The following is a 230,686-nucleotide window of genomic DNA, read 5'->3' on the forward strand; positions in this document are numbered from 1 at the left end:
AAAAGCTGTTTAATCTCATTATTTATAAATGAGATCAAACATGCTTATTCCTAATACAATAGCGTAAAAAGTAAACTGGTATGGTCAAAAAATAGGGTGAAGAAAAAAAAAGTAAAAGTTTTACCATTTTTTTTTGTGATACTATATTATCCATTTCTTGATTAAATAATGCTTACAAGCATCAAAATTCTAAATCATTTATTTGAAATTACTTTCAATAAATTACTATTAGAAGAAAATAAAATTAAGTTACCTATTCTCCAATTAGACAATTTACATTCTGTGTATATATTATCCTCTTTGCTTTTCAGATTGTTTAAAATCATCTCTCTTTTTTACCTCCAATTAAAAAAACTAGTAGGCACTGGTATGTAAAACTTAAGAACATTTATACTTTTGGATCTCGCATTTATCTATTTATCCAAACAATTTGCACAAGCTCAAAACATTTTTTTAGGTTACAAAATAGAATAAAAGACAAAAAAACTAACGAAAAACTCAATTATTAACCTTGAAAACCAAACGAAGAAGCATGAATTATTAACTCAACAAGCATAAGAACCGAGCCGAATGTCTCGCAAAAAACAGCACTAACATTCTAAGAAGAAAAAAGAGCATTTCTGAGGTCAACAATTTACCTGTGCTACTTACAGCATTATTCTGTAAAGCATAAAAAACTACACAACACACAACACAACAAATACAAAAAACAAACGCAATGAAGCTATCTTCTGGAAAAAAACGCAAACCTTTTTTACTTACTCTTACTGCATTATTTTTTATTAGCAATATTGCATTTTCTCAAGACGATCAGCGATGGCAAATTAATAACGATGGCACAATTTCTTGGCAAATAAACAATGCTATTCCGCATGATGACCATATCGAAATGAGCGGAAAAAAAATCTCATGCGTTTTAAGATACGGCGTAGCGGCAGATGGTTCTTTTCATGCTACTCGAAGTTTGATCTGGCCAATGCTCAGAACTGTTCCTAACAATACACATGCAAGTTTTACACGTCAATTTGCTCAAGATGCTTTTGATCTTGTAACTGTAAATTACAAACCAATTACAGGAGAGAAAACAGTCTCGATAACTCTTAACGGAACATTATTAATTAAAAGTAAAACCAATGCTCTTGAACTTACTAGACAATTTTTTCCTTCTACAGCATTGGCAGGTTACAATGAAATTTACACTATTAAAAACACTTCTGAAAAAAACTCTATCGTAGAAATTCCAAAATCAAATACGGTTTATACTTCAGATCCTACAAAAGGAACAGAAGGCAGTTACAAAATTCAGGTGCAATTATTTAATGACGGAACTTTTAACCTAAAGCCCAACGAAAGTGTTACTTTTTCTGTTTTTTATTCTGGCGTTAAAACAAGCGAATCTGTTCCTGCTGTAAATGCCGAAGAAGAAAAAAACAAACGCATTGACTTAATCCGTGAAATTTGGAGCAAATTAATTTTGGAAACACCAGATCAAGTTTTAAATACTGAATTTGCTTTCGCGAAAATCAGAGCGGCTGAAAGTATTTTTGAAACCAAAAACGGTCCAATGCACGGTCCTGGAGGAGAATCGTATTATGCTGCAATCTGGGCAAACGATCAGGCCGAGTATGTTGGTCCGTTCTTTCCTTATTTGGGGTATGAGTATGGAAATCAAGCTTCATTGAATGCTTATCTCCAATTTGCAAAATTCATGAACAAAGACTACAAACCGATTCCGAGTTCTATTGTTGCAGAAGGAACGGATATTTGGGCGGGCGCAGGAGATCGTGGTGATGGCGCAATGATTGCTTATGGAGCAGCTCGTTACGCACTTTCAAGAGGAAATGTAGATGAAGCAAAACAATTATGGCCATTAATAGAATGGTGTTTGGAATATTGTCACAGAAAAATAAATGCTGAGGGCGTTGTCGCTTCAGATTCTGATGAATTAGAAGGACGTCTACCCGCTGGAAAAGCCAACCTTAATACTTCTTCTCTGTATTGTGATGCATTAAACTCAGCAATTTATTTAGGTAAGGTTTTAGGAAAAAATGAAAGTCTGCTTAAAACGTATAAAACCGAAGCTGAGAAATTAAAGACTGCAATTGAGAACTATTTTGGCGCTAAAGTCGAAGGTTTTGAAACCTACAAATATTATAAAGAAAATGATGTTTTAAGAGCTTGGATTTGCACACCGCTTACTATGGGAATTTATGATCGAAAAGATGGAACTATAGATGCTTTATTTTCTCCTAGATTATGGACTAAAGATGGTTTGGCAAGTATAGCGGGAGATAAAATATTTTGGGATCGATCTACTTTATATGCTTTAAGAGGAGTTCTTGCTGCTGGCGAAACAGATAAAGCACTTGATTTTTTACATTATTATTCTAACCGACGTTTATTGGGCGATCACGTTCCATACCCTGTAGAAGCGTATCCAGAAGGCGATCAGCGTCATCTTTCGGCCGAAAGCGGTTTATATTGCCGAATATTTACAGAAGGATTATTTGGTATTCGTCCGACAGGCTTACACAGTTTCGATTTTACGCCACGTCTTCCTAAAAATTGGTCTATTATGAAACTGAAGAGCATTCATGCTTTTGAACGCGATTTTGATATTACAGTTGAAAGAGCTGGCAAAAACCTAAGGTTAAAAATAACTGATGGGAAAAAGCTAGCAATCAATAAAATTATTAAAGATGGCACGACGATAAATATTAAGTTATAATTTTTTTTGAATTATTGTTTTTTAATACAAGCCTCCAAAATACATTTTTGGAGGTTTGTTTTTTTTTAAATAGTCTTTTACTCAGATATAGCACATTTCATTCGTAAAGTATAGCTGAAAAGACGTACGGCAGTGTGTGTCTTTAGAATATTGGGACAATAATAGCAAATCTCTATTTCAAAGCCTTAAATAATATTTCCACAGGATGTTGTGCCTTTCGTCCTGTTCCATCTGCAATTTGATGTCTGCAACTTGTTCCTGGAGCAGCAATTAAAGTAACACTTTCTTCTGCCCTAATTGCGGGAAACAAAACCAATTCACCAATTTTCATCGAAATATCATAATGCTCTTTTTCATAACCAAACGAACCTGCCATTCCGCAGCAGCCGCTTGGGATATTTAAAACAGTATAGTTCTTTGGCAATGAAAGTATCTTTTTAAGTGGCACTAAAGACGATAAACTTTTCTGAAAACAATGTCCATGCATACGCACTCTTTCTGTCTTTTCTGTAAAACTAGTAGGCAAAATACGTTTAGCTTCCAATTCTTTAGCTAAAAACTCTTCAATTAAAAAAGTTTTCGTTGCAAATTGTTTTGCTTTTTCTTTGAGATCGCCACGACACAAATCAGGATATTCATCACGAAATGAAAGTATTGCAGAAGGTTCAATTCCAATTAAAATTCCATCAGTTGGAATTGCTGCTTCAAAGTCTTTTGTGTTTTGTTCTGCAATTTCTCGTGCTTCTTTTAGCATTCCTTTTGATAAATAAGTTCTTCCGCTTATTCCAATTTTAGGAATCTCAACCTTATAACCTAATCTGTTTAAAAGTTTTACAGCGGTTTGTCCTATTTCGACATCAAAATAATTCAGAAATTCATCATTATACAAATACACAATTCCATTATTAAAATCACCAATTTGGCTATAGCTTTTCATCCATTTGCCAAAAGTAATTTTATGCATTAAAGGCAATTGTCTTTCTAGGGTAAAACCAGTTCCTCTTTTAATCCAATTTCCTAGAATTCCTTTCGCAGATAAATTATATAGCCACGGAGCTGAAGCGAATAATTGATTTATTTTTGGCGTATTTCCAATTAGTTTAGATCTAAATTTTACTCCGTTTTTATCCTGATACTGCTGTAAAGTTTCGGCTTTCAATTTTGCCATATCCACATTTGAAGGACATTCTGATTTGCATCCTTTACAGCTTAAACATAAATCCAAAACGTCAAGCAAATTTTCATCATCAAACCGATTTGCTTTCGTTGAGTTTGTAATAGTCTCTCTAAGCATATTGGCGCGCGCTCGAGTCGTATGTTTTTCGTCTCGAGTTGCCATATAACTTGGACACATTGTTCCGCCACTTTTTTCTGTTTTTCTGCAATCTCCAGATCCGTTGCACATTTCGGTGGCACGAAGAATTCCGTTATGATCTGAAAAATCAAAATACGTATCAGGCATTGGCGTATCTTGGCCTGCTTTATATCGCAGACTTGTGTCCATTGGTGGCGTATTCACAATTTTTCCAGGATTGAAAACACCCCAAGGATCCCAAACATTTTTTATCTGAATAAACAGCTGATAAATTTCATCTCCAAGCATCAACGGAATAAACTCTCCACGAAGTCTTCCATCACCATGTTCACCACTTAAAGAACCTTTATATTTTTTAACCAAATGCGCTATATCTGTTGCAATAGTTCTAAAAAGAGCCGTTCCTTCTTTGGTTTTTAAATCTATAATCGGACGCAAATGCAATTCGCCAGTAGCAGCATGCGCATAATGCACACAGTTTAAATTTCTTTCTTTTAAAATCGCATTAAAATCTGCTATAAAATCAGGCAAATCATTTACGTCTACGGCTGTATCTTCAATCACCGCAACTGCTTTTGCATCTCCTGGAATATTCGATAATAAGCCTAATCCAGCTTTTCTTAATGCCCAAACTTTATTGGTGTCTTCACCATAAACAATTGGGAAATGATAACCTAGATTTTTAGATCGCATTAAAGCTTCCATCTCTTCTGCAATCTTCTCGATTTCTTCTTGCGAATCTCTCAAAAATTCGACAGCCAAAATAGCCTGAGGATCGCCCTTCACAAAAAAGCGATTCTTGCTTTGTTCTATATTTTCTTTGGTGCATTCTAAAATATAGTGGTCAATTAATTCTACACTATCAGGATTAAACTTCAATGCTTCAATATTCGCTTTTAAAGATTCATGAATGCTTTCGAAATGAACGCAAATCAATGCTGAAAAAGGTTTTAAAGCATCAACCAGATTTAATTTTATCGCTGTCGAAAAAAACAAAGTTCCTTCAGATCCTGCAATCAATTTACAGAAATTAAACTTTTCTGAGGAATCTATAAAAGGCGAACTATCGGCCAATAAATCTAAAGCGTAACCTGTATTTCTTCTTGGAATTGTTTTTTTAGGAAAATTGGCTTCAAATAAATTTCTATTATTTTCAGATGAAAGTATTTCTTTCGCTTGAACGTAAATTGCTTGTTCTAATGTACTAACAACATTAATTCCGTTGCATTTATCTTCAAATTCAGCATTTGTTAAAGCGCCAAAAACGACTTCATTTCCATCTGCCAGAAAACCTTTTATTTCAAGAACATGCTCACGTGTTGATCCATATACAACAGAACGTGCTCCACAAGCATTATTTCCAACCATTCCGCCAATCATGCAGCGATTACTGGTAGAAGTTTCTGGTCCGAAAAAAAGTCCGTAAGATTTCAAATAAAGATTCAGTTCATCGCGAATTACACCTGGTTCAACCCAAGCCGATTTCTCGCTTTGATTTACCGAAATAATCTTAGTAAATTCTTGTGAAATATCTACAACAATGCCATTTCCAACTACTTGCCCTGCAAGCGAAGTTCCGGCTGCACGCGGAATAATACTGCTTTTGTTTTCTTTAGCAAAAAGAATAATTTTTTGAATGTCTTCTTTCGTTTTCGGAACTGCCACAGCCAAAGGCATTTCTTTGTAAGCGCTTGCATCAGTGGCATAAAGTAGACGCATCGTATGATCGTAAAATAATTTGCCCTCTAATTCCTTTTCTAAACCTTCGAGTTTAGAAGAAATCTTTGGAAGGATATTATTATTCATTTTTATCTCTTGTTAACTATTGTTTTAACACACAGAAACATAGATTCTTATTCCTAAAAACGGCAACAAAAATAGACTCATTTCTTCACATAGTCCCGATAGCTATCGGGATGCTTTCATGTTAAGCGAAACACATCTTCTTGTAAAATAAAAATCTATGTTTCTGTGTATTAAAAAAAAACTATAATTCGCTTAATGCGACATCTAATAATTCAACCAATTCATCAGCATTTTGTTTGTTGAATGGCATTGGCGGTTTTATCTTTAAAACATTATGCAAAGGTCCGTCTGTACTCAACAAATAGCCTTTTGCTTTTAGTTTTTCAACAACAATATCAATTTCAGGAATAGCCGGTTCCATCGTAATTCTGTCTTTTACCATTTCTGCACCAATAAACAAACCATGCCCTCGAACATCACTTATAATTGGGTATTTGGCCATTAGGCCTTTTAATCCATCCATCAAGTAATTTCCAGTTTCTAGAGCATGCTTTTGCATTTCTTCTTCTTGAATTACATCTAAAACTGCCAATCCTGTTGTCATTGAAACAGGATTTCCTCCGAAGGTATTGAAATATTCTAATCCGTTGTTAAAGGCTTCTGCAATTTCCTCAGTAACAATCACAGCTGCAAGCGGATGTCCGTTTCCTATTGGTTTTCCTAAAACAACAATATCAGGAACGACATTTTGCAATTCGAATCCCCAGAAATGATCTCCAATTCTTCCAAATCCAACTTGAACTTCATCTGCAATACAAACACCTCCTGCGGCACGAACATATTGATAAACTGTTTTAAGATAATTTTCTGGCAACGGAATTTGTCCTCCAACTCCCAACAAAGTTTCGCAAATAAATACTGCTGGCGCTTTGTCTTCGTTTTTTAAATCTTCAATAATTCTTTGCACATCGGCAGCATATTTTTCTCCGGCTTCAGTATCTCCATATTTATACGGTCCACGATACAAATCTGGATTAATTGCTTTATGAATCCAAGGCATTTGCCCTGAACCGCCTTTGCTGTCAAATTTATACGGACTCATTTCCATTGCAACTGTCGAAGTTCCATGGTAGGCATGATCTAAAACAATAATATCCTTTTGTTTGGTAAAATGACGGCTCATGCGAATAGCCAAATCATTGGCTTCACTTCCTGAATTAACAAAATAACAAACGCTAAGTTTTTCTGGTAAAGTTGCAGTTAGTTTTTCTGCATATTCTGTAATCGCATCATTCAAATATCTCGTATTGGTATTTAAAGTTGCAATTTGCTTTTGCGTTTTTCTAACAACAACGGGATGACAATGACCAACATGTGAAGGATTATTTACGCAATCAACAAAAGTTCTTCCTTTATCATCATATAAATATTGCAAAGCTCCTTTTACAATTTTTAGTTTGTCTTTGTAACCAATACTCAGGTTTCTGCCTATTTTCTTTTTTCTGATTTCAAGCAATTCTGAGTAATCATCATTTGTAATTAACCCTTCAAAACCACAAGCTTTTCTAAACGCATCTTGCGCCTTGATCGGGTTAATTTTTATTAGTTTATATAATAAATCCCAAGCTGGTTTTTCAGTAATAAAATGATGTTCGTTGTTACTGTCTAATGAAGCATTATAAGCCGATTGCGTTACGCTAATACAAAGTCTTCCTGCGATTAAATAATACAATAAATCTAATTCCTGCTCAGTAAGTGCATATGAATGATGATATCCTTCAACAATTTTTACCGCTACAGCCAATGGATCTTCTTCGTCTAACATTGCATAAGTACAGGCAATTGCCAAATTATTGACTAAAGCTGTATAAACCATATCGCCAAAATCAATAAGTCCGCTAACACGATTTCCTTGCACTAAAACATTATAATCATTAGCATCGTTGTGAATATAAGCATGTCTCAATCGATGAATTTGCGGTGCTACTTCTGTATCAAACTGCAATAAAAAATAACCTGCAATACGCCTTCTTTCGTGATTTAGAATGTGTTTCAAATTATCGCTTGCTTCGCTAGCTTTACTAATATCCCAAGTATAATTTCGATGCATTGCAGGATGCGAAAAATCAGCCAAAGCACGATCCATGTTACCCAAAAATGAACCTAAATTATAATGCAATTCAGTTGTTTTGTTTTTTTCATCTACCCAGAAAACGCCTTCTAAAAAGTTTAAAATTCGGATATAATAGGTTTGAGAATCTGTTACTATTTTTGTAAGCTCCTCTCCTTTTTTGTTGATGCAAAAATGCTGAAAACAATCTGAAATAGTGCTTTTTGTAAGATGTCTTATAATAGCCGCTTGCGCTTCTAAAAAAGGAAACGGATGACTTTCATTGGATACTTTTAGAATGTATTTTTCATTTTTCTCATTTGATAAAAGGAAATTCAATTCATCATACCCGTTTAATGCTTTTACAGTTACGCTAAAACCGTAATGTTCTTTTACTAAATCTTGAATAATTGCTTCTGAAAAATTCATTGGTATTCTTTTAAAGTTGTTTTTTATTTTTTTTAGCCACGAATTACACGAATTGGCACTATTTTTTTTGCTGTCCTGCAAGGTCTTTTTCAGTCCTTGTAGGTATTAAAGATATCTATAAAACAGGATTTTTTCATTTTCATAACTATTCCTACAAGGTTTTGAAAACCTTGCAGGAATACGGTATGATTATTTCCAGATAACAGCCTGAGCTGGTTCTAATGGATTTTGTCCAACTAAAATTTTACTTCCTGCGGGAATAGGCATATTAATTGTTTCATTGGTATAATTTACCCCAACAAAAAAGCCGTCTCTCCATTCTACATAAACACCTTTTGGAAAGTTTTCGATGGCTACTTTTGCATTCTCATAAACTTTTCGAACAACTTCTCTTTCCAAATTTCCATCTTTACTTTCTGCTCCAATATAAGTAACGGTTCCTTTTCCTAGTTTTCTTGTAATTGCAGCTGCTTTTCCTTTGTAAAACTGATCGGCATAAGTGGCTAAAACTTCTGTACCTTGTTTCGGATTTAAAACGTCTGCCCAAGCATTCCATTTGTAGGTATTGCTTCCAGCATTTACTGTTCCGTTTACATCTTCAACTAACATATCAAAAAATTCGACGTCAGCTCCGATTAAAGGTACAATTGGTGCATTCCAATTCGCTTCAAAAAAATGTCCGTTTTTATCCTTCTGACCTGTTCGGCAAGAAAGAATTAAATTTCCTCCATTTTCAACATATTTTGTCCATTTGTCAACCAACTTTTGATCAACTAATTGATACGCTGGCGCCACAATAAATGGATAAGCCGAAAAATCGCTTTCTTCTGTTATAAAATCCATTGGCGCACCTGTCGATTTTATTGCCGAGGTATACGTATTTCTATGTCTCCATGTATTCCAGAATTCAGTTTGTTTTTGGTTTTCCAAATCCCAAAGATTTTCATGGCTCCATAAAAATCCTGTTTTCCTTTTTGCAATTTCCTGCGGAATCGTCGCTTTTGAATTGTATTCTTTACGAAGCAATTTCATGTCTTCGATTGACTGTACAAACTCTTTTCCTCCTGTTGATAAAGTTACTCCATCAGTTCCAACAATTCCGTCATGATACATTTCGCTGCTTCCTAGAGGATGTCTGTATCTATACGTACAAGTAAATGAACAACCTCCGCCAAAAGCCTGAGAAATCCACATGTGAACGGTTCCAGGAAGCAATTGCGGATTAATACTTGCCCAGTTTACTTGTCCTGGCTGCATTTCCATAACTCCAGTAACGCCATTTATAGATCGATAATAATCATTGGCTTCCATGATTTTGTTTGGAGATCCCATTCTGAAATTCTGTCCTCCTAATGTATTTCTTCCGCTAACTGGATACATTGTATAAGTGGCAAAATCCATTTTATCTGTTCTTCTTGGATCTGCACCATACACTACATTGGTATAATTTGTTGTTACCCATTGTTTTGGATCGATATATTTTCGAAGTGTTTCGGCTTGCAGATTTAAATATTCTGCTTGCGAATCTGCCGTATATCTTTTGAAATCCAAAACAGCGTGCGGACTTAGTTTGTCTTCAGAATAAATCTCCGCATTTGGAATTGCAATCTGCTCAAAATTATTATATCTGATACTCCAGAAACTAGCTACCCATTCGGTATTCAATTTTTCGATTGTTCCGTATTTTGCTTTAAGCCATTTCTGAAATCCTTTTTGTGCCGAAGGACTAAAATCGTCTGGTGCGCCAGGTTCATTATCTACTTGCCAGCCTATGATATTTTTATTCTTGCCGTATCTTTTTCCTAATTCAGAAACAATTTTTTCTACAAATTCTCTGTATTTTTCATTAGATACAGATTGATTCGCTCTATTTCCATGTTCTCTTCTGCGTCCACTTGCATCGACTAGATAAATCTCAGGATATTTTTCTCCCATCCAAGCTGGAGGTGTTGGCGTAGGTGTGCAAAGAATTACTTTTAGACCTGCTTTTTCTGCAATTGCCAAAGCATCATCTAACCATTTGAAATCGTATTTTCCTTCTTCAGGCTCCATAAAAGTCCACGCAAATTCGGCAAAATGCGTAAACTCAAATCCTAGTTTTTTAATATTTTTTAAATCGCGTTCCCATTGTTCTCTCGGCCATTGTTCCGGATAATAATAAACCCCTATTTGCATTAAATCTGCCTTTGAGAAAAAACGCTGCGGATCTTTATTTTCTGAAACTGTATTTTTTTTATTTTGGGCAAAAAGAGGAATTGAATGACAGCTCGCAACAAGCAATCCTGCCATTATTAATTTTGTGAAAGATATATTGTAGTTAAACATATTTTATAGTTTTGGTATTAATGAAATGTTGGATGTTTATTTATCCTCCAAAAGCAGCATTAAATAATGCGACGCAGACCAGCTAAAATTAAAAGCTTCTAATCCTTTTCCTGTAACGGGCTGATAATTTTCTCTAATAGAAGTTCCTTTATCCACAACTCCTTCTGCATTATGAATCAGTTTATGCGCTAACTCATTTGCTTCTTTTGTATAGCCATATTTTTCTAGTCCGTTAATTCCAAAGTAACTTTGATCCAACCAAACAGGTCCTCTCCAATAGCCATTGTCTGGCTTAAATTTAGGATGATTTGCTGCTAATGTTGGTAAAGGGACAAAAGTGTTCAAACTTGCCGAATCCAGCATATTAATTTTTGCCACTTTCACTTGCTCTTCAGAAGCGACTTCTGCCCAAATTGGACAATATCCTTCGCATCCCATTGCTTTTATCAATGTTTTTCCGTCAATGGTTGTATCATAAAACCAGCCTGTTGCAGCATCCCAAAACTGATTTTGAATTTTCATTTTTAGTGCAGCACTTTCTTCATTCCATTTTTTTGCTTCGACACTCAGTTTTAAAGCTGCTGCCATTTTACTTAAAAAGTTTTTCTCTGCAAATAAAAATGAATTCAGATCAACACTTTCCTGATCTAATGAATATGCTTTTTCTCCATTTTTCAGAATTTTACTATCATCAAAACGAACTGCATTATCCATTCCGCTTTCCCATTTTGCCGCAATCACAGTTCCATCTGTAGAACCAAATTCGCATAAACCATCCTGATCATGATCTCGTTCTTTGTACCACCAATTATGGTATAATTTTAACTTCGGATAAAACTCTTTTATAAAATTAATATCCTTTGTTTTTTCATAAATTTTCCAAATTGCCCAAGCCGCAAGAGGTGCTTTTGTGTTTCGGTAATTATTTTCTTCTAGATCATTGTTTCTGTAAATGCAATCTGGAATAAAACCATTTGGCTCTTGATAATCAAATAAAGCACGCATTTGATTTTTGGCTAACTCCGAATCATAATTTGAAACTGCAACAGCGTGTTTCCAGCTGTCCCAGGCCCAAAAACCATGAAACCATTCGTAATTGTAACTCGGAAAAAGACCGCCATGCTTTAATCCTTCTGCTGCAATTCTAGTGTTGGTTTGTAATGTTAATGCTAATTTTGCTATCAAATCAGAATAAATCTGATCTTTATAAATGGTTTTCTTTTTGGCAATTAATTGCGATAATTGCTTTTCTTTTTCTTTTTGCGTGTTGTTAAGCAGTGTATTAAAAACCGTTTTTTGTATTGTCTCATTTTCGGTTTTCCACGAATATTGTGGAAAAATAAAACTTTGAGAAACAATTATTTCTTTTGTTTCATTTGGTTTTAAAACCAATCTTTCTGTCTGCGCTTGGTATCCTTGTTTCGAAATTTCAATTTCTGATTTTGTTTTCAAGAATTGAATGTAACCTACAGCAATACTTTTAGCAGAAGTGATTTTTAAAACATTCTTTTCATTTGATAGTTGTAAATCATCTAAAAACAAAGTTGCATTATAAGAAGGAAAAATAGTTAGTGGTTTAGCTGTTTTATTGGTAATCGCTGTTTTCTGTAAAGCCGAATGCCCTGATAAAAACACTAATTGCTGTTTTACTTCTAGTTTTTCATTTTTAAATTGCTGTTCTAAATGGCTGTTGTAGCTATTTTGTGCGACCAATGAATTTTTCCAGTTGATGATTTCTTGTTTGTTTTCGTCTTTTAGCTGTAATGAAACAAAAGAAGAACTTAACCAAACGCCATTCTGTTCAGTCATTAAGAAAGGTCCTGAAAATCCTGCTTGAATTTCTGATGGTTCTAAAAACCCAAATCCGAACCAAGCGCCTTTATCTGAAAATGCCAATGATTTTCTATCTGTAGCATTTTTTGGATCTCCTTTAAAATTGATACTGTTTTTGCCTGACTCTAAATTCGGAAAGTTCTTTTGAGACCAACCTGTCTGTATTATAAAAAAGGAAGCAAGAATAAAAAGTATGTTCTTTTTGTTCATGTTTTTACGTTTATTTTTGTTATTATTTTAGATAAAGTCCTGCTCTTTTTATTGGCAAGATCGATAATCTTTAGACAAAAAGAATAGCCCAAGAAATATAGGCTATTCTTTTTTGAAATTTAAATCATTTCGAGAATTAATTCGTTTGTAATTCTGTCAATGGAATTGGATAGAAATTATTTTTTGCAGCATCAAAACCTGTTCTTCCAACAGCATCAAGCGCTTCTTTTGTTTTTCCCCAACGACGCAAATCATAAAAGCGATAATTTTCAAGAGGGAATTCTAAAATTCTTTCGTGCTCTATTTGTGCTTTTACTTCTGCTGTGGTTGTTCCTGTCATTGCTGGCATGTCTGCTCTTTCGCGAACTTTATTAATATACGGAATAGCTTCTCCTGGACGTCCTAATTCATTTAAAGCTTCGGCCTGCATTAGCAATACATTCGAATATCGCATTAAAGGAATATTGATCGCTGTAAATTCTTGATCCATTTTTTCCTGTGTACTCGGAATATATTTACGATATACTGGTTTGTCTGTATCTCCAAATTTATCATCATATGTTGTTCCTAATACCAATGGATTGCTAGGGTTATTAAAATAGGGATCTTTAAAGAAAATGGTACTGTAAAAACGTGAATCGTAGTTTCCTGTAGTCGCAATTTTTCCTTCTTTTTTGAATTCATTTACCAACATTGGACTCGGAAGAATTTCATCCCATCCGCCAAGTTCAGAAGCTGCCATCCAATAATGAAGTGCATTACGATAGAATGCTCCGTTTGCTGTAGTTTCTGAAAATTGAAGTTCAAAGATCGATTCTTTTGTGTTTTTGGTTGTTCCGTCAAACATAGAGACATAATCTTTAACTAACTCGTAACCTTGTACTTTGCTAAATGCTGTAAGTGCATCATTCAAGAAAGTTTGTTTTTGAGCTGTTTCTTCATAGGCTCTTGTTAAATATGCAAATCCTAAATAACTGTTTGCTGCACCGCTTGTTGCGCGTCCTGTTTTATCTGCTGATTGTTTTGCTGGTAAAACATCGGCTACAGCTTTAAACTCGTTTATAATAAAATCCCAAGCTTCTGCACGTGTTGACAAAGGAATGTTCAAATCGCTTTCTTTAGTAACATATTTGTTTCTAATATAGATTTGATTCCAGTTAAGAATAAGTTTCATATGATAGTAGGCACGTAAAAAACGAGCTTCGGCTTCAATTTGTTTGCGGTCTGTATCAGTTATTTTATCTGAAGGAACCTGTGGTAACTTATCAATAACCTGATTGGCATTACTGATTCCTCTATAATTAATTTTCCAATAACTAGTAAACTGACTGTTTCCGTTGGTGTACGTAAAAGTCGAAAGTTCTACCCAGTTTTGGTAGTTCAATGCATCGCTTCCTAATTCGTTTATGTCTTCACGATAAGCCTCAACTGGCCATTTTACTTCGGCGAAAGCCCACTCATCAACCGCACATTCTAACTGAGAATAAGTGGCTGCTAAAGCTGATTCGGCGTCAGCTTTATTTCTCCAGAAATTATCTGATGTAAGCTGATCAGGCGATTGCTGATCCAGATAATCATCACAACTTGCAAAAGTGAATAAACCTATAGTGGATAATATTAAAAATATCTTTTTCATGATAGTGTCTTATTAAATAGAATTAAAATATATACTGAATACCAGAAACAAATGATCTTGTAAATGGATAAACAAAACGGTCTACACCAGTATCAATTACTGAAGCTCGTGAGAATTCAGGATCGATACCTGAGTAATTGGTGATAGTAAACAAGTTCTCGGCGCTTATATAAATTCTAAGTTTATCAATTTTTGCTTTGCCTAACATTTTGCTTGGAATAGTATACCCAAGTTGCAATTGGCGCATTCTGATGAAGTCTCCGCTTTCAAGAAAACGATCTGATTCACGACTGTTTCCGTTAGGATCTTGCAATACGGCACGTGGTATATTACTGTGATTTTCTGGTGTCCATGAATTAAGTGTAGAAGCCAGCATATTTGTTCCTGAATTCATAGACTCATAGAAATATCTGTTTCCGTTGTATAATTTATTGCCCCAACCGCTTCCTATCAAAGCAGAAAAATCAAATCCTTTGTAACTTGCACCTAAGCTAAGGTTTACTTCTAGTTTTGGCAATCCTGTTCCTGCATAAGCTTTATCTTTTTCATCGATAACACCATCTCCGTTCAAATCTTTGAAACGAATGTCTCCAGGTTTAGCGTTTGGCTGTAATAAAACTCCATTTTTGTTATGAGCTGCAACTTCGTCAGCAGATTGGAAAATACCATCTGTTTTGTATAAATAGAATCCGCTAATTGGACTTCCTACGCGAGCCTGAGTTGGAAAGTGTTCGTCTCCGTATTTTAATCCTTCTCCGTAAATAGTTTGTCCGTCGTTTGCCAATTCTTCTACCCTATTTTTAAGCGTAGTAAGGTTTAATCCTGCATTATATTTAAATTCATTAACTTGATCACGGTAATTTACTTCAAATTCAAATCCGCTGTTGCTAATTTTACCTACGTTAAGAACTGGATCATCGATTCCTGCAGATGGAGCAAGTTTTTTCGTAATCAATAAGTTGTCTGTAACATTATGGTAATAGTTCATCGAACCGCTAATTTTTCCTTTCAAAAGCGTATAATCGATACCGATGTTTTTAGAATCTGTGGTTTCCCATTGCAAATTTCTATTTTCTAATGCTGTTGCAATACTTCCTGGCCAAGGATTGCTTCCTATACCTTGAACGTAACCGTTTCCTAAAGTATTACCTGTTTTAATTAGTGTATTTGCTGAATAATAACCTAAAGCCGCTTCGTTACCCAATTGTCCCCAGCTTGCTCTTAATTTTAAAGTAGAAAGAATCATGTCTTTTGGAAAGAAATCTTCTTGCTCGATTTTCCATCCTAAAGCAATAGATGGGAAAGTTCCCCAACGGCTGTCTTCTCCAAATTTAGAAGAACCATCTTTTCTAACTGTTACTTGAAGTAAATAACGATCATTGTAAGAGTAATTTAACCTGCTAAAGAAAGATACTCTGTTGTATTGAAATTTTGAACCGTCGGCAGAATACGTTCCTCCTTTTCCGGCACCAATTGTTTCAAAACTAGGATCAAGAAATCCTGACGGACGATCGATAGAAACTAGTTGTCCGTTTTCTACTGTATAATCTGTTGTCTTACCTTCAACACTAACCTGATTCCAGTTTGATGCCTGACTATTAAAAGTATTACCAAGCATTAAACCAAAAACATGTTTCCCGAAGGTTTTATCAATCGTGATAATATTGTCTAATATTTGTTCATTCCAAGTAGTTCTTAATTCTGTTTGCATCGGATAAAGATGCACTTCCTTAGGATTTGCAATATAAGGTGGGAAATGAGCCGTTTGCTGGTTGTTTTTCACACGATAAGAATAAGCCAGTTTGTATTTTAACCAAGGCGCGATGTTTGCTGTTGCTGCAATATTTGCCGTTATATCCTGTCCTATATCATTGCTTTTTCTAAAATGCTCTTCAGCAACTGGATTTGTACCTGCTGGCAAACCATTTTTATTTGACAATCCATAGCCATATTCCTCTGATGAGTCATAAACTGGAACCAAAGGAGACATTGTATATACTTCTTTTAACTGGAAATTAGGCAATGCATTTTGCGTTCCCATATAAGCCATTTTTCCATCAATGTCAAAAATCGATTTTTTGAAACTCACTCTCGCACTACCTGTTTGCTGACCAAATTCGTTATCTATTACAATACCTTTTTGCTTTACGTAATTACCATAAAGTGCAAATTTGAAATCGCCTTGTCTTCCTTGAATTCCTAAACCATAATTTTGTGTAAGTCCAGAACGGAAAACTTCGTCCTGCCAATCTGTATTTGTATCAGACGGTGCAGTAATATAGGCTGGAAGCGGTTTTGGAGAAGTTGCATATTTATTGTATTCGTCATACATTCTTTTATTAACCGTTTTGTAGCCATCAGCATCTAATAAATCTAATGTTTTAGATGGGTTTGTGATACTTAAAAAAGAACTAAAATCTACTTTTACTCCTTCTTTCTGTCCATTTTTTGTGGTTACGATAATTACACCATTGGCAGCGACAGATCCGTAAATTGCAGCCGCAGCACCATCTTTAAGAACCTCCATCGATTCTATATTTGTTGGGTTAATAGTATTGATAGATCCCTGAAATCCGTCAATAATATAAAGCGGTTCTGTTGCTCCAAATGTATTTACTCCACGAATTTTCACGCTCACAGAGGCACCTGCAACACCACCGCTTTTTTGCACATTCACCCCTGCAACTAAGCCTTGAAGTGCTTCTGCTGGACTTGTTGTCGCACGCGTTTCTAGGCTTTCTTTTTTAACGGTAGAAATGGCTCCTGTAACATTACTTTTCTTTTGCGAACCATAACCAATAATGACAACTTCATTCAGTTTATTGGTTTCTTCCTGCATAACCACATTAAGTTCTTTGCGATTATTTACCTCTTCGCTTATTCCTGTAAATCCTACATAAGAAAAAACGATAACTGGATTTTCTAAAGTCGATGAATACACCAACGTATAATTTCCATCAATATCCGTTGCTGCATTAAATTTAGAATCTTTGATAGAAATACTTACGCCAGGCAACGTATTATTTTTATCGTCTGTAACTTTTCCTGAAATAGTCTTTTGCGCTTGCGCAAAATTGATGTTTGGTAACCACAAACATAGCAGTAAAGGAATAAAATAAAGTCTCCTAATTAGTTTTCTGTTCATTTCGGTAATGGTTTTAGTTAGTAAATTTTTAGTTGTTTTTTTTTACATTTTTAGTTTTTTTTGCATGCAGATACACCTCGCCTGATAATGTTCAAAAAACATTATCAAACAAAATGTGGTATTCTCTTTGGGGTGATTTTTTTGTTAAGCTTTAATCTCTTGGGCTACAAATCGAATTTTATTCCTTGCGCTAATGGCAAGCTCGTAGTATAATTGATTGTATTGGTTTGCCTTCTCATGTAAATTTTCCATGCATCAGATCCAGATTCACGTCCTCCACCGGTTTCCTTTTCTCCACCAAAAGCTCCACCAATTTCGGCACCAGATGTCCCGATGTTCACGTTTGCAATTCCACAATCAGAACCAGTAACAGATAAAAACAATTCTGCTTCTCTTAAATTATTTGTCATAATTGCAGAAGACAATCCTTGCACTACACCATTCTGGATTTCTATAGCATTTTCAACTGTTCCTGAATATTTTAATAGGTATAAAACAGGAGCGAACGTTTCATGCTGTACAATTTCAAAAGTATTCTCTGCCTCTGCAATTGCAGGTTTTACATAACAGCCACTTTCATATCCTTCACCAGAAAGCACTCCGCCTTCAACAAGAATTTTACCTCCTTGTGTAACGACTTGTTTCAAAGCTTTCTCATACATTTCTACTGCTTGCGTATCAATCAGAGGACCCACATGATTTTTTTCATCTAAAGGATTTCCGATTCGCAATTGTTTGTATGCCGAGATAAGAGCATCTTTTACCTTATCGTAAATACTTTCGTGAATAATTAAACGACGTGTAGAAGTACATCTTTGTCCAGCTGTTCCAACTGCACCAAAAACGGCACCTATAATTGTCATTTTTAAATCGGCATCGGGCGTTACAATGATTGCGTTGTTTCCACCTAATTCAAGCAATGATTTTCCTAAACGTCCTGCGACTACCTGCGCAACAGTTTTACCCATTCGTGTAGATCCTGTAGCAGAAATTAACGGAATACGTTTGTCATTGGTTAACAGTTCTCCTATGCTATAATTTCCGTTAACCAAACAAGAAATACCTTCTGGAAGATTGTTTTCTTTAATAACTTCAGCCATTATATTTTGACATGCAATTGCACAAAGCGGTGTTTTTTCAGATGGTTTCCAAACGCAAACATCACCGCAAACCCATGCCAAAGCTGCATTCCATGCCCAAACAGCCACTGGAAAATTAAATGCAGAAATAATTCCGACAACTCCTAAAGAATGATATTGTTCGTACATTCTATGTCCAGGTCTCTCTGAATGCATTGTCAATCCATGCAATTGACGCGAAAGTCCAACAGCAAAATCGCAGATGTCGATCATTTCCTGAACTTCTCCGTAACCTTCCTGCAATGATTTGCCCATCTCGTACGAAACCAATTTGCCCAACGCTTCTTTGTTTTTACGCAATTTTTCGCCAAACTGACGAACAATCTCACCTCGCTGTGGCGCTGGCATTAATCTGAATTCCTTAAAAGCAACATTCGCCACTTCCATTACTTTTTCGTAATCAGCGGGAGATGATGTTTTAATTTTTCCTATTAATTGACCATCAACAGGAGAATAGCTTTCTAAAATTTCTCCATCTGAAAAATTATTAAGCCCTGTTGAAGTTCCTTCGTTAACGTCTTTTATTTTTAATTCCTTTAAAGCTTCTTGTATTGTAGCTTTTAATTCTTCGATTTTCATTATGAACTTTTTGTTATGTTTATCTCAAAGTCTTTTTTCTTCTAAAAAACGATTATTTAAATCGATTTTTGAAGTTTTACATCAGTACTTTCAAAAATCTTATCTGCTGATGATGCTACAAAACCTTGATATAATTCTCCATTTGCCATAGGATAACGAAGGGCAAATTCATAATAACATGATGGCACTTTTAGTGTACCTTCTTTAAAATCTATATCGTATAAATCTGCTAATGTGCTAGATTGTTCTAATAATTGTTCTGGAGTTCCTTTAATTTTTCCGCCAGAAGCGTTAAGTTTCCAACCATTATCTTCTAAAAAGTTATTTAATTCTTCTAATGTTTGAAATCCTTTTAATGCATTTGTGTTTATAGTGAAATGATTTGCTCTAAAACCATAAACATACATCCATGCCGCATATTCAGATTCTTCTAACAGCGATTTGTAAACCACTTGTGAATTTCCATTCCAAACTGCTCCACTTAAAATCAGATTCGGATCGTTAAATGCATTTTGATCACAGCTGTCTAACAGTTGCTGCACTGTTTCCTGCAATTCTGCAGAACATTTTTCTAATTCCAATTCCGAAATAAAAATTCTAGGAGCGTCTTTATCCAAAGCATTTTCATAATGTTTAGCATACAGCTTTTTGGTTTCAAAATAATATTCGCCTTTTGCCTCATATCCTACATTTAGAAAAGCTTTTTCTAATACTTCGATGTTGATACGTTTATCGTTAAAAGTTCGAATTGCAATATGGTCATTTTTTATTTCTTCACCTTTCTCTTCTAACAACTCATGTATTTTCAGTGCCGATGGAGTTATATCGATATATTGCTCCCATAGCTTTGTAAGTAGTTGATTGTTCTTCATTTGTTGGTTTGTTAAATAGTGTTATAATGACACAAACATATCAATAATACTGTTATTATAACAGTCAATGAAGTCGATTATTTACAATTAGACATTTTTAACATTTTTTTATGTATTTTTGACACTTTAAAAACCAGTTTGACAATTAGAATTGTCAAAATTATAGAAAACACAAATTGACATAACTTATGGCAAAGCTCAATAAGAACGAAAATACTGATTATTTAGATCGAGAAATTATTCAAAAGCTCAGCGAGAACAGTAGAATTGCTTTTTCAGATTTAGCAAAAGAATTAAACATTTCTAATTCATTAGTCCATTTAAGAGTTAAAAAATTGCAAGAAAGTGGAGTAATAACAGGTTTTTCTGTGAAATTAGATCCTAAAATGATGGGGTTTGAAACCACAACTTATACCGGAATAGTGACCAAAGAAGCACATTTTTCGTATTCGATTGCGAACAAACTCAAAGAAATTCCTGAAGTGGTAGAATGCCATTGGGTTTCTGGAAATTATGCTTTGTTCATTAAGATTGTAGCGGCAAATAATGAGGAGCTCCGCAAAATCTTATATGAACAAATTCATCAAATTGAAGGCGTAGGAAGCACTGATTCTTTTTTCTCTTTTGGTTCTGCATTTGAAAAAAACCTGCCAATCTAACCGATAAAATTTTATATAAATAAAAAGAGCAGTAAAAATACTGCTCTTTTAAAGTATTGAGTTCTTTGCTAATAAAATAATCTAGTTTCTTTAACTTCTATCAAAGAGACTAACCTTTAACTGTTGCCATTAAATCATTAATTCTTGAAGTAGAAATTTCGGGATTTGCACCAGGCGCCTCAGCAACAAGCGCTCCTACTGCACAGGCAAAATCAATTGAACTTTGAGGATCTCTACTATTTAATAGTGAAGTGATTAAGGCCGCTAAGAAAGAATCTCCTGCACCAACAGTATCTGCAACTTCAATTGGGTAACCTCCATTTTCATAGATTTTCCCTTTCCATAGCAGTAAAGCTCCATGTTTTCCTTTGGTAACACACATCGCTGTGGCTTTCGTTTTTTCTTCAATAAAAGCCATGTTTTCTTCCAAAGTTTTAAAAGGAGAATTCATCTTTTTTGCGATCTCAAGTAATTCTTCATCATTAAATTTAATAAAGTCGGCTGATTGCATAAGCTCTTCTAAGATTTGATAAGTATAATGCGGTTTTCTTAAATTCACATCAAATACTTTATAAACATCACTTTGAAGCAATTCTTCCAGAGCATTTCTCGAAACGGTGTCACGGCAAACCAAACTTCCGTAAATCAGCACATCTGCTTCTGCAACGGTAGTTTTTGCTAAATCATTCAAAACAATTTTATCCCAAGCTGCCGGATAATTTATTTCATACGTTGCCGATCCACGTTCATTTAATGTAACGTTGACCAAACCCGTTGGAAAATCTTGTGACACTACAATCGTATCTGTTTCAAGCCCAAGCTCTTTTATTTGACTTTTTATTGCCTTTCCATCTTCGTCATTTCCTACACAGCTTATCATGGCTACTTCGCAACCTAACGTTTTCATGCGTAAGGCCACATTCAATGGAGCTCCGCCAATCTTTTTTTCATTGGCAAAGACATCCCAAAGAACCTCTCCGTATGCCATCGCCTTAAGGTTTTTTCCCTTATTCATTCTAGAATTATTTTAATATTAGTTTTTATTCGGGCTGCGTTACCAGAAGGTTTGAAATTGTACTTGTTTGCCCTTCTGCAATTAAGCCCCATTTATTTTTGTCTCTTCCATAAATGCGATTGGTGAGCGCCGCTTTTCCGTTGATATAAAAGACTACAACACTTCCTTCAGCAATTACTTCAACATCATATTTTGTATTTATCTGAAAAGCAAAAGGCAAGCTTGTTACTTCCTGTGAAGCCGAATTATATCCACTTATTTTTCCATTAGCAATATCCAAAACCACTTTATAATAACTTCCTGTATCATTCGTATGAAAAACAAATCCGGCTGTTCCGTTAGCTTTCGCTAAAGTGATTTCGGCTTTTATTTTAACTTTCTTTCCAATGCTTTTAAAAGTAACCATTGCTTTTTCTGTTTCTCCAGATAAAGAATAAGTTCCATTATTAGCTGTTGCATTTGCTGAAATGGCATCTACTTCTGCAGTAGCATTCTTTTTCGAAAATAAATCCTTAACCGATTTCGGTGATTGCGTTCCTAAAGTTCCATCTGAATTTTGAATCAATTCATGAATAACCATATTTCCAGCCCAATCCTTGTTTCCTAAATCATTTTCAGGTGTTTTTCTGGCATTCCATCCAAAAACATATCTTTTATTTCCGTCAGAAGCTGTTTTTCCTGCATAAAAATATTCTCCGTCAATTCTGTCATTTTCCGGTTTTATCCATGGCCCATTGATTGATGATGAAATTCTGTAATGCGTTCCTTTGTTTCCGCTCCAATTCTCAGAAAAAATTAAATACCAATTGCTTCCCATTTTGAAAATATCCGCACATTCCATCATCAGATAATTATCTTCAGGAGTTGTGGTATAAATTGGAGCTTCAACATCCCATTTTCCCGATGCAGGATCTGCGATTGTAAAATGTAACAAAACAGCTTTTCTTCCTGGTTCTGTCTGTGTGCTTACTAACATTGAATATTTTTTCAATTCATCATTATAAAACACGTGCGGATCTCTGAAATCATAGTTGTAATATCCTGCAGGAGCTGTAATTTTAAAAGACGGAACTTTTGTCCATTTTTTCAAGTCACTACTTGTTGCGCATAAAACACTTTCTCTGGCATTAGACTGAACAAAAGCCGGATTTTCGTTGTGCCCTGTATAATAAAAATAATAGAGATTACCCACTTTGACAACTGATCCTGTGCCAATAGCAAAATCAGGTTCAAGCGTTGTACCATACGGAATGGTTTGACCTTCATAAGTAAAATGTGCCAAATCTGTGCTTTGGTATTCATGAATATCATGAAATCCTTTTCCGGCAGGTTTATTCTGTGCGTCATGCAAAAAATAAATATGAAATTTTCCGTTATCGAAAAAAGGCATAATATCCCCGGTATAACCTGCACTGTAATAAGGATCGGTTGTACCCATCCATTGCGCTGGCGGAACAGGGAAAACACTTGTAATTTCAGAATTCCCTCCTGAAATAGAACCTCCAATATAATTTTCATCCTGACTACATGAAGCAAGTGAAAAGAAAATAAAGGCAATTGTGATTATATTTCTATATTTCATTTTAATTAAATTCAAAGTGGATTATTTTGCTGCTAAATAATTGATACTGTTTTGTGTCAGCAGTTTGATGTTTGTGATAAACTCATTTGCCTGACTTGGCACTCCGCTACTATTCGTTTCATTGTACCAATCGTAAGCTCCCATAGAAATAACAATTACATTTTTATTTGTGCTTGTATTTGGAAATTCTGCAATTGTAACCCTTCCGTTAAGTTCATTATCCCAAGCTTCACTTGCGAGATTTGTTCCTCCGGTTTGGTTTCTCCAACCTTCTCCATTATTGTATCCGCCCCATTCTGGTAAAAACCACCATGCTGTATGATTTAATCTGAAAGTTCCACTTTGCAGCAAATTAGCTTTTCCAGCTTCAAAAGTGGTTAAACCTTGAAATATTGGATGACCTTCATGACCAACGAATGACATTCCCCATGAATTTCCGTCTACAAATCCGTTTGGAGGGAAATCACCAAAAACATTGTTTGGTCCCTTTCCTGACGGAACAATTCCTAAAGCATCGACATATTGTGAAGCAAATGAAGTCAACAATAGATTTCCGCCATTTGTTCTAAAATTTTTCAATGCGTTGGTAACTGTAGGATTGTAAGCTACAGAAGGTAAATTTGCAGCCGAATCAAAATGCCACCAAATCACATCGATATCACTTAAATCGGCACCGTTTTGTATACTTTCGAAAGAAATATATTTAGCTCCCGGGAAGTTATCAAACAACCAGTTTGAAGCCGTAACTTCATCCATATTTGTAATTCCTGATCTTGTAGCCGCAGTTCCTAAAAACGCCACAGTTAATCCTGTTACCGGAACTCCAACATTTGCGGTATAATTAACGCTTTTTCCGTTTGATGTTATTACAAAAGTAACTGCATTTGTAAAATCAACTGTTGCTCCTGAAGCTGGTGAAATGGTAACACCAGCAGTTGTTTCAATTACTGGTTTTAGTGCTGTCAAATCGGTATTTTCAGGAAGCGTCATATTAATGGTTTTGCTAATGTCGTTTACCGTTGCGGCAACGCCATTAATTGTAAAACTCTTAATTGGACTTAAAACGGTTGCTGTTACAGTATAATCTTTATATAAATTACCATTAACCACTCTGAATTTTACCTGATTTGTAAAATTCATCGCCGAATTTAATTCTGGATTTGATGTTGCACCTTCTACAAAAACAACTTCCGGTTTTATGGCTGTTATATCAGACCCGTAAGGCATTACAACAGTAATTTTTCCTGTTGTCTGATCAATGCTTCCTGAAACTCCATTCAATTTGAATGAAAGTACATTTGAAGGCGAACTCACATCAAATCCGCCAGTTTCAAAACTATTTTCGCAGGCAGTAATCATAAAAATCATTGCGAATACTATAGACACTTTGGTCCAATATTTATTTAAAGCTTTTTTCATATTGCTGATTTTTTAAAGATTAATAACCTGGATTTTGTTTGTACAATCCCTGACTGAAATTAATTTGCTTCAACGGAATTGGGCAATACTCCTCTTTGTGCGCATCAAAAAAAGCATCTTGATAATAGGTACGTTTTGTTTTTTCTTTTGCATAAAAATCATTCATAACCTGATCTGTGATTCCCCAGCGAACAAGATCGAAGAATCGGCTTCCTTCCATTGCCAATTCTAAACGACGTTCCCAACGCAAAGCTTTACGGGCAAAATCCTGTGTCCAGTTGCAATTGCTTCCGTCCACATAAGTATTGATTTTGAAGTTACTCACATATGGCAGTCTTCCTGTACTTTGCGCTGCTCTTTCTCTGATTTCATTAATCAACGGCAAAGCTTCAGATTGTCTTCCTAATTCAATCAAAGCTTCGGCACGCATCAAAATCACATCGGCATAACGAATCTGAATTCTGTTTTTAGAATTTCCGTAAAATGGATCAATATTTACAACACAACTGCAATTTGGGGCAACGTTTTCTTTTAAAGAAGCATAATAACCATACGTTCCTGGAGAACGTACCCAAGCTTCAACATATAAAAATTCTGGATCATACTTGTAAGGCAGACCCGGCATTGCAACCGTATGATATAATCTTGGATCAACCGTATTTGCATCTATATTTTTGTAATCAAAATCTTCGTTGTTGTACGTATCAAATTCAGGCAGACCATTTGCTCCTGTTTTAAAAGCATTCACTAAATTTTGGCTTGGTTTATGAAAATCACAACAGCCTAAACCTTGTGGCGTAGAAAGAACATCCGAGAAATTTAATCTTCCGTATAAAGTTCCGTCATTATCAGAAAACTGAATTGAGAAAATAGATTCAGGTCCGTTTTCGTAAGTTCCCGGTAAGAAGTTGTTGGCAAAATCAGGTTCTAAAGAAGCTTTTCCAATTACTTTATCCGTAGCTGCAATTACTTCCTGCAAATGCTGCTGACTGATTCCTGTAACTTTAAATGTTTCATCCTGCGTATAAGCCTGATACAATCTAGTTTTTGCCAAATAAGCATACGCTGCTTTTTTATTGGCACGTCCAACTTCTGGTTGTGTGTCAGGCAAATTATCAGCCGCAGCTTGAAAATCTTCTGCAATTTTTTCCCAAAGTTCTTCGTTTGAAAGTGCTTTGTTTGAAATCGTTTTATAATCTTCTACTGGAACATCTTCGGTAATATAAGGCACATTTCTGAACATGATTTTCAGCATAAAATAAAAATGTCCTCTTAAAAAACGCATTTCAGCCATACGTGTTTTCTTCAATGGATAATCGGCTTCTGAGATTTGTTCCAAAGCTTTCAATGCTTTATTGGCTCTTGAAACACCAACATAACTGATGTACCAGAAACTATCCAATTCTCCAAAATCTGGACGAATATTATTTGAAACTTCAAAAAAGTGGAAATCCTGAATATCATTTGTACCGCTTCCACCTTTGTAGGCATCATCAGAACGAACATTTCCAAATGGCCACAAACTGTACGGAGAATCGTAATGATCATTTCCTAATTGAGCATAAGCAGCATTCATAAATCCTTCAACATTCTCAGGCGTTACAATATCTTTTTCTGACAAAACGCCACGCGGATCATTTTCTAAAAAATCGGAACAGGAAGCGAAGAAACCTATCGCTAAAAATCCTGCCATATATATTATTTTTTTCATTTTTTAATCTTTTATTATAAAGTAAAATTAAGACCTGCCGTAAAAGTTGTTGGCTGTGGATATCCAAAACCTGCATTTTCAGGATCAACTCCTGTGAAGCTTTTTGCATCAAGAATCAATAAATTTTGACCGCTGATGTACAGTCTGAAGCTTTCCATACTTAGCTTTTTCAATAGTTCTTTTGGCAAACTATATCCAAGTTGCAAAACTCTTAGTTTAAGGTAACTGCCATTTTCTACATAATAAGTCGAAAATCTAGATTCTGCATTTCTGTCAACCGTCGTCAAAGCCGGAATAGTTGAATTTGGATTATCCAAAGACCAGGCATTCAACAAACGTGTTCCTTTATTTGATCCAACATCATCAACACTCCAGAAATCAGTTTGGTATTTTGTGTTGTTAATCACATCGACGTCAGTTGCACCTTCCCAAAAAGTGGTAAAATCAAAGTTTTTATAAGACAAGTTTAAATTAATTCCGTACAGCAATCCTGGATTTGGGTTTCCAATCCATGTACGATCTTTGTCTGTAATTACGCCATCGCCATTTAAATCTTTGTAACGAATTCTTCCAAGGCCTTTTCCTTCTTGAATAGCCGAATTATCAACCTGATCCTGACTTGTAAACAAGCCATCAGTAACGTAACCATACATTGAATTTATTGGACGTCCCAAGATATTATCGTTTAGACCATCGCCTCCATAATTGTTTTTAACTTCATCTGGCAATTTGGTCATTTTGTTTCTGTTAGCCGAAATATTGCCAGAAATATCATATTTCAATCCAAATGAAGTTTCGTCATGATATCCTAAAGAAAATTCCCAACCTCTGTTTTCCATAGAAGCTCCATTTACCCAACGATTTCCTCCTTCTCCTATAACTCCTAAGTACGGTGGCAATACCAAAATATCATCTGTTTTCTTGATATAATAATCTACAGAACCGCTTAATTTTTGTTTGAATAAACCAAAGTCCAAACCAATATTGGTCTGTGTCGTAGTTTCCCATTTCAAATCATCATTTCCTGATTGTGTTGCGATAAAACCAGACGGAAGCAATCCGTTTCCATTTCCTGCAATATCGTAAGCGGTTCCGTAAGATGTTGCCCAAGTTGGGCTTCCGCCGGCGTAACTTGCCAGATAAAGCGAATAAACTGCTGTATTGCTAATTTCTTGATTACCAGTTTGTCCCCAGCCTGCTCTTAATTTTAAGTCAGAAAAAACAGGAGCATTGTTTTTAATGAAGTTTTCATTGCTAATTCTCCATCCCGCTGAAACTGCCGGAAATGTTCCGAATTGATTGTTTTTTCCAAAACGAGAAGAACCATCACGACGAATAGTACCCGAAACCAAATAACGATTATCAAACTCGTAATCTGCTTTTCCAAAATAAGAAAGCAAAGAATATACAGTCGAAGTTCCGCTTGTAAAAGATTCTCCCGTTCCTGCATCTGGATACATATAATCTGGCGTTTCGATCAAAAAGTCATTTTTACGTAATGTATTTGTATCATAAGTATCTTTATACATCTCCGTTCCCGCCATCAAATTCAGATTGCTTTTTCCAAAATTCAGGCTGTAAATTGCTGTATTCGTCCAAGTCCATTTATCACTAATTGACTGATCGATAGTTACAGAAGTCTGATCGTTTTGCAAATAACCCGATTTGTAGCTTCTTTGCAGCGTACGTTTTTTATAAAAACCATAATCCATTCCGAAACTGGTTTTGATGTGCAGGTTTTTAATGATTTCCAAATCCGCATAAACGTTACCAAAAAGACGCAAATAATCGTATTTGTTATCTTTATTATATTCTAAAAGACGAACAGGATTTTGTCTGTCGTTCATTCCTCCAACAGGACCTCCCCAACCTATTCCATCTACAGTGTGAACCGGAATAATTGGCAAAGCTCTAAGTGCAGGATCTAAAACGCCAGGATCTGTCACTTCGTTTGTGCGGTTTAAACTGAAATTTTCTCCGATAACTAATTTGCCGTCAAAATATTTATACGAACTGTTCATTCTAGCCGAAATTCTTTCGAAATCTGTTGTTTTTACAACACCTTCATTTCCATAATAACCTAACGAGAAAACATAATTTCCTTTATCAGAAGCATTCGAAACTGACAAATCATAAGAATTGGCAACTCCGGTTTGAGAGATCGCATCGTACCAATCTGTATTTGAAGCTTTAAGAGTTTGCTGTGCATCTAAATATTCTGGAACCAAAACTTTATTCAATTGCGGTTTATTGTTATTTACCGACCAGTCAAACTGATAGCGCAAATTGTTATTATTCGGATTCAATCCGTCGTTAATATTTGCCTGCCAAAGTGCTTGTCCAAATTGGTTTGCATTTAGAACATCTAACTTTCTTGAATAATCAGAAAAGGAAGCATAGGTACTGAAATTGATTCTCATTTTGCCTTCTTTTCCTTTTTTGGTTGTAATGATAATTACACCGTTCGACGCTCGGGAACCGTAAATACTTGCTGAAGAAGCATCTTTCAGAACCTGAATGGTTTCAATATCATTCGGATTTAGTTCATGCATTCCAGATTTTGTCGGCATTCCGTCAATAACATAAAGCGGATCTGTGTTGTTTAAAGTTCCAACACCACGAATCACTACTTTGGTATTTCCGCCGCTTGGCGAACCATCCGACGATACCTTTACTCCAGCAATTCTTCCTTGTAAAGCTTTTATAGGGTTTGGTTCTGGCTGTTTCATGACTTCCTTCATGTTTACAACAGCAACCGCTCCTGTAATATCCGTTTTCTTTTGTTTTGAATATCCCGTTACAACAACTTCATTCAATTGATTGTTGTCAACTTTTAGCGTTACATTGATTGTTTTTTGCCCTTTAACTGAAATCGATTGCGGGGCATATCCTATAAAAGAAACTACAAGTACAGCATCTGGAGCAACATTCGGCAAGGAAAAATTCCCGTCAAAGTCAGTTACTGAACTGGTATTGGTTCCTGAAATAATTACTGTCGCTCCAGGAAGCGGCATTCCGTCATCAGACGAAAAGACCGTTCCTTTTATTCCGTTTTCCTGAGCCGTCATCATCAGCATCGGAAAGAAGAAAAATAGAAAATAAATAATCTTACTTTTCATAAATTAATGGTTTTGGTTATATTTAATTGGTTAATTACGTAGTTAGTATTTCGAATGCCAATTTTAAGTGGCCGATCTATTTCAGAATAAAGCATAAAAGGTCAGAAAGGAATAATCTTTCGAATGTTTTCAAGCTTTAGCAGTCATTTCTTCACTAAAGAAAAAGTGCTTTTGCTATTCTTTTTTAATGACTTTTAGAAAAATTTAGTTCTTGAATTTTAAAATTGTTTATCTCTATTTTTTCTTTCGAAGAAATAGATAAAGCTGAGAATGGTTTATTTAGAAAAAAGATTTCCGTCATCACTTTTTCGCCATTGTTATAAAAAATTTCAATTGAAGTTTTATCCAAAATAATTTTAAAAGCGGCACTTTTTTGGCTTCCTTCCAAAAACGCCTTACTTATGGTTGAAGCAAACTTATCAGAGAAATCAACTTTACCGGCTTTAGAACGATCTATGAATAGAAAATTCTCTTTGTTATTGAGTCCAAAACTTAAAGATTCGCCATCTAAATTAGAAAGTGTAAAAGTGTAATCGCACTGTTTTAATTTTTTTAAATCTAAGCTAATAATGCTTTTAGTCAAATCATTAAAACCATCTTTAACCAATGTTAAATTTCCATTTCCGTTTAAACTCTTTGCACTAATAGTTTCAGCAACATAATTATTTAGTTCTCGTACTGGCATACTAACCAAATTATAATTGCCCTCTTTTTTAACCAGTTTCAATTCGCGCGGAATTGTGGTGCTACTTCTCCAAGTTGTTGTTGGAACTTGCTGTGCATATTCCCAATTTGACATCCATCCGATAAATAAACGTCTTCCGTCTGAAGTTGGAACATTATTCCACGTTACTCCGGCATAATTATCTTTTCCATAATCTGCCCAAACTGCTTTTTCGTTATTTACTCTTTCGGCAAAACTTTGATCCATCGTAAATGTTTTTCCGTCAAAATCTCCAACAAAATATTGAACTCCAGAACCTCCGTTTGGCCCGCCTGGATTAAGATTTACGATTAAAACCCATTTGGTTTCTTTTGTCCCTTCTACTTTTATTTCGAAGAAATCGGGACATTCCCAAACACCGCCATGAGCACCAATATTTTTTCCAAATTCAGATGCAAATTCCCAGTTTTTTAGATTCGCTGATTTGTAAAAATGAATTCGATCTTGTGCTGCCAAAGCCATAATCCATTGCTTGTGGGTTTCATCCCAAGATACTTTTGGATCTCTAAAATCTCTAATTCCAGGATTTTTCACGACAGGATTTCCTTCCTCAAATTTCTGCCATGTAAAACCATTATCATTAGAAAAAGCAATATCCTGCTGTTCCACATCAATTTTGCCTTCTTTCTCCTTTGTCATATCATGCAAAGTATAAATGGCAACAATTGGTGCTGTATTTCCAGTTCCTAATCCAGATGTATTGTGCGTGTCGACAACAGCACTTCCTGAAAATATATATTTGTCTTTATCTGGGTAAAGCGCAATTGGCTGTTCTTCCCATTTAATTAAATCTTTAGAAATGGCATGTCCCCAATGCATTGGTCCCCATGTGTTTCCATCAGGATAATGCTGGTAGAATAAATGATAATATCCATTGGAGAAGAACATTCCGTTAGGATCATTCATCCAGCCTTTTTTTGGCGTAAAATGAAAATTTGGTCGATACATTTGTTCTTCCGCTGTGTTCGATACAGTTACGGCAGCAGTTTGTGCAGTTGCAGAAGACGGTTTTAATCCTACTATCGACAGTAAGGCAGCACTATAAAGAGCTAACGGCAGATGTTTCTTTGATTTCATTTTTGTGGTTATTTTTTTTAGTTAGTGTTTCGCTTAAAGCTTCTAAAGAGATTCCTTTTGTTTCCGGCATCAGAAAAATTACAAATAACAATTGTAAAACCATCATTAAAGTAAAAATAAGGAATACAACTTCTGGTCCGATTTCTGAAAATAACATTGGAATTAAAGACGGAATAATCGCAGCCAAAACCCAATGTACTGAACTTCCAAATGCTTGTCCAGATGCTCGAATATGATTTGGAAATATTTCTGAAATAAAAACCCAAATTACCGCGCCCTGACCAATTGCATGTGAAGCAATAAAAAGGAAAAGAAAAATAGGAACTGATAAGCCTCCCCAATTATAATAGAAAGAAGCCGATACTAGTCCGAGTGAAATAATATATCCAACAGAACCAATGTACATTAACAACTTTCTTCCTAATTTGTCAATTAATGCCACACCAATTAAGGTGAAAATAAGATTTGTAACTCCAATTCCGATACTACTTAACAACGCTGTATTTTGTCCTAAGCCGGCTTCTTCAAAAATTCTTGGCGCGTAATATAGAAATGCATTAATTCCAGAAAACTGATTGAAAAAGGCAATTAAAAAAGCGAGAATCAAAGGGAAACGGTATTTCTTCATGAAAATATTTTCGTGTTTGGTAACACCGTTTTCACGGGAATCATCTATTAAGTCGGCAATATTTGCAAACGGATCAATGGTATATAAAACTTTACGAGCTTCTTCGTCACGGTTTTTAGACAAAAGCCATCTTGGACTTTCTGGAATTGTCAAAATAAAAAGAATATAGATAAGAGAAGGAATTGCCTGAACACCAATCATCCATCTCCATGCATTTTCTCCAATATCTTTCAGAAAATAATTGGAGATGAAAGCAATTAAAATACCTAATACAATATTAAACTGATATAAAGCAACCAATCTTCCTCGTTTGTCTGCCGGAGCAATTTCTGACACATAAGCCGGAGCAGCAATAGTAGAAGCACCAACTCCTAAACCGCCAATAAATCTAAAAGCAGCAAATACAAATGGATTATTTGCAAAGGCAGCACCAATTGCTGAAGCGAAATATAAAATACCAATCCAGAACAGCGTTTTTTTACGTCCTATTTTATTAGTTGGGATTCCTCCAAAAATAGCACCAACTACAGTTCCCCATAATGCCATTGCCATAACAACTGAACCATGAAAGGCATCTGACGAGTGCCACAGAAGCTGTAATTGTTTATCAGCTCCAGAAATAACTACGGTATCAAAACCGAAAAGAAAACCTGCCAGTGCAGCAGTAACAGACCAAATCAATATCTTATTCATTGTACATGTATTAAAAACTTGTTGCTAAGATATCTGCAAAAAAATCAACTTATTTTTAATGATGTTACAATTTATTTCTATAAATATTGATGGTTTAGTATTTTAAACTCAAAACCTTTATTTACAAGACTTTACGTAAATTAAAAATCTTTTACGAAAACCTTGTAGTTTCGATTTTGTTACATCACCTTCAAAATTGATACTTTAAAAGAAACAATTTTAAAGACAAATTAGCTGGACGTTTTATATTCTTTAGGAGAAATTCCAAATTTATTCTTAAAAGCTGTAGAAAAATAGTTTGGAGAAGAGAAACCTAATGAGTACGCAATTTCAGAAATATTCATTTCATTTGACTTTAAAAGCTCTGCAGCTTTCTCTAATTTGACATTATTAATATGATCGCTAATATTAATTCCGATAATTGCTTTTACTTTTCTATACAACTGTACTCTAGAAACGCCTAATTTGTCTGCCAATTCTTCAACAGAAAATTTAGGATTCTCAACATTTGCCATAATAATGCTATTCATTTTGGTAATGAAAGTCTGTTCCTGGTTTCCAAATTTAGATTCAGGTTCTATACGATATATATTATTGGTATAATAATAACGTAATTTTTCTCGGTTGAAAAGCAGACTCAAAATAGACTGCTTCAAAATTGAAAGACTAAATGGTTTAGTCAAATAGAGATCGACACCGCTTTGTAATCCTTTTAAAACAGCTTCTTTATTGCTTTGCGCCGTTAAAATAATAATAGGAATATGTGAGGAACGAAGATCTTTTTTTAATTCTTTGCTAATTTCGTAACCATCTTTATCCACTAGATTAATATCACAAATAATGATATCGGGAATAATTTCTAAAGCTTTTTCTATAGCATCACTCCCATCAGAAATATTTACAATATATTCATTAGATAATTTAGCTTTTAAGAAAGTTACCAAATCGGCATTATCTTCTATAATTAAAAGTGAATGTTTCTCAGAATCTGCAATTGTATTTAAATCTTTTAATTCTGATTCTAGTTCCAAATTATCAGTAATCAGACTTGGAATACTACTTAAATTTTCTACTTTTTGAATAATTTCTGAAGGCTGCAAATGCTCATTTCCTTTCAATAGCGTTATTATAAATTCGCTGCCTTGTTTTGATTTCAATTCAATATTTCCTTTATGCAAAAGCACAAATTCTTTCGATAAATGCAAACCAATTCCCGAACTGTTTTTATTATTATTTGATGCTCTAAAAAAAGGATTAAAAACATTTGACAATTCATTTTCGGGAATTCCAATTCCAGAATCTTTAAAATGAATTTTGACTGAATTATCAGGCGATTCAATAATTGAAATCGTAATTTTTCCGTTATCTGGCGTAAATTTAAAAGCGTTTGACAATAGATTGAAATACACTTTATCCATCAAATTTCGATCAATAAAAAGATCAAGACTTTTGTTTTTGCAAATCAATTGAAAATCAATATTTCTGCGCGCAGCTTCACCTTTGAAATTAAGCATGACTTCATTAGTAAAATCATAAATCTTAGTATTGGAAGCTCTTAAAGTAAATTTTTGCTCTTCGATTTTTCTGAAATCTAACAATTGATTAATTAATCGCAATAAACGGTTAGAATTTTTATGGATTAATTTAACTTCGTCGATCAATGCAGTTCCTTTAATTTTATCATTTTCTATTAAAGATTCCACATAACTCATTATTAAAGTGATAGGAGTTTTAAACTCGTGTGAAAGTCCTGTAAAAAAACTCAATTTTGCAGCATTACTTTTAGCCGCAAGTTTTGCCATTTCCTGAATTTCACTATTCTGATGAATAACCGTTTGGTTAATTTTCTCTAGCTGTTTCTTTTTTTTAGAAATCGAAATCGTAGAATAAATGCTATAAATGGTTAAGCTTAAAATAATTACAAGAAAGAAACTCAGCAAACGAACCAAATTGTTTTGTGAAGCATATTCTTTTTCCTGTACTTTAATGGCCTCTTGCTGCGATTCTATTACAACTTGCTGCTGGTCGACTTTATCCATTTGGTTTTCGATAATTTCTGCATTATTTTTATCGATAACAATAGTGTTTAATATGTTGTTTTTGGAAATAGATTCTTTGTTGTAAATTTTCAATGCTAATTTTAGAGCCTCATTTCCTCCAGTAGGATATAAAATTGTTCCATCTAGAACACCATTTTTTACCAATTCAATTCCGCCATTTACACTGTTTAATGCATCAACACCAATAAACTTAATTTTATTTTCTAATCCTAAAGTTTTGGCAGTTTCCCAGGCGCTCAAAGCCATTCGGTCATTATGCGCAAAAATATATTCAACGTCGGGATTTTGCTGAAGAGCAATCTTTAATGGCTCTTTCACAGACTCTTTTTCCCAATCTCCTTGAATGGTTTTAACAATGCTAAAACGTTTATTTTCATTGATAATCTGATTAAAACCAAGCGATCTTTCATAGGCTGGCGACGATCCATTTGCTCCTGTAATTTCGATAATTTTACCAGTACCTTTACTGTGCGAAATAATATAACGAGCGCCAATTCGACCAATTTCTATATTATCGGCACCTAAATAAGCTGTATAATTTTCTCCCTCAATTTTTCGGTCGACAACCAAAACGGGAATTCCAGCTTTGATTGATTTTTCTACAACAGCTGTTAATGGTTTAGATTGAATAGGAGAAACAATTATAACATCAACTTTATTAGAAATAAATTTTTCTATGTCTTCTATCTGTTTATTGACATTGTTATTGGCGTCTTTAATTGTCAAATCGACTTCTGGTCTCAGCGACGCTTCAATTTTAATAGAACTATTCATTTGTTTTCGCCAATCATCGGTTGTCATGGCCTGCGAAAAACCAACTTTAATCTTATTTCCTTGTTTTTCTTTACAAGAAATTAAACTTAATGATACTGCAAAAGCCAGTACAATATATTTTATAAATTGATACATGTGGTAATGAGGTTTTGTAAATAGTGTAAGTTTTGAAAATAGCCTTCTGAACCAACAGCTTGCCAATATAGTTAGGAAGGAAATATATTAGGCGGCAAACAAGAAGGATATTATAAAAAAGTAAAATTAAACTTTTATTTCATCTTGACAAATTACACTAATTATTTATAATCAAAAACCCGTAAACAACTAAACATCAAAACATTTAACAATAAAACTCGCATGTTAAAAATTATGTTTATCAAAACAAAACAATTATTTAACGCATCAAAGTTGCATTAAATAAAGAAATACTTTTAATTTACTTCTTCTAATTAAAGCACAATGAACAGACGCAAATTTTTAAAAGGCTCATCAGTTTTGGCAGGACTATTTACTCTTAGTCCTTCCGTTATCTTATCAAATGATTTAGGAGCGATAAATAAAAAAGGAAAAAAAGCAAAAAACATTATTTTTCTTATAAGTGACGGAATGAGCACCGGAACGTTACAAATGGCCAATCTTTACTCTCAAAATATTTTTGGGAAAAATGGAAATTGGATGAACCTTTATAAAGAGAATAAAGTTTCGAGAGCTTTAATGGATACCGCATCTGCAAGTTCTGCAGTAACTGATTCTGCTGCAGCAAGTTCATCTTTTGGAGGTGGGCATCGCGTTAAAAACGGTGTGCTGAATATTGGTCCGAATGGAGAGAAGTATCTTCCAATCTGGCAGAAATTTAAGAATGCTGGAAAAAAAGCAGGCTGCGTTACTACAGTTACCATAACTCACGCAACTCCTGCTGGTTTTTGTGTGAATTCTGATAGCAGAAATGCTGAAAATGAAATTGCAGAAATGTATGCCAATCTTGGACTGGATGTAATGATGGGTGGCGGCGATGAGTTTTTTAATCCTTCTAAAAGAGCTGATAAAAAAGATGTTTATAAAATTTATGAACAAAAAGGATATCAGGTATTAAAACAAAAATCAGATTTAGAGAATATTAAAAAAGGTGAAAAAACATTAGGCGTTTTTAATTCTGGTGCACTTCCGTACACGATTGACAGAAATAATATCGAGGCTCTACAACAAACGCCTACTCTTGCCGAAATGAGTGCGGCAGCTATTGACCAAATGAAAGATCATAAAAATGGTTTTGTATTGATGATTGAAGGCGGAAAAGTAGATTGGGCTGCACATGCAAATGATATTGCAGCTTTAATTCATGATCAACTTGCTTTTGATGAAGCGGTTAAAACTGCAATTGATTTTGCTGAAAAAGATAAAGAAACGCTTGTAATTATAACAACCGATCACGGAAATGCAAATCCAGGTCTTATATATGGTGCTGATGCAACCAAAAATTTCAATAGTATTGCAGATTATAAATACACCAACGAATATATTTTAAACGCTATTCATGCCGATTTTAATTTGCAGCAAGTTAAAGATTGGATAAAAGAAACTAATAAAATCAGTCTTACAGATGATGAGGCTAAACATTTATTGAATTTCTATTCTGGATTAGAAAAGCAGGAAGATGGGTTATATAATTACAAAAAACTGCCTTTTAAAGCTTACTCTGAAATTCAGAAAAAGCATAATAATGTAGGATGGATTAGTATGGACCATTCAGGAGATTATGTCGAATTGGCAATGTTTGGTCCAGGTAGTGAATTATTAAAACCATTTGTACAAAACATAGATCTTCATTATTTGATGCTACAAGCATCCATTGAAAAAGAAGATTAAACTTTTTTTTTGAAAACAATCTAATCTTCAAACAATAAACAGACCTTCAATTAAATTGAAGGTCTGTTCTATTTTAAGACAAAGGTTTCACGAATTAAAATCCTGCTTTTCATTGATTAGCTTTTGCTTTTTAAACTGATAAATTGAACCTGCAACAAATAGCACTAATAAAACAAGAAGCGTATTGCTTATTATTGGGTCTTTTATATCCTTAGCCAATGGATGACTTAATGGAATTCTTGTAAAAGTTTCATTAACTGTAGGAACTAGAGACAGAAAAAAACTAAAAGACAACCAAAAGTTTTCAAAATAGCGAGCTATTCTACTATTTTTTCTCTTAGAATTCAGAAAATAAGCTGCTAAAACAAGAATAATTATAAAAATAGAAAAGACATGCCCAGGATTAAATCCACCATGTTTTGATATGCCTAATGATGTCAGTGAGGTAACAATTGTCCCGTAAAAATATATTTTACCAGATGATTTGTTTAAATTGATTTTACCATATTTGATAAAATTTGCTATTGCTGCAATGATCGCTGCAACACCTATAATTGTATGAAAAATTCCTAAGCTTGATAATCCCATTTTTTATTGATTTAGATTGTTTGAAAATACACAGCAAACTTCGGATAAAACAAAGAAAATGGTTTTGTCGATTTGTTCAATTATTTGTCAATTTAGTCCACAAAAAAGCATCCAAAAGAATGTATCTTAAGGATGCTTAAAAGAATATGTAAAACCATTTTTTAATTATTCATTGTCCTTTTTCTGGCGGAAATTTGTTGGACTTATATTGTATTTGCTTGTAAAGCTTTTGGTAAAATTGGCCAGATCATTAAAACCGCAATCAAACGCTATTTCTGTAATACGCTGATCTGAAACTTGCAGTAACTGAGCTGCTTTCTCGAGCTTTTTAACCTTAATGTAATTGGCCGGCGTATCGTTGTATATTTTTGCAAATTCACGTTTGAATGATGAAACGCTCAAATTGTTCAATTGTGCTAATTCCTCAATAGTTAGCTGCGAAAACAAATTTGCTTCTATAATTTGTTTGAAAGTATAAGTTGTAGGAGAAAAAAGTTGCGACAATATCACTTGTATTGATTCTGAATTTTGTGTTTGTGATAACAGCAGAATAATCTCTTTTAATTTTAGAATCAGAATATCTTCATTGATAAGAGAAGGATTTTCAAAATAAAATAGTAATCCTTCTATGTATTTCTGGATTAGAAAATCGTTGTTTATTTTTTCACTAGATTTATTCGAGATTACGTTTAGAGGCCTCTGTAAAAGCTGCGGAAGATCTCTGTCGTAAATCTTTTTTAATATCTCTGGATAAAAAGTGACAATTACAATTTCACAATTATTTTTTGACTTTGAATTATGAATCTGCTTTCCAGAATTTATACAGTTCAGTAATAATGAATAATTGGCGGTAATGTTTATTTGTTGGTCATCAATTTGATATTCAATATCTCCGCCTTTTACATATAAAAAACAGGCCTGTTCTGTAACAGGAAAATCAAAATGAAACGGTGGTGCTAATTCAATTTTCTGAATCAATGTCTTGCCGTACAAATCGTGTTTTTTATAGTCGTTTACCATAATTTTTATTTATTTGACCGCTATTTTGATTTAAGCGTATCTTTTACTCTACCCCCTTCACGACGAGGTAATCTTGTACTATCTCTTTCTCTTGATCGTCTTGTTTCTGGCTGTAAATTGTTTAATTCGCTTTCTTCTGCAAAAGTTGTATCTTCTTTAAATTTACCTGTAGAAATTTCAAAATCATCTGCAGTTCCCGTAATTTTCATCGGAATATTAATAAGTCCCATTGGCGGAAGACCTAAACGGAATCCAACATTAATTTTACCATCCATTGTAACTTGTCCTTCGAGTTTTCCTCTAAAACCTGCCATTTTCATGGTTGTAGGTGTAATCGTCATTACATTATTTTTTATTGCCGAATGAATGGCAATTTTATTAAATGACGCTTTTTCTAAATCTGCCGCATCAGCTTTTTTAGCTACATGATTTAAAAGTTTAAAATTTTTGAATTTAATGTCTTCCAGAGTCAAAGTTCCTTCACCTTCAATAGATTTAAAATCAATATCCATGTTCTGATCTATACTTCCTCCAAGCTGATAATCGACTGATACTAATCCGTAGGCATCTTTAGCCATACTGACCAATTCGGCAAAGATTGGAATTTCTGCATAAGCACGCTGAATATCAAAATTACTGGCTTTAAAATTTGCATTGTATTTTGCTAAACGTCTATGTTGCGCTTTATAATCTCCTGTCATTGCGATTTTGGTTCCAGCCATATTAAAAGCGGCTTCTGTTACCTGAACTTTTCGATCATTAACCACAAGTGTTCCAACAAAATCTTTAATTTTATACGTATCAAATTGCAGATTATTAACTTTTGCGGAGATTTTCAAATCGGCAGTGCTTGGAATTCTAATTACGTAGTTTTTGTTTTTATCAGTACTGGTTTTACTATTTGCATTTACAGCTGTAGAATCTGTTTTCTGCATTGTTTCTTCTTCCGCTTTCTGGTCTGTATATTTAGCAATCATATCAAAAAACTCGTTCGCATTAATCTGATCGCTGGATAAATTAATATCTGCTTTTAGCTTTTCGTTAGCTTGACGTAAATATTTTCTATTAAAAAGATATCGCAATACGTTGTGGATATAACCATTTAATACCACATCAGATTTACCATACGTAAGATTGAATTCTTCAAAACGCATTTTATCCTTAAAGAACTTAAATGTTCCTTTAGATATCTCAAAAGGTTCTGGAAACAGGGTGCTTTTAATTACCAAATTTTTAGCTTCTAGCTTGCCTCCATTTTTAATATTGTCGTAATTTTTGGCATCTATATCTTTTTTAGAACCTTTGGCAATAAGATTGGTCTGGATAATTCCTGAAATGTTCATGTCTTTTACAGGGAATATCTGCGTTAATTTACCAACATCTAATGTTCCTTGAGTTTTGATGTTATAAACTAAATCATAAAGATTAGTTACTTCGCCCTGAACTTTAAAAGGTGATCCTGCTAATACAAATTCGGCAGGCTGTAATTTGACATTTAAATCTTCTCCAGTTCCTTTTTCACTTGTTACAGCTGCGCTTATGTTTATATTTTCGACAGGTATTTTTGGGAATTTAAGTGATTTTAAATATCCATTTTTAATATTTATCACTGTTTTTGATGATGGATATTTTTTCTGCTTACGGTTTAAAACTCCGTGCATACTCACTTTTAAATTTAAATCTCCTTTAACTTCTAAACTGTCTAAAGGATAGAATTTATGTATTTGTGCTAAATCAATTTTAGATTCTAATTCTGTATCTACTGTAAAAGGATATAATTTATGAAGTTCAAAACGTCCTCGGACAAAATTATCGAGAGCTTCTGCATTCAAATTGGTTATTTTACCCGAAACATTACGCAAAATACTGTCTTTGGCAGTTAAACTAAGATTTAGATTTATGTTTTTGATTGCATCTGGTTTCTTTATATTTTTAATATATCCGTTTTTTAAGCTTGCATTAAATTCAAACTTTGGAATACTTTTAATTATAGTATCTATCTTGTTTAAACGCGGGCTAAAACCTAAATCTCTTAAAAACACGCCATCGGCTTTTAAATCCAAAGCAATATCGCCGCGAATATCTTTATCATTCAGATTTAGGGCATCTTTTAATTTTGCCAAATCTAAATCGGCTTTTATAAGGGTTTTAATTTTCAGCTTTTTGAAACCTTCCGAATGAAAATTAACTGTCGTTTTCTTTTTATCCAAATTAAAGGATAGGTTATCTAAATCGAATTTTAATTTATTAATGTCTAAATCCTTAACCTCAGCTTTTGCTGCTATATTGATATCTTTTAATGGCTCTTTAATTTTTTTATATGCTATGGCGCCATTATTAATTTGCAAATCAGCTGAAACGATTGGTTTTTCTGATTGATCCTGCATGTATTTTCCTTTGGCAAATATTCTAAAATCTATATTACCTGTAATTGTCATTTGTTCGCGCCACTTATCATAAACTGGAGGCACGAGCGATAGCATTTCTTCTAATGTAGAATTTTTAGACTGCATGCGCAGATCAAAATCATATCCTCCTTTTATAAATGCAAAATAGCCATTAAATGAAAATGGAAAATTTTTAATGCGAATAACATTTCGCTCAAACTTAAATTTAAGTGCTTTAGCATCAATGTAAGTCGTAATTTCAGCATTAACTGGTTTGCTGCGCACATAATCAACGCCATTTAAGCTAAAATCGAATGATTTTATTTTTACGTTAGAATCAAGATCAAATAATTCTGCACTTAAATCTCCTGTTCCTTTATAACTAAGATCCTGAACCTTAAATCTTAATAATGCACTTTTATCATTGTAGGATATGTTGGTTTGTTTTATTACAACCCGTTTGATATTAAATTCTGTCTGGGTAGTATCTGTAGAATTAGAGGGTTTTACAATATTAAAATTGGCATTTCCTTTAGAATCTATTTCAAGGTTAAGATCGGCCTCGTCGAGATACACGGCATCCAAAACGATCTTTCCTTTTAATAAGCTGTAAAAATTCAATCCAGCTGACACTCTTCCTGCTTTTACAATTCTTGCGGTATCAAAGTGTTTCTTTTTGCTGTCTATACTGACATTTTTAGCATAAATGGTTAATGCCGGAAAATGTTTAAAAACTGACAATCCAATCTGGTCAAAACGTACTGTTGCATCCAGTTTTTCATTGGCTAAATTTTCTAATTTATTTGTTATTTCATCTTTGAAGACATACGGAACAATTGTTAGTACAATTATGAAAAGTAGAAATAGGGTTGTAATGGTAATTGCAGTTTTCTTTAAGAACTTCCTTGTCATTTTTTTCTAAAGATATCGTTTTAAGGTTTTAAAAATATAGATTTAAAGGCCAAGAAAAAATCTTGATTACGATATTAACTCAAAAATAACAATTATAAATTTTATTGGTATTTGAAATCGCTATTTAATAGAAAATTTAAACTAGATGCAGACCAACTAAAACCTCAACAAAAAATAAACACAAAAAAAAGAGCTAAGATAATTTCATGAACATCTTAACTCTTTTTGTTATTTCTTGTTTTGTTTTCTTTGGCACTTTATAATTTCCTTATGCAACAATTGATTTCTTCTTATTAAAAAGAAGCAAATACAAATAATTGGCAAAACATAAAGTCTAAAGCATCATTCTTTTTAAAGAATAAAATTATTTAAAATTCCATCCTAATGTCAAACCAAATGCCACTGGTTTTATTTCAGCATTTTTCTCAGTACTGTATAAACCGTTCGCTTTTCTGTCGGTGCTTGATTTTGGATTAAACCCTACATAAGACTGATTATTTTTTTGGTCAAGTATCGTTCCGTATCCGTTCTCGAAAAACATTGCCACATATAAAGCATTCTTTTTATTGATGTCGAATGTAAATCCTAACTCGAAAGAACTCATAAAAATTCCTTTGGTGTCATATTCCCCTTCTGCTGAATAGCTGCTTTGCTGTCCTATTCCGTATTCAGGCAGATTATCAATCGTCAAATTTACATCAGGATAATAAGCCGTACCATTTACATTATCTGCGGTCGCTTTTATTTTATAGCTAACAGGCAAAAAATACTTTACTCCTGCTCTAAAATTAAAATCAATTCCTGTATTGATGTTCGTTTTAAATTGCACAAAAAGCGGGATTTGAATAGATTGCAATGTTTGTTTTTCTTTATAATTGCTTGTAGTGACCGTATAAATAAATGCAGAACCTGAAGCATCTACTTCATAATTAGTTAGTGTGCTTGAAGGGGAAACCAAAGATATGTTTTGCTTGTATTGCGAAAATTCCAATCCTGATCCAATTCCGATGTTTTTTGTAAAGGAATAGATGTATCCTGCTTTTATAGCTCCTCCCATTTTTGTTTCGGCTACTATTCCTTGTACGTTACTTTCTAGATTGGCCACTCCTGTTTGCAAGCCTACATAAAATTGGGCATTGGCAACTGTAGAGAATAGAATTAATATTATTCCTAGTATATGTTTACTATTAAATTTCATGTCTGTTATTTTTTTTCAGAACAATCCATCCCCATTTATAAATAATGGGGATTTCATATTCTTCGGTTATTTAGTTTTTCACTAAAAGGTTTTTTGTAAACGTCTTGCCATTTGATAAAGTCATTCTCACGATATAAACAGCTTCAACATTTGGAGCCTGCAAAGTAGTCTCGTTATCATTAGTTGTTCTCTGGTCTATCAGCGATCCATTTACAGCAAACACCTCAATGCGAGCGTTTAGCATTTTAGCGGGGTCTATATTGGTAATCAATTGATAGCTCTCATTTTTTCTGACAGGGTTAGGATAAATTCTAACCGTTTCAACTGTTTTGGTTGAAGACAGCGTTAATGGGCAAGAAGTAATTAATGTTCCGTCTAATTTTGTTGCAACGGCATAATATGTTCCGTTTAAACCTCCTGTTTCTTTATAATATTGCAAAGTTTGGTCTGCAACTAAAATTCCGTCTTTGTACCAGGCATAAGATTTAAATTCTTTTGAACTATTGTCAAAGAAAATAACATTTTCAAACTGTTGTCTGATTAAATTCGGCTGGCTATTTATAACTGGCAATGACACCGTTTCAGCTGCATTGTAATTATTATTGCCCGCTTGAGATGCTGTAATAGTCGCCGAACCGGAATTGTTATAAACTAGTTCGTCATTTGAAATCGTTACCACATCTGTATTCGAAGAAGTATACATTACAGGCAAACCGCTATTTGAACTGGCAGTTAAAACACTTTCACTTACTCCATCACAATTTGAAACTAAAGTTTGGTTCCAAATAATTACCTGATCTGCTTTGGTAATTTCAAAATCGTTTCCAGTATATGTAATGACGTAATTGCCACCTGCTGTCAGCGTTCCTTGTGAAATTGCATAAGTTCCGACATTCTCTCCTGTTAGTCTTTCTAAAGTACCAGAGAAAGCATCATTTCCGACTAAACTTGGTGAAACCGCATAAGTGAAAACTGGATCTGCTGTTCCGTACACTTTTGTTTGAGAAGCGTCTGCCGTTACAGTGATTGGTTTTGCTGCAATAGCAAAAGCGTCTGAGGCAACTAAAGTTAGAACATAGTTTGATCCTGCTGATAGACTTCCAATAGTATAATCGTAAGTTCCAGCATTCTCTCCATTTGTTCTGCTTAAGCTTCCGCTAAAAGCATTTCCAGATACCAAAGCTTCGCTTGCAGTATAAGTAAAAATCGGATCGGCTTCTCCATAATATTTGCTTTGGGAAGCATTAACGCTTACTGAGATTTCTTTTGGTGTAATTTCAAACCCTTTTCCAACATACGTAATGGCATAATTGCCACCTGCTGTAAGCGTTCCTTGTCCTATTGCATAAGTTCCGACATTCTCTCCCGATATTCTTTCTAAAGTGCCAGAGAAAGCATCATTTCCGACTAAACTTGGTGAAACCGCATAAGTGAAAACTGGATCTGCTGTTCCGTATACTTTTGTTTGAGAAGCATCAACAGTTACCGTGATAGGTTTTGCTGTGATCGTATAATCTTTGCTTACGTAATCAATGCTGTAATTAGATCCTGCACTCAACGTTCCTTGGTTAATAGCATAATTTCCAATATTTTCTCCCATAGCTCTAGATAGCTCTCCTGTGAATGAATCTCCGCTTTCTAAACTTGGTGCGAATGAATAGGTTAATGCTGAATCTGTCTCTCCATATACTTTTGTTTTCGAATCGGCAGTGACTTCAATTGTTTTAGCCGTAATTTCAAAGTCTTTTCCAACATACGTAACGGCATAATTTCCGCCTGCTGTCAATGTTCCCTGTCCTATTACATAATTTCCGACATTTTCTCCCGATATTCTTTCTAAAGTACCAGAGAAAGCATCATTTCCAACTAAACTTGGTGAGACAGCATAAGTGAAAACTGGATCTGCTGTTCCGTATACTTTTGTTTGAGAAGCATCTGCCGTTACAGTGATTGGTTTTGCTGCAATAGTAAAGGCGTCTGAGGTAACTAAAGTTAGAACATAGTTTGATCCTGCTGATAGACTTCCAATAGTATAATCATAAGTTCCAGCATTCTCTCCATTTGCTCTGCTTAAGCTTCCGCTAAAACTATTTCCTGATACCAAAGCTTCGCTTGCAGTATAAGTGAAAATCGGATCGGCTTCTCCATAATATTTGCTTTGAGAAGCATTAACGCTTACTGAGATTTCTTTTGGCGTAATTTCAAAATCTTTACTTTCAAAAGTAATGGTGTAGTTTGAGCCTGCACTCAAATCTCCCTGCTCAATTGCATAAGAGCCAACATTCTCTCCAATTATTCTAGATAAAGCTCCTGTAAAAGCATCGGTTCCTACCAAACTTGGCGAAACAGTCGATGTCAGAATTGGCTCTGCTGAACCATAGATTTTCTTTTGAGATGCATCAACAGTTACCGTGATAGGTTTTGCTGTGATTGTATAATCTTTGCTTACGTAATCAATGCTGTAATTAGATCCTGCACTCAAAGTTCCTTGGTTAATAGCATAATCTCCAATATTTTCTCCCGCAACTCTAGATAGCTCTCCTGTGAATGAATCTCCGCTTTCTAAACTTGGTGCGAACGAATAGGTTAATGCTGAATCTGTCTCTCCATATACTTTTGTTTGCGAATTGGCAGTGACTTCAATTGTTTTTGCTGTAATTTCAAAGTCTTTTCCAACATACGTAACGGCATAATTTCCGCCTGCTGTCAGTGTTCCTTGTCCTATTGCATAATTCCCGACATTCTCTCCCGATATTCTTTCTAAAGTACCAGAGAAAGCATCATTTCCAACTAAACTTGGTGAAACCGCATAAGTGAAAACTGGATCTGCTGTTCCGTATACTTTTCTTTGAGAAGCATCTGCCGTTACAGTAATTGGTTTTGCTGTAATTTCAAAATCATCAGCAACGTAGGTAAGATTGTAATTGGTTCCTGCACTCAACGTTCCTTGTGCAATTGCATAAGTTCCTATGTTCTCTCCTACTGCTCTTTCTAAAGTTCCTGTAAATGAATCACCACTTACTAAATCAGGAGTAATAGTGTAGCTCAAAGATGGTTCAACATCTCCATATACTTTTGCCTGAGAAGCATCAGCCGTTACAGTGATTTCTTTTGGTGTAATCTCACCTATTTGTCCCGACTTCGTTTCAGCACTTAACACATAATTTGAAGCATTGGCTCCGCTAATTGTTAAGCTGCTAATTGTTACAGTTTTATTGTCTCCAATGTTCTTTGTATCATATGTTCCTGATAACGCATTGTTTAACGTTACTGTTTCATTTTCTAAAATTCCGATAAGCTCAAAATTATTACTTGATAAAACTGCTTGAGTTGTTCCATCAAAAACTTTGGATACATTTCCTTTTAATGAAACCTCTACTTCTTTAGGTGCAACTTTTGCTATATTAGCCACTAAAGAAGTTGGGCTTAAAACGTAGTTTTTAGAAGCTGTTCCAGATAATTTTAAATTGTTAACAGTAACTTGCTTATTTTCTCCTACATTTTTATCATCTAAATCACCAGCTGCAGGATTATCCAATTGTACATCATCGCCATCAACAACACCTTCTAAAGCAAAGTTATCAGCATTTAATGCTATGACAGCAGTCGCATTATAAACTTTTGATACTTTACCCTGTGCTATAGCATTTATAGTTTTTGGTTCTATAATTAAATCGGCTTCAACTACTTTATCATTATAATTTGGTTTGCTTAATACTGCATAAACCCTATAAGTACCAACCTCTATTTTGTCGTTATTAGTATAACTGACAGAAACTTGATTAGGAAGACCGCCTTGAATCGTTAATGATTTTTCGCTTCCATCATAAGTAAAGGTATTGGATGCTAGAACGAAATTATCTGTTAGATTGCCTTTTACAATTGTTAATTTGGCAATAAGCTGTTTGTCATTGTAATTTATTCCTCCATTGATATTAACTGTAACATTATAAGAGCCCACATTTATATTATCATTATTTATATAAGTTACTGTAGCTCCATCAGGAAGCATTCCATCAAGTGATAAGCTTTTAGGAGTGCCATCATAAACTTCTTCTTTTTCTAATAAAAATATTCCACTCGGAAGATCTGCTTTATTAATTGTCATAGAAGTAGTTAACTCAAACGTGTTGTAATTTGAACCTGAAATCGTTGCTTTTACGTTGTTATAGGCTCCCGCATTCTTTTGTGTATTTGAGTAAACCACACTTACTCCTTCAGGTAAAGTTCCTGATATTTCAGGGTGCTTATCAAAACCATCATAAGTAAATGTATTTGATGGAAATAAAATACCTGAAAGATCTTTTTTATCAATTTTAAGTGTATTAGATAATGTAATATCATTATAATATTCACCTCCGTTAATAATTGCTTTAACAATATAGTCTCCTGCATTTATTTGTCCATTACCTTCATAAGATACACTAACTCCTGCTGGTAAAGCTGTAACATTCAGATATTTTGCAGCACCATCATAAGTGTATGTTTCCGGCTGTAAAGTGGCAGAAAAGTCTCCTTTTCCAACTGTAAGCTTAAAGGTTTTAGTTGCTGGAGCATAAATCTCATCTCCACTTTGAACAACTGTTATTATAGCTTGTCCAACTCCTACAATATGAATTTTGTTATCTTTTGTAATGTAAGCTATATTTTTGTTATCACTACTATAAGTAAGTGGTAACAGCCCGCTTGATGCAGTTCCTATTACAAAATCAGCATCTGTATATTTTTTAGTAATATCATCGACATCAATAGTTTGTAATATTTTGGACTCATAACATCCCATGTCAATTGTCGTACTTTGAAAACGACTGTTATTCGCAATATCTTTATTACCCGCAATTGATACATTATACAGTGCATTATCTCCTTTGTTAATTGCTGGAGATGTGGTTTTTAAAGCAAAGTTAAATGCATTGGCATCAACAAAATCAGCAGGTTGCTCATAGAAATTATTGGCTAATGCCATTGGAGCGTATAAAGATTGAGCTTTAGACAGCAAAGAGTTCTTAACCGTAACTGTTCCTGTTACTCTATATATATCATTATTGCCTGGATTATCTCTAAAAACAGTATTAAACACTTCTAAATTTGAAGTACCATTAGTAAAAATATGAGCTGAATTACTAATATTATCTCCAAAAGTAGTATTCACAATTTTTACAGTGGCATCATTTAGTGCTACTGAAGTTCCTTGTGCTCCAGTGTTAGAAACTAAATTACCGTAAAACAGTGTATTATATATTGAAACATTAGAATTATCTGTAATATACATACCGCCGCCTCGATGGCCTGAAGAGTTTTCTGAAAAAATACAGTTTTTTACAGTAAGGTTGGAACTGTGTACACGTATTCCTCCTCCATACTCTCTGGTAATAGCTTTTCCGTTTATTATTACAGTTCCTTCTGTTCCAAGTGTTGCGCTTGCTGCTTTACCTTTTACAATACTGAAACCATCTATTTCATTATTACCTGCTGAATTAGAAACTGTAATAATATGGTTAATTGTAGATTGTCCATCTAGAATCGTTTTATTCTCCTTAATATTTCTGTCGGTTAAACTCTCATTAGCAATATTTCCATCAAAACCTCCATATAGTTTTACACCATCTGGTAATAAAAAGCTGTTATCTTTTCCTTCATTAATAAAGTTAGAGTTATCTCTTGAGCTGTATTTTGGTGTATACGTACCTTGAGCTACATAGATTTTATTTACAGTATTTGATGCATTACTATTAAGAATAGTAGCATAGCGTAAAGCTAATGACAAATCACTTAGTGCTAATTGCCATGTAGAACCATCCCCACCAACTGCACCTTGTTTTACATATAGCGTATTATTTGTTAATGCAGCATTAGGTAGTATTTTTAAAGTTCCTGCATTATAAATAAAATTATAATTATTGGAAGATAAACCACCTGGCAATATCCCATCTGTATAAATGCCAACTTCGGTTTTACCTATAGCATTACCTGAATATACTAATGATCCAGTTAGCTTAGAACGATCATCACCGTTAACAAAACCTGTATAACTTACATCATAATCTGCATTTGACATTGCTAAATTATTGGCAAGTTTGGTCTTATCATTTGCTTTTACAGTTAAGTTTGCTTTTGCTATAGTTAAAACAAAGGTTTTTTCTGTTGGAGCATAAGTTTCATTACCTGCTACAGCAACAGTAATTGTAGTTGTACCAGCATTTTGTGTATGAATTTTACCATCTACAATAGCAGCAACAGTAGTGTTACTACTTTTGGTATAAGTTAACGCTAAGCCAGTATTTACTGTTACAGCTTCATTAACAAAATCTGAATCTCCATAATTTTTGGTCAAATCAGATGTTGTAATAGTTTGAGGTAGCTTAGATTCAAAGCATCCCATATCTATTGTATTATTCTGAACACGTTTATCATCTGCAATATCTTTGTCATGATAAATAGCAGTGTTATAAAACGAATTGTCTCCTTTATCGACAACTACAGAGCTTGTTTTTAAAGCAAAGTTATTAGCGTTAACATCAATAAAACCAGGGTCTACATTATAGATGTTATTTGCTAACACAAAGCCTTTACTACTATAAAAAGTTTCTGCATTAGGCAGAAAAGAGTTCTTAACGGTAATTGTTCCTCTCGATTTATTTATATCATTATGAGTAGGATCAGCGAAATATCTAAATATTGAGTTATATACTTCCAAATTAGCATTTACATGATCAGTAACAATTTGAAATGAATTCTGCGAATCTCCAAAAGTAGAATTATAAATTTTCACATTAGCTTCTGATATCACCATAGAGGTACCTGATGCCCCATAATGATCTGCGCTATTATTATAAAAAAGCGTATTAAAAACAGATACATTTGACACATCCGTTATATACATAGCACCAGCTTGGTTACCAGAGGAATTTCCAGTAATAGTACAGTTTTTTATATTAAGGTTAGAACTGTGTACACGAATACCTGAACCAAATGCTTGGGTAATTGGCTTACCCTTTATGGTCATTGTCGCACCAGCCCCCATCCATGATCCAAAGCCTCCTGCACCATTCATAATGGTAAATCCATCTATTTCGTTGTCTCCTGTAGAGTTAGAAACAATAACAATGTGATGTACTTTTTGTCCTGTTACTGGATTATAACTATCTAAAATAGTTTTATTCTTTTGAATTTGTCTGTTGGATATGCTTTCATTAGCAATAGATCCATCAAAACCTCCATAAATTTTTACACCATCAACTAATAAAAAACTATTGTCTGTATCTTCATCCGCAAAGTTAGAACTGTCTTTTGGACTGTATTGTGGAGCATAAGTCCCTTTAGCCACATATATTTTATTAGCCTTAGTAACATCTGGTCTAGTACTAGTATTAAGTGAGTATGCTAATTTTAATCCCTCAGCAACTTCTCCTAGTGCATCATCCCAAGAGGTTCCTTTTCCTGCACTTCCTTTTTTAACGTATATTGTACCATCTGTTAATTGAACATCAGACTCAATTGTTAGCTTACCATTATTGTAAGTAATATTATAATTTAAAGATGTTAATCCAGAAGGAGTTATAACGTAGTTACCTATAGTGGTTGCAGTTACAGCTGTACCGCCATAAGCTATTGCACCCCCAAAAGCTGTACTTGGAGTATCTCCTAGGACAAACCCAGTATAACTCACAGAAAAGTCTTTAAAGACAGAACCATTTTCAAAAAATAATTTATTATCTGCTGTTACAGTTAATGCTGCTTTATTTACAGTTAATAAGAAATCTGTTTGAGGTGCAGCATCATATTCGCTGTCATTTCCTGATTGTTTTAGGGTTATAGTTGCTGTTCCGGCACCTACGGGCTTAATTTTTCCGTTTTCTATTATAGCAATAGAAGTATTACTAGACGTATATTCTAATGGTAATCCGCTTGTTGCAGTACCATGTGTAAATGGCTCATCTCCGTATTTTTTTGTAAGAGCAGCCACTGTTATGGTTTGGGTTTTATTTCTCTCAAAAGCCCCTATATCTACATTAGTATCAATAATACGCGATTTGCCTTTTAAATCTTTAGCTGGAAAAGCAATACTAGCAGGATTGTTTTTACCAGCATTTAGAGCAGGACTGGTAGTTAATAACGAATAATTTGCATCAAAAACTGTAGTTGTGCTTGTAACACCACCTATACCTTGTATTAAACTGTTTTCATAACTAGGAGTACTGGCATTATTAACAATGTCTGAATTATTTTTTACACTAACTGTATTTACAATTCTTGCAGAAGAACCACTTGCATTATACAATGCTGCTCCTTGCGCACCTGTGTTATCTGCTATAGTAAGATTAAGAAGTGTAGGCAACGACGCATTGTTATAAATAGATGCCCCATTTGGTGCTGTATTGCTAACAATTAAGCAGTTAACCCATGTTGTATTGGCGTTTTCATTATATATAGCACCACCGTTTGTAGTAGCATTATTGGCTCTGATGATACAGTTTTCAAATCTTGCTGTGACTTTTTTATTGTATATACCACCTCCATTAGTTGCACTACCGCTTGTTATTGTAAAACCGTTTAAAAGAGCACTGCTAGTTAAACTATTATCATCATTTTTAATAACCGATGCATTATTTCCTTTTAAAATACTTCCATCGTTTAAATTACCTGTGATACGTTGATGTGTTAGGTTTGTAATAGCATTATCAGGATCAAATCCGCCATATATTTCTATATTTTTAGGCATTATATATGACTTTCCTGAAGTCACTTGATAAGTTCCTTTTGCTACAAATATTTTTTTAACTTTTTTAGGATCAGTATCATCTGTATGTACGGAGTTAATATTAGAAGCTCTTGTTAAAGCAAGTTCTAAATTACTTAAAGGACTATTCCATGAAGAACCGTCGCCACTTCCGTTTTGTTTTACATATAAGATGTTGTCTGTTAGAATTAAATTTGATTTTATTTCTAAAGTTCCTTCTTCATACAAAACAGTGTATTTAGTAGAAGTAATACCCTGAGGAATAATTTTATAAATACCTGGTTCAGTTGCAGTAGCAGCGTCACCTGAAAAAGCAAGAGTTCCAGAGATACTATTTGATTGACTATCACCAGATTCAAAACCAGAATAAGTTACAGTATAATTACTATTTCCATAAACACTTCCATCAAATACTTTTACCTTATTGACAGCTTTAATTGTAAGAGGTATTTTAGTTACATTAACAACTATTTTAGTCCTGATACTTTCGCAATTGTTGGCGTTAGTTTGACTTACCCAATAAGTAGCAGAATTTTCAGATGACATATTTAAAGAAGGCGTTGCTGTTAATGCTGTACCATCTTTTTCTTGTGTATACCATTTTAAATTGCTTCCATTTACTACGATTTTAGCTCCTGCTTGACCAATAATAAAATTTTGTGGAGATTGTGCAGTTGGTGCCTGAGTAGAACTTATCGACACACTAACACTTGTTCTATCACTTTCGCAACCATTAACCGTTTGACTTGCATAATACGTATTACCAGAAACTAAAGCTGTATTACTGGCTAACGAACTTCCTCCTGAAGCCTGACTGTACCATTTTACATTTGTGCCAGTTGCTTTTAAATCATTAACAATCGCTTCATTACAAAAAGATTGTGCTGCAACAGCAGTTGGTGCTGTTTTACCAGAAGCACCTAATTCATTTTCATAAGCACCAATATCAATCGTATTTACTTTTCTGTTCTTACCTAAAAAATCAGTGTTTGGATACTCACTTGAATATAAAGAATTGTTTCCTTTATTTATTATGGAACTACAACCTGTTAGATTAAAATTATAATTAGCAGCATCAGCAAAATATGGGTTGGTTTCTCGAATATTATTGTTTTTATTTACAAAATTATTCTGACTATCATACCTAAAAGAATTACTTTGAACATCAGCCGAAGTACTTGAAACAGTAAGTTCTTCAAGAATATTATTATACAGCTTAACCTTTTTACTGAAGGTATAAATACCATAACCCGGACTTTCATTCCAAACAGTATTATTTACAAAATCGACTGTAGAATTAGGTTGAAAAATAGTCGTAAAACTTTCATTTCCTGTAAAAACATTATTATACAGTTTATTTACACCTTCAAAGACAGCAATTATACAACCAGAATACCCTGCGCTGTCTGCGACACCAACATTATTCTTTACAGTATTATTGAAAAACTGGTTTTTTGTATAACTTTCAATATCTAAAACAGCTCCAAAATAAGATTTGTTTCCTACGAATGAATTATCACGAATGTCAGTTGTACTATAATTAGCTAAAAATATTCCTCCTCCTCTTTTTACAGAGTTGTTACTTTCAAAATTATTATTGTTTATTGTTAGCTTGGTAGTAATATTATTGCTAACTACATTGGCATAGATTGCTCCTCCAAATTCAGAAGCACTATTGGTCTTGAAAATATTATTATTAATGACAGAATTAACTGTGATTGTTTCGAAATTAATGGCTCCTCCAAATTTAGTAGCCGTATTTCCTGTAAATATATTATCAGAGATTTTAATGTTATTATCATTTGCAGATACTATAGCACCTCCAAATCCAGAAACAGAATAACTACTTGTATCCGTAACACTATTTCCGGTAAAAGTATTTCCGGTTAAGGTCGTTGTATTTTTATTTTCAATGAAACATGCAGCACCTCCTAACAAAGAAGCATTTCCAGAAAATGTATTTCCAGAAAATGTAATACCATTTGTTTCAACTGCAAAGGTTCCTCCTCCTATACTTTTTAAAGCTTTATTATTGCTAAAATTATTTGATGTTATTTCTGCATTAATAACTCTGCGAAGCAAAATAGCTCCTCCACCTCCAGCAATTGTAGTAGAAGCCTCCATCAAAGCATTGTTACCGGTAAATGCACTATTCGTAATTTTAAGATTACGTATATTTTCGTCAGCATAAATAGCACCTGCAACATCTGCACTATTGTTATCAAAAGTACAATTATTGACAATCCTTGATGATGAATTATCCTGACTCACTTTTTCAATATAAATAGCCCCGCCATAACCGGTACCAGTCTTAATTTTATTCGCCAGGTTATTACTAAATGTTACATTACTTAGATTTAAAAGTTTTCCATCTAAATCAGAAATAACTCCTCCCAGAGGCGCACTGTTAGCATTAAAATTTCCTCCTGTAATAGTCAAATAACTGTCGCTGTTGCTAATTGCACCTCCATTATCTGTGGCCGTATTATTAGAAAAGATACAGTTAGTAAAATTGGCGCGAGCACCTTCCTGTAAACATATTGCCCCACCAATTATACCTTGATTATTTTTAAAGGTTACGTTTTCTAATGTTAAAACCCCTTTTATGTTGTATATAGCCCCACCATTACTTTTAGGATAGGATGTATTAAGTATTTCCGTTGTTACCATGTCACCTCCCGGAATTGAAGCTATACTTGGCAAGCCACTAAATCCTGCAAGTTGCAAACCTAATGAAGCATAACTATAATAAGGGCTTTCCGTCATCGAAACAAACCAATCCGGATATTTATCTTTGATATTATCGTTAATAGAATTCTTCTTAGTTTCTGTAGATATTTTATAATACTCTAATGAATCAGCCTTACCATCACTAATGGTTAGTCCGTTTAAGTAGTAATTCTCATTTTCTTCAAGAGCATAAATAAGTATCACATGGTGTGCAAAATTTCCACCACCCAAATTTCCGCTAAGAATAGTTTCATTTGCTGTAATATTTCTCTGTGAAAGACTGTTTTCATTACCAATAAAACCACCATATAATTGTACACCTTTTTTTAGTCCAAAAGTGTTATTCCTGTCCTGTGCACTGCCGTTAGGCGCCAAAGCTACTTTAGGAGTATATGTTCCTCTGGCAATCCATATTTGAGTACCACTGTCAGATGAACTAATCATTTTCTGTAAGTTCTCAGAAGCATTACTCCAAGAACTTCCGTCTTTACTTCCTGAACCATTTACAGTAACATATTTTATTGTTTGAGATTGCAATAAAACAGTAAATAAAAAGAAACAAGTTACAAACGAGTATCTTAACAAATTGGGTTGTTTTTTTAAAAGCTTAAAAGTTTTAATCTTCTGTAAATAGAGATGCCATACAAAGACTAGAAACTTCAAAATTAATAAGTAGTTTTTTTCCATAAAAAAGTAAGTAGTAAAATTGATTGATATAATTCTGGGTTAGTTTAACTGTATATTTTGGAGACATTTAATAAAAAAGTCATTTCTTTCATAAGATTGACATTTTTTGTCCGTTAATTAATAGGGGGGAAAATTCAAAAAATAACGTTACCGTTGCAATTTTAGATGTTGAGATTTTTGCAAATGCACCAATCTTTTCAAGACATGAAATATTTGGGTTTCTAAAAATGATAGATGAACAAGAGAACATCATAAATAACTGTAAGTAGATTTTTTTCAAGCAGCGTAATTATTTTAAGTGTTTACAGAAATGAGATCAAAAATAAAGTCTCAATTAAGCTTCAAAATTAAAAACATCTTCCCTACTAAGCCTATTTATTGGGGTGGACAAAAAAAAGACATTTTAAAATGATGTTATATTTTGCCCCACAAACTTCATTTTCAGAAAAATAAGTACGTGTGTAGTAATTTTTTGTTTTTGTAGCTCACTCAACTAGCTCCATTACATGTAAAGAAATAACTTACCTTAAAAAAAGACAGATTGAAAAAAAATATAAAAAAAACAAGCCGAAGCTTGTTTCCATTTTTTGTTCTAAATACTGTTTTTATGTGGTGCTAACTTTTTATGTTTTATATTCTACCATTTCAAACAAAAGATCATATTTATCGCCTAATTTTTTCTTCAGTCGTTGTTTGCTTTTTTTGACTGCATCAATTGTTACACCAAGTAAATTTGACATCTCATAATTGTTAAGATTTAATTTTTGAAGCATTATTATTTTAAGATTTGACTCTTTTACTTCAGGAAAATTCTCTATTATCGCATAATAAAAATCACTGTACTGATTTATAAATTCTCTTTTGAAAGCACTCCAATTTTCATCAGTCATAATGTGAGAACTTAACATTTGCTGCAATTTGTTTTTTTCTTGTTCTGAATGCTTTGAAGTAAAACTTTTAATTTCCTCGAGTTCTTCTTCTAAAAATGATATTTGTTTGTCTTTATTTTGAAGATTTTCAGCATAGCTATCTATATTAGAACTTACATCTTTAAGTTTTTCTTCATACATTAAAAGATCATTTTCATATTCTTCCTCTTTTAATCTTTTATTTTCCAGTCGTTTAGTAAAAAAACCATAAGCAATTGCACTCGAAAGTATCGTTGAAATTAAGATTAAGAGACCAATGTTTCTTATTCTTTCGCTTTTTTCTAATTCCAATAAGATTTTTTGGGTTTCATCTTCATACTTTTTTTTCTGAATAAGCCAATTAGTTCTTTTCAATACAGTATTGCCATTGGTTTGAAGCAAATATTCTTCAACCTGTTTGAGCTGTCGTCTTAATATCAGTTCTTTTTGAGAATCTTCACCGTTTAAAAGCAGTAGTTTTAATTCGATTACTTCTTTTAAAGAACTTCTGTAATAAGATTTAGTTCCTGCAATTTTACCAGCTCTTTCTAGAATTTTTTCAGCCTCTATTTTATTGTTTAATTTCAGCAGAATTTTTGCCAATAGTATCGAAGCATACATCTCATTTTTTTCAATTTTGAACTTTTGAGAATAAGCTATATCCTGCCTTAAAAGATTCACAGCTGTATCTACGTCTCCTTTTTTGTTGTAAATAAGCGCTTTATCACCTAAAACTTTTGCATATCTTACACTATCATTAGTTTTTAATGCAACAGCTTCAGATTTATCAAAATAATGCATTGCATTTACGAGATCTTTCTTTCTGAAATAACAGTTACCAATTGCATTTAAAACATCTGCAGATTCTGAAGAAGTCCCTTTCATGTAAAGCATTGATTTTTTTAAAAAATCTACAGCAGAATCATCCTCTATAGTAAACATTATCCATCCAAAAAATTTAAAAGTTTCTCCTGGCAAAATCATCTCCGAAATATCAATCTGATTGCTTTCTTCCATTGCTTTAAGAACAATCGGAGTAAGTCTATCAATCTGACAGTAAAAATATAGGTACTTTGAATAATTTAGCTGTGTCCAAATAATAAGACTTAAGTCTTTACTTTTTTGAGCCTCTTGAATAGATTTTAAATAATGATACTCGCTTTGGGGATTTGTTTTGTCAAAGAAGACTGAATAGCCGTTTGCTAATAAAGCATCATAAAGAATATGGTATTTTTTATTGGATGATTCCTTCAAAAAAGACAGTCTTTTTTTTAGTTCTAAAGTGTCTTTCTTTTGATTATTTTCTTTGATTATAATAGACTCAATATGAGTTGTTAAATCTTTGGATGAAGAGAATAGCTTTTGAGATTGTAATTTGGTAAAAAAAACAAAAGCATATAACACAAAAAAGAATCTAATTTTTTTTGTACAGAACATCATTTTGGAAAAGGGGGCTAATTGAGTTCGCTAAAATAAAAAAATATAAATCTTATTCTTAAAAAAAATTAACATATAAATTTAATTTAACAATTGTCCCGTATAATCAAAAAAAAAATCTGTATTTTATTCTTTCCGATTTAGAAACATTCCTACTAAATCTTCTATAGAATCCCTGCTTGGAGAAGCAAAATCCTTTATTCCTTCAATAGCTTCTTTTCCTAAAACTGAAGCTCTTGCCCTCATTTTTGTTTCATAAACCGCAACAGCAGATTTTAGATCGCTGAATTCTCCATTAGTTAAGCATTCGCTCAAATCTAAAGCATCTAGCATAGCAGTGTTAACTCCTTCTCCAGAAGGTGGCATCAGATGTGCAGCATCACCAAGAAGCGTTACATTTTCTTTTGCTTCCCAGTGCTGGTCCGTTGGAAAATAATTTAGCGGTCGAACTAGAAATTTCTTGCACGATTTAAATAAAGTGAAAAACTTTGGGTTCCAGTCGGCGTAAAATCCAACCAAATAAGCATAAACTTCATCAGCATTATTAAAATCGATACCACTTGTTTCAATCCAATCTTCAGCATACAGAGAAGCCGCGTAAAATGTCAAACCGCCATTTCCCATTGGCTGTACCGCAATAGTTTTTCCTATATCCATTGCGCTAAGATTTGCGTTATTGACTAGCTCATACATATCAGGGCAGTCAATTTTCGGATTTTCAATTTCCCCTTGAATAATTGTTGCACCAGAATACAATGCTTTAATATCTGTCACGTAGGAACGAACTTTTGAGCGATAGCCATCGGCGCCGATTACAATATCTGCATTAGCCGTCATACCATTTTTGAATTTCAATTCCCACGCGTCATTAACCTGTTCCATACTCAGAAATTGGCTATCCCATACTACAGTGTTAGGCAAAAGGCCTTCAATTATCATATTTCTTAATACTCCTCTATCAATTTCAGGCCTAAAATGCTCATCGTCAAAATTATCTTGATTGCCCTCATTAATTTCATCAAGAAGTATATTTAAATCTTTGTCAACCAAACGATACCTATCGGCATCTTTCATATAATTAGCTTTAAAAGCTTCCAATAAGTTCGCTGCTTGCATTACTTTTAAACCAGAATCAAAATGCAGATCCACAATTGCACCTTGAACGCGAGAATCCTGATTAAAATCTCTTTCATAAACTTTAACCTCTGCTCCTTTCAATTGCAACAGACGAGCCAATGTTAATCCACCTGGTCCAGCGCCTAGAATAGCTATTTTTTTATTTTCTAACAGACTGCTTGCTTTTCTTTCCATCTTATCATACTTTTTATTGGTGCAAAGAAATCGCGTTTCGTAGGAACGGGCAATGTCAGAAAGAAGCAAATATAGGACTAATCGCGGTTTTGATTTCGAAATGCCAATGGAGTCATTTTGGTTATTTTAGAAAACAAACGGGTAAAATAAGAATAATCATCATAGCCTAATTCTGTTGCAATTTCTTTAATAGACTGATCAGAATGATGAAGCAAGCGCTTTGCTTCTAGCACAATACGCTGTTGTATATGATGTGAAACCGAGTAGCCTGTTTTAGCTTTAACACATTCATTTAAATAAGGCGTTGAGATATTTAATTTCTCAGCATAGGAACTTGGACTTTTTTCGATTGTAAAATTCAATTCTAAGGCGGTCATAAATGCTTTAGTGATAATTTCAAACCTTGAATAGTTCTCATTTCTTTTTGATTCGGCTAAATATTGTGATACGACTAATGCGACCAATGCATTGCCAAATTCGTTTACAATTGAACCATATAGTTTTTCCCCTTTTCTGTCAGACATTTTAACACAGAGTAAAGCCGTTTCAGTTACTATCGATAGAACATCTACTTCGACAGGAAGTACATTTACAGGAACAAGATCTTCTAAAATCTTTAAATAATCAGGACGAAGATTTTCTACTGTCATTATCCAACTCGTAATTATAGCTTCTTCAAATAAGATTAAACGATGCACTTGGTTTGGATGGATAAAAATAACCGAAGGTGCTTTGATTTCCATCTTCTGAAAATCAATTTCCATATGAGTACTCCCTTTTTCTTGCACAATAAAGGTAAATCCAGAATCTCGATGAGATCTTTCCGTTTCTTTAGAATCCGGTGCGCCATTCAAGAACCTTCTTCCAATTATGATGCCCTCATTAAAATCAGGTGGTAATGTATTTACTGGGATCGGCTTTATCTTCATATGCATTTGTCTCTATTGCAGTAAAACAAAGTTAACTATTATTGCGTTACACAAAAAAGCAAAGGATAACCAAAGCAAGGCCAGACAATTTTTAGGTTGCTTTTCTTAATATATTTTTCACTATGTGTAAAACTGCATAAAACTATTGCAACAGAATCGAGGCATATTGTTGTCGGTAAAATAAAACCTCATCAAAATCTCGACTTAAGAAACATCAAGGGCATTAATCTGGATAAATATAAAATCCGTTTCTTCGCATCTCCCGTTTTATTCTTCTTTTTTCTTTGCGACTTACAAAAGGCTTAAAAGCTTCTAAATTTACTTCATAATAATCTTTAGCAGTAATGGTGACTTCTTTTGATTCTAAACCTATAAAGCCCACAATTAATACATCATTTTCATTTAAGCTAATTTCAAATTTTCCATCCAAGTCTGCATATGTTCCCTTTCTCTGGTTTTTCACAGTGATAGTAGCTCCAGGCAACGGACCATTTTTATCCATTACAATTCCGCTAACTGTTTTAGCAATTTTAATATCTGATTTTAAATCTTTTTGAATTGAACAAGATGCAAAAATGCATATAAGGCAATACAACAGGCAAAATCTAAGTTTCATTAGAAATATATTTTTTGATTAAAGAAAGACAGAATTTTCACAAAAAAGAATATTTTTTTGTTTCCCTTACTATAATAGATTGTTACTTGGCCTAAAAGGTTGGAACAGAAATGAAAATAATATGATAAAAGTTTTTAAACGCTAGCAAGAAAGCTAAAATTCAATGAAAACTAATAAATTATCCTAACTACCTATCCTTCAGCGCTAAAATCATGATTTAAAAAATTTAAAAGAAAGAAAGATGTCACTCATTGTTAAACTTAGCTTCAACAAATGTTAAATATAAGTAAAGCCCTGTAAAGTCTCATGATTTTACGTATTTTTGTTAGAGGTTCTTCAGAAAAAAGATTTAAATTTTCTTGTAGTTGTTAGTCAGACATTTTCTTCCCAGCGACCACAAAAGCTAAAAACTTTATAATCTGTTTAAAAAGAGCCAAAAAAAATACCACTACAAATAGCCCCAAGACTATGAAAAAAATTACTTTAATGATGTGCCTGCTGATTGCCGTAGGCGTGAACGCGCAGCAGGAAAAAGGAATTATCGGATATGCGAACTGGCTGGACAACTGGACAGAATTCAAACCGCAAAAGACGGAGTCTAAAGATGCCAACCAGATACTGGCTGGAAATATCACTCAGAACACTAAGCTGATGAAAAAAAATGTATACATCCTTCAAGGAAATGTATATGTTACTAATAACGCAATTCTAACAATTGATCCTGGTACTGTAATTATTGGAGATGCAGCAAGCAAAGGAACTCTTATCATAACAAAAGGAGCAAAAATCATAGCAGAAGGACAGGAAACTGATCCTATTATTTTCACTTCAAACGCAAGCATGAAAAAAGCGGGCGACTGGGGTGGCGTAGTAATCCTTGGTGATGCCCCTATCAATAAATTTGGTGGAGCTGGCTCATACACTATGGATCTTGATCCTTCACTTACCGCATACGGAGGAGACAATGCAGCTGGCAACTCTGGAATATTCAAATTTGTTCGAATTGAATTTGCGGGCCGAAAAGTAAAAGGAGCAGATAGCTTTAATGGATTAACTGTTGCTGGAGCTGGAAACAAAACTGTTTTAGAAAACATTATGGTGAGCTTCTCAGGAGGCGATTCATTTGCTTTTTATGGTGGAGATGTAAATGCTTCACAACTGGTTTCATATAAATCTATAAACGACGATTTTAAAATCACACAAGGTGCTCAATGCCGTTTGTTTAATTCTCTAGCGGTTAGATCTTCTTATCTTTCAAGTAACAGAGACGGTTCAAGATGTCTTGAGGTAAAAGCATACGAAAAGAAGAGCGAAACTGATTTTACTAGAAAGTCAACTTTCGTTTCTGCTTCAAACCTTACACTTTTAAATGACAGTGATAATATCAAAGCTGATATTCAGGCTGGTCTTATAAAAGAAGCTGTTTATGTAGCTGATAATGCTTCTCTTGAGCTTAAAAGAAGTGTGATTTCAGGTTTTAATCCAGCTGTATTATTAGATAGCCAAATGGCAGTAAATGCAGATAACTTAAAGAAGATCAAATTTGAAGAAATGTTTTTCAACCAATGTACGGGTAACATCTTTACAGAAAATAAAACAGACAATTCTGATCTAGAAAACTGGTATGGCAACAACCTATTCCAAAATGTATATTCGCAAACCGACAATAAAGAAACTTTTGTTGACATAAGCAATGCAAAGAGACCAGACTTCAGATTGCAGTTAGGAAAAATTACAGCATCTAGCGGTAGATAAATTCAAATATCTTCCATTAAACAATAAAAAAAGGAAATATCCCTGCGGATGTTTCCTTTTTTGTTTCCCTCTAAATAAGTAGATTGCTCAGCAAAATTCCTTTCTTCTTAGTAAAACCACGAAAACTTCTAATATGCTATTATCAAACAAACGCATTATGAGAGCGGAAGTAAAAAGAAGATCATACACAACAAAATCAAGACATATGCTGCAAATAAAATACAGAGTTCTTTATTGTGGCGGCGCCTAATCTCTGAGAGCTTTAGTTTTAAAGCCGCTTTCTCTCCTGCTATAATCTCATGATATCTATCTGTCATAAAACCTTAAAAAATTAAAACCTAAATATTTGTATATTCTGTATCTGTAAATTCTCTTTCAAAAGCCAAATGTAAAATTTTACATCGGGTTAATTTCACGTATTTACACCTATTTTCTTACAAATATACAATTGTTTTAAAACCATAATAGTGTTACTAACATATGTAAAAACTGCCCTTAAAGGCTCATTAATAAAAGACAGTTAGATGTTGATTAACATGAGTACTTGTTAATATTCGAGGTGCTTTAAACAGTGTATATTTATATTTTTAGATACCTGCCTTATTACTACAATACTAGAAATTTATCGTATTTTTATAAACTGTATGTTTTTTTAACAGTACATACAAAATAGCTGCCATAGAAAAGGCAATAAAAAGAACTTAAATTAATCTTATAAAAATGCAGAACATAGAAAACAAAGTTGCCTACATAACCGGCGCGACAAAAGGCATTGGTTTTGGCATTGCAGAAGCTTTAGTTCAGAACGGGCTAAAAGTAGCGATCTCAGGAAGAGATATAAAGACGCTTGAAAAGGCGCAGCAAGCATTAGGAAGCCAGAATGTCCTTATTCTAGAATCTGATGTCAGAAATTATAATGACCAGCTCAAAGCTGTTGAACAGATTACATCTGAATTTGGAAAACTCGATATTGTTATTGCTAATGCTGGAATAGGTAAATTTGCTCCCGTAGACGAAATGTCCTTAGAGGACTGGAACGCAATGATTGATACTAATCTGACAGGAGCTTTCTATACCTTAAAAGCAACTAGCGGACAACTAAAAACAAACAAAGGCTATTACATATCAATAGCATCACTTGCAGGCACCAATTTCTTTGCAAAAGGTGCTGCCTACAATGCTTCAAAATTCGGACTGGTGGGTTTTACCCAAGCTGCGATGTTAGATCTGCGTGATTATGATGTAAAGTGTACCACCATTATGCCAGGATCGGTTACTTCAAATTTTAACGGCCATACGCCAAATGAAGATGACAATTGGAAAATCCAACCCTCAGATATCGGACAGATGGTAGTAGATCTCCTAAAAATGAACCCTAATGTTCTACCGAGCAAAATAGAGATTCGTCCGACGAAAACCAAATAGATAAAATTCTCTTTCAATTAAAAAACAGCTCAAAAGGCTGTTTTTTTTAAAACAATATTGAATAAATGCAGATACCAACTGTAATGATTTCAGAACCAAAACCTTTGATAAACCAATCAAACTTAAAAAGTCTTTAAAAAGAAAAAAATATGGCAACATAAAAATGATACCTTTTTCTACAGAAGATTATCTGCCAAAATAAAAAAAAACTCCTTAAATATTTAAGGAGTTATTCGGCAGCCGGCGGGTGCCTGAAATGGTATGCGGTAACTAACTAAATCATTGTACAGAACCTTCAGACGAACCCGCCGGTCCCCTGTTACTTTTTCTGAATGATAATAAAGTATCATTACCAGTATAGAAACAAATTTATTGCAATATCAATATAAAAGCTTACAGAATCTGCTAATAATATTACATCATTCTAAGCTTAGCATTGCAAACAGCCAAAAATTAAGTTTAATAAAAAATAAACTGAAAAAATCTTGTTCCCAATAATCTGGGTTTCAAAACAGTGAACTAAAAAACAGCACAGCCCCATAGCTAATAAAGCATAAACCCAATCGCATACCTTGCCTTATGCATAGTTTTTATCTAATTTTGCGGCATGAATTACGAAGAGATAAAACGCCATTTTGAGAATAATCCACCGCCTGAAATTGTGGAATGGACAGGATGGGCAAAGATTACCGATACTCGGTTATTCCTAAAAAGCTGTTACATTGGTATTCGAAACTTTAACGGTCCTATCGATCGTTGTCCAGCATGGTGGCACCTAAGGGATTTTTATATTCTTATGAAAAAAAATGTTCAGCAGACTCCTACTGAAGAAATCCAAGCAGAAGAGGCTTCTTTGAAAACTCCTATTGAAGAATCTGCCCATTTAGCTTCCGCTGAAAAAGAAGTTGCAGTATAAATTAATTTGAGTCAGATAGTCTTGCATAAAAAAAATAGCTTCAAAGAATCACTAAGCGCAGCTAAGTTTTCATTTGTTTTTTACTTTTTGCTATCCAAAACGAATTCTGTTCTATTTCTTGAGGCTTTGCTCCAGTCTATTGCTATAATTTCTTGAAGCAAATCCTTAAGTTCGTTAAATGAGCCTGGCTTAATAGCATAGCCATCAGCTCCTAGTTTATAGGAAAGTTCAATATGTAATGTACTGCTGCTGGTAGAAAACATAATAATTTTTACCCCACTCAAACATCCTACTCTACATTTTATCTCCTTTAGACATTCAAAACCATTTTTGCAGGGCATATTTATATCTAGGAATAGGATTTTAGGCTTGTCATTTTCTGCCTCATGAAGACTGTCTAAAAGTCGCTGGCCGTCTTCAAATACCTTTACGCCAATCTCAGGATGGATTTCCTTAAGGACTTCCAAAAATAAAATTCTGTCATCCTCATCATCCTCTGCTAAATAAATAAGTTTATGTAAAGGTTCGTGCAACATATCAGTATAATCCATAAGGTGTTGAATATCCTTGAAATACATATAGTAAATATAAATGTAAGAATTTTTTTTCACTTTAAAGTAAAAAGAACAAAACAACAAAAAAGTACATGTAAGTTTTCTTAATGCCTAAATAATTTTAAAACCCAAAATCCTATTCAAAACCTACTCCTTCAAGGAATATCTCCAAGCATAACCGCTCTTTCAAGAAAAGCTGAAAACGCTAATTTTAAAAAAAATCCAGATCAGATGAGTTACATTTATTTCAAAGATTCCTCATATTCCATCAAATTGGACTGTCTGCACTTAAAGTTAATTAAAACATAATTAAAAACTATTTCCTAAGTTGCTATCATTTAATAGAGTACATTTGTCCTAATTAAATATTTAATATGCAAGAAGGTACAGTAAAATTTTTCAATGAGGAAAAAGGATTCGGATTTATAACTCCTAATGATGGAGGAAGCGAAATTTTTGTCCATGCCTCAGGTCTATCGGAAAACATCCGTGAAAACGATTCAGTTCGATATGACATCCAAGAAGGCCGAAAAGGTCCGAACGCAGTAAACGTAATCGTAGCATAATATATACTATAGTACTAGTTTGTAAAGCACCTGTCCAAAAAACAGGTGCTTTTTTATTTAATAAGAGCAGTTTAGCAGGAAAATTACGGCTACTAAAAAAAAGAATCAGGCAAGCCCTTAGACAAAAAAGCAGGCTGCATTCAAAAAAGCTTTTTGCTGCCGCGAAAAAAAATGCATGGCGTTACAAAGAAAGAAAGAAAGAAAGAAAGAAAGAATATCTTTAAGCATATAATGGATGCCAGTATTTTAAAACCAAGTCCATTAACTTAAAAAGAATATCCGAAGGGGTTTTAAGGTTAGAAAAAAACTGTGGGATGGTCATTCATTTTTTTGCATGGCACAGAATAGCATTTGTCAGTCAGCATAAGCTGATATGACTCTAAGGTTGCTCAAAAACATCCCTGAATTGATATAAAATCCGCTCAAGCAAACGCAAATCTTCCGTTATAATTTCTGCTCTTCCTTTCATTTCTTGCCGAAACAAAATTTCTTTCTTGTAAGAGCTGCGCAATCCATCAGGTAAAGCCACATCCAATAGCAAATTGCCATCCTTATCTGGAATCAGAGAAATATTCTTAACCTTGCCGTGCAATACGCCAAACTCTCTGTCTGGATAATTTGCCAGTCTGACATTTACTTTCTGTCCCACTTTTATTTTTCCTGAATTCAAAACAGGCGCTTTTACTTTTCCTATATAACCATTTTTTAAAGCAGGAATTACTGAAAACACATTATCCCCAGCATTTATCGTTTGGCTTTCTGTCCATACCTGCAGGAATGTAACAACTCCTCCTACAGATGCTTTTACCGTATAATTCAGCTCCCAGTCTTTTATTGCTTTTTTTAGCCGATAAAAAGACTGCATTGTACCACGCCGCAGGTTGGCATTCTCTTTTGCATTGCTTATAGAGGAGCTTTGGCTATATTTTCTGTTATCTATCAAAGACGATTCGAGATTAGAAATAGATGTCAAAATGCCTTTATAGTCTTTTCGGGCCTGAAGATATCCTAAATTCTTGGTCTCCATCTCTTGAACTGAAATGATTCCTTTATTGAAAAGGGTTTCAAAACGGGCAATTTCATTTTTTTTGAGTTGCAGTTCCCCCTCGCTTAAAGCTTTTTGCTGCTGCAGAATTTTCAGCCGCTCCTGTATCTGATTTTTTTCAGATAACTGCGCTCTGCTTTCAACTTCAAAAGGATGCAGATTTTCATTTAATTTCTGTGCCTGATAGTCTTCTTGAAAAGCGGCATACGCATTTTCAATTTCTCCAAATTGTGCATTTTCAAGCAGCTTAAACGGAAAATCTATCTTTGTGCCGCTAATGCTATAATCATTGATTATTTTTTTTAATAAAAAAACATTTTTATAGCTGGCTGCATTTTCAATAACTGCCAAAATTGCATCTTTCTCCACGATTGATTTATCTTTAACCAAAATTGCTTCAATACGCCCTGATGTTTTTGAAACTATTCTTTCTGGCGGAATATTGGTTGTAATTACGATTTCGGCATTGACAACATCCGGATATCTAATAAACCAAGACACAAAAAAAAGCATAAAAAGTATTGCAAATATTAAAACGGCTCCCCAACGTATCATCCAGTGCGGCATTTTGGTAAGGATGTCCTGAACTTCTTCGCTTCTTAATTCAATTTGTTTATTTTCGGGCATATCGTGTCAAGTCTTTTAAATTAGTTTGGATGCGGATTAAGAGCCTAAATTTAACTGGTTCCTAACCAATTCATAATAAGCCCCCTGAAATCCCACCAATTCCTGATGGGTTCCAACCTCAATAATCTGCCCCTTGTCCAGAACCACTATCTTATCCGCATTGATCACTGTGCTTAATCTATGGGCTATGATTACCACTGTCCTATTTTCGAAAAAAATTGATAAATTCTTCATTATAACTTTTTCATTGTTGGTATCCAAAGCTGAAGTTGCCTCATCAAAAAATAAAATTTCAGGATCTTTATATACGGCTCTCGCAATAAGCAATCTTTGTTTTTGTCCTGTGCTCATACCTGTGCCTTCACTTCCAATTTTAGTATTATAGCCTAACGGAAGCCCTAAAATATAGCCAGATATATTGGCCACTTCTGCCGCATATTTTAATTTATCCTTATCAATCTTATCAGCTCCAACTGCAATATTATTAGCGATGGTGTCATTAAAGATAAAACCTTCCTGCATTACTGTTCCAATATTATTGCGCCATACTTTTTGAGCAATGTTTTTTAAATCAATGGCATTGTTCTGTTCATCCAGCGATTTAGGCATCAGTGTAATTGCGCCATTTTCCAATTCATAAAACTTTAACAATAATTTCATCAGGGTGGATTTTCCGCTTCCGCTTGTACCGACAATAGCCGTTATTTTGTTAGCCGGTATCAGCAGATTTAAATTATCTAAAACGGTATTATTGGAACCTGCATACCGAAACGACAGATTATTAATTAAAATATCGAATTGAGAAGGCAGTTCATGGGTCTGATATTCTTCCTGCTGGCTTTCATCTTCTTTTTCGTGAATTTCAGATAGTCTCGCCAGAGATATTTTTGCGTCCTGAATTTCTCTCACAAAAGTGATGATTTGCACTATAGGTCCGTTTAAACCTCCAACTATACTGCTTATGGCGAGCATCATACCAAGAGTAATTTGTCCGTCAATAACAAATTTAGCAGATAAAAAAATTATAATTATATTCTTTATTTCATTAATAAAATTCGATCCCGCAATTTGGGCCTGTTCTAAAGCCAGCCTTTTAACTGATACTTTAAACAGTCTGGCCTGAATAAATTCCCAACCCCATCTTTTTTGCTTTTCAGCATTGTGAAGCTTGATTTCCTGCATTCCGCTTATTAATTCTATCACCTTGCTTTGCTCCTGACTTACTTCTGCAAACCTTTTGTAATCTAAAACCGATCTTCTTTTTAAAAACAATATGATCCATAAAAAATAAAAGGCGCTTCCTAAGAAAAAAACAACAAATATTTTGGCGCTGTAATAAGCTAGCACACCGCCCATAATAATCATGTTGACTATCGAAAATAAAACGGTTAGCGATGAAGAAGTTAAAACATTTTCAATTCTCTGATGATCGTTAATGCGCTGCATAATATCGCCAGTCATCCTGACATCAAAAAACGAAATAGGCAGATTCATTAATTTTATGAAAAAATCCGAAATCAAAGATATATTGATTCTTGCCGACATATGAAGCATAATCCAGCTTCGTATAAGATCCAGCGCAGTTTTACCAATAAATAAAAAAAGCTGGGCAAAGAGAATGAGATAAATAAAGTTGATATTCTGGTTCTGTATTCCAACGTCAACAATGCTCTGCGTCAAAAATGGAAAAATTAACTGCAGCATTGTTGTTGCCAGCAATCCTACCGCTAACTGAACCAGAAATCTTTTATAAGGAATGATGTATCTAAATAATAATGAAAATCCAAATCTATTTTCTTCATGCCCCTTTTCTTCATTTTCGCTAAAAAGTGGAGTTGGTTCTAATAACAGCGTTATTCCTTCTTCGGTTTCACGATTTGAGTTGCTTCCTATCCATAATTTTATGAATTCTTCTTCATCGTATTCCAGTAAGCCAAATCCCGGATCTGATATAAAATATTTCCTATTCTTAACTTTATACAATACGACAAAATGGATTTTATTCCAGTGCAGGATGCATGGCAGGGGAATCTCGTCTAGTTTTTCGCAGCTAAGTTTTGCGCCTAATGTTCTAAAACCGATCTTTTCGCAAGCGTCACTCAATAGCAGTAAATTGCTGCCTTCTCGATTGGTTTCACTGTAAGTTCTTAAATCCTGAATATGAATAATTTTGCCATAATGTTTGGCAATAATTTTTATGCAGGTCGCTCCGCAATCTTTAGAGTCAGCCTGAATATAATTGGTGAATTTTTTCAAAATTAATTGTGTATGCTGATTATTTTCAACTTAATATAATTTTTAAGTTTCGTTTTTAATAGTTCCGAAATTTCATTGACAGATTCCTGGTCATCATCTTCCAAATATTCTTTTACAGTTTCTGCGAGATGAAAATAGGAAACCGGAATTTTTAGTTCCTCTAATAAAATTTCATCCAATTCATCCAATTCATATTCTCTAAAAGGCGCATTAAGCTCTTCAATTATTATGCAGTCTTGATCTGAAGCAGATTCCTTTAGTTCAAAACCATTTAATTTTACAATCTTAAAATCCCTATTGTCGTTAAAAAAAACATCTATTTTTTTATACAGATCTACACTGTAGAGATCTCTTTTTAGCAAAAAGCGAGTCGAATCAAAGCTATCGTTTTGCAATTCAAGGTGAAATTCATCCAACAATTCCTGAACAATTTCTGAATTTAGAATTTCAATTTCTGAATCCCTTCCATTAAACTCATTGATTAATGCTCCAAGATTTGCGTAAGATTCCGGATAAATTCTCATGATGTAGCTTTCCATAAATTTGCATATTACAGGCTCTTTTTTATAGTTCCCCAGCAAATGCAGATATGTTTTGTCAGGAACTTCATGAAAGTCAGCAAAACCGAAATATTCATTGTCAACCGGCATTTCAGGAAATAAAAATTCAACTTCCTGCTTCATTGATTCTGCGTGCTTGCAAAACAGAAGCTGCTCAAAAAACACATTAAAATGCAAACCGTTTATCTGGTCCCAGGAAACCTTATTGGCATCGACAAAATCAATGCTTTTTTCACAGTAGTCTTTAAAAAAACTCATATTATTTCCTCCTACAATACCCATATTGTATGAAATATTGCTTTGGTCGTTATGAAATTTATGCAATTCTTCTGGCAGATAAACCAATTCTGGATAAATGTCTTTCCAGATGTTGCGGTAATACATATCCGTAACTTCCATGCTTTGAACAGCTAAATTTGAATTCTTAAATTGGTCTGTTAAGGAACTCCACACAAAAACATCGCCATCGACATGCAGAAAAGGTTCGTTTTGTTTTTGAAAAGTTTTGACTTTTGCAATTGCCCAAAAATCCTTTGGATAGCCATTGGCTTCGTCTAAAGTGACATGGACTTTGGTATAGGGCAGCTTTAATTTTTCAATTAAAATTTTATAGCCGAAGCTGTCCGTATACAATTCTACATGATCATGATATCTAATGAGCTGATGACAGCTCAAAATCCAGCTCATCCAATGGTATCGGTAAGAATACCATCCTCCGGAATTATCAAAATTATTTTGATTTCCGCTCCAGAAACTTTGTATAATTTTCATTTTTTATTCAATTAAAGCTGTGAATGCCAATGATTTTTAAAGTGATGTATATTTCAATTTTACCCTTTATGACAGCCTCCATTTCCTGTACGGCCTCCTGATGGTCCTCATCTTCCAAATACAGATTCATTTGGCTAATAAGATTGAAATAAGATATCGGAGCCAGCAGCTCCTCCATGAGAATTTCATCTATCTGATCTAACTCAAAAATTCTTAAATCTGAATTGCATTCTTCTATTTCAAGTGTTTTTATTTCATCTTTTTCCACAATTTTAAAGCCAGGCAAACGAACTATTATAAAATCATTTTCTTCTTCTAAAAAATTTTTATAGTCGCTATTCAAACTAACATTATTAAGGTCTCTTTTTAAAAGAAAATCAGATTCCGAAAATTTATTCTCTCGAACATCCGACTCAAACTCCTCTAATAATTGAGCTACAATATTATCATTCAAAGTATGAACCTTCCCTATTGCAGCATCATCTTCTAAGAGATATAGTTTCATTAGCCGGGAGTAATATTTCGGGTAAAATTTCATTACATATCCTTCCATTGCTTTGCACACAGAGATGTTTCTTTTAAAATCTCCCAATAAATGCAGATACGTTTTTGGGTGGGGAACATGATGGAAATCTCCAAAACCTTTATATAAATTATCTTCCCAAATTTCAGAGAATAAATATGCTATCGGCAAACTATCGATCTCGGCCATTTTATAAAAAAGAACCTGTTCAAAAAAAATATTAAAATTAAATAGATTTATATCAGTCCAGATCCGTTTGTTCTTTTCAACAAACTCAAAAGCTTTTTTTGCATATCGTTTGTAAAATGAAATGTCTGTGCCTCCGGCAATTCCCATATTAGCGCTAAAATTTGAAGCATTCTTGCCAAAATCCTCAATCTCAACGGGAATATAAGATAAAAAAGGAACTATACTATTCCACATAAAATGATAGTAATTTGTGGTTATTTCCTTATTTTGGGCAATTAATGCAGCTGTTTTTAAATTATTTGAAAATTCGCTCCATACAAAAACATCGCCATCAACATGAATAAACGGTTCTTCCTGTAGTGAATAAACTTTAATCTTTGCCAGAGCCCAAAGCTCCGCCGGATATTCATTAAGACCATTTAAAACCACATGGACTTTCGTATAGGGCAATTGCAGCTTGCCAATGAGAATCTCATATCCAAAATCATCCGTATAAAGCTCTACCCTATCATAATACTTCACTAATTGATTTACACTGAGTATCCATCCCATCCAATGATACTGAGACTTGGACCAGCCGTACCCGGCATCTATCTTCTTCTGATTTCCGGACCAAAAGCTTTGTATGATTTTCATTCGATTAGGGAGTTAATTCGCTAAGTTTTTAAATTTCAATTGATTCAGATAGCATTTAGTCAGATAATAGGATTTGAATTCATTGAATCTTTGTTTTTCATTAAAATGCCTGTTCATGCTCATGTGAATTACAAGCCATATATAAGAAGCCGCCGGAATTGTATTTTGCTTTAATTCTTCTGACAATCTGCTTTTTAGTTCTGCATCATTTACAAAACTGGTATAATTATAGGTCTCAGCGCTAAATCTTATTTTAGCATACTCTTCATTAAATTTCTTTCTTAAATCTGCAGTCAGCTTAAATTCTTTGGAGAAATTTTCAATACAGTTTTCGCAATAATGAATCATCTGATCATTTGTGAAGCCAGCTAGGTCTAGATAATTTATAATTTTATGCATAGCGACAATAGAATGCTCCGCAGAGTCGAGATCTTTCAGAATTACATTTTCTATCAGGTCCTTACTGTCTAAATTGAAAATAAACTCGGCAAAACGCATTAATGTTGAACCTCCATATCTGAAAATTTCCGGTTCATAAGGTAAGATCTGATACTTTTTAATCATATTCCTCAACTTTAGATTATCCACAAAATTTATAATATCTCTCTTATTATCAACCGAATCAGTTTTAAAGCGCAATCGTAATTGACGGCCATTGCTGTCATAATGGACAAAGAAAAATTCTGTAAATTTATTTGCGGTGCAGAGTTCGCTGTATATGCTTTTTAAAATATCATTGTCTGCATAAGAATTACAGTACGCCTCAAAATAGATCCAATCGGAAACCAGCGGGATATTCGCATTGCCAGCGCTGTTTATAACAATATCTCTAGTAAATTCTTCCGATTTATAATGGCTGTTTTTTACGCTCACAATCAGCTCATGCGCATAATTGCCAGAATCATTCTCTACTGCAGGATGAAATTGTTCGTAAATATTCTCTGAGACATAACAATAATCCCTAGTTTTAAGACTGTCATAAATAATTTTTAGTTCTTCATCTTTGGATGCATCAATAATTGAATTTCCTTTCAGGTAGTAAAAATTAACCGTTCTGCTAAAATCGAACTTCCGTATTTTTTCAAGAAAATAGCTTTTAAATTCTTCAAAACTATAATTATTGTCTACTAAAAGAATCTGAGCCGGCGCCAAAAGTATGTTGCTTTCTAAATATATTCTAGGAACAAAATCTCTGAAGCATGAATAGGCATTAAAATCGAAATTGATGCCATATATCTCTTCATTATAAACTTCAAAATCACACAAAAACTTGTATAGCTCAGACTCCGACATCTTAGGATTGATAGCTGATACTTTTTTGGGTTTAATCTCTTTTTGATGTTCTTTTGACACCAGACGCATTTTTCCGCTTTCCAAATAGGCATATATATCTGATGCAAATATTGGATTTTTACTTTCTGCATAAGAGGTATTGATCGGGATGCAGTAATCGTACAATTGCTCTTTGGGCGAAATATTAATGCTTCTAAAGTTTCCAACACAATTTACATCTGCAAGGATTATGTTCTTATTGGCATTCTTCTCATAATCAATTATTTCTCTGCATAATTCGGAATTGACTTCACTGAATCGCGAAATGATATCGACTGCAGAGCCACCGCCCAAACCGCGCATAAATACAATCTCTTCACCTGTGTCTTTGCTTTTTAAAATCTCTATTAAAACATTAAAAGTAAGCGGGAGCTGTTTTTTCTTTTCATCAAGATTGGCTTCTCCCGGCAGATTTAGAAATAATTCTTTTTCTGTTGAGGCTATAATTTTACAGAAAATATCCTGATGGAGTTTCAGAATAAAATCTGAATTATCATCCTGATAACGGATTCCCGAGTAAGGGTTAAATATTGAATTCAAGGGAATGAAACCATCATTATAGTTTTCTGCCACTTTAGCTATAAATTCGTTAATTTTTCCCGTAACAGGCTTTGTATTAAAGTTGTAGCTTAAAATAAAATCTATATACTTTTCTATTAGCGGCTGAATATTTGAATTGACGGAACCAATCTGCAGATCAAAAGAATTAATAGAATGGGAAAAGCGTTTATTTTCAGTTTCTTTGAAAAATAAATCCTGTTCCAGAATATATTGATCATTAAATAGCTTCGCGTCTTTACTGCCATGCAAGTAGTAACTTTTTTTATTTATCAGATCAGAGAAATAAACTGGGAAACTGGCCTCTAGTTTTTTTCCATAGGGATTAAACAGAAAATTTTCAATCAATAATCCAACATCAATTAACTGCAGCAGATAAACCTCAACTTCATCTGCATCAAACCCTTCCAACAGTAAATCATTTATTACTCGACCGATATCTGCACTCTCTCTGAATTTTTCCAACAGCCATTCTAGATTGTCATCATAATCAAGCTCAACAAAATTTATCTCAATTCTATCATTTTTTTTCGCCTCAGAATTATAAAAGCCAATTTTATCGCTACCTAAAAAATGCAGCGAAGGATTTATTGAATACTTAAGTCCCTTCCAGTCTGCCTTAAGTTTGCTATTCTGGTGCAAAGACAAAAAAAGATTATCATGGGTAATGGATAGCTTAATGCTTTTTGATTTGGGCAACTTTGTAGAAGTTCCCCAATTTGCAAGGCCTACGCTACTAAATAGTCCAAATGGCGTTGGATTAAAATGCGCTCTGGTATAATATTTTGATAGTGAACTTTCAATCTTATCTCTTTTATTCTTTTTTACATCATGATAAAGGCTGTTTGAAGAAATTAATACTGAAAGCTGAAATAAATCGTTTGCATCAAAAAAATCTACTACATCATTTCGATGGATGCTATATGATTGAACCGAAAAGTTTGTAGCCCTCTTGATAATTGCGTCAAAAAAAATCATTCTTATACTGTTTATTGATTGTAATTCAGGATTGGTAAAATGCTTTATTAATGTAAATTCACCAGTTCAAGCCACCTGTGGTCAATCTTGTTTTCCAACGTTAGCAAGATTAAGCCTAGACCAACTGAGCCTTCTAAAAGGTTTGTTTCTGCATGATAGCTGCCTTTTTCATAAGCTACAAACTGCTGATAATCGGAAGTTTGCATCTTCACTATATTCATCCATTTTTGAATGTCTTCCGTAAAAGCAGTTTTATGTTTTTTGGAAGCCAAATGATATTGAATCGCTATTCCGGCTGATCCATGACATAATCCAAAATCATTTACGAAGGATTCTTGAAGTGATATTTTTTGGCACGATGCTATTAGCTCTTCCGATTCTTTTATTAGATGATCATCATTTAAATAAATTCCACAATTATACAAGGAGTTGGCAATTCCAAAATCACCCTGACACCAAGACAATCTTGAATTGACAATTGTATTTGAATGTATTAAAAGTAAATTTGGATAAAACTGCTTCGAGTTTTCATCAAATTTTTTATAGGATTTTAAATAAGAAATGCATTTTTGCAAAGAGGACGTGATATCTGTTTTCAATTCTGAAAAATTGCTTTGCAGATAAAGCAAAAAATTTAAATAACCGGCAATGCCATGAGCAATGCCAAAATAAATGCAGAATCGATCATCATTATCTAGCGCCACTTCTGAAATTAGAATCTCCTCTAAGCTATTATTTATTTTATAAATTAAATTTTCAGAAAAATGGTTTAATGCCGCTATATTCTTTTCATTCTTATCAGATTTGCATCTTTCAATGAAATACATTGCAATTCCCATTGAACCATGCAGGAAATCATAATGATTCGCTTCACAGCAAATCTTCAAATCTTCTAATAAAACGGAATCGATGCTTTCAAAATATTCTGCATCGATATCAATTATATCATCTTCCAAACTCAGCAGCACGAGACCAAATCCGGCCAATCCAGAACACAGTGTGGTTATAGACGACTCATTTTCAAGCATATCATTTACTTTCTCTACAATTGTTGTTAATTTTATCAGATATTCATCCCGTTTGTAAACTGAATGCATTTTACTGTAAAAAAAAGCCATTCCGGATAGACCTGTCAATAGTCCAATCCTATTTTCATCTTCAAGAGATTCCCAAATATTTTTTTCAACCTTTAGTATTGCATCTTCCATATAGCAAAAAAATTAACACAGTTAAATGTAGAAACTAAGATTTCTAATCTTTTTTTATGCAAAAGCCCCTTTGAAAAGTTTTCTCAGCAGTGTTCTCTTTGTTTTTATACAATACAGATACCGTAAAACAATCATCTTCAGTATTAATTATTGTGTATATGAGCCTGTCGCCGGGATATATAGGTTCCGAACCCGTATTTTTTGTACACACAACTTCATATTTGCATTCCGACAGCCAATTTAAGCTCCAGGTAATTTCTAATTTACCATCAGTGTAATTTTCCTGAATTGAATCTTTCATAATAGCATATTGTCCGGGATGAGCCGGAGAATAATACTTTACATTTTTAAATCTTGCACAATTTAAACTTTGGGAATACCCTGCAAATCCAATTAAGAAGGCAGCAAGAAGCATGATTTTTTTCATTATGTAATTTTTGTTTTTTAAGCGCTGCCATGATTTCTCACGACAGTAATTTTATTTATTGGTTTCAGTCAAAGGATATTTTCATATCTGAAAATACCCTTTGCAGAAATTTAAATTCAGGTTTTAGACTTTATTTAATTTCAAAATCTTCGCTTTAGCAGCTAAAGACCATTGTAGTGTAGCAATTAATTGGCCATACGGACGTCTGGTTGCATGAATTTGCTCCAGAGTTTCCGCAAGTTCCGCTTCCGCCAGTGATTGTAGATTTTTCCTGATCTGATAATTTAACAACTTTTAAACTTTTTAAACTTAGTTTCTTTTTCATCTTTAATTTTGTTTGATGTTTAACATTATTTTATAGTTCCATCTTAACTAAAAACCTATTCTAAACCACGTCGACTTATGATAAAGACAGGTCAATTTTTCAATCAAGACTGGATTCAAAAATAGGCTAGTTACAATTTAAGTCTTATGCATTTTTTATGCAATTTTAATATGTTATTGTTTTTATTTCACACATTATATTGCTTTACAAATAAAAAATATCACAAAAAAGAAACAAAAAAACAAAAATCATTCTAAACAAATCTGTTGGTATATTCTTATAAATTGTTTATCATTGCTTAAAAAAAACTGAGAAGTGATTAAAATAAAATTGCAGAAAATGCGATTGCAGAAACAATTGTCGCAGGAAGAAATTGCCGATCTCATTGGTATGACGCAGTCAACCTATAGCCGAAAAGAGAAGGGGATTACAAATATAACGATGTCGGAATGGATAAAAATCGCTAAAGTTTTGGGTGTCGAAAAAGACGAAATATACCAAGCAGGCATTTCCAAAAAGGGTATGTTTAAGGTGTTGGAAAATCTAGATATTCACCCTGATTTTTTGGATAAAATCAAGTTTTTGCAAAAAGAAAATTTTGAACTCCAAGAAAAATTGAGGAAACTTCAAAAATAGCACTCCCGAAATTGCACTTTCTTTTTTAATGGAGCTGGAAAAAAGATAAAGTTGGCGCATTGCTTTTTCAATTTCCCCTCTTAGCAAACAATAAGGCCCTTTCAAGGAATTCGTCTCTTTTCTGCTGAATCCCTAAAATTGTCTGTTTCACTTTAATATCAGGCACTATTCCAATTCGCTGGGTTTCTTTTTTATTGGGATAGAAAACACCGTAGCTGCTAAATTGCGTCCAAAATCCATTTATGATTTCAAACCGTACAACTCCTCCGTCTGCTCCTGAGGTTTGGGAGCCAATTACTGTTGCGTCTGGTGCCGTCTGAAAATTCATTGCGGTATATTCGCCATGGCTTTGGGTAACTTCATTTACTAATATAATGACCTTTCCCTTATAATAGTCAGGATTAATCTTTCCGCATTTCTCGATTTCTTTTCTCCAGACAAATCTGCCGGGCGCGCTTAAATCGCTGTCGATAAATTTCACAAATTCACGTGGTTCCGGATTCAGATATTCTGATATTATATAATTGGTGCCATTTGAATTATTTCTCAAATCAAAAATAATTGCCTTACTATTCAGACATTCTTTCATAATTGCGGGAACATCACCTTCCGCAATTGCACTCATATCGATATAGGCCACATTATTATCCAGAAATTTCCATTTCTCTTTTTCAGCCGCCTTCATTCTTATATTCTGGTAGGGATATCGCTTTATATACTTTACAGCTTTTTCTCCTGCCCTATTATATTCAATTTGCAGAGAATCTGACTTTCCATTAAAAATCGCCCAGTAAATATTACGCAGGATAGCCGCTTCGTTAGACCCCTCCACATACTTTCTGTTTTCCTTGATTAAAAAATCAATGGTTTTTCCATCCACTTTTGTAATAACATCCCCTATTCTTATATCGGAAACAGTTGCCAAGGAGTCATTTTTCAAACCTATAACTACTGCTTTTCTATCAATAATTTTAAAATCAGCCGGTACAAACTTATCTCCAAATTTTTCAAACATTTTACCTGTTCCAATAGATGCATGGCTGTCATTTAATTTAATCGATAATTCCCGCATTGCTAAATGAAATTCAAGCTCACTTTTTGCATTTACAAATTCTGGCAAAATGTCGACAAGGACTTTATCCCAATTTTCATCCATTTGATATTTATAGGGAAAAAAATAAGCAACATAATTCCAATATCTGAACAAGGCTAAAAGCCTCATTTTTTTGTCAGACCAATCAAATTTTGAATATTTAACTTCATTGGTAAACTGCAGGGGGGATGCATTTGGGTCGGATGCTTGAAAGGACACATAAAAGTTGAGACCTTGAAATCTATTTGCTTCAATGGCTTCTAATTTTTCCGACAGTTCTTTCGAAAAAAAAATTCTATTCTTAAACCAGGCAAAATCTAAATTTTTGTCAAAATAATTGTTTTTAGGCGATATTTCCGGCAGGCTTCCTCTTTTAACTTCCCCCAAAGAGCCAATCCACCTGCAAATAGCATCTGAAAATTCTTCTTGTGTTTGTATTTTATCTACTTCTTGCAAAATCATAAATAACTGATTATCCCAATTTTGGCTGCCATTGGCAACATTTGGATGGTAATATTTCAAAAAACCCCAAACTTTAGCTATTGCATGCAGCTTTTCAATTTCAGTTAATGCATTGTTACGAGAATCACTACCAGTTCTCAATGTTGCCGAATGGGCATATACCCCGGCTAAAAACATAAAAAGCAAAATAATTTTTTTCATAGATTGAGTTTAATAGCCTGCAAAGCCAATTAATGTTTTTTTGAAGAAGCATATTGTAAAGAAAATAATTTGCTTGACAGATCGATGTGCAGAAAAACATTCATACAGTACCTCAAATCAAAAATACTATATAAACGGTATGGATATTATGCAATTTATATGCGTTTTTAAACCCTTATGCAATTCAGCTTTTTCAGCAGCCTGCAAGATCAAATAAGGTCGAATATGAGTGGATTTGCACATGGATTGATTCCCTACATTTAATAGAATTTTGCATAAAAGCACAAAAGCATTTATAGAGCTTGCCAAATGGCGTAAACTCCAAAGCTATATCTATAGCTAAAAGTCCGAAAGGAAATGACAGTGTGAGGTTCGACATCGACTTTCAAACGGGCTCCTTATCAATTCATTGCAAATTACAGCGCTCTTTTTGAAGTATTCTTATTTTTTCCTTAAGCTCATAATTTTTCCTCTGCAAAAAATCGATTTGCTCCAAAACGTAAGTAACAATATGGTGATTCTGATTCTCTGGCACATCTAGCATATCTTTTCTGGAAATGCCCTCCTGATAGATTTCATCTTTTTCGACACCCAAAACTTTAGCGATTTTTATCCATTCCGACATCGTTATATTTGTAATTCCCTTCTCTTTTCTGCTATAGGTTGACTGCGTCATACCAATCAGATCGGCAATTTCTTCCTGCGACAATTGTTTCTGCAATCGCATAATCTGCAATTTTACCTTAATCACTTCCGAATGAGTTTATTAAAAAAAATAATGCCTATCCTGTTTCATTCTGCCTGTTTCTATTTTACAAGATAAAAAGGACTGAAAGGTAAACGTCAAGAACATAAAAAAGCAATAAACGCTAAGGTATGCCCCCTTATTAAAAAGCGGTGAAAAATGATTTTTCATAAATTTAGTTTTTAGCTATTAAAATGTCTTGCAAGGAAAAATCTAAACTATATGAAAAATAATAATGATAAAAAATGTCCGACAAAAATCAAGATTTAAAAAACTATCTACTACATTTATAGAATTAATTATCAGCAAAATACACTTATATCGCCGTAAAAAAAATCAAGAAAAAATATAGAAGATTCAACAGATAAATCATCGCAGCAGCATGGTAAAGAAGCATAAAAGGTTCTTAAGGAAGGAAGGACATAACGCTTAAGACGCCAAAAGAAATTTGGCTTATATTGATGAAGACAAATGGCCCTTAATGAAATTTGACGCATGCACGTTAAGATATTTTCTCTATAGTTTTTTTATTCCTGATAATTCCAGCCAAACGGGAATTTTCCGGAGGTGTGCTTCCTAATGTTATGCTTTTTAATTAAAAAGTATAGACCTGTCCGGCTTATGGTACAGCACTCGTTTAAATCCAATATTTGGGGTTCAGCAGCAGGTTTTGCTTCAGCTGCTTCATTTACAGCAAACAGAGCTTCTATGCTCTTAGTGCTGACAAGCCTGCGTCTGCCCAGTTTTACAGTTTCCAAATCCTTTCTTTCAATCATTCTGTACAATGTTCTTCTGCTTATCCCGAAAAACTGAACGCAGTTATTTATGCTTAAATACTGCCTCTTTTTTACTACCTCAAAATCTATCGTTCGGATCCTTTCCGTTTCCTTATTCCTAACATCAACTATGTTGTGCCTGGTAATTAATTTGTAGTTTCTACTGCTGCATTTTAGCGAGCAGTACTTAGTTTTCGTGGTTTTTGCCGTAAATTCCTGATTGCAGAATTGGCAGATTCTTGTAATTCGCATGTTTGAACTCACAATTTTTTATTTTTTTTAGTTATGTGCCCTATATTGTCCATTAAGTTCTCTTCTGATGTGTCATTTTGTGCCATAAGGTGCCAAAGTGTGCCAAAATTTGACCAAACCATTAATTTTTGCCTGCACCGTTGAACCCGAGGTACAAATATTAACAAAACATCACCTAAATATTCCAAAAAACAATTGAATAAAAAAATAGCTAAAATGTTAACTATTAACATTTTAGCTATTTTATTTGTTTTTATTTTGTGTTTCTTTGCGCCTTCTATTTGCCGATGCAGAAATTAGCAAAAATATTCCCCAATAATTCGTCATTAGAAACCTGACCAGTAATAAGTCCAAATTGGTATAAAGCTTCTCGAATATCAAGTGCCATTAGGTCGCTTGAAAGACCAGATTCTAAACCAAATTTTACTTTCTGAATTTCATCCAATGCTTTTAACAAAGAATCATAATGTCTCGTATTGGTAACAATTGTTTCATTGTTTCGCAGTGCGCCAGTATTTACAAAGGATAATAATTCATTTTTTAAATCCTCTACTCCTATTTTTTCTTTTGCTGAAATTAATAGCAATTTTGCATTTAAATTTTCTAACTGATTAGTTATATTAGCTACTTCATCAGCAGATAAAATATCTTTTTTATTAACCACAATAATTAGCGGTTTTAGCGGATATTTATTCTTAATCTGTTCAATTTCATTTACAAATTCAGAACTTGATGTTTGGAACTTTAATCCGTCAAACAAATAAATTACAACCTGAGCTTGTTCTATTTTTTCGAAAGTTTTCTTGATTCCGATACTTTCTACAACATCTTTAGTATCACGAATTCCTGCAGTATCAATAAATCTAAATCCGATGCCACCAATTACCAATTCGTCTTCAATGGTATCACGAGTTGTTCCGGCAATGTCAGAAACAATGGCACGCTCTTCGTTTAATAAAGCATTTAACAAAGTTGATTTTCCAACGTTTGGTTCACCTACAATCGCAACTGGAATTCCATTTTTAATTACATTTCCAACAGCAAACGAATCAATTAAACGTTTTAAAACAAATTCAATTCTATTTAATAATTCATGAAATTGTGTTCGGTCTGCAAATTCTACATCTTCTTCTGCAAAATCCAATTCCAATTCAATTAAAGAAGCAAAATTTAAAAGCTCTTCTCTTAGTTTCGCAATTTCATTACTGAATCCGCCACGCATTTGCTGCATGGCAATTTGGTGAGAAGCTTCATTATCTGACGAAATCAAATCTGCCACTGCTTCTGCCTGTGATAAATCCAGTTTTCCATTTAAAAAAGCTCTCAATGTAAATTCACCAGCATCAGCCATTCTACAGCCATTTCGAAGCAATAACTGAATAATCTGCTGCTGAATATACGTTGATCCGTGACAAGAAATTTCAATCGTATCTTCTCCCGTATAAGAATTCGGACCTTTAAATACCGAAACCAAAACTTCGTCTAATGTTTTACTTCCGTCTACAATATGCCCTAAGTGAAGCGTATGTGTTTTCTGTTTCGTTAAATCTTTGTTTTTAATAGATTTAAACACCGAATTGCCAATTGTGATGGCCTCGGCTCCAGAAATACGAATTATGGCAATGGCTCCAGCTCCCGAAGGCGTAGCCAAAGCAACTATAGAATCTTGATTTATCATGCTGCAAAGGTATAAAAAAACGCTCAAATTCTTTTCTGTGCCAATACAACTCGATTCAAACAAGAAATCTACAAATTAATTGAGATTAATAAATCATTAAGTGTTAAAATACTGATAAATATCAGGTTGTTTTCTTTGCAGAATGAGTAAATTTGAGAGACAAACCTTAATCTTAAATACTATGAAAAAGATATTATTTCCAACCGATTTCTCTGACGCTGCCACCAATGCATTTGTTCATGCTTTAGAATTTGCTAAAGTTGTAAACGCCGAATTAATCTTACTTCATACATTCGAGATTCCTGTTTACGACAGCCAGTTCTTTCCAGAGAATTATGCTTCTATATACAGTTCAATTGAATTAGCAAAATTCGAAATGTTTAAAGATGAAATTCCAAAACTGCGCCAAATTGCAGCCGAACGTAAATTAGAAGATATTGTAATCAAACACCGTTTAATGGATGGTGATCTTATCTACAATTTAAAAAACGCTGTAGAAGAAGATCAAGTCGATTTTGTGATTATGGGAACCAACAGTGCTTCTGACTGGACTAAATTCTTTACAGGTTCTAATACCGAATCTGTCATTTCTGGAGTCGAAGTTCCTGTTCTGTGTATTCCTATCGATGCCAAATACAAAAAAGTAAAAACGATTGGTTTTACAACACGCTACCGTGAAAAAGATAAAAAAGAACTGAAAAAAATTCTGAAAATTGCTAAAAAAACCGGTGCTAAAGTAAAAAGCTTATACGTTAAAACTTCTAATTCTGATGTTTCAGAAGAAGTTCGAAAAGAATGGGAAAAAGAATTCTCTGAAGAAAATGTGGAGTTTCTAGTTTTGCCAAGTGACGATGTAAAAGAAACTATTCTTGATTTTATACTTTACAAAGACATTGATATTTTGACCACAATAACACATAAACGTTCTTTCTTTGAAAGTCTTTTTGATTCTAGTTTTTCAAAAAAAATAGCCAAAGAAGTTACCATTCCGATTTTGGTTATGCATGAAGATTAAATAACAATAGTGATGATTTTGTGACTTAAAAGCTATATTTGTATTTCAACCAAAATAATAGAATGAAAGCATATCCAGACAACGTTACAAAATACTCAGAACTCTATAATAAAACCAACAAAAAATACAACAGCATAAGTCTTTTGAGACTATTAAGTATTTTCCTTTTCTTGTTTTTTATGTTTTATTACATCAAAACAGATCAAATACTTTATGTCATTCTAGCTGTTCTATCTTTTGCTGGTTTTATTTTTTTTATGAGAATACATTCGAGAGTGTCATTTCAAAGATTGCTTGCAGAAACACTTTTAAAAATTAATCAGAATGAAATTGCCTTTCTGAGAAGAGAAAAAACGCCTTTTGAAAATGGAGCTGAATTTATCGATTTCCATCATCCGTATGCTTACGATTTGGATATTTTTGGAGATCATTCTTTATTTCAAAATCTAAATAGAACAGCATCTTTTATCGGAAAAAAAACACTCGCAGAATTATTGCTTCACACTCTTCCTGAGGCTGAAATTTTAGAAAATCAGGAAGCTATAAATGAATTAAAAAACAAAATTGATTGGAGGCAAGAATTTCAGGCTTTAGCAATCATAAGTCAAGATTCTAAACAATCTTACGAAGCAATAAAACATTGGACTTCTTTTACAAATAACTCCTTACCTAAAGTTTTAGTTGCATTATCATTTATTCTTCCAGTAACGTTTTTTGGATTTCTGGCAGCGTATTTTATTACATCAAAAACTATTATACTTTCTTATTTAACGTATGTTTTTATTGCCAATTTAATTGTTTTAGGAAGAGCAGTAAAGAGAATTCAATCGGAAATAGCAAAAGCTGATAATGTCGCTAATATCATAAAGCAATACAGTTTATTGATTGAAAAAATTGAACGTGAATCTTTCCAATCTAATAAACTAATTCGCTTACAAGAACAGCTTAACTTTAAGAATGCAAAAGCAAGCCAGCATTTAAAACAGCTTTCTGAGTTATTTTCAAGAATGGATACGATAAATAACTTTGTAACAGCCACTTTATTCAACGGAACATTCTTATTCAATCTGCATGTTTTAAAAGCACTTTTAAAATGGAAAGAAGATTATGCGTCAGAAATGAATCATTGGGTTTCTATTATTGGCGAAATTGAAGCACTAAACAGTCTGGCAAATTTGGCGTATAACAATGAAGATTTCGTTTTTCCTGAAATCAATTCTGATTATAAAATCGAGTTTAAAAATCTAAGCCATCCGTTATTGAACCCCTCGACAAGAGTTGGAAATGATACTCAATTTCATCCACAATCTTTTGTGATTTTGACTGGATCTAATATGTCCGGTAAAAGTACCTTTTTAAGAAGTTTAGGAATCAATATGGTATTGAGCGGAATTGGTTCAGTTATTTGTGCATCAGAAGCTAAAGTACATCCACTTCCAGTATTAGTTTCAATGCGATTGTCAGATTCTTTATCTGATTCTGAGTCTTACTTTTTTGCTGAAATTAAACGTTTAAAACAGATCATGGATGAACTTGAAAATCAGCCTGCTTTTGTTTTATTGGATGAAATTTTAAGAGGTACAAATTCCGATGATAAAAGAAATGGGACTATTGAAGTAGTGAAAAAGATAATTTCTAAAAAAGCTATTGGCGCCATCGCAACACATGACATTGAAGTATGCCTAACAACAAACGAATTTCCTAATATTTTAACCAATCAATGTTTCGAAGTTGAGATCCAAAACAACGATTTACATTTTGATTACAAACTCCGAAACGGAATCTGCAAAAATAAAAGTGCTACCTTTTTAATGCAGAAAATGGGGGTTATTTAATTGTGAATTGTAAATGGTGAATTATTAATTATTTTCTGTATGCAAAGAAGACATTCACAATTCACCATTTACAATTAATTTTCCTCGTACATTTCCATCCATAAACGGGTTTCTTCCAGATCTAGTTCTTTTTCGATTTTGCGAAAGATTTCTTCGTTGACAGAACCAAATTTATGCATCGATTCTAATTTTCCTCTTTCTACATTTAGCAAATCAATTTGAATTTTAGTGAAATCATTAAAAATTTCACCTCCAAGAAGTTTTCCATTTCCAAAGAAATTTGCAGGAAGTTCAGTCTTTTGCAGACGATTAAATTTTACTTCGTATTTACTTTTTATGTTATGAAGCAATTCATCATTCAATAAAGAGAAATTATCTTCTATATGCGCAATGGTTTCTGAGACAATCACATTTCGAATATTATATTCTTCTGCAAGTATTGAATAACGTTCGATTTTTAATTTCTTTATAAGCCAAGGAAGTGTCAAACCTTGAATTACTAAAGTCGAAAGTATAACACAGAAAACTAAATATATAATCAAATTTCGAAGCGGAAATTCTTCTGTTTTATTCAACATTAACGGAAGTGCCAACGCTGCCGCCATAGAAACGACACCTCTCATTCCCGACCATCCAAAAATGATCATATTTCGATAATCAAATTGTTCTTTTTCTCGAATCTTTTTACTAATTATTCTTGGTAGAATTGTAGCAGGAATAACCCACAAAAAACGAACTAGAATCACCACGATACTTATAACTGCTCCCCAGATAAATAATGAATTTCCAGAGTAATTGCTAATTCCAGCAATAATTTGTCTTAACTGAAGTCCGATTAAAATAAAAATCAAACCGTTCAGAATATTATTAAGCACATCCCAAATGGTATTGGTCATTATTCGACTTTCATGCGAAAAAATCGTACCTGATCTTGCTGCCAAAAAAAGTCCTGTTGTTACCACAGCCAAAACTCCCGATCCTTCAAAATGCTCGGCAAGAAGATAGGAAGCAAATGGTGTCAATAATGTAAGCGTTACTTCGATAATATCGTCGCAAACAAATCTTTTATGGATATAATACATGATAAAGCCAACAGCCAAACCAATTCCTATGCCCAAAGCTGACATTAAGACGAAATTTAATCCGGCTTGCCACAAAACAAAATTTCCCGCTGTAATTGCCGTAAGCGCATATTTGTATGCAACAAGACCACTAGCATCATTTACTAAACTTTCTCCTTCTAGAATAGCAATCAATCTAGGATTAAGACCTAACCCTTTTGTAATCGCTGTTGCCGAAACTGCATCGGGAGGCGAAACAATTGCACCAAGTAAAAAAGCTAACGGCCAAGACATATCATCTATAAGCCAATGTGCAAAAACAGCAACTAATCCTGTTGTAAAGAAAACCAAACCAACAGCAGCAAAAGTTATTGGACGTATAGATTGCTTAAAGTCTGACCAGCTGGTATGCCACGCCGCATGATACAAAAGCGGTGGTAAAAATATAATAAATACAATTTCAGGACTTAAAGCAATCACAGGAAGTCCAGGAACAATACTAATAACAACGCCACATAAAACCAAAACAATCGGAATGGGAAAGTTATATCTTTTGCTAACAAGACTAAGAAAAGCAACGCCGAAAAGCAGCATTATAATAACGGTGATATTCTCCATTTAAGATGGTATTTATTAAACTTTCGATTATGGAATTTGGGTACTAAATTAAGATTTTATGACAACTTAATTAGATTAACATTAAAAAAATAGAATGTCGATTTATTGACTTATATCAAACTTTTTAGTTTCAAACAATTTTAGATTTGTCACTTATTATTTCTAAAAAAACTTTTATGATAAGTACAGAATTAAGTCCGTTAACCCAATTTGGAATTTCGAGTAAAGAACGTGTTGAAAATGCCTTGGAGCAACTTAAAAGCGGAAAAGGTGTTCTCGTAACCGATGATGAAAATCGAGAAAATGAAGGCGATCTTATATTTTCTGCACATCATATGAGTGCTCAAGATATGGCTTTAATGATTCGTGAATGCAGCGGAATTGTTTGTCTTTGCTTGACTAACAATAAAGCAGACGAATTGGAACTTCCTTACATGGTAAAAGAAAACACAAGCAGTTTTCAAACTCCATTTACCATTACGATTGAAGCTAAAAATGGAGTAACAACAGGAGTTTCTGCAAAAGATAGAATTACAACCATAAAGACTGCAATTGCAATGAATGCGAGACCAGAAGACTTAGCGAAACCTGGGCATGTTTTTCCGCTTAGAGCGAATGAAAATGGTGTTTTAGGTCGAAATGGTCATACAGAAGGAAGCGTAGATTTAATGAAATTGGCTGGCTTACAACCCGAAGCCGTTCTTTGCGAATTGATGAACGAAGACGGAAGCATGGCGAAACTAGACAAAATTGTTAGCTTTGCACAAGAACACGATTTGATGGTTTTATCTATTGAAGATATTATTTATTACCGCAAATTTGTGAGAGATTATAATTAAATGATATACGAACAACTTGGTAATTCCATTCGAAAAAGCATTAACGTTTCTGATGAAGATTTAGAAACCATTCTTTCCTATTTTAAACTTATCAAAAAAGGAAAAAATGAAATTTTGCTGGCTCAGGGACAAATAAGTCAAGAAACATTTTTTGTTGCAAAAGGTTGTTTGAGAATCTTTTTTATTAATGAAGAAGGAAAAGATGTTACAAGATATATTGCTTTCGAAAATCAATTTGCAACAGCTTTAGTTAGTTTTATTACCAAAATGCCAGCAGCAGAAAATATTCAAGTTGTAGAGAAATCCGAATTGCTAAGCATCTCACACGAAGATTTTAATCATTTAATGAAAATTATTCCTCAATGGCGTGAGTTCTACAGCAATTATTTAGAAAAAGCTTATGTGAATAATGCCAATCGGTTAATGTCTTTTACCACAATGGATGCTTTGGAAAGATACAATCAGCTTTTGAAAATTAATCCTGCGATTGTAAAAAGATTACCGAATAAAATTGTGGCTTCTTATATTAATATTTCTCAGGAAACTTTGAGTAGGTTGAAGTCTAAGGTTTAATTTGATTGCGGAGCTACTTGTGAAGATGTCTCCTTCGTCGACATGACAAACAGTATGAAAAAACTTTGACAAAAAATCTGCGTGAAATCTTTCGACAACATTCTAAATAAAAAAGCCGAATCTAAATTAAGATTCGGCTTTTTTATTTTTATGATTCACAACTGCTGCAAGAAACAAGACTTGTTACTAATTCTTTAGAAACGCTCTGGCTTCTTTGATAGTATAAACTTTTTACTCCTTGTTGCCAAGCTTCAATCATCAGACGGTTTACATCTTTAATTGCCAATTCTGCTGGGATATTAAGATTTAAACTTTGTCCTTGATCAACAAATTTCTGACGAATTCCTGCTTGTTGTACAATTTCTAATTGGCTGATTTCTTTAAACGTCTTGAAAACGTCTTTTTCCTGCTGAGTCAATTGTTCCATGTGCTGAACACTTCCTCCATTTAGCATAATTCCTCTCCAAACCTCTTCATTATCCAAACCTTTTTCTTCAAGCAGTTTTTTAAGATATTTATTTTTACGCATAAAATTACCTTTGCTTAATCCTGCTTTATAATAATTACTGCTGAAAGGTTCAATTCCTGGCGAAGTTTGTCCTAAAATTGCAGAAGAAGATGTTGTTGGAGCAATTGCCATTGTTGTAGTATTGCGTCTTCCGTAACCTTTTAACAGTTCTGGTTCTCCGTAAATTCTAGCCAACTCTTGACTTGCTTTATCAGCTTTGTCACTAATATGTTTGAAAATCTCTGTTGTTTTCATTTTAGCTTCCATTCCTTCAAACGGAATCATATTTTTCTGTAAATAAGAATGCCATCCTAAAACACCTAAACCAAGTGCACGGTGTCTTTTAGCAAATTTATTTGCTGCAGAAAGATAATAGTTTCCTTCTGTTTTTTCAATAAATTCTTGTAAAACAGCATCTAAGAAAAAGATCGCTAATTTTACTGCTTCAGTATCTTTCCATTCTTCATATAATTCTAAGTTCATAGAAGATAAACAGCAGATAAATGATTCGTCATGCGTAGACGGAAGCATAATCTCGCTGCATAAATTACTAGCGTTGATTCTTAGATTCTGATCTTTATAAACTTGCGGTTTATTTTTATTTACATTGTCGCTAAAGAAAATATAAGGCAATCCTTTTTGCTGACGGCTTTCTAATACTTTTGCCCAAACTTGTCTTTTTTCAGCATCTCCATCAATCATTTCTTGCATCCAGTAATCTGGCACACAGATTCCGGTAAACAAGTTCTGAATTGGGTTTCCAATACTTTTAATTTTCAAGAACTCTTCAATATCTGGATGATCTACATCTAAATAAGCGGCAAAAGCACCACGACGAACTCCTCCTTGAGAAATGGTATCCATAGCCGTGTCAAAAAGCTTCATAAAACTCACTGCTCCACTACTCTTTCCGTTATCGGTTACAGCACTTCCGCGTTCGCGTAATTCACCAAAATAACCAGAAGTTCCACCTCCAATTTTGGTTTGCATAATTACTTCTCCAAGTTTATGTGTAATTCCCTCAATTTTATCTGGAACGTGCACATTAAAACAAGAAATTGGCAATCCTCTTTCTGTTCCCATATTTGCCCAAACTGGCGAACTGATACTCATCCAACCTCTTTCGATCATTTCCATGAAAGACTCTTTCAATTCTGGTTTGTAAAGCCTTTTTGCTGCAGCCGTACAAATTCTATCAATTGCTCCTTCTACAGTTTCTCCTTTTAAAAGATAACCGCGGTTTAAAATCTGTTCACTTTCAGAATTTTTCCACCACATTTTACTATCATTTTGTGGCTCAAAATTATTATTTGCTGGGTTTGTGTCTATCGTATTCATAATGTATTATGGGCTTGTATTAGAAAAGATCGTTTGCTGTGATACTCTTATCGTGTTTTGTATATTCTACTGGACGTTTCGCAAAGAAATCATCTAAACTATTTGCAAAAACTTCTTCTTCAAACCAAGTCATTTTTGAATACTCTTCTGGAGAAACATTAAAAATCGTTTCGATATTGATTTGCTTTAAACTTTCATCAATTCTAAATTTCATGAAGTTTACCAAGTCTTCTTTGTTTATCGTTTCAATCGCTCCATTTTCAAAAATCCAATCTAAAATATCGGCTTCCACAGTGATTGATTCTCTAACAGTTTCTCTAATTAATTCGAGAGTTTCTGCGTCGAAATATTCTGGAAACTCTTCACGGATTTTATTAATGATATAAATTCCGCCATTAGCATGAATCTGCTCATCGATTGAAGTCCAAGCAATAATATTACTCACATTCTTCATATATCCTTTGAATCTTGTGAATGACAATAAAATAGCAAACTGGCTGAAAAGAGAAACGTTTTCAATTAAAATACTAAACAAAATCAAGGAAACCATGTATTTTCTGTTGTCCTGAGATTTTGTGTCTTTTAATACATTCGAAAGATAATCTACACGTCTGCGAATTACAGGAACATCCAATAATCTTTCAAATTCATCATTATATCCTAAAACTTCCAACAAACGAGAATACGCTTCAGAATGTCTAAATTCACATTCTGCAAAAGTAGTTCCCAATCCGTTGAATTCTGGTTTTGGAAAATGCTCATATATATTGCCCCAAAAACTTTTTACAGCTACCTCAATCTGCGCAATTGCCAATAAACTATTTTTAATAGCTGTCTTTTCTGCCAAATCCAAATGCGCATGAAAATCTTGCGTATCGGCAGTAAAATCTACTTCAGTGTGTACCCAGTAAGCTTTATTAATAGCTTCAGTAAATTGCAGAACCTCAGGATATTCAAAAGGTTTATAATTGATTCTTTTATCAAAAATTGACATATATATAGAGTTTTAAGTGACTATTTTGAAATAGAAATCCGAGCGCTTATTTTGGGGAGGTATTAGCGTGATTTCTATAATTACAAATTTAACCCACAGTTATTCTATTGTCCAATTTTTGATGTTAAAAATCTGCCCAATTATCAACAGTTTTAAAACTTCAAAAAATCACGATTTTGCAAATTTTATCAACATGAAAATAATACGCTGTAATTTACAATGAGCTAGCAGTTTCCCTAAAAATAACACTAAGTTATCAACATGAAAAAAAGTACTTTCTGAGGTCAAAACGAAAACAGTTATCAACATTCGTTTTGATGAAAGAGAAATTTGAAAGTAAATTTTTCAGCAAAAAAACGTCAGTTATTTATAATAATTCCAAATAATTACTACATACAAAAAAATTATAACATACTTTATTACAAAAACTTACACTCAAACCCATAGTAAAAAAGCAAAAGATATTATTAAAATCAACGCCTTACAAAAGAACTATTGCAACAATTCTTGCCATTTAATCTTATTAGAGCTATAAAAGAGAAAAAACATTCAAAAATCATTTTGCCACTTCCAAAAAGAGATCGAATTAAAACAAAATTAAAATTTACTTAAGAGATTCTTAATTTTTGAAAAAATACCTTCAAATTCCCTTTTTACAGTAAATTATTCTTGGTTTAAGAATATTAATTTTTACATTTGCTTTTATTTTTATTTATTCTAAATAGAATAAAATATTCCCAAAAAATAAATTAATCTTGTACAATTCAATAACCATAAATTATCGAAATATGAAAAAGAATCTTTTTGTTTCTTTTGCATTTGCTGCTACTCTATTTGTAAGTGCTCAGCAAAAAAATGCGTTGCTAGATGCGGCTTTCTGGAAAACTTCTCCAACTGTTGAAACGGTTCAGGCAGAAATCTCTAAAGGAAATAATCCAGCTGAAGCCAATGCAAACGCATTTGATGTTACCACCTTAGCCATTAATAATGACGCGCCTTTTGCAACGATCAAATTTTTGGTTGAGCAACCTGGAAATTCAATCACAAAATTAACTCACGATAATCGTATCTATCTCCATTGGGCAGCATATAGAGGAAATACTGAATTGGTTCAATATTTAATTGCTAAAGGTTCTGACGTAAATTTTGAAGACAGCCACGGAACCGCTCCTGCTGATTTCGCTGCTTCAAACGGCCAGTCAGATGCTGCGATGTATGATGCTTTCTTTAAAGCTGGACTTAATCCGACAAAAAAATATGCGAATGGAGCAAACCTTTTGCTTTTGGCCATTGCATCTGATAAAGATTTAAAAGCTGCTGACTATTTTTCTACTAAAGGAATGTCTTTAAAAGATGTAGATAATGACGGAAACACAGCTTTTACTTATGCTGCAAGATCTGGAAATATTGCTCTTTTGAAAAAACTTGTAGAAAAAGGCATTAAACCAACTAGCGATGCGCTTTTATTTGCTGCACAAGGAAGTCGAAGAGAAAGTAATACTTTAGAAACTTATAAATATTTGGTTGAAGAAGTAAAAATTAAAGCAACTGCTCAAAATAAAGCAGGACAAAATGTATTGCACTTCTTGGCTGGAAAACCAAATCAGGCTGAAATTATTAAATATTTCTTAGGAAAAGGTGTTGATGTAAACAAAGCTGATAAAGAAGGAAATACGCCAGTTATGGTTGCTGCTGCGGCTAGAGAAACTGCTGTCTTAGAATTGTTTCTTCCTTCTGTTAAAAACATAAATGCTCAAAATCTTAAAGGAGAATCTGCTTTGACTTTTGCTGTTAGAAATGGAACTTCAGAAGCTGTAAATTTACTTTTGACCAAAGGTGCAGATGTAAATGTGAAAGATAAAGACGGAAATAATTTAGGTGTTTACTTAGTACAATCATATCGCCCTGCAGGAAGAGAAAAAGCTGCTACTGATCCTTTTGATGCTAAAGCAAAATTACTTCAAGACAAAGGTTTAAACCTTGCAGCTCCACAAAAAGACGGAAACACTTTATATCATTTAGCTATTACTAAAAATGATGTTTCTCTTCTTAAAAAAATCACTGACTTAAAAGTTGACATCAACGCTAAAAATAAAGATGGTTTAACGGCTTTACACAGAGCGGCAATGACTTCTAAGGATGATGCTATTTTAAAATATTTAGTTTCTGCTGGAGCTAAAAAAGACATCAGTACAGAATTTGACGAAACGGCTTACGCTTTAGCGAAAGAGAATGAGCTTTTAACCAAAAACAATGTTTCTGTTGAATTCTTAAAATAAACAATTAATTAATAATCAATATTTGAAATTCCAAATTCCAAACTTTACATTTGGGATTTGGGATTTCACATTACAAATCCACACAAATACATAATTTCAGATGAAATCAATATTAAAAATTGCTCTTACAAGCGCTTTTATCTTTTTAGTTTCTTTCCAATCTCAAGCGCAATCAAGCAAATACAAGATTATGCTACAAATGAATAACTATATGGGAGAAGGTGCTTATATCGTTGTTTCGCTAGTGAATTCGGCAGGAGAATACGAAAAAACTCTTTACGTAATGGGCGATGATAAAAAATGGTACAAGTCTTTAAAAGAATGGAATAAATTTCACACTGCTCAAAAATCAGATGATATCAGCGCTAAAACTGGAGCTTCTGTAACGGGAGGTGATCGTAGTGTTACTACAATCGAAATTGAGAATTCTAAAATTAATAAAGGTTACAAATTACGTTTTGAATCTGCTGTAGAAGATCAGAAATATTATGTAAGCGATCTTGAAGTTCCGCTTACAACTGAAGGTCTTGCAGAAAAAACAGATGGTAAAGGTTACATCAAATACGTAAGATTAAGTAAAATATAATACCATTACATTTCTAGAATACACTCAATGACTCTTTCTTTTTGGCGTTACGCACACTTGGCTTTGGCCCTATTTTCTTCTATTTTTTTGCTTTTGGCTTCGGTAACAGGAATCATTCTGGCGGTCGATGCGGTTCAGGAAAAAACACTTCCGTACAAAGCAGAAGATTTTAATAAAATAACCTTAGGCGAAACGCTTCCAATTTTAAAGAAAAAGTATTCTGAAATTACAGAATTGAGTGTAGATTACAATCAATTTGTAACGCTTCAAGCTATTGATGGAGATGGAAATGACGTTAAAGCATACATTGATCCAAAAACTGGAAAAGTATTAGGAACTCCTGCAAAGAAAAGCGAATTCATAAATTGGATTACGAGTTTGCACCGTTCACTGTTTCTTCATGAAACAGGACGTTTTTTTGTGGGCGTAATTTCTTTTTGCTTGCTATTAATATCAATTTCGGGTTTCGTACTGGTTTTAAAAAGACAGCGCGGCATCCGAAATTTCTTTTCTAAAATAATCAAAGAATATTTTGCACAATATTACCATGTCCTTTTAGGAAGATTGGCTTTAATTCCGATTTTAATTATATCGCTTACAGGAACTTATTTATCCCTAGAAAGATTTAACTTTTTTATGGGGGAAGAAAAAGTAAAACCTGTAAAAACAGAACTCTCAGAGAAAGCACAAACAAGTTCAATTTTTAATACCGCTTTATTATCCGATGTAAAGAAAATCGAATTTCCTTTTACAGATGATCCTGAAGAATTTTATATTATCGAATTGAAAGACAGAGAAATTGAAGTCAATCAGGTTACAGGAGCTGTAATTTCTGAAAAGCTTTCGGCAATGAGAACTCAATTTGCGGCATTAAGCTTAGATCTTCACACAGGAAGAATTAACGGAATCTGGGCGATTATTTTGGCTATAGCCTGCATTAACATTCTGTTCTTTATTTATTCTGGTTTTGCAATTACGTTAAAAAGAAGATCTAGTCGAATTAAGAATAAATTTAAAGCTAGCGAAAGCACTTTTATTCTTTTGGTTGGTTCAGAAAACGGAAGCACTTTCCGATTTGCCAATTCAATTCAGAAACAATTAATTGATCACGGGCAGAAAGTTTTTGTCAGTGAATTGAATAAATTTTCCGCATATCCGAAAGCAGAACACATTATTGTTTTTACTTCAACTCATGGTTTAGGAGACGCTCCTTCTAACGGAACGCAATTCAAAACTTTATTAGAGAAACAAAATCAAGATCAAAATATTAATTTCTCTGTAGTTGGTTTTGGCTCGAAATCGTATCCAGATTTTTGCCAGTTTGCTATTGAAATTGATCAGCTTTTAGAAAAACAAAAATGGGCAGATCGTTATTTGAATTTACAAACTGTTAATGATAAATCGGCGGTTGAGTTTGTAGAATGGATAAAATTATGGAGCGAGAAAACAGGAATTCCGTTGGCTACAACTCCATCATTATACAACCATATTCCGAAAGGTCTGCAAAAATTAATGGTTTTGGATAAAACACCAATTTCTGAAACCGAACATACTTTTATTCTGACTTTAAGAGCTAGTTCTAGAGTTAAATTTAGTTCGGGCGATTTATTGGCAATTTATCCTGCTAACGATTCTAGAGAACGCCTCTACTCGATTGGAAATCATTCTGGAAATATTCAATTGGTTGTAAAATTGCATCCAAACGGATTGGGGTCTGGCTTTTTGAATGCTTTAGAACCAGGAAATGTTATAAAAGCTCAGATTGTAAAAAATCCTGCTTTTCATCTTCCTAAAAAAGTTCAAAAAGTGGCTTTTATTTCTAACGGAACAGGAATTGCTCCTTTCTTAGGAATGATTGAACAAAATAAAGCAAAACAAGAACTTCATTTGTATAGCGGATTTAGAATGGAGACACCAACTTTAATGGCTTACAAAAAGTTTGCTGACATTATGATTCAGAAAGAACATCTAGATAATTTTCATGTCGCTTTATCGCGTGAAGCAGAACATATTTATGTAATGGATTTGATTAAAAGAGATTCCTCTTTCTTTACGAATCTATTTAAAAAAGGTGGTGTCGTTATGATTTGTGGTTCACTTGCCATGCAGAAAGATGTCGAATCAATCTTAAATGAATTGTGTCTTTCAAAAGGACTAAAAACACTTGAAGAATATAAAGCGAATAAACAATTTTTAACGGATTGTTATTAGAGTAATTTTAGATTGTTGATTTTCAACTTTCGCCTTTTGACTTTGGACTTTCGACTTTGGACTTTCGACTTTGGACTTTCGACTTTGGACTTTTTAATACATTTTCATGCATAAATTATTATCATATAAAATTTCATTGTTTTTTGTAATTATTTGCTGTGTATCTGCACATTCGCAAGTATTACGAAAAAGAACTACGCTTTTGATGGGCGGACGTTTTGATATTTCTATTGTCGACAAAGATTCTCTTTCTGCAGAAAAAAATATAGATGAAGTTATCGCTGAAATTACGCGAATTGAAAATTTAATCTCCGATTGGAAACCCACTTCTCAAGTTTCTGAAGTGAATCAGAATGCGGGAATAAAACCCATTCAAGTAGATCGCGAAGTTTTTGAACTGGCACAAAGAGCGATTAAACTTTCTGAAATTACAAATGGCGGATTTGATGTTAGTTTTGCTGCTTTAGACCGTATTTGGAAATTTGACGGTTCGATGACTGAAATGCCTTCGGTGGAAGCCATAAAAAAATCTGTTGAGAAAGTTGGCTATAAAAACATCATTTTAGACAGCACAGCATCGACTATTTTCTTAAAGTTAAAAGGAATGAAAATTGGTTTTGGTGCTTTAGGAGAAGGTTATGCAACTGATAAATGCCGCGCCATGATGATTGCAAAAGGTGTTCAAGCTGGCATTGTAAACGGTTCTGGTGACATGAGCACTTGGGGAAAACAACCCAATGGAAAAGATTGGAAAATCGGAATTACAAATCCGTTTAAACCGGAGAAGATTTTAGCTGCCGTTCCGTTAAAAGAGGGCGCTGTAACAACTTCTGGCAGTTATGAAAAGTTCGTTGTTTTTAACGGAAAACGTTACTCGCACATTATAAATCCTGCAACTGGTTATCCTGCAACTGGTTTATGCAGTGTTACGGTTTTTGGTCCGAACGCAGAAACCGCTAACGGATTAAGCACTTCTATGATGGTTTTGGGACAGAAAGAAGGTTTGCTTTTACTTCAAAAATTTCCTAATTATAGTTGTGTAATGATTACTGATAAAGGGAAAGTTGTTAAGTCTAAGAACTTCGCTTATAAGTTATGAGTTATGAAGTATGAGTTATGAATTGCCTCCAACTTTAGCTGGGGGATAAATAAATTCTACATAAAAGGCTTTAGCCAAACTTATTTTGGCTAAAGCCTTTTTCATTTCTTTTAAAAATGACCTCCAGCTAAAGCCGAAGGCAACTCATAAATGAACTCTGCGTCTTCGCGACTTAGCGAGATTAAAAAATTCTCTTTGCACATATCCTTCGACTTCGCTCAGGAAGACAATCAAATTATCAACTCATAACTCAAAAAAACAATATTAAAATAACATTAGAACCTTCATTGTAATTCTAATAATCTTCTAATTACTTTATTTAGATTAAATTTAAATTATCATATAAGTTTGCAGCACTTTTACACGCAGACTCAATATGAGAACAATTTTACTACTATTTTTATTTACCATTTCAGCGTGGTCACAAACTGGAAATCTTAAAGGAAAAGTGACTTTTGGAACCGATGAATTAGCTTATGGTTCATCAATTATTATTAAAGGAACTCAAAAATATGCTATTGTTAATGATTTTGGTCGTTACGATTTTAAGGGTTTAAAATACGGAGAGTATATCTTGGAAACCTCTTCTATGGAAGGTCAAACAAGAACTACAAAAATTACTATCAACAAACCGAATACAGAACTTAATATTTCTTTAGACCGAAATGGCCCTAAAGATTTACAAGAAGTTGTAATCAAAAAATCTTCTATTAGAAAAGAAATGATGGAGAAAGGTTTTGCTGTAAATGTTATTGAAACACAGGAAGCGGCAAAAAGAAATCTTCAAACCAACGATTTATTGGATCGTTCTGGAGGTGTTAGAATTAGGCAAAATGGAGGTTTAGGTTCTGCTGTAACTTACAACATTAACGGGATGTCTGGAAATGCTATTCGTATTTTTATTGATGGAATTCCTATTCAAACTTATGGTGCTTCATTTAGCTTAAATAGTATCCCGCCAGCTTTAATTGAAAGAATTGAAGTTTACAAAGGTGTTGTTCCTGCAAATTTAGCAGATGATTCTCTTGGTGGCGCCATTAATGTGATTCTTAAAAAAGGATCTAAAAACATGATTGCGGCTTCGGTTTCTTATGGTTCTTTTAATACTATCCAATCGAACTTTAGTACCACTTATAGAGACAAATCTGGTTTTACTGTTAAAGCCAATGGATTTCAGAATTATTCTGACAATGACTATGAAGTTTGGGGAAGATTTGTATATAATATTGCTCCTAACGGACGCTATGAATATATTAGGGCGAAACGTTTTGAAAGCATGTACAGATCGTATGGAGGAAGACTTGAAGCGGGTTTTACTGATGTAAAATGGGCAGATAATTTTTCTATCAGTTATAATGGTTCTGAAGATTATAATCAGATTCAGCACGGTCAGTACATGACTAAACCTTATAAAGGACGTTTTAGTGAATCTGCTGCAAATGTTTTTAGTCTTAATTATAATAAAAAAGATTTCTTAATCAAGAATTTAGATTTCTCGATAATTTCTGTTTATAGCCATAGAAATGATATGGTTAACGATACGGTAAAGTGGAATTACAACTGGAATGGTGAAAAAGCTATAGGATTATATGGCGAGCCTATTTTATCTGTATTTGGCGCACAGCAGGGAGCACCTACAATGAACCATCAAAAATTGAATATTTTTAATACAAGAGCCGGTTTAACTTATAACATTTCTAAAAACCATAAGATTCTTGCAAACGGAATGTTTTATACTGTTGACAGAAATGATAAAGATGAGATGCTGCCAGAATTGATTCGTAATTTTTTGGCTACGCGAGATTTGGATAAATCTGTTACTTCTTTTGCTTATGAAATGCAGGCTTTTCAAGCACGTCTAAAAGCTAACTTTTTTGTCAAAAATTATTATTTAAAAACAGAACAAGTTACCCCAACAATATTAGTCGGCCAAGATGGTCAGAGGTCTGTGATTATGGATACTGACATTAGAAATACGAACTTTACAGGATATGGTTTTGCATCTTCATATGCTGTTTTTCCAAAGGCATTGATTATGTTTTCTGCAGAAAAAGCAATTCGATTGCCAAATGAGAATGAAATATTTGGACTTCCGGGCCAAAACATTTTAAGCAATCCTAATTTAGGTCCCGAACAAAGTAATAATTTCAATATTGGTTTACGATTAGGGCCTTATTTAATTAATAATCATAAGTTTTCATTCTATGGAAATGCTTTTTGGAGAAATATTCAAGATAAAATTGTACAGCAAATAAGTAATCGAGTTAATGAAGCCGTTCAAGCTACCCCATTCGTAAATTTAGGAAAAACACAATCTGTAGGTTTTGAAACATCTATTCAATACTCATTTAAAGAAAGATTATTCGCAGGAGTAAACCTTTCTAAATTCAATTCTATTTATAAAGATAGGTACGATGAAAATGGAAATACCATTATTCATTATAATAAACAGCTCCCAAACGAGCCTTATTTTACTGTAAATGGAAATCTTCAATATAATTTTAAAAATGTAATTCAAAGTAAATCAGAATTAAACCTTTATTACTACTGCGGTTATGTAGCTCCTTTTTACACTTCTTGGCTTGAAATTGACAGAACAACAGCTCAGTTTCCTCAGGATTTAGGTCTAAGTTATGCCTTTCCAAACAAACAATTTGTAGTGAGTTTTGATGCTAAAAATATTTTCGATGAGCAAGTCTATGACAATTTCGCCGCTCAAAAACCAGGTCGAGCTTTTTACATTAAGCTCAATTATACGATCAGTAAATTTTAATCACATTATAAATAACTAATTTTTTAAATCCATAAATATGAAAAAAAACACATTAAAAGTATTAAGCTCTGGTTTATTACTAGGTGCGTTAGCGCTAACCATTTCTTGCAGCAGTGATGACAATAATAAAAATACAGAACCAGTAAATCCAGTAACAGACGGAAGATGGATTACTGTAGCAGGAGCTTTAATGCAAACTGATCCAGGAGATGGAAATGGTGGAACAAGAGTTTATTCTATCAGTAAAGAAAACGCAATCGATCCTAATTTTTCTGTAAATGTTTACGATAATGGTATGGCTGTTCAATCTAGCAGAACGGCTCGTTTACAGTCTTCTGTAGACGGAAATACTCTTTTCAACATCACTTACACAGGTGCAAATGGCGGAGAGTTTATGACTTACAAAGTAAACGGAGGAAAAAGTTTTACCGAATCTACAGCAAAAGTTAACATCTCTCAATATGCAGGAACATCTCCAAGATGGAATAAAATTTTTGATGGAGATAAAACTGGTATTGCAGTAAATGTAACTGCTCCAGTGGTAAACACGAATCCAGATAAAACATACAAGTACACTAGAGGAACTGCTACTGTATTATCTTTAGATATGCAGCAAACTTTAATTTCTGCTTTCAAACAATATGAACTTCCATTAACCGCTGAAGAAGAAGCGCAAGGACACCACATTTTCCGCTTAGATGCTCCAACATTAAACAAAGCTGGAGATAAATTAATCATTGGAACATGGATGCGTAAAACAGATCCTGCAACAGGGCAAAATCAGGCAACTTTTACACGTTTAGGATCTAAATCTCTTATAGTTGATTATCCTGCTTTAACAAATCCTCAAATTATTACTTCGACAGTTGCTTTTGGTGATACAAGTGGTTTTAGAAGCTTTAATAGTTTTGTTGGAACTGACGGAAATATTTATCAAGCAACACAAAGAGATACTGAAAAAGGTTCTTATATTTTAAAAATCAATCAAAACAATCAATATGACAATTCTTATGTGTTTAGCTTAGATACAGCTTTAGGAGTAAAAGGAACTTATATTGATGCTTGGAGATATGCTGGAAACGGAATTGCTTATGCGGTTTATACTCAAAATGGGACTGATCAAGGTTTCTTAGCAAGACTTGATTTAAACGCAAGAACAGCTACAAAAGTAGAAGGTATTGAGTATGATGCTAATTTAGATTTTGGTCAATACCAAGGTTTTGTAGTTGATGGAAATAATTTCTACATCGCTGTTACGCCAGTTGGAAAGGATGGTAACATTTATGTAATTGATATTCCTTCTGGAAAAGTTACTAAGGGTGCAAAATTGGTTAACAAACCAGGAAACCACTACATTGGTGTGTTCTAAAAATATACAACTGTGAAAACAGTCTGTGAAAAATTCATCACTTGAGTTTTTTTTTAATCGAACATTCCGCTTCTATTTATAGTAAGCGGAATGTTTTTTTATGATAGTTTCATTTCATTATTAACAGCATTTCTTGTTTTCTTGAATCGGAGGACATTTTACAGAACCGAAACTGCAATAAACGCAACAATCACCTTCTAAAGGTTTTAGAATTGTCTTGCACTTTTCGCATTCGTAAAAATACTGGCAAGCATTTGTTGGCATTGTCTCTTCTTTTTTGTGTCCGCAGTTAGGACAAGTTAGTATGGATTGTAATTCGATTTTCATCCTATTATAGTTTTATTTTCTAATGCTGTGTAACCTGTAGCGTTGATTGCTTTTTCTATCTCTTCAATGCTGACTTTTGTATTGTCAAATCTAACAATCGCTTTTCCTTTCTCATAAGAAACCAACACTTCGATAATGCCTTCGAGTTTGTTTATTTCCGTTTTAATATGATGCTCGCAACCCGAACAAGTCATTCCTTTAATCGTAAACTCAACTTTCTGAATTTTGGACGCATCCACAGCAATTATTTTGTTTTCAGAATCTGGAAAGAAGATATGAGCATACGATGGAAATGCTAAAAGCAAAACTGCTACTACAGTGATAATTGCTAAAAATGATTTGGTCTGCGTAAAATTTGTTTTCTCATCGGTTTCGCAATTGCAATCTATTTTCTTTTGTGGTTTTAGTTTTTGATACCAAGCAAAAGCGAGCACTAAAATTGTTAAGCCAATAAAATACGGACGAAAAGGTTCAAGCCAAGAAAAAGTTGAAGCAAGTCCGCTAGTTCCTGCTATAAGAGCTAGTATTGGTGTAATGCAACATAATGAAGCTGCAAACGCGGTCAAAAGTCCAGTGCCGATTAGTTTCTTATTCATTTTCATTTGTTTCGAAAATTTTGTTATCGTTAAGTATTTTAAAAAATGGATTCAACATTTTTTCATACTCTTCTGTCAATGAATAAAAAATAGTTTGTGCTTCTCTTTCAGTTATGATAAGCTTTCGATCTTTGAGTTTTCGAAGATGTTGAGAAACAGCAGAAATTGTCATATTTAGAATATCGCTTAAATCACAAACACAAAGCCGTTTTTCTTCATAAAGCAGAAATAAAATTCTCAATCTTACATTATTTCCTGCCAATTCAAGTCCATTCGATAAATAATCAAAAGAATTATGCAGCTCCGAAATTCGTTCCTTACAACGATTAATTTGTTTAATGTCTGCCTTTTGCCTAATACAAGAATTATTGTCCATAAGACAAAAATAACTAATTTGTTTATTTAAGCAAATACTAAAATAATACCAATGCTTTTAATTCTACATCTACATCAATTTTTTAAAACAAAAAACGGCATCTATTACATTTAATAGACACCGACTTTTTTCAAATAACAAAAACTATGTTTCTATGTATTAAATCATTTTAACCAACAGCTTATAATTAAAATTTTGAAGCAAATTCTTTTGCAAAATCCTCTAATTTGATTTTACCAGTTGCAATTCCATCATTATTTAAGAAATCGGCAGCAATGGTTTCGTTTCTTAATCCAGATCCCATTTCCGTATATAAACCAGCCATTTCTTCTGGAACTCCAGCTTGAGTCATTCCACCAAAATATTGCTCATCTGTAAATTCAATCCAAGGAAGTTCTGGTTTACCAATTGCGGTTCCAAATGCTTTTACAATTTCTGAAGGTGTTTTTACATCACTAATGATGTAACGAATATTTTTACCTTCTTGATTTTTCTGTAATTCTTCTGCAGCAGCATTTGCAATGTCTTCTGGATGTACTAACGGAATACGATTTGATGCTGGGAAATTTGCTCCCATAATCCCTGCTCCTTTTATCATCGGGATGTCATTATAGAAATTAATGTAGAAATATCCTGCTCTTAAAAATGTGACAGAAACGTCTAATTTCTCGTAAATCTTCTCAATATTATACAAACCTGCAATTGGTCCGTTTCCTGTTGGCAAATCAGCCCCAATGCTGCTTAACATTACTACTCTTTTAATGTTTGCTGTTTGGATTGCTTTCGCGAAAGCCTTACCAGCATCTGTAGTATTTTTAATAATATTTACTCCACCCATATTTGGAGGAGTCATAGCAAAAAGAGCGTCAGCACCAGTAAAAGTTTTAGAAAGAAAATCAGCATCGCTAAGTGATCCTATTGCGGCTTTTGCGCCTAAATCTTCAATAGCAGATTTTCTATCTGCATTACTGCTTATAACGGTTACATCGTGACCTGATTGTACTAATTGTGCCGTTAGTGGCTTTCCTATGTTTCCTAATGAACCTGAGATTATAATTTTCATCTTAAAATGTTTTTTTATTTAACAAGACAAAGGTATCTTTGTACTTACTTTTATACAAGTACTTACCCTAAAGTATGTATCATGACAGCAATTAAAGAATCGTCTACTATTCAGGAAAACAAGCAGTATGCGTTGGAAAAATGTCCTGTAACTTTTGTTATGGAGAAAATTGGAGGCTACTGGAAACCTATTATTTTATATCATTTATCGACTGGAGATAAACGTTACAGCGAATTGAAAAGAGCAATTCCCGCTGTAACAGAAAAAATGCTTATTCAGCATTTAAAACAGCTAGAAGCAGATGGATTGGTCATTCGTGAAGCAAAACCCGTTGTACCTCCATTTGTAACTTATAGATTAAGTAATGCAGGAACTGGCCTGCTGCCCGTTATTGATGCTATGGCTTCATGGGCTTTCAAAATGAAAGACGGTGTCTATAACATTTAATAGACACCGTCTTTTCTAACAAACAAAAACTAATTAACTTAACTTTTTATGTGAAACTGAACAGGCATTAATTTCACTAGTCGACTTAATTTATTGTATTGAATAATGCTTTATTTAATTCTGTTTGATAAAAACCAAAGCTTCTTCATAATTGGCAATTTGTATGAGCACATTATAAATATATTTAGCAACTAACGCTCCTCCATTTGAATTAATCAGCTCAATATCATCATCTGGCGTATGGTATTGCGGATGTCCGCCTGTATGAAAACCAACTGCTGAAATGGATTCTTTGTAAAAAGAAACATGATCTGAACCGCCGACATCTCCCGCATGAATAACAGGGTTTAATCCTGAGTTTTCTTGCAGTTTTTTCATTAATTCTACACCGTTCGGAAAAGTTCCTGCTCCACCCATATAAAGCTCTTTTTTATCGTTCAATCTTCCGACCATATCCATATTGAGCATTACTTTTATGGCTTCTTTTGAAACTGGAGGGTGATTAATAAAATACTTTGAACCGAGTAATCCTTCTTCTTCTCCACTAAACGAAATAAAAATGATGCTTCTTTTTGGTTTTACTTTTTGTTTCGAAATTTCTTCTAAAATGCACAACAAAGCTGAAACTCCCGACGCATTATCATCTGCTCCGTTATGAATGGCAAAAGCCTCTTTCTTTTTACTTCCAGAACCTTGTCCGCCCCAGCCCCAGTGATCGTAATGCGCTCCGATTACTATGTATTCGTTTTTTAAATTAGGATCTGAACCTTCAATATAACCCACAACATTTTGCGTTGCCACTGTATCCGATTTCATTTTATTGATTCCTTCTTTAACAAATACTTTGAAAGGCTGATAGTAACTATCTTTGAATTGCTGTAAACCATATTTCTCAAAATATTTTTTGATATATGCAGCTGCATCATTATTTCCTTTAGTTCCCACAAAACGACCTTCTAATTTATCTGATGAAAGATATTTGTCATGTTTATAAAAGGTCTTAGCCATTTGTGCATTCACAAAAGTGCAGCAAAGAAATGCGGTCGTAAAAAGAAGTTTTAATTTCATAATTGTTTTTCTATAGATTGGACGCGGATGAAACGGATTTGCTTTGCAAAGACGCGGATAAACACAGATATTATATAAAAAATAGAATAAAAAAATCCGTAAAAATCAGCGTTTTCACGAAGTGAATCCGTTTTATCAGCGTACTATTATCTTATAAATCAAAAGAAGTATGTTTAATATATTTTCGATCATAAGTATACAAAATGTGTATTTTCTTGTCTGTGGTTTGAATTATGGCTGGATAACTGAATTCTCCTTTTTCCTGTTTTTCGAGATCGAATAATTTCGTCCATTTTAAACCATCTTTAGAATATTCTACGTCTAAAATATTACGTCCGTTAAACCAGTCTTTTCCAATTGGAAGTGGATTATTTACCAGCAAAAACAAATTTTTATTGATTGTTAAAGCATCTATACCCGAATTTGAATTAATGACATTTATCGTATTGGTTCTAATCCAGCTTTTACCATTGTCTCCTGACCAGCTCGAAACTACTTTATTGTGTTTGCTTCGAGACAGCATCTGAATATCGCTCTTACTATGAATTAAAAATGTGGGCTGAATGATATCGAAATTCTGATTGTTTTCTACCGCTATTTTCTTCCAAGAATCTGTTGCTTCTGTATATTCTTCAACATGCACGCGCCATTCGTCTGTACTCACACTTTCTGTGCTGCTTCCGCATAAAATTACGCCAGGAGTAGTTTCGATTGGTTTGTTCCGAATTGGACCTAAAAATCCTTCTGGAAGATATTTTGGTTCTCCCCATGTTGTTCCGTTATCTTTCGAAATCATCATAGCACCAAACCATTCTCTTGGATTTTTTCCAATTTTATAAAACAAATATAAATTCTGACTTTTGCTTTTAAACAAAACCGGATTCCAACAAGGAAGTGTATCTCCGTTTTTAATCAATGGCTGAATTAATTCTTTTGGTGCAGACCATTTCTTGTCTTTATAAGCCGAAATATAAATTCCGACATCTTTTGCACCTTCATATTTTCCGCCAAACCAAGCTGCTAAAATCTCATTTGGTTTATGCTCAACCAAAGTTGAGGCATGACTATTTGTTGTCACAGGCGGATCGGCAATATAACTGCTTTTGATATTAACAGCCTTAATTTGTGCTTTTATTCCACTAGAAAAAAGAAATAAAGCCAATAGCGCTGCAACAGTATATTTTGTCTTTAAAATCATTTTATTTTGATGAAAATTAATAATTGTATGTTATGAATTAAAGTTGGGGCAAAAATTCATTGTTCTTCATAAAAAACAAAAGGAGAGTTACCTCTCCTTCTGCTCAAGTAACAAATCGATTGATCTTTTACTTTACCAAATTAATTATTTTGTGTCCCACCAAAGTCTTGTTCCACCAGAATCTGGACCTCCTAATTTAGAGATTCCTTCATCTACGCCTGCTTTGTTTGATGAGTACTCATTTGTCGTGTAAATAATTCTTTTCATCAAAGATTTACCCACTCCAGCATCAGGATTATCTGTATTTAAAACTGGATAGATAACTTTAGCATCGCTTCTACGTAAATCTGCCCAAGATTCCCAAGATTCAGGGAAAATTGCTAAGTACTTTTGAACTGCAATTTGTGTTCTTTGATTTGATTCTGTTGAAGACCAAGCAACTGGCAATTTTACTGGAATATCTTGTAAATCTAATGTTGGATATACTGTTAAAACGTTTGGTAAAGTTGGTAAAGTTGATCCTGAAATATAAGCATTAATTGCTGTTGCATCAGTAATTCCCCATTGTAACATAGATAATCTAATACCAGTCTCATACAACGTTTTAGCATCTCCGCCCATATTCCATCCATTTAAAGCTCCTTCTGCTCTACTTAAGTAGTTTTCAGAAGCCATAAAGATTTCGATGTTTTTAGTTTCGCTAAGTGTGTTAGCTGCCCCATTTCCTAAAACATCATTATTAAAAGTAGAGAATTTAGTAGCTCCAAACTGATCTTGTAATCCTCCAACTGGTTTTCCTCTATAAACGCCTGTATCAATTGGAGAGAACCATTTTGCTAAACGCGGATCGTTGTATCCTACTAAAATACTTTCCATAGAAGAAGTCATTACATAGCCCCAGCTGTTTACAATCATGTTTAAATTGTTTGGAGTAATGTTACTAACTTTAAAATATGCACTTTGATCGTTTGTTTGCATAACTCCTGCTGCTACTGCAGCTTCAGCTTGAGTTTTTGCTCTTGCAGGATCTTTGTCAGAAATTCTTAAAGCTAAACGTAATCTCAAACTATTTCCAAAAACTCTCCATTTGTCAACACTTCCTGCATAAACTCTATCATTTGGTGCAAGAGAGGCAACAGAGGTCATAGAAGCAGAAGCTAATGTTGCATTTGCCTCGTTTAATAATTTAAAGAAATCATCGTAAATAAAATCTACACTATCATAAGATACACTTTCTTTACCATTACCAGCCTGAGTGTAAGGAAGTGGTCCATAAGCATCAACCATTTGGTTGTACATAAAAACTTTCCAAATTTTTAATACTGCTAGAGCTTCTGCATTTCCTTCAGATGCTTTAATTGCATTGTTTAAAGCTGGAACTGCAACAGTATAAAATTTTGACCATGCACGTCCTTCATACCCATTAACAAAAGCATTTCTTTCTGTACCATAAGGAACACTATTATATTGCACAAAAGTGGATGGCAAAATACCAGTTGCAATACCCCATGTTCCATGATCATCAACTCCTGGAGACGAATAAGAGCCGTTGTGAATTCCCGCATATAATGCAGATGCAAATGCTGGACCGGCTAATGTTGCATCCAACTGATCTTCAGTTAATGAATTAGGATCTTTGTTTATTTCATCAAAATCGCCAGTACAGCTTGATAAAATCGAAACTGCCATTAATGCAACTCCTAATGTTTTTATTTTAAAACTATATTTCATGATATCTCTTTTTTAATTAAAATCCGAATTTAACATTCACTCCATAATCTCTCGTTGATGGAATGTTGAAAGATTCTATTCCTTGTAAGTTACCTGTACCTGCACCAGCTTCTGGATCAAAGTACTTAGCTTTGTTTAAGAAGAAGAACAAGTTTCTACCTACTAATGAGAAATCGATGCTTGTAAATCCTGAGTTACCTAATAAACGTTTTGGCATTGAGTAACCAAAAACAAGTTCTCTTAATCTGATGTTTGTTGCATCATAAATAAATGGTTCTGCAATTGGAGTTCTTTGTCCGATAGCTGTCCAATATTGTTCAGCGTTAATGCTTGTTGTGTTTTTAGTGTAAGTTCCGTTTCCGTTATCTACAACACCATCAACAATGATTCCGCCATTTCTTCCTGCTAAAGTGATATCGCTTACCCCTAAACCAGCTTGTCTAGCTTGAGTGTATGAAATAACTTCACCACCAATTCTGAAATCAACTAAGAAGCTTAAAGAGAAATCTTTGTATTTGAAGTTGTTCTTGAAACCTGCAGTCCAATCTGGATTAAAGTTACCAGCACGAACATCAAAACCATTTGTTGCTAATGGAATACCAGCACTATTTACAAGGATTTCTCCAGCATCATTTCTTTGGAAACCTTTAATGTATAAATCACCATACTCACCACCTTGAACAACTTTACTTCTAACTAAACGTCCTTCACCAATTACTAACTCATCTCTTCCTTCAAAGATAGATTTTACTTTTGACTTGTAAGAAGCGTAGTTTGCTGTAATATCCCAAGTAAAGTTTTCTGTTTGAATTGGAGTTGCAGTAAGTGTGAACTCGACACCTTTATTCTCAATATCTCCACCATTTACGATTGCTCTAGAATATCCAGAAGATTCAGGAGTATTGATGTAGAAAATTTGATTATTAGTTAATGTCTTAAAGTATGTAAAATCTAAACCTAAACGATTATTGAAAAATCTAACATCAGCACCAAACTCTGTAGAAGAAGAAATCTCAGGTTTTAAGTTTGGATTTGCTTTTGTGTTTTGTCCGTATAACATACCACCATTTCCTCCAATGTAAGAGAATCTTTGTTGTGTTTGATACGGATCTGTATCGTTACCAACTTCTGCGTAAGAAGCTCTTAATTTAGCAAAACTAATTACTTCTGGCAATGTAAACATATCAGAAAGAACAGCAGAAAGTCCGAAAGATGGATAGAAATAATCTGTTGGTAGTGTAGAAGACCAGTCATTTCTAGCTGTTAAATCTAAGAATAAATAGTTTCTGAAACCAATTTGACCAAATCCGTAAACAGAGTTAATTCTTTTTTCTGAAGCTGTAGAAGTAGATTGAACTGTTTGCACGTTTGATAATGCGAAGTAATTTCTTTTACTTAATACCCCACCAGAATTTAAAGCTGAACTATTTTGTTGCAATGAACTCGCACCAGCGTTAAGACCAATAGAGAAATCTCCGAATTTTTCGTTGTAAGAAAGTAAAGCATCAATGTTTAATTCGCTTACTGTTTCATAAGATTCGCTATAAGAACCTAAGTTGCTGTTGAAAGCAGCTGTTGCATATCTGTTTCTTACGTTTTTGTTTGTCATTTGGTCTAAACCTGCTCTACCTTGTAAACTTAAAGTTTTTGTAAACTCATATTTAAGAGAAGCTAAACCAATAAATCTATTTCTTTTATCTGTACGAGCATCATCTCTTAAAGCAGACCAAAATGGGTTTCCACCTGGAGCTCCTGTTTCGTCAAGGAAATAGTTTACTTGTCTTTGTCCTGCAGCATCAATATATTCGAAGTCTTTGTAATCTCTATAAGCGATACTACGAGGCAATAAATAAGCAGATGTTCCGATAGATTCTTCACCAGTTCTCAATAAGTTATCAATATCTTGAACGATGTAGTTTGTTTTTACATCTAAAGATAATTTATCAGAAATTTTGCTTGTCAATCTTAAGTTAAGATTGTGTCTGTCCATTTGGTTTCCTCCAACAATACCTTCAGCACGTGTGTTAGTATAAGAGAAATAACCTTGTGCTTTTTCGTTACCAGCAGTAACTGTTAACGTGTTTGCCAAGTTATAACCTGTTTTGTAGAAATCAATAACGTTATTTGGCTGTGGAGAATAGCTTTGTGTAGCTGGTCCAGCATAATTTGGATTACGAACTAACTGCCAAGCAGAAACCTGACGTCCGTCTAGAGGTGCTCCCCAGCTTGAACTTGAGTTAGAAACATAGTTTCCGTTTGTACCTTGACCGTACTCATTTTGTAAATTCATCAAGTTGTAAGCAGAAGATGCCATAAAGTTTGATGATAACGAAACTGAAGTTTTTCCAGATTTACCAGATTTAGTTGTAATTACAATTACACCATTTGATGCTCTAGAACCGTAAAGAGCTGCCGCAGATGGTCCTTTAAGAACTGTCATCGAAGCAATGTCTTCTGGATTAATGTTAGAAATACCATCTGGTTGAGTAGTTCCTCCTGTATCAATATCAGGATTTGTGTTTGTTGTTCCGTTACTAATTGGCACACCATCTACTACATAAAGAGGCTGGTTGTTTCCGTTAAGAGATCTGTTACCTCTTAATGTAATTCTAGAAGAAGAACCAACACCGTTTGATGTTGTAGAGAAGTTAAGACCTGCAACTTTACCAGAAAGCGAGTTAGCAACATTTAATGATCTTGCTTCTGATAACTCATCTACAGAAACGTTTTGTGCAGAATAAGTAATTGCTTTTTTCTCTCTTTTAATACCAAGAGCGGTAACAACTACCTCTCCTAATTGCTGCGTATCTGGACCTAAAGATACGTTAATTGTAGATTGTGATCCAACAGCAACTTCTTTTGTAGAAGATCCTACATAAGTAAAAACTAAAACTGCTGATTGATTAGGAACATTAATGCTGTATTTACCATCAAAATCTGATGAAGCACTTGTTTTAGTTCCTTTAACAATAATATTTGCTCCAGGAATCGGAATTCCGCTTTGAGCATCTGTTATCGTTCCTTTTACTGTTGTCTGCGCTTGTAGGCTTTGGAACCCAAAAAGGCATATGACAAACAGTAATTTTAGTACGCTTTTAATCATATTAGTTGTTTTTTTAGAGTTAATAACATGTTAAACTTAAGAATACATTCTGTTAACAAAATATAATTTCGACAAATGACAATTTTTCAAAGGTGTTGGTAAATCTTTCGTCATATATTGAAAGAAAACGTTTTCATTTGTAATCCTACTCTGCCTTATAAAAAAGGCCAAAATCTATTAATCGAATAGAAATTGGCCTTTTTTGATTGTATTCATTTTTTTAACTAAAAATCGTTTAAAATTATTCGGTGTTTAACACTTTTTAGTTAGAAACCTTGAATTTGGTTTTTAGAAGATCTATTGAGTTTCCGCCAACCATTACTTCGAAGTCTCCTGGCTCTACAACAAACTTCATTTGCCTGTTATACAGGCCTAATTCGTCCTTTGTAAGTGTAAATTCAACATTTTTTGTTTCTCCTTTTTTAATGTTTAATCGTTTAAAACCTCTTAAAGTTTTCTCTGGAGTCGTTACAGAACTGTAAACATCATTTACATATAATTGTACAACTTCATCTCCATCTAAATTTCCGGTGTTTTTCACATCAACAGAAACTTTTACGTCTCCGTCTGGTTTGATTTCGTTTGCACTGATTTTTAAATTAGAATATTCAAACTTCGTGTAACTCAATCCGTAACCGAATGAATATAGAGGGTGTTCGCTTTCTGCAACGTATTTATGTATCGCAGACGGCTTTTGATTATAATATATAGGTAACTGTCCAACCGATTTTGGAACCGTAATCGGTAATCTACCACCTGGATTGTAATCTCCAAATAAAACATCTGCTACAGCTCTTCCTCCTAATTCTCCTGGAAACCATCCTTCTAAAACTGCTGGAATATTTTCAGCAATCCAGTTTGTCGAAAGCGGACGACCGTTTAATAACACACAAACTACTGGAGTTCCTGTTTTTTGAATCGCTTCAATCAATTCTTGTTGCATTCCGTGCAAATCCAAGCTTGCAACGTCTCTATTTTCCTCAACCAATTCGTTTGATTCTCCTAAAACTACAATTGCAACATCTGCTTTTTTAGCGGCATCGATTGCTGGCTGCATGTCTACTTTTTCTAAGTTCCAACGTAAGTGAGCTCTAGCTCCCCAGCCGCCTTCCCACATTTCAATGCGGACTTTGTATTTCTTTCCTGCTTCAATATTTTTAGGAGTGGTAACAATGCTTGTTGCTCCTTTTGTCCAGTTGTCGATAACCAATTGATCATCAACCCACATTCTGATTCCGTCATCTGAACTTAAACCTAACCAACCATCAAACGATTTGTCTGATTGAATATAGCCCGTCCAACGAATAGAAAAATCATCCACATTTACACCATCGCCAGGAGCCCAAGGCCAGTCAAATTCTAATTGGCTGTCAATACGAGTTAAAGCTGGAGTTCCTTGTAGCTCTCTGTTATTGAAATATTCTCCCTTTAATCCGTTTTGAGATCCGTCTGAAGTGAATAAATATTTAGATGGAATAGCCTGACCCTTTACGATCAAAGGAACACCTTCTTGGTAAACAACATTTGCTGTTTTTCCCATTATTTGTTGCACACCTTCGTAAACCGTCATTCCAACGCTGTTTTTAGGAGCATAACCTCCAAGTCTTGAAGCGTTTGCATTTGGCCCGATAACAGCAATGTTTTTAAGATTTTTACTTAATGGTAAAATATTATTGTCATTTTTTAATAAAACCATTGATTTTTGAGCTGCTTCTAAAGCAACAGCTTGGTTTTCTTTAGTATGAAAACGCTCTTTAATCAAGTTTTTATCTGTGTACGGATTTTCAAATAGACCCAATAAAAATTTCAAACGTAAAACTGCTCCCGCTGCACGGTCGATGTTCTCCATTGTCAATTTCTTTTCATTTACTAATTCAATAATTGTATTTTGCCAGAATTCATTAGAAAAATCGTAAAACTGCATATCAACTCCTGCAGAAACAGCTTCTCTAATCGCATCTTTTGGAGAATCAGCCACTTTGTGAGTTGTCTGAATGTATTTAATTGCTCCCAAATCTGAAACTACAAGTCCTTTAAAACCCCATTCGTTTCTCAAAACATCAGTCAATAACCAGTGATTTGCTGCACAAGGAATTCCGTCTAACTCAGAATATGCACACATTGTTCCTAACGCGCCGCCTTTTGTAAATGCTTTTTGGAAAGATGGCAAATGATCTTCTCTAGCCGAACGTTCTCCAACTAAAATTGGAGAAGAATTTCCTCCTGCCTGTGGAATACCGTGAACCGCGAAGTGTTTAGGCTCAGCAATAATAGAACGATCCGATTTTAAATCGTCTCCTTGCAATCCTTTGATGAATGCCAAACCAATTTCACTGTTTAAAAATGCATCTTCACCAAAAGTTTCTGCAACTCTTCCCCATCTTGGCTCGCGTCCTAAATCTAAGTTTGGTCCAAAACCAAAATGAACTCCATGAGCTCTGGCTTCCATACCAATAACTTTACCCACTTTGTCTAAAACAGAAGTATCCCAAGTTGCTCCAAGTCCAATGTTCATTGGAAAAGCAGTACTTCCTTCGTCTAAATATCCGTGAAGCATTTCACACATAATCAGTGCCGGAATTCCCCAACGGTTTCCTTTGATTACATTAGTCTGCAAATCATTGATCATTTTCGCTGAACGCGGATAAAGATCATGAATTGCTCCAATCCCCAATTTCCCTATTTTTTCAGCCGACTTACCTTTAGCAAAATCTTCCTTCTCCTTAAAAAAATCTCCTCTATACATATCCATCTGACGCACTTTTTCTTCAAGTGTCATATGGCTTAACAAGTCTTTTACTCTATCTTCAACAGGAGCTTTTGCATCTTGATAAAGATACTTTTTCTGGGCATGGGTATGGTTTAAAAAACCAACAGCCATTACAAAAATAATGGCCGTTTTCCTCATTCTTAATTGTAACATAGTTGTGTGTGTTTAGTTTTGAATCACTTTAAGCTTTGTTCCATTCACAAAATCGTCGTGCGAAATAAAAAAGCTGTTAAGTGTTTTTCCGTTTATCTCAATCGAATTGATTTTTCCACCATTATTTTCTTGTCTTTCAATTATGATGTTTTCTTTTTTATAATATCTTGGATCTAATTTAATAGTCACTCTATGAAACATTGGCGTGGTAATGGTATAAATTGGATCTCCTGGAGAAATTGGATAAATTCCCATCATCGAATACACTAACCAAGCCGACATTGTTCCGGTATCATCATTTCCTGGCAATCCTTTTGGTTCATTTTTGAAATATTCCTGAACCAATTTCTTTACCATATCCTGAGCTTTATATTCTTCGCCTTTTACATAATTGAATAAATACGGATTGGCAATGTCTGGTTCGTTTGCCATATCAAACTGTTTGATATCAAAAATTTTCTGCAATTGTGCCGAAAAAGCTTGATCACCACCCATTAATTTCTTTAATCCGATAATGTCGTGCGGAACCATAAAAGCGTACTGCCAAGCATTTCCTTCGATAAAACCAACATTTTCTTCAAAATTAGCTCCAGAAGCAGGATCAAAAGGTTCGTACCATTTTCCGTCAGGCGTTCTTGGACGAAGCAGATTTAAGTTTTTATCGAATAATTTTCTGTAGGATAAAGAACGTTCTTTAAAACGTTTTACATTGTCTTTATCACCGAATTCGTTGGCCATAAGCGAAATGGAATAATCTGAAATATTGTATTCCTGAGTCGTCGAAACTGGACCTTTATGATCCGTTGTCAAATATCCTTTTTTGATATAATCTCTCAATCCCGGACGAAGCGGATTATTTTCAATATTATCTGCGCCTTTCAACATCGCGTAATATGCTTTACTAACATCAAAATCATGAATCCCTCTCATATAAGTATCTGTAATTACTATACTTGCAGGATCTCCAACCATGGTAAAAGTTTCAGTCGAATTCAATTCCCATTTTGGTAACCAGCCGTTTTCATCGAACATACTCAACATACTTTTTACCATATCCGATTGCTGTTTTGGATAAACCAAAGACATTAACGGGTGGACATTTCTATACGTGTCCCACAAAGAAAATACGGTATAACGAGTATCTTTGGTTTTACGAATTTCACTTCTTTTGATTACTGGATATTCTCCGTTAATATCATTTAAAGTATTTGGGTGAATTAGAGTATGATACAAAGCCGTGTAGAAAATCGTATTGTCATCTTTTGAACCGCCTTCAACCAAAATTTTAGAAAGTTCTTCATTCCATTCGTTATAGGTTTCTTTGTAAATTGCGTCAAAAGATCTGTTACCCACTTCTTTTGCTAAGTTTTCACGAGCATTTTCGATACTTACGTACGAAATTCCGATCTTCACTTCAACCGTTTCTTGTTTATCGAATTTATAGGTAAAATAGCTTCCAATACTATCCCCCACAACGGTTTTTATCGTATTTTCCATCATTCTGGTTTTTCCGTTGTAGCCCATCCATTGTGCTTCGACACCGTTGTATTTCGCAGTTTTTTTCCAAACTCCGAATTTATCGGCAGGTTTAGAAAATTGAGCCACAAAATAAACCGGATAAGCATCTTCTGGACTATTGTAACAGAATGATCCAACAGAACGCATTCCTTCAATTTCTGTTGAAGAAACCACTTTTATCATGGCACCTTCTTCATTCGTTAATCCTAAACCAAGATTTAGCAAAATATTAGATTGCCCTTTCGGGAAAGTGAATCTGCTAATCCCAACTCGTTTTGAAGCTGTAAATTCTCCTTTTACTTTATACTTGTCGATGTTTACGCTGTAATATGCAGCTTTAGCAACTTCATTCGAATAAGTAGAACCATATTTTAAATGATCGACTTCTACTGCTCCAGTCGTTGGCATCAATAAAATAACGCCCAATTCTGGACAGCCGACTCCACTTAAATTAACTTGACTAAAACCTGTCAAAAAAGTATTCTCATTCACATACGGATTCGAAAGCCACTGACTGTCTTTTTCCATAGGTGTATTTTTTACTCCAGCCACATTAAACGGACTAATACTTGCCATTCCGCGTGGTGCAATTGGTCCCGGATAAGCCGCGCCATAATTGGAAGTCCCAATAAACGGATTAACAAAATCGGCAGGTTCTTGCGCAAAAATAGTAATGCTAAAAAACAGCATGCAAAAAATACATGCTGTTTGAAATTTGTTTGTATTTAAAACCATAGGTTTCATTCTTATCTGTTAATCGCTTCGATTTTTAAAGTCCAAGCTTCTTTTGCAGGAAGATTGTTTCTTAAGCTTTCTGGAATTACTACTTTAAATCCGTTTCCTTCTTTTGTCCATTTTAAAGAAGTTTTAGAACCTAACATCGTAATCTTTGTTCCTTTTTTAGGACTGATATCTTTTACAGTAACTTCAGCAGGAATTTTGTCTTCTCCTTCTTTAGCTAAATAAAATGCAAATACATTACCTGCTTTATTTTGTGTAAAACAAATGTTTTCTTCTTTATAAGGTTCGATTGGTTTTGTGTTATAAATCGCTGTGCTGTTTACTTTCATCCAATCTCCGTAAGCTTGCAATAAATCATAAGCGCCTTTATCCCATTCTCCTTCTGGACTTGGAGCAACGTTTAATAATAAGTTTCCGCCTTTAGCTACAATATCAATTAACAAATGGATTCCTTGTCTTCCTGTCATGTATTGAGCACCTGGAGAATAAGACCATCCACCACCAGCTGGAATACAAGATTCCCAAGGATAAGGCAATGTTTTATCAGGAACGCGTCCTTCTGGAGTTAAATAGTTTTGGTTTTTACCGTGAACGGCTCTATCAACCACAATTAAACCTGGTTGTTTTTGACGTGCTTTTACAACCAATTCATCCATTTTTGGATCTTGGTCTACCACTCTGTGTTTAATGAAACCGTTTTTAGATTCGTTTTCTGTAAACTTCTCGTCGTAGTTTTCTTTGATGTTAACCTGGTCTCTTTTTCTAACCCAGCCACCATCTAACCATAAAATATCTACTTTACCGTAGTTAGAAAGAATTTCTAAGATTTGGTTGTGAGTGAAATCAACATATTTTTGCCATTTTTCTGGATATAAAGAAGGATCGTAGTTTACGTTTCTGTCGAATGGAGGAAAATAAGGATCCCAGTAGTTTTCGTTATGCCAGTCTGGTTTAGAGAAATAAGCTCCAGTTGAAATGCCTTCTCCTCTAAAAGAGTTGAAAATTTCTTTTAAAACATCTGCTTTCGGGTTCGTATGAAAAGGAACATCTTTACTAGTAATCTTGTAATCAGAATATTTAGTATCATACATATTGAAACCATCATGGTGTTTGGTGGTAAAAACCATGTATTTCATTCCCGCATATTTAGCCGCTTTTGCCCATTTTGCAGGGTCGAATTTTACTGGATTAAAAGTCTTTCTTAAACCTTCGTAATCTTTGATATAATCATTATAATTAGATGGATTGCTTCCTTTTTTACGTTCACACCATCCATAATCTTCTGGACAAATAGACCAAGATTCTACAATACCCCACTGGCTGTAAGTTCCCCAGTGCATTAGCAAACCAAATTTTTTGCCTTGCCATTCGTCTAAGTTCTTTAAAACTAACGGATCTGTTTCTGGTACGTATCTTTCATCTTCATAAATCGCCTGCGCGAATATCTGAGCTGAAAATAAAAGGGCGATTATGAATATTCCTTTTTTCATCTTTAATCTAATTTATAATTTATTATTCTTTGTTTTTTTAGTTTAGTTTATCAAGTATCGGTTGATCTGTAAAAGTTAATTCTTTTGGAGTGTTTTCGTTAAGTTGCTCCAATACAACAAACTTATTTTCACCTTTGTTCAACCAACAACCTGGTACGTATAGCGTTTGCTGCGGGCCTACTTTCCAGTAGCGTCCAAGATTGTGTCCGTTAACAAATACAATTCCTTTTCCCCAAGCAGACATATCAAGAAAAGTATCAGCTGGTTTATCGATGTTTACTGTAGCTTCATATAAAACTGGACGTCCTGGTTTTATCGTTTCGTTTTTAATAGCTGGCACTTCACTCATTGGCATTTTATACATTTCCCAACCACCACTAATTTCATATTCATTAATGAATACTGGAGAAATAATTCCTTTCGTATTATGTACAATTTCGGCACCGTAATTAATGCGTCCCATATTTTCAACCAGAATTTCTAAAATACCATTAAAAGGAATAGAAACTGTCAGTTCGTAATTTTTGAAAACTCTATTCAATTCACCCACCTTAACTCCATTTACATAAACGGTAGCAAAGTCTCTCAATCCCTCAATTTTCAATTTGCCAGAAGAAATTGGCTGCGTAAATCTTTTTCTATACAAAACATATCCATTTCCCTGACCTAACTTTTCAAATGTTAAAGGCTGATCATTTACAACCGCTTTTTCTTTTTTGATCCAACTTAAAACATCCATACTGGCTTGGACAGGCTGATTTGGATATTTTGTAACCGGTATTTTCTCTGGAATCGGTGCTAATTTTGTTTTAGAATACTTTTGCATTACTTCACGAATGGCCATAAATTTTGGTGTTGCCCAACCTGCTTCGCTAATTGGGGCATCATAATCGTAGCTTGTAATATCCGGCTGAATATCACTTTCTTCATTATAATTTGCTCCAGAAGTAAATCCGAAATTAGTACCGCCATGCACCATATAATAATTAAAAGAAACGCCTGCATCAAGGTACTTTTTAGTTTGGCTTGCAATCTCCTCAGATCCAACTTTAATAAATGGCTCTGCCCAATGATCCAACCAACCAGAATAAAACTCTGCTACCATATAAGGCCCTTGCCCTTTGTGGTATTTATCAACCTGCTTCTTTAAATTTTCTATATTTGATTCCCCATTTGCAGTTGGCAATACGCCTTCAACCATGCCGCCTTCAAATAACCAAGAACCATCAGAAGTAAAAAATGGTTCTGGGAATCCCGTTTCTTTAAGTATATTGTAAATTGCAGTTTTGTATGCTTTATGATCTTCAGCACTAATATCAGTTCTTTGAGAAACATAAGAACCAAATTCATTTTCAGCCTGAACCATAATGATTGGGCCTCCCTGATTAGCAAAATTTCCCTTTACGACTGCGTATAAATGTTCCAGATACGTTTTACAAGCTTCTAAAAATGCTTTGTTATTGGTACGAATTACTAAATCTGGATTGTTTTGCAACCACCAAGGATATCCTCCAAATTCCCATTCACCACATGCATACGGGCCTGGTCTTAGAATCACATATAATCCTTCACTTTTAGCAATGCGTAAAAACTCTGCCAAATCTCTATTTCCCGTCTTAAAATCCCATACACCTGGTTCTATTTCGTGATAATTCCAAAACACATAAGTTGCCACGGTATTCAATCCCATAGCTTTAATCATTTGCAATCGATGTCTCCAATACTCTTTAGGAATACGCTCATAGTGCATTTCTCCCGAATGTATTTTTATAATTTTCCCATCTTTTTGAAATTCTCCATTAGATATAGAAAATCCTTTGGTTTGCGCCTTTGTAAAAAACGGCATCACGCAAATCAATAATACACCGAGCTTAAATAATATCTTATTCATTTTTTAAAATATTTAATTCACCAAAATCTCATCTACAAACAACCAAGAGCTTTCTCCTTTTGGACTTTTCTTTAAGTTGCCACCGATTACTTTTACAAAACGTGCATTTTGTTTTTGGAAATTGATTTTGAAATCTTTCAACTCCGGAACTGGATTTGCTGCATACGGACGTGTTATTTTTCCAACTTGCGTATATTTAATTCCATCAGTAGAAATTAAAACTTTCACTTGAATTGGGAAATTAACTCCTGCGCCTTGACTTTCTAAAGCTCCAACTGATACTTGCTCAATACTTTCTACTTTTTCAAGATCAATTACCAATTCCATATCATTAACTAGCCAAGCTTGCCATTGCCCATCGTGAAAATTCTTGCTTCCGCGAATGGCATTTACCATAGTATTAGCATCTCCCTTATAATTCTCATTAAAAGGTGTTAAGTATTTCACTTTTTTCGCAAATCCTTTATGGAAAACAATAGTATCTGTAAATGTTTTTCCAACTGGTTTTTCGTCTTGAAATAAAGAAGCTTTTAAAACTGTAGTTTCTTTAATTTCAATTGGCGTAGTATATTTTATAGCATGGTGATCGATGCTTTGGTTTCCTAAAACATAGCGGATATCTGGATTTGGGAATTCATTTTTCAACTCTACTTTGATTTGTTTATTCCCTAAATCAGCTGTTGAAGAAGCGGTTACCAAATAAGCGCTTTTCGCATAATTTAATCCCTGATAATCGTAACGCTTGAACATTGAAAACAATCTTGACGTAAAATCGTTCCAATTACGTTTCTCTTTCGGACTCCATAATGTTTCTGATAAAGCGGCTAATCTTGGGAAAATCATATATTCAGAATCTTTTGGACCAGCGATATGTTCTGCCCATAAATTGGCTTGTCCGCCTAAAATATGCGAAGCTTCTTCAGGAGTCATTCCTTGTACAACTGGATCAAACTGATATACTTTATTTAACGGATTATAAGCATCAAAAGCTAAAGGTTCTTCATTTTGAGGTCCTTGATAGAAGTTAAAATAACAAGGAGATTCTGGAGACATAATTACATCGTGGCCTTGTTTAGCAGCCTCTGCACCAATTTTTTCACCTCTCCAGCACATAATTGTTGCGCTTGGATTTAATCCACCTTCCAATACTTCGTCCCAGCCAATTAGCTTTTTACCTTTAGAATTAACATATTTTTCAATACGTTTTACAAAATAACTTTGTAATTCTGCTACACTTTTTAAGTGCTCGTCTTTAATTCTTTTTTGACAGTGCGGACATTTTGCCCAATTGGTTTTAGTCGCTTCATCACCTCCAATATGAACATATTTTGAAGGGAAAATGGCCATTACTTCGTCTAAAACATTCTGTAAAAACTCAAACGTAGTTTCTTTTCCTGCACAGTAAATATCTGTTAAAGGCCAAACTCCTCCAGAAGGAACTCCAATTCTCTGATCGAAACAAGCCAATTCCGGATAAGATGCAATGGCACTGCTTACGTGAGCTGGCATTTCGATTTCTGGAATTACTTCAATTCCTTTTGTGGCTGCATATTTTACAATTTCTTTTAATTCTTCTTGTGTGAAGAATCCACCATAAGTTCCTTTTTCGTCAGGATTTGTGGTTAATCTGGCATTCCAGCTTCTGTTTTCCTGATCTACTCTCCATGCGCCAACTTCTGTTAGTTTTGGATATTTTTTGATTTCAATTCTCCAACCCTGATCGTCTACTAAATGCATGTGAAGAACATTCATTTTATGTGCTGCCAAACGGTCTATTGTAGCTAAAACATAATTTTTATCAAAGAAATGACGTGAAAAATCCAGCATTAAACCTCTCCATTTAAAACGAGGTTCATCATTAATAGTCAAACTTGGAATCTGCCATTTTGCAGAAGTAATCGCAAACTGACTTTCAATTGCTTCAGGAAGTAATTGTCTGATGCTTTCTAAAGCATATAAAAAACCATTATTCCCTTTTGCAGAAATAACAATATTAGTCGGATTTACATCTAAAACGTAAGCTTCATTTTTTAAATTCGGGTCTGTTTTCAATAAAACATAATTACTCGCAGGAGCTTTTGTAGTCACTTCTGGTTTCCATCCTGCAGCAGTCCCAAATTTAGAAGCCAAAGCATTTGCAACATCTTTTTGAAAATCACCGTTTACTACAAACTTTGTATCTTTTGTAAATTCAAAAACACCTGTTTTAATCAGAGTTTGAGTCGGTTTCGGAATGATACGTATATCACTTTCCGTGTAAACTTTCTGCGCGTTAGCCGAGAAAATTGAAGTGATTACGGTTAATAGGAATAGTAATTTTTTCATTCTTTGTTTTTTGGTTTCTCTAATTGTTTGTTCAAACATTTAAAGATGTAGTTTTTAGGTTTAGTTTGTCATTTCGTTAGTAGCTCCTCAAAGTAACTCGCCAATCTTTGTAGAGTTTCTTGCGAAGATTTCTCCTTCGTCGAAATGACAAATATTGCATTTCATATCTTCAACGGATTAAAATCCGTTGCTACAAAATAATCCGTTCTTTCGGAACTTTTTATGAAAGAGCCATTGGCTCGAAATATATTGTAGGGATGGATTTTAATCCATCTAACGTAATCATATTTATTTATCCCAAGACATTTTAAATTTCGCATCTTCCATTCTATGTCCTTTTGCATCATCAGAAACAGCGAAATTAAATCCTGATCTTAAGCTGTAACCTGCGTATTCACCGTTTTTATTCAAAGCAATAAAACCAACTTGCAGGTATTCCATGTCTTTGTGGTTTTTATGTTTGTTGTAAATACGTTCTGTAATTTCTTTACAAGCATCATAAGGAGATTTTCCTTGACGCATTAATTCGACAACCATTGCGCTTCCAGCAGTTCTAATAACGGCTTCGCCCAAACCTGTTGCCGCTGCAGCTCCTACTTCGTTGTCCAAGAAAAGACCTGCGCCGATTATTGGGGAGTCACCGACGCGTCCGTGCATTTTCCAAGCTGCACCGCTCGTGGTACATCCGCCAGAAAGGTTGCCATCTTGGTCTAACATTAGCATGCTTATGGTATCGTGATTTTCTATATTAATAACTGGTTTGTATTTGGAATCTTCCAGCCATTTTTTCCAGTCTTTTTCAGATTCTGGAGTCAGTAAATTTTCCTCTTTAAAACCTTCAGATAAGGCGAATTGCAATGCGCCTTGTCCCGCTAACATTACGTGAGGCGTATTTTGCAATACTCTTTTCGCAACAGAAATTGGGTGCATTATTCCTTGTAAAAAACAAACAGAACCGCAATTGCTGTTATGATCCATAATACAAGCATCTAAGGTAACTTTTCCTTCGCGATCCGGATATCCTCCATAACCAACACTACGTACAGTTGGATCTGCTTCAGGTATTTTCATTCCAGCTTCGATTGCATCTAAAGCTGATTTTCCTTCTTTTAGGTTTTTCCAAGATTCTTTATTTGCAGGCAAACCGTGATTCCATGTCGAAATAATAATTGGTTTGGTCTGCTTTTTTTCTTTTGGTTCTGCTGTTTCTTCATTTTCATGATTAGCAGCAAATCCGCTTACGCCCAAAACAGAACTTATGGCTAAAGTGCCTAAAGTGGTTTTCTTAATAAAATCTCTTCTATTTGACATGTCTTTTGGTTTTAATTCAACTTTCAGAAACAAAACGTTCTTAATGTTGCTAAATTAATCAGTAATAATTTTTAATCCCAGTAAAATCGACTACAAGGCCGATTTTACGGCTGCAATTGTTTTTAAATTACTATCCGATAAGGCATTTCCGTCAAAAAATGAAACTCCTGTTGCACCATTTTTCTTAGCCAGCAAAATCGCTTCTTTCAATTCTGCATCCGATTTTAATCCCGGAATATAAATTCCTGTATTTACTTTCGTTTGTTTTCCTTCTAAATCGGCTACACCTTGTTTGGTTGCGTAACCTACCCAGTCAATTTCTTCATCATAAAAACTATGATAAATCATTGGATATACTTCGTCAATATTCCATTTGTCCCAACGCTGGCGCACCATGTGATCTGCCATTTCCGGATAAGGAAATACTGCTGCCGTTAATTTTTTATTGTATTTGTGTGCGATTTTATACGCATCATCAACTACCGCTTTTACTGCATTTAATCTGAAGTTTTTCCACTCCATATCAATTGAAGTGTTGTGGCTATTTTTCGGATTTTTATGATGTTCTTTTTCGAATTTGCTTACGCAGGCATCACAATAACAGAAATCAAATTGTGGTAGTTCTACATCCTGAACCAAGTTGTATTTTGGCAGCAAACTAATTGGCAGAAAAATATCTGGGAAACGAATGTAATCTAAGTGCACACTTTCAATTCCTTCTACTTTTGCTAAACCTTCAACCAAACCTAAAACGTGATTTCTAGATGCTTCTTTAGTTGGGCAAAGCCATTGGTAATAATCTACATACGGACGGTTATCAAAACAAGATTTTCCTTCTTTGCTTACTTGATACCAATCTGGATGTTGTAGAGCAACTGAATCATTTGGACGGTTCATTGCCATAATCCAAGCATGCACTTTTAGTCCTTCTTTTTTTGCAAGCGGAACTAATCTTGCTAATAGTTTCGGATCGGTTTGTGTGTTAATTAAAACTTCATCGATTCCGCCATCTTTGTATTTTTTGAATTCTTTTGAATAATCTGCATCCGATTTTTTAGCATCAGCAGTTGTCCAGACTCCAAAAGTGAATTTACCGTTTTGCTGATCTTTATTTTCTTTTTGTCCGCATGAGAATAAACTCAGCGAAAGCGCTAATACTAAAACTTTTGATAGTTTATGCAGCTTATTCGTTCGTAATAATTTTACCATCTTCTTTAATTATTAAGGTTTTGTTTGAAAAAGGACTCTTTACCAAGATATTAAATCCTGATGAATGATTTTCTAAAACTGGTTTTAAAACTTTTCCATCAACAACTATATTTTTTTTACTGATACTTTGCAGTGATTTTGCCCAAGATTTATTTTTATCAAAATATCTCTTTTGAGCACGGTACAACGTATACAGTTCCCATTTTACTTTTTCTTCCTGTGGAATTGTAAAAGTATCCTGTCCTTCTATTTCTTTTGAAGAGAAGTATACATAAGCCCATTTTTCGGGCTCATGCATATTAATGACTCCCATAGGCGACCAAACCCAATTGTATTCTGGGAGAAACTTTCCTTCTGAATCTTTTTTTCTTTCGTATTTTCCGTCAACGATAGAATGCTGCCAATTCACCCTAGAGAAATTGACTCTCCAAAATTTATCCTTCGGAACAATGTCATCAAAATAAGATGTTTTATAAACCGACCACGGAATGGCAATTTCTAACGTCCAGCCTTTATCTGTGTCTGAAGCATTATTTAAAGTTCCATCAACCTTTACAGCCGATTTTAATCCGTCGATATTCCAATCGTTTAAAACCGTGTTTTTTTCGCGGTAAGGTTTATTAATAAATAAATCCCAAGCCGTGTTTAACGCATTAATTTCTAATTCATAATAATTGTGCGTATCATTATCCGGATCGATAAAAACCTCAAAATCATTATTATAAAAAATAATCGTATCGCGTTGTTTTAGATTTGCCCAAACGTGAGGTTCTTCTATTTTAGCGAGAATATAGTAGTAATTATCGTCCCATAGCATTTTTACCTGAGTCTTGTATTTTGGAGTTTCAACACCTTCTATGTCGACAAAAGGAGTTGTCCAAGATGCTTTTTCCCAGTCTTTATCTGCGCCGTCTCCGTCAATAACAATTTCTTTTGAAGTTTTATAGGCAATATAACTTTTTGGTGTAACCTCTTTTTCAGATTGCGCATAACCCATCAATCCAACAAAAAAAACGGCAAGGGACAATAAATTACTTCTACTATGCATCTTTATATTATAAACTATTTTCTTTTGTAAACTGAATTACTTCACTTAATTTTCCGAAAGCGATTGCTACATGCGTATCTGCTGCACCATAATAAACTGCTAATTTATCTTCTTCAATATCGTGTAAGGCAGCACAAGGGAAAACTACATTCGGAACGTCTCCAACCATTTCATAAGTCTCTGCTGGTCCTAATAAATAAGGTTGTGTTCTGTATTTTACTTGGTCTGGCGAATCAACATCTAAAAGTGCTGAACCCATTGCATAACGGAAACCGTTGCAAGTATTGATTACTCCGTGGTAAATCATTAACCAACCTTCGTCTGTTAAAATCGGAATTGGTCCTGCACCAACTTTTGTACATTGCCAAGCACTTTGTTCAAACGGACTCGGTTTCATAACCAATCTATGTTCTCCCCAATATTTCATATCTGGGCTGTAACTGATCCAGATATCTCCAAATGGCGTGTGTCCGTTATCACTTGGACGGCTTAACATCGCGTATTTCCCGTTAATTTTTTGTGGGAATAAAACACCGTTTCTGTTGAATGGCAAGAAGGCATTTTCGCATTGGAAAAATTCCTTAAAATCGAAAGTATAACCAATACCAATTGTTGGTCCGTTGTAACCGTTGCACCAAGTAATCCAGTAACGGTCTTCGATCCAAACCACACGAGGATCATATTTATAAGCAGATTCGATCATTTCTGTATTTCCAGATTTCATCTCAATTGGTTCGTGGTTGATGTCCCAATTGATACCATCTTTACTGAAACCAGCAAAAATGTTCATTTGAACCGCTTTATTATCACATCTGAAAACCCCAGCATATCCGTCTCCAAAAGGTACAACTGCACTATTGAATATACTGTTTGATGAAGGAATCGAATATCTGTCGATAATTGGATTCTCAGAATATTTCCACATTACATCTTTACTGTTTTCGGGTCTGTCTTGCCAAGGAATAGTACTCATTTTTTGTTTTTTTATTTATTAGTTTTTTATTCTTTATATTCTTTTGTTTGTGACTGTTGTTTTGAACTGTCACAAACAGTTTTGTCATTTCGACGAAGGAGAAATCTCCACGAGTAACTCTACAAAGATTGGCAACTTACGAGATGGAGCTTCTTGCGAAGATTTCTCCTTCGTCGAAATGACAAACTGTATGGTAAAACTTTGTCAAAGTTCGAAACTTTGACAAAGTTGCTACACGTATTACTCTTCTATCTTTCTAACTCTATCCAACCAAGTAAACTTCAACACAGTAGTCGTCACTAAGAAAACCACCAAAGCAACTCCAGCTTTCGGATAATCTCTGATAATGAAATAAATTGGAAGCAGAATCATACTTGACTGCCATACAATTCCAATTACACAATTCATCATATCTAGATAGAAATCATTATTTTTTTGAAAAGATTGGTCTTCCGCTTTTAATTGCTTGTAAACTGGATTCCAGAATCCCCATGGTCTAACATTACTGTAGAACGATTTTAGAACCTCCATATCTGTTGGTTTGCTTAAGTAAGTTCCTAAAAGACAACCTAATATTGACATTCCGAAAATTAATGGGAATAAGTAGATTGATGGTACTTGCGAAAGGTCATGCAAGAATGTTCCAGCTGCTAAATTTCCTTTGTTTTGATCTAAAACGAATTGAAGAGAAGCTGCAATTAATCCGCCGACCATTCCCCAGAAATACCCCCATCCGTTGAAACGCCACCAAATCCATTTTAGGAAGTTTGCTGCAACGTAACCTCCGTATAAAGCACTTGTAATCCAAAGTGTTAATGAGTTGATAGAATCTGCAAAGAATCCCATGAAAACTCCAAGACCAACAACCAAGAAAGAAGAAATCTGACTTACTTTAATATAGTGTTTGTTTGAAGCAACAGGTTTGAAATACTTTTTATAAATATCATTTACAATATACGCTGGACCTGCATTTACGAAGGCTGAGAATCCAGACATGAAAGCGGCTAATAATCCTGCTAAAAGAATTCCTTTAATTCCAACTGGGATATAAAGATTTACAACTTTTGGCATCAATAATTCTAAATCTGCTCCTGTTAGATTAACGTTTGCGTTTAATTCTGGAGCTAAATTTACTAAGGCAATAACTACAATTCCTGTGATTAATAAATACCTCGGAATGAATAAAATCAAGTTGGTAAAACCACTCATGTAAGCCGCTTCTTTTACCGATTTCGTAGAAAGAACTCTTTGTAAATCGTAACTTGGAGTTGGTCCTGCAACACTCGCAAAAAATCCTTTGAATAAAGTCATTCCAATAAAAGCGCCGAACATTTTGTAACCTTCAGTATCAATTAATCTGTTGAAAGTTTCGAATTTATCGCTCCATTGCGTTTCAAATTCCCATCCGAAGAAAACATTTTTCCATTCTGGTGTAATAACCGAATTGATTTGAATATCTGTATAATTAATGAATGCATAACCCGCAATTAAAACTCCCGCAACAATCATAATAATATATTGCACTACTTCTGTCGCTACAACAGAAAACATTCCGCCTTTAACCGTATAAATGGTTGTTAAGAAAATGATTAACAAAGCATAAGCTTGTTCAGATGTTAAGAAAACACCGCCATTCATATGAATCGTTAAATCCCAAGGAAGAATAATGGTTACAAATTTTCCGATTCCAACGAAGAAATACGCGATGAAACCAATTGTCGAAATAATAGCAAAAATAGCTACAATAATATGCGATGCTTTTCCTGCTTTGTCGCTTCCAAAACGAGTTAAAATCCATTCAGATCCCGTCATTACTTTTGATCTTCTAATCCAGACTGCGAGAAACATCATGACAAAAATCTGATTCCAGATTGGCCAAAGCCACATAAACATGAAACTTTTTACGCCATATAAAAATAAAACTCCAATCATCCAGGAAGTTCCTGAAACATCAAACATTCCTGAGCCATTGCTCAATCCTAAGAAATACCATTTGATTGATTTCCCTCCAAGGAAATAATCATCAAGTCCTTTTGATGCTTTTCTTGAAATCCAGATTCCGATACCGACCGAGAGTACGATATAGATTAAAATGATTGATACGTCAATAATGTTCATTAAATTATTTATTTTGAATTAGTTAGTTTAGACCCCAATTTTGGTTTGGCTGTGCTCCCATTACAAAATGAAGTACACCGCCTTTTTGCATTTCTTGGTGAGAAATGGCTGTTTTATTAAATGTTTTTCCGTTTAAAGTAGCCGATTGGATGTAGAAGTTTTTGTCTGAAACATTTTCTGCTTCAATCACAAAAGTTTTTCCATTTGGAAGATTTAAAGTTGATTTCTCAAAAATCGGACTTCCAATTTCGTATTCACCAGAAGCTGGATTCATAGGATATAATCCCATTGAGCTAAATACATACCAAGCCGACATTTGTCCACAATCTTCGTTTCCGCTTAGACCATTTGCAGTCGTATTATATTGCGTATCCAAAATATGACGCACCCAATATTGCGTTCTCCAAGGCTGACCTGCATGGTTGAACATATAAGCAATGTGGTGGCTTGGCTCGTTTCCGTGCGCATATTGTCCGATCAAACCAGAAATATCTGCTGAAACATTGTTTCCTGTAATTTCAGAACTCTCTGTAAATAACTGTTCTAAACGTTTTGTAAATGTGTCATTTCCGCCATGAAGTTTAATAAAATTGTCAACATTATGAGGAACAAACCAGCTGTGTTGCCAAGCATTTCCTTCAGTATAATCTGTGTGTTCTCTATGATTAGAGTGTTTTGGGTCGAAAGGCTCATTCCAAGATTTTCCATCTTCCGATTTTCCTCTCATGAAACCAGATTTGACATCAAATAAATATTCGTAAGCTTTTGAACGTTTCGAGAAAAACTCATAATCTGCTGTTTTTCCTAAAGCTTTTGCCATTTGAGCAACGCACCAATCATCATAAGCATATTCTAAAGTAATCGTAACTGATTCGTCTAATAAGTTGTATGGAATATATCCGTATTTTTTGTAGAAATTCAATCCGCGTTCGTCCTGCATCATCGTTGCTTTCATCGCTTCAAAAGCTTTTTCAGCATCAAAACCTTTAATGCCTTTTAAATAAGCATCTACAATAACTGGAATCGAGTGATATCCTGTCATTGTATTGGTTTCATTTGCATATAAAGTCCAAACCGGAAGTATCTTTTTGGTTTCGTAGTACGCTAACATCGAATTCACCATATCTGAAACCCTACTCGGATCCAAAATAGTTAGCAATGGATTTTCAGCTCTAAACGTGTCCCAAAGCGATAAAGTAGAATAAGCGGTATAATTTTTTGAAGTTACAATTTTATCATCCTCCGTTCTAAATTGTCCGTTTTTATCACTGTACGTTACTGGAGCAACTTGAGCATGGTATAAAGCCGTATAGAAAATAGTTTTTAGAGAATCGACTGGAGTTTCAACTGTAATTTTGCTTAAAGCTTTGTTCCAAACTGCAGAAGCGTCTGTTTTTACTTTCTCAAATTCTTTGTTCTCTTCTAGATTATCTTTCGCATTAGCGATACTTACAGAAGAAAGCGCCACTTTTACGCCTAATTCTTTAGAGTTTTTAGGATCGAAAAATAATTGAAGAGCAGTATTTTCGCCTTCAGCGCTTTTCCCTGAGACTACTTTTTTATCTGCCGTAATAATAGATTCAATAATTGGCTTAGAAAATTTTGCTACAAAAAATACTTTCTGATTTTTTGCCCAACCTGTACTATAACGGTAACCGCTAATAGTATTTGCATCTTCAACTGTAATAGCTGTTTTTGTTGCTTTGTCCCAATTAATAGCAAAACCTAAGTCGACAACAACAGATTGTGTGTCGTTATTATTATAGGTATACTTATGGTATGCGGTTCTTTGTGTAGAAGTTAATTCTACATTGATTTTAGGATCTTCAAGAAAAACTTTGTAATAACCCGGTATTGCTTTTTCGTTAACATGATTGTATTTTGATTTATACGGTAAGAAATCGCGTGAAGCGGCTTTGGCGGTTAAGTCTAACTTTTTGTCTGTCGGCATAAATAAAATATCTGCCAAATCACCGATTCCTGTCCCGCTTAAATGTAAATGACTAAATCCAGAAACTATGGAGTCAGAATAATGATAGCCCGAACACCAGTCCCAACTAGAAATTCCATTATCTGGACTCACTTGAAGCATCCCAAACGGAACTGTTGCGCCAGGATATGTATGTCCGTGGCCTCCAGTACCTATAAAAGGATCAACATAATTTGTTGCAAAACTTTGCGGATGTTTATTTTTATCTACATTTATTTTGCAACTTGCAGTAAAAATTACCGTCAGAGAAAGCAGCGTAATTTTCCTCATATCAAAACAATATTAATTTAACTTTAAATTTATACAAATTCAACTTTTACCAAAATATTTTTAGACGGACGACATTTAAACAGCTCTAAACATCAAAAAATAGTAACAAACGACATTCTTTTCTACGATTATGATTTTCAACTCCAGCAAACCTTATAGTTTACCTATACGTTATCATGTTTACTTTTGGCTGACGTATTTTGTGTTTAATACATTCCGATGGGGAAGCTATTTTAACGATTACGTTTACTCTTTAAAAACTACTTTACTCGGATTTCCTATTCACATGGCATTATGTTATCTGAATATTTTGGTTTTAATGCCCTATTTGGTTTACCGTAAAAAATACTTCCTATATATAGTAACCGTATTGTCCGCTATTTTTATAATGGTGGTTTTAAAATTTAACCTCACTTATTTGCTAATTACACACAATGTCTGGCCAGAAGGTCCACAGACCATCAACACGCTTACACTCAATTACACGATAGACATGATGATGGGAGAATTGTATGTAATGACATTTGTTACAGCAATTAAAATTACTTTGGATTTCTTAAAAGAGCAAAGACGTGTTACCGATTTAGAAAAATCTCAACTAGAAACCGAATTATTGTTTTTAAAATCGCAGATTTCTCCGCATTTCTTCTTTAATACCTTAAATAATATTTATTCGCTTTCGGTAGAAAAATCAAACAAAACACCAAAGATCGTTTTAAAACTTTCTGAATTGATGCGATACATGCTTTATGAAACAAAAGGCAAAAAGCAGACTTTAGAAAATGAAATTATGTGCATTCAGAATTATCTGGATTTGGAAAGAATTAGAAATGGAGAACGCCTTGAAGTTAACATGTATATCTCTGGAGATATTCATGATAAAGAAATCTCACCGGTATTGCTTTTGACTTTTGTAGAAAACGCTTTTAAACACGGAGTAAACAAAAACACTGGTAATGTTGTAATTGACATTAACTTTAAAGTAAAAGGAGATTATTTATATTTCACAATTTCAAACCCAATGCCCGAATTTACCGTACATAAAGATAATTTTAACAAGTCAAGTGGTATAGGTATTGAAAACGTAAAGAAAAGACTCGAATTAGGATATAATAAAAGTGACTATAAGCTTTCATTTAAAAATAAAAAGAATATTTTTGTCGTTAAACTAGTTATAAAAGTTACTTGACCCCGCCTTTTATAAGTTTAGAAAACTATACCTACAAAAAATCACATACCGGCCAAAAATAACAGTACAAATGAAAATAAAGTGTTTAATTATCGATGATGAGCCATTGGCAATAAACGTTATTAAAAATTATATTGAACAGATTGAAGATTTAGAATTAGTAAATACTTTTAGTAATTCTATTGAAGGATTAAATTTCTTAAAAAACAATACTATAGATGTAATTTTTCTAGACATTAACATGCCTGTTTTGGATGGTATTAATTTTATTAAAAGTTTAGAAAACCCTCCTTTACTTATTATCACAAGTGCTTACGATCAGTTCGCAATTGAAACGTATGAGCTTGATGTTTTAGATTATTTGGTAAAACCAATTGAGTTTCCGAGACTAATGAAAGCGGTAAACAAGATCAACAAACGCCTTAATAATACCACTAAAACACCACAGGAAAATAGTAAAGAGAATCCTTTTATTTTCGTGAAAATCGACAAGAAAAAAATGAAAAAGATTTTCTTGAACGAAATTCTAGTTATCGAAAGTTTAAAAGATTATTTAAAAATCAGTACAACTTCTGGTAAATTCATAATTCACAGTACTTTATCAGATTTTACAGGATTACTGCCAGAAAGAGATTTTATTAGAATACATCGATCCTACACAATTGCAATTGATAAAATTGATGCTGTAGAAGGAAATAGCATCGAAATCGAAGGACTTCGTTACGTTATCGGAAGATCTTATATTGATGAAGTAAAACAGAAAATCCTTAATTCATCTATATAAAGGTTTAACCGTAAAGCACGCAAGGATTTACGCAAAGTTCGCTAAGTTTTTTTAAGTTAGTTGATAAAGAAAAGAGAATCAAAAAGTTCGCAAAGCTATTCGTTAAGCTTTGCGAACTTTTTGATGCTCAATTTTCAAACAACGTAAAAATAAAATCTTGGCGAACTTTGCGTAAATCTTAGCGCTCTTTGCGGTAAAAAAACTTTTCGGTTAAAAAAACAAAACTATAAAAAACGAAAATGCGGCCAACCACGACCGCATTTTCTCTCAATTATAGGTAACTAACCAAAATAAACCATGAAATAGTCTATTATCTTTATTGCTGCAAAAGCACTTAGAAATGATAACGCTTAAACGCCTCGATAGCCGAGTAATCTGCTAATCCTAAGCTGTGATATTTTTCTGCAGTCAATCTGTTTCTGTCTTCAACTCGCACCCAAAACTCCCTGCTGTCATCACCTTGAAACATAACGCCGTCTTTTTGAGACTGATGATAAAAAATAGCATGTCGTTTCTTTAAAACCTGATCAGGACTCATTGGTACTGCCATGTCAATTTGGTACGATTCCCATTCATGCCAAGCGCCTCTGTAAAGCCAAACCCAACAATCGTCCATAAAGCTGTTATGTTTTAGTCTTTTTAAAGCTTCAAACAAACTGTCTAAACACACTTTATGAGTTCCGTGCGGATCTGCCAAATCTCCGGCAGCATAAATTTGATGCGGTTTTATTCTTTCTATAATATCACACATAATGTTGATATCTGCATCCGAAAGATTATTCTTTTTAACCGTTCCTGTTTCGTAAAACGGAAGATCTAAAAAGTTTACGTTAGAATCTGGCAAACCAATGTAACGTGTTGCTCCAAAAGATTCGCTTCTTCTTATTAATCCTTTTAACTTTCTAACTTCTAGTGAATCGATTTCATTTCCTGTTCTATTCTGAAGAAAGTCAATTATTTTGTCCGACATTCTAGAATCTGGATGTAATGCTTTTGAAATTTCAGCAAACTTCAAAGCTTCAACATCTGAAACTGCAATATTTCCAGAAGTCTGATAGGCTACATGAACTTCATGACCTTGCTCTACCAAACGGTCAAAAGTTCCTCCCATAGAAATCACATCATCGTCTGGGTGCGGGCTGAAAATGATAATTCTTTTTCTCTCCGGCGTGGAACGCTCCGGTCTATAAGTATCATCTGCATTGGGTTTTCCGCCCGGCCATCCAGTGATGGTTTGCTGCATTTTATTAAACATTTTAATGTTCAAATCGTATGCAGTTCCTTCTTCCGTCAAAAGACTCGACATACCGTTGTCGTTATAATCTTTATCCGTCAGTTTCAGGAAAGGTTTCTTCGTTAACTCACTTAACCAAGCCACCGCTTTTAATTTTAATTCATCTGTCCAAACACAAGACTTAACCAGCCAAGGCGTTTTAACTCTTGTCAATTCAGACGAAGCTTCTGTATCTAGAACAAATGTTGTGTTGTTATGCTCTTGCAAATACGTAGCTGGAACGTGCGAAGAAACTTCTCCTTCGATTGTGTTTTTTATAATTCCTGCTTTACTGATTCCCCAGCCAAGCAAAACGATTCTTTTTGCGTTTCTAACGGTTCCAATTCCCATTGTAATGGCTTTTCTAGGAACATTATCAATTCCTAAAAAAGAAGAAGCCGCATCAACTCTCGTGATATGATCCAGAGTAATGCTTCTAGTTCCCGAATTCACGTGCGAACCAGGTTCATTAAACCCAATATGTCCCGTTCTACCGATTCCTAAAAGCTGAAAATCTAAACCTCCATAAGAGATAATTTTCATCTCGTAATCAATGCAATATTGCTGTAATTCCTCGGCGCTTACCTGCCCATCAGGAATATTGATATTTTCAGAAGGAATGTTTACGTGATTGAACAAATGTTCGTGCATAAAATGATAATAGCTCTGAATATCATTTTTATCCATCGGATAATATTCATCTAAATTGAAAGTCACAACGTTCTCAAAACTCAGACCTTCTTCTTTATGCATTCTAACTAATTCTTCATAAACCTTAATTGGCGAAGAACCCGTAGCCAAACCTAAAACACAAGGCTCGTTTAGCTCATTTTTTCTCTGAATTAAATTGGCAATTTCCTGCGCTACCAATAAAGAAGCTTCTTGCGACGATTCGAAAATAACATTGTGAATTTTCTCAAAACGTGTTTCTTCAAATTTTCCTGCTTCTCTAAAACCAATATCTTCTTTAATCATTTGCCTTGCCATTTAATTATTAAGATAAAAGTAGAATTATATTATCCGCTTGTACTAAAAATTCGACTAATAACGGCTAAGCTTCGGCAAAAGACAAAATAGGACAGTTTCAAAAAGCAACTCCTTTTTTAAAAAGCTTCGGAGAAGCTTAATATTTATAGAAATAATCTACGATTACAAAATCAAAGCTCCAGCGGAGTGACATATTTTTATACAATCGTATTATATGTCGCTCCGCTGGAGCTTTCCTCATTTCCTTTATGGTAATCTATAAATATTTCACCCCTCCGGGGTTTTAATGTAGAACATAATCTTATAAATATTCCAATATCGGCTCTTTTTAAAACAACTTTGTTTTCCCAAAAAAGGACTTTTATTCCACAACACCTATTTCGGCTATCGAAACTGTTTGTGTTTTCCCAACAGCTGATGTGGCAACAAATCTTAAAAATCTAGCTTTTACCGCAGTAAAACTCTTAAGCTGTTCAATTGGATTATGTTTGATATTTGAGAATTCTCCCTCAGATTGTTTCGTCCAAGTAATATTATCTTCGCTCGTATAGAATTCGTAATTCGAAATCAAATTCAAATTATTTCCAACTTGCTGTGGCGTATAAGTAAAGCCATTTATCGTATGCAATTCGCCCATATCAATAATGACTACCTGCGGCAATTTATTTTCATTGTTTCCAAAAGCCCAATCGGTATTCGCATCGCCATCAATAATTCGTTCAACCGATTTATTGTCTCCGCTTGAAATAGAAATCACTCTCCATTTCTCTTTAGAAACACCATATTTAGCTGTTTTTACCGCGCTATTAATTTTCTCTTTTGTATTTCTCGAAATAGCTTTTATTTCTACTGCTTTATTATATACGAATGGAGTTTTGTATAAAGTACTTTTTTCTGAAGGATTTTTTCCGTCAAGCGAATAATAAACTGCATTTCCTTCTTCCGATTTAATCGTAACCAAGCCATTTTTATCACGAAGAATTTGAGGTTCTTTTACAAAAGTTGGCGCATTATATGCCTCAATTGCACTAATTACAAATCCTGCTTTTGCATCCAGAATATTTATTCTAAGTGCAGAAGCCGTAACGCGATCTAAACGTAAAATCCTTTTGTAGCCAATTGTCGTTTCGTTGGCAATTGTTTTCCATTGTCCGTCAACTTTTGCTTCGACCGAAAATGCTTTTACACGCTGTCCAAGTTTAATATATTCTTGAAGTAAAACTCTATTGATTGCAGTTGGCTTTTTAAACGTAAATTCAACTGTAGCTTGTTTCACTTTATCGTCAGTTGCCCAATACGTATTTTTATTTCCGTCAATAACATTCTGCGGACCAAAATTAGAATCGTTTGCACGAATATTTGAAGCTTGAACCTGAGTTCCTGCCAATAGTTCTTTTTTGAAATCGGCTTTAATTGTGGCAACCAATTCTTTCAATCTTGCTTCGTCATTTTCATGAACCAAACCACGAGTATCAACTGGAAGATTTAATAATAAAGTAGCATTTCGTCCAATCGACTCGTAATAAATATCTACCATTTCGTCAAGCGAACGAACTTTATCGTCTTCAACTGAATGATAAAACCATCCTGGTCTGATCGAAACATCGGCTTCGCCAGGAACCCATTTTTCACCGTCTTCATGTCCAGACATAAACTCAGAGTAATGTACTTTTCCAGCCAATTCATCTTTCTGGCGTAGTAACGACCAATTGGTTTTTCCGGCACGTCCTTCCTCATTTCCTATCCATCTTGCTTCAGAAGGGCCAACTCCCCAAACTAAAGTTTTTGGCGCAATATCATAAATCAATTTATACGTTTCATCCCAATTATAATAAGTCAAAGAATTGATTTTTCTAGTTTCGTTTGCACCACCATAATAACCGTCTCCGCCATTTGCTCCGTCAAACCACATTTCGAAAACGTCTCCATAATTGGTCAGTAATTCTTTTAACTGATTTCTGAAATAGTTAATATATTCAGGTTTCCCGTATTGCGGATGATTTCTATCCCAAGGCGAAAGGTATAATCCCAATTTTAAATCGTATTCTTTACAAGCTGCGGCCAATTCTTTAACCAAATCTCCTTTTCCGTTTTCCCAAGGTGAATTCTTAACTGAACGTTCTGTATAAGCCGATGGCCATAAACAGAAACCGTCATGATGTTTGGCAACCAAAATAATTCCTTTCATTCCAGCCTCTTTTACCACGCGCGCCCATTGGCGAACATCTAACTGCGACGGATTAAAAAGTTCTGGTGATTCGTCTCCATAACCCCATTCTTTATTCGTGAAAGTATTTAATGAAAAGTGCACAAAAGCATAAAATTCCATTTCCTGCCAATCAATTTGTTTCTGGGTCGGAACTGGTCCAAAAGGCTTTGGTGCATTTGCCAATTCCTGACTTGAAACACTAGAAATTACACCAAAAAGACATAAGGAAAGAAATATTTTTTTCATTGCTGATTTACTTTAGAATAGTCTATAAAGCATAAATGTAGTATAAATTGAAATCTTTCGAATAGAATTTCGACCAACAACATTTTTTACAGCGTTTTGGTATGAAATGATTTTATTTAAATAATTCGTGCTGAGTATACTATTGTTTTTTGAAGTTGTCTAAAAAATGAAGCCCAAATCTGTAGATTTGGGCTTCATTAATATATTTTGATTGTAGTCTTACAGCTTGAAATATTTTATTTACAGAGAAAATGTATTGCTTTAACTATCAAAAGCAATATTAGCTTAGTTGCCAACAACTGCTTTTAAAGCTATATATTTTCCCAGATCTTTAAAGTTATGTCCTTTTTCTCTCATAGCTTTAATGAAAGTTGGCGTTGCACCAACCGCTTTTGCACCCACAATATCATTTAAATCTAGATCTGAAAAACCCAAATCCATATATTCCTTAATTAAATCTGCCGTGATATTTTGCGATTTTAAAGCTGCGAGATTTTCAGACGAAATGTTTTTATAGCCTACTTTTTCGAATTGAGTAACATATTCTGGAGTTACATTTAAAGCTTTTAAAGCAATTAAGTCGTCATTTGAAAGATCATTATAACCCATTTTCTTAAAAGAATCAATATAAGCTTTATCTATGTTTAAAGTTTTGAAAGCAACAATATTGTCCTCATCTCCTTCTCCATTTTCATTCTTTTTTGTTTTTGCCGAAGAACGGTAATCATTAATATACTTTCCGTCAATATTTTGAGATTTTAAAGTGATCAGATTTTCTGGCGAAACATTTTTATAACCCGATTTAATAATATCTTCAATAAAAGCTTTATCAATGTTTAAGGATTTAAAAGGAATCAGCGTTTCAATATCTATATTTCCAATTCCAGCATCTTTAATAGAATCGATGTAATCTTCACTTACGTTTAAAGCCGCCAACGGAATTACTTGTTCTTTGTCTACATTTTTATACCCTTTTTTATGCAACATTTTTACATACGATGTTTTTATATTTACAGCAAAGAAAACCATAAGATCTGTATCATCTGCCAATGTAATCCCTTGTGCAGCCATTTCTTTGGCGAAATTTTTATTGCCAACAAATTTATACGTTCCCATTCCGGTATTTCCTTCAAATTTTCCGGTAAAGTTCATTGTTCCCGCTTCACGCGTTAGAGAAAATGTTCCTTGTTTATCTTTTGATAATCCGCTAAACTCGCTAATATCATAAGTATGAGTAGAATGGCTATTCTCGTCGTTTTTAAATTCCATTTCTACTTTATTGCCTTTGATTGTGGCAAACCAGTTTCCTTCGGTTCGATCACCTTTTTGAGTGTTTGGATTCGCTTTAGTTTCTTCGTTTTTAAGATTCGAACTTAGCGTCTGACTTTGCGCTGCCGGTTGATTAAAAAGGCAGGCAAACAATACCAATAATGGTAACAGGAAAAAATATTTCCATGTTGTGTTTACGTTTGATTTTTTTGAATTCATCATAATGATTCGTTTTTTGAGTAATGATTGATTATAGTTAGTTGTAAGACTCAAAGGAAATTGTGGCGCCGCTACCTTAAGCAGGCTAAATTGATAACTTTCTTTTTCTACACTACCTTGTTGTAGCATTTCGTTATCAGTCAAAAATTCAAGATTGCTTTCTAATGCTTTTCGCCATTGCCAAGCAAAAGGATTAAACCACTGAAATATAAGTACGATTTCTGCAAGCAAAAGATCAATAGTATGTTTTTGCTCAATGTGAATTTTTTCATGCAGCAAAATCTGATTGTACGTTTCCCATTCGTATTTTTCAGGATTTATAAAAATATTATTAGCAAAAGAACAAGGTGCTTTATCGCCTGTTATTTCGACAATTCTAAATTTTCCATCCCTAATAATCTCTGATGTGTACGCTCTGTAAAATAATATAACAGCTTGCATTAAAAAATTAAGCGCAAAAACAATGACACCAAACCAGTACAAATACACTATCCACTGCAGGACCAAAGCCATATTAAATTGTTGCTTTGTTTCATTTACTAAAACTTCATTTACAGGAAGTGGTTTTAGCTCAGCAGTTGGTTCTTTTGCAACTGTTTTTTTTATGGAAGGAATAGCTGCAGTTACTTTCTGTTTTTGAAGGGAGAATTGCTGCGGAATCGGAAGCAACGGCAAAGTAAAAGCTATTAGCATGCACGCAAGCAAAACAAATCTATTCAAGTTATAAAAAGTTTCTTTCTGCAAAAGCAGCTTATAAAACATAAGGCAAGCAAAAAGAATAAGTGCTGTGTATAGAATATAAGGTATCATTTAGAATCTTTTTTTATCATGTTTACGATTTCGTCCAATTCATTTTCGGTTAATTTTTGCTCTTTAGCAAAAAAAGCAAGCATTCGTGGATACGAATTATCAAAATACTGACTCACAACATCTTTTAGTGCAAATTGTTGATATTCTTCTCTTTGAATTACTGGAAAAAAGCAATGCATATTCCCTATTGTTTCCCGATTTAGAAACCCTTTTTCTTCTAATATTTTGACAATCGTTGCAACACTATTATAATGTGGTTTCGGATCTGGCAACAATGGAATAATATCTCTGATGAAGGCTTTGTTTAAATCCCAAAAAACCTGCATAATCTGTTCTTCTCGTTTGGCTAATTTTATCATAATGGAAATTCTTTTGACAAATATAACTACTAATTAATTAGTAGCAAAACTAATTGATTAATATTTATACTAATTAATTAGTCAGACCAGTAATTACGGAATATTCAGGCAATGAACTTTCACCTTTAACAACTTAAACAACAATTAGTTACAACCTTAAAGTAAAGTTTAGATACAAAAATCAATATATTTTTGATCTATTAAATTAATGCCATCGGAAGTTTGTAGAAAAATTTCAGAAGAAAGAAGTAAAGAAGAAAGTTCCTTTTTTTGTCAATTCCTGACTAGAAGATTGACTATTTTATTTTAGTTTTCCAAGCTAATCAATCCTCGTAGTTCTAATTTTTGAAATCGAAATCAAAATCACAGACAAAACGACAAAAGAGATTAAAACGAAAACTCCGTTGATGAGTGCTGTTTGCAATCCGAGCTTAGTAACATCAATAAAAGGATAAGGATAAAAGCTAGAAATAAAACCGTGGATTATGGTATAAATCATGTAAATAATCGGGTAAACCAACCAAAACCAAATGGTTTTAAAAGAGATCTTTTCTGGACTTACAAAAAACAGCCAGAAAAAGAAAAATAAAACTGGTACAACAGTATGGAAAATTTCGCTTACAATGCGATGGTGTCCTTGCAAATCTAAAATTGGGCGAAGGAGCACATTAAAAACAATTCCGACAATCAAAATGTAAACCGTAATTGCGGTGATTGTGGTGCATTTTTTGAAAAAAGCATTTGCTTTACTATTACCACCAAATAGCAACAAAGCACTGCAAAGAAAAACGATCGTATTTGTTGTAATGGTAAAAAAACTAAAAAAACGAACTGCTGCACTGAAAAAAGTGAATTCAGGATTTTTCAACAGTAAATAAAACTGTACAGGCAAGGCGTATAATTCTAGGGCAAAAATAATACCTAGCAAAATCTCTCCTTTTATTTTTGTGGTATTTTCTTTTTCCATATTTCACTAAAAGTCAGATTACTAAAGTAAAACATTTTATTCAAAATAGCTACAAGACTCTTTTCTGTTTTTCGCTCTCAGCAATAGTTTTTTCAAGCCTTGACAATTGTGTTTTTTCCTGCTTGGCACTCATAATCCAATGAATCATAACTTTCTTGTATGAAGGTGCTTGCTTCTCAAAAAACTCCCACGCGATTTTGTTGCTTTTAAACTCTTTTTCGTAGGATTCCAAAAGCGGAACTGGTTCTTTTTCGTGCGAATAAATCTTAGACTTGTTTTCGGTTCTAAAACTAAACGCTTTTAAACCAGCATCAGTCATTAATCCCGCTTTTGTCAAATCTTCTATCTTCTGAATATTAATTGCGCTCCAAATACTAGAAGGCTTTCTTGGAGTAAAACGAATCGTATAGCTTTCCGCATCAATAGATTTTCTAACACCATCAATCCAGCCAAAACAAAGCGCTTGATCAACCGATTCTGGCCAGCTCATAGAAGGCTTTTTACTCGTGACTTTATAAAAACCAACCAAAAGTTCTTTTTCTGTCTGATGATTTTTCTCAAGCCATTTTCTAAAGTCTAATTGATTTACGAAGAAAGTTGGTGTCATCTATATCTATTTTATTTTTAATAAATTCTTATAATAATTTTTCTGTTTTAGCTAAGAAATCTTCTGTAACGGTTTCAATATTGATATTCATTCTTTCAGCTAAAACTGTAAGCCACCAAATTGATTCTCCAATTTTATGCTTCAATTCTTCTTCTGTATTTGCTTTTGGCCATCTGCCTTCATGCGACATAACATGGCGACCAACCAAACCAGCATCGGTTAGAAAAGCCAACGCATCTTCTTCTATTGTCCATTCACTTCCATGATGCGCTACTTCTAGTTCATGATAACGCTTTCTTATCTGTGCAGAACGTTGTTTTAATTCTTCAAAATTTAATGATGCCATAATTTAGTTTTTAGTAAATAATTCTTTAAATGCAATTGGACTTACATTTGTCTTCTTTTTAAAAAGTTTATTGAACGACTGTGGATGCTCAAAACCTAATTTATAGGCAATTTCAGAGACTGAAAGAGTTCCTTTTGCAATATATTCTTTAGCCTTTTCAATTAATTTGTCATGAATAAACTGCTGAGTATTTTGTCCCGAAATACTGCGTAATAAATCGCTCAAATATCGGGGTGACAACTGCATTTCATTGGCTACAAATTGTACGGTTGGCAAACCGTTTTCTTCTGGTTTTTCGCTATTAAAATAACCTTCTAATAGTTCTTCCAGTTTAGAAAGCACATCATTATTAACCGCTTTTCTGGTTATAAACTGACGGTTGTAAAAACGATTGCTGTAATTAAGCAAAAGTTCTATCTGCGAAATAATAACATCCTGACTAAAATGGTCTATTCGTTCGTTAAGTTCATTCTGAATATTTGTAAAAACGCCTAAAATTGTCTCTTTTTCTTTTTCAGAAAGATATAAAGCTTCGGCAGCAGAATAAGAGAAAAACCCATATTTTTTGATATTCGTATTTAAGGAATAAGGACGAAAAAAATCAGGATGAATATTTAATGACATTCCGCTGTAATCCGCTTCTTCGTCCTGCATTTTCAGAACTTGTCCCGGAGACACAAACGACATTCCACCTTCTTCAAAATCATAGAAACCGTGTCCGTATCTCAGTTTTCCTGAAAAATTTGTTTTGAAAGATATTTTATAAAAATCCAAAACAATTCCGTTTTCAAAATCTTTGGGATCAAATACAGCTTCTCCATAATTCAGAATACTTATCAGCGGATGCATTGGTTTAGGCTGTCCCATAGCTTTATGCAACTCTGAAACAGACTGGAATATTCTGGGTTGATTTTTCATTTTAATTTTCTGAGGTTTTTACAAATTTACAAAATGTTCGACTGGCGCAATATTCCAACTCACGGTGCTTTGATCAATCATATCGTGTACAAGAGAATCACTAAGTTCTGTCATTAATTTATGCATGGCATTAGTACCTTCTTCTACACTATCCCAAACAAGCATGTCATACACAAAATCTTTTTTTAATTCAAAAATTGTTCGGGAACGAAATCCTTTTTGGCGTTTCAAAAAAGCATCAATTTCAGTATTTGCTTCAATAAATTGTTTGGCTGTAAAACCTTTGAGTTTAAAGGTAGTCAATTCTATAGCTTGATTTTTCATCTGATCTGTAAATTAAAAAGTAAACATAGATTTGATGTTCTGAATCTGAGTTTCAGCTCCCAAACTTAATCGTTCGTTATATAATGCATTTGCATCTTTTCCTGCTACATAACGCAATTGGCTTTTATTATCCGTTGCTGCTTCATAAATAATTTGAGCAACATCTTCAGCATTTGTATAATTGTCAATTTGTTCAGCGCTATAACCTTTGCTAACTTCTAAAGTTAATTTTTCATACGCTTCATGCTGAGCAACTTCCATAGATCTTATGGCAAAATCTGTTTTCATTCCGCCTGGCGCAACCACTTTTACCTGTATCCCAAACTGAACTAATTCTGATGCGAGACTTTCCGAAAATCCATCAACAGCAAATTTTGTAGCGCTGTAAATAGAACAAGTTGGAAAACCCATTAATCCAAAAGTAGACGTTATATTAATGAAAGCACCGCTTTTTTTCTCACGGAAATGAGACACAAATGCCTTTGAAACCCTAATAACGCCAAATAAATTAGTCACGATCTGACGTTCAATTTGATGATTTTCCAGAGATTCCAAAACGCCAATTAAACCATAACCTGCATTATTCAGAACCACATCGATAGAATATTTCTCCAAAACACTTTTAATCGTTGAATCGATCTGTTCTGGATTTGTTACATCTAACGGAAGTACAATGACGTTTTCCAGCTGGTTTAATTCTGTTTCTTTTTCCGGATTTCGCATCGTGGCAATGACTTGCCATCCTTTACTTTGAAATAATTTTGCTGTAGATTTCCCTAATCCTGTTGAAGCTCCTGTAATAAAAATTGTCTTTTGCATTTTTAATTGTTTTAAAATTATAATGCAAAGATCATCCGAAGCCTAAAGTTGTTTGTAGCCGTTTTGGAAGATGTCGTAGCCAAAATGACGAATAATATTAAAAACAAAAAAATCCGATTCTAGTTAGAAACGGATTTTTTTGTTTCGCTCCTCCGGAGCTTTTTCTCCATATTGAATTAATCTTTTCTATAAATATTTCGCTCTTCCAGAGCTAATATTGAAAACGACTAATTACCTAAAACAAAGCTTCGGAGAAGCGCAATATTTATAGAAAATAATCAACGGTTACAGAAGCAAAGCTCCAAAGGAGCGGCATATAAAATTAATTAACGTTTATTTTAATCAATGAAACCGGAATTCTATTCCCAACCTTCGCCTTCAACTGAATATTCTCTTTCTTCCCATTTGACTGAATAATAACAACACATTTTCCATTAAACAACTTACAAGAATTCGCTTTAAAAGATTCTAAATTGGCCTGATAACCATTATCAACACCAACTAATTTTCCACCGCCAGAAACTTCAAAATTAATTAAATCCATTGCGGTTGGCAATAAGTTTCCGTCTTTGTCAACCATTGAAACGGTTACATAAACCAAATCATAAGTGTCGTTTTTAATTGATGTTTTTTCAGCTTTTAAATCGATTTTAGAAGCTTCTCCTGCTGTGCGGATTTCTTTTTCTAAAACTATTTTTCCGTTCTTTCTTGAAACCGCTTTTAAAGTTCCAGGTTCAAATTTCACAAGCCAAGAGATATGAAGATCATCATTTTGTTTTGCTTTCTTTCCTAGCGACTTTCCATTTAAAAATAATTCTACTTCATCGGCATTGTTGTAATACGCCCAAACTTCTACTTCTTGATCTTTTTTCCAGTTCCAATGCGGTAAAATATGCAGAACCGTTTTATTCGACCATTCGCTTTGGTACATATAATACACATCTTTTGGAAGACCAGCTAAATCTACAATTCCGAAATAAGAACTTCTTGCAGGATACGGATACGGATCAGGTTCTCCAATATAATCAAAACCTGTCCAGATAAAAGTTCCCGCCATGAAATCCTGACTTTTTATTGTTTTCCAGTTTTCTTCATGCGTTGCTCCCCAATACGATTTCACCTGATCGTAAGCCGAAACCGTCCAATCAGCATTTCCGTCAAAAGGAGCGCCGTGTTTTGTTGGCCAAGCTTTAATTCCGTCAGGAAAATCATAATGACCACGTGTTTCTAAAGCCGAAACACTTTCAGAGGCTAATATTTTCTGTCCTTTAAATTTAGTTGGGAAATCTTTATACTCTTCGTGTTTGTAATTGAATCCCAAAAGATCTAAAGCTCCTGACTGATAAATAAAGTTTTTCTCAATTACATTTTCTGTCAAAGCCGAAGTTACAGGACGAGTAACATCTAATGATTTTACGATTTTAGCTAATTCTCTCGTAATCGCAATTCCTGTCGAATCAAACTGTTCTCTAATTTCATTACCAATACTCCACATCATAACCGATGGATGATTTCGGTCTCTTTTGATAAAATCTTCCAAATCCTGTTTGTGCCAAGCATCCCAATCTTTATGATAATCGTTGGTAACTTTTTTCTTTTTCCAAACGTCAAAAGCTTCGTCTTGAACGATAAATCCCATTTCATCGCACAATTGCATCATTTCTAAAGAATGTGGATTATGAGACATTCTGATAGCATTTGCTCCCATTTCTTTCATTAAAGTCAGTTTTCTTCTAACCGCATGAATGTTTTCAACCGCACCCAAAGCACCATTATCGTGATGCAAGCAAACGCCATAAATTTTGGTTGGAACACCATTTAGAGAAAATCCTTTTTCTGAATCAAAATTAAAATATCTAAATCCAAGTGGAGTTTCATAATTATCAACCAATTTCGATTTCTCGTAAACCTTTGTAATGACTTTATACAAATACGGATTTTCTGTACTCCACAATTTCGGCTGTTTTACTTTTAAATCATGAATCTTTTTTTCTGAGGTTTTAGCACCAATTTTTTCTGTTGATGTAAAATTGGCAACTTCTTTATTTTCTGAATTTACAATCGAAGTAACCAGTTTAAATTCTTTTGCAACAGCATTATCATTATCAATCGTAACTTCTAGATGTATTTTTGATTTTTCTGCTGAAACTTCTGGCGTTGTTACAAAAGTTCCCCACTTCCCTACATGCAGTTTTTCACTGGCAACCAAACGTACATTTCTGTAAATCCCAGAACCCGTATACCATCTTGAATTGGGTTGTGCATCGTTATCGACTTTTAAGGCAATTGTATTTGATTTTCCAAAGTTTAAATATTGCGTCAAGTCATATCCCAAAGAAATATATCCATTCGGACGCATTCCTAATGATTTCCCATTTATAAAAACTTCACTGTTCTTAAAAACACCGTCAAATTCAATTGAAACCGTTTTGTTTTTCCAGTTTGCAGGAATTGTAAATACTTTACGATACCAGCCTTTTCCTGCAGGTAAAAATCCTTGTGCTTGTTTCGTTTTACTGTCTTTGTCAAAAGCACCTTCAATACTCCAATCGTGCGGCAATTGAAGTGTTCTCCAATCTGATGTATTGAAATTGGCATTTATTGCTTCTGGATAATCTCCTAATTTGAAGTTCCAGTTTTTATTGAAATCTTCTACAATTCTGGCTTGTTTTTGTGCAAAAATTGATACTGAAAATAATATTATTATTGCAACTACTATCTTTTTTAAAATCATAATATATAAATAATCTCTTTTTTAAAATTCCAAATTTCTACAATCTTGTCATTTCGACGAAGGAGAAATCTTCGCGAGTAACTCCGCAACGTAATTCGCCAATCTTTGTCGAGCTTCTTGTGGAGATTTCTCCTTCGTCGAAATGACAAACTAGACTTGGTATAAACTTTACGTGGGCTTCGACTTCGCTCAGCCTGACAAACAACATAAATCTTTGCACCTTTGCTCCTTTGCCTCTTTGAACCTCAAAAAAACTATTGAAATTCGAAATTATCCAACATTAATCCCTTCAAATCATCACCTTCAAGTGTTATTTTATACGTTCCTGCATTAATATAACCCCCAGAAGTCGTATTCAAAATTTTCCATTTTTCAGGCGAAGGGAAAAACTCAATCGTATCATTTCGCATTAAAATTCCGTAGGCATCTTCCATTTTGAATTTGACTTTTAATGGTGTTTCATTTCTATTCATAAAACGAAAACGCATTAAATAAATTCCGGCAACTCCTGGCTTAACTTCAAACTCGATGCTATTGTTTGTCTTTTTAATGAATTCAATATAATCGGCTTTTTTGAAATTTCCTTTTTCGATTCCTGTTCCCGTTGTTTTTGTCTTTTCAGCTTCAATGATTACAACTGGTCTCGAATCATCTTTTTCGCCCATATCGTAAGTTGGAACTACTGCAATTGTGTTTATAGTTTCTGAATTATCAAAAAGAACTTTCTCGTCTTTCTTTACTTTTTTAGTGAAAACATCAAATGAAATCCCATTGCTGTTTCTCGCATTTTCTTCTAATTTTTTATACTCCGAAAAACTTGCTGACGTTTTGAATTTAGCATCAGCAAAAACATAAATATCTGAATCTTCTTTAGCTGTAAACGAACCTTTATTTTTAGAATTAACTGAAAACTGTAAATAATCTGCTCCAAAAATCTCAGAAGGCAATTCGGTAAAAATAACATCAGAATCTGAATATTGTTTTGAATTAATATCTAGCCATGAAGCTACTTTGTTAGTTTTATCATAAGTATCTAAAACCAAATTCTGGATATTTTTTGAAGATTCTGACGCAGGTCTTGCATGAATGTCTTTTGTTGCAATCGCAATCGCAGAAATGATCGCCTGCGAAGCTTTTACATTTGGAAACGAAATCACAATTTTTCCGTTTGTGCTTTTTACTTTGAATGTTTTCTTCAAAGCGTTATCATGTCCAGCTTCTGCCCAAATATCGAAATCTTTTAAAACTACATTTTCATTGATAGCAACATCAAACAAACGCCAGCCTTTGCAGTCTAAGCCTCCGCCAGTTCCGTACCAAGGTTCTGTAAAATATAATTCAACTAAATATTCTCCGTCTGATGCTGGAAATTCGTAACGCAGTTTATCAACTCCGTATCTAAAACTTTGAAACAACTCAGGATCTTTTGTTCCGTTTATTGGGTCGAAAGTTGTTCTTTGACTGGCAAAAAAGTCGGGCAATTTTTCAAAATTATCTGTCCACGATAACGAACCCCAACTGTTTTGTCCGTTTTTATGTGTATCGGTAAACCAAGTATTTCCAGCAGAATCTGTCAATTCAAAACCTCCACAATTTACTCTGTAAATATAATTATAACCGCTTTTGGCTTTTGTAATATCTGCTTTATTGGTGGTTAAAGCATCAAAACTTGGTGCTTTTGGAAAGTTATTTAAAACGATATAATCTTTAGCAACCGCTTTTTTGTTTACATACCCAACAGCATATAAAACATTGTACTGAATATTGATATTATTAAACTGAAAATGCTGTCCAATTCCTGGATTTTTTAGTTTTCCAAGTGAAGCTTTATTGACATCATTAAATAATTCTACTTCGTCACAATTCGAATAAATATCGATTCCGTTTTTGATTCCTGGTTTTTCCCAACGGCTTGGCCAAGTATGCGAAACGATATACACCATTGGATTGGTTTTGTTTGAAACATAATTGGCTCGATACATATAAAACGCATCCAGAGGTTCGCCCCAAATCGTAAAAAGTCCTTTGTAGTTTACTGGTCCAACTTTGTCAATATCTCTAAATCCTTCTCCGTTTTGTACTCGTCCCGGATTTTCATGCGAAGCAAAAAGCCAGTTGAATTGTCCCGCAATTTTATCTTTTACCGATTCGGCTTCTCTAACTTTAATTTCCATTAATTGAGAAAAACGGTTTTCGCTTAAAGCTCCTTTTTGGTCAAACTCACCTTCTGTATGTAAATCGGCAGAACGCCATGCGCCGTATTCTCCGTTTAATAACTGAGTAGTCATTTCCAGATGGTATTTTAACGGATCTCCGCCATACGTTCCCGACCAGTTTTGAACGACATTCCAATCTGTTCCTTCTCCTCCATTACAAGTTGTTACGATTCTTTGCGATGCTGATAACGGATCCATTTCGCGGATAATCTGAGTGCATTCTTCTGCAAATTCTTTCGGAATCGTGCTTTCATTCTGCAATCCCCACATTACTACAGATGGACTATTTCTGCGTTCTTTAATCCATTCTCGTAATAAGGTTTTGAAGTTTTCTTTAAATTCTGGCGTATCGTACCAAATATGTGCTGAAAACTGACTCCAAAACAGGATTCCGTTTTCGTCTAATTCTTTTTGATATAATAAATTATGAGGCTGATGCGCTTCTCTAAAAGCGTTAAATCCGCCTGCTTTGATTTGTTCGATTCTGGAATGAATCATTTCATCTGAAAACGAATGACTTTTTCCAATCAAATGTTCGTATTCGCAAACGCCGTTTATAAAAACAGGTTCATCATTTATGAAAAAACGATTGTCTTTCCCGTCACGACTAACCGGCCAGCTTACCCAACGGATTCCGTACGAAGTTGTTAACTGATCGATTATTTTTCCATTTTCATAAACCGAAGTCACCAATTTATACAAATACGGATTGGATGGCGACCATAATTTCGGATTCTGAATCTCTGGAAGTGTCATTGCTATTTCCTTTATTTCTCCCGAATTGATTTTGTTATCGCTTTTATTGATAGCAACTTTCTTTCCTGAAGCATCCAAAAGGATATTTTCGACAGTTAAGTTTCGTTGTGAAGTGCTGTAATTCTTGATTTCTGTAGTGGTATGAAGAATCGCTTTTTGTTTAGAAACCGATTTATCGTTCCAGATATGAACACCAAACGGCTGAACTCTAACATTGTTTGTAACTACCAAAGAAACTGGCCTGAAAATCCCCATTGGCTGAGAACCTTCAGAAAATCCCCATTCTCCTGAACAACCTCCGCAAACCCAAGGAAGATCTGCAATAAAAGAGGGATGCGCTGCTTTTACTAAAATGATATTTTCTTTGTTGAAAGAAACTGCTTTTGTAATGTCTAAGGTGAAAGTAGTTCTTCCGCCTTTGTGTTCGCCCACTTTTTTACCATTTATCCAAACGGTTGCATAAGAACTTACACCTTCAAAATAGAGAAAATGCTGTTTTGAACTGTCTTTCTTATCGAGTTTTAGTGTTTTTTTGTACCAGGCGGTACCATGTAAATTCCCATGTTTTGTTCTTCTGAAACCATAATACTGATCCCAATTGTGAGGCACACTAACCTTTTGCCAATTGGAATCAGTTTTTGGATTTTCTACAAAATCTTCTTCTTTCAGCGGAAGATTATCCAGTATTATGGTTTCCCAAGACGAATTCAGTGAAATTTCTTTACGAAACTTCCCCGAATCTTTGCTCTGACTCCAAACAAAGCAAAGACTTGAAAAAAAACAAAAAATAAAAAAAACTATTCTATTCATATTTTCTAAACCATATAAGTGATTATAAGGTTGTTTAAGTTTTTATTTTACTCACCTTTTTGTCATTTCGACGTAAGGAGAAATCTTCACAAGTAACTCCGCATAGAAATGTCGCCAATCTTTTTAGAGTTTCTTGCGAAGATCCCTCGTTCCTCGGGATGACAAGATTGTGTTTTTACTTTGCAAGCAAACCTGACGGTTTTTTAAAACCCGTCAGGTTTAACTTTGCCTATAATTTTAATAAAACAACCAGTCAATAGCTGCTTTTTCTCCTGCGTCGATATATCCAACATCGCGTGGTGTTATGGTTTGATCTGCGTCGATGAAACCTAAAATCAATACTTTCCCTTTTCCTAAATCTAATTTATTCTCGCCCGGCTGAAACGTATAGGTATGAATGTTTACACGAGGCAAATCTTTTAAATTTATTGCACTTGCCAGAATCACTTCGGCTTGACCGTGTGCATTTCCTGCTGCATCTGTCTCTAAACTTGGTGGCAATAAAAATCGCTTCTGATCTGAATTGAAATAACCCACCGCTAATTTAACGGCTTTTGTATTTCTAAACTTCAAATGTGTTCCTTTTTCGTTTTGATCGTTTTCTACGAATGAGAATCCTCTTAGGTTTTGAAGTTCAGGAGCAATTTTAGTTAATTCAGAAATGTCTGTTCCGTAAACTTTTGTTCCAGTTTTTACTAAATAAGTTCCTGGTTTTTCGTCGATAAAAGTTACTTCGGCTGGTTTCCAAGGTTTTCCTTCTTTGGTTTCTATTTTACCGTCTTTTGAAGATTTTAGCTTCTCTAGATTTCTTTTGAAATTAGCCAATTCACGCTCATAATGCGGTAACAATTCAGCCCAAGTTTTGTTGTTCCCGTCGTCTCCTCCAATCGGAATTCTACGTTGAGCAGTCTGCATACTGTTGGCATAATAGTACGTATCTTTTGTTAATTTTACCAATAACTCATAATACTCAATACTTTTTTCCAAATGAGGCAAAGCTTTGTCTAAGTCGGTAATATCATTTGAATAACTGTATCTTAAAACCAATAAAGCTGCTTTTACTTTTTCTGAGAAAAAATCAGCGAAAGCCTTATAAGCATGCATATCATTTTTAAGACGTTCAAATTCTTCTTTATCTTTCGTTACGCTTGCTTCTGCTTTATCTATTGCTTCAACAGCTAATCTTCCGTGTTCTGTAATTTCAGCAATAATCTGAGTTGGAAGTTCGCCCGAATGCGGTTCTTTGTTCCACTCTTTTTTAGCATATTCTAAAAGCAATTCGCCCGCTGGTCCGCATGATTCGTGGAATCCTGGATAAACTCTCCATTTTGACGGATTGACCAACTGACTTTCAAACATTCCCAACAATAAAGTCTGACGGTTACCTTCTGTAATTCCGAAACGTCTTAATGTTTTTGGAGCAATTTCTCCTGTTTCTTCGTAAGCTTTTAAAATGTTATTTGCAGCTTCCTGACTCGTTCCGAATTTTGCAGCTAAATCATTATCCCAAAATTTAACTTCTTCATTTCTATCTCTTTTGCTGTCCCAAGCATATCTTGCCCAAGCTTTGTACCAAATCCAGTCACGATCCATTTCTAATAAACGTTCTCCTGATTTCGTTTTATCTGCCGAATATGGCCAATCCCAATACGAAGCTTGCGGATATAAATGCAGTGCATTTGCTCCGTGAACGCTATGCATTGCTTTTACCGTTTTCTGAATAAAGTCTGGTGAACCGTATCTGAAAGGTTCTAAATTAGCCAAAATATGAACGTTCTCAATGTGAATTGATTTTAAAGCGCTTAATTGTTTGTGCGTTTCTCCCCAAGGACCTCCCGGCGTATAAGTCGTTAAAGATTCTCCTGTATATTTACTTTCTGTATATAAGTTTTTGTATAACGGAAGTGATTTTTCCATTACTAAAGGCCCATCTGTATCATGAGAACGAAGAATAATTGGTGGTTCTTCTGTTTTTCCTAATGCTTGTAAACCGTCACGAACACCCGGAATAATAGTTTTGGTAAACCATTCTACATCATCATCAACGGTATTGATTGCTTCTCCCAAACAAACCATTAATCCAACATTTGGATATTTTTCGATAAAAGCTGCAATAGATTTTCTAGTATAATCAGACAATAATGGCGTGATTGGTCTTGAACGATCTTGTGTTTTAATGTTGTAATGCTCTGCAAAAGGCTTAGAAACAATAATGTTATAAAACATCTGAATTACCCAGATTCCACGTTTGTTGGCTTCAACTGTTAAGAATTTATAGATTTCTTCGTTCTTTTTGAAATCTTCATCACTCACTTCAACTGCAAACGGATATTCTTTTAGTTTCACCAAAGAAGCAAATGGATGTCCGTTCCATAAATACAAAGAGTTCATGCGGTTTTCTACTAGCATATCTAAGTATTTCACCCATAAAGCTTTATCATAAAACCAAGGGAAAGTTTCTGGCGTATATGGATATTCGTAAACATCTCGACCTGGGAGATAAACCGGTTTCTGCATTCCGATGCAAGCTCCTCTCAAAACCATTTCTGGACTATCATCAATATTGATTTCTGAAGGAAGCTGACCTGAAGTTTTAATTCTATCTGTTAATTCTAAAGCACCATACAAAGCTCCGCTTGCATCTGTTCCTTCAATATAAATTACATTATTTTGAGTTCGAATCTGAAAACCTTCTTTTTTCGATAATTTGCTGTCATCGATTTTAGCACTTTTAACATTTTTCTTCCAAAAATCGGTTCCTTTTTCTCCAATTACAATTATTTTATCTTTTGATTTTTTGAATTTATCAGAAGAAGTTACACTAAATCCTTTTGCTGAAAGGGTTTCAGATAATTTCTCTGCTCCAAATTTTGCTCTTGGCGAGCTCGGATCACTCACAACTGTGATGTTCTGCGCTGTCGCGAAAGAGACGTAAAGACATAAAAAAAGTAATTGTAAATATTTCATAGTATGCTGTTTTTGGGTATTCATTCTAAAAATAATCTGCTAAATCTGCCTGATCTGCGTGAAAAATATCTCTCGCAGATTTAGCAAATTCGGCAGATTTATAGTGAAAAATTGTGTTGTTTAACGATTACATATTGATCACTGTTTATTGTTTAATTCTGGAAAATCTTCTTCAAATAAGCTACGTTTGCTCCGTAATTGGCTTTTACATTATGTACTTGCGTTACGTCGCGAGAACGTTCTACAATCAACCATCCACTCCATTTCATTTCATCCAAAGTTTGTTTGATTTTTGGCATGTCGATCGCTTTGTCATTTTCTAACCAAAACTGATCAGTATTCGAAGCGTGAATCTGCGCTACATATTTCTTTCCCAATATTTTTAGTTCTGATGAAATATCTCTTTTATTATCTAAAGCATTCGCAAAATTGAAAGAGCTTTTAATATATTTTGAACCTACTTCATCTAAAAGTTTTTTCTCTTCTGTCGCGTCCAAAGAAGTTTCAATCGCAATTATTCCACCTATTTTACCGACTTTTTTTCCTGCCCATTGTAATCTTTTAATCACTTCTGGACGTAATTCTGGATTTTTAACCAAATCAGTTTGTGTTCCTAACGGAAGATAAGCCACTTTTACTTTCATGTCTTTCATAGCCTGAATACAATCCGTAATCATTGGTGTGATTTCTCTTGTAGCAAAAGACTGTGCATAAAATCCAGACATCGCAATTGAGCTAATTCCAACGCCAGTTTCTTTTGATTTATCTAAGAATTTTTGTCTTTCGACAGGGTCTCCCAGTTTACTATCAAAAGTTGGTCTATTTCCTAAACCTCCCATATCTAGTTCGATTCCATCCGCTTTTATTTCAGCTGCCAAACCAAAAGCACCTAATTTTTGTCTTTTTAAAATCATCCAGTCACAAACAGCCACTTTATATTTTTGCTTTTTATTGGAAGACTGCGCTGTTGCACAGCTATTGAATTTCGTTGACATAACAACTAGCATTGCAATTAATAAATTTCTTTTAGATTTCATGGTTATATTTTTTTTTGCCACGAATTGCACGAATTTTCACGAATTAGTATTAAAAAAATTCGTGAAAATTCGTGGAATTAGTGGCGAACTTTTTCTTTACTCTTCTTCCGCTTTTACCGCTGTAACTACTTTTCCTTCTTCACCCGGCCAGATTCCGTTTTTAATTGGAAGCGCCACTAATTTACTTGGATCAACTTTTACATATTTCAGTTTTTCTCTTCTCCAAGTATATACAATATGCACCATTCCGTCTGAACTTTGAATAATTGAAGGATAAGAATATTGGCTAATTTTTGAATCTTCTAAAACTAAAGCAGCATTCCAATGAATTCCGTCTTTAGAAACAGAAACGTTCAAAGGTGTTCTTGGCCCTTTCGCTTCTTTTCCTGGAGGAAGAACATGATTATAAACTAATAAATGTCTGCCGTCTTTAAGTGTAACCGCATCAGTTCCTGAGTTGTTATTTGGAAGTCCGATTAACTCAACATCCGACCAAGTTTTTCCGTTATCTTTTGAGAATGTGCTGAAAATAGCTCTGTTTCTAGTTCTTCCGATGGCCTGAATACTTCCGTCTTTATGGAATAAAATACTTGGTTGAATCGCATTGATTTTTTGTTTTCCTCTTGGAAGCGTATCGCCCATTACCCAAGTCTTTCCGAAATCTGGAGTAGATTCCATACGAAGTCTCCAGCCGTCGCCTTCAATGCTTGACGGACATAATAAAGTTCCGTTGCTTAATAAAACTGGTTTATTTTTGATTGGGCCTAAGAAACCGTCTGGCATTTTCTGAGCCTCGGACCAAGTTTTTCCGCCATCAGATGAAGTTCTGATAACACCCCACCATTCCGATGGTTTTGGACCTATTTTGTAGAATAACATTAAATCGCCTCCCGGAATTTGATATAAAACTGGGTTCCAAGTTGGTAATCTCGGCCCTTCTTTCATCACACCATCGGCAACTTTTACACCTTCTCCCCATTTATCACTTCCTTTTGGTTTAATGGCCACATAAATGCAAACATCTGGATGTCTCTCGTGAGTTCCACCAAACCATGAGGCAACTAAATCACCATTTGTAGCTTCGACAATTGTAACGGCGTGGCAAGACGGATAAGGTGCTTTATCATAAATAAATTCATCTACTAAAATTCCTTCTTTCCAAGTCTTTTTCTCTAAAGCCGATTTACAACTTCCTAAAAGGAAAAGTCCAAACAAGACAAATGCTAATTTTGTTACCTTCATTCTTAATTAAATTATGAATTATTTTTTTTGACTATAAATACATACCTAACATTTTTTTAGGTAAAAATATTTAATAAGTGTAAAAATAACACCAAAAAATTAACAATGTATCCTGTACTGTCCCGAATTATTAAAAAAGCAGATTATTTAACGCTAATAGCAAAACTTCCTGACGAAAGTGCGACCTTTATTTGATTTTTTTCTACAGAATAAGTATAAGAAGTCTTATTCAGCTTCTGTTTATTGATTGAAATAGCTGAAACATCAGTCGTAGGAAGATACACAATTGCAGATGTATTAGCTGGAATCGTAATATTCCAAACCAAAGCTTTTTTATCTTTTTTCCAGTCACTTTTTATTGTCCCGTAAATCGATTCGTATGATGCATTTACATATGTCAATCCAGCATTAAAATCTGGTTTCATAATAATTTGTTTGAAACCCGGAGTTTCAGGATTACTCTTTATTCCCGCCATATTTTCGTAATACCAAATCAATAAATCGCCTAAAAGCATGACGTGATTTTGCGAATTCATTGCCGGATCGGCAGTATTTCCGTTCCAAAGCTCCCAAATGGTTGTGGCGCCATTTTCAACCATATATCCCCAGCTTGGATAGGTTTTGTTTGAGGCCAGTTTGAAAGCCAAATCGCCACGTCCAAAATTTGTTAATGTTCGCATTAAAAACTGTGTTCCAATAACCCCAGTGCTTACATGACCGTTTTTAGTCACTTCCACTTCGTGTACCAGATTTTCGAAAACTTTTTGCTCTAATTCCTTCGGAACCATTCCGAAAGTTAAAGGCAGTAAATTGGCTGTTATCGTATTATTGGCGTAATTATTTTTGGCTGCATTAAAATATTTAGCGTTGAATGCTTTTTTAATTCTTGAAGCTAATTCATCATAATGTTTAATATCATTTTGAGCATTTGCAATCACAGCAAACTTTTTCATGATATTTAAAAGCTGATAATAAAACGCACTAGAAATCAATTCGCCATCGGTTAAACGTGAAGGATCTTTCGAACGAATTAATTCTAACGATTCTGGCGGAACGCACCAATCGCCATATTTGTCTTTGGTCATAATATCATCAACCAAATAGTTTTCTTCCATATAATCCATCCATTTTTTCATCGATGGATATTGTTTTTCTATCACTTTTGTATCACCAAATTGCTGATACAGCATATCTGCAACCGTGATATAAGTTCCCGGCCAAGTTACATTATCGCCGTAATAACGCCAGAAAGCAGGCGCTACATCTGGAATTCCCCCATCAATAGTTTGTGAATTTTTTATATCATCTAACCATTTCGCATACAACGTCTGATTATCAAATAAGAAACTTTCTCCGTAAGCTCCCGTTGTTCTGTCTCCCAACCAAGGCTGACGTTCGTTTCTCTGCGGACAATCAATTGGCATTCCTTTATAATTTCCACTAATTCCCCACCAAGCATTCTTAAAAATCTGATTCATAATTGGGTTTGACGAATCAAAAGTTCCTGTTGTTGCAATGTCATCATAAACGACTTTTCCAACGAAATTGTCTAATGTCGGTTTGGTTTTGAAACCCGAAATTTCCACAAATCGAAATCCGTGAAAAATAAAACGCGGTTCCCAAACTTCTTCGCCTTCACCTTTTAAAGTATAAATATCAGTTGTTTTGGCATCACGAAGATTCGCAATGTACAACGAACCATCTGGCTGTAAAGATTCAGCAAATTTCATGGTGATTTTATCGCCCGCATTTCCTTTTACTTTCAATTGCAACCAGCCCACCATATTTTGCCCCATATCTAATATATAAGTTCCTTTTGATGTCTGTTTGATCGAAATAGGTTTTACTTCGCGTTTTATCTTCATATTCGCCGACATCTGTCCTTCGTAGAATCCGCCTGGTTCCTGAACATATTCTGCCGAAATCCATTTTTTATCATTGAAATTAATGGTATTCCAGCCTTTCATTTCTTTACGTGCATCATATTCTTCGCCGTCGTATTCGTTGTTGGATAAGATTGGTCCATCGGTTGTAATTTTCCAAGTATCATCAGTGCGAATAACTTCTTTGCTTCCGTCCGTATATTCTACAAACAACTGCAAAGCCATTTTCGGATAACCAAAAGTCTTGATTTTATAAGGTTTGTAATCTTGACGCATCGTAAAAAAACGTCCGTTTCCTAAAATCGTTCCCAACGCATTTTTACCTTCCTGCAATTGCGAAGTCACATCAAAAACATTGTATTTCACGTTCTTGGTATAATCCGTAGGAACGGGAGCTAAAACCTGATCACCAATTTTATTTCCGTTAATGTATAGCTCATACAAGCCCATTCCCATGATATAAACCTTGGCACTTTTGATTTTCTTTTTTAAGTCGATTTCTTTTCTTAAATATCTCGCTGATAATCTAGAATACTGCGAAATACTATCTCCGGGAGAAGTTTTTTCATACCCAATCCATCGTGTCGATTTCCAGTCGGCATAAGTCAAAATTCCGATGCTGAAATGTGCTGTTTCTTTTGATTGAATTTCTCCTTTATTGCTAAAAATCGTTACTTTCCAATAAATATCTTGTCTATCTTTTAGCTTTTTTCCGTTATAAATTACATTTACAGATTCGTCGCTTTGTACTTTTCCGCTATCCCATAAATCTGCGTTTCCTGCATTTAATTTTTCTAAAGATGACGATGCTAAAACTTGATAATGAGTTTGTTTTACATCATTAATATCTGCTTTAATTTTCCAGCTTAATCTTGGCTGTAAAACGTCAATTCCTTCTGGATTCGTCAGCATTTCGCATTTTAAATCACTCACAATGATTTTGGTTTGGGCTTTCGCCGAAATTGTGAAAAGTGAAATGATTAAGGTAAGATGTAAAAAAAACTTTTTCATTATTTTATTTTTAAGCTTTTGGCTTTATTTTTTTCTCGCAGATTTTGCAGATTTAGCAGATTATTTTACTCTATTTTTAAAATCTCCCAAATCTGCTAAATCTGCGGGAGTAAATTATGCTCATTTTTGTCATTTCGACGTAAGGAGAAATCTTCGTAAGTAACTCCGTAACAATAATCCAATCTTTGTCGAGCTTCTTGCGAAGATTTCTCCTTACGTCGAAATGACAAAAATTAGAACAATTCTACGAATAATTAGGGATTAATAAATCGTCTTAGTTTATCCAATGTACTTAAGCTTTCAAAAGCAATTTTATATTGTTCTAACAATTTACTTGCTTTCCAGCGCATTTTCCACTCTGGGTCTTTCAGCTTTTGTCTCAGCTTTGAAACTATAGTCAAATTACTTTTTAAAACTTCTTCATCAATCCAATCTTGAAGAAATTCTAAAGCCTTTAAACGAGTTTCTAAATCTTTGTGATCTAAACCTTTTAACAATGTCTGTCTAACTTGTCCCGCATTATACGAAGTTATATCTTCAACTAAAATCTCATATAAAACTGGTGTTAGTTCTTTAATTTTATTTTGATTTAGTGCAATATGAAAAACTCTGTCAAATTCATCAGAAAGAAAATCCGCCCATTTATCAATATCTTCGTCTTCACTCAAAGAATAATAAACAAAACTGACTTTATCAGACTGCGTAAAAAGTTGATTTTCACAAAAACGTTTTACTCCATTTATATCTTTAACAGCTAATTTTTGAACGTCTTTAATCGCTTCTTCTGAATCCTCATATTCAAGATCATAATATTCATCTAAAGTTATGATCTGGTCAAAATCACGTATAGGCTGGTAAACTATTTTATTTTCGCTCATAGTGCTTGGTGTAAACTTTAGAGTATATTTTTTTAGAAGTTCTTTAATTTCATTTTCAGATACATCGTAATCATCTATTTTTATTTCGATCGTTTTCTGTTTATAAACAAAAGTGAGATAAAACTCCTTGTATGACAAATTGTACTTTGCCGTGTGTTCTGTTTTGACGATAACTCTTGGAAATACAATATCTTTCCATTCATAAAAAATCTCATTAAGTTCTAATCCTTCTTGTAAGAATATTATTTTTTTATGAAAATTAAAGAGAGTCATTACCGCTTTTTTCCCATAAACGATGATAAACAAAACAGCAACAATTGGTAATATTAAATTGCTAAATTTAAATGTAAATTTTTCAACATTTATAAGTGATAAAAAGTAAATCCCTAAAACCACAAATACCATATTCCATATAATATGAAATACACCACCTTTGATTGAATAATTTAATACTGTTTTCTCCAAATTTTATTCTAAACTAAATCAACTTTATCTGCTAAACCCGACAGGTTTTAAAACCGGTCGGGTTTAAAATTATTCAGAAACTAACTTCTCTAATTTCTCAGAAACTGCAATTTCTTTTCCGTTTTTAAAGATTCTAAAACCTTTTCCTTTTTTATATTTTTCTCCTGTTTTATCCCAAAGAATGGTAATAATATTGCCGTGATACAGGACATTGTCTAAACAAAACCAATCCCATTTTTCTGGCGGAATCAACGGGTTTACTTCAATCTTTTCATCAGCTCTTGGACGTAAACCAACCAAACCCGTAATCACTAAATCATTGAAAGTGGAGTGATTATAATAACGGCTTCTTTCTCTGTCGCCCATTAACCAATAGCCCGTTGTTTCATCCAAATACTCGCCAAGATAAGGTTTTCCTCTATAATATTGTGACTGAACATACAATTCCATTTGCTTGAAATAATTAGGTTTGGCTACAAAATTCTGATTGTAATTATTTAAAACATTAGCTAAAGCCGTTAACGTCTGCGAACTTGCAAATGGCCAAATCGCACCATCCCATTCACAGGTTCCGGTTCCATGAGTTCTAAAACGTGGACTTCTTCTTTCAGCCGTTGTCAAACCAAACGGAGCCGAAAATCCTTTTTCATCCTTAATCTGTTCCCAGGCTTTTTCAAATCCTTTGTTTTGCTCTGGAAGATTAAAATACCACGGAATAAATCCGATTGCTTCTCGAACTTGTGCTAAAGTATCTTTTTCTGTTAAAGTTTCAAAAAATTCGCTTTTCTGATTCCATAATTTGGTTTCGACTAATTGTTGTAAAACGTCAGCTTTCGCTTTGAATTTGGTTTCTGTTTCCTTATCGCCTTTCAACTCAGCCATTTTAGAAATTGCTATAGCATTCCCGTACATATAACTGTTAATCGTTGGTCTCGCATTTTGCACTTTTCTTCCTCCGCTTAAAGATTCTTCCATTCCATCTTTCACATCATGCTGCCAAAACAAACCATCTTTTCTCTGACGGTCTTTTTCCCAAACGACATAATCTGTAACCATGTCTGGGTACAAATCCAATAAGAATTTTTCATCTTTATTCACCAAATAACGATTGTATAAAGCATCGGCTGTCCAACTGCTAAATTTATACAATTTGTTCATTGGTTTTCCATCATTTCCTCGGTACCAGATTTTCACATCCTGCTCAATGTATTTCTGATCGTGAACCCATCTGAATTCGTTGATATGATGCCCCAAAGCACAACTAATCATATTGTATTTATCGGCATACGAACGATCTACCAAAAACTCTGTAATTGCAAATCCCTGTGGTGTATTTTTAATATGTTTACGAACACTCCACCATCTGAAATAATAAATCTCCTCAAAATTCTGCTGTGGACATTCAAACAACGGAATATTCTTTTCCATCCAAGCCCAAGCGCTGTCATTCGGAATCGCAAATTTTAAGTTTTCATCTTCCATTGTGTTGAAATAATCCACATAATGTTTGAAGTTTTTTTCTTTTAAAATAACCGATTTTCCTTTTTGTGAATGTTCCGCAGTCGATTTGCAACTGCTGTTTATACAAGCGATTACTATTGAAAGTGCTATTATTTTATGTTTGAAATGTTGTAACATATTCTGTTTTTATTTTATTCTTTACTCAATCTTGTCATTTCGACGAAGGAGACCCGAGCGATAGCGAACGGATGAAATAAATCTTCGCAAGTAACTCCGCAAAGCAAGTCACCAATCTTTGTCGAGCTTCTATCGAAGATTTCTCCTTCGTCGAAATGACAAATATGACGTGCTATTATATTTTCTTATATAACTTATATGGTTCAAAAAATTAATTCCCCGAAAAAGTATAAGTCTGCCCTGCTTTCATATTCACATCGTAAGTATTATAATTTGGCAATTGTACTTTAGGCAGTTTAGCTTCATTAGAAATAATAGGTTTCTTGACTTCTACATCATAAAACAATGGATTCGGATTCTTTCCTTTTGCTTTTTTAAGCGAAGAACCTTTCAGCGTATTCTCAACTTTTAATCGGCAGTTTCCTCCAATTTTCGAATAGATTTTTAACTCCGAAACTTTATTGTTTTTCCATGTCATATCGATTATAAATCCACCTCTTGCCACTAACCCTTTTATGCTTCCATCTTTCCAAACGCTTGGCAAAGCTGGCAGCAAATGAATCGCATCTTCCTGACTCTGCATTAGCATTTCGGCAAAACCGGCTGTGCATCCAAAATTTCCATCGATTTGAAAAGGCTGATGCGCATCTAACATATTCGGATACGTTCCTCCACCTTTTCTTTGATCTGCTGTTACCAAATGCAATTGATCCTGAATCAATTTATAAGCATGATTTCCATCTAATAATCTCGCCCATAAATTCACTTTCCAGCCCATCGACCAGCCTGTAGATTCGTCTGTTCTGTAAATTAAAGATTGTTTAGCGGCTTCAAATAATTCAGGTGTTTTAATTGCCGAAATCTGATTACTCGGATACAATCCGTACAAATGGGAAACGTGTCTATGATTGTCTTTTGGATTGTCCCAATCGTCTTGCCATTCCTGTAATTGATTGTGTTTACCTACTTTCATTGGAGGCATTTTTGCCAAAGCATCACTTATTTTTTTCACATAAGATGCATCTGGAGAAACTAAAGCCGAAGCTTCGATAACATGTGTAAACAAATCAAAAATCAGCTGGTTGTCCATTGTCGTTCCCGATGCAATTGTAGCTTTTCCGGTTCCGCCTGCGTGTGTGTTTTCAGGCGAACTTGACGGAACAACAACTAAATATTTTGTGTTTGGATCTATCACCATAAAATCCAAAAAGAAATCAGCAGCGCCTTTCATGATTGGGTAAATTTCTGCTAAATATTTTTTATCTCCTGTATATAAATATCTTTCCCATAAATCCTGACAAACCCAAGCACCACCTGTAGGCCACATTCCCGAAGCAGCTGAATCTACCGGAGCAGTAACACGCCAAATATCGGTGTTATGATGCAAAACCCATCCGCTGGCATTGTACATTGTTTTGGCAGTTTCTGCACCAGTTACAGCCAACTCTTTTGCCATTTGTACAAAAGGTTCGTGCATTTCCTGCAAATTGGTTACTTGTGCTGGCCAGTAATTCATTTCGGCATTAATGTTTGTTGTGTATTTACTATCCCAAGGTGGTGTGACCATATCGTTCCAGATTCCTTGTAGATTTGCCGGCTGTCCACCTGGCTGTGAACTTGAAATTAAAAGATAACGTCCGAATTGGAAATACAATGAGGCCAACTGCGGATCAAACTGTTTAGAGAAATCTCTGATTCTTTCGTTTGTTGGTTTCTTCACTAAATCATTAGAACCTAAGTTTAAAGAAACTCTATTGAAAAATTTTTGGTAATAATCAATATGAGCTTTCTTTATGGTTTCAAAATCTTTTGTTTCGGCTTTTGCTAAATAGTCTTTACTTTTCGCAATTTCATCACCAGAGATATCCTGATAGTTTTTGAAATTGGTCGCAATCGAAATGTATAAAGTCACTTCATCGGCTTTATTGATGCTTAGAACACCATTGCTGGCATCTATTTCGCCACCTTTATTCTTAGCTGTTAATCGGCCTTGAAATTTTACTTTTCCTTTTACACCTTCAAAGTTAGTTCCAACTCCCGAAAGGATAATCTGGTTTCCTTCTGTCGAAGCAACCGTTTTATCTATCGGACTGTTCATGAAAACGTTACAAGTTATTTGTCCATGCTGACTCGCAGTAAGTTTTACTACAATAACCTGATCTGAAAATGCGGTTAAAATTTCTCTTGTAAATTCAACACCATTTACTTTGTATTTTACTTTCGCTGTAGCGTTGCTGATGTCTAAATCACGATAATAATCTGTATATTTTTGATGTCCGTTGAATGAAATATAAACGCTTCCGAAAGTCTGATACGGCATTCCGTCATTGGTTTGCGACATAATATCCTGTGTCGCTAAATCCTGTGCTTCATCAAATTTTCCATCAAAAATTAACTGGCGAACAATTGGAAGTGCTTTAATAGATTTATTATGTGCATTACTGTTTGGAGAACCTGCCCAAATCGTTTCTTCGTTCAATTGCAAACGTTCTACAGCTGGATCGCCAAAGACCATGGCGCCCAAACGTCCGTTACCTAAAGGTAGAGCTTCGTTCCAGATTGATGCGGGTTTATCGTACCATAATTTTAGGTCACTTTGTGCTGTTGCTGTCAAGGAAAAAATTCCGATACAGATTGCCGTTATTTTAAATTTTAACTTCATAGTATATTTTTTTTCAGCCACGAATTGCACTAATTTCTTTTTTAATTTTTATTTCTTTTTTTTTCTGCCACAGATTAAAAGGATTTCCACTGATTAAAAATCTGCTAAATCTGCGTGAAAAAATTTTACTCCCGCAGATTTTGCAGATTAAGGAGATAAAAAAATCCTTTTAATCTTTTTAATCTGTGGCAAAAAAATAATTCGTGCCAATTCGTGAAATTAGTGGCAAACTCTATTACTTCTTAACCTCGTAAACTTTCAGATTTTTTTCTCCGAACATTTCATATAATTTGTTGATGTCTTTTAAAGCATTCTTCGGTAGTTTTTCTCCTTTATCTCCAAAAACCAACAACTTCTCTTTCGGCTCAATTACACAAGTCGATTCGTCGATTTCGCCTTTGTCGTTCTTCACTTTATTCAAATCTAGATTTAAATATTTCGCCATAAACGGATACAAAGCCATACGTTTCGAGATTCCGAAATCATGCCCTTCTTTTGCAAAATGAGCATTTTCGACTAAATCTTTCTTTCCGTACAATTCATACGTTCTTTGGATAAAAGGAAATTCCAATTCCGGAACTGCCAATGTCCAGTCTTTTCCATCAGAGACAATCAATTGCGGTTTTGGCGCCATCATCGCTGAGATTTCGGCATTGTTTGTTCCATTTCCACACAAGTGAATTCCGCGTCCGCTTTCGCATGGACAACCGCCTGAGAAATGAGACGAAACCATTACAACTGGAGCTGAAACTTTAACTCTATCATCAATTGCTGCTAAAAACATCGTGTGAGATCCTCCTCCAGAACCACCTGTAACGCCAACTCTTGTCATATCAGCATTCTTAACCGTTGCTAAATAATCCAAAAAACGAATTCCAGTTAAAATCTGAACCGTCGATGCAATGCTGTTTCTGTGTGTTTCTTCTGGAAATTGTAGTAACGATTCTCCCCAAGCAAATAAATCGTAACCTACCACAATTGCACCCATTTTTGCCATCATGGCACATCTGTACTGCTCGTCTTTTCTATATCTTCCATCACCAAAATGTCCGTCAGGAGTTAAAATAACTGCTGCTTTTTTATTTAACGGATATGGTTTGTAAATCGATCCTGTCGCATAAACACCAGGCAAAATTTCCAATGCAATATTTTCGACACTGTAATCTTTGTAAATTCTTTTTGGAGTTAAAAGTGGTTTAGACTTCGGTGTAGGGGGCGCCTTATCCAAACCAAATGATTCAATCATACAAGCTTTTAACTCCATTTTGCGTTTCTCCCATTGTTCTTTCGTCGAATAAAGGCTTTCTAAGTAAAACAAGCGTTCTTTTCCTTTATCTACCGAAACTTTATGATTTTCATACTTGCGTATGATGTAGGTTCCATCGGGTTGTTTAAAATACATCAATTCAAACGGCGCTAGAATATTCGTCAGCGAAAGTGGTAGATTTCCAGGTTCAATTCTCCAATCGGCATAATCCAGTTCTTTTCCTTTTAATAAACCTCTGTCGTCGTTGATTGTGACGTTAAAAAGAGTTTCTATTTTCTTTAAAGTTTCTGAAACTGGCTTTCTAAAATTAGTGTCAGAAGTGCTTTGCGCATTGGCAAATGTCAAAGCAAAAATGGAAACTAAGAAGATGTATTTTATTCTTTTCATTATTACATTTTTTTTGATTTGCCTCCTGCTTTAGCTGGAGGAAAACAAATTGATTTTTTCTACTTTTTCGAGTTTATTTACAATTCATAACTCATAACTCATAACTCATAATTCATAATTACAATTGACATTCTATTGTATAAATTCCAGATCCTAATTCCAAAACAGGCTTTTGAGCTTTTTCATCAAAACCTACCCTAACCTTTTTATTGTCAATTTTTATTTCCGAATTTTTAGCAACCGGCAATTTTATTGTCGCAGTTGTATTCACCGGAATCTGAACTGTCAAAATAAATTTGCCGTCTTTCTTTTCCCAAGAAGAAGCGATTTTTCCGTAAACTGATTGATAGTCCGCTTTCACGAAAGTCATATCGCCAACTACTTCTGGCTGAATAAAGAAATGTTTGAATCCTGGTTTTTCAGGATCAGACATGATTCCAGCTAAACTTTGATAAAACCATTCTTCAATTTGTCCTAACATAAAATGATTCCACGAATTTCCCTTTCTCGGATCCCATTGTTCCGTTAAAGTAGTCAAGCCAAATTTAATCTGAAAACCATAACCCGGCGCATCGTAATGATTGTGCATTCTGTACATGGTTTCGTTTTCGCCATTTCTTGCCAAAGTCTGAAATAAGTAACGATTTCCAACATCTCCTGTTGTCAAGCGATCTCCTTTTTCTTTGATATCTGCTAATAAATTCTGCATTACAGCTTCTTTATACTGAGGCTCCACAATATCCATAAAAATCGGAACAGCATTGCTAAACTGACTGTTTGTTCCGTACTGTTTGGTTTCTTCGTTAAAAAATGCCGCATTGAAAGCCGTTTTAATCTCAGAAGCCAATGTATTGTATTTCTCAAAATCTTCGGTTTTACCTAGTAATTTTGATGCTTTTGCTACTAAATAAGCTCCATAATAATAGTGCGAAGTCGCAGAAAGCGCAATCGGACTATTTTTAGAATATCCAGCAGGATGTGTTCCGTAATCATACCAATCACCTAATCCGTGTGAAACGATATGATTTGTTGCTTTTGTTCCTAAATAATCCACATAGTTTTTCATTACAGGAAAATATTTCTCTAATAATGAAGCATCTCCGTAATATTCGTAATACATCCAAGGCAGAATTACGCCTGTTACGCCCCATTCTGGAGAATCGGTAAAATCACCTCCAAAAATTACATATTCTGGAACTATTGTCGGAATTAAACCATTTTCTCTTTGCGAATCAGAAATATTCTGCATCGTTGCAGGAAGGAAAGTCTGAAGATTATAATTGAACATTAAACCCGGACCATTCAGCTGAATTTCTTCCAACCAGCCTAATTTTTCACGTTGCGGACAATCGGTAAAAACGCTTTGGAAATTACTTTTAATCGAATTATTGATCAATTCGTGTGTTTTATTGAAAATCTCATTCGAACAAGCAAAATTTCCTGCTTCTCCAGCCGAATTGTAAATGAAATTCGATTTTAAATCGACCAAAGTTGGAAACTCTTTATTCTTATCTTCTTTATAATTAATATTTTCAATCTGAACATATTGATAACCGTAGAAACTAAATTTTGGCGTCCATTCTTCCACTCCATCGCCCTTTAAAGTATAATCGTAATAGTATGGTTTTCCTGATCTTCCCTGAGCAATTGTGCCTTCTTCATTTAAACCTTCGGCAACCCAAACACGAATCGATTGCCCTCTTTTTCCTTTTACTTTGATGGTTGGAAATCCCGAAAGATTCTGTCCCATATCAAAAACATAGAAATTTGGTTTCAGCTCTTTTACGGTTTGCACTTCGTATTGTTTCTGAATGGTAACCGGCGGTGCTGTCTGTGGTCTTAAAACTCCTTTTGGTGCTTCCTGAATGACTACTTTTTTCCAATCTCTATCTTTGAAACCTTTACGATTCCAGCCTTTTTGTTCTAAATTGGCATTGTAATCTTCTCCACCAAAAATACTGTTATAGGTAATCGGACTTTTGCTGTATTTCCAAGTTCTATCTGATTTTATAATTTCTTCTGAACCATCATTATACTTGATTTTCATTTTAAAGAATAAAGTCGGCGGACCAAAACTCACGAAGAATTTAGTATATCTTTCGGCAAGCGTATTGTACATTCCGTTTCCTAACAAAACACCAATTACGTTATCGCCTTTTTGAAATTCTTTTGCATTTAATTCATAAACATTGTAATTGACTGTTTTGTCATAATCGGTCCACAAAGGCGCAAATTGACTGTTACCCACTTTTTTCCCGTTGATAGTCAATTCGTAATGTCCTAGACCCGAAATGTAAACTACAGCTTCTTTGACTGCTTTTTCTATTTCGAAAGGTTTACGTAAAATGATACTTCTTCTTGCCAAAGAATCGGAAGCATTGATAAAGGACATCTTTTTTTCTCTGTTGAAAGTGGCAGTGTGGTAGTTTCTTCCTTCTGGCAAATGACTATCAGCCTTTGTGATTGCACCAATCCAAATTGGATTTAAATCTGATTCTAACGAAGCGGTTCTGAAAATAGCTGTTTTACTCCATTTAGAAACTTTACCTGACTGATTCCAAACTTTTACTTTCCAGAAATATTTGGTTTCGCTTTTTAATGGTTTTCCATTATAAACGATATGCAAGTTTTTGTCGGTATTTACTCTTCCGCTGTTCCAAATATCTCCGTCGTCATTATTTAATTTTTCTTCTGATGAAGCTACTAAAATCAAATAAGCGACTTGCGATGCATCAGATTCTTTTGAAACCAATTGCCAGCTTAATTTTGGCTGATTCTCGACAACTGCTAATGGATTTTCAGCCATTTCTGTTGTTAAACGTACAGGCAGAATTTGTCCATTTGAAATGAAAAAGAAAAAAAGAAAAATAAAGGATAATATGGATTTTGAAATATTCACTTTGTAAATTTTTAATTCAACCATTAAGATATTAAGTCAATTAAGCCCACTAGACGGAAACTTTCTTTTAAGTTCATTAAGCATTCAGTTACGTTGATTTTTCGTTCTCAAAACTTTATGCCCTCAAGATAAGTCTAATTAAACATCCTGCTTAATTTTCTTAATCTCTTAATGGTAAAAATCATTATAATTTTTTAGTTACCAAAGATTCGATATTGAATACTGCTTCTGGGATTAATTTTCCGGTTTGAGGCAGGTCATCGTAATCGTCTGTGTCTGGCGCTGTGTCTGGATCTGGTGAATGTCTCTGCTCTCCCGTGCGGAACATGATTCGCTCGAAACCGTCTGTTGGCGCGTAAAATATCTTTGTTGATTCTTTTCCATCGTTAACTTTTATAGTATACTGACGGTTTTTAGCATCTAATTTAACTGTGATTGTATATGCTTTGTTTGCTTCGTATTTTGTAACCGAACTCAAACGCGCACCATTTTTTACCTTTAATTCTCCATCCGAATCAAAAATCAATCTTACAGAAGGCAAACCTTGTTTGTTTTGGAATTCAATCTGTAATAAACCATGATTATTTTGCTCTGGTTTTACCGTAAAAATAGCTTCCATTTTTGATGCAAAAGGAATTACTCTTTCAGCACGCGAATAGTCAAAATAATCCTGATCTCTTAAAGTCAGCCATTTTTTACCATCGGCTTTCTTTTCGATTTTGGTTGATGCCCATGAAAGGTCATACGTATTCCACAATTTTAACTCTTGTCCGTCAGGAAGATTATTGAAAACGTCATTTACATTTTCTGTTACTACCGAAGTTACAGGAACAGGGATCGAAGCCACCCAAATATCTTCTTTGTTCATACTGTAACCCACCCAGATTTTTCCATCTGGCGGAGTTCCATTTTTCTCTGTAATTCCACGAACGTATTGAGGACCTGCTGATTTATAATTTCCACCGTAACGCATCGGACTTACTTCTCCATGAACCAATAATAAATCTTTATAATTTAATCCGTCATCGCTTGTTGAAATTGCCAAAGGCCAGCGATATTCCGACGGATTATAAAGCGTTGCATAACGATTGTCTGACGTTTTTTGTCCCCAGATTTTAGCATTGCTGTTTACAAATCCAGGAGCACGCAATGGCATATAATCCCAAGATTTTCCACCATTTCTACTTATTGAAGTTAAAGCGTGTTTCCATAATCCTACTACATTTCCGTTTGGCAAATGGTAATAACTAAAGGCTTTATAAGGTTTCTGTAACGGAATTAATTCATCATCACGATCGGCTTCTTCTACCCATTGCTGTAAAACCAAAGGTTCTGATAAGATTTCTTCGCAGGCTTTTTTCAAACCTTTGTCTTTTGATGCGGTATAAAATGGAAATTTTGATTTCGATTTGTCCCAAGTTTTATTGTATCTAATGAAATAGATTTCGCCGAAACTACCGTCTTTCTTAATTTCACGAATCACACGTCCGATTCCTTTTCCGTCATTTGGGTCGTCTTTTTCATCCATTGCGATTCCATAATACGCTAAAGCAAAAAGTCTATTGTCTTTTGACGTATAAAAGCCCATTCTTTGATGCATAATCGCATCCAGATTTTTGGCAACGCCTTCAACTCCTTCTTTCTTCCATCCGTCAGGAATTCTATAAATTGGGAAAATTACTTCTGGTTTTGTCCAAGTTACACCGTCTTTAGAAGTCATTAATAAAGTTTGGCTTGGCGGAATATGTTCGCCCGAAGGATCGCTTAAATAATGCAGATAAAAAGTATTATTCCAATATGCCATCATCGGCTGGTGATTGTATGTCCAGCCAAAACCATCCGATTTTTCGGGATGTTCACGGCTTGCACGCATAATTTGGGTAGCGTGAACTCCAACCACTGGACTTAATTGTCCGTGATGGTAATCGATGTTTGAAAGTGTTTTGCCAACATAACGCACTGTGTCGTTTTGTGCATTTACAGCGGTGCAAGCCAAAAGGATTGTGGCTGTAATGATGTTGGTTTTTATGTTTTGGAAAGCAATCATTTTATATTTTTTTTGTTTCACGCAGATTTTGCAGATTTTAGCCGATTTAATTTTAATCTTTTTGATTTATACAGATTTAAAAATCTGCTTGATCTGCTTAAATCATTTTAAATCTGCGTGAGATTTTTCTAAACTTTTTTATCTGCTTGATCTGCGGGAGAAAAAAAATTACTCTCGCAGATTTGGCAGATTTAGCTGATTTTTATTTTCTGTCAATTAATCCCTTTAAAACGTCTGCAGAGATTGTTGTAATCGTTCCGTGTTTGTGTCCTTCTGGAAGGCTAATTTTGGATGATACATCTTCAAAATGAACAAAATCTGTTGTGCTTAACGCTTTATAATTCTTTGAGCCATAATTATCATAATACAATAACCAGTTTTTACCGACTTTCACAACTGTTGGACCTTCAGATAAATATTCGGTTAGAGGTTTTGAAGGTTTTTCAAACGGCCCTAAAGGCGATTTTCCGAAAGCTACTTTTATGTTTCGCATAGGTCTTGTATTGTCTTTCAAAACCAAAACATAATCTTTTTTGCTTTTTTTGACAATCACACAATCAATTACACTGAAACCGGGATCGTAATATAATTTTGTATCCGAAAACGTTTTGAAATCCTTAGTCGTTACATAATACATTCTGTGGTTGTTTTTCTCTTCTTCCACTCCTTTTGGATATCTAAATGGAATTGTTGATGCCCAAATAATGATGTATTCCTTTTTTACATCATCATAAAAAATTTCTGGTGCCCAAACATTTACAACTTCTGGTTCGTTTTTCATCACTGGAATATACTGTTGCTCCGACCAATGAATCAAGTCTTTTGAACTTGCGTAACCAAAACCATTTCCGCCTTTCCAGTCGGTTGTCCAAACCATGTGATACGTTCCGTCTGCCCCTTTTGTGATTGACGGGTCACGCATGATTTTACTGGCTCCAATTTCGGGTTTTAAAAACGATCCTTCTAATCCTTTCCAGTTGTAACCGTCTTCGCTGTACGCCAAATATAAACCTTCTGTTGCGGGTTCTCTAAACGACGTAAAAAGATATAAATCTTTCTTTTTCTGCGAATAACTAATCGCAAAAAGTGAAAGGGTTACTATGATGAATATTTTTTTCATGTTTCATTCTGTTTAAACTTTGTCAAAGTTGGCTCACCAGTTTTTATTCTGTAATTGCTTTTTTATCTAAAGAAGTGCCTTTTTTGATTTTCGTTGTTACGTTGTTTAAAACATTGTTTTTCAAGAAAATGTTTTTAGTGTCTTTCCCATCCGCCTCGATAAAAATATCAGTTGGATTGAATGGAAAATTATTGTTGATCAACGCATTCGAAACATTATCTAATTTGATAACCGGAATTCCTTTTATCGCTGTTGAAGATCCAACGTTATCTAAAATAATATTTTTTGAATCTGATATTTTGAAAGAGGAACCAACAGTTGCATTCACTTTTACATCATGAAATTCAACATCGGTCGCCGTACTTACTGTAAAACCTTCTTTTCCGTCCATATTGATGTTAGAGAACGTGATGTTTTGAATTGGCATTTCGGTAATTCCTAGAATTTGCCCAGCTTTGTTTACGTTTGAAGCCGTGATATTACTCATGTGGATATTTCTGAAAATCGGAGTTTTCTCGGTTACAGGCTCAACTGTAGTTCCTTTATCGTAGAAAAGACTCAAAACGATGGCTTCTTCTTTGATGTTTTTCATTACGATATTATCAACACGAATATCTTCAACCACTCCACCTCTTCCGCGAGCCGATTTGATACGAATTCCGCGATCTGTTCCATCAAAAACACAATTGGATATCGTTATTTTTTTGATTCCTCCCGACATTTCGCTTCCAATAACTACTCCGCCGTGACCGCTAAGCATGGTGCAATTTGTGATAGTTACATTTTCTGTTGCTTTTCCATATTTACGTCCGTCACCGTCTCTTCCAGATTTAATTGTAATACAATCGTCTCCAACACTAATATGACAATTTGAAATGTGAACATTGGTACAAGAAGAAGGATTAATTCCATCCGTATTTGGCGAATGCGGATTAAAAATCGAAATTCCGGTAACGGTTACATTATCACAGAATTCAGGGTTGATTGTCCAGAAAGGTGAGTTTTTAAAGGTTACGCCTTCAATTAAAATATTTTTGCAGTTGTAAGCTTGGAAAAAAGATGGTCTGAAAAACTTTTTATCAACTGTTCTTTTGTAATACGGTTCTGTGTAAAGGCCTTTGTTTTGCTCTTCCCACATGGTTTGGTATTTGGTTGGAGGAAGCGGTTCTTTAGCTGTTTCGATTCGGTACACTTCATTCCACCATGCTTTTCCTTGTCCGTCGATTACGCCTCTTCCTGTGATTGTGATGTTTTCAACGTCTTTTGCATAAAATAATGGTTGGAAGCTTTTCATTACAATTCCTTCGTAACGCATCTCTACATAAGGTAAAAAATCATCAAAATTCTCTGAAAATTTCAAAAGTGCTCCCGAATCTAAATGAATCGTAATGTTGCTTCTTAATGTTAAAGCTCCTGTTAAATATTCTCCTGCAGGGAAAAAGATCGTTCCTCCACCGTTTTTAGATGCTTTTTCAATGGCATTCTGAATGGCTTGAGTGCATTTTATTCCTTTGTTGTTTCCGCATTCGTTTAGGATGTTTAGCCAGCCGTCGTTTGCGAAAGTGGTGTTCAATCCAGTTATGAAGCAGAGTATTATTAGTATGTTTTTCATAGTTGTGTTTTTTTGTTCTCTCGCAGATTTGGCAGATTGTGCAGATCTTTTTTTTCTGCCACTCCTGATAGCTATCGGGATCACAGATTAAAATGTCTTTTTTATCTGCTTGATCTGCAAAATCTGCGAGAGTTTTATTATTCGGCTTTTGTGTCACCCTGAGCGAAGTCGAAGGGCGCTTACTATATCAAACAATATGTCCAATCGTTGCGGTCCTTCGACTTCGCTCAGGAGGACATACTAGACTTTTTTTACTTTGACTTCAAAATCAAAACCCAGTCATTACCATCTTCTTTCTTACCTTCTGGCTGAAAATTTTGAGTTCCTTTGTTATCAAATACTCCAATCTTAGTTTTCTTCCCATTTCTCGGATTGTACCAAGTCGCTTCGAATTTATCACCTGAAATTTTTCCTAGTTTTACTTCTATTATTCTTCCATTGTAAGTGTATAGTAAAGCATATTTTTCGCCTCTTATCGCTGGAATATAATCGTATTTTTCTCCTTGATTTACCACTAAAGAAACATCTGGAACTCCTTCTAAAAATGGCACTTCTTCCATTAATTTCTTAATATAAATCATCTGTTTTGCTCCAGGCGCATTGATGGCTGATGCCCATAATTCTTTGTTTCCGTAAGCTGGTTTATCGCCTTTTCTGAACAGTTGCATTACAGCGTTATGTCCGTACGTATAACCTGCTCCACCTGAAAGTACTGACCAATATCCGTAACGGCGAACATCGTTTGCTGTCCATTTTGGCTGTAAAGTATCGTGTAAACCGTGTGGAATTCCTTCATAAGATGGTTCTCCATCAAGTGTAGGTTTTGTAGGTTTTAATTCGAAATCTCTTAGTACAAATTTGTAATTGTCTTCTTTGAAATTCGTTTTTATAGAATCCTGATCGTATCTTCTGTGTCCAGATTGAAACATATTGAAATCCAGCCATTTTTCGTTGTGGAAATTCTCTGAAGAATCGGTTCTTCCAAAAGGGTGGAAAGTTACTAACTGGTTTGGATTGTTGGTTTTTAAAGTATTTCCGATAGCATTCCAGATATCCTGAAATTCGTTTCCATGTGTATCTCCTCCGTTTAACCAAATTATATTGGTTCTGTTTTTATATCGGTTAGCCAAGAACTGAGCGTATTCTGTCGCCTGTTCTTTGCTTACTTTATTTCCTTTTGAAACATTTGTTCCCCAAACCGGAACCATTGCAACGTAAATTCCGTTTTTCTGAGCTACATCTAAAGTGTAATCTACATGATCCCAGTAATCGTATTGCTTTGCATCTTTGAAATCATTTCCTGCCGTAATTAAGGGTTTTGAAACGTCCTCGTTGATTAAAGCTGCATCGCCATAAACGTTAATAGCATTTATATTGTGCAAAACCATTACCTGAACGACATTAAATCCTTTGTCTTTTCTGTCTTTGAAATATTTCTCAACTCCCACTCTATCCAGTTTCCCGAATGCTAACCAGCCCGTGTCGCCTAACCAGAAAAATGGTTTTTCGTTTTCAGTAACAAAATAATGCTGATTTTTAGATACTTTGATTTCAGGCAGAGATGCTTTTGTTTTGGCAGATTGCGAAAATCCGCTTTGTGCTGTCAACATAAAGCTTATACAAAGAGCGTATAAAGATTTAATTTTCAGATTCATTTTGGTTTGTTTTTGAATTTATGTTTCTTGGTTTGTTTGCCACGAATTACACGAATTTTCACTAATTTTTATTCTGCTTGTGTTTATGGTTTCACGCAGATTTCGCAGATTTTCGCAGATCAAAATTTAAAAATCTGTTGAATCTGCTTTTATCTGCGTGAAAAATTTACTCTCGCAGATCTTTCAGATTGAGCAGATTTAATTCAAAATTAAATTCGTGCTAATTCGTGTAATTCGTGGCAAACCCTTCTTTTATTTTTTCACTACAAAAAGCACTTTTTCTTTTATTCCGGCTTGTGGAATTGTGACTTGTTTTCCTCCGCTGATGTTGGCTTTTTTGGTTATATTTCCTGTTGTTGCATTAATCGCAAATACTTCAAATGTTCCTTTTTCGTTTGCTAAATCGATGGTGATATCCTGATCGTTTTTCAAATAAAAAAGATAGCTTTTTCCTTTATTTTCTAACTTCCAAAGATTGTCTGAAAACGTATTTCCGTCAACTAATTTCATTTGGCTTAAAGCGGCATAAAACTGAGGCAGTTCAATTTTCGGAATATTTGGCAATGAAGCTCCAGCCATTAAAGCCGACCATCCAAATCTTGAAGAACCGTCTGTTGAATATAAAATGACTTTTTCAGGATATTTTTCTCTGTATTCACGAACGGCGCGATATACTTGATTGTCGGTTTCTTTTCCTGTTTTTAGTTTTCTCGCATGCTGTCTTGGCGCTAAATTAACGCCTCCTTGCGGTGCATAAACTGAGCCGTCTTCTTTGTAATACCAATAACGAATATCGATTATATCAACGGTTTTATTTCTTTTAGCATCGTTTAAAATAGCATCTTGAACATCTTTTGTTGCACTTAAACCAATTAATCCTTTTTTGCCTGTTTCATCTTTCCACTTTTGGGCTTGGTCTAACCAAAATTCCATAAAATGTAACGGACCTGTATATTCGGCGCTCGTTAACTGAATTACGTTGCTGTTTTCCTGAAAGTTCTCGAATGATTTTCTAATGAAACCTTCGTGTAATTTTCTTCTTTGCGCATTCGTAATATCATAAAACTGCTCCGCCATAAAAATGCGTTTGTCTCCTGCGTATGGTGGTGGCTCCGGAAATCCCGTGCTGTTGATATTGTTAGCAGAACGCCATGGTGAACTTGCCCAATGCGCTCCAGCCTCTAAAATATTGTGCTGAAAATATTGCTGATTGATTAACATTTGTCCGTTTGGTTCTGCCAGAGTTGCAAACTGCGCTAAACGGCTCCAGTACCAATCGTTGAATTTTGTCAAATCGTATTTACTTAAATGATCCCAAGCTAGATCTTGCCCGCTTCTGGCGAAAGGCTGTTCGTAAAATGGAGGCCAAACATCGTCATCGACTCTGCGAACGCGTTCGTGATCGTCCATTCTTCTGTCGTACCATAAACCGTAATTGTGTTCTAAGACAACGATATTGTTTTTTGTTAAATAATCTACTGTTTCTTGTACTTTATCCGTTAATCCGTTTCCTGTTCGTCCTGGAACAAAACGCGTGATGTGTGGTGTAGATTTGTTTACAAAATCATCGGTTAAATCACCTCTCCACCATGCAACGTTGGTTTGTTTTCCTGCAATTACTTTTCCTTCAAAAGTTAACCAGCCATTTTCTGTAGTTACTTTAGACGTTGATTTTTCAGTTTTATTTGGAGCAATTTTTAAATCGTTTGCATTTTTTAAACCTTTACTGTCTGTATTAATCGGATTTGCTTTTGAAGCTTCTACAATCAATTCTTGTAAACTTTTTGCCGTTGTAACAGAGTTTTTAGTCAATTCTGCAGCGACTTCTACACTCGGACTTGAAGAAGCTTCAGAACCTAAATCATAGATAAAAGGCTGAACTGAAAGTTTTCCTAATCTGGCTTCTAGTTGTGTGTAGAATAAACTTCTTGGACTGATATGTTCGTTTACGTTTTTCCAATGTCCATTTCCACCAAATTGTCCCCAAACTCCAAAAGCCCAGTTTTGCGCTGTTGGCGGACTGTAACATTCTACTTTTGATGCTGACGATTCCCAAATTACAGAATTTGCTGCTGTCCATCCAGCTCCTCTTCCTCCTTGTTCTCTGTTGTTATAGCTTAATGCTTTTCCGTCGATATTGGCAATGTCAAATAAAACTCCAGTTGCCCAGCTTCCAATTGCACCGCTGTTTTCGAATGGAAAATGTGATTCGCATTGTACGAAAACATTTGGTCCAGTTGTACCGAATCCGCCAACGGCAAAATCATGATATCCAAATTCGGAGTAACAACGCTGGAATAAAGTCTGCTGACCTTCGGTATAAAAAGTATGTCTTCTAAATGAAGCGATTTCTGAAATTGGTTCAGTTGCAATACAATCTTCAACCGTAATTTGCTGACTTGTTTTTAAAACCGTAACGGCACCTCCTGCAAAGTGTTTGAAATTAACTTGTTTTACCCAAGCATTTCTGGTGTTTTCAATGCTAATGGCCTGCCAACGATGTTCTTCGTCTTTTAAATTTGAAGGATTGTAAGTTGATTTTATTAAGATATTTTCAATTCCGTTATTTTCAGTTCTTCCTTGCCAAGAATAAACAGTTACTTTAGAAGTTCCGAAAACATCATCTAAAGACATTGTGATTGGAGCATTTACCGTTACTTCGTTTCCGTTGATTTTGGTTACAACACGATTCCAAGTTGTCGCCCAATCCCCTTTTTTCCAGCCAATCCAAGAAGTTTCTCCGCCGAAATCCTGCATTTTAACCTCTTTAATGAAATTATCCGTTAAAGGTTTGCTGATTTCGATTTCCTCGCCAACTTTTAATTTTGATGTATTTTTTAATTGGATTTTCTGTGTTCCAAGTGGCGTGTAAGCGTTTGCGAATTCAAATGAATCTTTGTACACTTTATCATTTTCACCCAAAATTCTAATTAGAGCTTCTCTTTCTAATCCGGTTCCTAAAAGTACAGTTCCGTTTTCGGTATTACCGCTTCCTCTTAAAACAACTCCCGATTTTCTAATGTATAATGTTCCACTGATTTTAAAAATTCCTTTGTCTAACAAAACTGCTCCACGAAATCCTGATTTATCAGGTTTTAATGCACTTACATAATCAATTGCATTTTGGATTTTCTGCGTTGCATCTTCTTCTTGCTGCGAAACAAGAATTTTGTTATCCAAATTCGGAATGGCAACTTCTGAGTTTCTATATCCTGCAAAAGAAAAATCTGGAATTTGATTTCCTTGATTATCAGCTGTGAAAGAAAGTTTGCCTTCTTTTGTTTTTATAATGTCTGGAAAATTGTTTTGGGCTGTGATGTTTCCGCTAATAAACAAAGTAATACACATTAAAGAAAATGTGTTTTTAAAAGAAGAAACTATATTTTTTAATTGATCGAAATTCACTTTTTTTCTTAATTTAAATTTCAGAGTTTAGATTCTTAAAATTAACCTTTTAAGGAACAATAAATTTATAAAATCCTATTTTCTCCAATCTTGTCATTTCGACGAAGGAGAAATCTTCGTTGCTACATCGCCAAAGATTGATATTCTTTGTGGAGCTTCTTGCGAAGATTTCTCCTTCGTCGAAATGACAAACTAAGCGGATATTACATTTAAGAGACCTAACAGGTTTTAAAAACCTGTTAGGTCTTCATAATTTTTCTATTGTAATAAAGACTTTAATTTTGACAATGTATCTGTATTGTTTTCCGTTTTCGTCCAATCAACTTTAGTGTTTGGATCGATTCCGTTAAAATATTTTTCGATATTAGTGTAACCATCTCCGTTTGCATCTTTATTGGCATCTGAAGCATCGTTAGGATTTAAGCCATATTTCTTCTCCCAAGCATCTGGAATTCCATCATTATCTGAATCTTTATAAGCTTTTCCTTTGTAAGTTGGATATCCGCCAACTTGATCAGGATGCGTTATAATTCCTTTTTTATATGAGTCAGCTGGTAATCTTCTTTTGATATATTCTTTTCCGATATTATTTTCTAAACCATCTTTTACTTCGATTTTTCCTGTACGAACTTGTTTGATGACTCTTTCGTCAACAGCATCTCTTTTCGGAATTGTTGCTCCAACATTCGTCAAAACAAAATCATAAGCTTCTTCTGCCGACATGATATTGAATTTTGGCATTGAAAAAGGTTTTGGCTGTTTAATTGCTGCTAAAAATTCTTTTGTTTCCGCTTCTGGAAGGTTTTCCAATTGTACTCCTCCATTCCAGTTGTCTGCTGTAACTTCTGGAGAACCTACAATAAAGTTTCCTGAAACGTAAGCTCTTCCGTATTGTTTTGGTTCAATATATCCAGATTCAGGTTTTACGATTCTATGTGCAATAGGTTCGTTTTGTGGCGTTATTGGCCCTGGTTTAAAATAGTTGTTGATGATGTTCAACATCGAACGATAATCACCGCCATCAAGAGTACGATTCCACCAATTAAATACTACGTTATTCACAAAATTAAAGTCGCCATACATTCCGATAGAAGCATTTCTTGAAATGTTGTCGGCCCATAAGTTGCGCATAAAAGTACTATTTAATCCGCCGATTGTACTTCCAAAAGCATGATTATAAGTATCTAAACCTTCTGATGAAATAGTGTTTTGAATCGTGATATTACAAGCTGGTAATTTCTCCAGTTTTGATTTTGCATTAGCTGCAAATTGATGTCTGTATAAAGAAATATTTTCGTCCAATCCCCAGCTTACAGAACAGTGATCGACAATGATATTTCCCATTGGATTTCCTCCAAGCGCATCGTCTCTTCTAGTAACTTCGGTTGCTCCACGACGGAAACGCATATGGCGAATAATAACATCGTGTGTATCAATTTCTAAAGTTTCTCCTGCAATACAGATTCCGTCACCTGGAGCGGTTTGTCCAGCAATAGTTACGTAAGGCGCACGCATGCTGATTCTTTTTTTCAGTTGAATGATTCCTGAAACGTTGAAAACAATTGTTCTTGCTCCAACGGCTTCACAGGCTTCACGAAAAGTTCCTTTTCCGCTGTCTTCTAAACTCGTAACCACAAATATTTTTCCGCCTCGTCCACCTTGTGTATATGCTCCACCGCCTTCTGCACCCGGGAAAGCAGGAATGTCAGCAAAAACAAAATCTTTTGGATAGGATGCCCAAGGTAAATAGGGTTTTCCTTGTTTTGCTTCTTCTTTGATTATATGAAGATTAGCATTCCAGATTTCGCTCAGCCTTTTTTCTTCGTCAGCTAAAATAGCATCGGCTTTTTCTTGAACGGGTTTTGGAATTACGGGATATTGAGCATACGCCGATGATACAAGAGAACAAAATGACAATGCCATAAATGTTCTTTTTAAAGTATGGTTTGGAAAAATATTTTGCATTGAATTGTGTGTGGTTGTAGTTAATAGTTGTAATAGAAAGTTTTAAAAGAGAAAATTATTCTTTTGCAGTCGAATCTTTTACTTTATTCTTTTCTCTTTGTTCGACACGTTCGTGCCAATCTTTACTTTCTTTATTTAAATCGTAACCTTGTTTTGATAAATAGTTGTTGATTCTTCCTTTGTATTTACCAAACCAGCCGTGTTTTTCTTTAGAAGAACCTGCGTCCATTGCGTGCTCTCTCGCTTCAACTAAAGCTTTGTAGATGTAATCTTTTTGTTCTGCTGTTAAGTTTGGAAGCATATCGTTGTAACCTGCAACTGTAATTGGAAGCACTCCATAAGTCATTCCGTCTTTAACTTCAGTAATTTTATCTTCTGACAATTCTTTACTTAGTTTTTTGATATAAGATTTATGCAGTTTTGCAATTGACTCGTCTGCTTTTGCTTTTAGTTTATCAATTTTCTCGTTTTGCTTTTCTTTTGCTAAAGAAGTGTCTTCTTTTACTTTTTTGATTTCAGCATCTCTTCCATCTTGGATTTCAGTTAGATCTCTGAACTGCTGTGCAATGATGTTTGAAACAGCTTTTTCTTTTGCTTCGTTTTTCAAATCTAATTTGGTAACGATTTTCGCAGCTCTTTCGTTAGTAACTTTTACATATTCAGGATCTAAATGTTGTTGTGCAATATTACTCCCAAACACTAAAAACATCATTAAAACACCTATATTTTTTATTAATTTCATCTTAATAAATTTTATGAATTACAATATTTAATCTGCCTAATCTGCTAAATCTGCGGGCTAATTTTTTTATCTCGCAGATTTAGCAGATTTACAGATTTTTATTCTGCTGTTTCTAATCTCGCCGATTCTTATTTTAAATCTAATAAAGCTCTAACTAATGTTTCTTTGTTATTAGCCAAATCTTTCCAGTCTACTTTTATCGCAGGATTTACACCGTTGATGTAATCCTCAATATTTGAATATCCGTCTCCGTTTAAATCTCCTTGCGCATCAGATGGATCGTTCGGGTTTAAACCGTATTTTTTCTCCCATGCATCCGGCATTCCGTCTTTGTCTGTATCTACGTAAGGTTTTCCTTTGTATTCAGGATATCCTCCAACTTGAGAAATATCTGTAATTATTCCTTTTTTATAAGAATCCATTGGAAGTCTTCTGTGCTCGAATTGATAGAAAGTCTTTTTCTCTAATCCTTTTGCATATTCTGGAACTCCAGTTTTTACCGTTCTTACGATTCTTTCGTCAACTTTATCTCTAAGTGGTAAGGTTGCTCCAACATTTTTAAGTACGAACTCATAAGATTCTTCAGCAGTCATGAATTTATTGAACCAAGGCATTGGGAAAGGTTTCTCTACTTTCATCTTTGCGAAATAGTCTTTCGATTCATCATAAGTCATTAACTCACCTTTTTTATTTTCGATTTGAATACCTCCATCCCAATTGTCTTTAGTAACTTTTTCGTTTCCGTTAATTACGTTTCCGTTTACATAAGCTCTACCGAAAACCATATAAGGCAATTTGCTTCTTCCAGATTCTGGTTTTAAGATTCTGTAGCTTATTGGTTGTGTTAAATCGGTTACAGGACCTGGTTTGTAGAAATTGTTGATGATATTGTAATTAGCAGTGTAATCTCCACCATCTGTAGATCTGTTGTACCAGTTGAAAACTACGTTATTCACAAAATTGAAAATTCCGTTCCAACCGATAGAAGGGTTTCTTCCTGCATTATTAGCCCACATATTTCTCATGAAAGAGCAATTTTCACCACCTAAAGTACTTCCGAAAGCATGGTTGTAAGTATCTAAAGCTTCTCCAAACAAACTGTTTTGGATTGTAATATTTACCGTTCCCACTTTAATGTCTGGATAACCTGGTCCAGGATTGTACATATGTCTGTAAATTGACATATTTTCATCTAATCCCCAAGTTGCAGAAACGTGGTCGATCATAATGTTTCCTACAGGATTTCCTCCGATAGCATCATCACGACGGCCTACAAAAGTTTCTCCGCGACGGAAACGCATATGTCTAATCACTACATCGTGAGTATCAATCCAAGTTGATTCTCCCGCCACGCAAATTCCATCTCCAGGAGCTGTTTGTCCAGCAATTGTGATATAAGGTGCACGAATGATTAATGGGCTTTTAAGTCTGATAATTCCAGCAACATTAAATACCACTATTCTCGCTCCTCCTTGTTCGCATGCTTCACGTAATGTTCCTGGTCCGCGGTCTTCTAGACTTGTTACCGTGTAAACTTTTCCGCCACGACCACCGAATGTGTACATTCCTCCACCCTCAGCACCTGGAAAAGCAGGAATTTCTGCCTGAGGTAAATCTGTTGGTCTTGCTGCCCATGGAATGTATGGTTTTCCATGTCTAGCTTCTTCTTCAATAACGACTAAAGCTTTTTCCCAAGCTTCATCAGAAAGTCTTTGAGCTTCTTCTTTGATAGCTTTTTCCTGAGCCTGAACTTCTGGACTAATCTTCGGATATTGAGCAAAACATTTTGCACTTCCTAAAAAAAGCAGAGATGATGCGATAAATAATGCGGAATTTTTCATGTTAATTTCTAGTTGTGGTAATTCTTTTTAAACAAATCACCTGTATCTTTTAACGAATACAGGTGAAAAGCTTTATATAATAATCATTGTTTTGATATTAAATCTATTCTTGATAATTGAAGGTTCCAGCGGTTCCGCCGTTCCATCCAACCGTTTGCTGCAACCAGTTATTCTGAGTTAGAATACTTGTTTGTAACCCCATTATATAATAGTTTGGGTTAAATTTAATTTGCGCAGCAACGTTGTTTACGTTATCCATTGGAGTCAATAAGTTTGTGAATACAAAATTATCAGTGTAAAAAGTTGCTAAAGCGTCAATTTGACTGCTAAAATTAGCTGAATCAGGATCTACGCTGATTGCTGCACGTGCACTAGACAATGGATCTGTTTTAGTAGCAGCATTTTTATATTGTAAATAATATCCTGTACGTTGTGTACCGTTAATTGGCGTTAAACCTAATTTAGAAACTGTCCCACCATTAATACCTGGAAGAGCTTCATCACTGTAAAGCATCCAACGCTGCACATCCCAAAAACGTTTTCCTTCGTAAGCTAATTCTACTCTACGCTCATATAAACAAGCAGCAATAGCAGCATATTTATCAGCCAAAATACCAATTCCGTAGTTATCAGCAGAAGGAATTCCTACACGAGCTCTAATTTTTCCTAGGTAATTAATTGTATTACCAATATCGCCTTTTGCAGCGTAACATTCAGCAATATTTAGTAACAATTCTGCATAACGATACTCAAGAATATTAGTTACAGAATATTGGAAACTACTAGCATTTGATGCAGTAACATTTGACATTTTTCTTACGTATGCAGGGCTATTTTCTTGATTATTGTCACTAAAGTATGGTTTATCTTTATCTGATCCATCTAACCAACGATAAGACCAAGCTACACTGCTTGTACTTTCTGCATATCCCCATTTCATTCCAGAAAAAGCAAATGTTCTGTAAAATCTAGGATCACGTTTTTTAAAGAATAAGAAAGGATCGTAACCATTGGCTGCTGTAGGTTTTTTTCCGTTATCCATTGGAAACAAGTCGATCATTTCTTTTGGCGCTTCAAATGCTCCTGTACCGCCTTGGCTAACTAAACGCATTGCTTTTTCCCATGAATTGTTATTACTAACAGAAAGAGTTGCTCCGTTTCCTAACAATTGAACCACAATAGCTTCTTTATTAAATCCTTCTAATGTAAACATATCATTCCATTGTTTTGCTGAACTTCCGTATAAGCCATATCCATCAGCTGTCAATTGAGTTTCTGCTGCTAAACCAGCTTGTAGTGCAGCATCCCATCTTTCTGTAGAACCATCCCAGTTTTTATTGAACAATGGACTTGCATAGGTTAATAGTACTCTTGCTTTTTGTGCCAAAGCTGCTCCTTTTGTAAAGCGTCCATAATCTGCGCCTGCGTCTGGCCAGTTTCCTGGTAATAACGAAGCTGCCATATCTAAATCTGCAACAATTTGATTTACTACTTCAGTAACTGAAGCTCTTGGCAATTTAATTGCATCATTTGTAGAAGTTGCTGCTTGTGTTGAAGTAACAAGAGGCACACCTCCATACATTCGCATTAAATCAAAATATTGAAGCGCTCTTAAATAATACACTTGGCCTTTTGCACGATCACGGAATGTTTTATCTAAACTAGATCCTTTTACATCTACTTCTTCTAAGAAGCTATTACAGTCTCTGATACGGTTGTAAGGCTCATTTTTAATTTTATCTTCTAGTTTTGTTCCAAAATAATTTGTTGCATCATCAGAATTTACTAATGTTTTTGTTGGATTTACAAGGTCTGTAATTCCTCCTATTTCTTCTGTTAATCTAGAATATGCATCGGTGTACTGACCTACAAAAGTAGCTTGTGGAGACTTAAATGCATAGAAAAAGTCATAATATAGGTTGTTTATATACCAATTTGTACGCTCTTGACTTTCATAAAATGAATCATCAATCTGTCCAAAATTTTTCTTATCTTCAAGAAAATTGTCACTACATGAAGCACTAACTATAAGTAATACTGCAAGAGTTAATATTGAGTTTATTCTTAGTTTCATAATTACTTATTTTTTTTAGAATGATACACTTAAGTTAACAGACCAAGTTCTCAATGTTGGATAAGTGTCATAAGATGAATCATACATATTACGATAATGGTCAGGATATGGATTGTAGAAATCCCAAAGATTATTTCCAGTTACACCCAATGACAAACTACTAATATTTAATTTATTTAAAACATCTTTTGGCAAACCGTAACCAATTGTTAAGTTTCTAACAAAACAACGGAAATTATTTAATTGCCAGAAGTTTGAAGGAGCACCAACCAATTCATCGTCATATAATGCTAAGTTAGGATACTTACCATTGACATTATCTGGTCCGTACATATCTGTCCAATAGCTTTCGTGAGCCCACATATTGTGTGCTGTAGCAGTTCCTTGTTTTACTACATCAAGTTCGCGGAATCCACCCCAAGATGTAGAGATTTGAGTTCTCATATAAAAACTTTTGTATTTCATACCTAAATTGGTAGTAAAACCATAGGTTCTATTTGTATTTACTAATTTCTGATAATCCAAATTTTTATCAATTCTTCCGTCAGGTCCTGCTTGTTTACCAGTTGCAGGATCAAATGCTCCACCGACATCTTCATAAGCCAACATACCTTTAATCATACCAGATATACTTGTAATTTTATTAAAACTAGGTGTTGTTCCGGCTGCAGCAGCTCTTTCTGATAAGTAAGCCCAGTAGTTTGCAATATCTTCATCTGTACGTAAAATTCCGTCTCCAGTAGATGTTCCGTTCCAAGTTTTGAATCCCCAGTATGGGAAGAAAGAAGAAGATCCAGTTTGAGTTACATTAAATGATGGATGTTGCAAAGCTTGCTCTGGATATTTTTTCACTTTATTATCTGAGTAACCAAAGTTCACTCCAACATTATAACTAAAATCATCTTTGATTTTATCACTCCAGTTCAAACTTACCTCAAGTCCCCAAGCATCAACAGCTGCATAGTTTTGTTCAGCAAAACCACCACCAACTGAAATTGGCACACCAACAGCACCAGCCATGTTAGTTAACATATCTGTTGTTCTATCATAATAGAAGTCAGTACTAATTTGCAATCTATTTTTCAATACATTTACATCAAGCCCAACGTTGTTTTTGATTGTTGTATCCCAACCAACATTCCTATTTGGGTTAACTTTTGGAGTAACTCCTCCTCCTAAAGATCCACCAGTAGCACCAGTTCCAAACACAGCACCTTTATCAACAATAACATCATAATACTGCATCCATCTCCAAGCTTGTACGTTATCTTTTCCTGTTTTACCAATAGAATAACGAAGTTTAAGAAAATCTACACCTGGCAATGCTTTAGTAAACCAATCTTCTTTAGACACAATCCAACCTGCTTGAAGTGATGGGAAGAATCCCCAATAGTTTTCAGGAGCAAATTTTGTTGAAGCATCGCTACGGAAAAGGAACTCTAATAAGTATCTAGATTTAAAACTGTAATTAAATCTACCTAAGTAAGAAAGTGTTCCTGATTCTCCTTTTGTATTAATTGAGTTTGAAGAAATTGTTCCTGCTGTCTGATAAGTTCCAGCATAATCTTTTCCTGTACCTTCATATGCTAAACGTGTTGTTCTGTATTCAGCTTCTGTACGCTCCATACCAACCATACCACTAACATCATGATTACCAAATACTCTTGCGTAGTTTGCAAAAAAGTTAGCTTGATTATTTCTGCTAAGAGAAGTATTATAGTATACGCGTGAGTTACGAACGTTAGTATCAATTTGATAATAAGGGTCAACACCATTATTTACAGTAGTTGGAACTGCAGAACTTGCTAAGTGCATATCTGCTTTTTCGTATCCAACAATTCTTGCCAAGTCAAATGGTAACTGAACTTGTTCTGTATATCCTGTGCTTTCTGTTCTTGCAAACGTACCTTTAAGAGATAATCCTTTTACGAAAGGAACTTTATAGTTCAAAGACATATTCACGTTATATGAAAAATCATCTGAAATTTGTTTCGAACCATTGTTTAATGTTGCAAAATAGTTCCACCCTGCAATTGTAGTATTAGCATTAGCACTTCCTAAAGTTCTAGTTGTTTTAGGAAATGGAGACATGTAATATTCTTTATCATTAACTACCGTTTCCCAAGGAATATATTTAGGCATATGTAGCAAATAACCATAATCAGCTTGCTCACCACCACCTGCAATACTACCATAACTACTGTCATTGATATTAGCAGATGCTTTAGTAAACGATTTTTCTATGTCTCCAGAATTGGTAGCAATTGCAGCAGAAAAATCCATTGAATTAGAAATTTTAGCATTAATACCAGTTCTAAAATTCCATTTTTGATAATCTTGCTTACCTAAATTAGCTCCTTGAGTAAAATAGTTTAAACCTGCAAAATATGTCATTTTTTCGTTACCACCAGTAACTGTCAAAGTATGTTTGTCTTGAATTGCTGGTTTCCAAGCTTCTTTTAACCAATCATAATTCAAGCCTTTCATTTCTTCTAATTCTCGATCAGAAAAATAACCAACCCCATTATTGCTTAAATTTTTTACAGACAGATATCTATTAGACCAAACTCCATAATCATAAGCGCTCATGGTTTTACTATGGCTTACCGCATCATTTACTGCAAACTGACTGTAGTATGAAAATTTGGTAACACCAGCTTTACCTCTTTTTGTTTTAACCACAATTGCTCCTTGTGAAGCACGAGAACCATAAATAGCTGCAGAAGCATCTTTTAATACAGTAATACTTTCTATCTCTGAAGGATCCAAACGGTTAAAAGCATCTAAAGTTGGAAAACCAGATACTGGATCTACCTGAACCATATCATCAATTACAATTAATGGTGTATTAAATCCTCCATCTTTAGAAAAACTAAATGTTTGACGAATTTGTAATGAAGCAGCATCACCAGGACGTCCGCCTCCATCTATAACAGCCAATCCAGGAACCAATCCTTTCAATGCATCAGATAAGTTAGAAACAGGTAAATCTTGTACATCTGCTGCATTAATTGTTGCAATCGCACCCGTAAGTTTTTCCTTTTTCTGTGTACCGTAACCTACTACAACTATATTTTGAAGTTCATTTGAATCTTCAGCTAATTTTGCATCTACTACAGTACGTCCATTAATAGGAATTTCTAATTTTTTCATTCCTATAAATGAAAACACTAAAGTAGCGCCTTGTCTTACTTTTATTTGATACTTACCATTAAAATCTGTTGTAACTGTATTCTTTGTAGATTTCTCAGTTACATTTACGCCAGGAAGAAGGCCTGATGTATTATCAGTAACAGCTCCTGTTACCGTAACTTGATTACTAGAGCCTTGAGCATAACTCAATACACTCATCAGTGCAAACAAAAGAAAACTACATCTTCTTATAAGTGCTTGTTTCATAAATGTTTTTTTTGGTTAGGTTATTAATGTTAGTTAGTCATGTTTTAAACATGTCTTAATTTTAATAAAACTTTATTTAAAGAAATCTTAACTAAAGATTATTAAATGTTTAAAACACATTTATTTTAATATTCCAAAAATAGGACGATGATACATGAGAACCGTCCTGCTCTATCCTGTTTTAATCGCAGAATGTCAAAAAAAATGTGACTAAAAAAACAATATTAATAAAAAACGAATGGAAAAAATAGATGAACCTAAATATTTCGGGCAAATGTTTGCTTAAAAGAAAATTTATAAACTCATTTTGACGAAAAAACAATAAGATTTATATCAAAAATAAACATATAGTATATATTCTGCAAAATTAAACTGTATCCCTACTGATAAATAAGTGCTTATGAAATACCCTTTTCTTACGAAAACGATAGAGAAAAATACTAAAAGTATATTTATTTTACGATAAAAAACTTACAAAACAATAAACAGGATAGTTACAGGATAGCATAAAAAAAGGTTGAATAATTTTTACTAAAAAATATATTTTTTAAAAGTAAATTCTGACCAACGAAATTTAAACGATAATCTATCCATTTTTTGTTAACCCAAAAACAACAAAAAACCCACTAAACATTGATGTCAGCGGGTTTTTGTTAAATTAAAATTTTGTTCTGTTTAAGGTTCCCTATTTTGGGTAAAATTAAAGCACTATTTATTCGGATCCCATCCGTTTAAAACTAAATCTCGATTGTATTTTTTAAGATCTTCCTTCTTCAATTGATGCGACCACGATACGCGTTGCGAAATATACTTTGCGCTCAAACCTTTACTTCCAAATTCTGCATAATAAGCAGTTTTGTCCTTATTAGGAAATCGAGTATCAATCCATTCATTCCAACCTTCTGGAATAATATGCGAACCTAAATCTGTATTAATGAAAACGGTTTGTGCATAAGGTCTCCACGGCCTTCCCAGAAATACTTTATCTACCGATTTGTCTTTTGCGGTAAGCTTGCAATCCACAAAAACAAAACCATAAGCTTGCCCTTGCGGAGTCGAAGCTGCTGTAATATAAGAATTCACTAAACTTTCAATAGTGCACTTATAAAAATAAGCCGTTGCAGCGCCAAAGATAAAATCGGTTGTACCGTTGATGAAACAGTTTTCAAAATAAGTTCGAGTATTTCCTTCTGATAAATAAAGCGTATCCTGATTGGCTAAAAGATTGCAATTCTTTACAATTACTCTATCGCCTTTAATGTGAAGTGCAACTGCTTGCCCTACTCGTCCCGCCGTATTTTCAACAGTAAGATTTTCAAGCGTACAATCATTTCCTTTAATCATGAAAGAATACGAAGTTCCCGTTCCAAATTCTTTTTTACCAGATGGATCTGGTTCCCGAAGCGGTTTCCCTGAATAATCATCAAATGAAATAATCGTTTTATTTCGATCTAGACCTTTTAAAGTAATAAAGGGTTTTGAAGCAGGAATTTCTAACTTTTCAACATACTTTCCTGGTTTTATAGTAATTACTACTCGTTTTTCTGAATTGTCTTTTACATTATTCACCGCTTCCTGAATCGTTTTGAAATCTCCTGAACCGTCTTGAGCAACGGTTACAGCGAGTTTATTATCGAGCGTTTGGGCTGATAATGAAAGTGTTATTAAAAATAAAGCCAGAATATATTTCATAGTTTTTAATATTTAAAATTTTTACACAATGTATATCTGTAGAGACGCACCGCAGTGCGTCTAACGCAACGTAACCACAATCTTTGATATACATGGCGTAGACGCACTGCAGTGCGCCTCTACAAAAAAATAGGAATCTATATATAATTTTAATGAGACATCCAAACCGTCATTTCTCCTTTTCCTTTATTTCCCCACGCAAAATACGGAATCAGCTTTACTTGTACAGCATCTGCATTTTTAGAAGAAAGCGGTTTGTACAACGTTTTATTCCATGAATTATTCGAATTTATAACAGCTTCTGCATCAATGCTTACTAAGTTTCTATTATTCAAGGTAAAATTGTTTGTTGCAAAATTCGATTTCAAATTTAAAGCCACATCATTTACACTTACTTTCGAAGGAAGCTGATCTGATTCTAAACAATAAACTAAAGGTCCTCTTTTTACAGCAACCTGATTTTTAACCTCTTCAACCAACGGATTCGCTTCCATTAACTCAACTGGCATTGGAAGATTCAATTCGATCACATCTCCTTTTTTCCATTTTTGGTTTAATTTCAAATAAGTTCCTGAAACGATTTTATCAGTAATTTTCGAATTATTAACCGAAACTTCCGCATTCTGACTCCAGCCCGGAATTCTTAAAAAGAAATTTTGTAAATCTTTTGGTGCTTTTACAATTTTCAAAATTATTTTACCGTCCCAAGGATAATTCGTCTGCTGTTCAATTTCAATTTCTTCCCCCTTTAAAGATTTTGTTTTCAATTGATTACTTCCATATAAATTCACATACAAACCTTCTTTCGAAATATTGTAAGCATAATTTCCAACTTCAGCAATTGTTCTAGTTACGTTTGGTGCACAACAGTTGGATAAGGCAATATAACCTTCGCGTTCATTTCCCCATCTTTGGTGAAATGGCAAATCGTTAGAAACATTCAGCGGATTATTGTAAAGAAATTTTTCTCCTTCTAAATCCATTCCCGAAAGCACACTATTGTACAATGCCAATTCTACAATATCAGCATATTTGGCATCTCCTGTAATTTGAAGCATTCTCCAGTTCCATAACACATTTCCAATATTAGCGCAGGTTTCGGTATGAGCGGTTGCATTTGGCAACTGAAAAGGTCTTCCGTACGCTTGGTGAATTTTTTGCACTACAGTTGGATCATAAGAAGTTCCATCGGGCGAAACACCATCATACAAAGAACCGCAACCTCCTGTAATGTACATTTTACGATACGTTACATCATCCCAAATGGATTCTAAATTGTCTAACAACTTCTTTTCTCCCGTTTCGGCATACAAATCGGCTACTCCCGCATAAAGATAATTTGCTCTAACAGCGTGACCCATTGCGGTAGTCTGCTGTCTAAACGGCACTCTGTCCTGATTGTCATCTGTTCCATCATTTGTTGTTCCGCGAATATCGATTAGATTATTGGCTAATTCCAGATATTTCGGATTTTTAGTCGTTCTATACATTTCGACAATTCCCATGTAATGAGACGGACAAATTGCATTTCGAGCCAATTCTGGTGATGCTTTTTTATAAAAATCATATAAGAAATCGGCAACACCTTTGGCAATATTAAGGAAATTTGTTTTTCCTGTCGCGCGATAATGAATACAAGCTGCAGTCATTAAATGTCCCATATTGTATTTCTCAAAACCCAATTGTTTTTTTACTTCTTCTGGTCCTAAAGTTCCCCAGCGTTCGTCGATTAAAACTGGTGTATGAATATAACCGTCTTTGCGCTGTACTTTCGCGAAAAGCGCAATGGCTTTATCCATTTCGGCATCGAGCTTTTTATCTTTTGTAACGGCATAAGTTGCTGCCATTCCTTCAAAAATTTTATAGAAATCACCATCATGAAAAGAAGGGCCTTTGAAAGTTCCTTTGCTTAAACCTGCTGCAATTTCGAAGTTTTTGTAAGCATGCGAAATCTCATCATTATGATACAAATCCCACATATACGGCAAAGTGTTTTTGGTTTCTACATCAAACTGTTCTTTCCAAAAACCGTTTGTCCATTTTACGTCTTGCAAACCAACACTCTGTAATTTCGAATAAGGACTTTCTGAATTGGCAACCAAACCTTTGTTCTGTGCAAAGATTACGGTTGAAAGAAATAAAGAGGATATGATGATGTTCTTTTTCATTTTGATATAAATTTAATCTGCTGGATCTGCTAAATCTGCGAGAGTTTAAATTTTCCTCGCAGATTTAGCAGATTGCGCTGATTTATTTTTTTCTTTTAATCTATTATAATCTCCTAATCTGATTTTTTTTCACGCAGATTTTGCAGATTTTAGCAGATATTTGTTGATTTTTATTCTTTAAGAAAATCTGCGCAGATCTGCCTAAATCAGCCAAAATCTGCGTGAAACCTTTTTTTATTTAATAAAGAAATTAATGGTTCTGCTCATTGAATCTCCCTCTGCATCTTTTACGGTTAAGACGAAAGAAGCAAATCCTTTTTCAACAGCTGTAAACTGAATTTCTTTTCCTTTTAAAACCACTTTTCCATTTTTAAGATCAGAAAAAGTATAAACTGGTTTGTTTTCGTATCCTTTGAAATAATCTGCAGCACTTAAAGCCTTTTTCTCTCCTAAATTCACAAAATAATGAGGCTGAGCCAACCAATCTAAATAATTATCTAATTGAGTAAATCCGTCTTTGTCATTATCTTGATTTGCATCTGAGAAATCTCCAACTTTTGAATTTTCGTTTAAGCCGAAAGCTTTTTCCCACCAGTTTGGCAAACCGTCATGATCTGTATCCCAATCTGCTGGACGAGTTTCTGATGCAAAATTTGGCCATCCGCCTGCATCTTGTTCATTATCGATCATTCCGCCTAAACCGCTTTTACTGCCTTTATAAGTGAAAGTTCCTTTTAAAGTTTCGTCTACAATTCTATTATCGTGTTTATCAAAAAACGGCTGATTGGCACCAACATCTGAAAGCACATTTTTGTAAGCTGCTTTCGCTGATTGCGTTTCTACATATGAAGGAAAAAATGGTTTATCAACGAAAGTTTCATAATCTACTTTCTCATTATGGCTTATAGTAGATTTTCTGCCTTTATCCTGAGATTTCTCATCAAAGTAGCCTGGCATAATGTTTCCGTTAAAATAGTAACGTTGCATTCCTTTTCCAACACCCTCATGTTGTGCATTTAACGCCACAAATATGGTAGTTGAAGCGCCTGGCTTGTAAAAGTTGTTTACAAAATTCACTTCGTTTGCTCCTCCGTCAGTTGTTCTTCCTCCCCAGTTGTAAACCACATTGTTTGTGATATCCAATCTTCCTGTGTAATAACCGTCACCGTTTAAACCACCGCCAATACTCCAGTTACGACCTTGATTATGTGCCAGTAAATTATGATGAAAACTACCAATATCACCACCAATTGTCGCTGCAAAACCATGCATTTTTCCAGCAGGATATTTATCATGTCCCGCAATGTTTAAAGCTTCAGAAATTAAAGTTCGTTGTAAAGTAATATGATGCGCACCACGTGAGCTAAACGATTCATCTATTGTCCAGCTAATCGAACAGTGATCAATAATACTATAATCAGCGCCCGTTAATCCCATTCCGTCAAAAGTAGTTCCTCCGCCAATTCTCACTTTCAAAAATCGAATAACGCCATCATTTCCTGTCAATCCAATTGGTGCTCTGCTGATTGTGATTCCTTCACCCGGAGCGGTTTGTCCCGCAATAGTAATATAAGGCTGATTTGCCACTAATCTCGAAGCCAGTTTTATATTTCCCGAAACATTAAAAACAATCGTTCTTGGGCCAATTTCCTGATTAATAGCATCACGTAAACTTCCCGGTCCATCATCATTTAAATTGGTTACTTCAATCACTTTTCCTCCACGGCCTCCTACTGCATAACGTCCGTAGCCTTCTGCACCTGGAAACGCCAATTGAGCAGGTTTAAATGACCATACGTTTCCTAAAGTTACTTCGCCATTATTATCCACTTCATCTACTCTCCAGTAATACGTTGTTCCGCTGTATAAATCAGAAACTGCAAAAGATTTCTCCGTTAATTTTCCTTTAAATTCTTTTGAAGATTCAGTTGCGTTTTCTACCGCATTTTTATCTTCACCAAAATACAATTTATGAGAGGCCACATTTTTTACAGCATCCCATTTTAAGGTTAAAGTTTTACCTACTTCAACGTGCTCGTCTCTGTTTTTTGGTTCTGGAGTTCTCGCCTGATTCATTAAATTTGGCGTATCAATTTCAAAACCGTTGATTACAATCTGTTTTATAATATCTGGGTTTGAAGTTGGATCAATTTCAAAACGAACAATTACATCTTTTCCTTTTTCAGCATTAAAAGTAATATACGCCATAGAAGCATCAATTTTAGCATTGGCTCTCTGACTTGCATTTACGGTTTCCTGAAGTTTTCCGTTTACGTAGATTTTTATCGGAGAAAAAGTTTTTCCTGTAATGACATCAAAAGCGTTATGAAAAGTCAAAAGCGTATGTTTTCCAGCTTTCAGTCCACTGATTTTCAATTCTAAATTTTCAGACGTAACCAAACCATCACTTCCTAATCTATTATAAAACGGAGCACTCATTCCGACTTTGTACCATTTTGAAGTAAAGTTTCCTTTTAACTTAAAAGATACATTATTAAATGATTTTTCAGCTTCTTTTCCTTCATTAATTACCCACGAATCATAACTTGGATCATGAACTTCTTCTAGTCTTCTTTGAAAAAAATCAAAGTCAACTTTTACAATTTGTTTATCAGTATTTGCGACTGATTGTGCTTGTCCGTTTGTGGTTAAAAGCATGGACAAAACTGCAGCACTTATTAATTTCTTTATCATTTTAATTAGCAATAGTTAGTTTAATTTTGTTTTCTCTACTTCAGATTTTCCAAGCAGATTTATAATATCTTTTTTTCTTTCTTCTGGAATTACTTTTAAAACCTTCAATTCTCCATTCACGAGTTCGGCTTCAATTGTTGTATTTTGTTTGGCGTGTAATTTAAAATGAACGTTCCAATCTTTTGGCCACGCTGGGAAAAGATAGATTTTCCCGTCTGCTTCCTGCAAAAGCATTTCCTGCATGCCAATCATTCCCGATCCGCCCCAATTATGATCTGGAACCCAGTCAAATCCTGGTCCCCAAAAAGCTGGAAAACGTCTTTCTGAATTGGCCATTTTAAGTGTATTGTATTTCATCGCTTCTTCGGTTAAACCCAAACGAGCCGAGAAAATATTATCTTGTTTCCAACCTACATGACTTCTAAATTTTAAAGCATCTGGATCGTATTTCCATGTATTTAAAGCCGTTTCTAAATCTGGTTTTCCTATGCCGTAAATTCCCCACGGATAAACAGGATATAATTGTGGAACTTCTGAATTATTGACTCTTTCCCAAGATTTGGCAGGAACCAAAACTTTATGATTTTCAATCTGTCCAAAATTCAAAGGAGGAATTCTCGTTTGAAATCCTTTTAAATATTCTGAGTCTTCTTTTGACAATTGATTCCCTGAAAGGTTTAAAAGACTTTCTGTAATAACTTGCAAAGCCGAAATTGTGCTATTGGCATTATTTGCCATTTTATAAGTTTCTGCTCCCGAACCTGGAAAAAGAATTAATTTTCCGTTTCCATCTAAAGCTTTTCTGCCTCTTTGTTTGGCTAAATATTGATAATGTTCATCAAAAAATCGAAGACAGCTTATACTAAATTGATTGTATTTTTGAATGTCCTCTCCTGCATATTCTTTCTGCTGCAACATCATTTGGCAGAACTCTAAAACGGTATCCCATTCGTATTCTAGCCATGCATTATATTCCATTCCAGGATCGTAATCTGCAGGACGTTTCCATTCGTATTCAGCTGGGTTTGGAAGTCCGAAGTTTTCTAATTGTTCTGTGAATAAAGCGCCGTTATGTTTCCAGTAAACTTCGCTTCTTAATTCAGCATTTTTTTGAAGACTTACGTAATAATCCAATTGTGATTTCATCATATCAAAATCACCACTTTTTACCATCGGAAAATAAACCAATCGCTGGTTTTGTGCTGTCATCGTTCCTCCTCCCCAATTTCTAAAATCAGGCGTAAAATTCAGGTCTTTATTCGTATAAACAGGATCAACCGTAAAAAGTCCACCGTTGAATTTCGTTGGATATTTTCCGTACGCATTGCATCCCAACATATATCGGAACAACTGATAATTCTGTCCGATTTGATATACCGAATCTTTAGCAGTTGACTGATTTTTTTGAGTAAAAATAAAACTGCGATTCCAGAAGTTATTCCACCATTTTTGAGTGTTTTTTTCTGCTTGTTTAGCTGTATTTTTATTTGCGGAAATCAAACTTTTCAATCCATTATCCCAAGTAGAAAAATCAGATTGATTGGTGTTTAAATAAATTTCTAAAGAATGTTTTTTGGATGGTTTAATGCTTGTTAAATTAAAACCTTTAAAATCGGTATCCTGATATTTTCCAAGATATGTTCCGTCTGGTTTTAAGTTATCGCCTTTCATGAATCCGCCAAAAGTCAAATTCGCAATCGGGTTTAGCATTTGGTCTTTAACCGATTCCATTTTCTGCTGTTTTACCGCAACGTCAAAAACCGTATTTTCTCGATTTCTGTGGTAAAATTTAACTCCGTTATTTTCAAAAGAAATAGAATCTTTATACGTAATAAGTTCTCCCTGAGGCGCCCATTTATAAGAATTAGCGTTGTTTTCTTTTCCTTTTGGATAACGATTTTGATAACGCCAGCTTTCGTAAGAAGCAGTCATTTTCATTGGATTTTTATTTTCTAAATCAACGTGAATAATAGGTTTAAAAACATCAACCCAAAGTTTGATTTTAACATCATTCTGTCCGACTAAAACATATCCATCTTTGAGTTTCAATTCCTGATGAAAACCATCTTTTCCTGCGAAAGGATTCGGACTCAAACTCACTTTTATTCGTCCTAATTTCAGTAAAGTATTATGTTCGTCGAAGGTTCCGCTTCGCGAAAAATAAAAATACAAATCACCTTTTTCTACCCAAACATTCATACCAATATCACCACCACCCAAAGGCATCGATTCTGATGAATTGTTGCTTTGCGTTGTCCAAACCTGATTGTAATTATCAAGCACAGGGATTTGCGCTTTGAGGCAAAGCGTTGTAAAGAGAAGTATAAATAGTATATTATTTTTCATTTTTTACGTTTTCCTGCAAGGTTTTCAAAACCTTGTAGGTATATTTTTTTATTTTCTCTCGCAGATTTATTCTCATTTCTTGTCATTTCGACGAAGGAGAAATCTTCGCAAATAACTCCGCAACGATAGTCGCCAATCTTTGTCGAGCTTCTCGTGAAGATTTCTCCTTCGTCGAAATGACAAACTAGACATTAAACTCATAATTCAAACACCTACAAGGTTTTGAAAACCTTGCAGGAGCGTCCGTATATTACCATTCGTCTGTTCTAAACGAAGAAACCGGTAAACCTCCAGCACTAAACAATTCCGCTTTAGCGAAATCCTTCCATAAATATCTTACTGCAACAGGATTCTTTACTTTATCAGAAGTCAGAACCACAGATTTTCTTCTTACCACAGTTTTCGATGGATAAAAAACTTTGTCTGCTCCTGCAATTTCAAAACCTAAAACTTCTTTATCGTACGATGTAATTCCGTTAGCAACATCATCAAAAGAAATTGTTACAGCACCATCTTTTATTTCCATTGATTTGTATTTCGGACTTTCGAATTCGAAACCTTCAATACCGTACGTTCTTGCTAAAGCCTGAAAAGCCAATCGATTTCCACCTTTTTCCTTGTCCATTGGGTGAATGTTGTTTTCTTCCCCAACATCCATTAAAACCGCCATTGCTGAATTCGGAATTTCCTTTGAAGCCTTAAACTGCGCTTCTCTCAAATAAGCTGAATTGTATTTTTCCAAATAATCTTTTGGATGAAATGAAGCATAATTAAATGGTGCGATCTGGGCGAAATAAAAAGGGAAATCGCCTTGATTCCACATCGTTCTCCAACTGCTGACCATTCTCTTCATTAAAGCGGTATATTCAGAAGCTCTTTCGTAATTCGACTCGCCCTGATACCAAATACAGCCTTTGATTCCGTAACCAATTACAGGCGAAAGCATTCCGTTAAATAAAGTCGTCGGAACACGGTTTGGATCTTTTGCCAATTCTTCTTTTTTGGTCGGAATTTTAGCACTCGCAAAATCTTTCAGCATTTCCTGATTCATCCACGCTTCCATACTCGAACCGCCGTAAGAAACATGAATCAATCCCACAGGAACATTTAAAACTTCCTGCAAAAGCGATCCAAAATACCAAGCCGTTGCACTAAAATTGGATGTTAATTTTGGAGAAGCTTCTTCCCATTTTCCTTCAAAATCCTGCAAAGGTTCTAAAACCGTAGCACGAGGAATGGTGATTAATCGGATGTTTTTATTGGTTGATCTTACGATAATTTCGTTTCCGTTTTTAACAGGCTGTCCTTGAAATCCTTTCAACGGCATTTCCATATTCGATTGTCCTGAACAAAGCCAAACTTCTCCCAACAAAACATTTTTGATGGTTACTTTTTCGTTTCCTTCTGAAACTTCGATTGTGTAAGGTCCTCCAAAAGAAACCGTTTTTAATTCTGTTTTCCATTTACCAGAATTGTCTGCTTTTACCTTATAAGTTTTAGAATCCCATGAAGTTTTGATTACGATGTTGGCGTTCTTTTCTGCCCAACCCCAAATTGGTGCGTTAGATTTTTGCTGTAGCATCATGTTATCAGAGAACAATGCTGGCAATTTGATTTTGGCATTGATTTGAAGAGTTGCTAAAATCGTTAATAATGCAATAATTGATTTTTTCATTTTTTATTTATTTTTTGCCACAGATTAAAAGGATTAGAAGGATTTTTTTCGCCACGAATTCACGAATTATTTTTCTCAATTCTATCCCCTTTTAATATGTTATTATTCTCTTTTTTAATTGCCTCCAGCTTTAGCTGGAGGGGTATCAAATGTTTATTTTCAATGGGCTTTAGCCAAACTAACTTTTTGGCTAAAGCCCTATTGTGTATTCTTCTTAACATCCAGCTAAAGCTGGAGGCAACCAACTTCTTTCCTTGTTAAAAAAATAATCCTTTTTAATCCTTTTAATCTGTGGCTAACTTTTATTTTTCTTTTACAATACTTACTGGCCCAAGTAATCCCGCTTTTAACAACGGTTCTCCTTCTAATCTAAATGGCGCTGTTGTCCACGTTAATCTTTCTTCTTTTGGCAATTTTTGATCGCCAATTAATCTATTTGCCCAAGTATTTGTAATTTTTATTTCTATCGTGTTTTTTCCTTTTTGCAAAGCTTTTGAAATATCTGTTTTGAAAGGAAAAGTCCAAAGCGTTCCGCAATCTTTTCCATTGATTTTGATTTCGGCAATATTTGAGATTTCACCTAAATCTAACCAGGTTTTATTGGTGTCTTTTCCCTTCCAAATAAATTCTTTTTTATAAACTACAGTCCCTGAATAATACTTAATTTGATCATTTTCAGAAGTACTCCAGTCGAAAAGTTTATTCGTTTTTATAGCTTCTCTCGGCCCTTTAAAAGCTGAATCAAATTGCAATTCCCAGTTTTCATCTAAAGTCTGAACTTTTTCAAATTCAGATGATTTTCCTTGCGCTAAAACTTCTTTTGTTTCATCCTTAAAAATCACAAAGCCAGATTCGTTCGCATCTAAACTTATCGAAACAATTGTTCTTCCGTTTTCTATTTTCCAATTGGCTAAAGCTGAAGTTTGATCTGTTACGGGATTGTACCAAACAGGAATTTTTCCAGCTATTCTGAAAGAAGCATCGAATGTTCTTCTTTCTCCTTTTTGATTGGAAATGAAATAAATATCTTCGGTATCTGATTTACGATGCGCCCAAGCTAATGTTTCTGAATCAGCTCTGTTTAAATTGGGAAAATAAACGTCTTGTGTGATTCCGATGGAAGCAAAATCATTTCCTAAATACGGTAATTTAATAACTGTACCTTTTCCTATTTTCCATGTTGATGAATTGGAATTATTCCAGATTTCATCAATTATATTTTCCCATTTCTTTTGATCTATTTCTGATTGAATTCCTGGCTGAAGGTTTGGTTTTTTATTCACAAAAATCGTTGCTCCATCTTTTAGTAATTCGAGGATTTTTTCGGCGGAAGCCAAAGAAAGCATCTTATTTGGTGCCATTTTATGACTTCCTGGGAAGAATAAAGCTCCATATTCAATTCCGCCTTCAAATGAAATTTTTCCGTTTACCACTTTCGCACGATTAATTAAAACATCGGCATTAAATGAATCATATTGGTAACCATTTAGCGGGTTAATCCATTGTGATAAATCAGTTATGTTTTTAGAATAGGTCACTTCTTTGGGCATTTTTGCCGTTGGCTGACTTTCATTTTCTAAACGGATTTTCTCGCTTTCTAACCTTTCTTTTCCAAACACATTGGGCATAAAAGGCACTAAACGATCTGGAACAAAAGAACGAGAAGGAAAATCTTCTCCAATAAAAACAGCCAAATCAATTACAGGTTTTCCTTTTTGTAACTGAAACTGCACTCTTTGACAATAATCAAACCACGCTTTTCCGGGTTTCCACCATGTTTGATCTCTTTGGAAAAAAGTTCCAATATCATCTAAAGTCATTCCGGGTTTTCTGTCCGTCCACGGATTATGTACAAAAACATGATAGAACAAACGGTTAATTCCTAAAGCATAATTTCTGTCAGCCGTTGTTTTTAGATTTCCAGGATGTTCGTCCCAATCCATTCGCAGAGCCGTAAAAGATTCCGCCTGAATAATGTCTTTTCCGTAAATATGTCCACCCGAAATGGCATCGACCATATCAAAAGGTTTATCGTGTGTGGGGCTTTTAAGCCAAAATTCTCCACTTGGATAATCGACATATTTATAATGAAGCAAGGCATCGCTTGTTACAACCGGCGCTACATTCTCGGCGCTTAATTTTATGTTGTTTTCTTTGGCGATTTGTGCTACAGTTCCGTAGAAATTATCGGCAACTAAATCGGCAATTGTTTTTCTAATATCGTATAAAACTTTCTCTGAGAAATTGGCATTTTCTACTGGAATTCCAGCCATAACTGGCAGATATTCTACAACATCATAACCACGTCTCTTTTTAAATTCAACCTGAAAAACCGAAGACCAGTTTTGGCTTCCACATTCCCAGCTGTCAAAATGTAGAATTTCCAGCACTTTTGAAGCCAATTCAGGACCAGCCGAACGAACGGCTTCTCCAAACCAATGGTCTAACTGAAAACGAATTAATTCGGGATTAAATTTGTCTACTTCCAGTCCTTTTCCTGCTCCGCCAGTTGCATTTTCATGTCCTGTAGAAGTATGTCCCATTCGGAGAATTTTCCATTTTCCTTTTGGCGCTTTCCAATTGAGATTTCCATCAGCATCAACAAAATTGGAGATATTAATGATTTCTAATTTTTTGAATGCATCAGAATTCGGAATTTCTTTTTCTGTAGTTTGCGGAGTCAAGCGCCAAATTGCTCCTGATTTTCCTTCGTAATTATTAATCAGCGATTGATTCGAAAGTGTAATTTTACTCACTTTTAAATTCTGTTTCCATTTTGCAAAATCCAAATCTTCTGCTCCGGGTTCTGTTCCTTTTGGATCATAAACAAATCGGAAATATTTTGCTGTAACTGGCGTAATAGTATGTGTATTCGGGAAATCCATATCCTGCCAGCCGTGACGTGGCGCAATCATTCTTTCGTGGAATCTAAAATTGACTCCGTCATCACTCACTTCTACAATTAGACGTTGTGCCTGAAAATCTCTTCCTTTGGTTTCTATTACAATAGATTTGCAGGTAAAAGGTTGTGCAAATTCGTATTGAATCCATCCTGCATCGGCAAACTTGAAGTTTTCGTCTTTTTTAGGATCAGCCAAAAACGACGCGTCAGTATTGTTTGATGTGGTTACTTTTGGCAGTTGCATCTGCGAAGTAATTTGGTATTCTTTTATAGGAATCGCAAAAGTGGCAATGTCTTTATAATAATCTTTGTAATGTACTGGAACGGGTAATTTTAGCGCCACTTTTTTTCCACCCGAAATTTCAGTTGTTGACCAGACTACTTTTTGCATAGACATTTCTGGTGTAATCCAAGGCCCACCTGCAACGGCAAATCCGTCAGCTCCGTGAAAAGCAAGTTTTAACCCCAAACGATCTGCTTCTTTAAAAGCCCAATGAATCATATCCCAAAATTCAGGCGTCAACTGTAAAACTGGTGGATCTAGCAACGGCGGATTTGCTGGCCCTTTAATAGTCATTAAATAAGCTCCCGCAATTCCGGCTTGTTTCATCGCTTCTAAATCGGCTGTGATTCCGGGTTTAGAATACGCCGATTTCATCCAATACCAATACACCCAAGATCTTGAGGATTCTAGTGTTGGCTGAAAGTTGGTTTCTTTTTTATGGACTTCCTGCGCAGAGACAAAGCTTGCTAAAAGAAGGACAAAAAAGAGGTGTTTTTTTTGAAGCATTATTCTTTATTTTATTTCGTTTGTAAACCGACAGGTTTTTGAAACCTGTCGGGTTTGATATATCGCATTTTTTGTCATTTCGACGAAGGAGACCCGAGCGATAGCGAACAGGCGAAGCAAATCTCCACAAGTAGCCCCGTAACGAAAGTCCAATCTTTGTGGAGTTTCTTACGAAGATTTCTCCTTCGTCGAAATGACAAACTGTACTTTTTAATTCTTAATTTTTAATTATCAATTAATACTTAAACTTCTTCAAACTACTTTCCAATTCATTTTTTGAACCGCTGAAAGGCGTCAAATAAAAACTGTATTCATAATTTCCAGATTTAATCTGATATTGTTCTAATGGCTGTGCTACAATCGTCCAGCTATCATTTCCTCCAACTCCCATTTGGATTAAATCGATGTTTACAGTCAAGAATCCTGGATCTTTCAAATCGTATGTATGACCAGATGAACTTAAATTTTCTTGTGTATATGGCCAAGCGCTCATGCTTAAAACTTTTGAATCGTTTACTACCAAAAATCCGTTGTTTTTCTGCGGAGTGCTTAATGCCATCCATCTTACATCACATCTGTTTCCGTTTTCTTGCGGTTTTGGATAATGTTCGATAAAATCATTTATTGGAAGCGAATATTTCCCAACAAACGAACCAAAACTTCTGTCACTGTAATTTTCCAGTTCTCCTTTTCCGTACCATGAAATCTGGTCGAATTTTCTCTGAACGCCCATCTGCATTCCGATTTTTGGAATGTTTGGCAATTTGTTTGAAGCTTTTAAGCTGTAATCTACTTTTATTAGTCCGTTTGGTAAAATGTTGTAAACTACTTTTACGTTCGCACTGTCTTTTATGACTTCGTAATTGCTTGTAATTTTGATTTCTGAAGCTGATTTGTCAATTGAAATATTAACCAATTTTGGTTTTGCTTTATACCATTGTTTCAACAACTTTTGCGATTTCCATCCACGTTTATCGTTGTCTGTAAGCGGTCTTACGAAGTTTGGTAAAAGCGGTGCAAAAACTTGTTCTTCTCCGTTAAAAATATAAGAACTTAAAGCTCCGTTTGTTTTTCCAATTGTAATATCAAAAGTTTTTCCTTTGATTTTAAAATCTGAATCTGATTCAGAAACGTTCAGCGTTTCTTTTTTAGATTCTGGCGAAACAGCCTCTTTCTTTTTCAATATGAACTGATCTTCCGCTACAGCATAACCTTTTGAAGCCCATAATTCATCTTTTGAAAGCTGGAATTCTATATTTAAAATATATTCGGCATCGGCTTTCATTTTTGGAAGATAAGAACTGATATCTAAAGTTGTTGATTGTCCTGCTTCTACTTTTAACGGTTTTAAAATATGAGTTTTGATTACGTTTCCATTTTCCAACACTTTTAAAACTGGAATATATCCCTCTAAAGATTTAACAGTTTGACGATTTTTAATTTCTAATTGATTTCCGTTTAAAGTCGAAATCGCTGGCTGATATACCCATTTATTTTCAAAAATAGATCCTTTTGGTTTTCCGTTAGAATCTACAATTCCTTTGGTGTTGAAGTTTCCATCATGGTATTTTTCGCCAAAATCTCCTCCGTGAGCAAAATAATTCTGACCAGATCTTGAATCAAATTTCAAGATTCCCTGATCTTTAAATTCCCAAATACAGCCACCGATAACTCTTGGAAGCGAACGGAATTCATCCCATAATTCTTTTAAATTTCCAACTGAATTTCCCATCGCATGAGAATATTCAACGAAAATAATCGGACGTGTATCTTTCTTTTGATCTACCAAAAATTTAGGAGTAAAAACGCCCGGATAAAAACGGCTAACCATATCGACATATGAATCATCCTGCGGATTTTCGAATCGATAAGCGTGATCAATTGTTTTTGGATACCCTGGATCAAGCGGATCAATATATCCGTCTAATTTGGCATTTCCTTGTGCCGGTTCGTAATGTACTGGACGTGTAATATCGAAATCATGAACCCAACCCGACATTGCAGCATGATTTGGCCCTTTTCCTCCTTCGTTTCCTAAACTCCACATCACGACCGATGGATGGTTTTTATCTCTTTCGACCATTCGGATCATTCTTTCCATATAAGCATTTGTCCAAAGTGGGTCGTTGCTTAATTTACCGCCAATTCCGTGTGTTTCCTGATTGGCTTCGTCCATGACCATAATTCCGTATTGATCGCATAATTCGTAGAAATAAGGATCATTTGGATAATGGCTCGTACGTATAAAGTTGAAATTAAATTTCTTAATTGTGGTAATATCTTGTTTGATATCTTCTCTGGTAACGGCTTTTCCTCTTGTGGGATGATGATCGTGACGGTTTACACCATAAACATATGTTTCTTTTCCGTTGATGAGCATTTTGCCATTCTCTTTCGAAAATTCAATGGAACGGAAACCAACTTTACAGCTTTTGGCTTCGGTAACGTTTCCGTTTTTATCTTTTATGGAGATGACCATCGTGTATAAATTCGGCTCTTCTGAACTCCATTTTTTTGGATTTTTGATGGTTTCCTGAAAGAATCCGAAACGAACATTGTCCAAACGAGGATAACTTTCGTTGATTAAATCAATCACAGGTCTTTGAAGTGGTTCTTTGAACATAGCCGTATTATTGGCATCATACAACTGAACATTCATCGTATAATCTTTGATTTTTGCTCCAGTTAGATTCTCAACTCTTGGACGAAGTTTAAAAATCGCGTCTGTATATTGTTTGTCTAATTTGGTTTGAACAAAGAAATCCTGAATTCGTAATTTTGGTTCGGCCATAATGAAAACTTCACGCTGGATTCCGCTCATACGCCAATGATCCTGATCTTCTAAATAAGAACCATCAGTCCAACGAATTACACGAACTGAAACTACATTTTCTCCTGCTTTTAAATATGGTGTAATATCAAATTCTGATGGCAGAAAACTGTCTTCTCCATAACCTAAAAATTCTCCGTTAAGCCAAACTTCAAAACCTGAACTTACGGCTCCAAAATGTAAAGTCACGGTCATATCTTTCCAATTTTCAGGAACCGTAAAACTGCGTTGGTAAGAACCAACTCCGTTATAATCTTTAGGAATATAAGGCGGATTTATTGGTCGAAATGGATAAACGGCACTCTTGTAAATTGGATTATCATAACCTTTCATTTCCCAGTTTGAAGGCACTTCGATTTTATCCCAGCCTGAAACAGTATTTTTATAGAAATCTTTTGAAGCTTCTTTTAGATTTACAGCATATTTAAAATTCCAATCGCCGTTTAGCATTTGGATTCGGCTTTTGGTTCTGTCGCCTTTTAGAGCGTCTTCTACACTTGTATACGAATAAGCAGTTGCTCTTGATGGCTGTCTATTGATACTCGTTATCGTTGGATCTTCCCACGGAGCAAATTCGTATTTTTTATGCAATTCTGGGATTCCCGCTGGTTCTCCTGTTACGGATTGTGCCTGCGTGTAAGTTGTGAATAGTAAAATTACAGTCAAAAAGTCAAACGCCGAAAGTCGAAAGTTGAAAAATTGCTGAATATGATTTGGTTTAAACATTATTTTATTTTTAGTTTTTTTGTCATTTCGACGAAGGAGAAATCTTCGCGCGATATTCTACAAAGATTGGTAATCATCCTGTGCGGAGCTACTTGTGGAGATTTCTCCTTCGTCGAAATGACAAACTAGGTCTTAATACTTAATTCTCTATACTTAATTCTTCTTTGCCTTTTTCTCCGGCGGTGCCACAAAATTCATTTTGCTTTTTCCTAAATCTTTAGACGTTGCAATGGCTATTCCTCTTTGTTCTGCTTTGTTTACAGCACAATAAAAATGATAGACAACACCATCATGTTTTACCACAAATGACTTATGAGCAAACAAATCGTCATATGGTTCTGATGATTTAACTAAATCATCTCCTTTCCAGTCGGTCCAGTTTACTAAATCATTCGAAACTGCAAAACGGTTAAATGCACCTTGATTCCAACCCGTCCAGAAAGCTCCAAAATAGAACATTACCCAAGTATCATTAATACGCTGAATATAAGCGTCTCCTGAGATTCCTTTATGATGGTTTATTAAAGGTTTATCGCCATAACGTTTCCATGTTTTCATGTCGTTTGATACTGCCATAGCAATACGCTCAGCACCTTTTGCAGGATTGATACTATCGCCACGAGCATTGTAATACATGATAAAATTGTGTCCTGTAACTTTGTCTTTATCACGAATTACACTGTTTTTATACATCGTACTATTATCCCACCATTTGACGTCTTTATCTTTTGGAGTCAAAACCGGATTTTCTAATCTTTGGAATTCGTGTGGTTTTGTCGGCGCTTCTTTTGTGTAAGCCATTCCTATTGATAAAACACCCGCTTCGTAACCTTTGCTGTCTCCTCCAAAATAACTCATCCAGTATTTGTCATCATATTTTTCCCATTCGTAGCTTCCGCCCCAAGTTAGATCTTGCAACGAAATATAGCCTGCTTTTTGGTTAACGTCCCAATGTTTTTCATTTTCTGAGAATGACATTACTTTTCCTAGATGTTTCCAATCTAAAAGATTGTCGCTTTCTGCTAACCAAGTTTCGTAACCCCTTCCGTCATAAATTAAATACGTCATATACCATTTGCCATCTTTTCTAAATACACTCGGGCAATCCATTTTATACGAGTTGTCGGTAGGAACCATTACCAAACCATATTTATAAGGCGTTTTGATTTCTTCGTAAATCTCCTGCATTACACTATCAGTAATTTCTCTTTTCTTGTATTTGGTAGCACAGCTTGTTATGACAAGCGCTGAAATGGCAATTAGTAGATATTTAATTTTCATTTTTTGGTTATATTTTGGTCCGTGGATTATGCGGATTTTATTTTGTTTCTCTCGCAGATTTTGCAGATTTAGCTGATTTTTTTTATCTACCTGATCTGCAAAATCTGCGGGAAACTTTAATTTATTTTTTCAATTCCTTTAATTTAGACTCCATAACGTCTTTGTTTAATTTTACTTTTACCATTCCTGTTGGATGAAATCTCCTTTTTAGATCAATGGCGTTATAGACTATTGTGTAAACGTCATTTCCTTCTGGTATTAAACATAATGGCGTTCGCATAATATCCCACCATTTATCGACTTTGGTTTCGATTGGTAAATAATGAGCTTCAGCCCAATTAACACCGTCTGCTGATAAAGAATACGCAATCATATTTGGTAAATGATGTCCCCAACCGTCTGGACCTCCGTCGAAAATGGCGATGTACATTCCATTTGGTAATTGACTTACTATTGGATTTTCTACAAATAACGGATGCATGGTTTTAATGGGTTCCAAACCTTTATTCATTCTTAACCAAGGGCCTTCTAAACTTTTGGATTCTGCTAAAGCCACAAACCAGCCTTTACCAGATTTCTTCGGATAATCTGCCCATGAATTGAACGGATAAGCACCACTGTAAAATCCGAAGTATTTATCGCCTACTTGGTATGGAAAAAACGAAGCAACACCCTGACGTCCTTCCCAAGGTTGAGAATCTAGTCCAGGTTCCATAATGATTCCCATATCTTTGTAAGGTCCGCCAATTCCGTTGATTCCATCAACCGTTGATTCACAACGCCAAATTCTTCCGAATGAATGATTTGGTTCTATTTCTTTACTAACAGTATAAGCCAAATAATAGCCGTACCATTTGTTTTCTTTTTCGTTGAAAATTGGCATATAAGACCAAATAGCTGCTCGACGATCATTCATCGGATTATCGTCTTCTGTAACGGCATAAGTTCCGCTTGCTTGATAAATAGTTGATTCTCTTTTCCAATGGATTGCATCTTTACTTGTCCAATGTCCGATTTTGGTTTTTACACGATCGTAATAGTAATCTACTCCTTTTTCTCCAGCTCTTTCAGTTGGAAACATGTGATACGTATCGCCAACTTTTACAACGCGTCCGCCTTCAAAACCTCCCTGAATTCCTTCAGTTCCAGACATTCCTTCGTCAATAACAGGTTTATTTTCTCCACCAATAATTTCGAAAAGTGGTTTTTCATCTGAAAATCCTTCAACGATAAAAGTTGGGTTCCAAAGTTTTCCATCTGGAAAATTGGCATTTCTTGGTTCTAGTTTTTCAGAAGCTTTTACAACTCCTAAAACTGCAAATAATCCTTTTTCAAAATTTAATGTTTGAGTTCCTTTTGAGAAAGAAATCGCATATACATTAACCGAAGGCAATCCTGTTATAGTAACCCCACTTTCTAAAATTAATTTAGCATTTTGAAGCTTATCAGCTTGAAGATAATCTGAATTATTTTCTTGAAAAACTCCAATCAAAACCTGAACTTGTTCTTTAAATTTTAATTGTAATGGAGCATTAGTTCCATTTTTATATTTCTCTAAAGGAAGTTCAATTCCTGTTAAACCTTGCAATTCTGGAGCTAAACGAACAATATTGTGTTTGCTTCCTGAAAAAACGTGTGCGTATTGCGTGGTTTTGAAAGTTTTGTAATTTGATTTTACGATTTCAAATGAAGCTGGTTTCCATGCTGTGGTTTGTGCTGTGGCTTGGATGCAGACGGTTAATAACATTAAGAATGCTGTTTTTAATTTGAAGTTGTATTTTGTGTTTTTTGAAAACATTGGTTTTTTATTTTTTTATTGGCTTTTATTCTTTCTTATGCATTTCTTCAATCTTGTCATTTCGACGAAGGAGAAATCTTCGTTTGCTGAGCACGCTTTGCAGATCAATCTTTGTGGAGCTACTTGCGAAGATTTCTCCTTCGTCGAAATGACAAATTGAACGTGACAATCTTTATGGTTACGAGCGTGATTCCTCCTTTCAGTCGGAATGACAAAATGGGCGTTATAAACTATCGGTTAATCACTAATTACTAATCACTCATAACTCATAACTTACAAAGCCTTATAACTCACTTTATACTCCACATTCGGTTTTACAATCAATTGATATTTATTTTTTGCTAATTCTGTAATTGTTCCAGAGTTTGTTTTAGGTCTGCTCACACTTTCAAAAATCAATTTTCCTTGTCCTTCGCCTGCTTTCACTTTGATTTCTTTGGTACTGCAATACACTGCAACTTCTCCGTTTGGTGTTGGAACTTTTCCTTCCATCCATTTTAAACCGCCAAGATTTGGTTTGATTTCGTATTCTGAATATCCCGGCGCAGTTGGTTTTACACCTAAATAATATTTCCCTAATAAGTAAATCGGACTTGCGCCCCAAGCATGGCAAAGGCTTTTTCCGTAAGGGCGACCGTACATCGTTAAATGCTCCGTTCCTTTTTTGTTCGGATTATATTCTTCCCAAAAAGATGTTGCGCCTTCATTCAGCATTCCGCCCCAATAGTCTTTCATTTCTTTTAAAACGTAATTCTGTTCGCCCATTGCGCACAAAGCTTCCAATTCGTAAAAACGCATGTATGGAGTTGTGATTTGAAGAACATCTTTATTCAGCAGCACTTTATTTTTTACGCTTTGTTTTTGTTCTTCAGTAAAATAATTGAAGAAAATACCGAACATATTAGCGTATCTGGTTACAATATTTTGAATTTTTCCATCGATACGCTGGTGTTTCATTACGTTTTCTTTTTTATCCCAAAACACATCAAATAATTTGTTTTTTAAGTCATCACCCAATTTTTGATATTGCTTTTTGTCTTCGGTTTTACCAGCAATTTCTGCACTTACCGCCATAGCTTCTAAACTTCTTGCTAAAAGCATCTGCTCAAAACTCACTTCTCCCGTTTTTGGAAGTCCGTCTGCCCAATCAATAAAAACCCAGTCGCCTTCTAAAGGTTCCAAAAATCCGTTTTTGTTTCTTCTTTCTAAACAGAAATCCATAAGCGATTTCATTCTTGGATAAAAAGTTTTGATGAATTTTGTATCGCCTGTATGTAAGTAATAATCGTAAACACCTACAAACCAATACAGCGAATAATCCATTATAATGTTTACATGAGCCGTTACAGGATCTTTTCCGCGAAGCGCTAACAAAGTTCTTTCTACCGAAGCCGAATCAAAGAATAAATAATAATTCATTAAATAACTTTGATAAGCATCGCCAGACCAAACCCAACGGTCGCGTTTAATTCCGTCAATAAAAAATTCGCGAGAAGTTAAATGCATCGTATAAGCCGACACATCCCAAATTTTATTCAATTGCTCGTCAGAAGATTTGAATGCTCCACGATAGTCTAATGGCAGATATTCATAAAGCATCGAAATAGAATCGTACTTCACCCCTGCATCTGCTTGCACCTGAACATAACGGAATGCTTTCGATCCATCATGTGTGTAGATTTCAGGCTGTTTTCCATCAAAAGATAAATGATCTAAAGTTTCGCATTTGGCAGAATCCAAAGCTTCTTCACGAGATTCTCCATAATACAATGCTAGTTTACCTTTTCCTTTTAAACCATGAATTTTAATGTAACCGAAAGTTTCTTTGCCAAAATCTACTAATTGACCCGCTCCTATTTTCTCTGTTTTCTTAGCACTTAAAGGTTTGGTTGTTAGTTTAAACTCAGAAGGTTTATTTTCTGGCGAATTAAAATTCCAAGAACCAACAGGAACCCACGGCGTGCCAGATTGCTGTGCTTTTCCGGTTTCATCAATCCAAAGTTTATCTTCGTTGGTAACTTTCCATGAAGCATCAGATTTAATGTATTTTCCATTAATATAAATAGCCGGTAATACTTCCTGATTGTAAACTTTAAAAGAAATTTTGTGTTTTCCGGCAGGAACTGCGATTGATTTTGGCTGTCCGTAAATCTGAACGCCATCTAAAAGTAATTGAAAAGGTCCTTCTGAAAAGATTTTTACCTCGTCTGGTTGTGGAATATCTACTTCTGTCTGAAAAGTAACCAAAGCATAAGGACTGTAATATTGCCAAAGCGGTGGAAAAACGGCTTCGCGTTCTGTACGTCTAACCTGCATTTTATTGCTTAACCAAACTTCAAAATCTCCTGGATACCAGATCCATGTCGCTTCTTTTTGTTTTTCTTGTGCTGAAGATAGCGAACAACAAAAAAGGGCAACAAAAAGAAGTAAAGTCTTAAAAATGGGAAAGCGGTTTAGCATAGTTAGTGTATTTTGGGACTAAAGATAAGTGTTATCTTTACATTTCACAACCTGCACTATCCTGCTATTTCATAAAAAACAGTACTTTTTGATAATTTTTTAAGGGAAAAATTATGGCTTATCACTTTTTTAGTACTAAAAAAAATGATGTTAGAATTTTATGGGCCGCGGATGAGATGGATTCGCTATCGCGAAGACTCGGATGAAACGGATTTATTTTTTTCTCTTTATTGTCATTTCGACGAAGGAGAAATCTCCACGAGAAGCTCTACAAAGATTGGACTTTCGTTGCGGAGTTACTTGCGAAGATTTCTCCTTCGTCGAAATGACAAAGATTGTGGTTATCTTAGATAAAAACAAAAAAAATCCGTGTAAATCCGCGTCTTTACGAAGTAAATCCGTTTAATCAGCGTTCAATTTACATTCAAAACCTAAGCAATCATTTTATCGTTCCCATTTTCATCTTCTAAAATATAGTTAGAAGGCGTTTTGCCCAAATGCTTTTTGAACATATAAATAAAAGCACTTGCTGTTTCGTAACCTAAATCTAAAGCGATTTCTTTGATAGATTGTTTTTCGCCCAATCTTTTAATGGCTTCCAGTAGTTTCATTCGGGTGCGCCAATCGCTGAAATTCATTCCCAATTCTTTTATGAATAATCGCGATAAAGTTCGGCTGCTCATAAAAGAAAGTTCGGCATAATAATCAATTGTTTGTTTACTCGAAACATCACTCATTAAAAGTTCTACCACTTTCTGCAGCCTTTCATCATTTGTAGTGGGCAAAAAAGTGGCGCTTGGCACTATTAAAGCCAGTTCATCTAAAAAGACATAAATGATTCTTAATTGTGATTCTGTTAAGTTACCACTTGTTCCAAAAGAAATGATTTTGAAAACCAACTGCTTTAAAAACATCGGAATATCAAACGAAAAACTCTTTTCTGGCAATCCTCCAATTGCAGAAGGATCAATAAAAACACTGTAATAGTTAACGTCTTTCTGAAAAGTAACCTGATGCTCTACTCCGCTTGGAATCCAAAGGCCTTGCAACGGATTTACAACCCAAATGTTATTGCCCACCACAACATTCATTACGCCACGAGTTGCGTAGATCAATTGAGCTCTTGGATGCGAGTGAGAGATACACATTTCGTTGTTAACTGTTTCAGTATAACCTATAACTGGGATTGAGGAATCTACTTGATATCCAAAATCCGTTGCTACTCTATATGTCCGATATTGACTATTCATTGTCCAAATATAGCAATTCTGACATTACTATTCTTTTAATCTTTGCAAAAAATAATACAGCTGTTGTTTTTTAACCTAATTTAAAAATCAAAAAATATCTCATGGACACTATTAAAGCAAATCCTGACATAGTTAAAAAAACCACTTATTCGATCTTATTTATCATTAGTTTTTCTCATTTAATTAATGATCTTTTACAAGCTGTTGTTCCTTCAATTTATCCGCTTTTAAAAGATAATTTTAGTCTAAGTTTTACTCAAATTGGTATTATTACTTTGACTTACCAAATGGTAGCCTCTATTTTACAGCCTTTTGTGGGAATGTATACCGATAAAAACTCAAAACCATACTCGCTAATTGTTGGAATGTGTTTTACAATGGTTGGACTTTTCTTTGTTTCGATCGCTTCGAGTTTTATCAACTTATTATTATCCGTAAGTTTAATCGGAATTGGATCTTCGATTTTCCATCCTGAATCTTCGCGTGTAGCGCATTTGGCTTCGGGCGGAAAAAGAGGTTTGGCGCAGTCTATTTTTCAATTGGGAGGAAATGCAGGAAGTGCAATTGGGCCTTTGTTAGCCGCATTTATTGTTATTCCGCACGGACAATCTTATATCGCTTGGTTTTGTATTATTGCGTTAGTTGGTGTTTTTGCTTTGTATAAAATTGCGATTTGGTACACGGCACATTTATCGGAAAGAAATGCGAATAAAGCTTCTCACCAAATTGAAACACATCATTTATCTAAAAACCGAGTAATTGCTTCGTTGATTATTTTATTGGTTCTGATTTTTTCTAAGTATTTCTACATGAGCAGTATTACAAGTTATTATACTTTCTTCCTTATAGATAAATTCCACATTACGATTCAGCAATCACAAGTATATTTATTCTTGTTCTCTGGCGCTGTTGCAGCAGGAACTTTAATTGGAGGACCAATTGGAGATCGATACGGCAGAAAATATGTAATCTGGGTTTCAATTCTTGGAGTTGCTCCGTTTACTTTAATGTTACCTTACGTTTCTTTATTTTGGGTTGGAACTTTGTCTGTAATCATTGGGTTGATTCTTTCTTCGGCTTTCTCTGCAATTCTGGTTTATGCAACTGAATTAATGCCCGGAAAAGTAGGACTTGTAGCGGGTCTTTTCTTTGGATTTGCTTTCGGAATGGGCGGTTTAGGTTCTGCTATTTTAGGAAAAATTGCCGATGCTACAAGTATTGAATATGTATTTAAGATTTGTGCGTTTCTGCCTTTGATTGGAGTAATTACTGGGTTCTTGCCTAATTTGGAGAAGAAAAAAACTCAGAAATAATTTTTAATGCCACAAAGTCTCAAAGACTCAAAGATTTATTAAAAAAATAAGTTTTTAATTGCGTCCAGCTTTAGCTGGATGAAACCGAAATACAAAGCTCAAAAGGCTTTAGCCAAATATCGACAATTTGGCTAAAGCCTTTTTCTATTCTTTTTACATAGACCTCCAGTTAAAAATGGAGGCAACTCATAAAATAACCTTGCTTTATTTACAATCTTTTTCAAAACATAGCGCGTGGTTTCAACCACGGGAAACGTATTTTGGCAAACGTAATGTTATACATTGCATTCCCGTGGTTAAAACCAAGGGCTATATTTGAAATCCTTTGAATTTATTAATTCCCATTAAAAACCAAATACAAAACCAAAATCGCCAATCCCAACAAACCAAATAAAAGCTTCACCTTTTTACTAGTTTTAGGAATATCAGTTTCATCTGAAACATTCACTTCAGGATTTTTATCGGTTAAAGAAATAATAACAGCTGTAATTAAAAGCACAGCAAAAATGTAAAAGGAAATCAATAAAAAGTGAGGCCAAACTGGATATTTATCGGCAGGGAAAATCCATAGATATAAAACCCCAACAAATAAACTAAAAGCAGAACCCCACGAAAGTGTTGCATTTACAGCTTTTTTAGTCGTACGTTTCCAGAAAACACTCAAAAGGAAAACAACAGATAATGAAGGTGCCAAGAAACCTAAAACCGCTTGAAAAATATTGAATAGATTCTGTCCCTTGATATTGTCAATTGCAACGGCAATCAGAATTGCAAAAACACATCCTATAGCAATTGTCAAACGGCCAATTTTAATCTGATCCTGAATCGTCGCCGTCGGGTTGATTTTCTTTACATAAATGTCATTCGTAAAAACGGTGCTTAAAGCATTTAACGAAGAACCAATTGTTCCCACCAAAACCGCAATCATCACACAAATAACCAAACCATTCATTCCGCTTGGAAAAAGATTCGTAACCATTGTCATATAAGCCAAATCAGAATTGCTTCCTAATTCGGGATACAATGCATAACACAGAATTCCAGGCAAAATAAACAACGGCAATGCCATCACTTTTAACCATCCGATAAAGTTTACTCCTAATTGTCCCTGTTCTAGGTTTTTCGCGCCCAAAACACTCTGCACCATAGATTGATCGGTACAGAAAAAAGCAACTGCAGCTACAGGATATCCTAACAAAATTGCCGGCCACGGATAATGCGCATCATCTGAAGGACGAACTAAATTCCAAAAGTTTGAAGGTGTTTTAGCAATTAAAACATCGATTCCGCCTAGTTTTTGTAATCCTAAAAAAGAAAGTGTAAGCGAAACAACAATTAACAGAATCATCTGAAAAACATTCACTTTTGCAATCGCTTTTAATCCTCCAGCAAACGTAAATATTCCAGAGAAAATCACTAAAACGGTAACGCTCTGCCACATCGGAATTCCCAAAATCTGACGTACTAAAACGCCTCCGCTGAATAATCCCAAAGACAGCCAACTTACTAATATTTTTACCAAAGCGTACCAAGCCAAAATATTCTGTGTACTGTCGCCGTAGCGTTTTCCCATATATTCGGGCATTGTGCTTACTTTACTCGCAATATATCTTGGCGCAAAAACCATCGCCAAAAGCAGTAAAAACACAAAAGCGTACCATTCGAAATTTCCTGCTACAATTCCTGTAGCGTAACCAATACTCGCAAAAGCCAATAATGACGAAGGCCCAACATTGGTTCCCCACATATTAAACCCGATGCTGTACCAGTTTAAGGAGTTTCCAGCCAGAAAAAGCGTTTCGTTTTTCTTTCTCTGTTTCATACTTACCACATATCCAATGACCAATAAAGCCACTAAATAACCCGCAACAATCACAAAATCGAGCGTGGTTAATTTGTCGTAGATACTCTTCATAGTCCATATTCGTTAAGAATATCGGCAATTTTAACCGGCATTCCAGTTTGCAAAGATTTGTCCATTGCTTGTAATAAAGCTACCGTTCCAATTCCTTCTTCCATGTTTGGATAAGCTTCAAAACCTTGCTCGATACTGTCCACAAAATATTCTAAGTAATTCTGATATTCTCCACCGTGATGACTTTGCCCTTCAAAACGGAAATAATATTTTATCGTACTGTCTCCCCAAGTAATTACTTTTTCTTCGCCTGTTTTGTCTGTAACGGCATAACGCAATTCATGATAATCAGCCTGACTTGCTCCTTCTGTTGCTCTTAAAATTGTGCTCATTCCGCTGTCACGTTGTGCTGGCTGAGTCGGCGAAGTATAAACACCGCTTACACGAGCAATTCTTCCATCGGTGGCTTTAAAGATAAAATGCATTGTATCTTCATTCTTCAATCCTGCATTTTGTCCATTACTGCTGATCATTCCGTAACCCATCACTTCCTGAATATTTGGCAAATACCATCTTATAAAATCTACAGGATGGCTCAAACCTCCGTACAACCACTTAAACGATTGCAAAAGCGACCATTCTTTCTTTAAAAACCATCTGTGATCGGCGTGATATTGCGCTTCAATTGTAATTAAATCTCCAATTAAACCTGCTTCGTAATCGGCTCTTTGCCTTTTGGCTGGTTCGAAAAAACGAGAACTTTGCCCAATGAAAACTTTCTTTCCAGTTGATTTGCTTAATTCTAGTAATTCTTTGGCATCCGAAAGATCATCGATAAATGGTTTTGTACAAACGACATGTTTTCCGTGCAATAGAGCTTGTTTTACATGTTGTGCATGCAAATGATCTGGCGTATAAATCGCGATAATATCAATTGATGCATCATTTAATAAATCGTCGTAATTAGTTGTGTACGAATGAAAATCGAATTCTTTTGCTCTTTGTTTACACAATTCTTCATTTCGGTCGCATATTTTAACGAGTTCTAGTTTTGAACTTTCGATTGCAGCCGACATTGTGCTTCGTCCTTCTCCAAGTCCCAGAATGGCTATTTTTAACATGAGGTGTGGTTATTTTAGATTGTTGATTTTGTTTTTTTGCCACAGATTAAAAGGATTAACTGGATTTTTTAATCTGTGGAAATCCTTTAATCTGTGGCTAAATATTTTTTTTCGCGTTTAAACCCGACAGGTTTTAAAAACCTGTCGGGTTTATTATGCGTATTATTTTTTTGCTTCTACTTCTACTTTATTTAAGAAAATCCATGTTTCATCTGGTTTTGCGCCTTCAATTCCAGATTGGTATTTTTTCATTAAGGCATTCCATTGATCTACTTTCGGATTATTTTCTGTTGTTTTCGGATTTAGTTTATCCAAACTTTCACCTTTCGGAATACTGATTACCAAGATTAATTGTCTGTCTTTTTTGAAAACCTGCAATTGCTGAAAATCGGCATTACAGAAACCTTTTGCAACTTCTGGCCATTTTTCGAATTGCGTTTTGTGATATTCTACATATTCCTTTTGGAGTTTTTCATCAGCAGGAAGATTTGCTGTTAAAACAATATTTTCCCAATCCGATGCTGGTTTTGAATCTTTACATCTTTCGAAATTTTGGAAATCATAAACCAAATCTTCATAGATTTTAATTTCTAAAGAAGGAAAAGCACCCGCCAGTTTTCGTTTTGTTCTTTCCGGCTGATTCATTTTTCCGTAAATCACCAAATGATTTTTCCATTGGTACAATTCCTGACCAACGATTCTAAATCCTGTCAATGTCGATTTGATTTTTTCGATATCAAAATCAGAACCTATCAATTCAATTGCATACGGTTTTGGCATTTCCTGCAATCCCCATTTTTCGTCGATTACAACTTCTTTTTCTAAATCTTTGTAAGGCGCTCTAATTCCGGCATTGTCTTTAATTTTAGAACTTACATACGGATCATTGTGTTCCCAAATATTTCCTTTTGGACCATTATGGTTTTTAAGGATTTTCTTTTCGGCAATCCAGTTGTTTTTGATCGTAAAACCTTCGCTTCCTTCATCAGTATACAAATACAGCCATAAAAACGGATCGTGCGCATAAGGACTGTTGTAAACCTTGTCGATATAATTTTCTTCAATTCGGCTACCAGGCTGAGCCGAAAGCGTATAAATTCCTGCTACATCATGTAAATGTTTGGCATAATGATGAATTTTATTTCCCAGAATTTTATTGTTCTGCATTACGTTTGGCGTGTGCGTCCAACCCCAGCCCATTGCCATTCCGGAATACGAAACATCCGAAATTTCGTTGTGTTCAATCGTAATATTTCGAACAAAACCTGCACTGATTCCCAGAGTTCCCCAATCTTCATTGGTCACGTTGGTGATTAAATTATCCGAAATCACTTCATCAGAACACATTTCTCTTTCATCTTTTATGATTAAAGGCAAATGCGCTTCAAAAGCTTCTTCAGAGAAAATTCCAACATTTATGGCGCTTCCGCCAATATCTTTAAATAAATTACCTTTTATGGTATTATGATTCGTTCCTTTATTTAAATCTAAACCAGTCGAAGCCAAATGCTCAAAACGACAAGATTCAAACTGAATATTATTAGCATAATTCACTTCAACCGCTGCACGAGGTCTTCCTACCCAAGCCTGATTTTCTAAACTTGCTTGATTTGGTGTTCCTGGAACTTTCAGTTTATAAGCATCCAACAAATACAAACCCGACTGCAACGGCACATGACCTTGCTGTGAAGGACGAAGCCAGTTGCTGTATTGAAACGAAATTCCTTTAAATTGAAAATGATGAACAGGAGAATCGATTGTTCCTTTTACTTCAACCAGATTTTCTAAAACTGGAGCTGTAACGGTAACCGAATTAATTTCTTCTCCAGCTCTTGGAACATAATAGATTTTAGCATTTTTCTTATCCAAATACCATTCTCCAGGTTCATTTAAAAGCGAAAAAGCATTGTTTAAGAAATAAGCCGAATTCCCGTTGTTTTTAGAAATCCACGGTGCAGGCCACGGGTGTTCACTTTGAATACGACTTTCTGGTTCTTCAAACGAAAGTTTAGCGCTGTCTTTTTGAACTTCAATATTTTTGATGCGCAAGTTGGCATTCGACCACCATTGCACAATAAACATTTCCATTCCGGGCTCAAACTTAACCGACTTATCTTTAAACGGAATCCAACAAGTTTGTTCCTCGTGGTTCCAAGATAAAATACGTTCCATTGCGGTTCCGGCAGTATTTTTAGCTCTTACGGCTTTTTTTCCGTTTACCCATAATTGTCTGTAATCAATCAGACTTCCTGCTTTTTTAGGAGCATCTGCCACCCAAACAGAGCCTTTTTTAAGTCCGTTGATAATGGTTGTCGATTTTGTCCAGTTTTTAATTTCGATTCCACCGCTTATAATGGGTCTTGCATTTACATCGGCTTCAATCGTTGTTGGGCTGTCTGCAGTTCCAGAATCTTCTGGTCGCACAAATAAAGGTTCGTTTAAATAATACGTTCCGTTCATTACTATGATTCGGATTCCGTCTTTTATAGATGGATCTTTTAAGCGACGAAGTTCTCTGGCTTTTCGCATTGCCATGTGAACCGTTGCCACCGGACTCTCTTTGGTTCCAGAATTGATATCTTTTCCATTTGGAGAAACCCAGATTTCAGCAGCATTTGCCGAAACTGTAAATACCATTAAAAAAATGATCAGTAATTTGTTGAAAGGAATTGAACGCATTATTTTCTTTTTTTCTTCTCTAAAATTATCAGGATATAAATTTTAAGTACTAAAAATTTTACATCATGATTAATTTTAACAGATAAATTAAATATTTGGCACAATTTAATCGAACATAAAAAACTATGCATCCTGTACCCTCCTGTAACTTTGATAAACATCATGTTTTATAGACTTTCTCTATAAAAACAGTCATTTCATTTTCTATTGATTTCGCATTCAAAAAAAATTAAATTCATAAAAAAGATGTGATAAATAGGCTAAAATTTCTATTTCATAATATTTTTTTAATAGATTTGTGTAATCGATTACATTAAACATTTCAAATTAAAAAAGTATAATTTTATTTATTGAATAAAAATTCACCGAATAAAAAATTGAATTGTCAGTAAATCGGTTTCCAAAAAAAGACTTTTAACTATAATAGAATAAGAATGAAAACTAACCGAATTAACCTTTTATGTGTCGCTCTCGCCTCTTTTGCTTTGAGTTTCAACACCGCTTCGGCACAAAAATCTGCTGACACTTACAAAAATATTGAGTTTAAAATGGCTGAAGTTCAAGAGCCTGTAATTCCGCAGTACAGTGTGAATCTAAAAGACTTTGGTGCAGTAAATGGCGGTTATGTTTTAAATACAAAAGCTTTTGCAGATGCTATTGATGCATTGTCTAAAAAAGGCGGTGGAAAATTAATTATTCCGCCAGGGATTTGGCTGACTGGTCCAATCATTTTAAAAAGTAATATTGAACTTCATGCAGAAAGAGGTGCATTAATCAAATTCAGTACCGATAAATCTTTATATCCAATAATCGAAACCAGCTTTGAAGGCTTAAACACTTGGCGCTGTATCTCTCCTATTTATGGAAAAAACTTAGAGAATATCGCTTTTACTGGAAATGGTGTTTGGGACGGTTCTGGCGAAGCTTGGAGACAAGTTAAAAAGAGCAAATTGACAGATGAACAATGGAAGAAATTTGTAGCTTCTGGCGGGGTTCTTAACGAAAAAAAGGACAGCTGGTATCCTTCTGAACAATATTTAAAAGGCGCTAAAGGTGCCGATCAGAACATTCGTCTTGACTTGAAAACGAAAGAAGATTTTGAAGCTATTCATGATTTCCTGCGTCCAGTTTTGGTCAGCATTCAAAATAGTAAAAGAGTGATGTTTGACGGACCAGTTTTTCAAAATTCTCCTGCATGGAATATTCACCCTTTATTAATTGAAGATTTAATTGTTCGAAATATAACAGTTCGTAATCCGTGGTTTTCTCAAAACGGCGACGGACTTGATGTAGAATCTTGTAAAAATGCAGTAATCGAAAATTCAAGTTTTGATGTGGGTGACGATGCGATCTGCATTAAATCTGGAAAAGACAAAGACGGACGTGACAGAGGCGTTCCATGCGAAAATATCATTGTAAAAAACAATATTGTGTATCATGGTCATGGCGGAGTTACAGTTGGAAGCGAGATGTCTGGTGGTGTAAAAAATCTGCACGTTTCCAATTGTACTTTTATGGGAACTGATGTTGGTCTTCGTTTTAAAAGTACTCGCGGACGTGGCGGTGTTGTTGAAAACATTTACATTTCAGATGTTTTTATGACTGATATTCCATCTCAGGCAATTTCTTTTGATTTGTATTATGGAGGAAAATCAATCGCTGAGACTTTAGCAGAAGGTGGAAATACTGTTAGCACAAAAGCAATTCCGGTAAACGAAGAAACGCCTCAGTTTAAAAATATCGTGATCAAAAACATTACAATCAAAGGCGCTCAGCAAGCTGTGTTTTTACAAGGTCTTCCGGAAATGAACTTAGAAAATATTGAAATCACAAATCTAATTGCGAAAGCACAAAAAGGTTTTTCTATAATTGACGCTAACGGAATTAAAATCAATAACGCTCAATTGGATATTGAGGCGAAGAATGCTTTCGAAATTTATAATACCAAAAACCTTTCGCTGAAAAATATCGAATTTAATCCTTCTTCATCAAATGCAATTACGATTAATGGTGAAGCGAGTAAAAATATTGATTTAAGTGGTTCTTCTGCTAATTTTTCTAAGACGACTACTATTGACAAAAACGTGCCTAAGAAAGCTGTTAAATTCTAAAAACGAGATTCTATGTTCAATTCCATAAACAGCTCGAAATTACTGGCATCTGCTTTTTGTGTTTTTTCATTTTTATGCTCGCATGCGCAGTCAAATAGTGAAATCAGCACAAAACCTTTTACTGATGGCACTAATCATTGGTACTTTATAAAAGACAAAACCAATATCATAAATCCGATTCCGAATCAGCCCAAATATGCTGAAACAGATTACACTAAAATCGCCGATAATATTCTGTATTTCCAACGCGACAATGGCGGTTGGCCAAAAAATTATGATATGAAAGCTATTTTGACGCCACAACAAATTGATAGCGTAGTTAAAACAAAATACATCGAGCATACTACTTTCGATAATGAAACGACTTATACGCATATTCATTATCTGGCGCAGGTTTATACGCTCACAAAAGATCCGAAATATAAAGATGGGTGCTTGCGTGGTATTAATTTCACCATAAAAGCGCAATATTCAAATGGAGGCTGGCCACAATATTTTCCTTTAGAAAAAGGTTATAGCCGACACATTACTTTTAATGATGGAGCGTATATGGGCATCATGAATCTTTTAAAAAAGATTGTAAATAATGATCCTGATTACGCTTTTATTGATGCTAAAACCCGAAAAAAAGTAGCCAATGCTTACCAAAAAGGATTGGATTGTATTTTGAAAATGCAAATTAAAGACAATGGAAAATTGACTGCTTGGTGCCAGCAACACGACGAAATAACACTTGAACCGGCATGGGCACGTAAATTTGAACCGCCAAGCATCTGTAATGCCGAAAGTGTTGATGTTGTTTTGTTTTTAATGGATATTGATAATCCAAATGAAAAAATTATTAATGCGGTACAAGGTGCCATAAAATGGTTTCAGGATTCTAAAATCTATAATACCAGAGTTGAAAGTTTTGCTGCAGAAGAAATGGAATCTAAATATAAGAAAATCAAAAATGACGTAAGAGTCGTGCACGATACAACTGCTCCACCTATTTGGACTCGTTATTACGAATTAAAAACACATCGTCCTTTATTCTCTGATCGTGACAGTGAGTTTTTATATTCTTTAGCCGAAGTAAGCCGTGAAAGAAGAACGGGTTATGCCTGGTATACGGATAAACCTGAAAAGGCTTTGAAGAAATATCTAGCTTGGCAGAAAAAATGGGTGCCAAATGATGATGTTTTAAAGAAGTAAAAATAATATTGATCTAAAATTTTTAGCCACAGATTACAGGATTAAAATGATTAAAAAAAATCTATGAAATCCTTTAATCCGTGGCTATTTTTTTCTCAATTTTGTCATTTCGACGAAGGAGAAATCTCCGCAAGTAGCTCGACAATCAAAGTAAATCTTTGCGGAGTTTCTTGCGGAGATTTCTCCTTCGTCGAAATGACATCCTAAACGGATAATCTTATGACTAGTTTATAACTTATAAAAAGAATTAGCATTCTCAAACCAAATCTTATTCTGATCTTCAATTGAAAACTTAGCAATATAATCCTCTAAAGTTTTCACCACTTCATTATAATCTGAAGCAACATTGAGAACTGGCCAATCTGAGCCGTACATCAATTTATCAACTGAAAAGTTTTCAAAAATTACATCTAAATACGGTTTTAAATCTTCTGGTTTCCAATTTTTCCAGTCGGCTTCTGTGACCATTCCAGAGATTTTACACCAAACATTATCATGTTTTGCAATTTCTTCAATGCCACTTTTCCAAGAATAAATAGTTTCTGATTTAATGTCTGGTTTCGCAATATGATCGATTACAAATTTTTGGTTTGGAAAATCTTTTACCAAACTTATTGCAGCTGGTAATTGACGTTCAAAAATCAATATATCGTAAGTATAATTGAAGGATTTTAACGCTGTAATTCCTCTTCTGAATTCAGTTCCGAACATAAAATCATCTGGTTCTCCTTGAACAACATGTCTAAAACCTTTCAGTTTTTTTTGATCTGAAAAGAATTGCAAACGTTCCGCAATATTCTCATTTCGTAAATCTATCCAGCCGACAACTCCTTTTATGAAATCATTTTTAGAAGCTAAATCCAATAAAAAATGAGTCTCCTCTTCTGACTGACTTGCCTGAACTGCAACACAACCTTCAAACTGATTTTCTTTTAATAACGGCTGTAAATCTTCAGGAAGAAAATCTCTTTTAATATTTTGCATAGTTTCATCGATCCAGCTGTCTCTAACGGGATCAAACTTCCAAAAATGCTGATGGGAATCAATTCTTTTACTCATACCTTTTTAATTAACATCGCTGATTAATGCGCGGTCTAAATGTACGTAACCTCCATCCACAAAAACAAATTGTCCTGTAGTATGTGATGATTTTTCAGAAATGATAAAAAGTGCTGTATCTGCAATTTCTTCTGTTTTGGTCATACGACTTTCTAGCGGAATACTTTTGTTGATTTTATTCAAAACCGTTTCGCCGTCTGGCAAAGTTTTAATCCAATCTTCGTAAGCTGGCGTATAACTTTCGGCAATAATAATCGCATTCGAACGAATTCCGTATTGAATTAAATCTACAGCCCATTCTCTTGTTAGTCCTAAAACGCCACCTTTCGCAGCAGCGTAACCAGAAGTCCCGCCCTGCCCTGTTAAAGCTACTTTTGAGCCAATATTTAAGATATTTCCTTTTGATTCTTTTAAATATGGAAGTGAATATTTAGCTAAAAGAAAATAACTTACCACATTCAGTTTCAAAGAATTCATAAAATCCTCGTAGCTTGAATCTAATCCTGCACCGTCATTTACACCAACATTATTAATTATGGCATCAATCCTCCCATATTTAGCTCCGATTACTTTTACAGCATTTTCTATTGCAACAGGGTCGGTTACATCTGTCTGCACAAATAAGGAATTAACACCTCTTTTTTGAAGTCTTTCCACATATTCGAAACCTCTTGCATTTCTGTCAACCAAAACCGGAATTGCACCTTCATCAGCTAATCTGTTTACGATCGTTTCTCCAATACTGCCTTCTTTTCCAGCCGAACCAGAAACGACAACTATTTTATTTTTTAAGTTTAAATCCATTTTTGTGGGTATTTAAAGTTAAACCCGACAGGTTTTTAAAACCTGTCGGGTTTATTCGTAAAATTTATTCTATTTCAATTAACGCCTTAATCACATTATTCTTCGGATCAATCAAATTCCCAAAATCAGTAATCATTTCATCAAAACTAGTTCTGTGCGTAATGTATTTCTTTGGATCGATTTTTCCTTCTTTCAAACATTTCATTACATATTCGAAATCTTCGATTGTGGCATTTCTACTGCTCATTAAAGTCGATTCTCTTTTGTGAAAATCGGGATGACTAAAACTTAATTCTCCTTTTTGAAGTCCGACCAAAACAAATCTTCCGCCATGCGAAATATAATTAAAAGCACTGTTCATTACTTTCTGATTTCCTGTTGCATCAATTACCACATTTGCCATGTCGCCATTTGTCAATTCTGCTAATTTTTGAGCAACATCATCGTTTAACGGATTAATCGTTTCATCTGCATTTAGTTCCGTTTTACAGAAATTTAATCTGTAATCGTTAATGTCCATTACGATTACTTTTGCTCCGGCAATTTTAGCAAACTGAATCAAACCAATTCCGATTGGTCCTGCTCCCATTACCAAAACGGTATCAGTTAGTTTTACGGCCGCTCTTCTAACGCCGTGCGCCGCAATTGCCAAAGGTTCAACCAAAGCCAATTCATCATAATCTAAACCTTGACCATGCAATAAATATTGTTCCGGAATCGATACATATTCGGCCATTCCACCATCAATATGAACTCCGAAAACTTTAATATTTACACAGCAATTTGTCAATCCGTTTCTGCAAGCCACACATTTTCCGCAGTTGAAATACGGAATAAAAGTTACTTTATCTCCCGGTTTAAATCCTTCTGCACTTCCCTTTACATATTCAGCAGCCAATTCGTGACCTAAAATTCTTGGATATTCAAAATACGGTTGAGTTCCGCCAAAAGCATGAATGTCAGTTCCGCAGATTCCGATTCTTTTAATTTTTAATAAAACTTCACCCTCTTTTGGTTCTGGAATATTGGTTTCTTTTAATAGAAATTCCTGCGGTTTTTCGCAAACAATATATTTCATTTTATACTTTCTTAAATTTTATTTTTGATATGCTACAGCTTTCTGTTTGCTTGTTCCTAAACCTTCAATTCCCAATTCAACAACATCGCCTGCTTTAATGTAAATCGGATCTGGTTTGATTCCTAAACCAACTCCAGGAGGCGTTCCTGTACTTATAATATCGCCTGGAAGCAAAGTCATAAACTGACTTAAATAATGAACCAGATAAGGAATTTTGAAAACTAGATTTAGTGTATTACTGTCTTGGTATTTTTTACCGTTTACCGTCAGCCACATCTTTAAATTGTCCACATCTATGATTTCATCTTTTGTAGCCAAAAATGGGCCAAGAGGCGCAAAAGTGTCGCTTCCTTTTCCTTTTGCCCATTGTCCGCCGCGCTCTAGTTGAAACGCTCTTTCGCTATAATCGTTCAATAAAGCATAGCCAGCAACATAATCTAAAGCTTCTGCTTCTTCAACATAACTTGCTTTTTTGCCAACAACTAAAGCCAATTCTACTTCCCAGTCTGTTTTTTCGCTATTCTTTGGAATAATCAAATCATCATCTGGACCGCACAAAGAAGTTGTTGATTTGAAAAAAATAATAGGTTCTGTCGGAATCGGTGCATTGGTTTCTTTACAATGATCAATATAATTTAAGCCAATGCAGATAATTTTTGAAGGGCGAGCCACAGGAGAACCCAATCGTACAGAAGCATCAACTTCTGGTAAAGTTGGGTTGTTTTCTAATGCTTTTTGCAATTTTTCTAATCCGTTTTCTTCAAAGAAACTTTCGTTAAAATCGGTTACAATCGAAGAAACATCATATCTCTTTTCTCCAATCAAAACTCCAGGTTTCTCTTTTCCGATTTCTCCAAAACGTATTAATTTCATAATCGTATATTTTTAATTGTTATTTTATTTTTTCTGATGAAAAGTCTTCATCAATCGTATAATCATCTTAGAAATTCTACTCCTTATCCATTCGAAATCATGTAAAAAAGTAAATCAAAATTAATAAATGTAAAAAACACAATTACAAAAGTACTTTTTAAAAATTAATATCCGAGATATATTTCATTTTCTACCTTTAAAAATGATCAAACTTCAATAAATTATAACATTTTTTAAACGGTTTGTAAAAATTATATCACTATTTATCACTTTATGTAAAAAAGATTTCTTAAAAATAAATGATTTCTTGTTCATATCAATCTTATTCCTACTTTTGTAATTGTATTTTTTACATTTATTAATACAATCGATTACATTGTCAAAAAATCCCATACAAAATGATAAAATTAAAAGGCATAACATGGAATCATACAAGAGGTTTGCTTCCTATGGTTGCTACATCGCAGCGTTTTACAGAATTACATCCTGAAGTTGAAATTTCTTGGGAGAAAAGAAGTTTGCAAGAATTTGCCGATGCTTCTATCGAAGACTTAGCCAAAAGGTTTGACTTATTAGTAATCGATCATCCTTGGACAGGTTTTGGAGCGCAAACCAAAGCAATTCTTCCGTTATCTGATTATTTATCAAACGAATATATTAAAGATCAAGAAAGTAATACTGTTGGAAAATCGTACGGAAGTTATGTTTTTCATAATAAATTATGGGCGTTGCCAATTGATGCTGCAACTCCGGTTGCTTCTGCCCGCTTGGATATTTTAGAAAAAAACAATTTAGAAGTTCCTAAAACTTATGACGATTTATTGGCTTTAGCCAAAAAAGGCTTAGTCGCTTTTGCTGGAATTCCGGTAGATGTTTTAATGAGTTTTTATATGTTTTGCTGCAGTTTGGGTGAAGCTCCTTTTCTTTCTGAAGAAAAAGTGATTTCTGAAACGACAGGAATCAAAGCGCTTCAAATGTTTAGAGAATTGGCGCAGTTGATTGATCCCGCAAACTTTAACCGTAATCCTATTCAGGTTTACGAAGCAATGGTCAATTCAGACGAAATTGCCTATTGTCCTTTTGCTTATGGTTATTCCAATTATTCTCGCATTGGCTACAGCCAAAACCTTTTGCATTTTTATGATTTAGTAAAATTGAATGACAATCCGATGATTTCTTCTTTGGGAGGAACTGGATTGGCTGTTTCTTCATTCAGCGAACATATTGAAACTGCCATAAAATATGCCGAATTTACATGTTCATCAAAAGTTCAGCAGAATATTTATACTGACAATGGTGGTCAGCCGGGTCATTTGCAAGCTTGGAAAAGCGAAAGAATTAATGGCGTGACGCACGATTATTTCAAAAATACACTTCCCGCTTTAGAGCGCGCTTTCCTTCGTCCGAGATATTATGGTCACATGTATTTCCAAGATCATGCTGGAGATGTGGTTCGTAATTATTTGATGAATGGCGGAGACGAATTAAAAGTGTTAGAAGAAATGAATTCACTTTACGCGGAATCTCTAAAAATTCAGACCGTATGAGACCTTTAGAAGGATTAGTTGTTCTGGAATTCTGCCAGTTTTTAGCAGGACCTTCGGCAGGATTAAAACTAGCCGACTTGGGTGCACGCGTTATCAAAATTGAGCGTCCTATAAAAGGTGAAGCCTGCAGACAATTGAGCATCAAAGATTTATTTGTTGATGATAGCAGTTTGCTTTTTCATACGATTAACAGAAATAAAGAATCTTTTGCAGCCGATTTAAAAAATCCTGACGATT

The 230,686-nt window shown here is 34.6% G+C and carries 135 protein-coding genes (1 of these 135 running past the window's edge); 26 read left to right on the forward strand and 109 right to left on the reverse strand.

What is annotated here, in order from left to right; all coding sequences use genetic code 11:
- The first annotated feature begins 718 nt into the window (after positions 1–718).
- Positions 719–2,728 (forward strand): hypothetical protein, encoded by a 2,010-nt coding sequence (locus tag JC605_RS16635; RefSeq protein ID WP_198857273.1) that lies wholly within the window; start codon positions 719–721, stop codon positions 2,726–2,728.
- Between the two features lie 172 nt (positions 2,729–2,900).
- Here JC605_RS16635 and JC605_RS16640 read toward each other — a convergent pair whose 3' ends face one another.
- The 8 genes from JC605_RS16640 to JC605_RS16675 form a co-directional block, all read right to left on the reverse strand.
- On the reverse strand, positions 2,901–5,849 hold the full coding sequence (locus JC605_RS16640) for an FAD-binding and (Fe-S)-binding domain-containing protein (RefSeq protein WP_198857274.1): 2,949 nt from the start codon (positions 5,847–5,849) through the stop codon (positions 2,901–2,903).
- A gap of 181 nt (positions 5,850–6,030) precedes the next feature.
- Positions 6,031–8,328, reverse strand: coding sequence for an aminotransferase class III-fold pyridoxal phosphate-dependent enzyme (locus JC605_RS16645; protein ID WP_198857275.1), 2,298 nt, complete (start codon positions 8,326–8,328; stop codon positions 6,031–6,033).
- Positions 8,329–8,517: 189 nt separating this feature from the next.
- Complete coding sequence (locus JC605_RS16650; protein ID WP_198857276.1) at positions 8,518–10,653, reverse strand: beta-galactosidase; 2,136 nt, start codon at positions 10,651–10,653, stop codon at positions 8,518–8,520.
- 36 nt (positions 10,654–10,689) lie between these two features.
- Positions 10,690–12,696: a trehalase family glycosidase gene (locus JC605_RS16655; RefSeq protein WP_198857277.1), complete on the reverse strand. Its 2,007-nt coding sequence runs from the start codon at positions 12,694–12,696 to the stop codon at positions 10,690–10,692.
- Between the two features lie 136 nt (positions 12,697–12,832).
- Positions 12,833–14,332: a RagB/SusD family nutrient uptake outer membrane protein gene (locus tag JC605_RS16660; protein WP_198857278.1), complete on the reverse strand. Its 1,500-nt coding sequence runs from the start codon at positions 14,330–14,332 to the stop codon at positions 12,833–12,835.
- A 22-nt stretch (positions 14,333–14,354) separates the two neighbouring features.
- Positions 14,355–17,477, reverse strand: coding sequence for a TonB-dependent receptor (locus JC605_RS16665; protein ID WP_198857279.1), 3,123 nt, complete (start codon positions 17,475–17,477; stop codon positions 14,355–14,357).
- Positions 17,478–17,641: 164 nt separating this feature from the next.
- Complete coding sequence (locus JC605_RS16670; RefSeq protein WP_198857280.1) at positions 17,642–19,195, reverse strand: aldehyde dehydrogenase family protein; 1,554 nt, start codon at positions 19,193–19,195, stop codon at positions 17,642–17,644.
- 56 nt (positions 19,196–19,251) lie between these two features.
- Positions 19,252–20,067: a DUF1338 domain-containing protein gene (locus JC605_RS16675; protein WP_198857281.1), complete on the reverse strand. Its 816-nt coding sequence runs from the start codon at positions 20,065–20,067 to the stop codon at positions 19,252–19,254.
- Between the two features lie 188 nt (positions 20,068–20,255).
- On the opposite strand from JC605_RS16675, the gene JC605_RS16680 reads away from it, so the two are divergent.
- Positions 20,256–20,726, forward strand: a complete 471-nt coding sequence (locus tag JC605_RS16680) for an Lrp/AsnC family transcriptional regulator (RefSeq protein ID WP_198857282.1) — start codon at positions 20,256–20,258, stop codon at positions 20,724–20,726.
- Positions 20,727–20,835: 109 nt separating this feature from the next.
- Here the strand turns inward: JC605_RS16680 and JC605_RS16685 are convergent, their stop codons facing one another.
- From JC605_RS16685 to JC605_RS16720, 8 genes are all read right to left on the reverse strand, one after another.
- On the reverse strand, positions 20,836–21,741 hold the full coding sequence (locus JC605_RS16685; protein WP_198857283.1) for a carbohydrate kinase: 906 nt from the start codon (positions 21,739–21,741) through the stop codon (positions 20,836–20,838).
- A 25-nt stretch (positions 21,742–21,766) separates the two neighbouring features.
- Complete coding sequence (locus tag JC605_RS16690; protein ID WP_198857284.1) at positions 21,767–23,323, reverse strand: glycoside hydrolase family 32 protein; 1,557 nt, start codon at positions 23,321–23,323, stop codon at positions 21,767–21,769.
- Positions 23,324–23,344: 21 nt separating this feature from the next.
- Positions 23,345–24,742 carry a DUF4960 domain-containing protein gene (locus JC605_RS16695; protein WP_198857285.1) on the reverse strand — a complete coding sequence of 466 codons (1,398 nt, stop codon included), beginning with the start codon at positions 24,740–24,742 and terminating at the stop codon, positions 23,345–23,347.
- A 19-nt stretch (positions 24,743–24,761) separates the two neighbouring features.
- The gene (locus tag JC605_RS16700; RefSeq protein ID WP_198857286.1) at positions 24,762–26,453 is read right to left on the reverse strand and encodes a RagB/SusD family nutrient uptake outer membrane protein; all 1,692 of its coding nucleotides are present in this window, start codon (positions 26,451–26,453) and stop codon (positions 24,762–24,764) included.
- A 14-nt stretch (positions 26,454–26,467) separates the two neighbouring features.
- Entirely contained in the window at positions 26,468–29,572 is a 3,105-nt protein-coding gene (locus JC605_RS16705) for a TonB-dependent receptor (RefSeq protein WP_198857287.1), read from the reverse strand.
- Between the two features lie 184 nt (positions 29,573–29,756).
- A complete protein-coding gene (locus JC605_RS16710; protein ID WP_198857288.1) occupies positions 29,757–31,373 on the reverse strand; it encodes a glycoside hydrolase family 32 protein in 1,617 nt (538 codons plus the stop codon).
- Positions 31,336–32,694: a sugar porter family MFS transporter gene (locus JC605_RS16715; protein ID WP_198857289.1), complete on the reverse strand. Its 1,359-nt coding sequence runs from the start codon at positions 32,692–32,694 to the stop codon at positions 31,336–31,338. Before JC605_RS16715 ends, JC605_RS16710 begins: the two co-directional genes overlap by 38 nt.
- Positions 32,695–32,924: 230 nt before the next feature.
- On the reverse strand, positions 32,925–35,663 hold the full coding sequence (locus tag JC605_RS16720; protein ID WP_198857290.1) for a substrate-binding domain-containing protein: 2,739 nt from the start codon (positions 35,661–35,663) through the stop codon (positions 32,925–32,927).
- Positions 35,664–35,987: 324 nt separating this feature from the next.
- Here JC605_RS16720 and JC605_RS16725 point away from each other — a divergent pair, with 324 nt between their 5' ends.
- Entirely contained in the window at positions 35,988–37,394 is a 1,407-nt protein-coding gene (locus JC605_RS16725) for an alkaline phosphatase (protein WP_198857291.1), read from the forward strand.
- An 87-nt stretch (positions 37,395–37,481) separates the two neighbouring features.
- Here JC605_RS16725 and JC605_RS16730 read toward each other — a convergent pair whose 3' ends face one another.
- From JC605_RS16730 to JC605_RS16770, 9 genes are all read right to left on the reverse strand, one after another.
- Positions 37,482–37,982, reverse strand: coding sequence for a hypothetical protein (locus JC605_RS16730; RefSeq protein ID WP_198857292.1), 501 nt, complete (start codon positions 37,980–37,982; stop codon positions 37,482–37,484).
- Between the two features lie 165 nt (positions 37,983–38,147).
- Entirely contained in the window at positions 38,148–39,002 is an 855-nt protein-coding gene (locus JC605_RS16735; protein WP_198857293.1) for an AraC family transcriptional regulator, read from the reverse strand.
- A 20-nt stretch (positions 39,003–39,022) separates the two neighbouring features.
- Positions 39,023–42,301 (reverse strand): AsmA family protein, encoded by a 3,279-nt coding sequence (locus JC605_RS16740; protein WP_198857294.1) that lies wholly within the window; start codon positions 42,299–42,301, stop codon positions 39,023–39,025.
- 364 nt (positions 42,302–42,665) lie between these two features.
- Positions 42,666–43,499: a hypothetical protein gene (locus JC605_RS16745; protein WP_198857295.1), complete on the reverse strand. Its 834-nt coding sequence runs from the start codon at positions 43,497–43,499 to the stop codon at positions 42,666–42,668.
- A gap of 70 nt (positions 43,500–43,569) precedes the next feature.
- Positions 43,570–55,554, reverse strand: a complete 11,985-nt coding sequence (locus JC605_RS16750; protein WP_198857296.1) for an MBG domain-containing protein — start codon at positions 55,552–55,554, stop codon at positions 43,570–43,572.
- Between the two features lie 725 nt (positions 55,555–56,279).
- Positions 56,280–57,818, reverse strand: coding sequence for a tetratricopeptide repeat protein (locus JC605_RS16755; RefSeq protein WP_198857297.1), 1,539 nt, complete (start codon positions 57,816–57,818; stop codon positions 56,280–56,282).
- A 309-nt stretch (positions 57,819–58,127) separates the two neighbouring features.
- Positions 58,128–59,312, reverse strand: a complete 1,185-nt coding sequence (locus tag JC605_RS16760; RefSeq protein ID WP_198857298.1) for an NAD(P)/FAD-dependent oxidoreductase — start codon at positions 59,310–59,312, stop codon at positions 58,128–58,130.
- Positions 59,313–59,389: 77 nt separating this feature from the next.
- Complete coding sequence (locus tag JC605_RS16765) at positions 59,390–60,241, reverse strand: AraC family transcriptional regulator (protein WP_233074144.1); 852 nt, start codon at positions 60,239–60,241, stop codon at positions 59,390–59,392.
- Positions 60,242–60,464: 223 nt separating this feature from the next.
- Positions 60,465–60,857 carry a carboxypeptidase-like regulatory domain-containing protein gene (locus JC605_RS16770; RefSeq protein WP_198857300.1) on the reverse strand — a complete coding sequence of 131 codons (393 nt, stop codon included), beginning with the start codon at positions 60,855–60,857 and terminating at the stop codon, positions 60,465–60,467.
- A gap of 468 nt (positions 60,858–61,325) precedes the next feature.
- Here JC605_RS16770 and JC605_RS16775 point away from each other — a divergent pair, with 468 nt between their 5' ends.
- From JC605_RS16775 to JC605_RS16785, 3 genes are all read left to right on the forward strand, one after another.
- The gene (locus tag JC605_RS16775; RefSeq protein WP_198857301.1) at positions 61,326–62,612 is read left to right on the forward strand and encodes a hypothetical protein; all 1,287 of its coding nucleotides are present in this window, start codon (positions 61,326–61,328) and stop codon (positions 62,610–62,612) included.
- 720 nt (positions 62,613–63,332) lie between these two features.
- Complete coding sequence (locus JC605_RS16780) at positions 63,333–64,037, forward strand: SDR family oxidoreductase (RefSeq protein ID WP_198857302.1); 705 nt, start codon at positions 63,333–63,335, stop codon at positions 64,035–64,037.
- A gap of 607 nt (positions 64,038–64,644) precedes the next feature.
- Positions 64,645–64,953: a hypothetical protein gene (locus JC605_RS16785; protein WP_198857303.1), complete on the forward strand. Its 309-nt coding sequence runs from the start codon at positions 64,645–64,647 to the stop codon at positions 64,951–64,953.
- Between the two features lie 80 nt (positions 64,954–65,033).
- Here JC605_RS16785 and JC605_RS16790 read toward each other — a convergent pair whose 3' ends face one another.
- Complete coding sequence (locus tag JC605_RS16790; protein WP_233074145.1) at positions 65,034–65,504, reverse strand: response regulator; 471 nt, start codon at positions 65,502–65,504, stop codon at positions 65,034–65,036.
- A gap of 377 nt (positions 65,505–65,881) precedes the next feature.
- Here JC605_RS16790 and JC605_RS16795 point away from each other — a divergent pair, with 377 nt between their 5' ends.
- Positions 65,882–66,073 carry a cold-shock protein gene (locus JC605_RS16795; protein WP_198857304.1) on the forward strand — a complete coding sequence of 64 codons (192 nt, stop codon included), beginning with the start codon at positions 65,882–65,884 and terminating at the stop codon, positions 66,071–66,073.
- A gap of 379 nt (positions 66,074–66,452) precedes the next feature.
- On the opposite strand, the gene JC605_RS16800 is transcribed toward JC605_RS16795, so the two are convergent.
- The 8 genes from JC605_RS16800 to JC605_RS16835 all read right to left on the reverse strand — a co-directional run bounded on the left by JC605_RS16800 (position 66,453) and on the right by JC605_RS16835 (position 77,508).
- Positions 66,453–67,745, reverse strand: a complete 1,293-nt coding sequence (locus JC605_RS16800; protein WP_198857305.1) for an HlyD family secretion protein — start codon at positions 67,743–67,745, stop codon at positions 66,453–66,455.
- Between the two features lie 36 nt (positions 67,746–67,781).
- On the reverse strand, positions 67,782–70,001 hold the full coding sequence (locus JC605_RS16805; protein ID WP_198857306.1) for a peptidase domain-containing ABC transporter: 2,220 nt from the start codon (positions 69,999–70,001) through the stop codon (positions 67,782–67,784).
- Between the two features lie 2 nt (positions 70,002–70,003).
- Positions 70,004–71,332 carry a DUF6734 family protein gene (locus tag JC605_RS16810; protein ID WP_198857307.1) on the reverse strand — a complete coding sequence of 443 codons (1,329 nt, stop codon included), beginning with the start codon at positions 71,330–71,332 and terminating at the stop codon, positions 70,004–70,006.
- A 7-nt stretch (positions 71,333–71,339) separates the two neighbouring features.
- A complete protein-coding gene (locus tag JC605_RS16815) occupies positions 71,340–72,680 on the reverse strand; it encodes a DUF6734 family protein (RefSeq protein ID WP_198857308.1) in 1,341 nt (446 codons plus the stop codon).
- Between the two features lie 12 nt (positions 72,681–72,692).
- Positions 72,693–75,548 carry a thiopeptide-type bacteriocin biosynthesis protein gene (locus JC605_RS16820; protein ID WP_198857309.1) on the reverse strand — a complete coding sequence of 952 codons (2,856 nt, stop codon included), beginning with the start codon at positions 75,546–75,548 and terminating at the stop codon, positions 72,693–72,695.
- 47 nt (positions 75,549–75,595) lie between these two features.
- A complete protein-coding gene (locus JC605_RS16825; protein WP_198857310.1) occupies positions 75,596–76,756 on the reverse strand; it encodes a lanthionine synthetase LanC family protein in 1,161 nt (386 codons plus the stop codon).
- 43 nt (positions 76,757–76,799) lie between these two features.
- Positions 76,800–77,183, reverse strand: coding sequence for a hypothetical protein (locus JC605_RS16830; RefSeq protein ID WP_198857311.1), 384 nt, complete (start codon positions 77,181–77,183; stop codon positions 76,800–76,802).
- A gap of 154 nt (positions 77,184–77,337) precedes the next feature.
- Positions 77,338–77,508 carry a hypothetical protein gene (locus JC605_RS16835; RefSeq protein WP_198857312.1) on the reverse strand — a complete coding sequence of 57 codons (171 nt, stop codon included), beginning with the start codon at positions 77,506–77,508 and terminating at the stop codon, positions 77,338–77,340.
- Positions 77,509–77,823: 315 nt separating this feature from the next.
- On the opposite strand from JC605_RS16835, the gene JC605_RS16840 reads away from it, so the two are divergent.
- Positions 77,824–78,144 (forward strand): helix-turn-helix transcriptional regulator, encoded by a 321-nt coding sequence (locus JC605_RS16840; RefSeq protein ID WP_198857313.1) that lies wholly within the window; start codon positions 77,824–77,826, stop codon positions 78,142–78,144.
- A gap of 67 nt (positions 78,145–78,211) precedes the next feature.
- Here the strand turns inward: JC605_RS16840 and JC605_RS16845 are convergent, their stop codons facing one another.
- The 4 genes from JC605_RS16845 to mnmE all read right to left on the reverse strand — a co-directional run bounded on the left by JC605_RS16845 (position 78,212) and on the right by mnmE (position 83,351).
- Positions 78,212–79,900 (reverse strand): S41 family peptidase, encoded by a 1,689-nt coding sequence (locus JC605_RS16845; RefSeq protein WP_198857314.1) that lies wholly within the window; start codon positions 79,898–79,900, stop codon positions 78,212–78,214.
- Positions 79,901–80,306: 406 nt separating this feature from the next.
- A complete protein-coding gene (locus JC605_RS16850) occupies positions 80,307–80,651 on the reverse strand; it encodes a helix-turn-helix transcriptional regulator (RefSeq protein WP_198857315.1) in 345 nt (114 codons plus the stop codon).
- A 521-nt stretch (positions 80,652–81,172) separates the two neighbouring features.
- Positions 81,173–81,673, reverse strand: coding sequence for a helix-turn-helix domain-containing protein (locus tag JC605_RS16855; protein ID WP_198857316.1), 501 nt, complete (start codon positions 81,671–81,673; stop codon positions 81,173–81,175).
- 277 nt (positions 81,674–81,950) lie between these two features.
- Positions 81,951–83,351, reverse strand: a complete 1,401-nt coding sequence (gene mnmE / locus JC605_RS16860) for a tRNA uridine-5-carboxymethylaminomethyl(34) synthesis GTPase MnmE (protein ID WP_198857317.1) — start codon at positions 83,349–83,351, stop codon at positions 81,951–81,953.
- Between the two features lie 181 nt (positions 83,352–83,532).
- On the opposite strand from mnmE, the gene JC605_RS16865 reads away from it, so the two are divergent.
- Together JC605_RS16865 and JC605_RS16870 are read left to right on the forward strand one after the other, a co-directional pair.
- Positions 83,533–84,366 (forward strand): universal stress protein, encoded by an 834-nt coding sequence (locus JC605_RS16865; RefSeq protein ID WP_198857318.1) that lies wholly within the window; start codon positions 83,533–83,535, stop codon positions 84,364–84,366.
- 62 nt (positions 84,367–84,428) lie between these two features.
- The gene (locus JC605_RS16870) at positions 84,429–86,201 is read left to right on the forward strand and encodes a DNA mismatch repair protein (RefSeq protein WP_198857319.1); all 1,773 of its coding nucleotides are present in this window, start codon (positions 84,429–84,431) and stop codon (positions 86,199–86,201) included.
- Positions 86,202–86,275: 74 nt separating this feature from the next.
- On the opposite strand, the gene JC605_RS16875 is transcribed toward JC605_RS16870, so the two are convergent.
- Positions 86,276–87,880, reverse strand: coding sequence for a Na+/H+ antiporter (locus JC605_RS16875; protein WP_198857320.1), 1,605 nt, complete (start codon positions 87,878–87,880; stop codon positions 86,276–86,278).
- A 176-nt stretch (positions 87,881–88,056) separates the two neighbouring features.
- Here JC605_RS16875 and ribB point away from each other — a divergent pair, with 176 nt between their 5' ends.
- Together ribB and JC605_RS16885 are read left to right on the forward strand one after the other, a co-directional pair.
- Positions 88,057–88,719: a 3,4-dihydroxy-2-butanone-4-phosphate synthase gene (ribB, locus tag JC605_RS16880; RefSeq protein ID WP_198857321.1), complete on the forward strand. Its 663-nt coding sequence runs from the start codon at positions 88,057–88,059 to the stop codon at positions 88,717–88,719.
- Positions 88,720–89,292, forward strand: coding sequence for a Crp/Fnr family transcriptional regulator (locus tag JC605_RS16885; protein WP_198857322.1), 573 nt, complete (start codon positions 88,720–88,722; stop codon positions 89,290–89,292).
- Positions 89,293–89,440: 148 nt separating this feature from the next.
- Here JC605_RS16885 and JC605_RS16890 read toward each other — a convergent pair whose 3' ends face one another.
- Positions 89,441–91,138, reverse strand: a complete 1,698-nt coding sequence (locus JC605_RS16890) for a ribonucleoside-diphosphate reductase subunit alpha (RefSeq protein WP_198857323.1) — start codon at positions 91,136–91,138, stop codon at positions 89,441–89,443.
- A gap of 19 nt (positions 91,139–91,157) precedes the next feature.
- Positions 91,158–92,132: a ribonucleotide-diphosphate reductase subunit beta gene (locus JC605_RS16895; protein ID WP_198857324.1), complete on the reverse strand. Its 975-nt coding sequence runs from the start codon at positions 92,130–92,132 to the stop codon at positions 91,158–91,160.
- 788 nt (positions 92,133–92,920) lie between these two features.
- On the opposite strand from JC605_RS16895, the gene JC605_RS16900 reads away from it, so the two are divergent.
- From JC605_RS16900 to JC605_RS16925, 6 genes are all read left to right on the forward strand, one after another.
- Positions 92,921–94,411, forward strand: a complete 1,491-nt coding sequence (locus tag JC605_RS16900) for an ankyrin repeat domain-containing protein (protein ID WP_198857325.1) — start codon at positions 92,921–92,923, stop codon at positions 94,409–94,411.
- 100 nt (positions 94,412–94,511) lie between these two features.
- Entirely contained in the window at positions 94,512–94,997 is a 486-nt protein-coding gene (locus JC605_RS16905; RefSeq protein WP_198857326.1) for a DUF2271 domain-containing protein, read from the forward strand.
- A gap of 27 nt (positions 94,998–95,024) precedes the next feature.
- Complete coding sequence (locus JC605_RS16910; protein WP_198857327.1) at positions 95,025–97,208, forward strand: PepSY domain-containing protein; 2,184 nt, start codon at positions 95,025–95,027, stop codon at positions 97,206–97,208.
- Between the two features lie 106 nt (positions 97,209–97,314).
- Positions 97,315–98,307 carry an FAD:protein FMN transferase gene (locus JC605_RS16915; protein WP_198857328.1) on the forward strand — a complete coding sequence of 331 codons (993 nt, stop codon included), beginning with the start codon at positions 97,315–97,317 and terminating at the stop codon, positions 98,305–98,307.
- 376 nt (positions 98,308–98,683) lie between these two features.
- On the forward strand, positions 98,684–101,080 hold the full coding sequence (locus tag JC605_RS16920; RefSeq protein WP_198857329.1) for a TonB-dependent receptor domain-containing protein: 2,397 nt from the start codon (positions 98,684–98,686) through the stop codon (positions 101,078–101,080).
- A gap of 37 nt (positions 101,081–101,117) precedes the next feature.
- Positions 101,118–102,449: a hypothetical protein gene (locus tag JC605_RS16925; RefSeq protein ID WP_198857330.1), complete on the forward strand. Its 1,332-nt coding sequence runs from the start codon at positions 101,118–101,120 to the stop codon at positions 102,447–102,449.
- Positions 102,450–102,569: 120 nt separating this feature from the next.
- Here the strand turns inward: JC605_RS16925 and JC605_RS16930 are convergent, their stop codons facing one another.
- The 4 genes from JC605_RS16930 to JC605_RS16945 form a co-directional block, all read right to left on the reverse strand.
- Entirely contained in the window at positions 102,570–102,776 is a 207-nt protein-coding gene (locus JC605_RS16930) for a GDCCVxC domain-containing (seleno)protein (RefSeq protein WP_198857331.1), read from the reverse strand.
- Positions 102,773–103,378 carry a mercuric transport protein MerTP gene (merTP, locus tag JC605_RS16935; protein WP_198857332.1) on the reverse strand — a complete coding sequence of 202 codons (606 nt, stop codon included), beginning with the start codon at positions 103,376–103,378 and terminating at the stop codon, positions 102,773–102,775. Before merTP ends, JC605_RS16930 begins: the two co-directional genes overlap by 4 nt.
- Positions 103,365–103,748, reverse strand: a complete 384-nt coding sequence (locus JC605_RS16940) for a metalloregulator ArsR/SmtB family transcription factor (RefSeq protein WP_198857333.1) — start codon at positions 103,746–103,748, stop codon at positions 103,365–103,367. Before JC605_RS16940 ends, merTP begins: the two co-directional genes overlap by 14 nt.
- 187 nt (positions 103,749–103,935) lie before the next feature.
- A complete protein-coding gene (locus JC605_RS16945) occupies positions 103,936–104,811 on the reverse strand; it encodes an NAD(P)H-binding protein (protein ID WP_198857334.1) in 876 nt (291 codons plus the stop codon).
- A gap of 81 nt (positions 104,812–104,892) precedes the next feature.
- On the opposite strand from JC605_RS16945, the gene JC605_RS16950 reads away from it, so the two are divergent.
- Complete coding sequence (locus tag JC605_RS16950; protein WP_008467415.1) at positions 104,893–105,258, forward strand: helix-turn-helix domain-containing protein; 366 nt, start codon at positions 104,893–104,895, stop codon at positions 105,256–105,258.
- A 114-nt stretch (positions 105,259–105,372) separates the two neighbouring features.
- Here JC605_RS16950 and JC605_RS16955 read toward each other — a convergent pair whose 3' ends face one another.
- The 15 genes from JC605_RS16955 to JC605_RS17025 all read right to left on the reverse strand — a co-directional run bounded on the left by JC605_RS16955 (position 105,373) and on the right by JC605_RS17025 (position 132,165).
- Positions 105,373–106,326, reverse strand: coding sequence for a M20/M25/M40 family metallo-hydrolase (locus JC605_RS16955; protein WP_233074146.1), 954 nt, complete (start codon positions 106,324–106,326; stop codon positions 105,373–105,375).
- Between the two features lie 151 nt (positions 106,327–106,477).
- Positions 106,478–107,524 (reverse strand): exo-alpha-sialidase, encoded by a 1,047-nt coding sequence (locus tag JC605_RS16960; protein WP_198857335.1) that lies wholly within the window; start codon positions 107,522–107,524, stop codon positions 106,478–106,480.
- Between the two features lie 144 nt (positions 107,525–107,668).
- On the reverse strand, positions 107,669–109,255 hold the full coding sequence (locus JC605_RS16965; protein ID WP_198857336.1) for a SusD/RagB family nutrient-binding outer membrane lipoprotein: 1,587 nt from the start codon (positions 109,253–109,255) through the stop codon (positions 107,669–107,671).
- Between the two features lie 16 nt (positions 109,256–109,271).
- The gene (locus JC605_RS16970) at positions 109,272–112,358 is read right to left on the reverse strand and encodes a SusC/RagA family TonB-linked outer membrane protein (RefSeq protein ID WP_198857337.1); all 3,087 of its coding nucleotides are present in this window, start codon (positions 112,356–112,358) and stop codon (positions 109,272–109,274) included.
- Positions 112,359–112,620: 262 nt separating this feature from the next.
- The gene (locus tag JC605_RS16975; RefSeq protein ID WP_198857338.1) at positions 112,621–115,281 is read right to left on the reverse strand and encodes a glycoside hydrolase family 3 N-terminal domain-containing protein; all 2,661 of its coding nucleotides are present in this window, start codon (positions 115,279–115,281) and stop codon (positions 112,621–112,623) included.
- Between the two features lie 12 nt (positions 115,282–115,293).
- Positions 115,294–117,534 (reverse strand): GH92 family glycosyl hydrolase, encoded by a 2,241-nt coding sequence (locus tag JC605_RS16980; protein WP_198857487.1) that lies wholly within the window; start codon positions 117,532–117,534, stop codon positions 115,294–115,296.
- An 11-nt stretch (positions 117,535–117,545) separates the two neighbouring features.
- Complete coding sequence (locus JC605_RS16985) at positions 117,546–119,030, reverse strand: alpha-L-fucosidase (RefSeq protein ID WP_198857339.1); 1,485 nt, start codon at positions 119,028–119,030, stop codon at positions 117,546–117,548.
- A gap of 37 nt (positions 119,031–119,067) precedes the next feature.
- The gene (locus JC605_RS16990; protein ID WP_198857340.1) at positions 119,068–120,921 is read right to left on the reverse strand and encodes a beta-galactosidase; all 1,854 of its coding nucleotides are present in this window, start codon (positions 120,919–120,921) and stop codon (positions 119,068–119,070) included.
- Positions 120,922–120,933: 12 nt separating this feature from the next.
- Positions 120,934–123,246, reverse strand: coding sequence for a beta-N-acetylhexosaminidase (locus JC605_RS16995; RefSeq protein WP_198857341.1), 2,313 nt, complete (start codon positions 123,244–123,246; stop codon positions 120,934–120,936).
- Between the two features lie 288 nt (positions 123,247–123,534).
- On the reverse strand, positions 123,535–124,557 hold the full coding sequence (locus JC605_RS17000) for an isoaspartyl peptidase/L-asparaginase family protein (protein ID WP_198857342.1): 1,023 nt from the start codon (positions 124,555–124,557) through the stop codon (positions 123,535–123,537).
- A gap of 90 nt (positions 124,558–124,647) precedes the next feature.
- Entirely contained in the window at positions 124,648–125,766 is a 1,119-nt protein-coding gene (locus JC605_RS17005) for a putative glycoside hydrolase (RefSeq protein ID WP_198857343.1), read from the reverse strand.
- Positions 125,741–126,814, reverse strand: coding sequence for a carbohydrate-binding family 9-like protein (locus tag JC605_RS17010; RefSeq protein ID WP_198857344.1), 1,074 nt, complete (start codon positions 126,812–126,814; stop codon positions 125,741–125,743). The genes JC605_RS17005 and JC605_RS17010 overlap by 26 nt, the downstream gene beginning before the upstream one ends.
- Positions 126,815–126,821: 7 nt before the next feature.
- On the reverse strand, positions 126,822–127,787 hold the full coding sequence (locus JC605_RS17015) for a glycoside hydrolase family 130 protein (RefSeq protein ID WP_198857345.1): 966 nt from the start codon (positions 127,785–127,787) through the stop codon (positions 126,822–126,824).
- Positions 127,788–128,027: 240 nt separating this feature from the next.
- Complete coding sequence (locus tag JC605_RS17020) at positions 128,028–129,905, reverse strand: sodium:solute symporter family protein (RefSeq protein ID WP_198857346.1); 1,878 nt, start codon at positions 129,903–129,905, stop codon at positions 128,028–128,030.
- A 22-nt stretch (positions 129,906–129,927) separates the two neighbouring features.
- On the reverse strand, positions 129,928–132,165 hold the full coding sequence (locus JC605_RS17025) for a GH92 family glycosyl hydrolase (protein ID WP_198857347.1): 2,238 nt from the start codon (positions 132,163–132,165) through the stop codon (positions 129,928–129,930).
- A 130-nt stretch (positions 132,166–132,295) separates the two neighbouring features.
- On the opposite strand from JC605_RS17025, the gene JC605_RS17030 reads away from it, so the two are divergent.
- Both JC605_RS17030 and JC605_RS17035 read left to right on the forward strand, forming a co-directional pair.
- Positions 132,296–133,354 (forward strand): sensor histidine kinase, encoded by a 1,059-nt coding sequence (locus tag JC605_RS17030; protein WP_198857348.1) that lies wholly within the window; start codon positions 132,296–132,298, stop codon positions 133,352–133,354.
- Positions 133,355–133,424: 70 nt separating this feature from the next.
- The gene (locus JC605_RS17035; RefSeq protein WP_198857349.1) at positions 133,425–134,138 is read left to right on the forward strand and encodes a LytTR family DNA-binding domain-containing protein; all 714 of its coding nucleotides are present in this window, start codon (positions 133,425–133,427) and stop codon (positions 134,136–134,138) included.
- Positions 134,139–134,472: 334 nt separating this feature from the next.
- Here the strand turns inward: JC605_RS17035 and nagB are convergent, their stop codons facing one another.
- The 42 genes from nagB to JC605_RS17245 all read right to left on the reverse strand — a co-directional run bounded on the left by nagB (position 134,473) and on the right by JC605_RS17245 (position 214,815).
- Entirely contained in the window at positions 134,473–136,386 is a 1,914-nt protein-coding gene (nagB, locus tag JC605_RS17040) for a glucosamine-6-phosphate deaminase (protein WP_198857350.1), read from the reverse strand.
- 373 nt (positions 136,387–136,759) lie between these two features.
- Complete coding sequence (locus tag JC605_RS17045) at positions 136,760–138,853, reverse strand: alpha-L-fucosidase (RefSeq protein ID WP_198857351.1); 2,094 nt, start codon at positions 138,851–138,853, stop codon at positions 136,760–136,762.
- A gap of 285 nt (positions 138,854–139,138) precedes the next feature.
- Positions 139,139–141,151, reverse strand: a complete 2,013-nt coding sequence (locus tag JC605_RS17050) for a M56 family metallopeptidase (protein WP_198857352.1) — start codon at positions 141,149–141,151, stop codon at positions 139,139–139,141.
- Entirely contained in the window at positions 141,148–141,510 is a 363-nt protein-coding gene (locus JC605_RS17055; protein WP_198857353.1) for a BlaI/MecI/CopY family transcriptional regulator, read from the reverse strand. The genes JC605_RS17050 and JC605_RS17055 overlap by 4 nt, the downstream gene beginning before the upstream one ends.
- Positions 141,511–141,829: 319 nt before the next feature.
- A complete protein-coding gene (locus JC605_RS17060) occupies positions 141,830–142,477 on the reverse strand; it encodes a Pr6Pr family membrane protein (protein WP_198857354.1) in 648 nt (215 codons plus the stop codon).
- Positions 142,478–142,526: 49 nt separating this feature from the next.
- Positions 142,527–143,084, reverse strand: a complete 558-nt coding sequence (locus tag JC605_RS17065) for a YdeI family protein (RefSeq protein WP_198857355.1) — start codon at positions 143,082–143,084, stop codon at positions 142,527–142,529.
- A gap of 28 nt (positions 143,085–143,112) precedes the next feature.
- Complete coding sequence (locus JC605_RS17070; RefSeq protein WP_198857356.1) at positions 143,113–143,430, reverse strand: MazG-like protein; 318 nt, start codon at positions 143,428–143,430, stop codon at positions 143,113–143,115.
- Between the two features lie 3 nt (positions 143,431–143,433).
- A complete protein-coding gene (locus tag JC605_RS17075) occupies positions 143,434–144,348 on the reverse strand; it encodes an AraC family transcriptional regulator (protein WP_198857357.1) in 915 nt (304 codons plus the stop codon).
- A gap of 18 nt (positions 144,349–144,366) precedes the next feature.
- Positions 144,367–144,672 (reverse strand): hypothetical protein, encoded by a 306-nt coding sequence (locus tag JC605_RS17080; RefSeq protein ID WP_198857358.1) that lies wholly within the window; start codon positions 144,670–144,672, stop codon positions 144,367–144,369.
- A gap of 12 nt (positions 144,673–144,684) precedes the next feature.
- On the reverse strand, positions 144,685–145,491 hold the full coding sequence (locus JC605_RS17085; protein WP_198857359.1) for an SDR family oxidoreductase: 807 nt from the start codon (positions 145,489–145,491) through the stop codon (positions 144,685–144,687).
- Between the two features lie 322 nt (positions 145,492–145,813).
- Positions 145,814–148,225, reverse strand: a complete 2,412-nt coding sequence (locus JC605_RS17090; protein WP_198857360.1) for a sugar-binding domain-containing protein — start codon at positions 148,223–148,225, stop codon at positions 145,814–145,816.
- Between the two features lie 254 nt (positions 148,226–148,479).
- The gene (locus JC605_RS17095; RefSeq protein ID WP_198857361.1) at positions 148,480–152,007 is read right to left on the reverse strand and encodes a malectin domain-containing carbohydrate-binding protein; all 3,528 of its coding nucleotides are present in this window, start codon (positions 152,005–152,007) and stop codon (positions 148,480–148,482) included.
- 237 nt (positions 152,008–152,244) lie between these two features.
- The gene (locus JC605_RS17100) at positions 152,245–154,974 is read right to left on the reverse strand and encodes a glycoside hydrolase family 20 zincin-like fold domain-containing protein (RefSeq protein ID WP_198857362.1); all 2,730 of its coding nucleotides are present in this window, start codon (positions 154,972–154,974) and stop codon (positions 152,245–152,247) included.
- Positions 154,975–155,126: 152 nt separating this feature from the next.
- Positions 155,127–156,011 carry a sugar phosphate isomerase/epimerase gene (locus JC605_RS17105; protein ID WP_198857363.1) on the reverse strand — a complete coding sequence of 295 codons (885 nt, stop codon included), beginning with the start codon at positions 156,009–156,011 and terminating at the stop codon, positions 155,127–155,129.
- Between the two features lie 96 nt (positions 156,012–156,107).
- Positions 156,108–157,253 carry an exo-alpha-sialidase gene (locus JC605_RS17110; RefSeq protein WP_198857364.1) on the reverse strand — a complete coding sequence of 382 codons (1,146 nt, stop codon included), beginning with the start codon at positions 157,251–157,253 and terminating at the stop codon, positions 156,108–156,110.
- Between the two features lie 143 nt (positions 157,254–157,396).
- On the reverse strand, positions 157,397–160,147 hold the full coding sequence (locus tag JC605_RS17115; protein WP_198857365.1) for a glycoside hydrolase family 78 protein: 2,751 nt from the start codon (positions 160,145–160,147) through the stop codon (positions 157,397–157,399).
- A gap of 254 nt (positions 160,148–160,401) precedes the next feature.
- The gene (locus JC605_RS17120; RefSeq protein ID WP_198857366.1) at positions 160,402–161,490 is read right to left on the reverse strand and encodes a hypothetical protein; all 1,089 of its coding nucleotides are present in this window, start codon (positions 161,488–161,490) and stop codon (positions 160,402–160,404) included.
- A gap of 69 nt (positions 161,491–161,559) precedes the next feature.
- The gene (locus JC605_RS17125; protein WP_198857367.1) at positions 161,560–163,128 is read right to left on the reverse strand and encodes a glycosyl hydrolase family 65 protein; all 1,569 of its coding nucleotides are present in this window, start codon (positions 163,126–163,128) and stop codon (positions 161,560–161,562) included.
- A 211-nt stretch (positions 163,129–163,339) separates the two neighbouring features.
- A complete protein-coding gene (locus tag JC605_RS17130) occupies positions 163,340–165,790 on the reverse strand; it encodes a glycoside hydrolase N-terminal domain-containing protein (protein ID WP_198857368.1) in 2,451 nt (816 codons plus the stop codon).
- A gap of 235 nt (positions 165,791–166,025) precedes the next feature.
- Positions 166,026–167,444, reverse strand: a complete 1,419-nt coding sequence (locus tag JC605_RS17135) for an acetylxylan esterase (RefSeq protein WP_198857369.1) — start codon at positions 167,442–167,444, stop codon at positions 166,026–166,028.
- Positions 167,445–167,562: 118 nt separating this feature from the next.
- Positions 167,563–170,343 carry a glycoside hydrolase family 78 protein gene (locus JC605_RS17140; protein ID WP_198857370.1) on the reverse strand — a complete coding sequence of 927 codons (2,781 nt, stop codon included), beginning with the start codon at positions 170,341–170,343 and terminating at the stop codon, positions 167,563–167,565.
- Positions 170,344–170,527: 184 nt separating this feature from the next.
- Positions 170,528–172,411 (reverse strand): six-hairpin glycosidase, encoded by a 1,884-nt coding sequence (locus JC605_RS17145; protein ID WP_370569060.1) that lies wholly within the window; start codon positions 172,409–172,411, stop codon positions 170,528–170,530.
- A 181-nt stretch (positions 172,412–172,592) separates the two neighbouring features.
- Positions 172,593–173,510 (reverse strand): glycoside hydrolase family 43 protein, encoded by a 918-nt coding sequence (locus JC605_RS17150; RefSeq protein ID WP_198857371.1) that lies wholly within the window; start codon positions 173,508–173,510, stop codon positions 172,593–172,595.
- Positions 173,511–173,553: 43 nt separating this feature from the next.
- Complete coding sequence (locus tag JC605_RS17155; protein ID WP_198857372.1) at positions 173,554–175,122, reverse strand: glycoside hydrolase family 28 protein; 1,569 nt, start codon at positions 175,120–175,122, stop codon at positions 173,554–173,556.
- Positions 175,123–175,373: 251 nt separating this feature from the next.
- Positions 175,374–176,777 (reverse strand): glycoside hydrolase family 140 protein, encoded by a 1,404-nt coding sequence (locus tag JC605_RS17160; protein ID WP_198857373.1) that lies wholly within the window; start codon positions 176,775–176,777, stop codon positions 175,374–175,376.
- A gap of 252 nt (positions 176,778–177,029) precedes the next feature.
- Positions 177,030–180,182, reverse strand: a complete 3,153-nt coding sequence (locus JC605_RS17165; protein ID WP_370569061.1) for a DUF6298 domain-containing protein — start codon at positions 180,180–180,182, stop codon at positions 177,030–177,032.
- A 258-nt stretch (positions 180,183–180,440) separates the two neighbouring features.
- Positions 180,441–182,147, reverse strand: a complete 1,707-nt coding sequence (locus tag JC605_RS17170; protein WP_198857374.1) for a polysaccharide lyase — start codon at positions 182,145–182,147, stop codon at positions 180,441–180,443.
- Positions 182,148–182,202: 55 nt separating this feature from the next.
- Positions 182,203–182,889: a DUF3826 domain-containing protein gene (locus JC605_RS17175; protein WP_233074147.1), complete on the reverse strand. Its 687-nt coding sequence runs from the start codon at positions 182,887–182,889 to the stop codon at positions 182,203–182,205.
- 128 nt (positions 182,890–183,017) lie between these two features.
- Positions 183,018–184,730: a polysaccharide lyase gene (locus JC605_RS17180; RefSeq protein WP_198857375.1), complete on the reverse strand. Its 1,713-nt coding sequence runs from the start codon at positions 184,728–184,730 to the stop codon at positions 183,018–183,020.
- A gap of 103 nt (positions 184,731–184,833) precedes the next feature.
- Positions 184,834–186,804, reverse strand: coding sequence for a RagB/SusD family nutrient uptake outer membrane protein (locus JC605_RS17185; RefSeq protein WP_198857376.1), 1,971 nt, complete (start codon positions 186,802–186,804; stop codon positions 184,834–184,836).
- Positions 186,805–186,819: 15 nt separating this feature from the next.
- Positions 186,820–190,203, reverse strand: a complete 3,384-nt coding sequence (locus JC605_RS17190; protein WP_198857377.1) for a SusC/RagA family TonB-linked outer membrane protein — start codon at positions 190,201–190,203, stop codon at positions 186,820–186,822.
- A gap of 708 nt (positions 190,204–190,911) precedes the next feature.
- Positions 190,912–191,895, reverse strand: a complete 984-nt coding sequence (locus tag JC605_RS17195; protein WP_198857378.1) for a pectinesterase family protein — start codon at positions 191,893–191,895, stop codon at positions 190,912–190,914.
- Between the two features lie 149 nt (positions 191,896–192,044).
- Positions 192,045–194,063, reverse strand: coding sequence for a glycoside hydrolase family 127 protein (locus tag JC605_RS17200; RefSeq protein WP_198857379.1), 2,019 nt, complete (start codon positions 194,061–194,063; stop codon positions 192,045–192,047).
- Positions 194,064–194,297: 234 nt separating this feature from the next.
- Entirely contained in the window at positions 194,298–196,757 is a 2,460-nt protein-coding gene (locus tag JC605_RS17205; protein ID WP_198857380.1) for a polysaccharide lyase family 1 protein, read from the reverse strand.
- Between the two features lie 15 nt (positions 196,758–196,772).
- Positions 196,773–199,103: a DUF5703 domain-containing protein gene (locus tag JC605_RS17210; RefSeq protein ID WP_198857381.1), complete on the reverse strand. Its 2,331-nt coding sequence runs from the start codon at positions 199,101–199,103 to the stop codon at positions 196,773–196,775.
- Positions 199,104–199,353: 250 nt separating this feature from the next.
- On the reverse strand, positions 199,354–200,778 hold the full coding sequence (locus JC605_RS17215) for a sialate O-acetylesterase (protein ID WP_198857382.1): 1,425 nt from the start codon (positions 200,776–200,778) through the stop codon (positions 199,354–199,356).
- A 302-nt stretch (positions 200,779–201,080) separates the two neighbouring features.
- Positions 201,081–204,470, reverse strand: a complete 3,390-nt coding sequence (locus tag JC605_RS17220; RefSeq protein WP_198857383.1) for a glycosyl hydrolase — start codon at positions 204,468–204,470, stop codon at positions 201,081–201,083.
- A gap of 235 nt (positions 204,471–204,705) precedes the next feature.
- Positions 204,706–208,026, reverse strand: coding sequence for a glycoside hydrolase family 2 TIM barrel-domain containing protein (locus tag JC605_RS17225; RefSeq protein WP_233074148.1), 3,321 nt, complete (start codon positions 208,024–208,026; stop codon positions 204,706–204,708).
- 153 nt (positions 208,027–208,179) lie between these two features.
- The gene (locus JC605_RS17230; protein WP_198857384.1) at positions 208,180–209,307 is read right to left on the reverse strand and encodes a glycosylase; all 1,128 of its coding nucleotides are present in this window, start codon (positions 209,305–209,307) and stop codon (positions 208,180–208,182) included.
- Positions 209,308–209,428: 121 nt separating this feature from the next.
- Positions 209,429–211,105 carry a hypothetical protein gene (locus tag JC605_RS17235; protein ID WP_198857385.1) on the reverse strand — a complete coding sequence of 559 codons (1,677 nt, stop codon included), beginning with the start codon at positions 211,103–211,105 and terminating at the stop codon, positions 209,429–209,431.
- Positions 211,106–211,378: 273 nt separating this feature from the next.
- The gene (locus JC605_RS17240) at positions 211,379–213,565 is read right to left on the reverse strand and encodes an alpha-rhamnosidase (RefSeq protein ID WP_198857386.1); all 2,187 of its coding nucleotides are present in this window, start codon (positions 213,563–213,565) and stop codon (positions 211,379–211,381) included.
- 431 nt (positions 213,566–213,996) lie between these two features.
- A complete protein-coding gene (locus JC605_RS17245; protein WP_198857387.1) occupies positions 213,997–214,815 on the reverse strand; it encodes a helix-turn-helix domain-containing protein in 819 nt (272 codons plus the stop codon).
- A gap of 101 nt (positions 214,816–214,916) precedes the next feature.
- Between JC605_RS17245 and JC605_RS17250 the strand changes: the two genes are divergently transcribed.
- The gene (locus JC605_RS17250) at positions 214,917–216,128 is read left to right on the forward strand and encodes an MFS transporter (RefSeq protein ID WP_198857388.1); all 1,212 of its coding nucleotides are present in this window, start codon (positions 214,917–214,919) and stop codon (positions 216,126–216,128) included.
- Between the two features lie 334 nt (positions 216,129–216,462).
- Here the strand turns inward: JC605_RS17250 and JC605_RS17255 are convergent, their stop codons facing one another.
- From JC605_RS17255 to JC605_RS17265, 3 genes are all read right to left on the reverse strand, one after another.
- The gene (locus JC605_RS17255) at positions 216,463–218,043 is read right to left on the reverse strand and encodes a sodium:solute symporter (RefSeq protein WP_198857389.1); all 1,581 of its coding nucleotides are present in this window, start codon (positions 218,041–218,043) and stop codon (positions 216,463–216,465) included.
- Entirely contained in the window at positions 218,040–219,104 is a 1,065-nt protein-coding gene (locus tag JC605_RS17260) for a Gfo/Idh/MocA family protein (protein WP_198857390.1), read from the reverse strand. Before JC605_RS17260 ends, JC605_RS17255 begins: the two co-directional genes overlap by 4 nt.
- Positions 219,105–219,266: 162 nt before the next feature.
- Positions 219,267–221,783, reverse strand: coding sequence for an L-rhamnose mutarotase (locus tag JC605_RS17265; protein WP_198857391.1), 2,517 nt, complete (start codon positions 221,781–221,783; stop codon positions 219,267–219,269).
- A 434-nt stretch (positions 221,784–222,217) separates the two neighbouring features.
- Between JC605_RS17265 and JC605_RS17270 the strand changes: the two genes are divergently transcribed.
- Together JC605_RS17270 and pelA are read left to right on the forward strand one after the other, a co-directional pair.
- Positions 222,218–223,894: a glycoside hydrolase family 28 protein gene (locus JC605_RS17270; protein WP_198857392.1), complete on the forward strand. Its 1,677-nt coding sequence runs from the start codon at positions 222,218–222,220 to the stop codon at positions 223,892–223,894.
- Positions 223,895–223,906: 12 nt separating this feature from the next.
- Complete coding sequence (gene pelA / locus JC605_RS17275) at positions 223,907–225,088, forward strand: pectate lyase (RefSeq protein WP_198857393.1); 1,182 nt, start codon at positions 223,907–223,909, stop codon at positions 225,086–225,088.
- Positions 225,089–225,316: 228 nt separating this feature from the next.
- Here pelA and JC605_RS17280 read toward each other — a convergent pair whose 3' ends face one another.
- From JC605_RS17280 to JC605_RS17295, 4 genes are all read right to left on the reverse strand, one after another.
- A complete protein-coding gene (locus JC605_RS17280; RefSeq protein ID WP_198857394.1) occupies positions 225,317–226,147 on the reverse strand; it encodes an amidohydrolase in 831 nt (276 codons plus the stop codon).
- 6 nt (positions 226,148–226,153) lie between these two features.
- The gene (locus tag JC605_RS17285; RefSeq protein ID WP_198857395.1) at positions 226,154–226,951 is read right to left on the reverse strand and encodes an SDR family oxidoreductase; all 798 of its coding nucleotides are present in this window, start codon (positions 226,949–226,951) and stop codon (positions 226,154–226,156) included.
- Between the two features lie 64 nt (positions 226,952–227,015).
- The gene (locus tag JC605_RS17290) at positions 227,016–228,029 is read right to left on the reverse strand and encodes a zinc-binding alcohol dehydrogenase family protein (RefSeq protein WP_198857396.1); all 1,014 of its coding nucleotides are present in this window, start codon (positions 228,027–228,029) and stop codon (positions 227,016–227,018) included.
- Between the two features lie 18 nt (positions 228,030–228,047).
- Positions 228,048–228,902, reverse strand: coding sequence for a fumarylacetoacetate hydrolase family protein (locus JC605_RS17295; protein WP_198857397.1), 855 nt, complete (start codon positions 228,900–228,902; stop codon positions 228,048–228,050).
- 398 nt (positions 228,903–229,300) lie between these two features.
- Between JC605_RS17295 and JC605_RS17300 the strand changes: the two genes are divergently transcribed.
- A complete protein-coding gene (locus tag JC605_RS17300) occupies positions 229,301–230,449 on the forward strand; it encodes an ABC transporter substrate-binding protein (RefSeq protein ID WP_198857398.1) in 1,149 nt (382 codons plus the stop codon).
- Positions 230,446–230,686: the 5' end (the start) of a CaiB/BaiF CoA-transferase family protein gene (locus tag JC605_RS17305; protein ID WP_198857399.1), read on the forward strand. Its footprint extends 905 nt past the window's final position; only the first 241 of its 1,146 coding nucleotides appear in the window; the start codon lies at positions 230,446–230,448; its stop codon lies off the right edge, out of view. The genes JC605_RS17300 and JC605_RS17305 overlap by 4 nt, the downstream gene beginning before the upstream one ends.

It is taken from the genome of Flavobacterium sp. IB48, from assembly GCF_016405855.1.
Classification (GTDB): Bacteria; Bacteroidota; Bacteroidia; order Flavobacteriales; family Flavobacteriaceae; genus Flavobacterium; species Flavobacterium ginsengisoli.

Coding starts and splice junctions, on each gene's coding strand:
- JC605_RS17075 (WP_198857357.1), bottom strand. CDS start 144,348: ATGAAAAATCAACCCAGAATATTCCAGTCTGTTTCAGAGTTGCATAAA.
- JC605_RS17025 (WP_198857347.1), bottom strand. CDS start 132,165: ATGAGGAAAATTACGCTGCTTTCTCTGACGGTAATTTTTACTGCAAGT.
- JC605_RS16800 (WP_198857305.1), bottom strand. CDS start 67,745: ATGCCCGAAAATAAACAAATTGAATTAAGAAGCGAAGAAGTTCAGGAC.
- JC605_RS17190 (WP_198857377.1), bottom strand. CDS start 190,203: ATGAAACAAGCACTTATAAGAAGATGTAGTTTTCTTTTGTTTGCACTG.
- JC605_RS17130 (WP_198857368.1), bottom strand. CDS start 165,790: ATGAAGTTAAAATTTAAAATAACGGCAATCTGTATCGGAATTTTTTCC.
- JC605_RS17110 (WP_198857364.1), bottom strand. CDS start 157,253: ATGAAGGTAACAAAATTAGCATTTGTCTTGTTTGGACTTTTCCTTTTA.
- nagB (WP_198857350.1), bottom strand. CDS start 136,386: ATGATTAAAGAAGATATTGGTTTTAGAGAAGCAGGAAAATTTGAAGAA.
- JC605_RS17100 (WP_198857362.1), bottom strand. CDS start 154,974: ATGAAATATTTACAATTACTTTTTTTATGTCTTTACGTCTCTTTCGCG.
- JC605_RS17000 (WP_198857342.1), bottom strand. CDS start 124,557: ATGTCAAATAGAAGAGATTTTATTAAGAAAACCACTTTAGGCACTTTA.
- JC605_RS16870 (WP_198857319.1), top strand. CDS start 84,429: ATGAAAGCATATCCAGACAACGTTACAAAATACTCAGAACTCTATAAT.
- JC605_RS17185 (WP_198857376.1), bottom strand. CDS start 186,804: ATGAAACTAAGAATAAACTCAATATTAACTCTTGCAGTATTACTTATA.
- JC605_RS16725 (WP_198857291.1), top strand. CDS start 35,988: ATGAACAGACGCAAATTTTTAAAAGGCTCATCAGTTTTGGCAGGACTA.
- JC605_RS17060 (WP_198857354.1), bottom strand. CDS start 142,477: ATGGAAAAAGAAAATACCACAAAAATAAAAGGAGAGATTTTGCTAGGT.
- JC605_RS17195 (WP_198857378.1), bottom strand. CDS start 191,895: ATGAAATATATTCTGGCTTTATTTTTAATAACACTTTCATTATCAGCC.
- JC605_RS17235 (WP_198857385.1), bottom strand. CDS start 211,105: ATGTTTTCAAAAAACACAAAATACAACTTCAAATTAAAAACAGCATTC.
- JC605_RS16765 (WP_233074144.1), bottom strand. CDS start 60,241: ATGAAGATAAAGCCGATCCCAGTAAATACATTACCACCTGATTTTAAT.
- JC605_RS16900 (WP_198857325.1), top strand. CDS start 92,921: ATGAAAAAGAATCTTTTTGTTTCTTTTGCATTTGCTGCTACTCTATTT.
- JC605_RS16955 (WP_233074146.1), bottom strand. CDS start 106,326: ATGAAATTAAAACTTCTTTTTACGACCGCATTTCTTTGCTGCACTTTT.
- JC605_RS17090 (WP_198857360.1), bottom strand. CDS start 148,225: ATGATTTTAAAAAAGATAGTAGTTGCAATAATAATATTATTTTCAGTA.
- JC605_RS16965 (WP_198857336.1), bottom strand. CDS start 109,255: ATGAAATATAGTTTTAAAATAAAAACATTAGGAGTTGCATTAATGGCA.
- JC605_RS16665 (WP_198857279.1), bottom strand. CDS start 17,477: ATGAACAGAAAACTAATTAGGAGACTTTATTTTATTCCTTTACTGCTA.
- JC605_RS17030 (WP_198857348.1), top strand. CDS start 132,296: ATGATTTTCAACTCCAGCAAACCTTATAGTTTACCTATACGTTATCAT.
- JC605_RS16960 (WP_198857335.1), bottom strand. CDS start 107,524: ATGATTTTAAAGACAAAATATACTGTTGCAGCGCTATTGGCTTTATTT.
- JC605_RS16810 (WP_198857307.1), bottom strand. CDS start 71,332: ATGAAAATTATACAAAGTTTCTGGAGCGGAAATCAAAATAATTTTGAT.
- JC605_RS16885 (WP_198857322.1), top strand. CDS start 88,720: ATGATATACGAACAACTTGGTAATTCCATTCGAAAAAGCATTAACGTT.
- JC605_RS16975 (WP_198857338.1), bottom strand. CDS start 115,281: ATGTTACAATTAAGAATGAGGAAAACGGCCATTATTTTTGTAATGGCT.
- JC605_RS17160 (WP_198857373.1), bottom strand. CDS start 176,777: ATGAATCTGAAAATTAAATCTTTATACGCTCTTTGTATAAGCTTTATG.
- JC605_RS16775 (WP_198857301.1), top strand. CDS start 61,326: ATGAAAAAAATTACTTTAATGATGTGCCTGCTGATTGCCGTAGGCGTG.
- JC605_RS16940 (WP_198857333.1), bottom strand. CDS start 103,748: ATGGACAATAATTCTTGTATTAGGCAAAAGGCAGACATTAAACAAATT.
- JC605_RS17285 (WP_198857395.1), bottom strand. CDS start 226,951: ATGGATTTAAACTTAAAAAATAAAATAGTTGTCGTTTCTGGTTCGGCT.
- JC605_RS16650 (WP_198857276.1), bottom strand. CDS start 10,653: ATGTTTAACTACAATATATCTTTCACAAAATTAATAATGGCAGGATTG.
- JC605_RS16995 (WP_198857341.1), bottom strand. CDS start 123,246: ATGAAAAAATTACTATTCCTATTAACCGTAATCACTTCAATTTTCTCG.
- JC605_RS17295 (WP_198857397.1), bottom strand. CDS start 228,902: ATGAAATTAATACGTTTTGGAGAAATCGGAAAAGAGAAACCTGGAGTT.
- JC605_RS17215 (WP_198857382.1), bottom strand. CDS start 200,778: ATGAAAAAATCAATTATTGCATTATTAACGATTTTAGCAACTCTTCAA.
- JC605_RS17105 (WP_198857363.1), bottom strand. CDS start 156,011: ATGAAATCTAAAAGAAATTTATTAATTGCAATGCTAGTTGTTATGTCA.
- JC605_RS16890 (WP_198857323.1), bottom strand. CDS start 91,138: ATGAATACGATAGACACAAACCCAGCAAATAATAATTTTGAGCCACAA.
- JC605_RS16695 (WP_198857285.1), bottom strand. CDS start 24,742: ATGAAAAAAGCTTTAAATAAATATTGGACCAAAGTGTCTATAGTATTC.
- JC605_RS17020 (WP_198857346.1), bottom strand. CDS start 129,905: ATGAACATTATTGACGTATCAATCATTTTAATCTATATCGTACTCTCG.
- JC605_RS16790 (WP_233074145.1), bottom strand. CDS start 65,504: ATGGATTATACTGATATGTTGCACGAACCTTTACATAAACTTATTTAT.
- JC605_RS17070 (WP_198857356.1), bottom strand. CDS start 143,430: ATGGCATCATTAAATTTTGAAGAATTAAAACAACGTTCTGCACAGATA.
- JC605_RS16915 (WP_198857328.1), top strand. CDS start 97,315: ATGCATAAATTATTATCATATAAAATTTCATTGTTTTTTGTAATTATT.
- JC605_RS17290 (WP_198857396.1), bottom strand. CDS start 228,029: ATGAAATATATTGTTTGCGAAAAACCGCAGGAATTTCTATTAAAAGAA.
- JC605_RS17250 (WP_198857388.1), top strand. CDS start 214,917: ATGGACACTATTAAAGCAAATCCTGACATAGTTAAAAAAACCACTTAT.
- JC605_RS16720 (WP_198857290.1), bottom strand. CDS start 35,663: ATGTATCAATTTATAAAATATATTGTACTGGCTTTTGCAGTATCATTA.
- JC605_RS16835 (WP_198857312.1), bottom strand. CDS start 77,508: ATGAAAAAGAAACTAAGTTTAAAAAGTTTAAAAGTTGTTAAATTATCA.
- JC605_RS17245 (WP_198857387.1), bottom strand. CDS start 214,815: ATGAATAGTCAATATCGGACATATAGAGTAGCAACGGATTTTGGATAT.
- JC605_RS16795 (WP_198857304.1), top strand. CDS start 65,882: ATGCAAGAAGGTACAGTAAAATTTTTCAATGAGGAAAAAGGATTCGGA.
- JC605_RS16670 (WP_198857280.1), bottom strand. CDS start 19,195: ATGAAAATCGAAGAATTAAAAGCTACAATACAAGAAGCTTTAAAGGAA.
- JC605_RS16740 (WP_198857294.1), bottom strand. CDS start 42,301: ATGACAAGGAAGTTCTTAAAGAAAACTGCAATTACCATTACAACCCTA.
- JC605_RS17150 (WP_198857371.1), bottom strand. CDS start 173,510: ATGAAAAAAATATTCATCATAGTAACCCTTTCACTTTTTGCGATTAGT.
- JC605_RS16985 (WP_198857339.1), bottom strand. CDS start 119,030: ATGAAAAAAGGAATATTCATAATCGCCCTTTTATTTTCAGCTCAGATA.
- JC605_RS17200 (WP_198857379.1), bottom strand. CDS start 194,063: ATGAAAAAGAACATCATCATATCCTCTTTATTTCTTTCAACCGTAATC.
- JC605_RS17135 (WP_198857369.1), bottom strand. CDS start 167,444: ATGAAAAGAATAAAATACATCTTCTTAGTTTCCATTTTTGCTTTGACA.
- JC605_RS16945 (WP_198857334.1), bottom strand. CDS start 104,811: ATGAAAATTATAATCTCAGGTTCATTAGGAAACATAGGAAAGCCACTA.
- JC605_RS17050 (WP_198857352.1), bottom strand. CDS start 141,151: ATGATACCTTATATTCTATACACAGCACTTATTCTTTTTGCTTGCCTT.
- JC605_RS16970 (WP_198857337.1), bottom strand. CDS start 112,358: ATGATTAAAAGCGTACTAAAATTACTGTTTGTCATATGCCTTTTTGGG.
- JC605_RS17260 (WP_198857390.1), bottom strand. CDS start 219,104: ATGTTAAAAATAGCCATTCTGGGACTTGGAGAAGGACGAAGCACAATG.
- JC605_RS17115 (WP_198857365.1), bottom strand. CDS start 160,147: ATGAAAAAGTTTTTTTTACATCTTACCTTAATCATTTCACTTTTCACA.
- JC605_RS17175 (WP_233074147.1), bottom strand. CDS start 182,889: ATGAAATTAATAAAAAATATAGGTGTTTTAATGATGTTTTTAGTGTTT.
- JC605_RS16760 (WP_198857298.1), bottom strand. CDS start 59,312: ATGGAAAGAAAAGCAAGCAGTCTGTTAGAAAATAAAAAAATAGCTATT.
- JC605_RS17180 (WP_198857375.1), bottom strand. CDS start 184,730: ATGAAAAATTCCGCATTATTTATCGCATCATCTCTGCTTTTTTTAGGA.
- JC605_RS17125 (WP_198857367.1), bottom strand. CDS start 163,128: ATGTTACAACATTTCAAACATAAAATAATAGCACTTTCAATAGTAATC.
- JC605_RS17055 (WP_198857353.1), bottom strand. CDS start 141,510: ATGATAAAATTAGCCAAACGAGAAGAACAGATTATGCAGGTTTTTTGG.
- JC605_RS16770 (WP_198857300.1), bottom strand. CDS start 60,857: ATGAAACTTAGATTTTGCCTGTTGTATTGCCTTATATGCATTTTTGCA.
- JC605_RS17225 (WP_233074148.1), bottom strand. CDS start 208,026: ATGTTTAAACCAAATCATATTCAGCAATTTTTCAACTTTCGACTTTCG.
- JC605_RS16825 (WP_198857310.1), bottom strand. CDS start 76,756: ATGGAAGATGCAATACTAAAGGTTGAAAAAAATATTTGGGAATCTCTT.
- JC605_RS17255 (WP_198857389.1), bottom strand. CDS start 218,043: ATGAAGAGTATCTACGACAAATTAACCACGCTCGATTTTGTGATTGTT.
- JC605_RS16905 (WP_198857326.1), top strand. CDS start 94,512: ATGAAATCAATATTAAAAATTGCTCTTACAAGCGCTTTTATCTTTTTA.
- JC605_RS17080 (WP_198857358.1), bottom strand. CDS start 144,672: ATGAAAAATCAAGCTATAGAATTGACTACCTTTAAACTCAAAGGTTTT.
- JC605_RS17085 (WP_198857359.1), bottom strand. CDS start 145,491: ATGCAAAAGACAATTTTTATTACAGGAGCTTCAACAGGATTAGGGAAA.
- JC605_RS16780 (WP_198857302.1), top strand. CDS start 63,333: ATGCAGAACATAGAAAACAAAGTTGCCTACATAACCGGCGCGACAAAA.
- merTP (WP_198857332.1), bottom strand. CDS start 103,378: ATGAAAATGAATAAGAAACTAATCGGCACTGGACTTTTGACCGCGTTT.
- JC605_RS16925 (WP_198857330.1), top strand. CDS start 101,118: ATGAAAAAAAACACATTAAAAGTATTAAGCTCTGGTTTATTACTAGGT.
- JC605_RS16710 (WP_198857288.1), bottom strand. CDS start 31,373: ATGAAATCAAAGAAACATCTGCCGTTAGCTCTTTATAGTGCTGCCTTA.
- JC605_RS16865 (WP_198857318.1), top strand. CDS start 83,533: ATGAAAAAGATATTATTTCCAACCGATTTCTCTGACGCTGCCACCAAT.
- JC605_RS16635 (WP_198857273.1), top strand. CDS start 719: ATGAAGCTATCTTCTGGAAAAAAACGCAAACCTTTTTTACTTACTCTT.
- JC605_RS16845 (WP_198857314.1), bottom strand. CDS start 79,900: ATGAAAAAAATTATTTTGCTTTTTATGTTTTTAGCCGGGGTATATGCC.
- JC605_RS16685 (WP_198857283.1), bottom strand. CDS start 21,741: ATGAATAAGGGAAAAAACCTTAAGGCGATGGCATACGGAGAGGTTCTT.
- pelA (WP_198857393.1), top strand. CDS start 223,907: ATGTTCAATTCCATAAACAGCTCGAAATTACTGGCATCTGCTTTTTGT.
- JC605_RS17265 (WP_198857391.1), bottom strand. CDS start 221,783: ATGCGTTCAATTCCTTTCAACAAATTACTGATCATTTTTTTAATGGTA.
- JC605_RS17095 (WP_198857361.1), bottom strand. CDS start 152,007: ATGAATAGAATAGTTTTTTTTATTTTTTGTTTTTTTTCAAGTCTTTGC.
- JC605_RS16920 (WP_198857329.1), top strand. CDS start 98,684: ATGAGAACAATTTTACTACTATTTTTATTTACCATTTCAGCGTGGTCA.
- JC605_RS16875 (WP_198857320.1), bottom strand. CDS start 87,880: ATGGAGAATATCACCGTTATTATAATGCTGCTTTTCGGCGTTGCTTTT.
- JC605_RS17220 (WP_198857383.1), bottom strand. CDS start 204,470: ATGCTTCAAAAAAAACACCTCTTTTTTGTCCTTCTTTTAGCAAGCTTT.
- JC605_RS17240 (WP_198857386.1), bottom strand. CDS start 213,565: ATGCTAAACCGCTTTCCCATTTTTAAGACTTTACTTCTTTTTGTTGCC.
- ribB (WP_198857321.1), top strand. CDS start 88,057: ATGATAAGTACAGAATTAAGTCCGTTAACCCAATTTGGAATTTCGAGT.
- JC605_RS16680 (WP_198857282.1), top strand. CDS start 20,256: ATGGCAAAGCTCAATAAGAACGAAAATACTGATTATTTAGATCGAGAA.
- JC605_RS16980 (WP_198857487.1), bottom strand. CDS start 117,534: ATGGTTTTAAATACAAACAAATTTCAAACAGCATGTATTTTTTGCATG.
- JC605_RS17205 (WP_198857380.1), bottom strand. CDS start 196,757: ATGATAAAGAAATTAATAAGTGCTGCAGTTTTGTCCATGCTTTTAACC.
- JC605_RS16990 (WP_198857340.1), bottom strand. CDS start 120,921: ATGAATAAGATATTATTTAAGCTCGGTGTATTATTGATTTGCGTGATG.
- JC605_RS16675 (WP_198857281.1), bottom strand. CDS start 20,067: ATGAAGAACAATCAACTACTTACAAAGCTATGGGAGCAATATATCGAT.
- JC605_RS16690 (WP_198857284.1), bottom strand. CDS start 23,323: ATGAAATATAGAAATATAATCACAATTGCCTTTATTTTCTTTTCACTT.
- JC605_RS16715 (WP_198857289.1), bottom strand. CDS start 32,694: ATGAATAAGATATTGATTTGGTCTGTTACTGCTGCACTGGCAGGTTTT.
- JC605_RS16785 (WP_198857303.1), top strand. CDS start 64,645: ATGAATTACGAAGAGATAAAACGCCATTTTGAGAATAATCCACCGCCT.
- JC605_RS16820 (WP_198857309.1), bottom strand. CDS start 75,548: ATGATTTTTTTTGACGCAATTATCAAGAGGGCTACAAACTTTTCGGTT.
- JC605_RS17005 (WP_198857343.1), bottom strand. CDS start 125,766: ATGGTAAAATTATTACGAACGAATAAGCTGCATAAACTATCAAAAGTT.
- JC605_RS17230 (WP_198857384.1), bottom strand. CDS start 209,307: ATGAAAATTAAATATCTACTAATTGCCATTTCAGCGCTTGTCATAACA.
- JC605_RS17210 (WP_198857381.1), bottom strand. CDS start 199,103: ATGAAAAATAATATACTATTTATACTTCTCTTTACAACGCTTTGCCTC.
- JC605_RS17280 (WP_198857394.1), bottom strand. CDS start 226,147: ATGAGTAAAAGAATTGATTCCCATCAGCATTTTTGGAAGTTTGATCCC.
- JC605_RS16660 (WP_198857278.1), bottom strand. CDS start 14,332: ATGAAAAAGATATTTTTAATATTATCCACTATAGGTTTATTCACTTTT.
- JC605_RS16950 (WP_008467415.1), top strand. CDS start 104,893: ATGACAGCAATTAAAGAATCGTCTACTATTCAGGAAAACAAGCAGTAT.
- JC605_RS16895 (WP_198857324.1), bottom strand. CDS start 92,132: ATGTCAATTTTTGATAAAAGAATCAATTATAAACCTTTTGAATATCCT.
- JC605_RS17300 (WP_198857398.1), top strand. CDS start 229,301: ATGATAAAATTAAAAGGCATAACATGGAATCATACAAGAGGTTTGCTT.
- JC605_RS16815 (WP_198857308.1), bottom strand. CDS start 72,680: ATGAAAATCATACAAAGCTTTTGGTCCGGAAATCAGAAGAAGATAGAT.
- JC605_RS16910 (WP_198857327.1), top strand. CDS start 95,025: ATGACTCTTTCTTTTTGGCGTTACGCACACTTGGCTTTGGCCCTATTT.
- mnmE (WP_198857317.1), bottom strand. CDS start 83,351: ATGATAAATCAAGATTCTATAGTTGCTTTGGCTACGCCTTCGGGAGCT.
- JC605_RS17270 (WP_198857392.1), top strand. CDS start 222,218: ATGAAAACTAACCGAATTAACCTTTTATGTGTCGCTCTCGCCTCTTTT.
- JC605_RS17035 (WP_198857349.1), top strand. CDS start 133,425: ATGAAAATAAAGTGTTTAATTATCGATGATGAGCCATTGGCAATAAAC.
- JC605_RS16705 (WP_198857287.1), bottom strand. CDS start 29,572: ATGAAAAGTAAGATTATTTATTTTCTATTTTTCTTCTTTCCGATGCTG.
- JC605_RS17065 (WP_198857355.1), bottom strand. CDS start 143,084: ATGACACCAACTTTCTTCGTAAATCAATTAGACTTTAGAAAATGGCTT.
- JC605_RS16855 (WP_198857316.1), bottom strand. CDS start 81,673: ATGCGAATTACAAGAATCTGCCAATTCTGCAATCAGGAATTTACGGCA.
- JC605_RS16830 (WP_198857311.1), bottom strand. CDS start 77,183: ATGAAAAAAATCATGCTTCTTGCTGCCTTCTTAATTGGATTTGCAGGG.
- JC605_RS16735 (WP_198857293.1), bottom strand. CDS start 39,002: ATGGTAAACGACTATAAAAAACACGATTTGTACGGCAAGACATTGATT.
- JC605_RS16645 (WP_198857275.1), bottom strand. CDS start 8,328: ATGAATTTTTCAGAAGCAATTATTCAAGATTTAGTAAAAGAACATTAC.
- JC605_RS16930 (WP_198857331.1), bottom strand. CDS start 102,776: ATGAAAATCGAATTACAATCCATACTAACTTGTCCTAACTGCGGACAC.
- JC605_RS16730 (WP_198857292.1), bottom strand. CDS start 37,982: ATGGGATTATCAAGCTTAGGAATTTTTCATACAATTATAGGTGTTGCA.
- JC605_RS17015 (WP_198857345.1), bottom strand. CDS start 127,787: ATGAGTACTATTCCTTGGCAAGACAGACCCGAAAACAGTAAAGATGTA.
- JC605_RS16700 (WP_198857286.1), bottom strand. CDS start 26,453: ATGAAAAAAATAATATATATGGCAGGATTTTTAGCGATAGGTTTCTTC.
- JC605_RS17170 (WP_198857374.1), bottom strand. CDS start 182,147: ATGCAAAATATTTTTCCAAACCATACTTTAAAAAGAACATTTATGGCA.
- JC605_RS17155 (WP_198857372.1), bottom strand. CDS start 175,122: ATGAAAAACATACTAATAATACTCTGCTTCATAACTGGATTGAACACC.
- JC605_RS16640 (WP_198857274.1), bottom strand. CDS start 5,849: ATGAATAATAATATCCTTCCAAAGATTTCTTCTAAACTCGAAGGTTTA.
- JC605_RS17045 (WP_198857351.1), bottom strand. CDS start 138,853: ATGAAAAAAATATTTCTTTCCTTATGTCTTTTTGGTGTAATTTCTAGT.
- JC605_RS16655 (WP_198857277.1), bottom strand. CDS start 12,696: ATGAACAAAAAGAACATACTTTTTATTCTTGCTTCCTTTTTTATAATA.
- JC605_RS17010 (WP_198857344.1), bottom strand. CDS start 126,814: ATGCATAGTAGAAGTAATTTATTGTCCCTTGCCGTTTTTTTTGTTGGA.
- JC605_RS16745 (WP_198857295.1), bottom strand. CDS start 43,499: ATGAAATTTAATAGTAAACATATACTAGGAATAATATTAATTCTATTC.